The organism is Methanothermobacter sp. KEPCO 2 (genome assembly GCF_041228365.1).
Taxonomy (GTDB): domain Archaea; phylum Methanobacteriota; class Methanobacteria; order Methanobacteriales; family Methanothermobacteraceae; genus Methanothermobacter; species Methanothermobacter marburgensis.
In genome coordinates this window covers 765924-995719 of record NZ_CP166185.1, presented here as the reverse complement: position 1 = coordinate 995719, position 229796 = coordinate 765924, and the positions used below count along the sequence as shown (strand labels likewise).

Sequence of the window (229796 nt, the reverse complement as noted above, 5' to 3'; positions counted from 1 at the left end):
CCGTATAGTTGGCAAGGAGGGGTCAATCACCCAGATGCCAATACTTGTGATGCCACAGGACGACATAACCCACCCGATACCTGACCTCACAGGTTACATCACAGAGGGCCAGATAGTGCTTAGCCGTGACCTCCACCGTAAGGGTATATACCCACCGGTGGATGTGCTGCCATCACTTTCAAGGCTCATGAGTGGCGGTATCGGCGAGGGAAGGACACGTGAGGACCACAGTGGTGTCTCTGATCAGCTCTACAGTGCCTACGCCGAGGGTCGTGATTTAAGGGACCTCATGGCTGTTGTGGGTGAGGAGGCCCTCACAGAGAGGGACAGGAAGTTCCTCAAATTCGCCGATGAATTTGAGAAACGCTTCATCACCCAGGCACGTGATGAGGACCGCTCCATAGAGGAGACCCTCAACCTTGGCTGGGAGCTCCTGTCACTCCTGCCAAGATCCGAACTCAAGAGGGTCCGCGAGGAGCACATACCCAAGTACCTCCCGGGTGCAGAATAAACACCCAACATATTTTTTCAGGAGAGGTAGCAGATGGCACAGGAAATGATTGAGGGGATCAACCCAACGAGGATGGAGCTCCTGAAACTCAAGCAGCGGGAGAAACTCGCTGTTAAGGGTTACAGTCTCCTCAAGGAGAAGAGGAACGCCCTTATAATGGAGTTCTTCAACATCCTTGAGAGGGTTAAGGGTTCCCGTGAAAAGGTGGAGGAGCACCTCAGGGAGGCCTTCATGGACCTCACAGAGGCCCAGGTACTCATGGGCGATGCCGCAGTTGAGAGGGCCGCAATGTCAGTGAGGGAGTCAGTGGAGGTTGACATAGACTCAAGGAGCATAATGGGTGTCGTGGTCCCTGTTGTGGATGCCCGTGCAACCAGGAGGACGGTGGTTGAGCGTGGCTATGGCTTTGTGGACACATCAGTTAAACTTGACGAGGCAGCCAGGAAATTTGAGGAGTCCCTGGCACTCATAATAGAACTCGGTGAGATCGAGAAGACCATAAGGCTCCTTGCCGGTGAGATAGAATCAACCAAGCGAAGGGTCAACGCCCTTGAGCACATCATAATCCCGAGACTCAAGAACACAGTCAAGTACATTGAGATGAGGCTCGAGGAGATGGAGAGGGAGAACTTCGTCAGGTTGAAGATGATCAAAAAATCCATGGAGATGGAGTGATGGTTAGGATACTTACAAGGCTCGGCCAGGTCCGTGAGGCCGAGGAGAGGTATAAGAGGGAGCTTGTTGACTTCAGGATGGGTGAGGTCTACGGCAACCTCAGAGCCATCATTGCAGACGAGGATGTTGAGGTGAGGGCCGGCGAGGCAAAGCCCGTGAAGATAAAGGAGATCAGCATACCTGCAAACCACATAGTCTTCATGTGTGCCTACGCCACGAACCCCCTGGGTCATCCAATAGCGGCCGGGGAGGAGACACCCCTGCCAATAAGCATGGACCGTAAGGCTGACCATGCTACCTTTGTGGCTGCAGTGGATGGTAAAATAAGCAGGAACGACCTCCTGGGAGTCCTCATAATCCTCCCTGTTGAGCTAACCCACTAATCTTTTTTTAATTTAAAAGAGTCTATGGTTTTAGTTCATAGAGTAAAAAAAGGATCTTTTATCCAAGAAATGACTTCATTGACTCATAGAGTTCAATCATCATGTCCTCGGTGTATTCCAGGAGTTCCCCGGTGTATTCCAGGAGTTCCCTGTAGTTTTCAATAAGGGCATCACGGTTTCTATGGAGCTGTCTCATGGCCTTTGCCTGGGCAGCCGCGGGGTTACCTGTTATTATTCTTTTAAGTGCGGATGAGTTCTCCTTGAGGCACTCAACCTCACTTCTTATCTCTGCCATCCGATCCAGGTAGTAGATTTGAGCCCCCCGGATATCCCTCTTTATTCGCTTCCGGATCTCAAGCAGCTGTTCTCTCCTCTCAGTGAGTTCCATGAGGGACTTCCTGGTTGATGCTATGGTTGATGTGTCGATTTCACTGAAGTCTGCAAGTTCCATCAGGATGCTCTGGTACTCTTCTGGATCCATCACCAACCACCTGTCAGCCAAACTGGATCTTTACCTCTATCAGGCCGTTACTGACACGGGTCTCGGTTTCAATCTCCTCGTTCTCCTTTTCCATTTCACGTATACGGTAGAATATGTTGGTGAGGGCGCCTGTCCTGAATACGCCTGTCCTGTTATCTGGCTTGGAGGATATGAGGAGGATTGAAACACCATCATCTGTTATCTTAACGTTGTAGTTAACCCCATTTATGTATATGCCGTCGGAGAGCCTCAGAAGAAGTTTTATGTACTTTATGGGGAGTCCGCTGCTGCTTATTATCTCCTTTATCTTATCATTTTCCCTGCACTGCTCTATATCAATATCCAAGGTTCACCCTCCATTCAGTTAAGATATTAATCTTTTATAGAATATAAAACATAGCCTATACGATGAGAGGTGACAGGTCAGACAGGCTCATAAAGAAGGAGATCTTCAACCTCAACAGGCACCTTCCATCCAGGAGAAAGACCCTGGAGGAGCTCCTGGGGGAGGATAAACCCCACGTCATTGGTTCTGATGGCACGAGGCACAGGTTCAAGTGGGCTGAACTCGAGGAGCTCAGGGACATGCTGACCCCCCAGGAGGCACGCCGTTTGAGGTTACCCATCTACATTGAGATAGAATCGGATACATCCGGTGCAAGGATAGCGGGTGAGGTTGAGGTTAAGGTGGTGGGTGAGGTTCTTGGCAGGGATGATGATGGGGATGAGATCTACATCTACAGGCCAGAGATCAGGGTGCTGAGGGCGAGGTTTCCAACGGCAACACAGTACATATTCCTTGTGAGGGAACTTTAATGGAGGTTGATGATATGAGTAAGGATCCGCTTAAGGAGTACCTTAAGGACCCGGATAGAAGGGCGAAACTCTTCCTTTTAATGACAGGTGGCATGATTCTGAGCACAGTGCTCATCACCATAGGCACCATAATACTGATACTCCTGCTTCTTGGCATAATATAACATAGTTTTCAATCTTCTGATCATTGAGCACTTCAGGGTGTCACTATTTTTTCTGATTTTGTGGCTAGAGGGGGTTCAATCTTTTCCTGATCATTGAGCACTTCATGGATGCAGCTGAAAGCGCCCTTTCAGGTGTTTCATGTGCAGCCAGCACGGTTACGAGGGGCTCACCCTCCTCAATTATTGCACCGGGGAATGGGAGGTCATGGACCCCAGGGATTTTTATCTCACCCACCATGCACCTTGAGGGGGCGTAGATTATCCTCTTAACAGCATACCTGAGAGGTTCCGGCTTTTCAATGAGCTCACCCAGGCAGGCCATCACATGGGCCTCGGTCATGTTTATACCCAGAGATGCCTCGGCACACTCAAAGGTCCCCTGGATGCGGGGGTTCACCTCCACCACATAAAGCTCAGAGCCCTGCATGATGAAGTCGACACCATTGGAGCCCCTGAGCGAGAGGTCAAGTATGAGGTCCTCCGCCATCTCCTCCATCACACCACGGGGTCCAGGTGTTATGTTACCGGCGTAGATGAACTGGCCCTCAAATCCAGGGATGTTTCTTTTGATGATCTGCCTGCTTGTAAGGACTGTCATTGCCTCAGAACCCGTTGATAGCACCGAGGCACTCACAGGCACGCCCTCAATGTACTCCTGCAGCAGGAACTCGCCGCTGGCATCCTGGAAATCCATCACACCAAAGCCCCCGGCACCACTCACAGGCTTTATGAGGTACCTCTTCTCCCCACCGGCTACAATTTCCAGGGCCTCCTGGGGGTCAGTGATGAGGTGGGTCTCTGGAGTGGGGTATGAGTTCTTTATCCTCCGGTAGAGGCGGTACTTGTCTTCCACGTGTTCTGCATGTTGGTTACCCAGCACCTTATCCTCTGGAAGTCCAGGGGCCCCTGTGAGTGGTATTATGCCATCAGCCATTCCTATAAAATCAGATGCTGCTTCAAGGAGTTTCTCTGTACTGAAGTTCTCCTGGAACCTCCCGCAGCTTTCACCCCTTCGCTCCTGGAGGATGCACCTCCTCTCTGTGTATCCACGAAAGTCCAGGGTGCAGTAGTAGGATGCAGAGTATACACTGTAACCTGCCCTGAAGGCTGATTCAGCAACGGGTCTTGTGTTGACGCCTATTATGAGGAGTTTTTCCATTCTAGACACAGAATAAGTTGATTTGATAGTCCCGAGCGGAGTCGAACCGCTGTCGCCGGGTCCAAAGCCCAGCAGGATTACCACTACCCCACGGGACTATGACAGTTAATAGGTGGTGAGGTTCATAATAAATAGGTTTCGATAAAGGGGGGTTTTGGGGGATAGTCCCGAGCGGAGTCGAACCGCTATCGATGGATCCAGAGTCCATCAGGATTGCCATTACCCCACGGGACTGTATCTGAAAAACAGTTCATATCGGCAAAATAAGTGTTAAGTGGAAGCCATATAAATAGTTTGCGGTTCGATTATTAAGTTGATATTGGGTAATCATCATCGTAATAATGGTGGTACCTCTTATCATGTTAATGAAATTCATTAAAATTTAAACCGAAAAACTTTAAGATGATGCTTGATAAACCAGACTATTGATGAAGTACAGTGCAGGTATTGTTTCAAAATCATTCTGGTTTTTAGAATCACGCAAAACCGCCAGATACATACTTGAAGGTTTAAAAAGACAGGATATAATTGAATTAGCCGTTAAAGAAAACATATATCAGGTAGAATCAGAATACAGGGCCAGAAGAATGGCTAGTTCGATATACCAACGGTTGAAAAGTCTGCCTGAGGATGTCCTAAAATTACTTGTGGAGGCGGATTCTGAGACTTCAAGAATAATCGTTTTAATTTCGATTATGAAGACGGACCGTCTCTTCTTTGAATTCATGCATGAGGTATTCAGAACCAAGATAATAATGGGTGATCACATTCTCGAGGATAGGGACCTCAATATTTTCTTTGAGGAGAAGAGAATGCAGAGCGCAACAGTTGATAAATGGGTTGATTCAACCATCAAAAGATTGAAATCCGAGTATATAAGAATGTTAAGGGAAGCAGGGCTCCTTAGAGATAAAGGGGATAGAAGAGAAATATTGAAGCCGTTCATAGATCTTGCTGCCGAAAAAAGACTTATGAAGGAGGATATGGCTCCATATTTCAGTACTTTAACAGGAAGATTGTAGGGTGACCAGATGTCAGAAATCCACGAAAGACTTGATATGATCGAACTGAAGATAAAGGATCCGGCATTTCGTGAAAACAGGGGCCTTGGTAATGAGGTTGGCTACTACATATTTGATTATGATCCTCGGTATGAACTCGAGGTCCGCAGTTACATTTCATATCTTCGGAAAAAAATCAATGAAAACCCAAACCACCCATTCAAAATCGCTGAATTTGACCTCTATGAAATCATAATCAGCATACTTAAGGAAAAGGGGTACCTATCTAAGACATTTGAGTTTGAGGAGAAGAAGGGAAGTGAATATGCAAAAAAAGCCGTAAACAAATTACTAAAACTTGGAACAACCTCAAACCTGATTGTCTCCTACATTAAAGAGAACACTGAAGAAAACTCCGTTGTCTTTCTTACTGGAGTCGGGAAGGCCTATCCCATACTCAGGTCCCATAACGTCCTCAACAATCTCTATGAGGTTATGGATAATGTGCCGGTCATTCTATTCTTCCCGGGGAGGTACTCCGGGTCTGAACTTATACTCTTTGGAACAATCCATGACAACAATTACTACAGAGCCTTTCCTCTAGTTGAATAATCGGATTTGGTAGGGTGAATCAAATGAAAATTGGAGAAATGTTTGAAAAACCCATTGATAGGGATATCAAGGGTGTTATAAAGGTGGGGCAGGATGATGAAGAGAGCATCTACCAGGAACTCAATGAATATGTTGTGACAGCTGAATTATCAAAACATTTCCGTGAATTTTTTGAGAACTATAAAAAGGGGATAGATGGTCAAACCGATGAAATGGGGGTATGGATCTCGGGCTTCTTTGGAAGCGGTAAATCACACTTCCTCAAGATACTCTCATACATCCTTGACAACAGGGAGGTCAGGGGAAGGAGGGCCATTGACTTCTTCCTTGAGGACGGAAAAATAGTCGACTCTACCGTAATTGCTGACATGGATCTTGCAACCTCAGTCCCCACTGATGTCATACTATTCAACATAGCATCCAAGAGTTCAGGGACTGATAGCAGCAGGGACCCGATACTTGACGTTTTTGTGAAGGTATTCAATGAAATGAGGGGATTCTGTGGTGAAATTCCATTCCTTGCTGAAATGGAGAGTAAACTGGATTCTGAGGGGTTATTTGATGATTTCAAGGCAAAGTTCCTTGAGATAAATGGAAATGATTGGCTCAGTGAACGTGAGGATTTCTACTTCATCCAGGACGATGTAGTTGAAGCACTCTCAAGTATAGGCTATATGAGCCGGGAGGCAGCAAGGAACTGGGTCGAGAAGGCTGAAGACAACTACTCAATCTCCATAGAGAAATTCGCAAAGATGGTTAAGGAATACTGTGACAGCAGGTCTCCAAAACATCATGTGGTCTTCCTTGTTGATGAAATAGGACAGTACATAGGTGATGATTCAGGGCTCATGCTCAACCTCCAGACCCTCGTAGAGGAGCTTGGCATACATGGTAATGGAAGGATATGGGTTGTGGTCACCAGCCAGGAGGACATAGATTCAATCATAGACGTTAGAAAAAACGACTTTTCAAAGATCCAGGGGCGTTTCAAAACCCGTTTATCACTGACATCAGTCAACGTGGATGAGGTCATCCGAAGGAGAATCCTGAAGAAAAATGAGTCAGGAAGCCAGACCCTGGAGGCCCTTTACGATAACAAGAACGCCATACTGAAGAATCTTATAAGTTTTTCCTCTGATACCTCAGAGAAGAAGATGTACGTTAATGGTCAGGACTTTGCAGAGGTTTACCCATTCATACCCTACCAGTTCAATCTTCTTGGAGATGTGCTGACCTCCATAAGAATACATGGAGCATCAGGGAAGCACCTTGCAGAGGGGGAAAGATCAATGCTTGCACTCTTCCAGGAGGCTGCAATTTCCATCATGGAGGAGGAAGCAGGTGCTCTGGTGCCATTTAACAGGTTCTATGACTCACTGGACAGATTCGTTGATCACACCCACAGCTCAGTCATCAAGAGGGCAGCCAACAACGATAAACTTGATGAATTTGACGTTGAAGTCCTGAAGGTTCTGTTCCTGATAAAGTACGTTAAGGGAATAAAGGGTACTCCCGAGAATCTCACCACCCTCATGATTGGGAACATTGATGATGACCGTGTCGAGCTCAGGGAAAAGGTTGAGAAATCACTGGGAAGATTACTTAGGGAGACACTGATACAGAAAAATGGCGATGTATACTCATTTTTAACCGACGATGAGCAGGCGGTCTGGAGGGCCATCAAACAGGAGAATGTGGAAATAGGGGAGATTCTGAATGAAACAGCCAGGATAATCTTTGAGGATATCTACGAAGATAAAAAATACCGTTACAATAAGCGATATAACTTCCCATTCAACAGGGCAGTCGACGACATCTACCATGGGAAACAGCATGCAGAGATGGGGGTTAGAATCATAACACCCTACCATGACATTGGGTACCCTGAGGACAGTGGACAGACAACCCTATCCCCCCAATCAGATAGACAGAGACTCACCATGGCCCTCAGGGCGATGTCTGAGGAGAAAAATGAGGCCATATTCTACCTGGATAATGCACCGTTCCTGGCTGAAATCGAGGAGTTACTCAAAATCAAGAAATACCTTACCAGGGAGATGGCGTTTGATGATAAATCAAAGGCGACCATCATCAACACCATAAACGAGGAGAGGGACGAAAAGAATCAGCGAATCAGGATCTCAATAGAGAATGCACTCAAGGAGTCAGAGGTGTATGTTAAGGGTGAAAGGGTGGATATAAATGACAGAAACCCTTCTGAAAGGATAAACAGCGCCCTTGAGAAACTTGTAAACAAGATATACTCAAAACTTCCTTACATGGAGTTTTCCCCGGTGGACTCTGATATACTTGAAATCCTGAGGGGGGCCAAAAATGAGACACTCACAGAAAAGCCGGAAACCAGGAACCAGAATGCAATTGATGAAATAATGGATTACATTGAAAGACAGACGAGAATACACGCCAAACCATCACTCAAAACAGTCTTTGACCGATTCAGAAGACAACCATACGGTTACATTGACGAGGATATAGCATGGCTCATATCAGTTATCTTCTCCCAGAGGAAGATATCCCTTGAGAGGAAAGGTCAGAACCTATCCTTAAGGGACTACAGTCCAAATGACTTCCTGAGGTTCTTAAAGGAAAGGCGTTTCCATGAGGAGATACTGATTGATAAAAGGGAAAGCATCCCGGAATTCAAAATTAAATCAGTGAGGGAGGTATTCAGGGATCTCTTCAGTGAAACCCTATCCTCTGATGATGAGGAGGTCATTATGGGGGACTTCCAGAGGAGGACAGCGGATAAACTGAAGGAGCTCGGCGAGATATTCCGGGAATATCAGAATGAAAAAAGGCTTCCCGGAAAAAACATAATAGATGAGGCAGCGGAAATGCTCAGGGAAGTCTCAGATTTAAGTTCAACCAGGGAATTCTTTGATTTCATCCACAGTAATAGGGAGGAATTACAGGACTTATCTGAGGAACTGGAACCTGTAATTAAATTCTTTGAAGGAAAACAGAAAGAGATATTCGAGAGGGCCTGTGAGGATATTGATCTCTACGAGAAAAACAGGAACCTCCTTGAAAGCCATGAACTCAGAAACATTGCAGATAGAATCAGGGAAATAATCGAAATGGAAACCCCCTACTCAAAGATACCTGAACTCCCAGATTTATCCACTAAATTTGAGGATATCCACAACAGAGTTCTGGAGGAAAAAAGGGCTCCGGTAAGGGGGTACCTGAAAAATAATCTCAAAGAACTACTTGAACAACTTGAGTCCATGGGAATTGATGGGGGACTCGAATCAGATATCCAGAGGAGCTTCCAGGATCTGTGTGATAAACTGGAACGTTCAGAGTTCATACATGAAATAAACGGGATAAAGGACGAATCCGACAGCATTACAGAATCACTCCTCAATAGAATAAAACCCGATAAGGGAGATGAAACCCCTGAGGAGAAAAGGGTGAACATAAGGGACATCATAAACAGCGGATTCATAACCATAAGGAAAAAAGAGGATATAGATGAACTCGTCACCAAAATCAGGATGCGCTTAGAGGATGAACTTGACAGTGGAACTGTTATAACTCTTAAAATTTAATTGGGGGAATTTCAATAAATAAGAAGGCAATAAAGACATTTGCTGTCGAGGCAAGAAAGAAACTGATCGATGAGATAAAATACAGGGCAAGCCTCCTGGGAATAACAGAAGAGGGAATATCCGATCCAGTGGAAAAAATTGATGGGATGGAGGTCTATGATGTTGGGGGGACGCCATACAAAATATACGACGAGGCCATAGAACAGAGGAAAAGCCTTGTTAAGAGGATAAATGAGAAGGGATTTGATAATGTCATAGAGGAGGTGGCATACACCTGGTTCAACAGGATAATAGCCATAAGGTTCATGGAGGTCAATGATTACTTACCGGGGCATGTAAGGGTACTTTCAAGTGAAAAGGAGGGTAAGATAGAACCTGATATCGTAACCATGGCCCCCGACGTTGACCTTGATTTCAGTGATGAAGAGATAGAAACCGTTTACCGGTTGAAGGATGAGAACAGGCTTGATGAACTCTTCAGGATGCTTTTCATAAAGCAGTGCAATAAGCTGAATGAAATACTGCCTGAACTCTTTGAGGAGACAGCGGATTACACTGAGATACTCCTTTCAATATCCTACACAAGTGAGGATGGTGTTGTAAGGCGCCTTGTGGACCTCATCCCTGAGGATGACTTCAGGGACCAGGTTGAGATCATCGGCTGGATGTACCAGTATTACATCTCTGAGGTTAAGGATCAGGTAATTAATATATACAAAGGCACTGTAAAGAAGGACGATATTCCAGCCGCCACACAGCTTTTTACTCCCGAATGGATTGTTAAATACATGGTTGACAATTCTCTGGGAAGGTACTGGATGGAGAGAAATCCTAACAGTAAGCTTAAAGAAAAACTTGAATATTATTTAGATTATGGGCAGGAAAAGGAAATTATTAATGCCCTTGGAGATGAGATAGGTTCTATCAGCCCTGAAGAAATAAAGTTTCTTGACCCATGCATGGGTAGCGGCCATATACTTGTTTATGCCTTTGATGTTTTTGTAGAGATCTACAGAGAGAGAGGGTACCCTGAAAGGGAAATACCCAAGTTTATACTCAAAAATAACTTATTTGGAATGGATATTGATGATCGCGCTTACCAATTAGCTTATTTTGCCCTAATGATGAAGGCAAGGTCGTACAGCCGCACAATATTTAAAAAAAATATTAAACCGAATATTTGCGCTTTTAGGGAAAGCCAAGATTTGAGAGATGAATTAATAGATTTTATTGGATCTGGAGATTCAGAGATCATTAAAGAATTAAAAAGACTAAGATCAGTTTTTTTGAACGCAAAAGAACTAGGATCTCTTATTAAAATGCCCGACATGGATTATATTAATCTGGAATTAAAAGTTAAGAATTCTTTAAAAAATCCAAAGAATAGCTTAAAGAGCGTTATATTTAATAATGAGGCAATGGAAAAGTTGATCCCTTTATTAGAACAAGCTAAATTACTGTCTGGTAAATATGATGTCGTTGTTACAAACCCGCCTTACCTGAATAAAATGGATAGGAGTCTAAGAAACTATGCCCGGAGCAATTATGAAGAATATTCAAAGGATTTATTTTCCATGTTCATTTACAGGAACACTCAATTCTGCAAGAAGCATGGCTACTGTGCATTAATGACACCATTTGTATGGATGTTTATAAAGGCATATCAGAAACTCAGAAAATTCATTGTAAGTGAAAAATCTATATCCTCCCTTATTCAATTAGAATACTCAGCTTTCAGTGAAGCTACAGTCCCTATTTGCACTTTTGTTTTGTTTAATTCTGACACGGATTATAATGGCATTTATATAAAATTGTCAGAGTTTACTGGAGGAATGGAAGTACAAAGAAAAAAGGTTCTGGAAGCTATAAAAAATCCTGAAGTTGAGTACTTATATCTAAGCAAAAAGAATAAATTTTTAAGAATCCCTGGAAATCCAATAGCCTATTGGGTCAGTGAAAATGTTATAAACACCTTTTCACATGGTAAAGAATTATCATCATTCGCTGAGGTTAAGCAAGGATTGGCAACAGCAGATAATAAAAGATTCCTAAGATTATGGCATGAAGTTGATTTTAACAGATGCGGATTTGGCTTTGAGGACAGTGAGGATGCTAAAAAAAGCGGTAAAAAATGGTTTCCATATAATAAAGGAGGCAATTTCAGGAAATGGTATGGAAACCATGAATATTTAATTAATTGGGAAAATGATGGTGATGAACTAAGAAACTTCAAAAAATCCGTTTTAAGAAATCAACAATATTACTTTAAAAAATCTTTGAGCTGGTCTAAAATCTCAAGTGGAAAGATCGCATTCAGATTTTTTCCTCGCGGCTTTATATTTGATGTAGCTGGCTGTTCCATATTTACAGAGGAAGATAACTGTTACTTACTTGGGTTATTGAATTCAAAGGTATGTGAATATATACTTAGTTTTATATCACCGACACTGAATTATGAGGTGGGGCATATAGCTTCTATACCTGTTATATTCTCTGGGGACTATTCTGAAGAAATAAAAAGATTAGTTGAAGAGAATATAAAACTCAGTAAACTAGATTGGGATGTTTCAGATACCAGCTGGAATTTTACGGTGCACCCACTTTTAACGTTTAAAGAATCCAGTATAGAGAAATCTTTCAAGAAATGGGATGAATTAACTCAGAAAAGATTTTCAAAACTTAAATCAAATGAAGAAAAACTTAACGAAATTTTTATCAAAATATATGGTTTAGAAGACGAATTAACCCCCGAGGCCCCTGATTCTGAGGTGACCATACGAAAAGCAGACCTTTCACGAGATATTAGAAGTTTCATCTCCTATGCAGTGGGGTGCATATTCGGCCGCTACAGCCTCGATGAGGAGGGCCTCGTCTTTGCGGGCGGTGAATGGGACCCCTCAAGGTACTCAAAATTCATTCCAGACGAGGACAACATAATACCCATCCTTGATACAGAGTACTTTGAGGACGATATAGTCGGCAGGTTCATTGAATTTGTCAGGGTAACCTTTGGGGAAGAAAAACTGGAGGAAAACCTGGACTTCATTGCAAAGGCCCTTGGAAAGAGGGGTAAAACCAGCCGTGAAATTATAAGGAACTATTTCATGTCTGACTTCTACAAGGACCATGTTAAAACCTATAAAAAACGCCCAATCTACTGGCAGTTCGACAGCGGAAAAAAGAATGCCTTCAAGGCACTCATATACATGCACAGATACGAACCAGACCTCGTGGCAAGGGTGAGAACAGAATACCTCCATAGAACACAGAAAGCAATTGAAAACAGGATAAAACAGAATGAAAGGATTATAGAAAACTCAAAGACCAAATCAGAGATTTCAAGATTAACAAAGGAGAATAAAAAACTTATAGAACAGCTTGAAGAGATAAAGGTCTATGATGAGGCACTCGCACATATCGCCAACAGGAAAATAGAGATAGACCTTGACGATGGTGTGCAGGTGAACTATGCGAAATTCCAGGGCGTGGAAATAAAGAGAAATGGAAAAACCGTCAAGGTAGACCTCCTCAAAAAGCTTTAAGGATAATTAAAGGGCGCGGGTATTACAATGAACCTGAAATACATCCAGAAAAAGCTTAACCAGATCTTCAAGGGTGATGAAAGGCGTATAGTGGTATGGTATGATGATGACGCTGAGTTCAGGGACATCGTCAATGAACTGGAACTTGAAAACGCCAGGATCCACCACCTCAGGGACAATAACCAGTTATACACCAAGTACCTCCTCGAGGTTGAGGACACAGTAAACAGTTACCTTATATATGCACCGTTCCCAAGGCCTTCTGATGAGGAAAACTATCTGGCAGATATCGTCTACTACTCCACACCATTTGCAGCAGACAGAATATCCCTTATAATACAGGAACTTAAAATCCCTGAGCATTTCAGGCCAGTGCTGGAGAAGTACAGAAAGTTCTGGAATGCAGATAGCCGCATCGGAAAATTTGAGAAGCTAAATATAGATGATTATTCTGATGAAAACATAAAAATAGGTATTCTATGCGTCCTTGCGGGTGTAAAGGTTCCTAACTTCGATGAACTCCTGAAGAAGGTCCTGATTGAGGACTTCCATGAAAACAGGTATCTTTCTGAATTTGAGAAAATGGGGATCCTTGAGGATTTCTGGGAACTCTGCAGGAAGCGGTATGGTTACAGTGCTGAGAGACCAACCATTAAGAACTTCCTGATAACCCTTCTGATAACATATACAGCAACAAGATTCAGGGGAACCATCCCTGGGGCATGGGAGAAACTCATATCAGAAAGGGAAAATAATGTGACGGTCTTTATAAGCAACCTACTGAACAACACCCACTACAGGGATAAATATGATGAGGTGGCCTCCTACATCGCAGAGTCAATAAGAATTGAAGAACACATCAAAAAGATTCCCCCTGAATGCTACCTTGAATGCGGCACCTTTGAAGTTTTTGACAGGAAAATAATAGAACATAACATTGACCTCCTTCTGAGGACAGGTTCCGAGATCAGGGGACTCGACGATGTCTTAACTGAAAGGAAAAGGACCCACTTTTATGGTAAATACAGGAACCACTATGAGGTTCTAAAATGGGCCAACAGCCTCATAGGAATGATAAATATCTTCAGCGAGGAATCATCCTCAGGTATCGATGACTTTGTTGAAAAGTACTGCAGTAAATGGTACATGATAGATCTGGCCTATAGGAAGTTTTATTACGCCTACGACAGACTACCAGCAACAGATAAACCCCATGACCTGGCCCAGCTCATTGAGAACATGTACATAAACACCTACCTATCAAAACTAAACCGCTTATGGTCGATGAAACTTAAGAAAATAAGTATTGAGGACCTTAAATATGATAAGCAACATCAATTCTACAGGAAACACGTCGCACCATCCATAAATAAACACAGAACCGCAGTTATAATTTCAGATGCGCTGAGATATGAATGCGGTTTTGAACTATGCAAAAAACTCAACCAGAATCCCATGAACTCGGCTGAAATTCAGCCGATTATCTCATCAATACCATCATACACCGCCCTTGGAATGGCGGCACTTTTACCCCATGATAGCATAACCTTCACCGATGACTGCAAGGTCCTTGTGGATGGTAGAGCAGCATCCAGTGTCTCGGAGAGGGGAAGGATACTTGAGGAAAACAATGAAAATTCACTCACATGGACCCACAGTGAGGTTATGTCACTCAGGATGGAGGATCTACGTGAAAAAATTAAAAACAGGGATCTGATTTATATCTACCACAACCAGATAGATGCACGGGGGGACAAACAGGCAACAGAGAGCGAGGTTTTCAACGCGGCCAGTGAAGCAATTGAAGAGCTACTTGAACTTATAAAGAAGCTGACAAACCAGGCGGGCATCTCCAATTACATCATAACAGCCGACCATGGATTTATCTACAGAAGAGGAGATGTTCCTGAGAGTGACAGGATTGAAATACCATACGGGGAATTCAAACTTAAAAATAAGAGGTTTATAATCTCGGAGGAAGATCCTCAGATAGAGGGGACCCTTACATTTTCCCTTGATTACTTGGGAATGGACCACATCATGGTCACGGTTCCAGAGTCACTTGAAGTATTTAAAATCAGCGGTGGAGGACATAACTTTGTCCATGGGGGCACATCAATACAGGAAGTCATCATACCCCTCATAAAGCTCAAATCCAGGACTGGAAAGACTGAGCAGAGGGTAGTGGATCTTAAACTGGTTTCAATAGATCGCAGATTAACCAACCTCAACAGTTACCTCACATTCGTTCAGACTGAAAGCGTCTCAGAAACCGTTCTACCACTTGAAGCTAAGATTTACTTTGAGGATGAAAATGGTGAAAGGATATCCAATGAGGTCATAATTCACGCTTCAAGCAGGGCAAGTTCACCAAGGGAAAGGGAATTTCGGGAGAAGTTCACACTCCGACACAGGGAATATTCAAATAGGAAAAAATATTACCTTGTTATTAAAAACATGGAGAATGATGTTGAATTAGAACGATGTGAATTTACCATAGACATACCATTCAGTGATGATTTTGTATTCTGATAGGGAGGGGACCTGATTGGGAGATTATAATGACATTAACGGCGATGACCTCAACACAAAACTCAACAGGTACTTTGCAGGAAGAATAGTGAGAAAGGATCTAACCAAGAAAATAAAGGAGGGTGCCAACGTCCCTGTCTATGTACTTGAATACCTCCTTGGTAAATACTGCGCCACAACCGAGGAGTCACTTATACAGCAGGGTGTCAGGAACGTTAAAAGGATCCTCTCAGAGAACTATGTACGTCCGGATGAGGCCCAGCGAATCCTCTCAAAACTGAGGGAATCCGGAAGCTACACCGTCATTGACATGGTAACTGTGAGACTGAACTATAGGGCGGACCGATATGAGGCAGAATTCTCAAATCTTGGCCTTTCAAATGTGCCGATCTCCAAGGAATACCCCTCAAAATATGAAAGGCTCCTTGGAGGCAAAATATGGTGCATGGTTACTTTTGAATACTTCTATGACGAGGCTGACCCATCAAGGAATCCGTTCATCATAAGGAAACTCGCACCGATACAGATGCCCAACCTGGACCTTGATGAGATACTGAGTGTAAGAAGGCACTTCACAAAGGATGAGTGGATAGATTTAATCCTTAGGTCATGTGGACTGGAGCCCACCCAGTTTGATGACAGGGTTAAATGGCTGCTCCTCACCAGACTGGTGCCCCTAGTTGAAAACAACTTTAACCTCTGTGAACTGGGTCCCAGGGGAACAGGGAAGTCCCATGTTTACAGGGAGATATCCCCTAACAGCATACTTGTTTCCGGTGGACAGACCACAGTGGCCAACCTCTTCTACAACATGTCCACGAGAATGGTAGGACTTGTGGGTATGTGGGACTGTGTGGCATTCGATGAGGTTGCCGGCATAAGATTCAAGGACAAGGACGGTATCCCCATAATGAAGGACTATATGGCTTCAGGTTCCTTTTCAAGGGGAAAGGAGGAAAAAAATGCCACAGCATCCATGGTATTCGTGGGTAACATCAACCAGAGTGTCGATGTCCTTCTTAGAACATCAAGCCTCTTTGATCCGTTTCCTGAGGATATAAGAAATGATACGGCCTTCTTTGACAGGATGCACTGCTACCTTCCAGGATGGGAGATACCAAAGTATCGTCCGGAATTCTTCACAGATCAGTACGGCCTGATCACGGATTATCTGGCAGAATTCCTCAGGGAGATGAGGAAGATATCATATGCCGATGCATTCGATGAATACTTTGTACTTGGCAATAATCTGAACCAGAGGGACGTAACTGCCGTCAGGAAGATGGTATCAGGTCTCATCAAACTCATATACCCTGATGGCGAGTTTGATAAGGAGGATGTGAGGGAGATCCTCATATTCGCCCTTGAATGTCGCAGAAGGGTTAAGGAGCAGCTTAAAAAGATCGGCGGAATGGAATTTTACGATGTTAACTTCTCTTACATTGACAGGGAAACACTGGTTGAGGAATTCGTCTCTGTACCCGAACAGAGCGGCGGAAAATTAATCCCTGAAGGGATACTAAAACCGGGCCACCTTTTCACTGTAGCACCCGCCGATAACGGCATGATAGGTGTATTCAAAATAGAGACTGAAATGATTAATGGGACCGGTAAATTCACCTGTACTGGTATAGGCTCAAAAAAGGAGGTTAGAGAGGCCATAAACACAGCATTCAGTTTCCTCAAGTCCAACAGCCCAAATATAAGCAGGACCATCAGCACAAAGAATAAGGATTACCTTATGCAGGTACATGACCTGAATGGTGTTGGAATGACCAGATACCTCGCACTACCCGCCTTCGTGGCTCTCTGCTCAGCAGCCCTCAACAAACCTGTACTTCCCTCAACAGCTGTACTTGGAAGTTTGAGTATAGGGGGCACAATAATGAAGGTTGAGGAACTTGCCAACACCCTGCAGGTATGCCTGGACAGCGGGGCCAGGAAGGTCCTCATACCAATAAGTTCAAGCCAGGACCTCACAACAGTTCCGCCAGAACTTATAGGAAACTTCAGTTTAATATTCTATCAGTCTGCAGAGGACGCTGTTTTCAAGGCACTTGGAGTGGAGTGAATAAAAAAATAAAATTAGAATGGTTGGAAGACCTGGAGTGGCTGGTCTAATATTTAGAATGGTGAGAAAACCCCTATGAATACCAGCCAGGCCAGTATGGTCTTGGCAACGAGGCTCAGTATGATGTAAACCCGCTCACCGTAGAGGTAGTCCCTCCACTTACCAACACCCTTATACTGGAGCAGCATGTTGATGGAGAACGTGTTGAACATCACAAAGTAGAGGAGGAGTGCGAGGTACACGAAGTCAGGTGGCTGGGTCTCTGATGAACCAAGGGCTGCCACAAAGTATGCCGCAATGACGATCCACGGCGTGAAACCAGCAATACAGCCAAGCAGGTATGGTGACCAGTCGATCTTCTCGGTGTACTGGTTGATCTTCTCCATGAGGTAACCGAACATTATCATTGAGGCGTTCAGCACAAAGATCATCACAAGTGACCAGAGGTCCCACACACCCACAAAGGTGGCCAGTATGACGATCATTATTGAACTGGAGAACGCATACTCGTACCAGCGGTAGGGGTTCATCCCCCTCCTGAGGTTCTCAACGTAACTCTCATTCCTCAGGAAGGCAATGGTGAAGTGTGCCACCGCAGAGATCAGCAGGAAGGATGCAAGTATCACTCCAAGATAGCTAACCGTGAACGCCACCTCCGGGTTCGGAAGCACCTGGAAGGACGGTGGGTTCAGGGATATCACCTTGAACTTCAGGTAGAACGTGTATATGTCCCTGTCCCAGGTCAAAAGGTATCCCAGTGCAACCATCAGGAGACCCTGCAGGAGGTGCAGTGTCCCGGCCGCAATGTTCAGTTTACGGAGTCCCTCAAAGGTTATAGGGGACTTCTCAATCATTTTAAGTCTTTCAACATTATCCATAAAACAACCCCCAGATTTATTATGTTTCTTAAATTATTTTAATATTTTGTAATCTGGGGGTTGAAAAAAAGGGAAGTTACTCCAGAACCTTTTTTAGTATCTTGTAATGGGGGAGTTACCCCAGGAACCTCCTCTGGCTTGCAGCCTCAAGTATGAGTTCCTGGAGGTTGGCGGTTCTGTTAACCCGGAGGGCCCTTATGATTTCATCAGTGACCCTGCGGTGGTCCTCATCATACTCTGGTTCAATGTACTCCTCAACCGCGGATTTAACCTCAGGGCTGAGGAATGGCGAGTCAGGGTTGGCGTACCTCAGAGCATCTCCAAGGTCGCGCCTGAGACCAGGGTAGACATCCTCTATGAATTCAAGGTCCTCAGAGGACAGTGCATTGAACCCCAGAACCTCAGGGGGAACCCCCAGAGAGTAGAGGGCTGCGGTGAATGTTATTGCCCTTGGAAGTGAAACGTTACCCATACTCCTGGCATATCCAAAGAGTCCGATGTGGAGCTTCCTCTTCCTTCTGCCCGGGACGTACCTTGCAACCCTGTTTATGATATCCACGAGGTCCATGACCTGCCTCCGGTACTCCCGACAGTAGGCTGAGATTACTTCAAGGGCACGGTCGGTATCAATCTCAGATGCCCTGCCAGGTTTTGCAGACCTCAGCTCCCTTATCCCCCCTATAACCTCTGAGGGTTCATGGTCGTACTTGAAGGAGGACTGGACAGTGAATGTGTATGCCCCTCTGTATTCCCCTGTAACCTCCCTCACATTATCTGGCCTGAGGTTACCCCTGAATGGGGCTGAGCCCATACCGATGATAGGGTAGAGTTTAACCCCGGTCTCCTCCTCAAGGTCCCTGAAGTCTCTGAGGGCTATCCTGTTGAGTATGGTGGCTGAGACCATACCATAGTTCATTGCCGGGTCTGATCTTGCAAGGAAGACCCTCTGCCCTGTGAGGTCCTTACCATCGAGGTACTCCCCTGTTATACGGGCTGCGTTGAGCATCCCATCATAGTCCTCAAAGAGGGGTATAACATTGATTTCATCGGGTCTGAACTCCCCGATCCACTCCTTGACGGTTACACCATCTGCAAGCTGCAGCTTCTCCTTTCCCTTCACAAAGTCCCGGTAGTAGCTGTGGATCCTGTTGAGGCAGCTGCTGGAGGAGGTCATGGGTAGTATGACCTCGAATACAGGGGCTACGTCCATTCCATAGAAGAGGCCTGCGGTGTCATAGGATCTTGGTATGCTCTCAAGGGTCTCCAGGAGTATCTTGGCCTCGGCCCTCTCCACGGTGGGGTTGGGAACCCTGAGGGTTAACCTGAGGTCCTCCCCCAGCACATGATCCTGGAAGAAGGCCTGGTACTTTGTTAGGAGCTTCTTAACGACGTAGTTGTCAACTTCCTTGCCCTCACAGTCCCACATCTGTTCATCACAGCCGAGGTGTGAGAAGACATAGTAGGCTTCCCTGATTTCATCTTCACCACCTAGTTCAGGTTCTGCTGCAAAGAACGGCGGGTTCACATTGTCTGGATGCTGTGTACTCATGCATCTTGGAACCTTCATGTTTAACACTCCAGAAGTGATATTGTTGGTGGGAATATAATAATATTCTGTCTCAATTACATGAAGCTGGAACTCTTTTTATCTCAAGAAAAGGGACTTGCCGTTCTTTTAAATGAAGGAGAGATAAAATGGAGATGTTCAAAGATGGTAGCAGGATTAAGTATGAAGTTATATACAGGAGTGTTAAGAACCCGAGAATAGAACTCAGATTCGACAGCATCCGACTCATACTCCCCAGGGATTTCAGGGGAAAGCCAGAGGATCTCCTAATATCCAAAAGGGACTGGATCGAGAGAAAACTACATGAGCATGAGGAGATGCTGAGGATTGCATCCGATTTTGAACTTCATGGGAGGGGTGAGGATGAGTTCAGGTCCCTCGTCATGGGATTCCTTGGCCATTATTCAGGGGAGCTTGGAGTGACGTATGGGAGGGTCAGGTTCAGGAGGATGAGGTCAAGGTGGGGTAGCTGCAGCTCCCGCGGTAACCTGAGCTTCAACACACTCATCTCATACCTCCCTGATGAACTCGTGGAGTACGTGGTCCTCCATGAACTGGCGCATATGCTGGAGATGAACCACAGCAGGAGGTTCTGGGGGATCCTTGAATATCACATTCCTGACTGGAGGGATCGAAGGAATATCCTGCGGTATTACTGGGTGCGGCTGCACCTTGAGGGGCTCACCGACTAGCAGGTCACGTGGATTATGGCTGCAACCCTTCTGCCCCTTCTCTTCTCTTCATTGTATCTTTCTATGGCCTCACATGTTGGAAGCACCACAGCGGATTTGAATTCGGTTTCAAGGGCACCGTAAACACCTGAACCGATGATTATACAGTCGGGATTTTCAGTTTTAAGTTCTTCGAGTTCCTCCTCTGCCATGAGGTGTGAGGTCCCGTGCTTCCTTCTTGATATCTCCTTCTTCCTTGGGGTTACGGTTCCATCGACATGGACCACAATGTCTGATGTGTATTCACGCCCCCTGTACTTCACAAGTCCGAAGCGGCAGTCTGAGAACATACCGGACACATCATTCAATCCTTTGCACCCTGAATATGACGGTGCCCCCATCTGTATAGGGTTCACCCGGGTCAACGCACTGCATGTAGGCGTGCTCCTCGTCACCCTCCACTGTGAGTCCCAGCTCCACGGGACACCATTTTCTCTCCAGGATGGTTGTGTAGTGCAGTATAGTTGATAGAGCATGTGTGCACAGCGCATCTGTCTTTTCGAGGTCTATTTCAGGGTCATTTATCATGATACGGTCACCCTCCCTGTATACCGGACAGTTCCCCCTTATCTCATGTACGAGTATCTCAAGCATCTGACCACCTGTGATGGATTATGGATGGTAAAACTTAAATAGGTTTTGAATATATATTCAATTGGTGTCTCTTATGGAACTTACAAGAAGCATGGAAAATTACCTTGAAACAATATACAGGATACGGAAAAGGGGTACGGTGAGAACATCGGATCTATCATTGCGCCTCAACGTTAAACCGGCCAGTGTAACCCAGATGCTCAGGAAACTCCATGAAATGGGGCTCGTGCTCTACCATCCATACCTTGGGGCTGAACTCACAGATACTGGCAGGGAACTTGCAGAGGAGGTCCTCAGAAAACATATGCTCCTGGAGTGCTTCTTCCATGAGGTCCTGGGGATGGACATAGACTCCTCATATGAGGAGGCCTCCCGGATGAAGCATGAACTCTTTACAGAGACCGAGGATGCACTCAGGAGGCACCTCAGGAACCCCTCAAGGTGCCCCCACGGGATACCCATACCCTGAAAATATTTAAGTTAAGATACCAAGTTAAGGACCATGAGGTCAGGAGCAGATAAATTCCTTGGAGAATTACCGGAGATAGCCGAAAAATTCATGAAATTCAGAAACGCCGTAATGTCTGAGGGTAAACTCACAGAGCGTGAAAAGATGCTGATAGCGGTCGCATGTGCCGTTGCAGTAAGGTGTGACGCCTGCACAGAGAAACACGCTGCAGAGGCCCTGAAAATGGGGATAGGGAAGGATGAACTCAAAGAGGCAGCTGCGGTGGCAGCCCTGATCAGGGCGGGCTCTGCAATGAACACGGCCTCAAGGATATTCCTGGACTGAATCCCTGCTAAGGATTCATGGCTAGATCTTCAGGATGAATTTCAGCACGAACTTCAGCAGTTTCAGCCAGCTGGAGGTTGGCGGTGACCCGCTGTCTTAAGGATGAATTTCAGCACGAACTTTAGCCCATGCAGAAACACTGCAACAGCCATAACGACCATGGCAACAAGGAGTCCAAATTTAACAGAGTAGAACACATAGATGTTCCTGAAGGTGAATGGGAAGACACTGTAAAGTGATGAGACCAGGAGGTAGCCAAGGGCACTCAGAACGATCTGGGTGAAGGTCCAGAGCCACTGTTCCGTGTATATTATAAGCGCGGCATTTGCAATGAGATTGGCGGCGATCACAACATTGAAGAGGGGTATCAGCCCCCTGAAGGACTCCGCTACAAATGAGAGGTTCCAGGTCATGACACTGTTCACAATATAGAGGAGTATGATGTTTACCATGATGCCAGCTATAAAGTCCTGATTTTTTAGTTCCTTATCCCTGAGGAACTCCTTCAGAATTTTGTTATCCACTTTTTAGTCCCCATAGATGTATGTTCCCGTGTAGGTGTAATTTTTAATTTCAGGCGCTTTAAGGATTCTGAATTCAGTCCTGTAGCCGTGGTGCTCAAGTGAAATCTTGAGGTGGGCGAGTGCTATTCCCATATCGATGGGGTTCCACCTCCCAAGAATGCGCCTTTTAACAGGGTTCTGGACCCGGCAGTATGCATGGATCATCCCATCACCGCCCCTCAGGTACCAGGGCTGGTTGTTAACTGCGGATGGTGCAAGGCGCACAGCCTCAAGCACATCATCCATCCCCACAATATCTGTTATCTCAGTGAGTGGTTTCCTCCTGAACTCTGATGGCTCCCTGTGCACCGGTTCCGCTACAACCCCAAAGGCAAGGAGGATGATGAATTCAAGGTCAGATTTCACATGTCCCTTAACCCTGGGGATCCCCTGCCAGCAGCTTCCAATCCCCATGGAGGAGAGCTTCAGATCCATCTGCTGCAACATGAAGCCAACGTTGAGCCGTCCCCTCTGTCCCTCTGAGAAGGCCGCGATGTAGTGGGGGGCAGGTTTCTGCATGCGGGTACTGACATCATTCTCCCCTATTATCCTGAATTCAACCGGAGTAGAGGGAAAGAGTGGTTCCAGTCCACCAAGGTAATCCCTGATCTCCTTGAGTTGCTCATCTGATACCTGTGACGAATACTTTCTCGTGGATTTTCTCCTGAAAATGAAAGGGTAGAGTTCCTTCATTATTATTTACTCCAGTTTCATTTCTAAATTTCATCAATAAATATGTCAATCATCTAAAAGGTCTTTTCACAATTTTTTAGGTTGAAGTTTACCTCATCAATGGTTCCCTGGAAGTACCTGCGGTCACCATCAGGGAGGTGCCATGTTGCAGTGCACTCATGGGGGTAGATAAACCCATCGTGTTCCCTATAGGAGAGAACATCAACACTCCAGGGGTGCGCCTCCATGTTGAACTCTGCACAGTGCCTGTCCTCTGTGCGGAACCTCACAAACCTTCCATGGTCATCGAAGCTGAAGATTCCACTGGCCTCAACTCCATGATCACCTATGGTGGCCTCAACTGTGGTATCATCCAGGGCGTACCATTCAATGCACTCCGAGAGGGTGAGGGATGGCAGAAAGAGGGCCTCTGAGAGCACGGTTACAAGGGCTGAACGGTCCATTTCAGGCCCGTGCTCATCTGCAACCCTCAGGAATTTAAGGGCCCTGATGATCATCCTCCCCTGACCCTCTGAGTAGAGGTCAAGGCCCTCCACTGGGATTCCAAAAAAACGGCCGCCCAGGTACACGCACCTGAAGGGTGTGGGGGTGTTGAACTGGAGCATATCTATGTTCATCCACCTCTCACCCCTCCTTATCCTTGAGTCCCCCCACCTGATCAGGAGGTTTTCTGCGGCTTCAGGGAGGCTGCAGAGGTCAAGGTGTCTTCTGATCTGGTCAGGCAGCTCCCTCTCATTCAGGGAGGCATTATTTTTGAGTTCTTCTTCAACTTCCATTTCAAACATTTTTTTAAGCATTGTATCATCTTCTTTTGCGGTATTCCATGTACCTTCGCTTTGAGGCCTCTTCAAGCTTTGAGAATATCCTGAAGAGATCCTCCACCTCATCATCATCCAGTGATTCAAAGAGAGACCCCACAGCCGCCCTATCCCTTTCATCCCTTCCACTCCAGAATTCATGGAATCGGGGGGTTGTCTCAAGGCGCAGTATTCTCCTGTCCCTGTCCGGCTTTATCCTTATGAGACCCTTCTCCTCAAGGCGCACCGCGATTTGCTTGACGTTCTGGTGTGTTGTGCTCATGGCCTTGGCCATCTCATGCATTGAGGGGGGCCTTTCAAAGACATTTCCGAGGATCACAAGAAAAAGCCACTGTTTGGGTGTTATGTTCTCGGGGAGAAATTCACGACCCACTATGTAGTTCCAGCGCTGCTCAATGAGAAAGAGGGCCACCAGTATGTACCTCTCCATGGCATCCCGGGAACCGGCGTGTTCATTCACAATTTCTGCTGAATCCTTCATCAAGGAACCTCACTCTTTTAATACCACAGGTTTCAGTGGTGTTTCCTCTGACTTCATATGGTAATATATTACATATTAAGGTAATATATTACATAATTCTTTTTGCAGCATATAAAGTTTTGCAGAGGAGAAGATGAGGTAATCCTTGAGAATCAGATGATAATCATGTCGGTGATTGGTCATGAAGATTAAGGTTGTTACATGGAATATAAACAGGGCTGCCTATACTAGGAGGAACCTCTGGAATTATATGGGGACTATGGACTTCGATGTGGGCTTCTTTCAGGAGGTCTACATGATTCCCGCTGACATAAGGAGAATGTATCATACCATAAGAGGTGAAATGAATGCAGTACTCCTCAGTAGGAAAACATTTGATGGGGCTATAAGAAACTATATCACCACGGATTCTGGAAATGAATATGTGGATGATTTTTATGTTTCATGCACCACAGAAATTTCTGGGATGGAGCTAAAACTTTTCAGTATCTACAACTATGTTGGACCTGCTGTTGCGGATTTTGCTAAGTTTCTTGATTACCTCTACAAGTATATTGAGGGATGTCATGGCCCTTTAATCATTGGTGGTGACTTTAACATGAGCGAAACCTTCACGAATCTCACGAACTGGGGTATTCTGGCGGCTGACATGATTGAGAGGTTAGCTGGGCTTGGGTTCAGAGATCATCTTCTCGAGAGAAGTGATTCGCTCACCTTCATAACGCCTGATAGAAAACGGAGATACAAGATAGACTATCTTTTTATTCCAGAGGAATTTAATGTGTTGGGGGTGGGATCTCCAGATGAGGATGAAATTTTCGGAGCAAAGCCGCGTTTATCTGACCACCTACCTATTGAGGCAATAGTGGAGATTTAGAGTACTGAAGTTATCATGATTAATTTCTGTGTTAATACACAACAATCGGAATGCATTCTGGGTTGTGGTTTAGAGGACAGTCCCCACTTAACCAATTATACTCAAAAAGTGTACTTTTTTACACTTGAAGTGTACGTCTAAGTGTGTGGTTAAGTAATAATCACGGCTCAGCACTGTTTCCAGCTATCTTCATGTTTACTTTGGTTGAGCAATTTCAACCCCTGAGTTCCTCAAGGATTGAACTGAACTCATCATCACCGATAACAGGTTCAGCCCCGGATATATCAACGGGTTTCAGGGTATTGGCATAGACCATACCCCTCGTCCTCGCTGTGAAGACAGGCTCCCTCAGCCTGAAGACCCTGAGAATCCAAACATACCCCCTTGGGCCCAGGTAGGACCGGACGTGCTCAGGGCTCCAGATATGATAATCACTGAACCTTCCGAGGCGATTTGAGGGCCTTTCCATAACATCGACAACCTCTGCAAGGTACCTGACAGCCGCCATATCACCCCGCATCTCAGGAAGCTTCCTTTCACTTACAAAATCCTGGTACTCAGCCTTGAAGGCCCCCAGAAAATCATCCTTCAGGGCATAACTTTTTGTGGGGTAGAGGAGGAACCTCCCGGCCGATGTCCTGTACTTCCTGATAAGTATGGTCTGAATACCCTCACCCAGGGCCTCCACCACAGCATTCCACTCATTGAGACACTTTGTCATCTCCATAATTTCACCTGAATAGATATTATCATGTGGAATTATAAATACCATTCATCATTTCCTGACAATTCAGCACCCATGCCTGCAAATTCCTGAATAAATTTAAGGTTCCAGGGGAACATAGAAACATTGATGAAAAGGGAAATAGTCTCACTTCTTGTACTCCTCCTTGTCCTCTACCAGCTGAATGCTGCAGAAGCAGTTAATCTCACAGGCCACGTTAGGTACCTGAGCAAGGACATAGGGCCGCGTCCAGCAGGCTCCCCTGCAGAGGCAGAGGCGGCAGATTACCTTGCAGCACAGTTCAGGAAATACGGACTTAAAACAGAGGTCCAGGAATTCAAATATTACTCACTGAGGTCAGGGGATGTTAAAACATCCAGGAACGTGATTGGAACCATTGAGGGCCTCTCAGAGAGGGAGGTGGTGATATGCGCAGACCTCGACACCCCACGTGATACATTAACATCAACCCATGTTGAGGGTGCCAACGATGATGCAACAGGCCTTGCAGTACTCATAGGTCTTGCAGAGAGGTACAGTAAAAGGAAGCCCCTCTACACGGTTAGGCTTATAGCCTTCGGGGCCGGTGAGGACCCATTCACATTCCCCCTTTTCACACCAGATAGAACATCACTTGAACCCGACAGCTACCACCAGATAGTATACATCCCGTACCTTGTGGGTAGCCGCTACCATGTCCTATCCCATCAGGATACCCTTAAAAGTACCGCCGCGGTTATCAGTGTGGAGGCTGCAGGTCTGGGGACGCCGTGTGTGGTTTCATGGGACTACTACCGGGAAAACAGCAGGGTTTTCACGGATTTCATCCTGCTCAGTGCAATGATTGATGGGATAAACGCCAGGAAGATTGAATTCATGGCCATGAACATGACAGTGGCAGGGGAGGTGCCCATCAGCCATGTCCACCTGCCATTCTCCATTGCAGGGGTCCCATCCACATTCATAACGTGCATGATGGACCCCACAGACTCCCCGGTACACACCGAGAGGGAGATTCCAGGGTATCTATCGGTGGATGACACCTATGAGAACCTTCTGAAGTTCAGCGGTGGGGAGGAAAAACTCAACACCCATCTTAACATGATGGTTAACCTCACAGGTGGAGTCATAGACAGATTACCACCACTGGATTTCATGATCCGCATGACGGGGCAATGATTAAATTATGCTAACCACATAAATAAAACACAGTGGGGGGTTAGACATGCGGAATCTACTTGCTCTGGTTTTTATTATTGTGATGGTTGTGGCATGCAGTGGCTGCAGCCAGGATGGTGGAGACGGTAATGGTGGGGAAGTTACAACCCAGCTTAACCGTTCAACTGATTCAGGCGGCTCAGATTCCAGTTCTCAAAAATCCGAATCTGAAGGGGAGACACTTTTTGATTCTGGCAGCGTAACACTTGATAACGGGGAAACCTATGAGTGGAAATCCTACAGGGTCAGTGAGGATAAGATAGTGATCCACAGTATCTACACCATGAGCAACGGAACAAAACTGAAACAGACAAACACACTGGAAAAGTATCCCCAGTCACCGGATACACTCAACATGGTAACCGTGGTTCCAAAGATGAGCGGAAGATCAAGCTGGCAGCATGTAACATCCAACCAGGGGTACACCGACCTCACCGAGTACTACTGGAAGTACTTCAGGGACACCTTCCTCATGGATGGCCCCATACACTAGGGGTGGTTGATTTGAAAGAACTGGGAGCAGTTATAATTTTAACCCTCATCCTTGCAGGGTACGCATGGGCAGATTCAGGTCCACTTATCAGGGAGGACGCGGCAAGGGCCATCGCACAGGACTACCTTAACCAGAACGGCTATGATTCATACAGGGCCGTTGCAACAGGAGAACTACTCTCAAAGGTTAAGTACAGGGATACCGGGGATATAATGTGGATAGATGCAGGTAAGGCAAAGAGGGAGTCTATGGAGGGAAACCCACCATATGACATCATTATCTTCATGGCCCATGTTATAAATGTGGCTGATGAAAATGGAAGGGTTGCAGGTAAGATCTATGTAAACGGAGACGACGGAAAGATAGTTTATAAGGACCTCCCTGAAAAGGGTAAGGCGGATGAGGGTCAGGTCAGCAGCGACTCAGGTAGTTCAGAGCTCACCTATGAGGGCAACGGGACCCAGCAGGGACAGGGTGGTATACTGGATAGTTTAAACGCCTTCATTGAGAGTATACTGAAATTCTTCCAGAGTATCCTGAATTCATTAACAGGTGGGGGTTAAAACCCCCTCTGCTTTTCAAGGGATGTTCACGCTTTCAGGAAGCCTATTATTCTTTTTATACTCTGTGAGGACCTTAACGTATAGCCGCAGCATCATATCAGGGGAGAGGTCATCAGCCCCACCCTCGAAGACACCCACATGGTTGGGGACCCTGCCGTTCTCATCCATCCACCTGTAGGTGCGCTCGGCCATGTCCACGTACTCCTTTCTGGCTATCCTTGCAGATGTGACCGTTCCTGACGGATTGGTTGCATCGGAGAATTTCTTCACAGGGATGCTGCCACTTTCGCCACGGTTTATCATTGCAATCCCCCTTGCAAGGATGTAGAGGCACTGGTTCATGTCTAGTGTCATGCCACGAAACTCCACAGAGGATACCTGGCCCTGAGACTGGGATATCGTGGCTGCAAGGTCAGGGACCTCTGATACGGGTATCCCTTTTTCTTCTGATAGTTTTCCATTATCACTGCACCCTGAAAAAGCAAGGACAGAAATACATATAATTAAAATGATAAGTATCCTTTCCAATTCAACCCCCCATTTTTATTTTTCTTTTACCATATTTTTAATTTTTTAATTGAAATACATTTCCATCTGGAATTTGTCCAGCAAGGTAATGAAAAAGGTTAATATCTCTATAGGCTGGATGGAAAAGGAAATTAGGCGTTTCCCGACTTAAAAATCATCTGGAGAAATTTAAATAATACTTTGGATAAATTAAACAAAAAAGATTCAATGGGTGTAAAACTTGAAAGAGAGGATACCCCTCATAGTTATCTTGATAGCACTCAGACGGGAACATTCTATCAGCCCCGAGGTTCAGTCTTGACGGTGGCGGTTCTATTGATGCTGACTCTGATCTTATCCCTGATTCTAATACTTGTGGGAGGCACTTCTCATGATTAAAGGGTCCTATGAACCTTTATTCTATGTTTTGAAGCATCTGGCATCTGAGGGAGGAAAAATGTATGGTGACACTCTACAATCCAGAGGACATGAAGTTTAAGGAGTTGAGGGTCCATTATCCATTACTTTATGGCTTCATAAATGTTCAGCCATTTGTGCCATTTGAAATTAACAAAGATGAGATTAAAATAAAATTAACAGATAATAAACTGTTTTTCACAGTTTTAGATGGTTTCAATGTTTCAATTGAGTCCAATACAAGACGAAAAATAGATATGATCAAACGCATGTTTAAATTAAAAAGTAAATTTTTTGTATGTATATCCCCACATTCAGGAAATCCTGTAGATTATAAGGTTTATAAAAACTTTTTAATTAAATTTGAGAATATTATGTCATTCATAACCGAAAAACCATTTTATGCTTCATATATTCAAGGAAAAGATAGTGATGGAGAATGGAATAACATAGGAACTCCTGTGATCGCGGGTAAAGTTATGTCAAGTGGACCTGAAAGTTTTAGAATTAAATTTTCTGATATAATAAGTGAGTTTCATGATATACTTTTAAATGCCATTGATTCGTCATTTCAGCATGTTTTGGGATTCTACGTGGATCACCTTTATAATACACATAAGTCATTTGAGGAAGAATTTTTGAGCTATGTTAATGGACTGGAGGCTTATCATAAGATCTATTTTAATGGCGAAGTTAGTCTGAAGACCCGGTTAAAGGAATTAAAGGATTATAGCGACATGAACGTCACACCAAGGGAACTGGACAGAATTGTTAAGATTAGGAACTATCTTTCTCATGGTAAGATAGAACAAGATCATACTAATGAATTAAATTATCTACAAATTGATTTTGAACTCCTTTATAAAAGCAGAAACTTTCTTAAACGATGTCTCCTGAAAAAATTGGATTTCAGGAACGATGAAATAGAGGCCTTATGGAGTATATGATAAAATGTAGACATTATGGTCTCTAGATTAATTACAAAATGTGGGCCCACTTCCTGTTCTTCGTAATATGGAAATATAACGCAATAATCCATCCGCGCTGCACCCATAGTTTCAACCTTTAAACTGTTCTATCAAACTTTAAATCACAAAAAATTGGAAATTTTTAAATGTATAAACAAATTATATTTAATATGCAGGGCCAGTTGATTCATGGTTGTTTCAGCGTGATGGGGGGATCACAGCCATTGAATATTCTGGATCACAAAAAAGGGTGATTGTATGGATGATGACTGCTGCAGGGGAGTTCTGGGGTGTGTGTTTGGCTTACTTCTGCTTTACTTCATACTCAACATACTTGCATAAGTAACCCTATGATAACTCTGGAGGCGTATCATGGTGGATTTCAGATTTTATGGTGGAGTTGATGAGATCGGTGGTAACAGGATAGAGGTATCCTGCAATGGTGATGGGATATTCCTGGACTTTGGGATGAGGTTCAACATTGAGAAACTCTACTTTGATGAGTTCCTGCAGCCAAGGAGCTTCAACGGTATCGGTGACCTTATGGAGCTTGGTGCCCTCCCAAGGATAAGGGGGGTTTACCGTGAGGACCAGATGAGGTACCTTGGAATGAAATTTGAGGAGGAGCCAGCGGTATCAGGGGTGCTTCTGAGCCACCCCCACCTTGACCATGCAGGATGCCTCAAGTACATACGCCACGATATACCCTTCTATATGACAGAGGAGAGCTTTCTTATACTGAAGGCCCTTGATGAAACATCCCAGGGTGGTGGCGAATTTCTTCACTACAAACCCAAATTTCATTTTTCTGAAAAAAAGACCCGGAGTGGCGATACAACACATAAGAGGGATAAAATTAAGATAGAAAGGCCAGTGAGGATTCTAAAGCCTTACAGGAGGTCAGAGGCTGGTGAGTTCAGCATCACACCAGCACCAGTTGACCATTCGGTTCCAGGATCCTGCGCATACCTGATAGAATCAGAGGAGGCAATAGTATACACTGGAGACATCAGATTTAAGGGTCGAAGGGATCATGAATCCAGAAAATTCGTTAAAAAGGCCAGGAAGTTTTCCCCAAACATCCTCATAACAGAGGGGACAAGGATAGATCAGGATAATAGCACCTTCGAGGAGGATATTGAGAGGAGAACAGCTGATATAGCCGCACATCACAGGGGACTTGTAATTGTCAATTACCCCATAAGAGACCTTGACAGGTTCCTGACATTTTATCTGGCCGCCAGAAACTCAGATAGGACACTTGCAGTGAGCCTCAAACAGGCATACATAATTAGACTTTTTGAGGATCTTGGTTACCCACCTCTGAGTGACCTTGCAGTCTATATGCCCCGTAAAACATGGGGACTCATCGGTGAGGATGCATCTGTCTGCTTTGATGGTGAATGGATACCTGCAGATGACCTTCCTGAGGAATACATTGTTCAGGATTACAGGGGATGGGAAAGGCAATTCCTTGAACTGGACAACGTCATAACCTACAGGGACCTCCAGGAGGAACCAGGGGAGTACCTCTTCCAGTGCGACTACTTTGACTTCAAGGAGTTCATAGACATCAAACCTGAGGGGGCGGCCTACATCAAGTCCAAGACTGAACCCTTCAATGAGGAGATGGAGATCGATGCAGAGAGGGAGAGCAACTGGCTCAGGCACTTCGGCATAGCACAGTACAGGAGGTTCCACTCCTCAGGGCATGCAGGAAGATCTGACCTTGTGGAGATGATACTTGACGTGGAACCGGAGGCCATATACCCCATTCACACAAGGAACAGGGAGGAATTCATGATGTTTAAGGAGGAGGGTATTAGGGTTCTTGATCCAGTGATGGAAAAATAGTGGATGATTTTCATGCGAGGTTAGAGTCTCTGAAAAAGGAGGGGGAAAGGTTCATCCTAAAAAAGTCAATTTTAAAGTCTCCTTATATTCCCCTTTTTATTTCCTGATGCTGTGTTCTTTGCAAGGGTTGAACGCTTGCCTGAGGAGTATATGCCGTAGTAACTGTTGTATGAAGCCCTGTTGTATGCTATAACTGCCCTGTATGAGGCCGAGTTTATACCTGAACCCTTATTTCTGTTTGCAGTGTTGTAGTAGATCTTTGCATACCCTCCCCTTGCAGTTATGCCGTCGCCACCGTTGTACTGAAGGGTGTTGCGGTAGATGGTTACAGATGAGCCCCCGACGTATATGCCGTAGCCCCTGTTGTTGCTTATGGTTGATGAGTAGACAACTGAACCGGCACCGGCGACATAAACACCGTACCTGTTACCTGTTACCGTGCTTTCCTCCACACCTGTGGTTCCTCTGGCGTTTACACCGCAGTTTCTGTTTCCAGAGACCCTGGTCAGGATTATCCTGGAATTTGTTGCAGTGTATATCCCATCGGTGTTTCTGAGGGATGTGCAGTTGTATACGATTGAGTTCTTACCATAGACAGCTATTCCTGCGGCAGCATTGTCTGTTGCATTCACAGATCTCACGATTGTATCGGCACCGTTAACCTGAACTCCGTTCTGATGGTTTGAGCTGGCGTTCCCTGATACGATGTAGCTGCGGGCCCCTGTAAGGTATACGCCGTTTTTGAGGTTTTCCAGTGCTTCGAAGTATGCCACCGTGGCGTTGTATCCTGAAGCATAGAGCCCATGCAGCCTGTTGAGTTTCACGGTGACGTCAATTATCCTGGCATTGATCCCCGTTGAGTTGATACCGCTGAGGGTGTTGTTGGTGGCGTTCCTCACATATGAAAGGTAAAGGTCCTTACCCGCCGAGTAAATACCGTTGAGACCATTATTTTTAACCTCAACGAACCATATGTATGCGTTGTCCCCGAGGCTTGAGATCCCGTTATGGGAATTTGAAGAGACATCCAGTATTATCTGCATGCTTGCATTCTGTCCAGCTGAGAGTATACCGTTTTCGCCATTGTAGGATGCGCTGGTTATATAGAAGAAGCTGGCATTGCCCCCTCTGGAATATATGCCGTTTTTTCTGTTGAAACTTGCATCCACATACCTGAATGAGGCATTTGAACCTGTGGAGTAAACCCCATTTTCACCGTTGTAATATGAGTATGAGCTGATAACAGAGCAACCCGGACCAGCCACATGTATGCCGTTGCGGGTGTTGTTCTGTGCATAGGATCCCTGCACAGTGGATCCGTTTCCTGAAACATAGATGCCGTCGGCACCTGAGTACTTGACGGTATTCTGGGTTATATTTGCCCATCCGCCTGTTGAATGGATTCCTGTGAGGTTGTTACGGAGCACCGTGTTGTTGGTGATTCTTGTACCATTACCTGAGGAATTTATACCGTGCCCTGAGTTGAAGGATATGCTGTTACCTGCTATTGAAACACCTGATGCATTTGAACTTATTCCATCCCCCTTTGAGAGGTAGATGGTGTTACCGCTGGCCACACAGCCATTCCCCCTTATTAAAATTCCGCTTCCGTTGCTGTTTGTTATGGTGTTACCTGTGATTGTTGCGTTTTTCCCGGTCACAAGGATCCCATGGGACGCTGAAGCGTTTATTAGACTGTTGCTTATGGTTACATTATCACCCCTCACGGTAAGTGATGAGGGAGAGCTGAATATCCCTGAGCCATTGACTGCACACGAGTTACCGTTTACAACCAGTGTGCCTGTGATGTTTGTCCTGTTAAGGAAGCTTTTGTTACCGTTTAACTCAACGGATCCATTGACACTGAAACCGGTTATGTTTGCTGCGGAACTCACGTCAATGAACCCGTTGAGCTGCACAATGCCCGATGCAACCAGGTTAATGGCCCTGTTAATGAAGATGTTAACGTTTTCATATATTCCCTCAAGAAATGTGATGGTATCCCCATCCTGGAGGGTGTAATCCGTACCGTTGAGGGTGAAGTTCTCTGAGACGCCGGTTGGTGTGAATATCTGCATGTAGGTTGTGTTGTCCACGGTGTAATCTGCACCGCAGCTGCAGCCTGCCATCATGAAGGATATGAGGAGAATAAGGGGCAGTGTTCTGAGTTTTTTAATAATTAAACCTCCTTTATTACCTGTGAATGTACATTATCTTGGATCATGAATATAAATTTTCAGAATCCAGTATTAACAAAAAAAGAGATTTGTGTGGAACTCAGGCCGTGGCCTGAAGTTCCTGGTAGGTCTGTTTCACCTGCTTGTAGGTCCATTTGTACTTCCACTTGTATCTCCACTTACCGCCTCTCTTGTACCATTTTTTGTACCATTTCTTGACCTTAACATTTGATATCTTGACCTTGTTGACCAGTTTTGCAGGTGTGTTTTTGATTATGCCCATTATTGTTGTGTTGGTGCTGTTTTTGAAGTATTTCAGGATTGTGTTTCCTGTCAGGGCGATTGTCCCGTTGTAGAGTGTCATGTTGCCGTTGCCTATCTGATAGTATGTGCCGTTTTCAAGTTCTATGATTGGTGTCTGGTTGAATATCAGTTTGGGGTATGTTCTGTTGGTGATGTTTCCTGTTAGTGCGTGGTTTATTATGCCGTATTTCACTGTGCCGTTTTTGATTATCATGTACTTTATGTTGAGTGTCCTGTTGAGGACAATTGGGGCTGTGTACCTTGTACTATTGACTGTCGGGATGGAACCATCAATGGTGTAGTAGACGCCATCTGCGGGTGCCGAGGTCACGACAAAGTCACCTGAACCCCCTCTTGGCAGTTCTCCAACACTTATATCATCGGTTGCAGCTGACTGTCCCATTCCAGCAATAACCAGTGCGACAAAGACAGCCATAATTAAACAAGCTGTTCTTTTCATACCAAACCTCCCTTTTTTAGTATGTAGTACATTCAGATACATTAATCATAAATTATATATAAAATTTTTTGTTTAATCATAATTAGCAACTATTAAATACTAAAATAAAATCAACTTTACATATTATAAAATTAATTTGAATTAATCTCTATTTAAATTTAACACATTCCACCAGTAAGCCATGCCTCCGCAAACCTCTATGACCTGTGATACAGAAGATCTCATCTTAAGCATTCAGGAAAAATGGAACTCATAAAATCATTCAGTTAGGACAGTTAAAAAGCTAAAAATCGACTTTATTTCGTTTACAGCCAAAGAGGGAATCAGATAAATCTTCATTTGAATGAATAATTCAGTTTAAGATTTTAAAATCATATAAAAAAGAATAGGTGGGTAAAGGTTGGGAAGCTAGAGTGGCTGGAGTTCGTGGTAGATCCTCTTTACCCATCTGTAGGTCCAGTAGTATCTCCACTTACCGCCCCTTCTGTACCATCTCTTAACCTTGACCTTCATCCATTTGGTCTTTTTAACAGCTCTTGCAGGTGTGTTTTTGATTATGCCCATCATTGTTGTGTTTGTGCTGTTTTTGAAGTATTTCAGGATTGTGTTTCCTGTCAGGGCGATTGGTCCGCTGTAGAGTGTCATGTTGCCGTTTTTGATCTTGTAGTATGTGTCGTTTTCAAGTTCTATGATTGGTGTCTGGTTGAATATCAGTTTGGGGTATGTTCTGTTGGTGATGTTTCCTGTTGGGGCGTGGTTTATTATGCCGTATTTCACTGTGCCGTTTTTGATTATCATGTACTTTATGTTGAGTGTCCTGTTGAGGACAATCGGAGATGTGTACTTGGTACTTTTTACAGTGGGCATGGCACCGTTGATGGTGTAGTAAACACCATCTTCTATAGTTGTATTTCCAGCCACAGCAACCTTTAAGGGTGCATTAGCGGCCGTAGCGCAACCCGTTCCAGCCAGTACCGCCATGGCAAAAAGAACCATGACGACACCCGCATTCATTTTCATGAAAAAACCTCCTTTCTAATTTTTAATATCAAAATGTGAATTTCACCCCTTCTTCAGAACATCGTGGGGCTTGAGTACGCTCACACCTGTTGCCTCACCGACAACCTCTATCTGTATAATCCAGTCAGGATCCTCAGACTCCTTAACTGGAAACCTCTCCATTAAAAACTCTGAAACTGCTTCAACGACCTCCTCTGGAGACTTTATGTACCTGCGCCCCCGGAGGTCACAGATTACCCTGAAACTCTCTCCTGCATTAACCTTCTCAGATACCAGGCTCGCAACCCTTTCGATTATACTGTCCAGCCTTGTTCTCACAACAGCCTCAACAGGGACGACCTTGGATATTACAGTTGTTGGAGAATTCCTGATTATATTAACAGCCTCAAATGGGTCCATATCAAGATCAAATTTCAGGACATTTGGAAAATCAGAATCCCTGACCCTGAGTTCGCCTTCGTACCTTGAAAGCGCCATATCGATCTCTTCAATGCCAACTATCTCCTCACCTGCAGGGCCACCCTTCTGACCGCTTAGGGTCACGATGAGGTTGAAATTTTCAGGAACCTTCAAAGAAATCACACCCCCTATCAATACTATGTTGGGGGATATATAAGTCATTATCCATGTAGCTATGATTCAAGGTCACATATCAGAGATTTTAGGTCCATTTTGCCCTTCTGTAACTCCATTTAAATTTAGGGTTCAAGGTCATATATCAGAAATCCCAGTATGAATCCGAATATTCCAAATGCAACAAAACCTTCAATGGCTGATCTCAGAACGTTCCAGTCCACAGCCATTCTCCCAATCATCCCCCATATAAAGAGGACGGCTGAGCCAAGCACAGCGAGTATCACCGCAATCTTGATTGAGTACTTGATCCTTTCAATCAAGGGGTTCACCTATCCAAGTTTTTCATGGACTCTCCTGAGTTCAGAGGGTATATCGATCATCTGGGGGCAGGGCATGCATGAGCCGCAGCCGGAACAGTTTGATGCACGTTCCCTGGCATCCATGATCTTCCTGTACTCAGTTTCCACGCCCCCGGTGCTCATGAACCTGTATACATCATTCAGAAGCCTGAAGTTGCGGGGTATGTCAACGCCCTCAGGGCAGGGCATGCAGTATCCGCATTCTGAACAGGGGATACTCTTCCTCATGCGGTAGGCCCTTTTAACTTCCCTCAAAATTTCGTGGTCATCTTCCGTGAGCTTTTGGGAGTTCAATGCAATTTCAACATTCTCCCTGATCTCTGATACACTTCCCATACCGCTTAAAACCACGTCAACATCATCCATATCCCATAGATACCTCAGACACCACTCCACAGGCTTTCGGGGGTCCTGGCCATTTCATATATTTCCCTGACCTCCTGTGGGATGTTACGTACAAGTGAGCCTCCCCTCAATGGCTCCATTATCACAGTACCGGCACCAAGTCCGCGGGCATATGCAAGGGTAGCGGGGTTTGCCTGGTGGTCATCCACTATATTGTGCTGGACCTGGATGACATCCCATCTGTATGAGTCGGCTATCTCAAAGAATACGTCAGCTGTATCATGGAATGAGAATCCAACATAGATTCCATCATCCCTGAGCGAGTCAAGAAAATCAAGGACCCCCATATCCTTGAGGGTCAGCCAGGAATCCTTTTTGAGGTTGTGAAGGAGGTATATATCAATTTTGCCTCTAAGGCGATTCATCTGCTCCTCAAAATACATATCCATGTCCTTTCTTCTGTTAACGAGCCAGGTGGGAAGCTTGGTTGCCACCACCGCATCGTCCATGTAGTCACCCTTTTCTGAGAGAAATTCACCAACGAAGACCTCGCTTTCACCGCCATGATAGGTGTAACCGGTGTCAATGTAGTTTATGCCGTTCTTAAGGGCAAAGTCCATAATTTTCGCTGCAGACCCTCTTTCAAGTCTTCCATTCACCTCAGGAAACCTCATGACACCTATCCCCAGTATCGAAGTAGATATGTCAGTTGAACCGAGTTTTCGCCGGATCATCATTTTCACCTTGGGTTTCTGTGTACCAGGCAGACGTCAATCCAGGAACATTCACCACATATATCAGTTAATTCATGGGAATCTAGGAGCGGTGAGATGAGGTCATCGATTTCTGTGGATGTCAGTTCATCCCCGCTCTTTATACCCAGTAAATCCATGAGCATCCGATCCATGAGCCTCACGGTGTCTTTGGCCCTCAGGCAGGTGGATCCATCAAGGAATGGACACGCGGCACAGATATCATCTGGAAAATCAACAATCATTATTGGCTTCTTGGGATTATCATGGATCCACTTGAGGATCCTCTCCATATTATCAACAAATTCCCTGCTGTAGCCGTATCCCTGAAACCCCTGCATACAGAGGAGGTGATGTGCCCTGATTATCAGTTCAGGGCAGCCTCCATTCAGGGAATTTATGGACGTCAACCTCTTCACCATAGGGCTCCTTTGGTGTTATGGCCCTTGTAAGTGCCGCAGCCCCTGTTATCTTAAGCAGATCGCCGGGTATGAACGGTAAAAGCCCCATGACAAGAAGTTCCCATGCTGATGGCATGTGTCCTGTTGTCTGCAGGGTCCAGAGGCCCAGAACAAGAAGTCCTGGGATGTAGATAAGGCCAAAGTTTGCAACAAGCATCAGTGCCATCATCGGCGTGAATTTCCTTGATCTTATGTGTCTGTCAACGAAGTGGCCCAGCAGCAGCGCTGCAAGAACGAATCCAATGAGATATCCCCCTGTTGCACCCATCAGTACAGCGGCTCCACCTGTCATACCGGCAAACCAGGGCACTCCAGCGGCACCAATAAGGACGTATATGACCTGGCTCAGCCCACCCCAGTACCTTCCAAGGACAACACCGGACATGAGGACTGCCAGTGTCTGGGCTGTGATGGGTACCGGGGTCCAGGGTAGTGGAATCACAACCTGGGCCATTATCCCTGTTACACAGGCCATGAAAAATGCCATGACTGTCTTGCTGATCCATGTCTGATTGTGTCTCCATCTGAACAGACTGTAACGTATCCTGTAGTATCCTTCAAGGTCAATGTTCATATCATAACCTCCATGGAGTGAGAATAATTGGAATCCCTTAGATAATTGGGTGTAGGATGATAAAAAAGTTTTGCTGGGTGAGGGTTTTTCATTAGGTGTTTGTTCTGTGGAATGTTCTCTGTGATAAAATAATGTCTGGCATCATTTACTCTTCCAGCTCCTGAACTCTCCTCACATATTCACCTATCTGAAATTTCCGTTCAAGTCCACGGTCATTCATGTACCTGACCTTTCCGAATATCTCCCTTTCGGCCCAGGCCCGGTCATGTTTACCGAAACACCAGGCAACCCCTGTGAAGCCATTGGGGTCCCTTCCATCTATCTCATACTTATCATTGAGGCAAAGTGCTATGTCATAGGCCCTTTCAGGGTGATCTGTCCACTCAAGAATCTTTTTACCCCAGTACATCCTCATGTAACCGTGCATCTTCCCGGTGATAGCCATCTCCTTCTGGGCTGCGTTCCAGTAGGGGTCATGGGTTCTGGCCTCCTCAAATTCCCTGAGGGTGTACTCGTATTCCCTGGGGTCCCTTGCGTGCTCCATGAGGGTGTTCTGGGCCCAGTCAGGAAGGCAGCTTATGCTGCTGTAATTCTCACTGTAGTGCACAAAGTTCATGCTGAGTTCCCTTCTCACAATGAGTTCCTCAAGGAATTCAGGGCATTCACCCGTCTTTGATGCTTTCATGGCAAGGTAAAGCGGTGATATATGTCCGAAATGAAGGTACGGGCTCATATTTGATAGGCAGTTCTTCACAGGGTCATTCCTGTACTTCTCAAAGCATGAAAGTTTCTCTGAAAGAAACTCATCAAATAGCCTTATTGCCTCAGAGGTCCCACCCCTGAATCTGGAGGGCTCCAGTTCCTCAGGGGCCCTGAATTTTCCGGTGACATCATCAAGTTCAGGGCCCGGGTCAAGGTCAAGGGAATCCACAGCCAGCCTTCGCTCCTGGAGGGGGACCATGAATCTTTCAAGCTCCCTTGTTATCTTTGGCCTGAAGGTCCCTGCAGAGTATTCCTCCTTGGGGGAGGCTGTTTCAACGGGTACTATAACGTTGCTTTCAACCTGCATCAATGGGATGTGGAGTGATTCAGCGAGTTCATCCACCCATTCCCTCTGAATGTCAAGGTATCCCCTGTCCACCACCACTGCAGAGGCCTCATCCGCGTATTTAATAACAGCTGAGGGGGGCCTTTCACCTTCAACCACGAGCCTCACACCCCTCTTCATGAGGGCATCCTCCACGTCCCTCAGGCCCTCTATGAGGAACCTGTAGTGGCGGGAGTTGGCATTGGGGAATTCATCTGTGAGTCCAAATATGACAATCAGCGGTTTATGGAGGCTGTTGGCAGTTTCAATTGCATACTCAAGGGCATGATTCCAGTGTGCCCTCACCGAGGCCTGCATCCAGTAGATGACATACTTACCATCCCTGGCTGGTTTTTCAGTGTTGAGGCTCCTTATCCTCTCATCATGTATCATCACCGCCACCTCAAACGATGAGGGTTACAGGAACAAGTTCACGGGGGTATGGTTCAAAGAGGGTCTGGCCCTTAAGGTAGTCATCCCCGAATCTCACGACCCATGACCTCAGTATGCTGAGGGGCACAAGAAGTGGCATGATCCCCTTACGGTACCCCTCAACTGATTCAAGGAAATAACTCTTCTCCCTTCCATTTAGTTCTGATGAGAAGTGGCCAAAGGCATGCAGGAGGCTGTTTATGATTCTTTCAGGTTTCAGAGGGTCTTTTATAACGCTGCAGAGGGTTTCGGAGTATCTCCTGAGGGTGTCATCATGGTTCTTCTGATCTGCTATTATCCTCCCGAGTGTTCTCTGCCCCTCTGGACTGTAGGACATGAGGAGCAGCTTGTTTGACGTGTGGAACTCTATGAGGTCAGCCAGGTCTCTCACCGCACGGAAGTCCCTCACCAGGTAGAGCTTTATGAGGAAATCCTCCCTTATCTGAAGGTTCCTGAGGCGCCCCTCATCCTCAAGGGGGAGGTGGGGGAACCTTTCCATCACAGCCCTTCCAAAGAACCCCACCCCATGGCTGCCAGGTCTTTTACCGGCGCCCATGTAGACCTTAACGTTCCTTATACCACATGATGGAGACTTGTTCTTTAATATGAATCCATCGACTTTATCCAGGGAATCCAGGAAGGAGCTTATGAATGAATTCATCTCCTCTGTCAGATCCCTGCCGGTTTCGGGTTGAAAAAGTCTGAATTCCCCGTTTTTCATGATTATATGTATGGGTGGTCTTGGAACACCCAGACCCATCTCAACCTCGGGGCACACTGTGATGAAATCCGCGTAATCAGAGAACTGCCTCACAAAGGGGCTGGATATCATTGAGCCGTCATAGCGACAGTGATCATGTTCGATGCAGCGGCTGAGTACAACGAGGGGTCTTCTGAATTTTCTCATAAGTATATTATAGGGAGACAGATAAATAAGACTTGCCCAGCAGATTTAGGTGTTATAGATCATGACTGCGGCGCATAAATATGACCTTTTCGACACATTCATTTAGGAATCATAGCTAAAAGAGGATAGGATGACATGCAGGATTCTCATACTTGAGGATGTCCCCCTTGACGTTGAACTTATGGAGAGGGAGATAAGTCGCTCAGGAATTGATTTCATCTCAGAAACTGTTGAAAGTGAGGAGGACTTTGTAAGGGCACTTCATGAATTCAGGCCGGATGTTATACTGGCTGACCATTCACTACCATCCTTTGATGGCCTCTCTGCCCTGGCAATAGCACGCAAGCTGTGTCCAGATGTGCCTTTCATATTCGTGAGTGGAAAGATAGGTGAGGAATTCGCTGTGAAGGCACTTAAGAGTGGGGCCACTGATTATGTTCTTAAGAGCAACTTCTCAAAGGTTCCCGTTGCAATAAGAAGAGCCCTAAGGGAGGTTGAAAAGGAGAGGGAACTTGAGAGGACAAGAAGGTCCCTCGCAGAAAGTCACTGGCAGCTGAAGGAGGCTCAGAGGATAGGTAAGATCGGAAGCTGGCAGTGGAATTTTGAGTCAGAAACACTTTCATGTTCCGATGAGGCCCTGAGGATACTTGGAATCAGAAAGGATGATTTTGGGGGCACCCTTGATGAGATGGTATCAAGGATCCACCCTGAAGACAGGGAGTCATTCATTGATTCAATCACAAAAAAGGAGCCCTTTGAGGCGGAGTACAGGGTGGTGCGGGATGATTCAGTGGCATATGTACTTTTCAGGGCAAAGGTACTCTCTGACTCCCGCGGGAACCCCATATCCATGATAGGAATAAAGCAGGATATAACAGAGGACAAAAACATCAGAGAATCCCTGGAGGCCTCTCTTAGGGAGAAGGAATTCTTGATGTCTGAGATACACCACAGGGTCAAGAATAACCTTCAGCTTATCATAAGCCTCCTGAGGCTTCAGTCCAGGTACATAGATGATGAGGAATCCCTTGAGATATTCACCGAGTGCCAGAACAGGGTGCGGTCGATATCCCTCGTACATGAGAGGCTCTATGGCTCCAGAAACGGGATGGCCGTGAACCTATCTGACTACATTGAGGAACTCATTGGTGAACTTAAGGGCATGTGCCGCGGCAGGGATGTGGTGTTCAGGGTGAACCTGGCTGAAATTGAGGCAGGGATCAACACCGCGGTTTCCATAGGTCTGATAGTCAACGAACTTGTAACAAATGCCATAAAGCACGGTACCGGAGATTCAGGGGAGATAAAAGTTGAACTTGAATCATTCAAAGGTTCAGGGGTCCTGATGGTTGCCGATGATGGTTCTGGCTTACCCGAGGACCTTGATCTTTCAGATCCTCCAGGTTTCGGTCTAAGGCTGGTTAATTTCATGTTAAGCAGAATTAAGGGCTCAATTTCGGCAGAAAATCAGAATGGCGCGGTATTCAGGATCACATTCGATCTTGGTGGTTGATGATGAGGAGAAGGGTTGTCATTGTGGAGGACGAGGAGCTGGTGGCCCAGGATATCAGGGTTATACTTGAAGGTGAGGGCTATGAGGTTCCTGCGATATTTCATTCGGCTGAGGATCTCCTTGAGGGAATTGAGGACCTCCAGCCAGACTCCATAATAATGGACATCATGCTTGCAGGTGAAATGGATGGGATAGAGGCTGCGAGGATCATAACAGAGAAGATGGACGTACCCATCATATACCTCACAGCCTACAGCAGCAACGATATCCTCAAGAGGGCCGGTGAAACAGAGCCCTATGCATACCTGCTGAAGCCATTCCATGAGAGGGACCTCAAGGTCAACCTTGAGATGGCAATCCACAAGCATGAGGCAAAGAGGAACAGACTTAAACTCATCCGTGAAAGAACCCTGAATGAATACCTTAAAAGGTCAATAGCTGAGAAGGAAGCTCTTCTCAGAGAACTTCACCACAGGGTCAAGAATAACCTTCAGCTTATCATAAGCCTTCTTTCACTTCAGATAAGGTATGCTGAGGATCCCGCCATGGAGCACTTCTTCAGGGACTACGTTAACCAGCTGAGGTCAATCGCGGTTATACATGAGAGGGCGTACCCATCAGGTGGCAGCTACATTATTGATTTTGGTGATTACCTCAGAAGCATCTCCTCCCAGCTTCTAGAATCATATGGTGCATCATCATCTGTCCGTCTGGATATAATGGCAGATGATGTGTGCCTGAATATGGACACTGGGGTCCCACTGGCACTCATAATATCGGAACTGATATCAAATTCACTGAAACATGCATTTGAGGGTGAGGGGAGGATAACGATTTCCATTGAAAAAATGAATGGCTCCTACCTGCTGGTATACACTGATAATGGAAGGGGACTTCCAGAGGGAGTAAGATTCCCGGATGGGGGATCCTTTGGGTTCAGGATGATTGAAAACCTTTCCATGCAGCTTGGGGGGAATATAAGGGTGGAAAAACCTGAAAGGGGAGTTAAATTTACATTTGAATTCACTGAACAGGTCTACAGTGACAGAATGTCATGATAAAAGAAATCTTTGGATGCCCAGAACCATTTCAGTATTCCAGGTCATTCAGGAGGTATTCGACCTTTGAGGGGAGGCTGTCATCTGATAGCATGTAGTGGACCCACACCCCTATCTTCTCTGATTTAAGGAAACCTGCCCTTTTGAGTATGTTGAGGTGATGTGAGACCGTTGGCTGGGGCTTTTCGAGTGCTGCCATGATTTCACAGACACACAGCTCCCCTTCAGATAGGAGATGGATTATCTTGAGCCTCGTCGGGTCGGCGAGGGCCTTAAGGGCATTTGCATCCCTTTCTATTTTATCATCATCAGGTAGCCTTTCAAGTCTTTCCTTAAGTCTCTCAAGCTGTTCAGGGCTTGGTTTATCTGCTGAACATGTCCTCATAACAATTACCTAGCATTTCTGTTTTTTGCTGTGGACCACCAGTACAGGGACGGTTGAGTGCCTTACAACCTTCTCTGAGACACTCCCCAGAATGAACCTTTCAAGGGCGTGCTTTCCTGAAGCACCAACGACTATGAGATCAGCACCTTCCTCATCAGCGACCCTGAGGATGGTATCTGCCGCCTGACCCTCAAGCACCATCTTCCGAACCTTAGCAGGACCCTCCATGGAGCCTGCGAGTTCCTCGACCCTCTCCAGAGCTTCCTCGGATTCCCTTCTGAAGAGTTCTGTAACCTTCTTTGTTAGTTCCTCAACCGGGAGATTCTGGAGTGCCTTTGTTTCGGTGACTGAGAGTGCTATGAGTTCTGCCTGGTTCTGCCTGGCGGTTTCAATGGCGTATTCCGCGGCCTGATTTGAGCATTCGGATCCATCTGTTGCAAGCAGTATCCGTTTATACATCTTTTACCTCCAGATAATTCATCCATAAATACTTTAAAGTTTCTCCTTAAGGTTCCGGTAGAGTGCCGTGAGTTTATCCCTGTAAATGGATCTTATATGGTCTTCTTCAGTGGTGATGGGTTTTATGGGAATCAGGTCCATGAGCACATCTCTTTGAGGGTAGCTGTAGAATGCTTCAACCGCACCAAGGGTCATTGATGAGACTGCCGTCCTGACCTCTTCGGTGTCCATCCCGAAGTCCACGGCCAGCCTTTCAAGTTCATCCAGCTGGAACCATAGATAGGTGGGGCCCATTGCAGTTATAATTGCGTATGCCTCAAGTTTTTCCTCATCAACCTCTGGAAAGTCTCCTAAAGCGTCAAAAATTGATTTCAGATTTTCTTTATCTGATTGGGATGCTTCAGTGGCTATGCAGAATGGGTTGTATCCCCTGTTGATGATTGATGGGGCATTGGATATAACCCTCGCAACCTTTGGGTGGTTCATGGCATTCTGCATGTAACCCATGCTTATTCTTGGTGCAAGGGATACCACCAGGGAATCCCTGGGCGGCTTTATATTGGCGAGGACATCCTTCAGGACAGGTGGGTGGAGCGCCAGGAAGATCAGGTCCCCCTCAGCGTTTCTGCAGTCGGTTGATGTATTAACACTGAACTCTTCCTCCAGACTCTTCAGTGTTCCCCCATCGGTGTCACAGACCATAACGTCCTCTGGAGTCCTCCCGACCCTCTGAAGGCCTCCAAGGATTATTCTTACTACCCGCCCCCCACCTATGAATGATATTTCCATTTAGATCATCATTTCATTTTTCTTTCACAGTCCATACAGTAATCTGTGTCCCTGTCGGTTTTGAATAGTTTGCCGCATCCCTTACAGTTAACATATCTGAGTCCTGATTTTTTCTTTTCAAGGATACCTGTCTGGCATGCGCAGGCCCTTGAGGAGATCATGGCCTTTATTTTACCCTCAAAACCCTTTTCTTCCTTGACCATTGAATTCACCATAAAAAGTGGATCAGGAGAGGATCTTCATTATCTCCTCCTTTGAGGCGACCCTTCCCATGATTTTGAGTTCACCGTCAACTGCAAGTCCCGGGAGAGCTGTGAGTCCCGCTTCAAGTATCTCGTCCATGTCCTTCACCTTCTCGAACTCTGCATCTATTCCCAGTTCCTTAACGGCTTCCCTTGCATTTTTCTCAAGCATCTGGCAGTTTGCACATCCTGTACCGTATATCTGTATCTTCATCTTATCACCTCAATCATATTATCAGGTTGAATAGGTAACCTGTAAGTGTTATGGAGACTGCGAGTATTGCTATGAATGTTCCAAGGAGCCTGGACTTCATAACCTTCCTGAGGATTATCATTTCTGGAAGGGATAGGGCTGTTATTGACATCATAAGTGCCAGGGCGGTTCCGGCAGCCATTCCCTTCTCTATGAGTGCTGATATGAGGGGTATGGTCCCTGCTGCATTTGAATAGAGGGGGACACCTATGAGTACAGCCAGGGGGACTGCGAGGATGTTGTCTGAACCGGCATATTGCAGCAGGAAATCGGATGGTAGATAGCCGTGTATCCATCCGCCTATGGCTATCGCGACTATTATGTAGGGCGAGACCCTGCGGAGTATATCCTTCATTTCGTTTTTTGCTATGATGTACCTTTCCCTGAGGGTTGGTTTAGGGAGCTCAACATCTGCTGTGCCCAGCGCCTTCATCTTCTCAAGTGTCTCATAGACGTAGTCTTCAAGCTGGCTTTCCATTTTGAGTTTTCCTATGAGCACACCGCCAATTACCGCTATTATGTACCCTGATATGATGTAGAATGCGGTTATCTGCCACCCGAAGAGTCCCAGGAGGAGCACTATTGCTATTTCGTTTATCATAGGGGAGGATATGAGGAATGAGAATGTGGCTCCCAGAGGCACGCCAGCCTCAACGAACCCTATGAATAGCGGGACCGCAGAACATGAACAGAATGGTGTTATTATACCTACAAGGGCTGCAATGAAGTTTCCTGTATACTTGTGCCTTTTTTCAAGGATCTCTCTGACCCTGTTGGGGGGTATGTATGTCCTTATGAATGATATGACGAATATGAGTGTTGCAAGGAGGATGAATATCTTTATGGTGTCGTATATGAAGAAGTTAACAGCGCTTCCCAGGTGTGATGCGGGTTCAAGCCCAATAAGATTGTAGGTCACATAATCGGCAAATTCCTGTAACAACCTTTAACCTCCAGATCAATATATTCAAATCTATGGATATATTGCTGTTGTAGTTTATATAATTTTTGGTATCAGACACCACTCACTGAGGATAACCCACTGGAAAAATAAGATTGAAGCTAGAGGAGCTTTGCACGGTCATAAACATTTTTAAGGGTCTGCATATCCACACTGGTGTATATCTGGGTTGTTGAAAGGTTTGAATGCCCCAGAAGCTGCTGTATGGCCCTTATGTCCACACCATTCTTTAGGAGATGGGTTGCAAAGGAATGCCTGAGGATATGTGGGGTCACCTTCTTGTTTATACCTGCCTTCCGGGCGTAGTTCTTTATCATCATCTGGACGTACCTTGGTGTGAGGGGGTCCCCGAAGCGGTTTAGGAAGAGGTACTCACTCTCATGGATCCTCCCCCTGAGGTACTCCACAAGGAGGTCCCTTGTGCTCTCATCAAAGAGGACTATACGATCCTTATCACCCTTACCCCTTATCCTAATTGTCCGCTCACCGGTGTCAATATCATTGACCTTGAGTGAAACAAGCTCAGAGACCCTGAGACCCGAAGAATAAAGGAGCGAGAGTATCAGTCTGTCCCTGGTCTTTATGAACCTCTTAATGGCCGAACCATCATCTGAGAGTTCAACGGCATTTATGAGCCTCATAACCTCATCCTCATTGAGGGACTTGGGGAGGGACTTCGTCCTCTTGGGAGCCTTGACCTCCTGCAGGCAGTCTATTTCACTGAACTCAAAGAACTTCTTGATAACAACGGTAACAAGATAAATGTAGTTCTGGGTGACGTTCTTATCCCTCTTAAGGTACTGTATGTACCTCTTGAAGGACCTCAGAACCCTTCTATCATCGTAGAGGTCATCCTCCTCCATCAGAAATTCGTAGAAATTTTTAACAATTGACCTGTAGGTTTTGATGGTGTTGGGGGAGTAGTTCCTGATTTCAAGTTCCACAAGGTAGTCCTCAATGAGTTCCGGGAAATTGTAGCGTTCAAGAAGACCCTGTTTTTCCTCTGACTCTCTCTTCATGTTCATGGTATCTACCATAAATGCCCACTTAAATCTTGCGGATCAGGTATCACATGTAGCTTCGGTCTATGTTCTCACTGTTATAACTTTGATGTGACATCCTCTGTGAACTTGAGAGGTCCTTCTCAAGGGCCTTCTCATAACTCTTGTACCTCCTGAGGATCTGGTCCTCAATGGAAACAGCCTTCCTTATTGCAACCTCCATGTGCTTGGTCTCGATGTATTCGCTGCCATCCATCACAGCAAGGTCCCCGGCCATCCTCACAACACCACCGAGGTCCCTGAGGCGGAGTGTAAGGGCATCATCCATGTCATCAACGGCCCTGGCCCTTCTCCTCGCCTCCTCAATAAGGAGTTCAACAGCGGCAGCCCGGGCATGGGGTATCTTTCCATCGAGTTCTATCTCCTGTGCAACAAACTGCGCGATTTTTGCCCTGTTCTCATCGGTATCAGGCATGGTGGTATTCAGGAGAAGCTCATAGCCCTCCCCCTGAACCCTTGAGCGGAGGGGGGGAAGTATGTACTGGAGATCAGCGATGTTACAGGCACCCACGAATATGAAGTCACAGGGGACCTCATCAACCTTAACGGAACTCCCGGCGCTCTGGGGGTTCCTTCCAACTATGGGGAATGTCTTATCCTGCATGGCAGTGAATATGAACCTCTGAAGGCCTGCTATGTGGACTATCTCGTCTATGAAGAGCACGCCCTCATGGGCCTCGTGGATTGCCCCGGGGACCACACGTTCATAGGGCTGGGAACCCAGGTCAGGATGTCCCCCGTAGGGATCGTGGCGTACATCACCCAGAAGTTCGGTTTCACTTGCCCCTGTGGCCTGAATGAAGGTTTTCCTCTCAAGGGGGACTATGACGTTCCTGGGTTTCTCTTCAACCATCTGCCTCCTCTTTTCAAGGGCCCTCTGATCAAGGACCTTGATGCTGTCTCCACCAACCCTCTCGTAGATCACAACCTCCTCAACACCATCCATTATCCTGGTGGTTGTGACCCTCTTCTGGGGCACGCTGAGGCTCCCTGAACTCATCTCGAACATCCCGAGGAGGTCCCCGATGTGCTTTCTCCTTGCTTTAATGTGGGAGAACTTATCACCCCCACATTTTGGGCAGATGCTGTTGTAGGCGCTGCTGTACTCGCCGCAGTGTATGCACTTGAATCCCAGGCGTTCTGCAACAGCCTCGGGGACACTATGGGGATCTATGAGTTCACCCTCAGCCCTTTCAATCTCAAGGATTTCATCCTCTATTTCCTTACGGCTTTTAACCTCAACGAATGGCCTTTCAGGCCTTTCAGGGTTGTGAACTACTGTTATCTCCTCTGATGGTTCAGGGAGGTGAAATGATATTGCCTGTGCAAGCAGGGACTTTCCTATACCTGGCGGTCCCACGAGAAGCAGGTGCCGCCTCTGCTTTGCAGCTATCTTTATCATGGGCATGACGTCCTCATGCCCTATGACCCTCTCAAGGGGGTCTTCAGGTATCTTAACGTCTTCTGTTGTGTTTATATCCTTCAGGTACTCACGGTTCATGTCGACATACATTTTGATGCCTTCTATGGGTTCAGGTGTGGCCTGTTATGAGTTTGAGGTTGTGGGGTTTCTTGACAATGTCCCCGCTCCTCACAGCCACAAGGTATCTGAGTCCCTTCTCAAATGAGAGGTCAACAAGGCGCTGTGTTATCACGCCATCAAAGACCACCGCGTAGGGGTGGTTGTTGACGCGGCTGAGTTCATCGTAGAGGTTCTCCACCTTGACCTCCTTCAGTATGTTGAGGGCGTCATCCAGTATCTCAGCATTTCCTGTCCCCTCAAGTTCCTTCAGGATGTTCCGGAGGAGCACCATCTTGTCCTCTGATTTCTTCTTTTCCTTCTGCATCCCCAGGTCATGGTAGAACTGCTCAACAGGCACCTTGTTTCGGAGGGCCATCATGATCTCATCCTTCTCAAGGTCCTCCACCTCCTTGCCCTTGGGTGCCCTTGTGACGTAGTCTATGTCCCCCACCTGGAGGAGCTCCTTGAGGATGAGTTCACCGCCCCGGTCACCATCGACAAAGGCCGTCACAGTTTTCTTCTTTGTGAGCTCGGCAACGGTTCGGGGTACACTGACCCCCTCAACTGCAATGGCGTTCTTTATACCGTATTTAAGGAGGTTGAGGACGTCGGATCTTCCCTCCACCACAAGTATGGCGTCTGAGGTCTCAACGTTGGGCCCTGCTGGAAGCTTTTCCTCGCCGTACTCTGTGATTTCATGGACCCTCATGGCCTCCTTGACCTCTTCGATCATTCTGAGGCTTTCAGGGGTAACCTCCTCCATCATACTGGCGTATATCTCCTTGGCCCTCTCAACCACCCTTTTACGTTTAACCGCACGGACATCCTCAACCTTTGTGACCTGAATGTAGGCTTCACATGGCCCGACACGGTTTATTGTTTCAAGGGAAGCTGCAAGGATGGCGGTTTCAACGCGGTCAAGGCTTGACGGGATGATTATCTCCCCCTTTGATTTACCACCCCTGGATGTGATGTTGACCTTGATCCTCCCGATTCTACCTGTTTTCTGGAGTTCCCTGAGATCCAGGTCATTGCTGAGAAGACCTTCAGTCTGTCCAAATATTGCCCCAACAACATCAGGTTTCTCAACGATTCCGTTAGCATTAATTTGAGCGTGAATGAGGTATTTGGTTGTACTTATTTCTTCTTTTCCCATGTAAACCCTCCTTTGAGGAATGAACTGGTTATCAAATTGAAAAATATGATGATAACAGTTTCAGATATTATCAAGGGGGTACGGGCATACCTCCAGCTTCAGCCTTTCGATGTATGATGGAAGGCTCTGTATGTCCTTGATGTATTTTCTGGTCATTCCCATGAGTCTTCGCCGTATTCTGAGGTCTGGATTCGCTCCAAGGCTCTGTATATCAGTGTACAATCTTTTTGCAAGTTCACTGCCCTTCCTGTCAAAATCTGTAAGTATGATAACCCTCGAGGCACTTGCTGCCCGGAGGGCGATTTCAGAAAGTCCCATCATGGAACCTGAAACCTTTATGAAGGGTCCCTCGACACCCAGTTCCCGCAGGGCCTCCTCGTCCTTCCGGCCCTCGATGAGAATGGGTACTCCAAGTTCTCCCTGGTATTTAAGTTCATTTATTTCATGGGTTATCTGCTGAAGCTTTATAAGAGACATATTAAGCCCTTTCAGTAGCTTGATAATATCTATATTTTATATGGAGATACTGATATATAAAATAATCACAGACGTCCCGCCGTGGAATGGGACTATATTTAAATATCCTTTCTATCATAATACCCATATCATTTTAAAGAATCATGGAGGAAAGATGGTGGCTAAGGGCCTTATAAGAATTGTTCTGGATATACTAAAACCACACGAACCCATAATACCTGAATATGCCAAGTACCTGAGTGAACTCAGGGGCGTTGAGGGTGTTAACATAACCCTCATGGAGATCGATAAGGAGACAGAGAACATCAAGGTCACGATTCAGGGAAACGACCTGGATTTTGATGAGATAACAAGGGCCATTGAGAGTTATGGGGGATCTATTCACAGTGTTGACGAAGTTGTAGCTGGAAAAACCATGGTAGAAGAGGTTACAACTCCCCAGGATTGATTATATGGCCATAAAGGGCATAAAACCCATTGAACGCCTGAGAAGTTTCCGCAGCCCAGGGGATCCCCTGAGGCTTCTTTCTAACATATCGGCCCCCCAGGTTTCAGATGCACTCAAGGCGGTGGCCGGTATAAATGGGGTTATACCCTCCATAAAGCCCGTTAACAACCTCAGGCTCTGCGGATGGGCTGTTACCGCAAGCACACCAAGCAGTGACTGGGGGACCTCGGTAATGGCAATAGACGCTGCAGGTAAAGGTGATGTTGTTTTCATAGGGACTGATGGCGATGATATGGCTGTCTGGGGGGAGCTCACATCAAAAACAGCCATGGCCAAGGGTATAGCAGGTGCTGTGATCTATGGATCCTGCAGGGATAGGGATGCACTTCTTGAAATTGACTTTCCGGTATTCTCCAGGGATTATGTCCCATGCGCCGGAGAACCCCTCGCAGAGGGGGGGCTCAACGTGACCCTTGAGTGCGACGGTGTCAGAGTTGAGAGTGGAGACCTCATATTTGGAGATGAATCTGGAGTGGTTGTGGTTCCCGCTGAAATTGTACCTGACGTTGTTCGTGCAGCAACGGAAATCAAAAAGAAGGAATCATCCATCAAGGAGAAACTTGCCGAGGGCTTCACCCTTTCTGAGATTCTTGGATTGAAGTAGTGGGTTTCCATGGGAGAGAGGGACGTTTTTGCTTACATTGGGGAGAATAAGCGTACCATAATTCTCTCCTTCATTGCTGTTGCTGTCTTGATATTCATTATAGGATTATTTGCAGGCTTTGGGGATATTCTGAGGGCCCTTGAGAGGACCAGCCCCTATTTTCTTGCACTGAACTTTCTGCTGGAGGCACTTATACTTGTGCTGTGGACGGTGAGATGGAGGCTTATACTGAACCTGGTTGATGATGCCCCATCGTTTCCCAGGCTCATGATGCTTCTTTTTGCAAGCATCTTCGGTAACAACATAACCCCGGGGGCCGCAGGTGGCGAGCCACTGAGGGCATACCTCCTGCGGGAGGTTGAGGGGACCCCATTTGAGATAGGCTTCGCGTCTTCAACGGCAGACAGGGTCTTTGAGTTCATACCCTTTGCGGTTATATCAATTCTCTCAGCGGTCCTCATCATGACCTGGAGCATATCCATCTGGACGAGGGTTATTGTGAGTATTCTCATCTTTTTCACAATCGCATTTTTCTCAGCTGCAATCTATGCAGGAATGAACCGTGATATTGCCCAGAGGCTTGCGCTTTCTGTTGTGAGAAGAGCTGTGGAGTGGGTTTCAAGGTTCAGGAAGGGTGATATCAGTTTCTCTAGAATACATGAGAGGGTCATATTCTATATAAACAGGTTCAGTGAGGGCTTTTCAACAGCGATAACTGATAAGAGGGTCTTTATAGCCGGTTTTTTTGTTTCGCTTGGAATGTGGGCCCTTGACGTTTGCCGACTCTATGTTTGCTTCCTGGCGGTTGGGGTTTCACCACCTGCAGTGCCCCTTATAATAATTTACACAGTTGGGATTCTGATATCACTTTTGCCGCTTCTACCGGGATCCCTTGGGTTAAGGGAGGGTATACTTGTGGGTCTATTTGCTGTTGCAGGGATAGGGGCTGATTATGTCATGGCTGCCAGTGTGGTTGATAGAATCGCAAGTTACTTTGCACCCACCATTATAGGTTTTCTCGCGGCGCTGTATTACGGGAGATACATAATGGCCCCTGGGGATTGACTCCAAACCATGCGCATCCCTGTACATCAAACACTATTTTAATATAAAATTATCGAAACATTTATATAGTAGTAGGTAAAGAGTACACTATATAAAATTTTCGGTGAATTATGAAGAGTTTAGGGAATATTTCACATGTCTCCAGCAAGGGAAGAATCGTAGTACGTTCCACCAGAACACCGCAGCTTGGAGCACCCGTTTTTACTTCTGAAGGGAGAATGATAGGGAAAGTGCACGACATCTTCGGTCCAACACGAAATCCATACATATCAGTAAAACCAGTTCGTGCAATAAAATCTGAAAAGTTTGAGAACCGAGCTGGAGAGACTTTATACGTGGGTATAAAGAATGTGAAAAAATGGGGGCGAAGGAAACGAAGGAGAAAATGAGGTCTGATGTTTCTGAAATAGAGAAGGAAACAAAATGCCCTGAGTGCGGCTCCGAGGATCTCAGGGGCGACTACGAAAGGGCTGAAATAGTATGTGGAAAGTGCGGTCTTGTCATAGACGATAACCTGGTTGACATGGGTCCAGAATGGAGGGCCTTTGACCATGAACAGCGTGACAAGAGGACAAGGGTGGGGGCACCCATAACTTACACCATACACGACAAGGGTCTATCAACCATGATAGACTGGAGAAACAAGGACATATACGGAAGGGACATCCCCGCAAGGAACAGGGCCCAGTGGTACCGCCTCAGGAAATGGCAGAGGAAGATAAGGATCTCAGGGGCCACAGAGAGAAACCTCGCATTTGCCCTAAGCGAACTCGACCGCGACTCCTCAAGGCTGGGGTTACCGAGAAGCGTCAGGGAAGCCGCATCAATGGTCTACAGGAGAGCCGTTGAGAACAAACTCATCAGGGGAAGAAGCATTGAGGGAGTCGTTGCAGCGTCACTATACGCGGCATGCAGAAGCTGCAATGTACCCAGGACACTCGATGAGATCGCGGAGGTCTCAAGGGTCAGCAAGAAGGAGGTTGGAAGGACCTACAGGTTCTTAACAAGGGAACTCAACATAAAGCTGCCGCCAACATCCCCTGTTGACTACGTGCCAAGGTTCGCAAGTGAACTGGGGCTCTCAGGGGAGGTCCAGTCCAAGGCCATTGAGATCATAGAGATGGCAATGGAGAACGGTCTCACATCAGGCAGGGGCCCCACCGGTGTTGCAGCAGCAGCCCTATACATCGCATCGGTCCTCCTCGGGGAGCGCAAGACCCAGAGGGACGTTGCAGAGGTTGCAGGTGTAACCGAGGTGACAATAAGGAACAGGTACAAGGAGCTCACAGAGCAGCTTGATCTTGGTGTGACACTCTAGTTACACCAGGAACAATTTTTAATGAGTTTTTATCAGGATCTTTCTTTGCACTGTTTTTGGGAAATTCAGAATAAATTTTTTCTTTATATTCTGTATACTTGTTCTGAAATCATGGATTTTCAGATAGACACTATAATCTTCTATTTTTTTCAATTTATAGTCCTTCAGAACTTAAAAATAAGAAAAACAGCTAAAGAACCTTCAGGAACGGTTCTGCGGTTTAACATCCCCTTGAACATTCATCTATTGCCCTCCTAAGGGCATCTATTATCTCGTTGTTACCCCCATCATAGTCCTCAAGGTTCCGTCTGTAGATGTCAAGTCGCCCAAGGAACCCCTCAAGAGTCTCCCTTTCTGTCTCCTCATGGAATTCGCCGTAGCCCAGCTTCTCAAGGTACACCGCATTGAGTATCTGCTCGAACTGTCCCTTAACAGGAACACTGTAGACTGGCTTTCGCAGGTAGAGGGCCTCACTTATCAGTGTGAAGCCGCCGTTTGTTATAACAGCAGCCGCAGACTCAAAGTCCCTGAAGAACTGGTCCTCATTGAATCTCCTGAAGGTGAGGTTCCCATCCACTTCATCCCTGTCAAAGCCGTATACGATGAATTCCCTGTCCAGGTTCTTCAGGATCTCAATGAGCCTCCTGTTTGACCTGCTGGTCTGGTAGACCAGCACATGGTCCCCATAGTAAGGATCAAGATTCATTATCTCCTCCCTCAGGACAGGGGGATACATGGATACCTTCTCGGGGTTTTTGACCTCAGGGAAGAAATAACTGGTTATTAGATATCGCCTGGGCCTCACAATGAATGACCTCACAACAGCCGCGGCCTTGATCTTGTCCCGCCTGAATTTCTCAGGGTACTCTATCCTGCACTGGGTTATGACGTGCATGTTGTCTATGCTTATCAGGGGTATCCTGAGCATGTTGCTTATGACACTGGCATAGAACTCAAAGTCAGACACCACAACATCCGGCCTGAAATCTTTCGCTATCCTGTAGAGGAGTTTGAGGTTCTCCTTGAGGTCCCTGGGGAATGTTTTCATGGCCTTTACGAATGTTTTGATGTCATTTACACTGTTATCCTCATAGACCGTGTTGAAGCCGTATATCTCATGGACATTATCAAATTTGCTGCTCAGGTACCTGTAGGCGCGGTCACTTGCAAATATGAGGACATCATGATCTTCCGTTAGCTTGTCCAGGATCACACCACTCCTTATGGCGTGTCCCATCCCCTCACCGCAGACAGAGTAGAGAACCCTCTTCTTCTTGGAGTGCCCGAATTCGTATTTGAGGTCACCTGCACTCACCTTCTTTCCCATGAAGTCATATATCGTGCTCTTTGTGTACTTGAATGCCAGGTTCCTGAGGCCCTCCTTTTCAAGCCTTCTTATGGATACCAGAACCCTCGGCTTCCTCAGAACCCTGAACCTGCTTATCTTACCTATGCGCTCAATGTAGTCGGTATCCTCTCCAAAGTCAAGGGATTCATCGAAACCACCAACCCTTTCATGAAGTTCCTTACGGGTGAGTATTCCATAGCAGCCTGCCCCGTGGGGTTTAATGGATTCAACGAGTATCATGAATCTGTTTGCGAATTCGTGGAGTATCTTGTCACGCCTTCTTGTTGAGAGGGGTATCATCTGGGTTATGGCGATTCCCAGCTCCTCTGATTCGAATTCCTCTACAGCATCCCTGAGGTACCCGTCGGTGAGGACAAGGTCGGCGTCCAGAAAGAGGAGGAGTTCTCCCCTGGCGACCTCAGCCCCCCGGTTTCTACCGGCTGCGGGCATGCCACCCTCAACCACCCTGCAGCCGTACTCCTCTGCGATTTTCCTGGTATTATCCTCAGAGTCTGCATCTGCCACTATAACCTCGTAGTCTGTAAAGTCCTGTTTCCTTATGCTCTCAAGCAGCGCCGGTAGATATTCCTCCTCATTGTATGTGGGTATGATTATGCTGAGTTTCATCCATTATCCTCCTTCAGAAGAATGAAAAGAAGTTCCATGTCATGAAGAACCCGCTGCATCTACCATCAAGGCGGCGGGTTAACCTATCAAGGAGCACCATCTCGTTCTGATCCGGTGAAAGTTTCAGTACCAGCGTATCACCCTTTCTCTCCTCTGAGAGAACAGGGAGCCCCTCAAGGTTGGGGTTGCCGGATGGCTCAATGATGGTGACCTCATAGTACCCGGGCACTGACCCCAGGATTCCAAGGAGCACCCTCAGAACCACCAGTGAGGCTATTATGAGTGCCGGTATTTTAAGGTTCCCTGGGCTGAAGGGGACCCTGAGGGCGCTCATACCTATAATCCCGGATAGCCCGACAAGTGCGGGGGTTGAGAAGAGTCCCCCGTCTATTATACCTATTATTGTGGATGCTGTGGCGAATATGACTATCGCCACATGGAAATCCCTCCTGTCACCTGTTGATAGAAGCCCAAAGATGTATATCATTGTGATTGAGATGATTGTAACCGGGAGAAGGAATGGGATGTGACCTGCCAGTGATGAACCTGTATGGATGTCTGATGAGGCAGGCACTACAAGGCCGGTGAGGGGGCTGAGGCTTGCCTTGAATACATGGGAGTGTGTCAGGCTTGTTGAGGCAGCTGGATTCATTGATATGAAGGTCGTGAATGGTGATACGCCCATTTGAAGGCGGAGTGCCAACTCAACTGCAAGGCCGGTGAGGTATGTTACAAATGCTACAATCGCCGAGATGTAGAGGTAGGTGTTCTTATCGAGGCCTTCAGGGCCAAAAATTCCACCCTCCCTGAAGAGGGGTGCAAGGAGGAACATGGTCCCCATTATGGTGAAGAATATCACATCCTTGCCCTCTGAGGAGCCCATGAGGAATACATGTGTGAATGGTGTTATTATGGGGTCGAGGATGTCTGTGGTGAAGAGTGTGATTGCCAGTGCAATGAAGATTATGCCGGCTGCCATGAATCTGTCTGATCTCAAAGTTACTCACCAGAAGAAATTAATTTAATTAGCAGGGAGAGATATGGATCTTGTCACTTATAAATTAATCGTGGTAATGATTGATGACTGAACACCTCAGGTTATAAGATGGATCCGGTATTCTATATTGCGGCACTTCTTCTCACAGGCATAGTGGCTGGACTTGCAACAGGCCTCCTGGGTGTCGGGGGAGGCTTCATAATAGCGCCGGTGCTCTTCTTTTTAATGGAGTCCTCAGGCACACCAGAGGATATTGCAATAAGGACAGCCTTTGCAACCAGCCTTGCAGTTATTCTCCCAGCTGCCCTCACAGGGGCTTACTCACATTACCGGAGGGGCTGTGTTGATGCAGGCAGGGCCATACCCATGGGGGCTCTCGGTGTATGCGGAAGCATCCTGGGGGTTCTGACTGCCACATCATCACCCGCAGGGGTCCTAAAGGCGGTATTTGGGTTGCTCCTGATCCTTGTTTCACTGCAGCTCCTCCTGTCGTCCAGGGTTTCACCATCCCATGGGAAAAGGAATGCCGCCATTTCACTGGGCTTCATCGCAGGTTTCCTCTCAGGTCTCCTTGGCATCGGTGGTGGAGTGGTCCTCGTACCACTCCTGGTGCTGGTTGGAGGTTTCGATGTCCTTGAGGCTGTTGGGACATCCTCGGTTGTGATTGCGATGACCGCAGCATCGGGTACAGTCTCCTATCTCCTGAGCGGACCTGGGGGCCAGTTTTCTGTGGGATATGTTAACCTGGTCCAGTTCACGGCCATTGCATTCATGAGTGTCCCGGCCTCACGTCTTGGTGTTATGGTAGCCCACAGGATTGACGTGAGGTACATAAGGTACCTTTTCATAGCCCTGCTCCTTGTCACGGGTTTCAGGATGATCATTTAGGTTTGAGTAGTCCTGCTTCTTGTCAGGGGCTTCGTGGTGATCCTCAGGTTTATGTAAAAATCAGATGAAATTTCATAAAATATATAAAATCAGATGAACATAATAACAGACCGGTGAGATGATGCTGAAAAAATGGATGGGTCTCCTCTCGGTTATTCTCGGTATTGTATTTCTTGTATCTCCGATCTCAGGTGTAACAGCCATAAGCATACTCACGGGTCTTGTGCTCTCGGGCCTTGGTTTGTGGATGCTTGCAAATGCCATCATGGCCAGGAGGTACATGGAGGTGGGGATACTCTGGATGATATTTGCAGTTATAACCCTTGCAGTTGGCCTCATGCTTGTCTTCAGGGTCTTCCTCATAAATCAACTTGCCGGGGTCTGGCTTTACGTTACTGGCATCCTCCTGCTTGTTGCGGCGATACTGATACTTGCAGCAGGTTCCCAGAGTTACCTGAAAAGAAATGCTGGTATAATCAGCGCCATCCTGGGGGTCATATACATCCTTATGGGGGCGCTCTCGTTCAACCCTGCCTTCGTGGGTGTCGCAGTTGGTCTTATACTTGTTGTGTATGGGGTGGCGGTGCTGAGGTCACCGTGAGCCACCCGAATAAAATCAGCTACCTTTTTATTGAGAGCACAACCCACACCACAATGAAAAGCGCGAATACAAGGTAGAAGATTGTCCTTGTTCTCCTCACCCTCTGCTGATTCTTTGATAGGATCTCCTGGCACCTCTCTGAACAGGTCACCTCATCCATGGGTATGGGGGTGCTGCATACAGGACAGTGCTTGTGCGGTTCAACCATTCTCTTTACCTCCATTTTTTGATGAATTTAAGTTTCCACATTTATTCAGGGATAACAGTGGTTCCTATCCCACCATCGATTGCCCTCAGAAGGTTCTCAGGGTCACTGCCATTGGCTATGATGGTCTTTATCCCTGACCTCTTTATCATCTTCAGGGCTGTATGGTCAAAGAACTCGTAGGTACCGGCCTTCACATCGGATTCGCTGAGGTGCTCCAGCATATCACTGGCGCTGATCTCAGGGTAGAACCTTGCGTCCGGGTACTTCTGGGGGTCCCTGTCATAGAAACCATCAACCGACGTGAGGTTTATCATGAGGTCGGCCCCAACTGTTTCGGCCAGTATCGCCCCAACTGCGTCGGTGCTGTGGGCAGGCTCGGTACCACCCATCACAACTATTCTGCCCGACGCTGCAAACCTGACGGCCTCCCTGAAGTTTTCAGGTACAGATGGGTACGCACTTTCACCGAGGGCTGTTATCAGGATCCTTGCATTCAACCTTGTGACATCGATTCCTATATCATCGCACTGGGCCTCCCCTGCCCCCAGTTTTCGTGCAAGCCCTATGTAATCACGGGCTGGTCTGCCCCCACCCACAACCACAAACAGTTCATGTTCATTCCTCAGTGAATTCAGAATATCGGCGTATGCCCTGAACATTTCATGTGTGAATTCACTTATCAGGATTGATCCTCCAATGGTAATAACAATTCTCATAACGATCCACCGTGAAAATTAGTTGACTCTTCCTTTCCAGTTATGGCTGAATCCACTTATATCTTTTCTCCCGACATCCAGTAAACTTTATAATTACCCCGCCCCATATACAGTTACAGTTTATTTTATCATTTTCATGAGGAGTGATTCATAGTGAGTGAACCATCATCAAAGGAGCTTTTCGAATTCAAGAGAACCCTCCAGGAACTCTCAGATAAGAGGGGAAGGGGGACAGAGCTTGTATCGGTATACATACCCCCCGACAGGCAGATCAGTGACGTTGCAAAGCATATGAGGGAGGAGCTGAGCCAGAGCGCCAACATCAAGAGCAAGCAGACCAAGAAGAATGTGCAGTCAGCAATTGAGGTTATAATGCAGAGGCTGAAGCTTTTCCCGAGACCACCCGAGAAGGGCCTTGTGATGTTCGTGGGGATGGTTCCCAGGGGAGGCCCCGGCACAGAGAAGATGGAAACCTACGTCTTCGAGCCACCTGAACCCATAAAGACCTACATATACCACTGTAACTCGGAGTTCTACCTTGAACCCCTCAGGGAGATGCTTGAGGAGAAGGAGACCTACGGCCTGGCTGTCCTTGATAGAAAGGAGGCGACCATCGCAACCCTCAGGGGTAAGAGGATAGACATCCTAAAGACCCTCACAAGTGGTGTTCCAGGTAAGCACAAGGCGGGTGGTCAGTCCCAGAGGAGGTTCGACCGCCTCATAGACCTGGCAGCCCACGAGTTCCTCAAGAGGATAGGGGAGCACATGAACGAGGCCTTCCTCCAGATAGAGGACCTCAAGGGCATCATCCTCGGGGGCCCTGGCCACACCAAGGAGGAGTTCCTCAATGGGGACTACCTTCACCATGAACTCAAGAAGAAGGTCATAACCACGGTGGACACATCATACACAGGGGAATTCGGTATCAGGGAGGTCATCGACAAGTCAATGGACGTCCTGAGTGAAATTGATGTGATGAGGGAGAAGAAACTGGTCCAGCGCTTCCTGAGGGAACTCATAAATGAGGATGGACTTGCATCCTATGGTGAGAGGGAGGTCCGACAGCACCTCCAGATGGGCGCAGTTGAGGTTTTACTGCTCTCAGAGGACCTCAAATACCAGAGGGGAACCTACGAGTGCGCCTCATGTGGTCACAGTATGGAGAAGACAGGTAAGGATCTACCGGACACCGAAACCTGTCCAGAATGTAACGATCAGATGAGGCTCTCAGACAGGAGGGATATGATCGATGACCTGGTTGAGATGGCCGAGGAGGTTGGAACCGAGGTTGAGATCATATCAACAGAGACAGAGGAGGGTATGCAGCTCCTGAGGGCCTTTGGGGGTATAGGGGCGATACTGAGGTACCGCCCCTGATCCTTAGGGGGTTTAATTGAAACGGCACCTTAGGATCCCAGAATAAGTATCAAGTGAAGGGGACCCTCAAGGTCCGCAATGAGTGTGGCTCTTTTTATATCCATCTCCCCCTTCAGATGTAGGTAAATTCCGGTGTAGATGGTAAGGATCACCGCAGCAACACCTGTACCAGGTACAAGTCCAAGGATTATAGCAGCAGACAGAAAAACCGCGCCAGAGGCGTTTATAAATTGCAGGATAACTGAACTCCCATCTGCACCGTAAACTGCAGGAAGTGTTTTGAGTCCCTTCAGCCTGTCTGATTCAACATCCTTATAGTCACTGAAGGCGGTGTTCACGTATACCTTCAGAAAAATGAATGTGAACACCACGAGGTGCGATGCTGTGAGGGTACAGGGATCTACCGGTAGAACGGTCCATGAACTCCATATGATGGCCAAGTAGATGTTTTTAAAGCCAGTAATTCTTCTTGTGAGGTTCTTGAAGAATCCTGTGTAGAGGATCCCTGCTGTCAGAAGAACCACGGTAAGAGCTGTTATGAAGGGGTCCCTGCATATGCCAAGCAGCACGATAATTGTGACTGCACATGATGCAATAATCGATTTACCCCACCGTTCGCTGAAAAGGGACCTCCGGGGGTCTGTGAGGGAATCCACTCTGGAGTCTGCAAGGTAGTCGTAGGCGTACACAGTTAGGGGGAGTATGAAGGATATCGCTGCGTTTATGGGGCTGCACTGTTTTTCAAGAAGTGCGGACGATGCCAGAAGGAGTGATGGCCCCCAGAGCCCGGGGAGAATTCCACCATAAATGAACAGGTCTTTCAGGGCTGAAAAAAATTCCCTTAAAATTTTGACGTTTTTCAGAAAACCGATTTCATATACATGACCTGACATAGTATTAACTATGTTTAAATGAAATCTTATCGATATCTGACGATTTTATCTGAAAAAATAATTCAAAATTAGATGGGATTGTGGTAATCTTTTAATCAATCATCTGATCTGCAGCCCAGTATTAGGCAGAACACTGAATGCATTTAAAAAATGGAGTTCAGTATACAGGTGCTGGAGAGCACATTTAATTGAATGGGATGATATTAAGGTTTAAAACCATTTAAAAGGTTAAATAGGGTATAAAAACCATAAAAGGATTTAGAGTGAAATTTCAGGTTTTTAGAGAATGAAAAAAGTCTTTAGGGATGTGCTCATGGGTAAGGTGGGGATAATGAATTGGGATGGTTATCATCCAAGTCTGCTGACCCTTATGAGTGACTCGACCGGTACACCATCAACCTCAGAGATCCCCTTCTTATCTATGAGGACGGTGACCGCCAGGGGTTTGGCTCCATGCTCCCTGAGGACCCTTACAACCTCACCTATGGTCCTCCCGCTGGTTATCACATCATCAACAACCACAACCCTCTTGCCCTTCACCTTTGCAAAGTTGCTGCTTATGGCACCCTCTGCCCCCTCATCCTTCCTGTGTTTCACGGGGTGGAAGACGGCAAGGGATGTTTCAAGACCTGTCTCAGCTCCCATAACATCGGCCATGAGGGTGGCGAATGGTATGCCGCTTATGGCTATACCGAGCACAACATCTGCAACACCGTACTTGAGTGCCATGTCTGCCATTGCAGCCGAAACATACCTCATACGGGATGAACTGCCGCCGAGGCTTTCCCAGTTGATGGCAAAATCCACAGGGACTTCCTTTGGGGAAACTGAACTGGCGGTCTGAAGCGTCAGCCACCTGGCAGTATCCTTTGATACGTTCAGTTCATCTGCAATTTCCCCTGTTGTAAAACCCCTTTTCCTCAGTTCCCTAGCCTTCTTTATAAGCTCATTTTCCATTACAAGCACCTCAAATATCACCGTTAAGTTTCACGGGCCTGTGTTCCCTCGCAGATTTCATGGCTGCAAGTACAGTTCTAAGGGCGTATATGCCATCCTCACCGGTTATCTCAGGCTCCTCATCGTTGATAACCGATGAGAGGAATGATTTGATTTCATTCCTGAGGGGTTCCTCATGTTTGATCTGGATGTCCTGGGCGAACTTTCCGTACACATCCAGCTTCTGATCGATATAGTCAACGTTTATTATACCATCTGTTCCTGTGATGGCGAGCTTCCTCCTCTTGTAGGGGGTGAGCCAGTTAACCTCAAGCATCCCTGTGATTCCGCTTCTGAACTTTGTCATTATCTCTGCATGGTCCTCATATTCACACTTCTCTAGTATGCTCCCCATGACCGCGTACACCTCTGCCACGGGTTCACTGAAGAGGTAGTGCATGACATCAAGGTCATGTATCGCAAGGTCAATTGTAACACCAACGTCCTTTATCCTTGGAGGGAATGGGCCTACCCTCTTTGCAGATGCGGAAACCACGTCCCCTATCACATCATTTTCAATTAACTCCTTCGCCTTCTGAACAGCAGGGTTGAACCTTTCAACATGTCCTGTCCCCAGCTTCAGACCCTTCCTGCGGGCTGTTTTCACCATCTCCTTGGCCTCTTCAAGTGTGAATGCAATGGGTTTTTCCACAAGAACGTTTTTATCGTGTTCAAGGGCATCCATGACCACACGGTAATGGTGGGTGGTTGGCACGCAGACACTGACTACCTCTATCTCTGGTATCTCAAGGAGGTTCTCGTAGTCCACATACCCTACAGCATCGTACTTGTTGGCAACCTTCTGGAGTGTTCCCTTCATTATGTCGGATACGGCCATAAGATTCGCATTTTTAAGTCTGTAGTAAACCCTGGCATGGTTGTAACCCATGGCTCCAACGCCGATTACACCCACATTTATCTTTCTCAAATATAATCCTCCATTTCTTTGGCAGCTTTTTTACCGATTTCCTCTGCTTTATCAACAGATCCTTTAACATTAACTCTTTTGAGTATCTCACCATCTCTTGTTAGAAGAACAGCATAGAGATTGATCTCTCCATCAGAGGCCCTTGCTATAACGCCAAGTGGGCACTGGCACCCAGCACCCAGTTCCCGGAGGAGAGCCTTCTCGGCTGCGACCTCCTGCTGGGAGGGGTAGTGGGTTATCCTCTCAATTGATTCCCTCAGTTCACTGTCTCTTCTTGTTATAACAGCCAGGGCCCCCTGCCCAGCGGCGGGCGTGAAGTATTCCAGAGTGAATCTTTTTTTAATGCAATTTTCGAGTCCTAGACGCTTTAAACCCGCCTCGGCCATTATGGTTGCATGGACTTCCCCTTCCATCACCTTTCTTATCCTAGTATCTATATTTCCTCTTAGGGGCTCCATCTTAAAATTTTTTTGGTGATGATTGCAGAATGCCTCCCTCCGGAGACTGCTTGTTCCAAGTTTAGCACCGGGGGGAAGTTCATCCCAGTCAAAACGGGATACAAGGACCTCATTGGGGGATTCCCGTGGGGGTACCGCTGCAATCACAAGTTCAGGATCAAGGTCACTGGGGACGTCCTTGAGGCTATGGACAGCAAAGTCAACCTCCTCCTCAAGGACTGCTATGTCAAGTTCCCTTGTGAAGAGACCCCTTGAGTCCATACTGTAAAGCTGGGAATCCTTTATCCTGTCACCCTTTGTCTTTATGATTCTCCTTTCGATCCTCTCACCGCAGATTTTGCTGAGCATATCAATGACGTGGTCTGTCTGTACCAGTGCCAGGCGACTCCCCCTTGTTCCAGCTATCAATGAATCATCTCCAGTAAACGTTAATCACTTGAAAAATTTATGGCATCCTATTTATAAGTTTTTAAAAAGTCACGATTATTAAAAAAACCCAATTTCTGATTACATACACTGCGTTACTCATCATCTTCTTGAGAGGTCACGGTACTCTGACCTGTAAATCAGGATCACGGTTTCATGTTCAAGGGCAGCCTTCAGTGCATCATCAGGGGACTTAAAGTAGGGGCTGTTTTTATGGGTTTTTCTCATTATACTGTACCCCAGTTCATCGGTGAACATGATGTTGAGGTCACTGAATTCTCTAAGAATTTCAGAGAGTCTGTCCTCATCTATATCCTCACAGGTAACACCGTATCTTCCACCTATGATTACTGCAGGATCAGGGAGGTCCTCGGCCATTTTCAGTGTGTACTCGACGGCCTTCACATTCAGACCAGGGTTCACCTCCTCTATTATGCAGGCACCATCCACTTTTCTGATTGATGTGCGGCCAGGTATTCCCTGGAAGCCCTTAACCCCCTGCTGGATGTCACTCACATCAAGGTTAAGTGTGAGAGCGGCGCTGACTGCGGCAAGGACGTTTGATAGATGGTGCCCTGCAGGTGCAAATGTTTCAATTCCAAACTCTGTATTGATCCGGTCACCATCAATGGTTTTAAGGTCCTCCACGATGACACTGGCCACCGTGGAATCAAGGCCGTACCTGATATCGGTGGCATGGACACTGGCACCGGTGTCAACCGAGAATGTGTTTGTTTTATCCTCAAAATTCCGGTAGTACTTGTTGAATGCCTGAAGGTCGCAGCAGACCATTCTGCTTTTGAATATCTGCCTCTTGGCGGAACTGGCCCTTGATGTGCCCCTTCTTATGGTGTAGTCCTCGGCTATATTTGTCAGCACACCCACATCTGCAAGCCCCGTGCCACCAAGGGAGACCTCAAAGATGGCTGAACCATAATCACGGGGACCAGCGAGTTTCACGGTCTCAATCATACTGGCAGGGGTTATACTTATATCCCTCCTCAGGAGTTCAGAACCCGCATAGGACCCCAGGCTGCTCAGGATGAGAGGATTCAGGTTCTCCATGATCTTTCTGAGTATCCATACCGTGCTGGTCTTACCCTTTACGCCTGTAACCTCAACCACAGGTATCCCACGTGCTTCTTTCCAGGGGCCCAGCAGAAGACCTGTTATCTCATGATGGGTTATATCTGCTTTAACCGGGCAGTGGACCGGTGCTATTATGGTTGAATCGGCTATGGGACCATCGACCTCATCGATGCCCATTTCAAGGAGCATTTCATGGTCAGAGCCCTTCAGTGTCCCGTATATGTCCCATGCAAGGACATGGTCCGATATTTTTTTCAGTTCACGGGCAATGGTAACTCCACCATGTGTGAGGTCAACAACAAGTGGTTTTGAGATGGTTTTGAGGTCTTTGGTCATCCGTATAACCTTTTTTAACCTTTTTTAACCTTTTTTGGGTTTTGAGATGGTTTTGAGGTCTTTGGTCATCTGTATAACATTAGTCCAGTTAAATGGCTTTGGTTAACCATTGCGACTACAAGAGCTTAAAATCAGCTTTAACTCTTTATTGAGTCTATACCCCCCTCTATGAGCTTCTCACGCACCTTCCTGTAGAAGTCCTTACTGAGCCTTACAAAGTGGGCGCAGTGATCCGATTTTTTAAATACAACCTCCTCCATGTGGTTGATCTCCTCCTCATACTGCCCATCAATCACTGCGATGGCCTTTTTGCCCTTCCTCAAGAGCTTGACCCTGATGACACTTTTATTGGAGACAACCAGTGGTCTGGCGCTAAGCTTGAAGGGGCAGATGGGGACTATAAGGAAGGCCTCCACACGGGGATCCACTATCGGACCCCCAGCGGACATGGAATAGGCTGTTGAACCGCTGGGTGTTGCTATGATTATACCGTCCGCCCTGAGCTCCTCAACCACCTCGTCGTCAACAGATATCTCTATGTGGAGCATCTTGGCGGGCTTCCTTGTCATCATAACAACCTCATTGAGGGCTGATGGAAGTTCACCGTTATGGTATACGCTGAGGAGGGTTCTCCTCTCAACGGCATAGTTGCCAATAAGAACATCCTCCAGGGCCGAGAAGACATTTTCAGGGTCAACCTCCGTGAGGAAACCGACCGTGCCCATGTTTATTCCAAGGATCGGTATCTCCTTACCCTCTATGAGACTCTGGGTGCGGAGTATTGTCCCGTCCCCCCCAATGGTCAGTATCATGTCGACATCCATGTCCCTGATGTCCTTTCCGTATTCACGGAGTTCAGGTAGCTCCTCTGTGATCTTGAGGTCAACGCTCAGCTCAACACCCCTGTTCAGAAGGAATGAGGCCACCTTACCTGCAAGTTCAACGGCTTCAGGCACATCAAAGCGGGCTATTATACCTATATGCATCAGATGACCTCCAGGGTCTGCATTATCTTTTTGTGGAGTTCCATGTTCCCTGCAGCGATAAGTGAGGTCCTTGCCTTGACGTTTAGCAGACCGTCTATTGATTCGCCCCTCTCATTTGTCACCACACCACCGGCCTCCTCCACGATGAGCTTGGATGCGGCTATGTCGACTATTCGCAGATTCTCCCGCAGGTCCATGAAGGCGTCATATGATCCGCTTGCAACGTATGCGAGTTCAAGGGCCACTGAGCCCAGAATGCGCATCCGGCGGATCACCCTGCAGATGCTATCAACCCTCCGGAATCTCGTACCGTAGATGAATGCACCGAGGGATGTCCTATCCAGGGAGTTCTGGCTTGATGCGCAGATTTTTTTATCATTCAGGAAGGCGCCCTGACCCCTTATTGCCCAGTAAAGGTCTCCAGTTGCAAAGTTCTTCACGAAACCCATGACGACATTGTTGAGGGAGGGGAGGTCGCCTCCAGGGATATATTCTGCAACAGCCACAGAGATCCCGTAGAAGGGTATGTTCCTTATTGCATTGCTTGTACCATCGAGGGGGTCCACAACGAAGATTATTCTGGGTTCATCCGGGGGTTCCTGGTTTATGTGGAGAATACCGATCTCCTCACTTATTATGGTGACTGGTCGATCGGTGTTCTCAAGCACACCTATGGCCTCATCCTCCGCCACGAGGTCTATGAGTTTTGTGGGTGTTCCATCAGCCCCCATTTTGATTATCTCCCCGGCATCTGGAGTTCCTACAAGGGGAGCAACAGCCTTTTCAACCTGCTCGGCCATTTTAACTGCGATGCTCTTCCAGTAGTAGATGTCTGATTCTTCCATTCAACCCCCTTCTTGAGTTCAATCAAGGTAGATGAGCGCTGATACAGCAGCCCCGCACTCTTCAACAACATGGTTTGTTTCTTCTACTATTAATTCATTTATTTCAAGTCCCCTCACAGACATCATGTATCTGACCATTGAGATGGCCTCTTCCCTCACATCCTCAGGGTTTCTGTTAACCGCAGAGTTCTCAACGACACATCCGAACTCATCTGAAGTTGCAGCTGCTATGGCGGCGGATATGAGGTCACCGGGGGTATCTGATATTTTGTATGAGAGCACACAGTTCACCATGGACCCGGGTTCAAGGGGTGGAAGTTCAACTATTTTCGTGCCATGGGGGAGTATGCTTGAAACCTTTATGAGGTTCACGTCACCTATTCCAGCTTCAAGGAGTGCGTTGTCAAAGGCATTGAGCCTGGTGGGCCCTTCAGAGCTACCTGATGTTATAGCAACCTTCATCTCAATCACTTCTTATCAGATTCAATTTAATCACAAGGGGTACTGTTTCTATAAAGCTTTTATATATGTGCACCAGATTAATAGATATACATCTGTCTCATATCACTCATTCTAACAGGAGGTAAAATTAATGTCAAAGAAAGTGGTTGAAGTTAAGACACTTAAGGTTGGAAAGTACGTGATCATTGATGGTGAGGCATCAAAGATTACAAACATCTCAACATCATCTCCGGGCAAGCATGGATCAGCAAAGGCCCGTGTTGAGGCTGTTGGGATCTTTGACAACCAGAAGAGGAGCTTTGTTAAACCTGTTGACTCAAAGGTTGACATACCCATAATCGACAAGAGGACAGCCCAGGTTCTTGCAATAATGGGCGGAGACGTCCAGCTGATGGACCTTGAAACCTATGAAACCTTTGAAACACCCATACCTGATGAACTGAGCGACCAGCTGGTTGAGGGTGTTGAGGTGGAATACATAGAGGCCCTCGGTCAGAGGAAACTCATGAGGACCAAGGGATAATCCCACAAACTCCTTTTTTACAATCTGATAAAATCAGGTTTTTGATCTGAATGCTTTTACATACAGAAGACCCTCTGAAATTTGCTTTTTCAACAACGGACCCTGAGAGGATACCGGAACTTTCATTTGGAATACTGGGGGTCCCCTTTGATTCCACAACCACCTATGTTCCAGGGACACGCTTCGGCCCCCTGGCAGTTAGGGAGGCATCCTACAGCTTTGAATCATATAACCTCAGGTTTTCAGGAGAGCCGGGCGTTAAATGCTTCGACTTCGGTGACGTGGATGTGGTGCCGGGTAATTTCCAGAGAACCGCAGAGTTCATAGGTGACTCCATAGGTGGGGTGCTGGATCTGGGCCTCAAACCCATCACCCTGGGCGGTGAGCACACGGTGACACTCCCTGTGGTTGAGGAACTCATATCCCGGGATGGTGCCCCAGTGGTTATCCACCTCGATGCACATATGGATATGGCGGATCGCTATGCAGGCGAGAGGTACTCCCATGCAACCGTCATGAGGCGCGTTCATGAAATCGGGGCGGAGGTAATACAGATTGGTGTTCGCTCGGCATCAGCCGATGAGGCTGCATTTGTAAGGGAGAACGGTATAAGATGCATAATGGCCCATGAGGTAATGCGAAACCCTGAGGAGACGCTTGATGCCCTCAAGGGTATCAGGGACCCTGTATATATCTCAGTCGACATGGATGTACTTGACCCGGCATATGCACCATCCGTTGGTAACCCCACACCCTGCGGTCTCACGCCATGGGTTCTCGAGGATATCGCTGAGGTTCTCTCCAGGAAGGATGTGGTTGGTTTTGATGTGGTGGAAGTTGCATCCACCGGCTTTGGGGATCAGACATCTGTGAATGCGGCCAAGATAATCTATGACCTTCTGACACTTTTATAATTCTTTAAAGCATCTAAAAGCCCGGATTCCCTTCCTGATCCCAGCAGATTTTATATACTTTGTTGGCCAACCATTTAATTATCAATCCCGGTGGTGTAAATCATGAATACTCGAGAGGTGGAACTCAGGGGTCACATAATTGACAGTCTCATACTCCCCAGGGCCCTTGATATAATAATGGATATGGGCGGGGATTTCCAGATACTTGAAATCGAAATAGGAAAGAGAAAATCTGATCCAAGCCATGCAAGGATACTTGTGGAGGCGGAGACACCATCACTCCTCAACCAAATCCTGGATGAACTCAGTGAGATAGGGGCGTCCATAGCAGAGATAAGGGAGGTTGAGCTGAAAAGAGCCCCGATGGACAGGGTTCTCCCTGATGACTTCTACTCCACAACCAACCATCAGACCTTCATTTACCACGGAGGCGAATGGCTGGAGGTTGAGGGGATAGAGATGGACTGCATGATAGTCGTTGACCCTGAGGCAAAAACTGCCCGGTGCAAACCCATCAGGGACATAAGGGAGGGGGACCTGGTTGTTGTTGGAAGGGAAGGAATAAAGGTGGTACCACCCGAGAGGCCCAGGGGTAAGCAGGGGGTATTTGAATTCATGGGCAGTGATGTTTCAAGTGAGAAACCCCTTGTGACCACCATAAAGAAGATAGCCTCTGAGATAACCGATATTAAAAGGAGGGGGGGTAAGATAGGCCTTGTCGGTGGCCCGGCAATTGTGCACACAGGTTCTGCACCTGTGATTGCAGAGATGATACGGCGTGGTTTTATAGATGTGCTCTTTGCAGGTAACGCCCTTGCTACACATGATATAGAGTCAGCCCTGTACGGCACTTCACTCGGGGTTAACCTTGAGAGGGGTGAGGCCGTAAGCAGGGGTCACAGACACCATATCAATGCAATAAACGAGATAAACCGCGCCGGTTCAATAAGGGATGCAGTGGAGAAGGGGGTCCTCAGGTCAGGGATAATGTATGAGTGCATAAAGAATGACGTGCCATTTGTCCTTGCAGGTTCAATAAGGGATGATGGGCCGCTTCCTGACGTCATAACCGATGTCATGGAGGCCCAGAATGAGATGAGGAAGTACGTTCAGGACCTCGACATGGTCATAATGATAGCCACCATGCTCCACTCAATAGCCACTGGAAATATACTCCCATCACGTGTAAAGACAATATGCGTTGATATAAACCCGGCAACCGTAACGAAGCTCTCTGACAGGGGCAGTTCACAGGCTGTGAGCGTGGTTACAGATGTGGGTGCGTTCATCCCCATACTCCTCCATGAACTCAAAAAGATGAACAACCTGGGGGATTAGATGATAAGGGGTAACATCCTCAACGTCTTCACAGGGGATATATACCCTGCAGAGGTTGAATTTTCAGGTGGCATGATAACATGTGTCCGGAGGGTGGAGGGGAACTTCACCGATATAATCCTCCCGGGATTTGTGGATGCCCATGTCCACATCGAAAGCTCAATGCTCACCCCATCATCCTTTGCAGCCGCTGCAATCCCCCATGGCACCACCGCTGTTGTTTCTGATCCACACGAGATAGCCAATGTTATGGGTGTTGAGGGTGTTGAGTTCATGCTGGAGGATGCTTCGCACACACCCCTGAAATTTTACTTCACGGCACCATCCTGCGTACCTGCAACACCCTTTGAGACATCAGGTGCAGAGCTCTCAGCCAGGGAGATAGAGGACCTCCTTTCAAGGGACTCTGTGGTGGCACTGGGCGAAATGATGAACTTCCCCGGTGTGATATCAGCGGATGAGAAAGTAATGGAGAAGATAGATGCTGCAGGGAAACACAATAAGCCGGTGGACGGCCACGCCCCCCTACTATCAGGTAATGAACTGTGTGCATACATAGGGGCCGGTATATCCACAGAACATGAATGTGTGAGTCCCGAAGAGGCCCTTGAGAAAAGGGAACTTGGAATGAAGATAATGGCGCGGGAGGGCTCCAGCGCAAGGAACCTCAGGGACCTTGTAGCCGTCGACTGTGACTTCCTGGTATCAGATGATATCCACCCAGCAGACCTCCTGGGGGGTCACATGGACAGGATACTCCGAAGGGCTGTTGAATACGGTGTTGACCCTGTTAAAGCTGTGCAGATGGCTACCGTGAACCCTGCAGATCACTACAACCTCAATACAGGGGCCATAGCACCTGGAAGGGCAGCCGACATGGTGGTTGTTGATAACCTAAGGGACTTCAATGTTAAGAGGGTCTACATTGATGGAAGGGTCGTTGCAGAGAATGGAAGATACCTGGAAGCCCCTAAAACCAGTCACAGGAAGATGAACCGCCTTGAAATCGTTGATTTCACTGCAGAGGATCTTGAGGTGAAATCAGATGATGAGGTCACTGTCAGGGTAATTGATGTATTCGATGGCCAGATAGTGACAGGGGAGTTGCAGAAGAGACTTGGGGTAAATGATGGTTTCGTAGCCCCGGACCCATCCCTGGACGTACTTAAGGTATCGGTTATAGATCGTTATGGTAAGGGGAACATCTCCAATGGATTCGTTCATGGCTTCGGACTTAAGGAAGGGGCCATTGCCTCAACTGTGGCCCATGACTCACACAACGTCATAACAGTGGGCACAGATTCAGAACTCATGAAGAGGGCGGTCGATATCCTCAAAAAAACAGGTGGGGGGCTTGTGGCTGTTTCAGATGATGACCAAAGGACCCTTGAACTCCCGGTTGCAGGTTTAATGTCAGATGGAAATGCAGAGGAGGTCGCATCCAGGATGGAGGACCTCAACGATTTTGTTCATGAACTTGGCTGCACCCTGAGTGCCCCATTCATGACGATGTCGTTCCTATCACTTCTTGTTATCCCTGAACTGAAAATAGGTGATAGGGGACTTTTCAGTGTGGATGAATTCCGGTTCGTAGACGTTATTGTTGGGTGATGATTGGGGGCCGCGGTTCTGTTCTGAAGCTATCAGAGGTCGATCACTTAAAATCCTTCGATTCAAGGGCCCTTATTATCCTTTTCATGGCTTCCCGTTCACGGGGTCCCCCAACCTTCCTTGCAACCCTGTTCATTTCACGAATTCGGCCCATCAACTCGTGGGGGTCCATGAAGCCGGCCCGGGTGTAATTTATTAGTGACTCTATAACAGCGTATATTCCCCTGTTGAGGACGATCCTGAAATCTTCACCCCTGAAAATCTCAGGGGTCCTTGCATTTACGATGTGGATCTCTGTTTCACCGTAACGGTCGGTCCTCACCACCTTCTTAACAGAATCAACCTCTGCGGTGAAGAATGCATCGGCGCCCTGGAGGTGAAGGTATCCCCTGTGGGATGAGAACATCTCGTCCCCGAGTTCACCAAGGGTGGCCTCGGTGAAGATGAGGGGATCCAGGGTCACGTTCACCGTGAATTTTCTATTTCTGAGTATATTCTCAAGTGTGTGGGTCCCAGGATACAGGTAGAGGGTCACACTCCGCTCACCGGTACAGAGAACTCCGATGGGGGCGGCATTCCCCCTCATTGATTCATCCCATGTTACAACTATGGTCTCATATAGCTGCCCGGGGATCATATCTAAAGCCGTCAGAGTGGATTCCTGTGTGTACCCTTTGCCCTCGGATGCACCATTATCTTCATTTTTTCTATTTAAATCGATAAATATCACCTTCTGAGGACGAAACCCTCTATATCTGCGTTTATGACACAGTCAAAGTCAAGGAGGTCGTACCATCCGGCCCTTGCAAACATGTCCATGTAGCATATTCCCATGAGCATCCCGCCCTCAACAAGGGCCTCATCGGCGAGCCTTTTAACGTCCTCAATATCTGACCCTATACCTGGCATTGAGAGTCCCCCCAGCAGCACGAGGACATCGACCTTTTCTGATTTCATTTCACCAAGCTCAACGCCGTACTCTGTTAATTCCAGTGTTCTTGCCCTTTCAAAGTCCGTGTTGGGTATAAATATGTTATCCTTGTCCCTTGAGGCGTATGCAAATAGCTGGGCAAAGGGTGTGCAGACCCCGGGTACACCTGCAAAGCCTATACTATCAGCATCCTTAACAGCCTCCCGGAATACACCGAGATGTTCCTTTATACCCCTGAATTCCTTCACCTTCTCCATACTGACACCTCAAAACTTATAGTTATAAATTAATGGTCTCCATATAACTATTTTACTGGAATATTCTCTTTGAGTGATATCATGGAAATAGAGAACGTTAAGATGGCCCTTGATATGCTATCATCATCTGAATGCTTCGGGATTCTCATACCTGAGGTGAGGTCCAACCTTGTAATGGCACGGGAAAACCCCCGCGATATCGAAGATGTTGTGGCGGTACCTGGCAGAATCACAGAGTTCCGTGGGAGGGCCTTCGCATGCAGGGAACCTGAATTCGGGGCATCATCCCACATGGCCCGTTTCATAATAGCCCTCAACAGGCACTTTCCCTGGAAGAGAAGCGCACTTAATATTAAATTTGATGAAAGTATAATTGATATCTGTGGGGACCATGGAATGGTGGTCTCATCATATGACCGTAGCCGGGAACCCCCAGAGATGCGGGAGGTTGAGGGCGGCACCATACCCTGGGGTGTTGAGGAGGCCATAAGAAATTCAGAATCACCCCCTGATGTCATATACCACAGGGGTGCATGGGGTAAGGAGCCAATGATCGTACTCACTGGAGGAGATGCCGTTGAAGTTGCAGAGGCGGCCCTTAGAATAGCTGAGGATTATGAAAAACTTTTGGGGAGATGAAATGAAGTACCGGATGTACAAAGAACTAATGGAACAGCCAGAATCACTTAAAAGGACCCTTAAAGCTGAAGGGGACAGAATGTCCCGGATATCAAATGATATTGCTGACTGCAGACGCATATACCTTGTTGGTTGTGGAAGTTCACTATCCACATGCTACAGTGCAAGGGATGCAGTTGCAATGAACTATGAGCTTAACATTGATGTCATGACAGGCTATGAATTCTACTACCACAGAAAGATTGAGGAAAGGGACTCTGTGGTTATATTCACGTCCCAGTCCGGGGAGACAGCAGATACCCTCGCGGCACTTAGAAGGGCCAATGAACTTGGACTTAAAACGGTGACCATCACAAATGAACCTGAAAGCACCATGGCCTCTGAGTCCCAGAGCACCATAATAACCCGCTGCGGCAGAGAGGAGGCCATACTTGGCACCAAGACCTACATGACACAGCTCCTGACCCTCTACAGGATATTATTTGACATGCGCACCGATGAGTTATCTGAGGGGATACTCTCAGAACTGGACGAGCTACCTGATGAGATCGGGAGGCTCCTTAGGGACACCGAGGATGACTGCAGGGGTCTTGCAGAGGAGCATGCAGGGGAGGATATATTCTACTGTATGGGGAGCGGCCCAAACTATGGACTGGCATACAAGCTTGCCATGACCATGCTCATGGAGGGCGCCCTGAAACATGCCTGCCCACTATATTCAGGTGAATTCAGGCATGGGCTCATTGAGAGGGTGGAGAAGGGGGTGCCGGTGATATTCCTTGATTCAGGCTTCCCGGGTGATGAGCTTACAGAGCGGGCTTTGAGGTTCTGTGAGAGTCTTGGAGCTCTGAATATAGTATTCAGGATGTCTGATTACTCTGACCTCAGTCCACTGCTCTCACCATTTGTGCTTGCAGTTCCCCTTGAGTGGTTCGTATACTACCTTGCCCACTTCAATGGTGAGGATCCTGGAAGCACGAGGCATATCGGCAAGGTCAGATACTAATGAATTATTACTTTCTTTAAAGTAATCCGTGAACCGATTTTTTCTTTAGTTAGCCAGCAAAAATCAGCCTAAAGTTCCAGTGGCAACAAAAAATAGTAGGTGGTTCATTCCACCTTGAGGACCTGTTTCTTTTTGACCTCCACCTTTGGGAGCTCAACTGTAAGGACACCATTTTCAAATTTGGCCTTGGCCTCTTCGACCTTTATCTTTTCAGGGAGCCTCATCTCCCTTCTTGCCTCACCGTATTTCCTTTCCTTTTTGACGAAATTGGCCTCCTTGACCTCAATTTCCTCTTCAAAGACTGCAGATATGGATATGGTATTTTCTGTGAGTTCTATGTTTATATCTTCCTTCTTAACACCGGGAAGGTCCGTCTTTATAATTATCTGATCATCTGTTTCTATGACGTCCATGTTCAGCTTTTCAGGTATGTTCTCGGTGTACTCTGATATCTTCTTCTCGAACTCCTTCTGCATCTCTTTCATGTTCTTTATCATATCCTCCATCATCTTCTCAGCCATCAGCCTTCTCTTCTCAAACATTGTCATGGGTTTTTCCAGTTTCTTTTTCATATAAACCCTCCAGTTTTTTTACTATCTCGGAGACCCCTCTGCCCTGGAATGCAGACACCATCAGTGGTTCCTCAACCATATTAATATATTCTTCCAGATACTTAACATTTTCTGCAAGGTCCATCTTGTTGAAAACCGTGATTATTGGGGTGTCAAAGACGCCCTTTATGCCAAGGTAGAGGCTGTACTGGCTTTCGAGCGTGTACCCGCAGGTTTCTGAGGCGTCAAATATGAAGAGTATGACATCTGCTATGTTCTCAAGGGCAACCATGGCCTGGAGTTCAATATTGTTCATATCCTCAACCGGCCGGTCAAGGAGACCTGGAGTATCTATTACCTGGATTTTCCGCCATTTACGTTCAAGGTGGCCTATCTGTATACCCTTGGTGGTGAAGGGGTAATCAGCAACCTCTGGTTCTGCACCAGTCAGTGTCCTGAGGAGCGTGGATTTCCCCACATTTGGGAAGCCCGCTATAACAACCGTGAATGCATCGAAGTCCACGGTTGGCATGTTCCTGAGTTTGTTCTTTGCAAAGTCAAGGAAGTCAAGGTCCCCTTCAATTCTTCTCACAACTGATGATATCCTCCCGAAGGCCTCTCTTCTTAGGTTGGATGCATCTGATGGCTTTGAACGTTTGATTTTTTTCATGTAATCGGATTCAAGCTGATTTAGTATTCCGACAGCCCAGTTAAGCGCGCCGAGGGACTTTTTGAGGTCATCCACACCCACTGTTACATCGATGTAGTCCTGATAGAACTCTGGCAGTGACTCTATATCGGGTATGCGCTGGATGATCATCTTCAGACGGTCCCTTATAACCTGGCATGCTGTCTGGATGCGTGTGGATTCAATTATCTTGGCCTTCTTCTGTCCAGGGATCTTTGAACTCCTCTTGAGGGATGCGGCCTTTCTGGCCCTCCTGAATCCCTTATCAAGGAGTTCATCTGCTGTTGGAACTGTTGGTATTATCATGAAAATCACTCTTCTCTATTGATAACTTTGGATATGTATTTATGCGTGGTGAAGCTCAGGGGTATGATTTGGGGTTTTTATTCATAATCCCTTTCACTGAATATCTGGGCCTGAAACCTGTAAACCCTTGTCTGGGGGTCATAGAAGCAGTCAGGTGGGAGTCCAGCCTTCATACATGTGTTGCAGAGGAACTCCTCAGCATCCCATCCCCACTCTGTTGCAACCTGTGGCAGGAGAAGGCCCCTGGCCCATCCCCTCTCAACGATGAGGCCATCAACACCAACCCTTATTCTCTGGGGATAATCAGAAGGATTCTCAACCCTGATGGGGCTGGGTGGTGTGAGTACGCTGACCTCAACCTCTATCTCATCAAGTTCCTCGGGTTCAACAGGAGGGAACCGGGGGTCACGTGTGGCCGCGGAGATGGCGGCGTCGATGAGGGCATCTATGAGGGGCCTTACCGGTTCAGGGTAACCTATGCATCCCCTGAGCTCACCATTCTTCTCCAGTGTAACGAATACTCCCCTCTTCTCTCTGAATTTGTCAGGAAGATCCGATGGTAATCTGAAGGTTTCGGAGCCGTGCAGGTGCTCCTCAATAACACTCCTTGCAATTTCAACAAGCAGTTTTCCCTCCTCTCTTGATATGGATTTCATGTTCCACCAACCATTGCATTCAGTATCCTCACATGGGGCCCCCCATCACCCACAGGGACGCTCTGTCCTGATTTACCGCAGAAGCCAATACCAAGTTTGAAGTCTGACCCAACACCATCAACGTTCATGAGGGTCTCAAGAACGTTTCCTGAAAGTGAAACATCCCTGAGGGGCTCACATATCTCACCATTCCTTATCCTGAATGATTCAGCCGCATTGAACTGGAATATCCCCTTACCTGTATCAACCTGACCTCCCCTTGAACCCCGAAGGTAGATGCCGTCACGTATATCCTCAACGAGTTCATCAAATGATAGGTCTCCTGGTTCAAGGAATGTGTTGCTCATCCTGACAATGGGCTGGTCCCCTATGGCTGAACGTGCATTTCCTGATGGTTCAAGACCAAGCTTGAAGGCCGTTTCCCTGGAATTCAGGAGTGATCTGAGAGCTCCATTCTCGACAAGAACAGTCCTTGATGCCTCCACACCCTCTGCATCGTAGCTGTAACTACCAAAACCCTCTACGGTTGGATCGTCAACTATGGTCACAGACTCTGAGGCGATCCTCTCACCGAGCTTTCCCTCAAGGATTGAGTCACCCTGAAGTATGAGGTCAGCCTCTGCGGCATGCCCCAGGGCCTCATGTATGAAGACACCTGTAAGTTCAGGGTCTGTTATTACCTGGAAGCGTCCTGATGGGGGAGAATCTGCTGATAGGAGTCTCACCGCCTTCTCACCTGTTCTGCGCCCGAATTCTTCGATGTCCTCCCTTTCAAGTATCTCAAATCCTCCTGTACCGCCGCAGCTACCATGCCCAAACTGGATGCCGGTACCGTCGGATGCAACGGCATTGAGGAACAGGGCAACCTTTGAATCGTTCATCTCTATGCAGGATCCCTCAGAGTTGAGGAAAACGGTTGAACTCTCCATATCAACGTAGCTCACGGTGGTGCTCACAACCCCATCAACCGATGCCGCATGGTGGGCATCAAATACAAGCTCCCGTTTCTCATCTGCTGGAACATCTGAGGGGGCCCTTGATGATTTAACGGTTGTCTTATCGTTTTGGGGCTGCAGTGAACCAACCTCAACATCGCCCCTCAGTGATTCTGCCATCTTTAAAGCATGGAGTGCCATTCCCTCCAGTTCTTCTGGTTCATCGGTGAAGGCGAATCCCCATGAACCATTTTTGAGCACCCTTATTCTGAACCCTGCAGCCTCTCCTGACTTGACCTCCTGTACGTTGCCGTCCTTGAGTATAATTGAACCTGAAGATGAGGTCCCTGCCCTTAAATCTGCGTATTCTACCTTTTCAGCTATACCGCTGATTACCCTCTCCAGATGATCCATATCGATATCCATTTCCCATCAGCCTTCAAGAAGTTTCTCTAGGTTTATCTGTAAGTGGAGCCTTATGATTCTTTTGCCTGTTTAGTTGAATGGTATCCATTAAGGTTTAGAATGCCATTGCAAGTAGGCAGATCTTGATTGGGAGATTCAGTGGATTAGATAAATTATTTAAATGAACACCCATATACCAACTAATCAGTTTATTTTACAGATAGCACCGGATGTGGTATATTGAAAACAATTGAGGAAATAAACCAGAAGATCAGGGATGGGGATGCTGTCGTCGTAACTGCAGCTGAGATGACGGCAATTGTGGCTGAAACCGGACCAGAAGATGCTGCAAGGGAAGTTGATGTTGTTACAACCGGTACATTTGGTGCTATGTGTTCATCAGGCGCTTTCCTCAACTTCGGTCACTCTGATCCACCAATAAAGATGTCGAAAACGTACCTGAATGGTGTGGAGGCATATTCCGGACTTGCAGCTGTGGACGCCTATATAGGGGCAACACAGCCAAACAGGGACCCTGAGATAGGCCTCAGCTATGGGGGTTCACATGTCATAGAGGACCTCATAAGGGGAAAGGAGATAGAACTGGTTGCAGAGGCCTATGGTACCGACTGCTACCCATTAAAGAGCGTGGAGACCCTCATAAGTCTCGATACAATAAACCAGGCGGTAATGGTGAACCCCAGAAACTGCTACCAGAACTATGCGGTTGCCGTCAATTCAACCCAGGAGACCCTCTACACCTACATGGGAACACTCCTTCCAAATTACGGTAATGTGACATATTCAAGTGCAGGGGAACTGAGCCCCCTCCTCAATGACCCATACTTCCAGACGATCGGTTTGGGCACAAAGATATTCCTCTGCGGTGCAGAGGGCTATATAATCGGGGAGGGCACACAGCACTCAACAGATGTGGATAGAAAGAATGGTGTTCCTATTTCAGCCGCAGGGACCCTCATGGTCAGGGGTGATATGAAGGAGATGGACCCTGAATACGTGAGGGGGGCGACCATGCCAAGGTACGGCCCCACACTCTATGTTGGGGCGGGGATACCCATACCGGTACTCAATGAGGATATAGCAGCTGCAACAGGAATATCAGATGAGGAAATAGTCTGCAGGGTGATAGACTACGGTGTTCCAAGAAGATCAAGACCAGTTATCATGGAAACAAACTATAAGGAGCTCAAATCAGGTAAAATTGAAATAAATGGTGTTGAGGTCCCAACATCTCCACTTTCATCACTTAAAAAGGCGAGGGAGATTGCAGAGGAACTGAAATCATGGATTGAAAGGGGAGATTTCCTCCTCACAGAACCCATAAAACCCCTACCATCGAGGGGCCATTCCACAAAGCCACTGGAAATAAGGAGGCCCTCCATCATGGTGAGGGAACTTGAGAGCAAACCTGTGATAATGACCCATGAGGATGACGACCTCAGGGAGGTGGCGAGGAAGATGGTTGACAACAACATAAACCATATACCTGTTGTTGACAGCCAGGGCATCCTCAGGGGTATTGTGACATCATGGGACATCGCAGATGCAGTTGCAAGGGGTAAGAGAAGCCTTAAGGATGTAATGACCCGTAGAGTAATCGTAGCACGGGAAAATGAACCCGTGGACGTTGTTGCAAGACGTATAGATAAATATAACATATCAGGTTTACCGATAGTGGATGAGGAAAACCGGGTGAAGGGTATAATCACAGCAGAGGATATTTCAAGGCTGATAGGAAAACTGGAGAATAGGGGAGAGTCAATATGAAGGCCTGGCTTAAATTCTCACCTAATATCGTTAACAAATCCATAATATCAGAGGCAATAAAGAGGTACGACATTGACTTCAACATACTCCGTGCCAACATCACACCCCGCGGGGGTAAGATGCTCGTTGAGATAAGCGGTCCGGAGGAGAAGGAGGGAATAGACTTCATCGAGGACGCTGGAATTGAGGTTCACCCTGCAATGAGGGTGGTGAAGAAGGACAGGGAGAAGTGCGTTGACTGTGGGGCCTGCGTCTCACTCTGTCCTGTGAGCGCAATATGCATCGAGGATGACTGGGAGATAAGAATTGACGACCAGAAGTGCATAGGATGCAGCTTCTGTGTGAACTCATGCCCTACAAGGGCCATAATGCTATTTGAATGAAACAAGGATCCGGTTTTCAGATCCTGAAGAAAAGGTGAATTATGGTTCTCATAGTCGGTTCAGGGGCCTCAGGGGCAACCCTTGCAAGGGAACTTGCAGTGGGGGGATTTGATGTTACCGTAATAGAAAGGGGCCCCTACGTTCAGGACAGGGACGCATTTCTGTGCTACGATGAGAGTTCAGATGACCCTGACATCCTTAAAACAAGCTGTGTGGGTGGATCGACACTCGTGGCAGCAGGTAACGCCGTAAGAGTCCTTGAGGACACGCTGAAGGATTATGGTGTTGATATAACAGATGATCTCGATGCCATTGAAAGGGAACTTAATGTGCGGGAACTCCCTGATACACACATCGGGAGGGGGACTGCACTCATCATGGATGCGGCAGAGTCCCTTGGACTTAAAATCAGGAGGATGCCAAAGTTCATAAGACCCGAAAAATGCAGACCATGCGGTAAATGCTCCTTTGGCTGCCCCAGGAGTGCCAAATGGTCTGCCAGGGAATTCATGGATGAGGCCATTGAACACGGCGCGGTGCTGGTTAAGGAGACAGAGGCAAGGGACCTGATCCTGGAGGGGGGGAAGGTCAGGGGTCTTGAAACATCAGCAGGCAGTTTCCATGATGAAACCGTTGTCCTGGCAGCAGGGGCAGTTGAAACCCCAAGAATCCTAATGAGGGCAGGTATTGATGCAGGGAGAAAGTTCTTCATGGACACCTTCGTTACGGTGGGGGGCATACTTGATGGGATCGGGTTCTGTGATGAGGTCCAGATGAATGCACTCATTGAAATGGACGGCTTCATACTTTCACCCCACTTCTCAACCCTTCTCTTCCCTGAAAGGGATAGGGGTGACGTTCTGGGGCTCATGGTCAAGATAAGGGATGAGGCCTGCGGTCGTGTGGAGACGGGTAGGGTTGTGAAGCATCATACCCAGAGGGATGTTAGGTATCTCGCTGAGGGCGCCGCCCTTGCAGGGGCGATTTTATCTGAGGCAGGGGTAAGGGCGGATACCCTACGATCCACACGCCCCCGTGGAGCCCACCCTGGGGGTACAGCGGCCATAGGGGATGTTGTGGACGCAAACCTTCAAACATCCATTCAGGGCCTCTTCGTGGCCGATGCCAGTGTTCTGCCTGAGGCACCAGGGGCCCCACCAATCCTCACCCTCATGGCACTTGCAAGGCGCCTTGCAAGGCACCTGACATCTGATATATAACATTTTATCTTTTTAAACGACCCTCTTTTTCTCTGCTCTATGGATCTACTGGAGACACAATTTTTTTTAAAGGTCTTTTTCTGGAACCAAAAATCAATATAGGATGCTGAATATAATGTAGGGCAGGTGAAGATTATGAGGAAAGTACCGTTGAAATTTCTAACGATTCTTATTACACTTGCACTTTTCCTTTCATCTGTGCCCGTGGCTTCGGCACTCAAAACTGAGATCATCTATACTGGTACCGGTGGGGATGTATCAAAGAACTATTACATCAGGCACTACTCCCCTCACACATCGGTAACATCAGAGGTTTTTCAGGCCGCAAAAAAGGGCACGCCAATGTTCACATTTGGAAATGGTAGCAGGAAAGTTATAGTAGTTGCAGGGGTCCATGGAAATGAACTTCCAGCTTCAATTGCCGCTGTTAAACTCATAAATTATCTTTCAGGTAAAAGGATAAACGGAACGGTCTACGTTGTACCCTTCCTCATACCCTCATCCACTGCCAGAAGTTCCAGGTACTGGAATGGTAAGAACCCCAACAGCATTGCAAATGTGAGGGGCACACCATCCAACAGGATAGTTCAGGTCGCTGCTTCAAGGGGTGTGTGTGCCGTGGGGGACTTCCACTCAACAAGGCCCGGTGGAGTGCCGGGGAAAACATCGATTCTCTGCACAAGGATACCCACCTATGAGAGCTACAGGATGGCATCCTATATGAGCCGCTACAGCGGCTCAGCCCTCATACCATCACAGGTGGCAGGTAAGGATTATCCTGGGGCCCTTGAGGATGTCTGCAACCTTGCAGGTATCCCCGCAGTTACAGCTGAGGTCAGATCCCCCCATGGTTCGGTTGCATCGGGGAGTGTTACAAAATCCTACACCCAGATGATAGCCTTCCTGAAGTACAACGGCATCATCTGATGAGGTCACAATATTTAGGGAAAATATCGGTGTTCAAGGGCTTCTGAAAGAGGTAATTATCGGGAACTTCCAGAGCCGAAGTCTTAGACAAAGGCATCTAGGAATAACCTATTCCTTCCTTTTTAATGGAACATTATCTGCATTCGTTTTTTGCAGAAAAAACATATCAATTAAAGAGATGAAGAGGTTAAATTAAAAAAGAGATTTTTGACACATCTATGTTATGAGGTCCTTTATGAACTGGACCACAGTGTCAATGAGACTCTCACCCACCTTAACAGATGATGGGAACACCATCTTGCTCTTATCTGTGTGGTTCTGAATTATCTGTGCAAACATCAGTGTGTACTCGTCCCTCCCAAGCTTCTTATCACCCACTGAGACATAGGCTGGAAGCCTCCTGTTGATCTTTGCGAATTCATAGACCCTCCTTGCGGCGTCACGGTACTCGGCCCTTGTGAGTGTCCCTGTGTAGGTGTTGCTTGATGAACTTGCGTCGGATATTGCAGTTGTGTTCTTTCTGATGGGAAGCCCTGCTATGTACTGGGATGCAAGGTAGACCCACTCCTCCCGGGCCATTTCGGTTGTATTACCACTGACTATGCGGCGGGCATCTGCTGAGAGTGTGGTTGGATCGATCTCATGCCTTGCGATGTACACTGATGAATTCACTGTCCTCAGGTGCTCGCCATCTGCAGAGTAGGCGTAGTCGATGAGATTCATTGCTGTGAAGTGGACCTGCTGGCTCTGGGGTAAAACCTTTGGTTCCAGGAGGAGAATACCTGCACTCCTGAGGTACTCTGAGGGTTTACTGATCCCTGCAAAGTAGACGTTTGAGAAGTTATCATCCCAAGCCCTTGATAGGTAGCTGGTCTTCTCAAGGTTGAGGCTACCGTAATTCACATAGGCCACCCCGTCGAGCCTGGAGGCGTATGATCTGAGGTAACCTGATTTTATCCCTGAGATGGTGTTGTACATCGTCCCGGGACATGCGGCTGCTATGTAAACGGCAAGGGAGCCTGGGGGGGCATTCTTAATGGCACGGTCGGCTTCCCCGGGGGCCGGTGACCTCTCATCTAGTATAACCCTGGCTGACCCTGCTATCTCTGCCTTTATGGATTCCATGAGTGTTCTTCCATTAACACCATTCAACCTGTCTGAGCTTATATATATGGTCTCTGGCGCACCTGAAGCGTAGCGGTTCATTATAACAGATGTGGTTGGATAGCATGATGACCAGAGAACCGTTCCATTGACTCTAACTGATGTGGATGTGGAGAACACGCCTGATTTCCAGAGTGTCATTGCCACGGGTAGAAGCGACCTGGGTGCCATGACCCTTGGTCCTGATTTTGGCTGAAGGGCGCTCAGTGTGGCTGAATCACTGCCATACCACACCCTCTGGTAGGGTATGCCAAGACCCTTCAGTGATGATGAGGGTATGGCTGATGCTGGGGCGCATATGATTATCTTCTTGGGCTTCAAACGTTTTATTTCGGTTCTGGTGGCTGATGGCAGCGTTTTTCCACTTATAAGGAGGGGTGCATCATTTTTTATTGCAGCATAGGCTGCTGAGATGTCTGACCCGGTTCCAAGGACAACCACGTTGCTCCTGCTCCAGTAACGTGCAAGGGAGGATGTCCTTGCAGGGATACGGGTTCCATTAACCTTAACGTCACCAACAACAACCGTGTCCATCCCCTTAACATACTTGAGGACGGACTTCTCTGGAGTGTAACTGCTCACCACAAGTCCGCTTTTTGTATGGGCTGCCGCAGGTGCCGTTATAATGGCATGGGATGAATCGGTTACAAAAACAGCACCGGCTGCAGGTGATACAAGAAACAGGAAGATGATGACCAGTGCAGATACCTTAATCTCTCTCATGGAATCACCTAAAACTGGGATTCTATCTCCTCGGTCTCGATGAGGCGCTCACAGTAATAGCATCGCAGCATCACAGGTTCCTTTGATATGACATAGAACCGGTTCTCAACGCCCTCATCGCTGTTTGTGATACAGTTGGGGTTGGGACACCTCAGGATGCCCCTAACCTCATCCAGAAGCCTCACCTTGGCCTTTTCAACAATCTTGTAATCCCTTATGATGTTTATGGTAGCTCGCGGGGCTATCAGGGCTATCTGATCCACCTCGGATGACTCAAGTTCCCTGTTCTCTATCTTAACAATATCCTTGGAGCCAAGCTGGGATGAATCCATGTTCATGGCAACCGTCACCTTGCTCCTCCCATCAGGTAATCCAAGGATGTTGAGTACATTGAGGGCCCTGTTGGCGGTTATATGGTCTATAACCGTCCCGTTCTTTATCGGCTTGACCCGCAGTTCAAAGGGTTTCTTCATTTCATACCCACCTTCAGATCACCTTCTACCCAGATTGAAGGTTTCAATGAACTTTGCATACACAGGTCTTGTTATGAACACACCTATAAGCACCCCAAGGACGGTGGTGAATGCGAAACCTGAAAGGAGACCTATACCGGTGGCACCCCTTGAAAAGCCCACGTAGGCCAGTGGAAGCATTGCGGCTATCAGGGTACCTGCAGATGCGAATATTATGAAGAAGGCATCCTTTATCCTGAACTTACGTCTGGTTCTCCTGCCCTCACCTGCCAGTACCTCGTCTGTTATGATGATCTGGTCATCAACGCCGGTACCTATGGCTGCCAGTATACCTGCTATTGCCGCAAGGTCAATGTTCCACCTTATAACAGCAGCCGCGCCCAGTATGATTATGAGTTCCGCAAGGGTCGTCATGAAGATGGGCACAACCAGGAGGGGTGTCCTGTAGCGTATTATGAGTATGACGGCAATTGCAAGGACAGCAAGAAGCCCTGCGATGAGTGCACCCTCTGCAAACTGTTTTCCAAGTTCTGCAGATACACTACTCACACCAACAATTTTAACCTTCACAGGAAGAGACCCTGATTTCAGGAGTGTCTCTATCTCCTTTGCCTGAGCCTCAGCCTCTTCCTTGCTGTTCTCGGCCCCTGTTATCCGGACATCTGTGGTCGGTTTTCCTGTTGCAACCTCCGGTGAAATCTCAGGGGATGTGATCAGACGGTCATCCAGGTACATGTTGACTGGCTGCCCTGCTTTGCCCCTGGCAGCCTCAGCGAACCTCTGAGCCCCTGCAGTTGAAAGCTTGAAGGGCACCTCCCATTCATTGGCTGTGATTATGGGTGCCTGGACACTCACAATGTCCGCCCCTGTAAGGACGGTCTCGTTTCCTATGCGGGCCTCAAATTTACCGGGTTTCCCAACTATGTCTGCAACCTGATCAGGCTGGACCCCTGCAATTTCAACTATAACGTTCTGATCGCCACTGGCACGCACCTTCACGTCCTTGACACCGAATATGTTGAGCCTCTTGTCCAGCACGCTTGTCACTGTATTCATTGTGGCAGCATCCACCGGCTTTTCAAGCTGTATCTGTATGAGCGAACCCCCCTTGAGGTCAAGACCCTGCTGGATCCCCAGGGTTGACACCGCAGCTATACTGCCTGCAACAAGGACAAGGAGAAGTATAACCCTGTAATCTTTGAGGAATTTTGAAACCTTCCTGTTCATGCTTTAACCTCCAGGTACCACCTCAGAATTCCAAGGTTCATGAGCCAGGTGGTTATGATGTCTGCAAGGAGCCCTATTATGAGCACAGCGGCTATGTTACTCAGGACCTGTGCCTCTGGCATAAGGAAGACAGTGACCAGGTACAGGGCTGTCATTGAGGCTATGGCTGATATGGACATGGTGAGCCCTGTCTTCAGGGCCCCGAGAGCCCTCTGGTTGATGTCCCCCTTTTTCTGCTTCAGGACCCTTGTTGTGAGGAGAATATCCGTGTCCACACTGTAACCTATGAGCATGAGTATGGCCCCCACTGAGGCGAGGGAGAGGGGTATGCCGAAGAGTGACATCCCACCAACCGCTATTATTATGTCGGAAGCTGCTGCAAGGATAACAGCGATGGAGGGTATCGGGTCCCGGAATACTATGAAGACGGTGATCGACATGAAGAGGAATGCAAATCCAACGGCCCAGTATATCTGATTCAGTGCCTGCTTGCTCAGGACAGGGCCTACTGACTTGTAACTGTTTATGGTTGCGGTTCCCTTAAGGGCATCACTCACCCTGACAACATCCACATCGGTACCGAACTGTACCGTCGCCCTTTTACCTGTCACAGAGAGCACCTTCACATCATCCAGGCCCAGTTCACCCTTGAGGAGTGATTCCAGTTCCGGACCACTGATGCTCTTCTCAAGGGTGAGGTCTGCGAGCGCCCCGCCCCTGAGGTCCACGCTTTCATTGAGACCATGGAAAACCACAAGGAGAAGGGCCAGCAGTGTTATTGCTGCAGGTATTGCTATGAGCGGCTTGTATGATCTGAATATCCTATCAAACAATGTTATCACCTGATCTCTCTGGCAGTTCATCACCTGGAGCTGTATATCTTCAGGTCCTTTTCTGCCATAATCTTGAGTGTATCCTCCCTTACCTGGATAAGTTCCTTTCCGCCGGTTTTCTGCATGAAGAAGTTCACTATACGGCCTCCACGGGCCCTTATCTTTTCAGACATGCGTTCGATTACCCCCTCACCACCCTGTCTGCTCATGGTTGTAAAGGGTATCACGTCCTTTCCCATGAAATCTGCCCTGTCAATGAATGTTATCACTGCAGGTGAGGGCTTTCCGGCCCAGGTTGGGGTGCCAATGTATATGAGGTCATATTCTGAGAGTTCAACCCTTTCTGGACTGATCGGGGTTTTTGATTCCCTAAGCGCATCTATTGAGGACTTAAAACTACTTAAAAATCCTTTTCTATCCTTAAGATCCTTGATTTCAATTAGATCAGCATTCAATTCCTCTGCAAGTGTCTTTGCCACCATTGCAGTGTTTCCTGTGCGTGAATAGTAGATCACACATGTCTTCATCGTATCACTCAGCTTCATCACCTAACAGATAATCTGATCCATTTATTTATAATATAATTTTCTGTTCACTTAATATTTCCCTTGAATCCAGAATCTCATGGATGCATTCCAGGGAAGTCAAGGCCCTCCACCTCACTGAATCCACACATTATGTTCATGTTCTGTATGGCCTGACCTGAGGCACCCTTCACAAGGTTGTCTATGGCAGAGACTATAACGGCCCTCTGGTTATCATCCACCTCAAAGCATCCTATGTGGCAGAAGTTTGAACCCCTCACGGCACTGAGCACAGGCATCCCATCGACAACCCTGACAAAGGGTTCTCCATCGTAGAAGCCCTGGAATATCTCCCTGAGTTCATCCTGACTGAGGTCCTCACTGAGGAAGGCGTGTGCGGTTGTGAGGATGCCCCTGGTTACCGGGACAAGGTGTGGGGTGAAGCTGAGCCTCACAGGGTTGAACCTTGAAAGTTCCTGCCTTATTTCAGGTGTGTGCCTGTGTCTTGTCACGTTGTAGGCGGTAACATTGTCACTGCATTCAGGGTAGTGAGTGAGGGGGGTTGGCTTCACACCGGCACCACTCACACCTGTCTTTGAATCAATTATGAATGTGTCAGCAAGCTTCTCATAAACCAGGGGGAGACATGCAAGTATTGCACCTGTGGGAAAACATCCGGGATTCGCCACAAGATCTGCAGATTCTATCTCCTCCCGGTGAATCTCGGGAAGACCATAGACAGCTTCAAGGGGTTTTTCATGTTTGATCCCATACCACTCCTCATAGGTACTTGTGTCCTGGAACCTGTAGTCCCCGCTGAGATCCACAACCCGCATACCCCTCTCTAGCAGATCAGGAACGATCTTCATGGAGGCTCCATGTGGGGTGGCCGTGAAAACGATATCCGCGTCCATTTTTTCCATGGACTCCTCGAATTTCAGGTCAGTGTCCTGGAGGTGGGGATGTACCCGCGATACAGGAAGACCCCTGTACTGCCTTGAGGTTGCAGCCACCACCTCCACCTTACTGTGGTTATAAAGTAATCTGAGGAGTTCACCACCTGTATATCCGCTGGCTCCAATAATACCCGCACTGATCACGTCAATCACCTTTGCTAATTTATTAGTAATTTGGTGGAATGCATTTAAATAAGGTTGTATTCTGCTTAAATGGACCAAAAACTTATAAATGGAGTGGCATAGAATTCTTGAATGTCCACGGGGGAGAGTTACCCCCACAATGGAGGCGGTAAAATTAAGCGTCACTCGATATTTGCAGTGCTGCTACTTCTTGGAGTGGCAGTGTTGCCTGCAGGGTATGTGAGTGCAGCTGATTCAAATGTAACATCCAATGCAACGGTTAACAGCACAGCAGCCAGCACATCTGCGTACACAAAGGTATCTCCATCAACAACAGTGAGCTACACCTACCACGACTATGTCCCGTATACTGTGAGGGTGAAGGTTTCCTACATGAAACCCTACACAGTGAAGGTTAAGACACCCATAAAGAGGTACTACTACAGGAAGGGAAAGTACAGGGTGAGGTACGTCTACAGCTACACCTATGTGACCAAGTACCGTAAAACCTACAGATGGGTTACAGAGACACGCTACAGAAAGGTTACTCGGATCGGGTATGCTGAGATGGGTGATTACCTCAGGGAAACAGAAAACTGCCAGGTTTCGGATCCTGAAATTTCTTCTCTAAGTTCTAACCTGACTTCAGGATGCACTTCAACCTATGAGAAAGCTGTCCGCATATTCAACTGGGTCAGGGATAATATAGACTACAGCTTCTACTACAACACAAAAAACGGTGCGGTTGAGACACTCCACAAGGGGTCAGCCAACTGCTGTGACCACACACATCTTCTGGTTGCTCTTGCAAGGTCTGCAAACATACCCGCAAGGTACATGCATGGTAAATGCGTATTTAGAAGCGGAAACACCTATGGACATGTCTGGGGACAGTTGTATATCAACGGAAAATGGTATGACGCAGACGCAACAAGCTTCTCAAACACTCTCGGCACGATAAAAAACTGGGACACCTCCAGCGCATTCATAAAAGGTGTTTACGCCGAATTACCATTCTAGAATCTCAAATATCCAATTTTTTATTTTTTAGCAGTTTTTCAGGGCGTCCTCATCAAATTCCATCTTCCGTATCTTTTTTATTATCTTACAGGTACTGTCAAGTTCGGATCTTCTGTATTTGCCCACCCTTTTAACCTCACACTCAAGGCCCCTTCTTCTGAGTTCATCCCTCAGTTCATCGATATCGAACTTCTGATCTGGGCCTATGGCGATTATATCAGGCTTCAACCTGTGAACTATCTCAAACATATCGGTTTCGCTTCCAAGGTAGGCATCATCAACGGGTTTGAGCATCCTTACAACTTCAAGTCTCTGCCTTTCACCTATGATGGGCGTCCTCTTACGCGCCCTTACCGTGGAGTCCCTTGCAAGTACAACCACCAGTCTGGCGTTTTCTCCCCCAAGTTTCTTTGCCTCCTCAAGGAAAAATCCGTGGCCAGGGTGGATTATGTCAAATGTGCCTGTTGCCATGACGGTTTTAATTTCAGTTCGCTCATCAACGGATCCGTTCATTTCAGTTCCTGATATTTTAAGGCCTCCCTGAAGTCTATCTTGCCCCTGTAAATGGCTGAACCAATAACAACACCTGCGGCACCTGTTTTCTGGAGCTCCTCAATGTCCTGAATGCTGCTGATACCCCCCGAGTAAACAACGGGTACATCAACGGCATTCACAAGTTCAATCACTGGGGCTGGATCAAATCCAGAGAGAAGACCCTCAAAGTCCACATTTGTAAAGAGTATGCTTCCGGCACCTTCATCCTGGAGTTTTCTACCCAGCTCCACCGCTGTATGTTCTATATTCTCTGTCCATCCCCTTATAACAACCTTTGAGTCCCTGCTATCGAGTGAGACCATTATACGGTCCGAGCCATATTCCCCTGAGAGATCCCCTATGACCTCAGGGTTTTCGATGGCCATGGTGCCGAGTATTATCCTCTCAAAGCCCATCTCCAGGAGTTCAGAGGCATATCCCTTACTTCTTATTCCCCCACCTATCTGGAGTGGCACAGAGACACTTTCTGTGATTTCTTTAAGGATATCGGTATTCCTCTCTGAACCCAGGGCACCGTCAAGGTCAACAACATGGATGGTCTCAGCCCCCAGGGATTCCCACCTCTCCGCCACACCGGCAGGGTCATCAATCACAACCTGCTCGGTGCCAGGTTTTCCCTGCACAAGCTGGACGCATTTACCGTTTCTTATATCAACAGCTGGAATTATGAGCATCCTATCCTTCCTGAAGGTCATATTATCACTTTAAAGTTAATCGATGTTTAAAAGGGCCTCTAATAAAACCCCTTGCAATAATTATCTTCTCCATATGATACCCACTTTTCACTGAAAATATTTAAGAATTTCACCCACATATATTAAGACGTAGATAGGTGTTTGCAATGAGCGGTTTAAGGGCCCTCATCAGGGAATACAGAAGGATCACAGACAATGAAATCAAATCTGAAACAGGAAATGAAACTCTTATGGGTCCAAGGGGTCCCCTCAAGGAAAAGATAGAGTTCAGAGACCTTCTGAATCCAGGTAGAAGGTATTTTTCAGCTTTCAAAGAGGACGACAAGTATGTATCCAGCTTCCGGCTTGGCCACTTCAATATCCCTGATATAATCGCCGGGTCAGCTGCAGGTGTCTCATACATTGGGGGCATGAACCTTGGAAGGGCGCTTATAAAGGAGGGCCTTGCAGATGATACCCGATCACTGGGGGAGTTAATGCTGGAGCATAAACTCGGGATACTTGACGTGATATCTGAAGAGGGGGACGGAAGGCACCTCACGATGGACATAAGGGTCTATGAGTGTATCGAGTGCTCGGGCCTTCCAAATATTGGACGCCCCATCTGCTTCTTTGAGGCAGGCATAATAGCAGGGGCCCTCTCTGAGATACTTGGGGGAAGGGTTGATGCATATGAGAGGCGCTGCTGGACCAATGGCTACTCCTTCTGCCAGTTTGATGTGAGGGCCAGAATCTGATCAACTGTTTCAGTGGAGATTGAGCTCCAAGCTTGAACTATTTTTTCATGCCGTTCCAGTAGAGAATTATAACCCCGGTGAGCATCACAATTCCAGAAACCACCTGCATGGCTGAAAAGGGTTCATTCAGGATTAAAAACGCAAATATGGCTCCAAAGAGTGACGATAGAGGGAACAGGGACCCCACCATCGCCGCGCCTATCTCCCTTACTGCAATGTAGATGAGGATGAAGGAGCAGCCTATACTGAAAATCGAAACCATGAGTGCATAGGGGAGCATTTCAGGCGGGAGAACTGTGCCCAAACCGAGAATCAGCATGATAATCAGGAGCAGAAAGCCCCCCACAGAACTTTTGATACCTGAAAGAAGGATGAGGTCCCTTTTTTTGCTTAAAAATTTACTTAGAACTGTGTCAAGGCTCCAGAAGAAGGCCGCTGAGATAACAAGGAGGTTACCGCTCACCGCCACATTGTTGAAGAGACTCTGAAACTCACCATCACTGACGAGGTAGGCGGCTCCAACTACGAGAAGCATTATTCCAAGGAAGTCCTTAAATTTGAGTGTCTCCCTGAAAATCAGGTAGCCGAGGATTATGATGAAGAGAACCTCAATGTTTAAAAGGAGGGATGCGTTAACTGCTGTTGTCTCACCAAGACCAGTAAGGAAAAGTACAGGTGCAATAACCGTGCTGAGAAGTGCTGTGAGGAGGAGTAAAAGGTAATCCCTTCCGGTTATTCTGCTCTCTATCTCATCTGTTCTGTTGATCATGTCAAGTATGTTCTCCTTGAGGGGTGACTGCCTCACCATGAAAAGAAAAATGCCTGCAATTAGGTATGTGTAGGCCCCGATGGTTATGGGGTGCATCTCAGATAACATTATCTTGTCAAGGGTTGCTGACATACCAAAGAAAACCGTTGCAGTTATGATACTTAGATAACCCCAGACCTTTCGCATACCTGCACCCCAGAGTGAGTGAATCATCAAAATATAACTTGCAGATCACATATAAAACATGGCATGATGTCGGTTCAGATATCGCTGACGCAGATTATAAAAGTAGCGTATGGTTATTTCCGGAGTTATGCTTAGTAGTCAGATGTTCATCAATAACGAATTAAAGCATCCATTGCTCTGTAACATTGTTCAGGGGGATCTAATATGAAGAAGATAGCACTTAAGGTTGCATATATCGGTACCAACTATCACGGGTTTCAGAGACAGCCTGATGTCCCCACTGTGGAGGGAAAACTCCTTGATGCTCTGAAGGAGGCTGGCGTAATCAGGAGTCCTGGAGAGTCCCGCTTCCAGATAGCGGGCAGGACTGACAGGGGTGTCCATGCACTGGGGAATTTTGTGAGCTTCTTCACAGAAGAGGAGATCCATGTGAACCAGATAAACGACCTCCTCCCCCCTGACATAAAGGTCCTTGCCTGGGCATCTGTAATGTACCCATTCAAGGTGCGCTACCCCCTTGAGAGACACTACCGCTACATTCTACACAGGGGGGAGTCCATGGACACTGATGCAATGGCCGAGGCAGCTGAACACTTCAGAGGCACCCACGACTTCAGCAACTTCTCGAGGAGGAGGGACAGGAATCCCATAAGAAAAATAAATGATGTCAGGGTATCAGAAGATGAGAACTCCATCCTGGTGGACGTCTACGGTGAAAGCTTCCTCTGGCAGATGGTACGCAAAATGGTGAGAGTCCTCCTACTGGTTTCAGAGGGGGAACTATCTCCAGAGGATGTTGCAAAACTTCTGGATACAGACGAAAGGGTTTTCATAGACCCGGCGCCCCCTGAGAACCTCATCCTCATGGACCTCAAATATGGGGTTAAGATAAAACTCAGGCATGATGAATATGCCATTGAACGTTTCAGATCCCTTCTTGAAGAGGAATTCCGGAGGTACCGTGACATGTCAATGGTCAGGAGAGTCATGGGAGATTCCCTGAAACATATACGCGACTCTGACTGAGTTCCCCTCTGGTTTATCCAAAACTCTAAATAATTTATTATAAATATAGTAACCAGGGAAGCGATAATTCTGGAGGATCATAATCTGCAGCAGAATAGAAATCCTGATAGGGGTGCTGCGAAACCCCTAACGATAGTTGGTGTTGATCCTGGCCTCACGGTTGGCCTGGCAGTCCTAGACCTGGAGGGGAGACTTCTCTACCTTGGAAGCATGAAGGAGGCCTCAAGGTCCAGCATAATAGAGGAGATAATAGAATATGGAAAACCCGTAGTTGTCGCATCGGACGTATACCCCCCTCCCGGAGCGGTTAAAAGGATCGCTTCAATGCTCAACGCTAAATTATATACTCCGGAGAAGGTTTTAACGGTATCATTCAAGAATGAACTGGTATCAGAATTTCTAAGGGAATCTGAGAATGCACCGGAAAACTCCCATGAAAGGGACGCCCTTGCAGCGGCTTTGAGGGCCTACAGGCATTATGAAAAGAAACTGAGACAGATCGATAGGAAGGTCGAGGGGGCTGGCCTCACAGCAGGGGAAACCCTTGAGGTCAAGGGCCTGGTTATAATGGGAAAACCAGTTGCAGAAGCAATAAGATCACTTAAAGAAATTGGAGAGCCAAATAAAATCTCTTCTGGGGTTATGGGTGAGTTTTCTGAGACAGAAACCTCCGAATTTTCAGCTGAGGATGAAAAATCCCACGGAGACGTTGAAAAACTCAGGAGGACCATAAGGACTCAGCGTTCAACTATAAGGCACCAGAGGCTGACAATTGAAAAACTCAAAAGGGAGGGGAGGTCCCTTAAGGAAAGGATAAGCAAACTCGAGAAGGAGAAGTCAAAGCTGAAGTCAAAGCTTGAAAGGTTACAGTATGAATATTCAAGGGACCTTCTACTTAACCGGGAGTTATCACATAAACTCAAGGTCATTGAAAAGCTTCAGAGGAAATACACGAGGGAGCGGGAACGCAGGGAAGCCCTTGAGAGGGACCTTGACGCACTGCTTCAGATAAAGGACATGGAGTCATCGGAAAACACATCACCTGTGAAGATAATTGATAGCTTCACAAGGGAGGGTATAAGGAGCGCATGTTCCCGGTGGAAGATAAAGAGGGGTGACGTGCTTCTACTCAGAAGTTCCGAGGGCGGGGGCTCACAGACTGCAAGGATATTAAGGGACCTGAAACCCTGTGCCATTATAACAGAGGACAGAATGTCCCACCAGGCCCTTGAGGTTTTCGAGGAGGCCGAAGTGCCCGTCATATCCAGGGAATCCCTTGATATTCAGATACATGATGATTTCGGCTCAGTTAAAACTCAAGATTTAAATAGAGAAATTAAAAAATGGAAACACAGATTAAATGAAAAGAGAAAGAAAAGAGAAGAAGAGGAGCTTCTGAGGGTAATAACTGAATACAGGGCTCAGAGAAGAAGAAATCATTAATGAGACTTTTCAAGTGGTTAAAATGAAGATTGCAGTTGTTTTGGGAACGCGGCCAGAGATAATAAAGATGGCCCCTGTCATAGATGAGATAGAAAGGCGCAACCTTGACTTCACACTCATACACACAGGTCAGCACTATGACCATGAAATGTCAGACCAGTTCTTCATTGACCTGGAACTCCCATCACCGGACTACAATATAGGTGCAGGTTCAGGGAGCCATGGGGCCATGACTGCAGAGATGCTAAGGGGTATAGAGGATGTCCTCATGAGGGAGGAACCCAATATCGTGATGGTACAGGGGGACACAAACGCTGTCCTTGCAGGGGCCCTTGCGGCAGTGAAGCTCCACATACCCGTTGGACACGTGGAGGCGGGCCTCCGATCATTTGACAGGACCATGCCCGAGGAAATAAACCGGATGGTGGCAGATGTCTGCTCAAAACTCTACTATGTACCCACCGAGGAATCTGCCATTAACCTCCTCATGGAGGGTGCCGATCCAGAGACAGTATTTGTAACCGGAAACACGGTTGTTGACGCCTGCCTCAGGAATATTGAGATAGCATCAAAGAAATCAGATATCCTCTCAGAGTTTCAGGGGGATGAAAAACTTGTTGCGCTGACCCTTCACCGCGCAGAAAATGTGGATAACCCTGAAAGGCTCAGATCAATAGTGGAGGCCATACTTGAGCTTGATGAATTCAGGATAGTCTTCCCGGTTCATCCAAGGACGAGGAAGAACCTGGAAAAATCTGGCCTCTACACCAGACTGCTCGAGGCGGAGCACGTCACATTAAAAAAGCCAATGGGTTATCTTGATTTCCTTCTTCTCCTTTCAAACTCGTTCATGGTACTCACGGACTCCGGCGGACTCCAGGAGGAGGCCATAACATTCAATGTGCCCTGTTTGACCCTGCGATACAATACTGAACGCCCTGAAACTGTTGAGGCGGGGGGTAACATACTTGTAGGGGCTGATAAGAACAGGATAACCGCAACAGCCAGGAGGCTCCTTGAGGACCCTGATTTCAGAGAGGGGATGATGAGGGCAGATAATCCCTACGGTGACGGCCATGCCTCAGAGAGGATACTGGATGAGACCCTTCGGCTACACATGGAGGGCAGGCTCACAATGAAACCACCCGCTGAGGTCATGGAAGCACCATCAAGAAGGCTTATACATGTGGATGAAAATATCACGGTGGCTGAATTCGCTGAAAGGAATGATGCAGTTATAAGGATGGTTTATGCTGGAGGAGAACCGGTTTTTCCATCCCATACACTTAACCTGAAGGATAAGGATGTTTTGATTGAGTACAGGTGATGGAGGAATTGACATGGACGATTACAGGATAGCAGTATTTGGCCTTGGACACATAGGTCTTCCAACAGCAGCACTTTTTGCCAGGGCAGGATTTGATGTTACAGGGGTTGACATAAGCACAGAAACGGTGGAAAAGGTCAACATAGGAAAATCACCTGTCCCTGAACCGGGTCTTGACGAACTCGTTGCTGAGGTTGTTGGGAAAGGTAAACTGAGGGCAACAGTCGATGGTGTTAGCGCTGCAGAGGAATCAAACGTGATGGTTGTGGTGGTACCGACACCTGTTAACAGCGACAACACGTCTGACCTTTCTGCTGTGATATCCGCGACAGAGACCATCTCAGAGGGTCTTAAGAAGGGCGACCTTGTGATTATAGAGAGCACCGTACCTCCAGGGGCCTGCGAGAACGTGGTGCTTCCAATACTTGAAAAAACAGGTTTACGCGCGTCAGGGGACTTTGGGCTTGCATACACACCTGAAAGGGCCCTTCCAAACAACACACTCCATGAGATGCAGAACAATGCAAGGGTCATAGGGGGCATAGATGGGAAAAGTGCAGAGATGGCAGCTCAACTTTACGGTAAGGTCACAAGGGGCGAGGTAATAGTTGTGGATGACATCATAACAGCAGAAATGGTTAAGCTCATGGAGAACACCTACAGGGATACCAACATAGCCCTCGCCAATGAACTTGCAGTTATATGCGAGTCACTTGGCATAGACGCCATAAAGGCCATAGAGGCAGCAAACCACCACCCCAGGGTGAACCTCCACACACCAGGACCCGGTGTTGGGGGCCACTGCCTGTCGATAGACCCCTACTTCATAGTTGAGATGGCAGAGAAACATGGTGTACCAGCAAGACTCATAAGGACGGCCAGGGAGGTCAATGAATCAATGCCCTTCCATGTCCTTAACATCATAAGGGATGCACTTGAATCAGCTGGCCGGGACCTTGCAGGGTCACGGGTGGGTGTTCTTGGAGTGGCCTATAAGGGTGATGTTGCAGATGCAAGGGAGACACCAACAAGGCCCCTTGTGGCAGCACTCATATCAGAGGGGGCTGAGGTCGTTGTCAACGACCCCCATGTTGACCCTGTGCTGATAAAGAAAATGGGTGTTGAACCTGTCTCACTTGAAGAGGCACTTGAATCTGACTGTGTGGTTCTCATGACGGATCATTCTGAATATCTTGAAATAACCCCTGAGATGATAGTTGGTGGGATATTCATCTGCACCAGACCTGTTCTGGATCCTGAAGAATTCAGAGAACATGGCATAGTATTCCGGGGTGTGGGGCGCCCTTGAAACTTCTAATATTTGAATATGCAACTGCCTCAGGGATTGAAGATCCCGAGATATTCCTTGAGGGCCGTTCAATGCTTGAGGCTCTTCTTGCTGACTTCAGTAACCTTGAAATTGACTTTCTTCTCTCTGAGAAGTTCGCTGATATTGAAATCCAGTCCAACTGCAGGCCAACAATCATCACAGGTTCCCTCAGGAAATGGCTCAGAGCAAACCTCCATAGATTTGACGCCTGCATATTCATCGCAGCAGAGGAGGATATGGAACTCTATAAACTCACAGAACTGGTTGAGGACTCAGGAGTACTTCTTATCGGCTCAGGCAGTGAGGCGGTCCGCATATGCTCAGATAAGAGGATGACCTACAGGGCCCTCAGGGGCGTGGTTCCCCTCATAAGGACCTATGAACGTGATGATCTTGAAGAACTACCATCAAGGGTTCTCATAAAACCCGCAGACGGTGTTGCCTGCCAGGGTATAAGGATACTTGAGCCGGAGAACCTCCATGAAATCCCTGAGAATATGATAATACAGGAATTTGTTGAGGGTGAGAGCGTCAGCGTGAGCCTGCTCTCTGATGGAAAAAGAGCACTTCCACTGAGCCTCAACAGGCAGAATATCCTCATAAGGGGGGATTCACTGGAGTATAATGGGGGCGTCACCCCTGTGAATCACAGGATGAGGGATGAGGCCTTCAGGGTTGCCAGAAGGGCTGTGGAATCCATTGAGGGTTTGAGGGGCTATGTTGGTGTGGACATGATACTTGCAGATAAACCCTATGTTGTTGAAATAAACTCCAGGATCACGACACCCTACATAGGACTCAGAAGGATTTCAGAGGGAAACCTGGGCCATATGGTCCTTCAATCTGTTATGGGTGAACTTCCAGAGCGTATTAAATTTAATGGGACAGCATACTTCAGAAAAGGTTCCAGCGGCATGGTTGTGGATATCCGCAGGGGAGCTGAAGCCGGGAATTAAGAGTATGGAGTTGACCTTGATGAAGATCGCAGGATTTGATATTGGAGGAGCAAACACTGACATGGCATTAATAGAGTTTGGAGCCGATGGTGAAATGAAGAAAGTCCGTGTGGACTTCAGGTACCTCCCCATGTGGCTTAAACGTGATGAACTTTCAGAGACCCTGATTGAGCTTGCAGGGGATGATCTTGATGATCTTGATGGCGTTGGCGTGTGCATGACAGCGGAACTGGTGGACGCCTACCCAAGCAAGGCAGAGGGAGTTATTGACATAGTTGAAAGTGTCCAGAGCGCATTTGATATTCCAGTGGCATACGTGAGCCTCTCTGGTATGGTGGATGCCTCCGAGGCGGTCAGGGACCCCATGGATGTGGCTGCAGCCAACTGGGTTGCCACCTCACAGATAGCCTCTGCAATGAGCAGCGACTGCATAATGGTGGACGTGGGAAGCACAACAACGGACATAATACCTGTGAAGGACGGATTCGAGGCTGCAAGGGGAAGGAATGACCTTGAAAGACTGTCAACTGGTGAACTTGTCTACACGGGTACACTGAGAACCAATGTGGCAACGATAGTCGACAGGGTTCCCCTGCATGATAAATGGTTCAGGGTTTCATCTGAACTTTTTGCAATAACGGCCGATGTTCACAGGGTACTCGGCAATATCAGGGAATCCGACTACACCTGCAGCACACCTGATGGTTCGGGGAGATCCATTGAAGATTGCATGCTCAGGATAGCCCGCGTCCTATGCGCAGATCTGGAACTCCTTGAACCAGAGGATATACTTGAGGTGTCAGAGTACATCTACCACCAGCAGATACTCAAGATAGCAGAGGGAATCGCAGAGGTTTCAGAGCGCGAGAACCTTGATGAGGTGATCGCCACTGGCCTTGGAATGAATGTTCTTGCAAAAAGGGCCGCGGAGATTCTTGACCTCAAATGCAGAACCATGGACGAATTCCTGACAGAGGAGGAGTGTGTAGTGGCCCCTGCAGTCGGCACAGCACTCCTGATGGAAGATTACCTCCAGAACATATAGACGGATGGTTGAATTGAAATCAAGGATTTTAATTGCCGGGATTCTCCTCCTCATTGTAACCCCCCTTGTAATCATGAACCTATCTGACCATTCAACCATCGGCTCGGATTCCAGGGGATATGTTACAAAGGATGTCTATGCACATTACGGGGAGCGGAACATAAAGGTGGCCGTTGTAACAGGGATACATCCGCGGGAGGAGGTTTCAGTTGCGCCAGTCCAGTGGGCCAGCAGGGCATTCGCACTTCTCCCTGTGGAGGTTGCACTTTACAGTATAAATGTTGAGGACAGTCCAATGGATTACAGCAGGGGCAGGGCCAGTGGTGAGGGCCTTGCAGCCACCTACATCCTCTCTGATGTAATGAAATCTGATTATGACCTTGTGATAATCGCCCATGCCCATGCACCGGGCTATGGGGAAGGATTCTATGTTGCAACACCACAGATGGATGAACCCTCAGTGAGGATCGCTGAAAGCCTAAGGAAGGAAGGCTTCAATTACTACCCGGTCTCAGGAAAAGCAAGGTACAGGAGTTCATCTGCAAGACTCTTCTCAAGACCACTTGCTGCCGCAGGTTACCCCACACTTGTCTATGAGGTCCCTGAGTGGTCATCAGCATATGAAGTATTTTTCATGACCCTTAAACTTTTGAGGGCAAGCAGTTCTGTTCTATCTTAATTAAATGGTGGGGGTCATTTTTCATGACCCTTAAACTTTTTTGGGGGCAGTTGTTCCAATTATCAGTACCAGACATCCTTCATACCGATGAGGTATGCTATGATGTTTGCTGAAAGATGAAGGACCAGTGTGATGAGCATTATAAGGATGATGTAATCAACTGGCAGTACCCTCAGGGGAGATACCAGTATCAGGGCCCCGACAACGAAGTCAAGCTGATCAAGGATGGGCGCAGGCCTACCCCTATCTATTTTGAGCCTTCTTTTTATGAAACTACCCGCAGCATCTCCCATAAGGGCTCCGAATCCAAGTAAAATACCTGTTATTGCTCCAATTATAACTGAACCTGAAAGAAGACCCTGAATTAATCCCACAAGCAGTCCAATAAGGGTACCAGCCGCGGTGCCACGCCAGGTTACCCCGTCCCCTATGAGGCGCCTGCCATCACGGAGGGTGATACCCATGTCAAGGGGTCTGCCCCCACCAAATACGAGACCACTTATATTTGCCATGTAGGCAGGTAACATAAAGTATATTACATAGAGAACATCTATAATATTGATAATATCGGTATTCACGTGTACACCTCGCAAAATTATTTAATTTGAGATACCGTAAGAACCTGTCAGTTCAGGCTCCAAGAAGAGGATGCATGGGTTTGTAATTTCATACATCAAGTATATAACATTTGCCAGTGAACTGATTCAATGATTTTAATATTCAAATTAAACAGGTGACTGTTGTGGTAATAAAGAGAACAAGGAGTCTCTGCCCTGAGTGCCTCAGACCCGTCGATGCAGAGGTCTTTGAGGACGAGGGCAGGGTTCTAATAAGGAAGGAATGCCCGGAGCACGGAAACTTTGAGGGTGTTTACTGGAGCAATTCCGAGGTCTACCATAAGGCAGAAGATTATGATGAGGAAGGTGAGGGGCTACTGAACCCGCAGACGGATCCCCTGAAGGGATGCCCACTTGACTGTGGTCTCTGCCCCGAACATGAGAGCCACACTGTTCTTGGTCTTATTGATGTTACTAATCGATGCAATCTTAAATGTCCCATCTGTTTTGCCAATGCTGCCGTTTCAAAGTACCTTTATGAGCCGACCTATGAAGAGATAAGGGAGATGCTAAGAAATCTCCGCAGAAACAGACCCGTACCCACCCCAGCCATTCAGTACGCGGGTGGTGAGCCCACTGTGAGGAAGGATATAGTGGAGCTCGTTAAACTCGCAAGGGAGGAGGGCTTCACCCATGTTCAGATAGCCACAAATGGAGTGAGACTTGCGCGGAAACCTGAACTCGCAGCGGAACTCAGGGAAGCAGGGCTCAACACGGTTTACCTCCAGTTCGATGGGGTCACAGAGGAACCCTACCTTGTATCCAGGGGTAAAAATCTGCTGCCACTGAAATTACAGGCAATAGAAAACTGCAGAAAGGCAGGTCTTGGAATAGTACTGGTCCCCACACTCGTCAGGGGCCTCAACGACAGCCAGGTGGGGGACATAATAAGGTTTGCCATTGAAAACATTGATATAATAAGGGGCGTTAACTTCCAGCCGGTGTCCTTTGCAGGAAGAACCCCGGCCGACAGGGTTGAGGAGCAGCGCATAACAATACCCGACTTCCAGAAACTCGTGGAGGAACAGACAGGTTCAGAGATAGCGGTGGACGACTTCTACCCGGCATCATCTGTCCGCCCAATATCCGACTTCGTTGCGGCCATTGAGGGCGAACCCCAGGTTACATTCACATGCCACCAGCACTGCGGTACAGCCACATACATATTCATAGAGGACGGAAAAATAATCCCAATAACAAGGTTCATCGATGTTGACAGGTTCTTTGAGATACTCGATAAGGGCCGGGAGGAACTTGAGAAGGGTGGAATAGCAGCAAAGGCCAAATTGATCGCAAAATCAACAATAGAACTTCCAAAAACCCTTGACAAATCAAAGGCGCCGGAGTCTGTTGATATAAAGAGCATACTCACATCAGTATTCAGGGAGAGATCATACAGTGCCCTGGGAGAGTTCCACTACAACACGCTCTTGGTATCATGTATGCACTTCATGGACCCATGGAACTTTGATATTGAGAGGGTTAGAAGGTGCGTCATACACTACGCCCTGCCTGATGGGCGCATAGTCCCATTCTGTACCATGAACTCAATACACAGGGCAGAGGTTGAAAAACAGTTCTCAAAACCTCTAAAAGGATAATCGAAGGAGTGGTAATTGAATTGATCATCAACACACCGTCCCGGTTACACCTCACCCTCATAGACCTCAATGGGAGGAGGGGCCGCCTCGATGGAGGGGTGGGAATCACCCTCAGGGAGCCTGAACTCATCATGGGCCTCAAGGCCTCAGATGAAATCACTGTGGAGTTCACTGGTGAAGTGGAGAGCTCACTCAGGGAGGAATATGTTTCAAAGATAACAGCGGCTGCAGAGAGAACCCTCAGTTACATTGGCAGTGATGAAAAATTTGCCTTCAAGGTTGAAAGCATGTTCCCGGCCCACTCGGGTCTGGGATCGGGAACCCAGATATCCCTTGCAGCCGCAAAGCTCATCGCAGAGTACCACGGCGTCAGTATAAGGGCAAGGGAACTGGCAGCGATTGTTGGTAGGGGTGGAACATCAGGTATAGGTGTCGCCTCCTTTGAAAAGGGAGGATTCATAGTGGATGCAGGACACAGCACCCGTGAAAAGTCTGACTTCCTGCCGTCATCTGCCTCACATGCCTCTCCACCACCGGTTATTGCAAGATATGATTTTCCTGAGGGCTGGAATATCGTGGTTGCCATACCCCACATTGAGAGATCCGTTTCAGGGAAAAAGGAGGTTAACATATTCCAGGAATACTGCCCCATCCCCCTCAGGGAGGTTGAAAGGCTATCACACATAATTCTCATGAAGATGATGCCCTCAGTCATTGAAGGGGACATTGAGGCCTTTGGGGAATCTGTTAATGAAATACAGAAGATAGGATTCAAGAAGGTTGAAAGGGATCTTCAGGACCCACTGATTGACAGATTAATAGATGCTATGTTGTCTGCAGGGGCCGCGGGGGCGGGCATGAGTTCATTTGGTCCCGCAGTATACGCAGTCACAGATGGGAAAGCTAATGATATGGTGGATGCGGTTCTGGAGATAATGGATTCAGGTCAGGCCTTTGCAACAGGCGGCCGTAACAGGGGGGCCTCTGTGATCAGATACTGAGTGCAGGAGGGAATATGGATGGAAGAAGTTATAAGGGGAAGAGTATGGAGATTCGGTGATAACATAGATACTGACATGATCATACCAGGTCGTTACCTGCGGACCTTCAGCCTTGATGAACTCGCATCCCATGTAATGGAGGGTGCAAGGTCAGAGTTTGCCTCTGAGGTTAAGAGGGGCGACATAATAGTGGCCGGGCGCAACTTCGGATGCGGATCATCGAGGGAACAGGCCCCGCTGGCCCTTAAACATGCAGGTGTCGCCGCGATCATTGCAGAATCCTTTGCCAGGATATTCTACAGGAACGCCATAAACATTGGGTTTCCCGTTATAATGGCTCGTGTGGATGCGGCGGACGGGGATGAAATCTCTGTTGATCTCAAGGGTGGTTTCATTGAGAACCTCACCTCTGGAAAGAGGTATGAGATGAAGCCCTTCAACGACTACATGCTATCGATACTCCAGGACGGCGGCCTTGTAAACCACTACATCAGGACGCTGAAGGAAGGTTCAGGATAGGAGAAACATTTAAATTCACAGGAAAGTGTATGAGGGGTAATAGATGCAGTGTCCGATTTGCGGGTCAAAGGCATTCAGGGTTTTAAAGAGCAGAACAGATGAGTCCAGATCAAGGAAGGTCAAGCACCTTGTACTTGAATGTGAGGAATGCGGGACGGTCTTCAGGGATAGCCTTGTGATTGAAAAGCCCGAAAGCCACAGGATAATAATAAGTGAGCATGGAAGCTCCTACAGGGATGAGGTGGATCTATACCCCCATGAGGAGGTATCAACAGGCGATGCAATCACCGTATCAGGAAAACTCGTTGAAATAACATCACTGGAACTTAAGAGTGGCAAGAGGGTTGATAAAGCCACTGCCGCCGATGTTAAGACTCTCTGGGCTGTTTCACTCGAGGCTCCCGCCCGTGTTGGTATATCCGTGGACCTCCATGGTGAGGTCTACTCAAGAAAGGTTGAGGTGGACAGGGACTTTGAATTCAGGGTGGGAGATGTCATGAAGATAGATGAACACGTCTTCAAGATCAGGAGCATAAAGACAGAGGATAGCATGATAAGGAGGGGCTCCGTACCGGCCCGGAGGATTAAGAGGGTGTATGGTTATCCTGTAAACCTCAGGTTCAGACATGACCTCACAGACATGATTGTGTGATATCTGGCCGAACATAACCGTTTTTAGTGGTCCAATGATGAATGAAAGACTTAGAATGGTCCAGGACCTCATAGATAAGGGCTACATAAAATCTGAGTCCGTAAGAAGGGCTATGGAGAGGGTTCCAAGGGATGAGTTCATCCCCGAAGATGAAAGGCACAGGGCCTACCTTGACATGCCCCTTCCGATAGGTGAGGGACAGACCATATCCGCACCCCACATGGTCGCCATGATAGCCGAGCTACTGGACCTTGAGAGGGGAATGAAGGTCCTTGAGGTTGGCACCGGCTGCGGTTACAATGCGGCGGTCATAGCAGAGATAATAGGGAGGGAGGGCCACCTCTACACGATTGAAAGGATACGTTCACTGTATGAGAGGGCGAGGCGAAAACTTGAGGCCCTGGGATACGATAACATCACTGTCATACATGGGGACGGAAGCAGGGGATACCCTCCTGAGGCCCCCTACAGCAGGATCTATGTGACCGCGGCAGCACCCTACATACCAGACCCCCTCAGGGAGCAACTGGAGGTTGGGGGAAAACTTTTAATACCTGTTGGTTCTGATAAATTCTACCAGGAACTTGTTCTTGTTGAGAGGCTCTCCTCTGGGGATTACAGGTCCAGGAACCTGGGGGGAGTTGCATTTGTTCCATTGATAGGTAAACATGGCTGGAAATTCCACTGAACCCGTATTTAGGCGGGAATTTTACAGATGACTTTTAAAGGGGATTCCTAATGGACAATATCAGGGTTTACATAGAGACGTTTGGATGCACATTCAACCAGGCAGACTCAGAGATCATGGCGGGCGTCCTGAGTGAGGCAGGGGCTCTCCTTACAGGGATTGATGAGGCGGATGTGATAATTCTTAACACATGCTATGTTAAGCATCCCACTGAGCACAAGGTTATAAACAGGATAAAGAGGATCAGGGAGATGTACCCTGATAAGGGCCTCATCGTTGCCGGGTGCATGGTTGAAATAGACCCACAGAAACTTGAATCCATATCAGGTGATGCCTCATGGCTTGGACCCCACCAGCTCATGAGAACGGCGGAGGTTGTGCGTGCCACCTACCAGGGTCATGTTAAACGGATAACCGGTTTCACATCTGATTTGAAGGTGGGGGTCCCCAGGGTGAGGTCGAACCCCCTGATACACATCATACAGATATGTGAGGGATGCAGTGGAAGCTGCAGCTACTGCTGCACACGCTTTGCAAGGGGGAGTATACAGAGTTACCCATCAGATATCATCGTCCAGGAGGCCAGGGAGGCCATTGAGGCTGGGTGCAGGGAGATCCAGCTTACGGCACAGGATACTGCAGCATACGGTTCTGATACAGGTGAGAGACTTTCTGACCTCATAATGGAAATAACTGAAATACCCGGTGATTTCAGGGTGCGTGTTGGCATGATGCACCCTGCGAGTGTCCTCAGGGACCTTGATGGTCTTGTTGAGGCATTCAGATCAGAGAAGGTGTACAGTTTCCTCCACCTCCCTGTTCAGAGTGGAAGTGACCGTGTACTCAGGGATATGGGGAGGGGGCACACTGTGGATGATTTCAGGATGATAGTTGACAGGTTCAGGTCAAGGATTCCTGAAATCTCCATTGCAACCGATATAATCGTTGGCTACCCCACTGAGGGCGAGGATGACTTCCTTGACACCTGCAGGCTCCTTGAGGAGGTGAGACCCGGCTTCATACACCTCTCAAAGTACAGACACAGGCCACGCGCCCTCTCATCCTCCCTTGATGAGATAGACTTCAGGGAACTGCGGAGGCGATCAAAGGCCGTTGAGGAACTCAAGGGGAGGATCACAGAGGAGGAAAATAAGAGGCTTGTTGGAACCACCCAGAACATCCTCATAGTTGAGAGGGGAAGGAAGGGCGGCTTCATAGGCAGAACAGACTCATACATACCTGTTGTCACACATGATGGCGAGGTGGGATCCTTCAGGAGTGTGAGGATCAAGAGGGCCACAGGAACATACCTTATAGCAGAATCAGAAGAGTAATAGCCTCCAGTAAGGTTTTATTTTATTTCTTAACTGACTTGAGTGTTTGCAGGTCTTTAAAACCAAGTAAATAGGTTAAGACTTGTCTCATGTTTTAATGTCCTTAAAAATAACTATATAATTAGTTTCTGGATAAAGAGGTGGTTATAAGTGCCGTGGGCCGGACTTGAACCAGCGACATCCAGATCTTCAGTCTGGCGTTCTCCCAACTGAACTACCACGGCATAGTGGGCCGGACGAGATTCGAACTCGTGATCACCTCCGTGTCAGGGAGGTATCATACCCCTAGACCACCGGCCCATGTTCCTTCTAAAGTATGGAAGTAGTCATATATAACCTTTTCCATTCTGGGTTGGGGATTCTGGAATAAAAGCCTCCTTACAGGCATGGGGTGGCACCATGAACCTGAAACGCCCAATGAAACCCCATCGGCATGATAATGGTTAAAAATCAGGGGTTTCAGGAGTTCCAGCACAAAGTTTTCAATTATTATATACCATAAATGTATTTCTAATACTTCATACATACTATTCATGGAAAACTTTTTAGTGAATCTGATAACTTAAATAATAACTGAATGTGAAACCATCATGGGATTGATGGTTTTACATAGATACACAAGGTTTATTGATAGGGTGGGGGCATTGGTTAATAGGACTCTTACTGCTACTGAGAAGATACAGTACTACCGGGATAGAAGAACCCGGCTGGCTATTGTAGCATCACTCACAGCTCTCTGTGTTGCTGCAACGGTCTATTTCCACATCTTTCTCAGGGTTGAGGTTGTATTCGCACATATCTTTTACATACCAATAGTCCTTGCAGCCCTCTGGTTTAAGAGAAAGTCATTTCTTGTAACGGCATTACTTGGCACGGTGCTTATTGTAACAAACATCATGGCATCTCTTTCAGGTTTCTATGAGGACCTTCTGAGGGTTTCAGTGATGCTCTTTGTTAACCTCATGACAGTACTCCTGGCAGAGTCCATCGAAGAATCAGAGGAGGTTGTCCGTGAGACCGAGGAGAAATACAGGACAATAGTGGAGACAGCAAGGGATGCAATTATAACCGCTGATGAGCGGGGAAGGGTGGTTTCATGGAACCACGGGGCTGAGAAGATCTTTGGGTACACTGCAGATGAGATGAAGGGAAAACAAATCAATAAAATAATCTCAGAGCAAAACCGGGACATGCACAACTTTCAGGATATAAATAGTGACATTTCTCTGATGATCACAGATGTAGAGGCACTCAGAAAGGATGGAAAAAGGGTTCCTGTGGATATATCCATTACAGGATGGCATTACCTGGGGGAAAACTTTGTAACAGCGGTTATAAGGGACATTTCAGAGAGAAAAAAGGCTGAAGAGGCATTGAAGGAAAGTGAAAAGAAATTCAGGGCGGTTTTCAATGGGGTTGATGATATAATAACCATCGTTGAGTTAAGGGATAATGGTCTGCCAGGTAACTACATTGAGGTGAACAGGACCGCTGTGGAGAAACTGGGCTACTCAAGGGATGAACTCCTCAACATGACCCCCATGGACCTTGGACCCACAGAGGAGGAGATCTCAGATAATATGAGGACACTCCTTGAAAGTAGGGCCGCAAGGTTTGAGAGAACCTACATATCAAAGGACGGCCGCCGGATCCCGGTTGAGGTGAACTCCCGCCTTATTGAAATTGGCGGTAGAAATGTGGTTGTATCGGTTTCAAGGGACATAACCCATAGAATAGAGAACGAAAGGAAACTGAGGGAGAGTGAGGAAAAATACAGGTCACTATTTGATCTTTCACCAGACTACATAATCCTCCTTGATCTGGAGGGTGGTGTAATACTGGATATTAATTCAACCCTCTCAGAGAGACTGGGAATGGCACCTGAGGAACTTCGAGGAACGTCCATCTATGACGTTGAATTCATCGCTGCTGATGTGAAGGATAAATTCAGATCAAAGCTTGAAATAATCAAAGATGAGGGGAATATTGAACCCTATGAGGTTGTCCTTAATGACCCTCTTGGGAGGAAGTACACCGTAAGGATATACAATAAGCTTGTACATGCGGAGGGGAGGGACTGTGCCCTGGTGGTCCTCCATGACATCTCAGACCTCAAGAGGACACAGAGGATGCTTGAAAAGTCCCTCGAGGAGAAGGAACTCCTCCTCAAGGAGATACACCACCGGGTCAAGAACAACATGATGATAATCTCAAGCCTCCTCAGCCTCCAGTCAAGGAAGGCCAAGGATGAAGAGACCCTGGACCTCTTCAGGGAGAGTGAAAACAGGGCAAGGTCCATGGCCCTGATCCATGAAAGGCTTTACCGTTCAGAGGATCTCAAGAACATTGATATGGGTGAATACGTAAGGACACTCGCATCTGAGGTGTTCAGAAGTTACTCTGCAGATTCCAGGATAAGGCTGAATATGGATGTGGATGAACTGAAAGTTGACGTGGAGACCGCCATACCCGTTGGCCTCATCGTCAATGAACTTTTAACAAATGCTGTGAAGCATGCCTTCCCTGATGGTGAAGGTACTGTGTCTGTTTCGGTTAAAAGAAGCAATAAACACGTTCTGATTGAGGTTAGTGATGATGGGGTCGGATTTCCACCGGATCTTGACTGGGAGAGCAGTCCATCCCTTGGCCTCCAGCTTGTAAGGAACCTCACCGACCAGATTGACGGGACTGCAGAGATGATTTCAGATGGGGGTACAACATTCAGGATAACCTTCACAGAGAAGGGCGTTATTGATGAAAAATAGAAGTAAGGTGATAGAAAATTATTCTATCTTTCTGAACTCCTTCTTGGGGGCCCCGCAGATGGCGCACCTTTCGGGTGCCTCACCCTCAACGGTGTTACCGCACCAGTTGCAGACGTAGTAGTCCACCTCAACGTTCCTTCCAAGGTTATCGAGGGCATTCTGGTAGAGTTCAGCGTGGATCTTCTCAACCTTATTTGCAACGTCAAAGCTCCAGCGCGCCTGTTCTTCACCCTCTGCTTCTGCTTCCTCTATGAATCCAGGGTACATCTCCTTGAATTCCGCGGTTTCTCCGGCTATTGCCTCCCTTAGGTTCTCCTCTGTGCTGTTGATGGCCTCCATGGCCTCAAGGTGGTTCATTGCGTGGACTGTCTCTGCCGCTGCTGCGGCACGGAAGAGCTTTGCAACCTGGTGGTAACCCTCCTCATCAGCCTTCCTTGCGAATGCAAGGTACTTTCTGTTTGCCTGTGACTCCCCGGCAAATGCTTCCTTCAGGTTATCCATTGTTGACATCAAAAATCACCTCATCTTATTATTATGTTAGTCTGAGCTTATAAAGAAAAAACATGAACCAGTACAGAATCATAACAGCTTAAATCTGGTAGGGGGCACCTGGTCCCTGAAAAAATAAATAGGTAGAATTATCGGGTCTACCTATAACTGTTTAGCGGCCATTTCAATGTCTGTGGCTTTAACAGTTTTTCTGCCGGCGTGTTTTGCAAGTTCAACGGCTTTGCGTGAGATTTCCTCACCCATGTCTTCGAGGGCCTTTGCTAAAGCCTCTTTTGCATCATCACTTATTCTCTGGGCACCGGCATTTTTTATTATTCTACCTACTGGTGCGATTGGTAATTCAGCCATAATTTCACCTCCAAATTAAGCTGGTAATCTCTAATATTTAAATTTATTGGTTCTGCCGGGTTAATGGACCACATAGGGCCCATGGGGGTAAATGGATATGGATTTCACCAAAACCAAAAATTTTAAACTTGGAGAACCAGATACTAAATCGCATGTTTGGCACCATGGACATCAAAACCCGCACAGAAAAAATACTTGAAAAGGCAATGGACGAGCCAATCAACAATGAGGAGGCCCTCTACTTAATGAATGTGAAGGGAAGGGACCTCCAGGCCCTTTTAATAGCCGCGGACACTGTCAGGGAGTCCGAGGCGGGTGACAGGGTAACCTACATTGAGAACTGGAACATCAACTTCACCAATATATGCTCGGGACAGTGCGGGTTCTGTGCCTTTAAGAGGGATGATCTGGATGGGGACGCATATTATCTTGAAACTGAAAGGATCCTTGAAATTGCCCGCAAGGCCGTGGAAAACGGTGCCCGTGAACTCTGCATACAGGGAGGCCTCTACCCGGGCCTTGACACCTACTTCTATGAGGATCTTGTGAGGACCATAAAATCAGAGCTACCCCATGTGCACCTCCACTCATTCTCCCCAATGGAGGTTTACTATGGTGCTCGTAATGCGGAGCTATCCATTGAGGAGGCCCTCAAGATACTTAAAAGGGCTGGTCTTGGTTCAATGCCCGGTACGGCGGCAGAGATACTCAATGATGATATAAGGGCCGTTATATGCCCTACAAAGCTGAGTACCGGGGAGTGGGTTGAGGTTATAGAGACAGCACACAGGGTTGGGATACCAACAACCTGCACCATGATGTACGGTCACATCGATGGACCCGAGCACAGGGTTGAACACATGGACATACTGCGGCAGATTCAGGAGAGAACAGGGGGATTCACAGAGTTTGTCCCATTACCATTCATGCATCCAAGGGCCCCCATATACCGTGAGGGAAAGGCGGCTGCAGGCGCAACCGGTGCAGATGACCTCAAGGTCTACGCGGTTTCAAGGCTGATGTTCAGGGGCCTTATCAGGAACATACAGGCCTCATGGGTTAAACTGGGCTTTAAGTTTGCACAGGTTGCCCTCATGTCAGGGGCCAACGACCTTGGGGGTACACTGGGTGAGGAGAACATATCAAGGTCCGCGGGCGCCTCACATGGTGTTAGAACGGAACCCGAAGAAATAATAAGGGTTGTGAGGGACCTGGGAAGGATTCCAGCAAGCAGGGATACGCTTTACAGGGAAATAGAGGACGTTTAGCGTTTCCGGCCGCTGATTTTTTGTTAGTCCATTCTTTCTATTATTATCCTGTCGCCCTCATCAACACTGAAGAAAAGGTCAAGGTTTCTGGTCACCCTCCCTATATGATTCACCGGGGAGTAGGGCTGTGTTGACCCGAAGAATATGCAGAGGGCGTACCCCGGCGGCCAGTAGGATATGTCCCCCGGACCGGCGGTATCAGAGGGGTTCTCATAGTCAAGGGTGACTGGTATGTCAAAGTAGACCTCCTCCATCCACAGGAGAGCCCGGCCCTCAAGCGGAAGGCTCTCATAGATCCTCTCTGCAGATTCAGGGTTTCTCTCATCAAATTCGGCCTCAGCGTAACCCTTCCCCTCTACGGTTATCCTTATCCTCATGTCAGATCACCTTCTGAGAATGTTTTCGGGATCGAAAAACGATCTTTTTCTCCTACTTCCACCCCTCCATGATCTGGACCCCGGTTGATGTTCCAATCCTGTCTGCACCGGCCTCTATCATTGCAAGGGCTGTTTCAGCATCCCTTATACCGCCGGCTGCCTTAACACCCATCTCATCACCCACAGTCTCACGCATGAGTTTCACGTCCTCCACTGTGGCACCTGAAAGCCCACCATAGGCTGTAGATGTTTTAACAAATGCGGCACCAGCATCCTTACTTATGAGGCATGCCTCCACCTTCTCCTCGTCTGTGAGGTAGGCTGTCTCCAGTATAACCTTGACAGGGACGCCTGCGGCATCAACGACTCCACTTATATCCTCATAGACAAGTTCCCTCAGCCCTGACTTCAGTGCCCCTATGTTCATTACCATGTCAACCTCCTCTGCACCGTTATCCACGGCCTCTGATGCCTCGAAGGCCTTAACCGCCGGCGTGTTAACACCTGCCGGAAATCCTATAACAGAGCAGACCATGACATCACTGTCCCTCAGGAGTTCAGATGCCAGCCTGACATTGGTTGGGGTGACAACCGCGCACCTGAACCCATACTCAATGGCCTCCCTGCAAAGTTTCTCGATATCAGCAACCGTTGCATCTGCCCTTACGTTTGTATGGTCTATGAGTGATGCAAGTTCCTCTGCTGTTTCAACCTTCATTTTAACCCTCCTGGAGTTCTTTTGACATGTAGGGGCCCTCCCTTCTGTAGCCAAATTTGCTGTAGTATTCACGGGCCCCTATCCCGCTTGTGACCATAATTTTCTCCATCCCCCCATCGTATGCTATTGCCTCTGCACGGCTTAGTAGCTCCTCACCGTAGCCCCTGTGCTGTCCAACGGTATCGCGACGCTCACCTATGGGTATCATTGAACCGTAGACATGGAGTTCCCTCACAAGGGCGGTCTTATCATCTATTTCAGGGCGGTGGGCATTTTCTGATGGGAACCTTAGCCTCAGGAATCCGATGAGGACATCATTTTCAGGGTCCTCGGCTGAGATGAAGAACTCCCTGCCGCCTGTGGCATCGTACTCCTCAACCATCACTGTAACTGCATCCTCATTGACACTCACACCCCTGCGGCTCATATGGCCAACCTCACGGCACCTTATGCACCTGCATCGGACACCCTCCTCCTCAAGGCGCCTGTAGACCAGTTCACCCAGGTTGGACTTTCTGACACCATCAACTATAAGCTGGGAGGGTATATCCCTCTGTATCCTCATGGTCCTCACCCAGGGGGGCATCATCTTCTTTATCTCGACGATTAGATCAACGGCCTCCTCTGTGGAGTATGGTTTATAGAGGCCCCTCTCCCAGAGGCTGTAGAGTTCGCTGCCCCTGGTAACAAGGCAGGGGTATATCTTCAGCATGTCAGGTCTGAAGGATGGGTCCTGGAATATCCTCCTGAATATCCGGAGGTCCCGGTCAAAGTCTGAGAAGAGGCCGGGCATGAGGTGCATCGCAACCTTTATCCCCGAGTCCCGAAGTATCCTGTTGGACTCTATAACGTCCCCTATGCTGTGGCCCCTCCTGATGCGCTGGTAGATGTAGTTGTAGATGGTCTGTACACCAAGCTCAACCCTTGTAACCCCAAGGTTGAGCATTCTGTCAACGTCCTCCTCCCGGCAGTAGTCTGGCCTTGTCTCAAATGTCATCCCAACGCAACGAACCGGCGATGTCTCGTTGAACCGCTGGGCGTCATCCACCTTCACATAACCGTGGTGATTGGGCATATCCACCTTGACACCACTCAGTCTAGCTCCAAAGTCCACCATGGCCTCAAGGCAACTGGATATGAACCATTCCTGGTAGCAGAGGCTGTGGGACGGGAAGGTGCCCCCCATGACTATGAGTTCCACCTTGTCAACAGGGTGGCCTATGCTGTGGAGCTGCTCAAGGCGATTGTAGACCTGCCTGTAGGGGTGGAAATCGTACATTCTGGCCCTCAGGGCGGCTGGTTCCTCTCCTGTGTAGCTGGGGGGTGCCTTTTCACTTTCAGGGCAGTACAGGCACCTTCCGTGGGGGCATTCATGTGGGTGACACATGACTGCCACAACGGCAACACCTGATATTGTCCTGGTGGGTTTTTTCCTCAGGAGATTTTCGATCAATTTCTTTTCTTCTGGAGTAGCATGTTCAAGGATTTCTGAGTTACTCATGAATTTTTCAAGTCCAAAGTCACGGCAAACCCTGTGTTTAGCCCTTTCAAGGTCCTTCCTTGTTTTTATTTCACCTGATATTATATCATCGATTATCCGGCGACAAGCTTCCCTCATTATCTTCACCGTAAAGGTTCACTGTAGATATGTTTTCATTCGATTCAGCGTCCTTAATATGCATTTTTCATTCAATTCCCTTTCTCATAAGATTCAGCGTCCTTATTATATCTGTCCTTGAAATTATACCCTTCAGTTTACCGTCACCCATCACAGGGAGCCTTCCAAGCTGGTGGCGGTTCATTTTTTCAAGGACGGAGGTGAGTTCCTCGTCCTCTGTGGCAGTCACAACCTCCGTGGTCATCACATCTCCCACCATCACATCTCTGGCAGCCTCTGATATGTCATGGAATGTCACTATTCCTGCAAGTTCATTCCCGGTGGTTACAGGGTAACCCATGTGCTTCTTTCTGAACATGACATCAAGGGCCTCCCCCACCGTCATATCGGGTCTGAGTGTTACAGGATCCGGGGTCATCACGTCCCCCACCGTCACGCCCTCAAGAAGCGAGGATATTAGGGTTGACTGGTACTCCTGCTCCGCACCTATGTAGATAAAGAGTCCTATCAGTATCAGGAAGAGGTTATAGAAGAGGCCGGTGACAGCCATCATTGCGGCGATGGTCTTACCAAGGTTCGCCGCTATTCTGGTTGCCCTCAGGTAACTCACACGTTCAGCGAGTATGGCCCTCAGTATCCTCCCACCATCCATTGGAAAGGCGGGTATAAGATTGAAGAGTGCCAGGACCAGATTCACGACCAGAAAATCTCCAAGGAATGGCCTGATGGGTCCAGTGAGGTTCAGGAGGAGGGGTACCGCTGTTAACATGGCCATTATGATGTTGGTGAGGGGCCCGGCGATGGATATGAGGAACTCCTGCCTTGGCACCTTTGGTATCTCCTCCATCCTTGAAACCCCACCTATGGGAAGGAGAAGTATGCTCCTTATCTTCACACCGAACCTGAGGGCGACATAGGAGTGGGCCAGTTCATGTATCACCACCACCACGAAGACGAGGGTTATGAGCACAGCAAGGTTGAGTGATAGGAAACCCAGGTAGGTGAGGAGGTATATGAATACCATCAGAATGAGGAATGAGATGTCGAGTTCAACGGGTATTCCAAGAACCCGGAATATCTTCACGGCAGCCATGCTATTATATTGGAGTGCTATGAATAAATCATTTTTTATACCATGAGGTACATAGATTTTAGTGGTGTTAAAATGAAGGTAACGGAGTTCCTGGGTCGTAAGGTGCTGGATAAGAATGCGATGGAGATAGGGAAGGTCTCTGACCTTGAACTGGACCCTGAAAAGGGTGTTGTGAATTCCATTACAATATCCAAGGGGGAGCTGTCCCTTAAACAGAGGACATTCATTGTTGGCATGGACAACGTGAGCAGGGTTGGAGACTATGTGGTACTTAAAATAGCCGCTGATGAGGCGGAAGAGGCTCCTGAAGATGAGTCAAATGAAGTTTCCCCTGAATGATGGTGGATACAATGGAGGTTAAGGACTTAAACGGGAATGTACTGACGGTTGGTATGGCTGTCCGTTACACAGGTACCGGAACGACGGGTGAGATCTCAGCCATCAAGGTTGAAGATGGTGATGGTTGGGTCCGCCTTGAAGATTCTGATTTATGGTACAACGCGAATTACCTGGAGTTAATCGACAGATCCCAGCTTAAGAGGGGATCTGGAAAAGGAAGAAAAACTGATACCGTTGAAAAGCTTAAGAGGATGAAAGAGGACTTTGAAGACATTGATATGGGTTCAGAGGTCTGTGATGGAGGGGGATGAACCTCCACCAAATCCTTTTTTGGCGAATTTATATTGAAATTTATATCTGAATACAAACAGGTATATTAAATTCATATATGTTTAGAATAAAAAAATTTAAAGGGGGTGAAATTGTGGCTGAGACAAAACTTCCAGGTCTTTTAACACTGATTCTGGGTATTCTTGTGATAATCTTTCCGGTGTTTTCAATATTCACACTGAGTGTCCTCACAGGTGTTGCGGTTCTCTTTCTGGCGCTCTGGCTGTTCCTTCTTGGCGTGAACGCATGGAAGGTTAGCAAGGGGGCAGGTGTGCTTTATGTTGTGCTGGGAATACTTGGTGTGATACTTGCAGCTGCCCTTGCAGGTAACGTGACACTATTCAGTTTCCTTGCGGCATTCTGGATATACCTCACAGGTATAATCCTCATAATCGCAGGTGTTGCAAGTTTATTCTCCAGGGAACACAGAGCAGGAATGGTTGCAGGTCTATCAGTGGTGGTTCTGGGAGTCCTTTACATCATTCTGGGAGTATTCGTAAGAAACCCTGTTTTCCTTGCCTGGCTGATTGGTCTTTCACTGGTCATTGATGGCATCGGTCTTCTTCTCTATGAATGACCGCCTGGAACATCAGGGTCCTGCCTGCTCACACAGAAACGGCAGAGGGCGGTGGGGGTGCTGATCTGCCTGTCCTTCACAGGGCAGTAGAAGACATCACCCACCCTTCTAACCCTCAAGCCTCCGGGGAAGCGGGTTCCAACGGGGTGGACTGGCTCCTCCCTCACAAAGGTTACGTAGATGGTTATTATACGGGCGATCCTCTGGAAACACCTTTCAGGCCGTGACCTGGCACGCCTTAACTGTTCATCAAGGAACCCTATGAATTCAGCCAGTTTTTCAGTGTCAACCTCTCCAGGGTAGATGTTTTTATCATTCTTTATATCCCTTATCCTGTTGAAGAAGGCCCTGGTGAACCTTTCAATGAACTCCTTCTGCTCCCTTGGTGGCATGTATTTGGCATCCTCCCTCAGGTAAACCGATGCGTCCATCACATCCTTTATATGTACCGAAGAGGCCTCCTTTTTAACCATCTCAAGGAGCTCCATTTTTGTCAGTTTCTCTGGAATCTCATCCGCCTGGATCATTGGGGCCCTCCTTTAGGGTTTCACAGCTTCTCACCATCAGAAGTCATCTCCTGAGTCATGGGGTCTGCTCTGCAATGCAGATATCACACAGCGCTGATGGATTATCCTTCTGCTTATCCTTCACAGGGCAGTAGTATGTCCCATGTTCCTCTGTAACTGAGTAACCACCGGGAAAAGGAGTCCCCACAGGGTGGAGGGGTTCTGAAAGGATAAAATTCCTGTAAATAACGGTTAAAACCACAATAAGGGGGCTGGAGGTATCATATAGTCTTTTCAGTGTCCTCAGAAGGCTTTTTCTATCTGCAGTGATATCCCCCACACCACCCTTAAGAGCAAGAACAGCTTCAACAGCAATTCCAGTATAGGTTTTTATATAGGCCTCCCTGTACCCTCTGGGAACGTGGGCACATTCCCTCTCAATGAATTCACGGATCCTCATGATGTCAAATATGCTGATGGACGCTGCACACTCCCTTAAAATGGTTTTAAGACTGGCAGGATCTCTCAGCATATCCTCTAATGGCATCGGCGAGTTTTTCCCCGATACCATCGATACGTTTGAGTTCATCCTTCCGCACATGTCTGAGGTCCTCCCCAAAGGTTTCAACAATCTTACGGGCCCTGACACGTCCAAGGCCCCTTACACCAACCACCAGTGGAATGATGTCATCCCTGACTCCATAGTAGAGTCTTGCAGCCAGAACATCAAGTTTCCCTGCGTAACCATACACACCCTGGATTTCACAGATCCTCTTGAAGAACTTAACGAGCCTTGATGCCTCGTATGCGGTCCTTCTTGTTGATGCAGCATAGACATTGAAGGCGTTCTCAATCTCATACTCCGTCCTCTCATTTATCCACTCAATGAGGGCTGCTGCTGTTGCCTCGCTGTTACCTGCATCCATGACAAATATTCCATGTTCCATGAGCCTCTCACGTACCGGGTCACGGCTCTTCCGCCCCTTGAACGGTATGAGTGGAATGTCGGGGGTCCCTGCCAGCTCGTAGATGAGGCGGTAGATGTCGAGTTCATCCATCTCAGATGCGAACTGGTGGAGTTTTATGGCTGTTTCAACAGAGTAACTGGATTTTGCAATCAAAAGCCCGAATTCTGTCGCTGATAAGCCACTGGGACCAGGATATATGATCCTGTTCTTCATTAAAAACTCTGTGGCGGTTTCTATTTCATACTGAATACTGTCCAGGCCGAATGCATTGCTGAATGGACCCTCACTCATCTGATAGCCGTAGAAGCTTTCCCTGAAGAATTCAAGAAGATCTTCAGTTGTGGATGCAAGTCCTGAGGCGACCTGTGCGATTATCTGCCTGTAGAGGGCATCCCGGTTCTCCATGAGCCTCGAGTTGGTCCTCTCCACCTCACCATTCACATAGTACTCCTCGAGTTCCATGGCCTCGTCATGGCTCTTTGCTATGAGGTAGGAGTAGCCGATATCATCATAGAGTGGTCTCCCGGCCCTCCCTGACATCTGCTCATAATCAAATACAGGGATCCTCTGGGGGCCCTGCCCTGTCCACCTAGTGTAGTCCCTTATCACAACGGTCCTTGAGGGGAGGTTCACCCCGTACATGAGGCTGGGGGTTGCTGTGATCATGAGGATGTTTCCCCTCCTGAATTCGTCCTCTATTATTTCTCTCTGCCTGTTGAAGAGGCCCGCATGGTGGAATGCAACACCAGCCCTGATGCAGTCTGCAAGTTTCAGGCAGGTGGATGTTGGGGGTGAGCCGCTGGACCTCGGCACATCAAGTATCCTCTCTGCCACCTCATCGAATCTCTCCAGCAGGTCCCCCGGGATCTTCTTTTTGATCCTATCTGCAAGGTAGGATGCAAGGGATTCTGTGAACCTCCTTGTGGATACGAATGCCAGGGTCTGGCTGTCCTCACTGATGGACCTTTCAAGGATCTTCAGGACAACCTGATTCTTGTCCCGGGCCCCGAACATCTCGGTGTCAAGCACCTCCCGGTGGAGGGGTACCGGCCTGTAGTCGTGTTCAACGATTCTGGCACCTAGCCACTCCCCTATTTCATCCATATTTGAGAGGGTTGCTGAGAGGGCCACAATGCGCATCGTTGGATTCAGTTTTCTGGCCCTTGTGATGGCGGATTCTATTACAGGGCCCCTGCTGTACTCCCCGATCATATGGAACTCGTCCACTATGAGAAGGTCAATCTCCCTCAGGGTGTTCCATGAGAATCGGGTGAGGCTATCAAAGGATTCGAAGACCATCACCGCCAGGTCAGAGGTTCGGGGATCCTTACCCACACTTATACCGTGCTTTTCAAGCTCCCTGAACTCCTTTACCTTTTCGTTCTGTATTGATATGAGTGGTACGGTGTAGATAACCCGCCCACCGTCCATTATGGCTTGAATGGCAGCCAGAACTCCCAGGAGGGTCTTTCCACTGGCCGTTGGTATGGCTATGATGAAATTTTCATCTGATTCCAGGTAACCGGCCTCAACAGCACTCATCTGGGCTGGGTTCAGGGATTTTATATATGGGTAGCAGTCGGTGATGATCTTTCTTATTTCGGGCATCAGAAATTTCATTCAACCACTTCTTCCAGTTCTACCTTCTCCTCAGGGTTCAGAAATTTCATTCAACCACTTCTTCCAGTTCTACCTTCTCCTTTTTAAGGACCCTGATATTACTGATTTTGGTTTCAGGGTACTGGCCATGCTCGTCCTTCTCTACACTTTTGACCATGTCCCAGATTGTAAGGAGGGCCACAGAAACCCCTGTGAGGGCCTCCATTTCAACACCTGTTTTTCCATCGCACCTTACAGTTACCCTGGCGGTGATCCCGTCAGCCGTAACATCGAATTCAACGTCAACCCCTGTTACAGGGAGCTGGTGACAGAGGGGTATGAGGTCCCAGGTCCGTTTAACCGCAGCTATGGCTGCTATCTGGGCCGTTGCAAGAACGTTCCCCTTCTCAATCCTTTTTTCATTGATCAATTTCAGGGTATCCTCAGTGAGGGATATGTGACCTTCAGCGGTCGCCGTCCTTCTGACAACCGCCTTCGAGCCCACATCAACCATACGTACAGATTTTCCATCTGTGTGGGTAAATCCTTTCATGCGAACCACTACCATCAGTTGATAAAAGTCTACATCTAATCACTATTATTGAAGGTATCTAACGATTATGATCGCCGTCCCTGAATCTGTGGGCAGGTGTGGTTTTAAAGCTGGAGTTGAGTATTCTACCATCCAGGCTGAAGATCAAAACGTCGGTTTCAAATGGGAACCTTTCAGAACACCTCTCCCTTATTGATTTGCTGATGCTGTTGAATACATCCTCCCTCAATCCCACCCTTTCGAGTTCACCGATCATCTCCTCAACGGTTGCAAGGTTGAAGATCCTTTCTGTAACCTCTGGCGCTGCACCGCTGAGGGCGGCATGTGCTGTCATTATCTCACGACGGGCATCTGCAATGGAGTTCTTTGTCTGGAATATCCCTGCAGAGAGCTTTATGAGTTTACCTGCATGGCCCATCAGTATGATCCTTTTCACACCCTTTTTGGCAGCCTCCCCCAGCATGTAACCCGGGAAGTTGGCCATCTGTATTATCCGCTCCTCCTCAATCCGGTTGAAGTACTCCCTAGCAAACCTTTCCCCTATGTTACCTGGGACGAATACGAGTTCCCTGAACCCACGGGCGACTGCAATGTCAATCTGACATGCAAGGGATCTCCTGTAGGCTGAGGAGGACATGGGTCTTGCAATGCCACTTGTCCCCAGGATGGAGATACCCCCCTCAATCCCGAGGCGGGGGTTCATGGTTTTTGATGCGATTTTCTCCCCCTCGGGAACCGAAACCGTGACAACCGCACCCTCCCCCTCTTTCAGGTATTTCTGGAGATTATCCTCTATCATCCTCCTGGGGACGGGGTTTATTGCAGCCTCACCAGGGGGGACCTGGAGACCCGGTTTTGTCACGGTACCGACACCCTCACCTCCCCTGATCACGACTCCAGATGTTCCTGTGATCTGAACCTCTGCCATGATGCTGAGGTTCACTGTGACATCAGGGTCTCCGTAGGGCCTCTTTATTACACTGGCCCTTGCCGTGTCCTGGGAGATCCTTTCAACAGAATCAACGTCCACATCGATTTTTCCTGAGGGGGTTTCAACATTTACTCTTTTAACCACACGACCCCTTAAACATAGAAGTGATGCGAGGGCCGCTGCAGTGGCAGCTGTCCCCGTGGTGATCCCGAATACCCTCTCATCCTTCATCAGAAAAATCCTTTAAAATTTAATGAAGAAAAATTAATCTATTCTATTTCGTCGCTTATGGCTTCGAAGAGTTCCTCCCTGCCAGGGGCCCCAACAAACCTCACAACGCCGTTTATCGCTATTGCAGGGACTGCCATGAGACCATAGTCGATTGCCTTCTCCCGGTCAACCATTATGTCAATTTTTTCAACATCTATTTTGTCCCCGAATTCCTTCTTGGCCTCATCAACAACCTCAATCGCCATTGGACAGTAGGGACAGGTTGGGGATGTGAAAACCTCTATCTTAACAACCATTTCCTAACCTCCGTGAGAATGATATATAATTCTTCAATCCTTTTAGGATAAATACTTATCCTTTTATTCTTTTCTTAGATCTTTTGCTGTTTTGTTGTATTGCTGAACTTAAGGTTCCATGGATACTGTCCTTTTATTTTTTAGATCTTGAGGTGTTCTGTTGTATTTCCTGAACCTGCAGATCCAAGCTTTGAGAACATGCTTGAGAGGATCTTCACGAATCCACCTGGCGGCTCAAGGGTTACGGTGTCATAGTTCTTTAAACCTGCAAGTTTAGCCGCCACATCAACAGCATAGTCCCTTCCACCGGTATAATCCACAAGCCGGTTCTTCAGGGCCTGTCTTCCGGTGAATATCCTTCCCTCTGCAAGGCCACGTACATATGATACGCTGAGGTTTCTGTTGGCAGCAACGGTCCTTATGAAGTAGTCATACTCCTCATTCACCATTGACTGGAGCATCTGCCTCTCCTCATCGGTTATCATACGGTAATCCGCACCCATATCCTTGTACTCCCCGGCCTTTATTGCATACTTGTTTATACCCATCTGTCTGTACATCTCAGAGAGATCTGTGAGGTCAAGTATGACACCTATGCTCCCGACCCATGCAGATGGACTTGCAACTATCCTGTCAGATGCCGAGGCTGCAAGGTATGCCCCTGAGGTTCCGGAATCGCTTATCCAGCTTACAACAGGTTTTTCAGATTTTTTTATGGCTTCCATCAGTTCCTCACTCGCAACTGGAGTCCCTCCTGGACTGTTTATATCCAGGACTATGGCCTTAACTGACGGATCACTATTGGCCTCCTCGATAAGATTCTTTATGTCATCAGGGCTTACAGCATCAGAAAACCCCGCTGAATCATAGGCTATGGCCCCGTGAACCGGTATGATTGCCACAGTACCCTCAGGTCCTCCAATGAGCCCTGAAATTGACATGACCAGCCCTGCAATTGATAGAACCACAATTAAACCAGCAACTATCTTACCGTTTCTGTCCATGATATCAGACCTTCAGAGTTACCTCCCATCCTAAACTTTCCTGTTTTTGTATTAATTAGACTGCAACCCCTTATATAAATAGTTTTATATAATCTAGGTATATGAACTGTTTGGAGTGATAGGTTGAGAAAAGCAGTAAGAGCACCTGGATCAGCCACGGTTATAAATGCCATTGCAACAGGGAGGGGCTCGGCATTCGGGATAGGCCTCAGTGTCAGGGCAGAGGCAGAACTCATAGATTCCGGTATAGAGTGCATCTCCCTTGAGGGTGCGGACACAGCACTCATAGAGCTATGCACAGAGATGGTCCTCGAGCATTACGGCGCCGATACTGGCGTGAGGGTGGTCACAGCCTCTGATTTACCCGTTGCGAGCGGTCTTTCAAGCAGCAGCGCGGCATCCAATGCCACCGTGATGGCGGTTTCTGAACTCATATCAGAGGAATTTCAGCTGGAACCCATGGATGGACGTGAGATGCTTAACATGGCAGTGGACGCATCACTCAGGGCAGGGGTGACGGTTACGGGGGCCTATGATGATGCAAGCGCATCATTCTATGGGGGCCTCACCGTGACAGATAACATGGCAAGGCGTATAATCTGCAGGAGGGAAATGGAAAATCAAAAGGTATTAATATACATGCCGGACAGAAAATCACTGACTGCACAATCAGATGTCCCGAGGATGAAACTGCTGGCCCCCTGGGTTGACATGGCCTTCAGGGAGGTCCTTGAGGGCAGGGTGCACAGTGCACTGACACTCAACGGGATACTCTATTGTGCATCCCTGGGATTCGATCCGGGAATAGCCCTCGATGCCCTTGAGGCAGGTGCCCTCTCAGCGGGTCTTTCAGGCACAGGACCAGCATTTGTGGCGCTGGCTGATGAGGATTCTGCAGGGAAGGTCATTGATTCATGGGAGAACCTTGAGGGCAATGTTACTGTAACATCAGTGGATAACCAGGGTACACATGTGCTTGACTGATCCCGGTGACCCTTAAAGCTTTGAAGCTCGGGGAATGTTTTATGGACGAATCCAAAGCACTGGAAACCCTTAAAAGGTCCAGAAGGGAAATAGATAGAATAGACAGGGAGATCCTTGACCTCATATCCTCACGGACATCCCTTGCACGTGAGATAGCTGAGGCCAAAGTTGCCCTGGGAATGGAAATATTCGACCCTGAGAGGGAGCTTGAGATCATAGAGAGGACCCGGAGAATCGCCAGGGCCTATGGTATCAATGAGGATAAGCTCATACAGCTGATGAAGATTCTGATGGATCTAAGCAAAACTGAACAGAAAGAACTGTTAAGGAGGCAATGAAATGGGAAACATAAGAACTTCCTTTGTAAAAAGAATCGCGAAAGAACTGATAGAAACTCACCCAGGTAAATTCACATCTGATTTTGATAAAAACAAGAAACTTGTGGAGGAGTTCTCAACAGTCAGCACAAAACACCTCAGGAACAAGATAGCAGGTTACATCACAAGGATAATCAGCCAGCAGAAATAATTTTGATTTTTTTCCATTTTCAACATTTAAAAGGTTGTGAAGGTTAATGGAGTTAATAGTTGCTAAATTTGGCGGTACATCTATAGGAAATGGTAGACGAATTAAAAAAGCGGCCCGTTCTGTCGTGAAGGAGTACATGAAGGGCAAGAAGGTCGTTGTTGTTGTATCTGCCATCAATAAGACAACCGATGAACTCCTTCAGATAGTTGATGAGGCAATGGAAGATGCTGTTACAGAAAAGCAGCTGGCTGAAATAGTATCCATGGGTGAAATGACCAGTGTAAGGATATTCTCCTCTGCAATAGAGGCACTTGGAGTTAAATCTGAATACATAGACCCATTCATGGATGAATGGCCAATAATAACCGACAGCAACCTTTTAAATGCTAAGGTGGACTTTGAGGCAACCGAGAAGAAGTCAAAGGAACTCCTCAAACTCCTCGACCAGGGAATAATACCGGTGGTGTGCGGGTTCCTTGGGAGGGACCCCAATGGTTACATAACAACCCTGGGAAGGGGTGGAAGTGACATCACAGCCTTCCTCCTGGGACACTGCCTGAAGGCGGATGAGGTTATAATCGTAACCGATGTTGGGGGCGTAATGTCAACGGATCCAAATAAACTGCAGGGCGCAAAGAAGCTTGATAAGATCTCTGTTGAGGAGATGAGGGATCTTGCAACCCATGGGGCGCAGGTACTACATCCACATGCCCTGAAATACAAGGACCCGGATATCAATGCAAAGATCATAGGTTTTGAGCACGGGGATCTCTCAGCCCCGGGCACTGAAATCATAGGCCCGTCAAAGAATAAGATGGTCAAGACAACAACCCTCAACCCTGAACCAATATCTGTGGTTGCGGTTGTGGGGGAGAAGATACTCAACAAGCCCGGTATACTGGCAAAGTTAACCTCAAAGCTTGCAGAGAACTCCATCAACATCATAGGAATTTCAACAGGCCAGAACTCCGTTACAATATTCGTTGATAAGAAGGACGCCGATGAGGCGCACAGGCTCCTCCATGATGTGGTCATTGCAGATGATAACCTCAGTTCACTCTCCCTGGGAAGGGATATTGCCATGATAACCATATCCAGCCCTGACTTCATAGACACTCCGGGCATAATATCCGAGATCACCAAGCCCCTCAGGGATAATGACCTTAACATAGTTGAAATTTCATCCTCACAGACATCTGTGGTTATATTTGTTGACTGGAATGATGGTAAAAAGGCGTATGAACTTGTAAGGGGTGTTCTTGAATGAAGATTGAAGGCACAGTAGTGGCCATGGTGACTCCATTCACAGATGATGACCGGGTGGATGAGGCCGGGCTGCGGGAAAACATAAACTACCTGATTGAGAATGGGGTTGATGGTTTGCTGGTTGCTGGCACAACAGGTGAATCAGCAACCATAACCCATGAGGAACAGAGGAGAATGATTGACATACTTGTGGATGAGGTTAACGGGCGTGTTAAGACCATTGCTGGGGCAGGGAGCAACTCCTCAAGGGAGGCCCTTGGCCTTGTAAGGTATGCAGGGGACGCAGGTGCAGACGCGGCCCTTGTAATAACACCCTACTACAACAAGCCCCAGCCCCATGGGCTCATTGAACACTACCGGATGCTGGAGCAGGCATCGGAAATACCCCTTATAATCTACAATGTGCCCTCAAGGACCGGTACGGATATCGACGTTGACACGGTATCTGAACTTGCAGGGCTCGACGGTATAATCGGTATAAAGGAGGCGAGCCCCGACCTGGATAAGATCTCCATGCTGAAATCACGGCTGATGGACCAGGGCACCGATGATTTTATCATACTCTCAGGTAACGATAACCTCACACTCCCAATGATCTCAATGGGTGCAGAGGGTGTCATATCTGTTGTGGCGAACGTCGATCCAGCCCGTATGAGCCGACTCGTCAACGAGGCCCTCTCAGGGGACTTTGAGTCTGCAATGAAAACCCACTATGAACTTTACAGCCTCATGAAGGTCCTTTTCATCGAGAGCAACCCTGTACCTGTCAAGGAGGCCCTCAACATGATGGGAAGGCCCGCAGGTCATGTCAGGATGCCGCTAGCACCCCTAAAGGACAGCAGCCGTGAGAAACTGAGGCTGGTACTTGAGGAACTGGCACTCATCTGAACCCCTGAGGTGTTATGATGATCAAAGTTGCGGTTACCGGCGCCTGCGGGCGCATGGGGTCTGGAATAATAAGGAGGGTGCTTGAAGAGGATGACATGCAGCTTGTGGCTGCCATAGAGGCCCCGGGAACACCCCTTAAGGGAAGGGATATAGGTGAATTCACAGCCACAGGCGAAGTGGGTGTTAAGGTAAGCGACGCATCTGACCTTGCCGAAACACTAAGAAAGACAGAACCCGACGTTCTCGTTGACTTCACAGTGGCGCCGGCAGCTGTTGAAACCATAAAGACAGCGACCGAAGCAGGGGTTAACCTTGTGGTTGGAACAACAGGATTTTCAGATGAACAGATGCAGACCATCAGGGAATCCATTGAGAGGACAGGTTTGAGGGCTGTTATCTCACCAAACATGGCAGTGGGTGTCAACGTCTTCTTCAAGGTACTCTCTGATCTGGCACCGATACTCTCTGATTATGACGTTGAGATCATAGAGGCCCACCACAGACACAAGAAGGACGCCCCTTCAGGTACCGCGGTGCGTGCACTTGAGGTTATCGCAGAGGCCACCTCCCGGAAACCCGATGAGGTAGCGGTTCACGGGAGGTCCGGCCTTACAGGTGAGAGGACCCGTGATGAGATAGGTGTCCATGCTGTGAGGGGCGGTGACATAGTGGGGGACCACATAGTCCTCTTTGCAGGTGATGGTGAACGCCTTGAAATAGTCCACCGGGCCCACAGCAGGGACGCATTTATAGGTGGAGTTATAAGGGCAGTGAGGTTCATTGAACACGCAGAACCCGGAAAGATAATGGATATGGGGGACGTGCTTGGAATAAAATGATAAGGTGGTATTATGGTTAAGGTTGGTGTTCTTGGAGCAACAGGGATGGTTGGGCAGCGGTTTATTGAGATGCTTGAGAATCATCCTGAATTTGAACTTACAACCCTCGCGGCATCTTCAAGGTCCGCGGGGAAACCCTACGGGGAGGTTGCAAACTGGTACCTTGACAGTGAGATGCCTGAGTCTGTAAGGGATATAGAGGTTGTTGAAACGGACCCTGCAAGTGTGGGGGACGTGGACATACTATTCTCTGCACTTCCCGCAGATGTGGCCCGGAAGGTTGAGCCAAAATTTGCTGAGAAGTACATCGTGGCTTCAAATGCCAGTGCAATGCGAATGGAACCCGATGTTCCCCTTGTGATCCCTGAGGTTAACCCGGAGTTCCTGGACCTCATAGAGGTTCAGCAGAGGAGGAGGGGATGGGATGGGTTCATCATAACCAACCCCAACTGCTCCACCATAGCACTTACCCTTACACTGAAGCCCATCTATGACAGCTACACCATAAAGAGGGTCTATGTCTCCACCATGCAGGCGGTTTCAGGTGCAGGGTACAGTGGGGTGCCATCCATGGCTATACTTGACAACATCATCCCGTATATCGGAGGCGAGGAGGAGAAGATTGAAACCGAGACCCTCCACCTCCTCGGTGAACTTGATGATGGTGTGGTTAAACCTGCAAGTTTCGGTGTGAGCGCATCATGCCACCGTGTACCTGTTGTTGATGGCCACACAGAAGCTGTCTTCGTGGAACTGGATGATGAATTTGTAATTGAGGACATAAAGGAGGCCATGGACGGATTCCAGGGGCTCCCACAGAAACTGGGGCTCTACTCAGCACCTGAAAAACCTGTTATGGTCCTGGATGAGGAGAACAGGCCTCAGCCAAGGATGGACAGGGACAGGGATGGTGGAATGTCTGTAACTGTTGGAAGGCTCAGGAAGGATGCGGCATTCAGTAACAGTCTTAGATATGTCCTTGTTGGCCACAACACTGTGAGAGGGGCCGCGGGGGCATCGATCCTGAATGCAGAACTTATAAATGAGATACTGTAAATGATGCATCCATTTTTTTTATTTCCTGGTGTCGATGCATCCATTCTCTATTTTGTGATGCATCCTTTTCTTTCATTTACGGGTATTGATACCTCCATTCTCTATTTTTTTAATTCAGCAATCAGTTCACCAATTATTGATTCATTGATGCAGATCATAACCCTTGGAGGAACCCAGATCTTCTGGGTGCTGCTGTGCCTCACACTCTACATTTTTGGGGGTGAGAATGAGAAGGAGGCCGCGTTCATTGCACTCACAGCCCTTTTAATGGGCTTCTTTCTCAGTGAATTCCTGAAGGCTGTTATTGCAAGGCCAAGGCCCTATGAGGTTCTCAGCTGGGTGAAGCACACCACAACAGTTGGCGGCTACTCCATGCCATCAGGGCACACAGTGGCAGCATTCAGCGGGTTCCTGGCACTCTACTTTAAATTTGGGAGACTATGGCTTTTCATGCTGCTTGCCTCCCTTGTTGGTGTTTCAAGGGTGTGCCTTGGTCTGCATTACCCCAGTGATGTCATTGCAGGGGCACTCCTTGGAGTTCTATGTGCCCTTGCGGCTTTGAAGGTGGAGGAGAGGGTTAAGTGTTTTGGCCTCTGCAATTTTGAAAGGCTTGAATGATGCTTATGGGGGACTTATTGTTTTGTTTTCGTTCCCATTTTAGGGAATATGTGGAGATTCTTTCGCTATATAACTCTATCTGGTATCCCGGGATGAATTCAGGAAGGTTTTTAAGGTTCCATGTGATATTTAATTAAGGGGAAAGGGGTACCATGAAGTTCATGAGGGATTCGGAAAAGGAACAGCTCAAGCTTCTTGTCAAGGCATGCATGCTTGAGATAAGCAAGCTCAAGATGGATCTCAGGAAGTGCAGGGAGAATTCAGAGAACTCAGGGAAGGTGAGGAAACTTGAGGAGACCCTCAAACTCAGGGAACAGAAGATAGCTGAACTTGAGGGTCTCATGGCTGAGAAGGATAAAATAATACAGGACCTCAATGCAATCATAGCCGAGAAGGAATCCCGCATATCTGACCTTAAAAGGTACAGGGAGTACTTCCATGCGCTTACCCAGAAACCTGAAAGGGATCTGACCTCCTTCCAGTCACAGATCTACCGTCTGCTACCTGATGAAAGATCCACAGCAGAGGAACTGCTCAGTTTTTTAAATGAAATAGGGTTCAGGGACATGAAACTTGAGAACATGGTTCAGATACTGAGGAACCTTGAAAGGAAGGGTTACTTCAGGTCAGTGAGAGATGATGGAAGGGTGCTCTGGGAGAAAATAGAAAGATGATGGATCTTTAACGGCAAATAGTATCATATTCAATGATGGTCAGTCTGTAACGGCAAATACCCTTACGGGCGAGGCCTCTGCCCTCACGTTCAGGGGAACAACGAATATTCTGAATCTTTCTGGAACCAGACCCGTGTTTTTCATGTTTTCAACTATCCAGATCCCGTTTTCAAGGAGAAGTCTGTGTACAGCTGTTTCTCCAGGCATGTCAACGCTTGGCCCGTCTGTGCACACCCCCTTCACTCCATGGTCAACCAGTTTCTCTGCAAGACCCATGGGAATGCCTCTGTAGTCTCTGAAGTATTCATCCAGACCCCACTTTGAGTCCCACCCGGTTCTCAGAATCGCAATGTCTCCATCAGGAATTTTAACTGTTTTGGGTGATATAAGGAAGCCCTGCCCTGTCAGTCTTTCAAGGCCTATCCTATCAACGGTCTCATCACCACAATGTACGTGTGCCGGTGCATCTATGTGGGTTCCAGCGTGCAATCCTGTCTCTATCTCTGAGTTAATGTAATCTCCATCTTCAACTGTCCTTATTCTGACAGAGGGATCACCTGGAAAGACTGGCATGGAATCCTCAATTCTGTGGCTCAGGTCAATGATTTTCATGGATCATGATATCTCATGGGGGGATATAAGGTTTCAGTGCAGGTCATATTCCAGAAGCACTTCCCTGACCTCTGACACACTGGTGTTCCAGTTATAAACGTGTCCGAGGTTGTTCATGGTGTGGGTGGTGTCTGCTGTCACCCAGCCACGACCCCTTATCCATACCTGGGCCCAAACATGGGAATACCAGTTTCCGCTTATGAACCTGCAGTATCCACGGACATAACGGGCCGGTATACCGCTGGTCCTTGCAAGGGCAACCATGAGGTGTGCCTGGTCCACACAGTTTCCTGTCCTGTACCTGAGTGTGCCTGAGGCACCGTAACGGGTCCTGTAATAGAATGAGTAGTCAATATTGTCCCTGACCCAGCTAAAGAGATTCAGTGCAGTGGAGTGGGTGGTGTTTCCTGAGAGTTCCCTGGCAAGGTAAACTATATTGGGATCATTTATGGTGCAGTGGGCTGTGGACCTGATGTAACGTCGGAGGGATGCTGGGACGTACCAGGGGCTGCTCCTGAGGTCCTCATAGTATCTGAGCTGACCATTCAGATAACTGTATTTTTTTTCAAGGGACCTCAGTTTACCCTGAAGCCTCATGATGGTTTTTTTGTTTCCAGAATATCTGATTCTCTTATTAATAAGGTTCATGAGGTTAATTGTTTTTCTGATCTGGGATTTCAGGTTCTTTATCCTTGTGTCAATGGCTTTGGAATTGATGCGGTATGCATTTAAAGGCAGTGGGGTGCTTATTTGCACGTACGCTGGGAGTTTACCATGGAGTTGTCTGCAGCGCCCGATCTTTGATAGGAGATAGACTGCATTGTAGAAGTCGATCCTACCCCCACTGAAGGAGATGGTTGCTGGACAGCATTGTGTCCTGGATGTGAAGTTACGGAATTTTGATGCTATCTCCAGGTACTGATTTTTTGTTAGTTTCACTGATATGCGCCTTATATCCAGTTGGGGCCCATTAATGGTCTGGTTTTCCACCACCTTTGAACCTGTAAGTACCTTGCTGAGGGCGTAGGCATAGGAGGGGGTGTCAAGTGTCCTGTTACCCACACTGACGTTTTCAGGGAGCCTCTTATTTTTTTCCATAAAACTGGAAACTCTGGCACTTGCCGCGAGAACATCAGAGCTATTCAGGGGATCCTCAACTTCTTCAATGGCATAAGAGCCTTCAGTTAATAAAATTAAAATCATGAATGCCAAAAGGCAGACAGGGACTACTGATTTAAACATTGTCCTACCCATATTTAAATAGGGTCACCATTGAATAAATACATTGACCGCAAAATATTTATAGAACCTCTAACCCATTGATAAATGCACTAATGATAATAAAAATTGAGGTGATTAAATGGCACAGGGACAGCAGCCAATTCTTGTACTGCCTGAAGGTACAAGCAGGTACCTTGGAAGGGACGCACAGAGAATGAACATCCTTGCAGGTAAAATACTGGCAGAAACCGTCAGGACAACCCTTGGACCAAAGGGAATGGACAAAATGCTGGTTGACTCCCTTGGGGACATCGTGGTGACAAACGACGGTGTCACAATACTCAAGGAAATGGACATAGAGCACCCCGCAGCAAAGATGCTTGTTGAGGTGGCAAAGACCCAGGAAGACGAGGTCGGTGACGGTACAACAACAGCCGTCATAATAGCAGGTGAACTGCTCAAAAAAGCTGAAACACTCCTTGAAATGGAGATTCACCCAACAATAATCGCAATGGGTTACAGACAGGCCGCTGAAAAGGCCCAGGAAATACTCAACGACATTGCAATTGACGCAAGCGACAGAGACACACTCATAAAGGTCGCAATGACTGCAATGACCGGTAAGGGAACAGAAAAGGCAAGGGAACCACTGGCTGAACTCATAGTTGACGCTGTCCAGCAGGTTGAGGAAGACGGCGAAGTCGAGAAGGACCACATAAAGATAGAGAAGAAGGAAGGCGCAGCCGTGGACGACTCAACACTCGTCCAGGGTGTCATCATCGACAAGGAAAGGGTTCACCCAGGAATGCCAAAGAAAGTTGAAAACGCCAAAATAGCACTCCTGAACTGCCCAATAGAAGTCAAAGAGACAGAAGTCGACGCAGAAATCAGGATAACAGACCCATCACAGATGCAGGCCTTCATTGAACAGGAAGAGCAGATGATTCGCGACATGGTCAACTCCATAGTGGAGACAGGCGCAAATGTGCTCTTCTGTCAGAAGGGTATCGATGACCTTGCACAGCACTACCTGGCCAAGGCAGGCGTCCTTGCAGTAAGGAGGGTTAAAAAATCAGACATGGAGAAACTCTCCAAGGCAACCGGTGCAAGCATAGTCACAAACATTGAGGACCTCAGTGAGGACGACCTAGGCGAAGCAGGCATTGTCTCAGAGAAGAAGATCTCAGGCGAAGAGATGATCTTCGTTGAGGAATGCAAGGAGCCAAAGGCAGTCACAATACTCGTGAGGGGTTCAACAGAACACGTTGTAAGCGAAGTTGAAAGGGCAATCGAAGACGCAATAGGAGTCGTTGCAGCAACAGTCGAGGACGGAAAGGTCGTTGCAGGTGGAGGAGCACCTGAAATAGAGGTCGCAAAGAGGCTCAAGGACTACGCTGATTCAATAAGCGGAAGGGAGCAGCTTGCGGTCTCAGCATTCGCAGAGGCCCTTGAGATCGTTCCAAAGACCCTTGCAGAGAACGCTGGACTTGACAGCATCGACGTCCTGGTGGACCTCAGGGCTGCCCACGAAGAGTCACCATACATGGGACTTGACGTCTTCGATGGCGAAATCGTTGACATGAAAGAGGCCGGTGTAATAGAGCCCCACAGGGTCAAGAAACAGGCCATCCAGTCCGCTGCAGAGGCAGCTGAGATGATCCTCCGCATAGACGACGTCATAGCCGCATCATCCTCCGGATCCGATGAGGACATGGATATGGGCGACATGGGCGGAATGCCTCCAATGTAGGCACCCCCACAATCCCTTCTTTTTTTACAAAGCTTTTTCATGTGCTTGTGAATTCAGAATAGAGGTACTTTCAGGTTTTTGAACCTCGAGTATTTTTAAGTTTTCTAAATACAAACCTGCGCTGGAACTCTGCTGACTCCATCGGTTTTTTCAGATAATATCAAAAAATGGAATGTGATTTTCACGGCTCATTTTCTCTACGCAGCCTTTTGGTTTTTCCTGGTTCTCTGGCATCAATGAATCTGGCAGAGAGGGCATTGCAGAATCATGTGATTGTTTTATGAACTATGATCAAAGAGTTGCAGAATTGAAGAACCTAGTTAGCCCAGCTCAGTTTCTTTACTTCTATATGGGCACTGCATTTCTATCCACTACAGGAAAAATGAAATGGATTGGTGGCTACCTTGAGAATATGTGCACAGCCGCTGTACCACCGGTTCCACCAATGTTGTGGGTCATACCTATCTCAGCACCCTCAACCTGCCTTTTGCCGGCTTCACCACGTAGCTGCCAGACCACCTCAGCCGCCTGGGCGATACCTGTGGCCCCTAGTGGATGACCACGTGCCTTGAGACCCCCTGAGGGGTTTACGGGTATGTCACCATCGATTCGGGTCATGCCCTCCTCAAAGGCCCTTCCACCTTCACCCTTCTCGACGAATCCAAGGTCCTCAACAGCCAGTATACCATTTATGCTGAAGCAGTCATGGACCTCAACAAGGTCTATGTCCCCCGGTGTAAGATCTGCCATCTTGAATGCGGATCTTGCAGCATTCACGGTGGCGTCAATCCGGGTTATATCCCTTCTATCGTGCAGTGCAATGGTACCTGATGCCTGTGCAGATGCCTTCACATAGACGGGGGTATCGGTGTATTCCCTGGCCATCTCGGCGGGGCAGAGTATGACTGCTGCTGCACCATCAGAGATGGGTGAACAGTCAAGGAGTCTGAGTGGATCTGCAACCATGGTTGAGTTGATGACCTGCTCAACCGTGACCTTCATGGGGAACTGGGCCCTTGGGTTGTTTGAGGCATTTTCATGGTTTATCACGGAGACCATGGCGAGCTGCTCCCTTGTTGTACCGTACTCGTACATGTGCCTCCTCGCCATCATGGCGTAGAGTGATGGGAAGGTTACACCCTGCTGGGCCTCCCACTCCTGGTCAGAGGCCGTTGCAATTGCAGGTGTGGGGTCAACAACGTCGGTCATCTTCTCAACACCTGCTGCTATCACAATATCATGGTATCCTGATGCCACGGCCATTATACCGCTCCTCAGGGCGAGTCCACCTGATGCACAGGCGGCCTCCACCCTTGTTGAGGGTATTGGTGTTAGACCGGCATGATCTGCGATGAGTGAAGAAATGTGCTCCTGTTTTATGAAGAGGCCCGCTGACATGTTACCAACGTACATCGCCTCGAGGTCTGCACCTTCAACTCCAGCATCCTCTATGGCACCGAGGCCGGCCTCGGTTATCATGTCCCTGAATGAGACGTCCCAGAGTTCTCCGAATTTTGTCTGTGAGACTCCAATAATTGCTACATCCCTCATGTTATCACCATCTTAAGCCATCCTGAGTTTGCCCTTGAACTTGGCATAGAGTGCATAGTCAACGTATTTTTTCTTGCTGATGATGTCAGAAACAGCTGGGGCGAGATCTCTCTTTTTCTCTATCTCGTCTGTGACCTCTATTATGAATGCGTCACTCCCGGCCCCTGAACCATAGGAGACTGCAAGTATCCTTGCTCCGGGTTCTGCAACGTCAAGTGTCGCTGCAAGGCCTATTGGTGTTGCACCGGAGTATGTGTTACCTATGACCGGTGTTAAAAGCCCAGGTTTCACCTGCTCGCTTTCAAATCCAAGTTTTTTCGCTGCCTTCAAGTAGAACTTTCCGTTTGGCTGGTGGAAAACCGCATAGTCAAAGTCACCTGCGGAGAGGCCCGTCTTTTCCATCATACCCCTTGCAGCTCCAAGAACGTGTTTGAAGTAGGCTGGTTCACCTGTGAACCTTCCACCGTGTCTGGGGTAGGGCATTCCTTCCCTCCTGTAGAAGTCGGGGGTGTCGGTGGTGAAACTGTAGGTTTCTTTTATCTCTGCAAGACAGTTCTCATTTCCTATGACGTAGGCCGCTCCACCTGCTGATGCTGTGTATTCAAGGGCGTCCCCTGGCGCTCCCTGTGCTGTATCTGCGCCAACAGCAAGGCCGTATTCAATGATTCCTGAGTCAACAAGTCCCATACATGCCTGTATACCTGCGGTTCCTGCTTTACATGCGAATTCAAGGTCGGCAGCTGTCATTTCAGGGGTTGCCTCCACGGCCTCTGCGACGATTGTTGCTGTTGGTTTGACTGCATAGGGGTGGGATTCTGAACCAACATAGACAGCCCCTATCCTTGAGGGGTCTATCTGGCTTCTTTTGAGGGCGTTTCGGGCAGCCTCCACTGAGATTGTTGCGGTGTCCTCATCTGGACCTGGAACTGATTTCTCTTCAACCACCAGTCCCCTTGATATGGCCTGGGGGTCGTCTCCCCAGACCCTCGCTATTTCTTCAACCTTTATTCTGTATGATGGAATGTAAACTCCATATCCAACGATTCCAGCCATGAGTATCACACCATTAATATTAGTCTGGATCCTGTTATTATCTAGAATTAAAGTACTTATCCTTTGCTCTACTATCGGGGTTTCTAATATATATAGCTGATATATGGATGGCCACTTCCCCTGGGAGGGAGGTGCAGATTACATCTAATGGAGTTTCAATCTGAATAAACAGTTAAAATCAGCCAGAAACAGGTTTATGGTGAATTAATGGGTCACTGTAAAGGAACAGTTTATCATATACACTAGAATTAACAGGTTACTGGCATCAGAAACAGTTTTTATGCGGTTGCCGGGATTTGAACCCGGGTCGCGGGCTTGGAAGGCCCGAGTCCTAACCAGACTAGACTACAACCGCTATGCGGCGTCCGGGATTTGAACCCGGGTCGCTGGCGTGGCAGGCCAGTGTCTTAACCAGGCTGGACTAACGCCGCAATTCGTAGGCATAGAAAAGGTTTGAAATCATCATATATAAAATTTTCTATTTTTATCTTGAGCACTGCCTCTGGAGGTCCTCCCTGCAGTGGGAACTGCTTTTATCGGACTCCACACAATTTATAAATGGAGGTTATTCATGGGGGTAGCATCGTCCAGCGAGAGGTTCCATGAGGTGGATGCCATAAGGGGCATCGCTGTTGTGATGATGATCATATACCACGTGATCTTTGACCTCAACTTCCTTGGAGCCGTGAAACTGGATATGAACTCCCCGCTGATCTGGATAACCGGAAGGCTGGCCGCATTTCTCTTCATATTCCTTGTGGGTGTATCACTCAGCCTCAGCCACTCCAGAAGGGGTTCTGGGTGCCCTGGACATTACATTAGGAGGGGTATCAGGATATTCACCTACGGCTTCCTGATAACTGCTGCCACCTGGATATACCCCCATAAGGGATTCATAGTGTTCGGGGTGCTGCATTTCATAGGCGCTGCTGTTATCATCACATACCCATTTGCAGGAAGAAGGGTACCCTCGGTTATCGCAGCCCTACTGGCACTGGCGGCAGGGATCTGGGTTTCAACGTTGAGGGTGGACACCTTATTTTTTGTCTGGCTTGGACTGAAGCCCCCTGGATTTTACACACTCGACTACTTTCCCTTGCTTCCATGGATCGGTGTTGTCCTTCTCGGTATCTTCACAGGGGATACCATCTATCCAGGATACAGGAGGAGATGGAAGGGAAAGTTCCTAGGAAGAAACCATGCGCTTGAATTTCTGGGAGAAAACTCACTGGCAATTTACTTTGTTCACCAGCCTGTAATACTGGCTTTCATATGGTTTTTGATGAATATTTAAATGTTAAAGCATCATCTGTTTCTGATGTAAGTTTTTGCCGGCCATCATTATGGATTGATTGCAAGCAGAAACCTGCAACCATCGGGTCGATGTCTGTGCATACCTCCCTATGGACTTGTAGTCAGCAAAATGAGGGGCTTAGTATTACAGGCAATCTATTTATATATGGTAAAAATTATAAGCTACTGGAAACTTACAGTTACCAACAAGAGGAGGTAATATTACGGATGCAAAGAAAGGATTTATTCTGAGTTTTCTTCTTGCACTTGCAGTGTACCTGATACCATTACCCGGCCTTAAGGCCTCAGGACACGCAGCAATATCCTTACTTGTTTTCGCGGTTTCAATGTGGGCAACCGAGGCAGTTCCACTTGCGGTAACATCCCTTATAATACTCTTTGCACAGCCACTTATCGGCGTTGAGAGCTTTGAAAATGCTGTTATAGGATTCGCAAACCCCATACTCTTCCTTATGATAGGTGGTTTCATAATGGCTGAGGCCATAAGGAAGAGTGGCCTTGCACAGAGATTCACCTACTACCTTTTGAGGAGGCTTGGAACATCACCCGAGAGGGGCCTCTTTGTGAGCATATTCTCCACGGGCCTCCTCTCAGCGTGGATAGAGAACGTGGTGGCATTTGCAATGCTCCTTCCAATCATAAAGGAGATAGTTGATATAATGGGATGTTCTGAGCCTGAGAGGGGTAGGAGTAACTATGCAAAGGCAATGATACTGGGGGCATCATTCGGGTCCCTTGCAGGTGGCTTCGGGACGGAGATAGGGACAGCCCCCAACCTTATGGCGGCTGCCTACACCCAGATACCCTTCCTCAACTGGATGATCTTCGGGTTCCCCCTTGCAGTTGCAATGCTCTTTGTAATATGGTTTGTCCTCATGAGGATATTCCCCAGTGAGGTCACAGCCCTATGTGACGGTGACGCAGTTATAGGGAAGAAACTCATGGAACTTGGCGAGGTTAAAAGGGAGGAGAAGGTCAGCGCCGGAATACTCCTATTTGCAATTCTGCTCTGGGTGACAGCTGGATGGACAGGCATCAACAGCTACTCGGTTTCACTGATAGCCGCGGTGATGTTCATCTTCGCCGGTGTTATAACCTGGAAGGACGCCCAGAAGAATATTGACTGGGGCCTCATTGTGTTCTTTGGGGGTGCACTCTCCCTTGGAAGCGCCCTCCTCAAGACTGGTGCCGCCGCATGGCTGATAAATGACCTTGTCAGGATGCTGGGATCTGATCCATCAACGATTCTTGTCATGCTGGTCCTCATGGTCCTTGCAGTGCTTATAACTCAGGTGATGTCAAATATAGCACTTGCAGCGATCCTGGTTCCGCTTTCAGTGACCCTTGCAGGTGCACAGCATCAGCCGGTGGGTATATATGCGGTTCCGGTTGCCATAGCATGTTCGCTGTCCTTCATGCTACCAATGGCTGATCCAACCGTTGCCATGGCCTATGGTTCTGGCTACGTTAAGCTCCGCGACATACCCAGGGCAGGGATTCCGGTGATAGTGGTGGGTATCATCCTGACGGTCCTTGTGATTACAACACTCGCGGTGCCGTTCATAGCATAGAATCAACGATTTGGACTCTGTCCAATAAAAAAAGCTTTTTTTAATTTTTTTAAGAATATTCCTTAATTTTTGGATAGGTTTTAAGAAAAAGGGATTTGTGGAGGATATGCATTAGGGCCCTTTTTCTTCTAATCCCCTTCTATGATGTCCTCAATGATGGATAGGTCCATGTTCTCCTCGACTATCTCAGCCAGGCGGTCAATTGAGAACCTCCTTGAGGCATCGAAGTGGTCGTCAACATAGTCAAGCTTTTCAAGGCCCTTCCTCTCCCTCAGAATGTTGGTGAAGTACCTCCTGAATCGGAAGTTGTGGAATATGCCGTGGAAGTAGGTACCAGCAACGTTCCCATCAGCGGCCCCATCGAATCCCATGGTGTATGTGTTACCAAAGCCCCTCTTCACCTTCAGGAAGGGTTTAACATCACCCAGGACTGTGGTTCCCTCATGAAGCTCATAGCCCTCAACGGTTTCCCCTGCAAGGCCTGAGAAAAGGCCGGCACCGGTTATCTCCCCGGCGCTCTGGGATATTATTTTACCATCACCTGTGAATGTGGTTTTGCAGTCAAGGAGGTTGAGGCCATCCACGCTTCCCAGTTTTGACTCCTGAAGCCCCTCATCAATGATCCTCCTTCCAAGCATCTGAAAACCACCGCATATACCGAATACTGGTATCTCACGGCTCAGATCCCTGATCTCATCGGCGAAGCCATTCTCCCTCAGATACATGAGGTCACTTATGGTATTCCTGGTGCCGGGGATTATGATGGCGTCAAGGCCATCAAGGCTGTCACCGGCCTCTATGAGCCTCACAGCAACGTCCTCCTCGTACTCAAGGGGGTCTATGTCTGTGAAGTTGGATATTCGGGGAAGCCTCATGACACCGATCTTCACATCCCCCCTTCCACGGTACTTCCGCTCTGCGAGCGAGGCTGAATCCTCCTCAGGAAGCTTCAGGCTCTCATCGTAGGGGAGCACGCCAAGAACAGGCACACCGGTGATCTCCTCAATCCTTTCTATACCGGGCATTAGGATGTCAAGGTTTCCCCGGAACTTGTTTATGACAACACCCTTTATCCGGGACCTGTCACGTTCATCGAGAAGCATCAGGGTGCCTGCAATTGAGGCAAAAACACCTCCACGGTCTATATCAGCAACAAGTATAACATCGGCGTCTGCAAGGTGGGCTATCTCCATATTGGCAAGGTCCCGGCCCCTCATGTTTATCTCGGCAGGGGATCCGGCCCCTTCAATCACGATGATATCATATCGCTCCTTAAGGTAATCGAGGGACTCCTTTATGGCCTTTAGGGCGGTTTCCCGGAACCCTGTCTGGTACTCCTGGAAGTTCATGTTCCCTGCGGGTCTACCGTGGACTATGACCTGGGATGTGAAGTCCTCCTTGGGTTTGAGGAGTATGGGGTTCATATGGTATGATGGCCTGATACCTGCAGCCTCTGCCTGGAGGACCTGGGCCACCGCTATCTCTCTGTTCTCATGGGTTGTGAAGGAATTCAGTGACATGTTCTGGGATTTGAAGGGGGCAACCTGGTAGCCCCTCTTTGAGAATATGCGGCAGAGTGCAGCCACAAGGACACTCTTACCGGCACTTGATGATGTCCCCTGCACCATTATACATTTTGAACTCATTTCTTCACCACTTCTGGGCTGCTGTGATCCTAAGATCTATTGATCACTAAAATCTTAAATACCTTGCCTGCATAAATATTATTTGAGTCTATTTGATTTATTATGTGGAGATGGTTGGATGTCCGGTGTTTCTCCTGAAAGCCCTTTACTGTCTGATGAGGACCTTAAATCAGTATTTGAGACAGTTATACATAACAGCCCCGATGGGGTGATCACAGTTGACTCTGAGGGCATTATCGTATTCTCAAACCCTGCTGCAGATAGGATGTTTGGATACACATCCCTTGAGGGTAAAAGGGTTGATTTACTTGTTCCGGAATCCCTCAGGGATGATCTCCAGGCCAAGATGAGGGAATACCGGATGGAGGGGGAGCACGAACTCGCAGGGAGGGTTTTTGAAACCACATCCCTCCGATCAGATGGGACCGAGTTTCCTGTTGAAATGAGCCTGAACCCTGCACGGACATCAGGGGATCTTTTCCTGACCTCAATAATCAGGGATATCTCAGAGAGGCGGAGAATGGAGGATGAGGTTCACAGAAGGGAGGAGCAGTTCAGGGACCTCTTTGAGAACGCCAATGACATGATACAGGCGGTTGACACTGAGGGCAGATTCGTATATGTGAACAGGGCATGGATGGAGACCCTGGGTTACACTGAGGACGACATTGAGAATCTCACAATATTTGATGTGATACACCCCGACAAGCTGGATGAGTGCCGTGAGATCTTCAGCCGTGTAATGAGCGGGGAGAGTATTCCCCTGGTTGAAACCGCATTCATAACAAAGGATGGTGAGAAGATCTTTGTGGAGGGAAACGTCAACGTCCGCATGAGGGATGGTGAGGTTGAATACAGCCGGGCAATCTTCAGGGATGTGACAGAGAGGTTGAAGTTTCAGCGTGAACTCGAAAGACTGGCTTCCATCGTGGAGTCCTCGGGGGATGCCATCGTAAGCTATGACCTTGATGGGAACATAATTGACTGGAACAGGGGTGCTGAGAGGATATACGGTTACAGCGCAGATGAGATCAGGGGACAGAACGTCTCGATCCTCATGGATGAGGAGGAATTTGAAAGGCTCAGGGGCATCATATCTGAGGTGAGATCCGGTAAACTTGTTTCAAACTTTGAGGCCAGAAGGTTCAGGAAGGATGGGGAGGAGATATGGCTTTCCATTTCACTCTCACCACTCAAGGACGTTAATGGTGAGATTATAGGGGTATCCACCATTGCAAGGGATATAACTGAGATGAAGAGGACACAGGAGGCCCTCAGGGCGAGTGAGGAGAAATACCGTAAAATCGTTGAGAAATTTATCCAGAATGCCCTTGCCCTCATATCCGAGATAAACCGCTGACCCCTAGAGATACCTTTATAAGTGACATCACCATATATTAAAATAAAAATTTGTAAGTAAAATATTTTAGGCAGAAGGGATAACCATAAACTGTGATTTTAATTTTAACCACTTCACTTAATGGAGGCATTTGAATAGAAATGAAAACCACCATTAAAAACTTCAGAACTGAAGAATCTGTTTCATATGAAGGTACTGACGATAAGAAGGAATCAGGGAGGAGCCTTTCATATGAAACCTCAAAGGACATAGATGTCCCTGAAAGACTCATAGATCAGATCATAGGTCAGGAAGAGGCAGTTGAGACCATAAAAAAGGCTGCAGAACAGAGACGTAACGTATTATTGATAGGTGAACCAGGTGTCGGCAAATCAATGCTGGCAAAGGCAATGGCGGAACTCCTGCCCCGGGAGAAACTCCAGGATATACTGGTTTACCCCAACATAGATGACCCAAACAACCCCCTCATAGGTACCGTACCGGCAGGTGAGGGTAGAAAAATAGTCATGAACCACAAGAACAGGGCGAGGGCACAGGATGAGAAGAAGAACCTCTTTATGATGCTCATAATATCATTCATCCTTGTCCTCGGCTTCATGGTTAACCAGTTCCTTGCAGCCATAATAGCGGCGGGTATAGTCTTCCTGGCCCTCCAGCAGTTCAGGCCAAGGACCACCGTCATGGTGCCCAAGCTCCTGGTCAACAACGAGGGAAGGCAGGTTGCCCCATTCGTGGATGCAACCGGTGCCCATGCAGGTGCGCTCCTGGGGGATGTGAGGCACGACCCCTACCAGTCAGGAGGCCTTGGCACACCGGCACATGAAAGGGTCGAGGCCGGAATGATACACAGGGCCAACAAGGGGGTCCTCTACATAGACGAGATAGGGACAATGAAGATGAAGACCCAGCAGGAACTCCTCACAGCCATGCAGGAGAAGAAGTACTCCATTACGGGTCAGAGCGAGACAAGCAGTGGTGCAATGGTGCGCTCACAGGCCGTCCCCTGTGACTTTGTTCTCGTGGCGTCAGGTAACCTTCAGGTGCTTGAGGGCATGCACCCGGCCCTCCGTTCAAGGATTAGGGGATACGGTTACGAGGTTTTCATGAAGGACACAATGCCCGATACACCTGAAAACAGGGACAAACTTGTCCAGTTCGTTGCACAGGAAGTTGAAAAGGATGGAAGGATCCCCCACTTCAGCAAGGAGGCCATAGAGGAGATAATAAGGGAGGCCCAGAGGAGGGCAGGTAAGAAGGATTCACTCACACTCAAACTCCGTGAACTCGGGGGTCTTGTGAGGGCTGCAGGCGACATTGCCAAGAGCCGTGGCGCGGAACTGGTTGAGACCAGGGATGTAATGGAGGCAAAGAAACTTTCAAGGACCCTCGAACAGCAGATCGCGGACCGATACATTGTACAGAAGAAGAAGTACAGTGTCTTCAAATCAGAGGGTGGCGAGGTTGGACGCGTCAATGGACTTGCAATAATCGGTGATAGAAGCGGTATAATCCTCCCGATAGCTGCAGAGGCAGCCCCCGCCCAGAGCAAGGAGGAGGGCAGAATAATCGCGACAGGTAAACTTGGTGAGATTGCCCGTGAAGCGGTCCAGAACGTAAGCGCCCTCATCAAGAAATACACAGGTACAGACATATCAAACTACGATATACACATCCAGTTCCTCCAGGCATACGATGGTGTGGAGGGTGACAGTGCAAGCGTCTCAGTGGCAACAGCCGTCATATCGGCCCTTGAGGAGATACCCGTGGACCAGTCAGTCGCCCTAACAGGCTCACTGAGCATACGTGGAGATGTGCTACCGGTAGGTGGGGTTACAGGGAAAATAGAGGCGGCTGCAGAGGCAGGGATAAAAAAGGTACTCATACCAGCCTCCAACATGGGAGACGTCATGATTGAGAAGAGGTATGAGGATAAGGTTGAGATAATACCCGTTGAGACCCTCGGTGACGTCCTGGAACACGCCCTAATTGGTAAGGGCAAGGAGAGCCTCCTTGAGAGGATGCAGAAAATAAGTGATATAGTCCCCTCAATCATGAAGAAGCCAGCCATGCACTGATTTTTCAGGGCTGGGCTTATTTTCCATTTTTTGAATTTTGAAGGGCCTTCGAAGTAGCTGATTGTTTTTTACTCTTATAGAGGGTCCACGTTAATGTCAAAAATGAAAAAAATTATTTTATTGCCTCCGCAATCAGGGGGGCAACCGAAATCTCACTCACCTCGGATTTCAGGGTGTCCGTTGCAATCACCCGCTCAACACCTGCAGAGAATATCTTGAGCAGGGCGTCCTCCACAAGGACAGGGTGGACACAGCAGACGGTTATGCTTGAGGCCCCGCAGTTTCTTAAAATTCCCGCAGCGTTTACAATAGTACCGCCGGTACTTATGATGTCATCCACCACAACGGCGTCCATCCCCTCAACATCCAGGTCCCGTACCCTGGTCTCAACGGTTTCAGGGGAAAGCCTCACCTTCTCCATGTAATCGCATTCACATCCAAGTATGCTGCTGACCTCCCTGGCATGGCCCATGGCACCCTTATCGGGTGCGATGATCACAGGGTCATCCAGGAATGAGATGTGACTGGCTATGAGGGGCATGGCAGAGAGTTCAGTTACAGGCACGGTGAAGAATTCGCTGAGGCAGTTCTCATGGAGGTTCACGGTTATGATCTCATCTGCACCAGCGGCCTCAAGGAGGCGGGCAACTATTCTGGCTGACACAGCCTCTCCACTCTTAAAGCGCCGCTCTTGCCTCCCGTAACCGAAGTAGGGTATCACAGCCCGTATATAATCCGCCCCAAGATCCTTGAGGTTCTCCATCATGAAGAGGAGTTCCATGAGGTTCTCATCCTGGGGGTAACCTGTTGACTGGACAACGGTGACCTCACCATCAACCTCGCCCTTAACACGAATGTAACGCTCCCCATCAGGGAATTTACGGGTTTCAACTGGGCACAGTCTATCATCAAGCAAATCTGCAACGCTTGCAGCCAGTTTCTGTGATGCTGAACAACCTATTATCATGAAAAATCACCATGCATGATTAACAATTTTTATATAGATAACTCTATTAATTCTAATTATAAAATTTTGTCAGACCAGAGAGGTGAAATGGTTGCATGAACTATCCATGGCCGATGCAATTGTAAGGACAGTCATCGATGCTGCAGAGAAGAACGATGCAGTGGAGGTCCTGGAGGTCACAATTGAGATCGGCCAGCTCACTCTACTTAACCCTGAACAGATCAGATTCATGCTGGAGGTCCTCAGCGAGGGCACAATACTTGAAGGGGCAGATTTTAACCTTGAGGTTGTCCCGGTTGAAATAGAATGCAAATGTGGGTATGAGGGCGTGGTTGAGGCCGATGAACTTGACCACTTCGCCCCAGTCATAAGCTGCCCTGAATGCGGGGGACATGAGTTCCAGGTGATGGCTGGCAGGGAATGCAACGTCAGGAACATAAAAATTGAGAAGAGGGAATAGAGGAGGAATTCCATGCATAAGATAGCAGAGGTTGAAATTCAGAATGATATTCTCCTTGCAAACAGAAAACTTGCCAAGAAAAACCAGAGGCGCCTTGACAGGTCCAACGTCTTTGCAGTTGACTTTTTAGGTGCAATAGGATCAGGAAAGACAACACTCATAGAGAGGCTCATTGAGAACATGGACAGAAAGGTTGCGGTCATTGCAGGGGATGTTATAAGTAAATTTGACGCCGGGAGGTTCGAAAGGTACGGCGTGCCGGTTGTCGGGCTGAACACAGGTAAGGAATGCCACCTTGACGCTCATCTAGTTGAACACGCACTTGAGGATCTTCCACTTGAGGAGGTGGACATCCTTTTCATTGAAAACGTTGGTAACCTCATATGTCCAGTGGACTTTGACCTTGGATCACATATGAGGGTCGTTGTTGTGAGCTCCACAGAGGGCGATGATACGGTGGAGAAGCACCCCCTCATATTCAGGGAGGCCGACCTTGTGGTTATCAACAAGGCCGACCTTGCAGATGCCGTTGGTGCAGATCTCGATAAGATGGTTGAGGATGTTAAACATATCAATCCCGATGTAAGGGTACTTAAAACCAGTTTAAAAACCGGTGAAGGTGTTCAGGAGATAATTGATGCCATTGAGGATGCCATGGCCGATTAAAATTTTATGGTGGTCCCCTTGAAGGTATGGATTGACATTACAAACGCCCCACACGTGAGGTTTTTCAGGGACATCATCACCCACCTCCAGGACGAGGGGGAGGATGTGATCATAACCGCAAGGAAGTTCGGGGATATACACAGACTCATGAACCTCTTTGGCTTTGAATTCACCTCGATAGGTAAACACGGTGTGACACTCGCTGAAAAGCTCCTTGAGAGTACCAAGAGGGCCTACAAGCTCTCAAAATTTATAGCCGAAGAGAAACCTGATGTTGGTCTTTCAAAACATTCAATAGAGCTTCCGAGGGTCACATTTGGTCTCGGAATTCCCAGTGTCTATGTACTGGACAATGAACATGCCATTGCAGCCAACAAGCTGACACTCCCACTCTGTGATCATATAATCATGCCTGAGGTCATTGACCTCTGGGATATAATGAAGACCGGGGCTGACCCCAACAGGATAACAAGGTACAGGGGGACATCTGAGATAATCCACTTCCAGAACTTTGAGTACAATGAGAACATCTTCGAGGACCTGAACCTGAAACTTGAAAGGGAGAAGACAATACTCATGAGGCCAGAACCATCGCTGGCCTCCTACCTGGATGCCGACTGCCATGAATCTGTGCTCACACCAATAGTGGAGGTTCTAAAAGATTACGCCAACATCCTCATCATCCCACGGTTCAGGGAACAGGAAGAGATCTTCAGGGGATACGACAATGTCACCATAATCAAGCCGCCGGTTGACACATTCAGCCTCATGAAGAGGTGCGACCTTGTAATCGGTGCAGGGGGGACCATGAACAGGGAGGCCGCCCTACTGGGCACACCCGTCATATCATGTTACCCTGGAAAGCCGCTTTCGGTTGACAGGTTCTACATTGAGAACGGGCTGATGTACAGGTCAACGGATGTTGACGAGATAGTCAACATGGCACTGAGGCTTCTTGTTTCACGAAAGGGTATGAAGGAAATCAAAACAGACGACCTTTTCAGAATAATAATTGACAGTGTCTATGAGGCCGCTGATTCAGGACCTAAAAAGTAGAATTGATGGACTGGCCGGGATTTGAACCCGGGGCCTCCGCCATGCCAAGGCGACGCTCTACCAACCTGAGCTACCAGCCCTAACACAGTATACATTAAGTCTTTTCATATTTAAACTTAACCCCTTAAAAGTTCTCCAGTTCATTAATATCTCCGGTGGTTTGCTTGATCTTAAGGAATGTGAGGGAGGAGGATTTCACTGCTATAGCGGAACTGGCATTCAGATGTCCCCCCATGGTTACAGAGAGGAACTCAATCTACCATATATTCACAAGGTTCTTCAGCAGCACTTCCTTTGTTGCAGAGGAGGATGGAAGGATCACTGGCTTTCTCCTGGGATTCATATCCCAGGACGACCCTCATGAGGCATACATTCATCTTCTCTGTGTCTCACCACACCTCAGGGGAAGGGGCGTGGCATCCCGGCTTCTTGAGGTCTTCACAGAAACTGTGAGGCAGAAGGGGGTTAATGTGATATACCTTATAACAAAACCAGTGAACCAGAGGGCGATAAGATTTTACCTTAAAAATGGGTTCAGGGCGGTGGAGGAGGGTGAAACAGTCGATGCTGGTCCTGTGAAGGCGGTGGCAGATTACAATGGCCCCGGTGAGGACATGGTGGTATTCAGAAGACTCATCTGATGCTAAAAGACCCATGGGAATGCATCCCTGCTATCCCCAACGGGTGCTCTGGCTCCGGAAAAACTTTTTAAGATGACCCCCAATATAAGGATGTATCTGATAATCTGATAAATTTCTGGAGGATTAAATTGGCCCTCATAGCACAGAATCACCTTCAGTTCATAGTAGAGGTCGGCATCCTCATGTATGCGGCCATGATATTCCTGCTGAACCTGGCACCCCTTTCCCTCAGCATGATACTGTTCCTCTGCCTGGTGCTGGGGATAGGATTCAATATAATATTTGGCCTTGATGTTGTGGCACTCTTCATGTCCTTCGGGCAGAGTGAATTCACGCACCCATTTGGCCCAATAGCACTTCTTGTTACCATATCATCCCTTGCAGCCCTTGCAATCATGGAGGACTCAGGGGTTGAGGTGGGTGGACTCAGAGGATTTGTTTATATTCTCATGGCAGGGATAACGGTTTTCGGGGGTCTCATGCACAGGTCATTCCTTCTCCTGTGGCTCCTGGGGTTGCTGATAGGTTTCTTCCTGATCTCTAAGTCAATGAGGCAGAAATCCATCATAACAGTTAAGAGGGTTCTTGGCTTCGCTTTCATCGCGGTCGCAGGATTTGGGGGTCTGGAGTTACTCTCAAGAATACTCCAGATGCCTGTTTTAAGCCCCCTCCTCCGTATAGAGAGGCTTGAAACCTTTTCACTGCCAAGCCTCAAACTTGTACTCAAGAACACAACCCTCCTTGGACATAACCCCATGTCATCCTACTGGGGTGAACTCTCAAGAGGATTTGCAGACGGCTACATTTCACTGCCACTCCAGCTGATACTCTTCTTTGGCCTCCCATTCCCGGTCTTCTACGGCATACTGGTCAACAAGAAGGATGTAATAGATTACATGGTGCCTGGAATATTTGGATGGGCATACGACTTTGGTTACATTACAATGTTGTTCCTTTTAATCTGGTGTGTGGGCATCATTATCATGGGTCTTCGGATGCTCTACATGTACCGGGATATGAGAGAAAATGGCTCAAAAACGTACCTTGGAAGGGAGGTCCTCCTCACAGGCGCACTTGCAGCCTTCATGTCCCAGGCCCTCATAGGACTCTTCATAATAAACAGGACAATAAACGGAACAGCGCTCCTGACATTCATATTTCTCAGCTCACTCATATTCGCCACTTCATTCGGGGTGAAGGAATAATTCAGTATTCAGGGAGTGTATATATGAAAGCTTTGATGATACTCGGTTGCCCGGAGTCACCGGTTCAGGTTCCCCTGGCAATCTACACCTCACATAAACTCAGGAAGAAGGGGTTCAGTGTTACCATAACAGCAAATCCCGCCGCGATAAGGCTTATCCAGGTTGCAGACCCAGAGGGTGTATACACGGGTGAACTCACCGACCTCGACTCCTGCCTCAATGAGCTCTCTGAGGGGGACTATGAATTCCTTGTGGGTTTTGTACCCAATGATGCCGCCGCCGCGTACCTTGCAACCTTTGCAGGAATACTTAATACAGAAACACTGGCGGTTGTATTTGAAAGGGATGCGGAAACCCTTGAGAAACTGGTTGATGCTGTGATGGAAGGTACAGAAGCCGAGGTAATAGCTGCGAGGGCACACCACAACCCGGCCCCACTGAGGGTCAGGATAGACAGATTCCTGGAGGAGCTATGATGTCATTCTGCATAGAGACCTACCTGCAGCAGTCCGACGACTATGAGATCCACATGACCCGTTCAGGGTTCAGGGAATGTGCGGCATTCATTGAGAAAAAGGCAAAGAGGGTCGTCCACATAAGGCCCGGCGAGAAGATACTGGGTGCAAGGATAATAGGCATACCCCCGGTACCTGTTGGCATAGATAAGGAACGCTCAACCGTGATGATACCCTACACAAAGCCCTGTTATGGGACAGCGGTCATAGAGATACCCGTGGATGAGGATGAAATAGATAGAATAATTGAAGTTGCAGAGCACTGACGGTGATAGAGTGATCACAACGGTGGTTGGAAGCTACCCCGCAACCCCACGGGGACCTGAAACATTAAGGGATCGAATTTCAAGTTTCATCGGCGCCTACGATGCCTGCAGACCCGCCATAGAGACTGCCGTGAGGGACCAGGTAAGGGCGGGCGTTGACATCATCTCAGATGGACAGGTGAGGGGGGACATGGTGGGCCACTTTGCAGAGGCAATGGGTGGCATGATGGTAAAGGATGGAGTATCAATCATATTTTCAAGGATAACACCCTCTGCAGGCTCCATAGGATCAGATGATCTCAGATATGCAATGAGCATACTCAGGAAACTTACAGATGACGAATCAAAGGGTGTTAAGGGGATAATCACAGGACCATCCACCATGGTGCACGCATCAAGGATAGAGGGATTCTACAGCCCCCAGAATAGGGAGAGGGCAATTATGGATATGGCAGAGGCCCTTAGGGTTGAGGCCGAACACCTCCAGGATGCAGGGGCGGTCATGATACAGATAGATGAACCATTCCTCTCAACGGGTATGGTGGATATGGGGACAGCAAGAAGGGCTGTTAAACGCATTTCAGGGGCCCTCGATGTGGATGTCTCCCTCCATGTATGCGGTGACATCAGCGGGGTTATTGGGGAACTCCTCACATTCCCAGTTGATATGCTGGACCTTGAGTTTGCAGGAAGACCATCAAACCTTGAAGTGCTGGCAGAGAAATGGAGGGGCGATAAAAAACTGGGATTCGGCTGCGTTGACACATCAACTGAGGCTGTTGAGTCCACTGATACCATAAAAAACCTTATTGAAGGGGGTGCTGATATAGTCGGGGAGGATAACCTCTACATAGACCCTGACTGTGGGATGAGGAAACTTCCAAGGGAGGCGGCATTCGCCAAACTCAGAAACATGGTGAAGGCCGCATCAGAGTTTTAGGGGGTTCAAAGATGGCCTATGAGATAAGCGTCGATGAAATTGCAGAGGGCTGGGTTAAACTGGTTAGGAAGATAATGAGTGATGGGAGAGAGATAAGGGATGAAAGGGGGTCCCTCACAAGGGAGGTCATGAATACGGTTGTGACAATAAAAAACCCCCTAGGCAGGTCAGGAGACTTCTACCACCTCCCGGCCAGATCACTCATCAATATAAGGGTCCCTGAGGGGTACTTCTGGAGTGGGGAGAAACTGGAAAAGTACTCAGAACAGTTCCTCTCAGATGACAGGAAGGGATTCGTATACACCTATGGTAACCGTCTAAGGGCACACTTCGGTGTGGACCAGGTGGATAGGGCGATAGAGAGACTGAAAAACTGTAAAGAGTCCAGGAGGGCCACCATGGTCACATGGGACCCCAAAATAGATACTGAAAGTGATGAGGTCCCGTGCATGATCCTTGTGGACTTCAAGGTGAGAGAGGGGAGGCTCTTCACCGCGGCACTCTGGCGCAGCCACGACATCTACGGGGCATGGTTCCCCAACGCCGTTGGCCTCGCCTACCTTGCAGATCACGTTGCATCAGAGGTGGGGGTTGAGGTGGGGCATATAACCATCCACTCCATTAGCGCTCATATATATGAGGTTAACTTCAAAGAAGCAAAAGAGGTGATTGAAAATGGTTAGTGTGAACATTGAGGCAAAAAAGATAGTTGACCGGATGATCGAAGGTGCAGATGACCTTAAAATAAGCGTTGATAAACTTGAAAATGGCTCAACAGTCATAGACTGCGGTGTTAACGTTGATGGTAGCATAAAGGCCGGTGAACTCTACACCGCGGTGTGCCTTGGAGGCCTTGCAGATGTGGGCATATCAATACCCGGTGACCTGTCAGAGAGGTTCGCCCTGCCCTCAGTCAAGATAAAGACAGACTTCCCGGCCATCTCAACACTGGGTGCCCAGAAGGCAGGCTGGTCAGTCAGTGTTGGTGACTTCTTTGCCCTTGGGTCAGGACCTGCAAGGGCACTTGCACTTAAGCCGGCAGAGACCTATGAGGAAATAGGCTACCAGGATGAGGCTGACATCGCAGTTCTCACCCTTGAAGCAGATAAACTTCCAGGGGAGGACGTCACAGACAAGATTGCAGAGGAATGTGATGTTTCACCGGAGAATGTTTACGTACTCGTGGCCCCAACATCATCCCTTGTGGGTTCAATACAGATCTCAGGTCGTGTGGTGGAGAACGGTACCTACAAGATGCTTGAGGCACTCCACTTTGATGTTAACAAGGTCAAATACGCCGCAGGTATCGCCCCAATAGCCCCCGTTGACCCTGACAGCCTGAAGGCAATGGGTAAAACCAATGACGCCGTCCTCTTTGGAGGCAGGACCTACTACTACATAAAATCAGAGGAGGGCGACGACATAAAATCCCTTGCAGAGAACCTGCCATCATCAGCCTCTGAGGGCTACGGTAAACCATTCTACGACGTATTCAAGGAAGCGGACTACGACTTCTACAAGATAGACAAGGGCATGTTCGCACCAGCAGAGGTCGTCATAAATGACCTCAGAACCGGCGAGGTCTTCAGGGCAGGTTTCGTCAATGAAGAACTCCTGATGAAGTCCTTTGGACTTTAATTTCTTTCTTAACTTTTTTTCTGGAGCAGCAGTTCATGCCATCAGTATCAGTAACTCACTGCCAGTCCTATGACCCTGAGGAGGTCAGGGATGGTGTTAGGGAGTGCCTGGATCACCTTGGGGGTGTTAAAAAATTCGCATCACCCGGTGACAGGGTCCTTCTGAAACCCAACATGCTCATGGCGGCCCCTCCTGAAAGACACGTCACAACACATCCAGCGGTTATCGAGGCGGTTGCAGAGCTCTTCATAGACACCGGGGCGGAGGTCAGAGTTGGGGACAGTCCAGGAGGATCCTTCAGGAATATAGAGAAGTTCTGGAGGGCCACAGGGATACTTGACGTGGCAGAGAGGCTTGATATTGAACTCATAAACTTTGAGGCATCTGGGTCATACATAATGGGAGGGGAGGGCTACCCCATCTCAAGGCCGGTTGTAGACAGCGACATCGTTGTCAACCTCCCCAAGCTCAAGACCCACTCCATGACCATCTTCACCTGTGCTGTAAAGAACATGTACGGTGCTGTACCCGGCTTCAGGAAGGCGGATTATCACAGGGAACACCCGGGGCCATCTGACTTTGCTGAGAAGCTCCTTGAGATCTACCTGATTACTAATCCTGCACTCACCCTGGTGGATGGGGTGGTGGGGATGGAGGGCAATGGTCCCTCAGGAGGTGACCCAAGACACCTAGGCCTTCTTCTGGCATCCGAGGATGCACTGGCACTTGACACTTACATACCCCTGCTCCTTGGGATGGATCCGTTCAGGGTACCTGTGAATGAGGCTGCACGGAGAAGGAACCTTGCTCCTGACCCTTCAGATATAGAGATTCTGGGATTTGAGGCTGAAGTGGTGGATGACTTCAAGTGGCCCTCCAACATATACTACACCCTTGACCTGCTCCCATCGGGCCTTGCACGTGCGCTCATGAAGCTCTGGTGGTCAAGGCCCGCCATAGACCCTGAAAGGTGCAGGAACTGTAATGTATGTGTTGAGAGCTGCCCTGCCGACGCCCTGAAGTCCGGGGCGCTGGTACCGGAGTTCGACTACTCCAGCTGCATAAACTGCCTCTGTTGCATGGAGGTATGCCCACACAGGGCTTTCTACCAGGATAAAAGCCTCCTCTACAGGCTTACCAGTCTGTTCTCAGGTGTACTCAAATAGCTTTTTCTGAATTTTGACTGTGAGGCGCACACCAAAACTTTTATTGATATCTGGTTCTGGGGGAACCCCCACAAACCCTGGTCTGTGAGGTGCACACCAAAACTTTTATTGATATAGGGCCATAACTAAAACCGGTGTTTCCATGGAATTCTATACAGAGGAGATTCCACTGCGAACCTCCATGCGGGTTGAACTCATTGATATAACCTCCATGGTTTCAGGGGTCCTCGCGTCATCCGGAATAAAGGAGGGAATACTGAACGTATTCTCAAGGCATTCCACATCAGCGATATTCATAAATGAAAATGAGACGAGGCTTCTGGGGGACATAGAGTCAATGCTCACAGGTATGGTGCCTTCAGGCGGTTCATATGGCCATAATGTAATAGATAACAATGCTGATTCCCACCTGAGGGCCGTGCTTCTTGGCGGGAGCCAGACGATTCCAGTGGTAAATGGGAAGATGGACCTGGGTACATGGCAGAGCATATTCTTTGCTGAACTTGACGGACCAAGAAACAGGAGGATCAGGGTTTCGGTTGCTGGTAGGCCCTGAAGGTTAGTTATTGGGGGGTTTCTATCTAAACCCTAACCCGGTTATTTATTTTTCATACTGGAGGATCACAACACCCAACGATCTGGGATTCATCTTGTTGATAGTCACTTCTCATCAAATTCAATTTCAAGGGCAATGACAGGGTACTCGAGGTTGAAGTTTGTCACAACCTCGGGGTGAACCTCACCGAAGAACCCTCTTATTTTTGATGATTCACCCTCAGATTCAATGGCAGCACACCTTCCCCTTATGAATGATGGGTGGTCGAGGGGTTCCACTCTGAACTCATATCCAAGGTTCTCAACCACTGCAGCTGCAATTGACTTGATCTCGGTGAAACCCGCGCTTGAGTGGGTGACTGCACATGCCAGTTTCTTCACGGTACGTGTACGGGTCTCGGCTTCAGCGTCAATGTATACCACATCCCCAACCTCGAATATTCTCTGGGGTAGGTCCTCATGCCTGTTATCCTCAAGGAATTCCAGGAGACCATTCAGGAGGCTCTTGCGGATCATGGTCCGATCCTGTGAAATCGGCTGGGCAACCTGCACCCTTTCATCCTCCTCGAGCCTCATCTTCTGGTAGTGGCTCTCCTCACTCGTCAGCATGAGGCTCATCACCTCCTGGAAGCCCAGACCAACCATAACCTCCCTTATGAATTTATCGGCCCTGTTCCAGTTATCCTCCTCTGCAATGGTTGCAACTTCAGGGATAAGGGGTTCGATCCTCCCTATGCAGTACTGGGTTGCTATGTTCTCCACAAGGTCAACCTCGTGGAGGATGTCCACCCTGTAGGCCGGGATAACCGCAAGGACCTCGTCAGGGGAGACGATGGATGCATCCATACGGGCCTTCATGAGGAGCCCTTTAATCTCAGCAGCGTCAAATTCAAGGCCTGTTATGCGTGAAGCTGTTGATACAGAGACACTCATCTCCTTTGGTGTGAGGTCAGGGAGCCTTAACTCAGAATCAGGACGCCTCACCGTTACTGACCTTATGACACCACCAGACTCTGCAAATGATGTGCATATGATGTTCAGGGCCTGGTTAACTGACCTCTCATCGGTGCCTGTAACATCAACGAGTATCCTCTCTGTCTCTGTGGTTAACTTGGTGAGTTCCCCGTTTATTATGGGGGGAAGGGAGAGTACATCTCCATTCTTATCGGTTATGAGGGGATACCTTTCATGGTCCCTCAGGAGATGTGCATAGGCCACACCCTTGGGGTGCTCCTCCAGTATCTCCAGGGGTGTCATTTCACATACACTCTCAAGGGGGGTGAAGGTGACACCCTCAGGTTCAACTCCACTGTAGACGAAGGGGGGCTCAACACGGTCAAGGTCATGTATACCAATGGCCACCTTCTTCCGGTCACGTCCAATAACCCAGTGGAGGTCCTCCTGAAACTCCATGACCTGTTTGAGCTTCTTATCTGTGAATCTCACATTTTCAATGACAGCCATTCCAAGGTGGGGCCTCACATTGAGGACAGACTCATCAACGGTCACCTCAATGTCTGATTCAAGAACATCATAACGGGGCATGCCTGTTTCAATCCCCAGAAATCCCCTGAGACTCCTTGCAACACCCTCAACCGAGAGGAGGTCAGGGCGGTTGGGGAAGAATTCAACCTTAATACCCTCATCGTCAAAGTCCTCAATGTCACTCCCCATCATCGGCAGAACTTCAATGAGCCTTTCTCTATCAATGTCAATGCCCAGTTCCTTCAGGTCATCGTAATCCAACGTTATAACAGGCATGGTGATCTCTCCGGTAAATATGATGGTTCAAATTATCATGGGTATCCAATAAATAATTAACCCGCCCCTATCTCAAAATTCATATAGTCCAGGAAACAGAATACATAGAAAGGGGGTGTGAAGTTGAAGCACATTTTTTTGCTATATTTTTTGTAATCGCGATTCTCATGGGTGCAGCATCAGCAGCCGCTGTAAATCAGACATCTCAAAATAACAGCTGGAGTAACTGGGGGTCGTCAGGGACCCATCACCATGAGGTGGACTCTGACTGCTGCTCGGTGGTGGTTAACGTTAATGAGAGTGACGCTGTCTTTGCCTACAGGAGGGATTCCACCTATGCCGCCACCCTCAAGATTCAGAAGACGGTCTGGAATGGCAGGGAAACCCTGAAGGAATACAAGACCGTCAACGGATACTTCTTCCACACCATAATCTCAGAGGGCGGCTGGATGATGGGGGCCGGCGGACCCGATATAGTCTGGATAAACCGGGCCCTTGAGTCAATAGGCGGAGACATCATCCGGCGCGGCAACGTGACATCCTATGATATGAAGAGGGTCCACAGCCTCGTGAGAAAACTCGGCCTCGGACACTTTGTTATAAGGGGCCCGGGTGGTCAGGCAGGGGTTTCAATTTACAGGAGGGGCTACTCAAGGCTCTCGGTATTCAGGCTGAGGAATGGGGAGTACATAAGTGTGCCCAACAGCCCCTCGTATTACCGAAGAGGCTACTATTCACGCTGGAGTCAAAATCCCCTTAAGGCAGCGGTTTATGCTGCAGGGACAGACCGCTGGGGATACAACAGGCGAAACATACTTCTCTACGAGACCCTGAGCAGGGAGAACTCCACACTTCTGAGGGTGCACGCAACATTTGATGGGGGCAGGCTCCTTGGAAGAAACCGTGGAAGGCCCGATAACATAATATTCCTTGGGAAATATGTGGCGGCATCATCACTCCCACGGATACCCACCACAAAATTCATAGGCTCTGTGACTCTGAAGAGAAACTTATAAATACAGATCAATTGCTTTAAAAGGAAAATGGCCTTTCTAGAGGGCAGAGAAGATCATTATGAAGAAAACCGATTCCACGGTGAAGTGTAGGGCCCTGTGATACAGCCAACCATGGTCCACCCCGCTCAGCTGATGGTAGAGATCCACAACAAGATGTATGAGGGCTGCAAGGAACCCTATCTCAAATGAGAGAAACACAAGGGACAGCACTATGAAGTGGAAGAGGGCCTCCAGACCCTCATGGACAAGCCACAGCTGTATATTGGATGAGACGGTCTCCTTTATTATCCCGGCAAGAAGTATGTAGAAGTCAAAGAAGACATTCCAGAGAATCCTCGTGTGTATCTCATCACTTATTGCAAGGAAGAGTGCTATGTAGAACCAGATCAACTCCATTGGCATTCACCATATGAGAACTTGCTCTCCTTTTATTTCTCCACAAAGTTAGAGTATTCAAACATCTTTATAAAGATTGGGTAGTGAATATTATCATATAACTTTTCCAGCACTTCACAGCTTCTATCAGGGAGAGAATAAGATGACCGATAACCAGATCCCAAAGGATTACAACCATAAAAACGAGGTTAAATGGCAGAAAAAATGGCAGGAAGATGACATATACCGCTTCATAGGGTCAGGGACAAAGCCCAGGTACATCATAGACACGCCACCACCATACCCAACAGGATCCATACACATGGGCCACGTACTCAACTGGGTCTACATGGACATAATAGCAAGGTTCAGGAGAATGAGGGGATTCGATGTCCTCTTCCCCCAGGGCTGGGACTGTCATGGTCTCCCAACGGAGGTCAAGGTTGAGGAGACCCACAACATAAAGAAGAGTGACGTGTCACGTGAAGAATTCAGGCGCCTCTGTGTGGAACTCACACAGGAAAACATCAAGATGATGAAGGAACAGATGCAGCGCCTTGGCTTCAGCCAGGACTGGAGCCACGAATTCGTGACCATGACCCCTGAGTACATGAGGAGAACCCAGCTCTCATTCCTCCGCATGTACGATGACGGCCTCATATACCAGGGTGTGCATCCGGTCAACTGGTGCCCAAGGTGTGAGACTGCGATAGCCTTTGCAGAGGTCGAATACGTTGAGAACGAGACAAACCTCAACTATGTGAGGTTCCCTGTCGATGGTGGTGAAGATATAGAGATAGCCACAACAAGGCCGGAGCTCATGGCAGCCTGCGTGGCTGTGGCTGTGCACCCTGATGATGATAGATTCAGTGAATTTGAGGGTAAGGAGATAGAGGTACCCCTCTTCGGCCAGAAGGTTAAACTGATAAAGGACCCTGATGTTGACCCTGAATTCGGTACCGGTGCTGTTATGATATGTACCTTCGGGGACAAGACGGACGTTACCTGGGTCAACCGCCATAACCTTGACATTATAGAGGCGATAGATGAAAGGGGATATATGACAGAGGCCGCAGGCAAATATAAGGGTCTTACCATAAGGGAGTGCAAGGAACAGATAGTTGAGGACCTTGAAAGGGAGGGCTTCCTCCTGAGAAAGGAGCCTGTCAAGCAGAACGTGGGCACCTGCTGGAGGTGCAAGACACCGATAGAGATCCTGGTCAAGAAGCAGTGGTTTGTGGCGGTAAAGAAACTCATACCCGATGTTAGAAGGGCTGCTGAGGAAATGGAATGGGTGCCCGAACACATGAAGACGAGGCTCCTCAACTGGACAGGGTCCATGGACTGGGACTGGTGCATATCAAGGCAGAGGATATTCGCAACACCCATACCCGTGTGGTACTGTAAGGAATGCGGAAGGGTCCACGTTGCAGATGAGGATATGCTGCCAGTTGACCCAGCAAGGGACGATCCAGGGATAAAATGTGAATGCGGAAGCACAGAATTCATTGGCGAGGAGGACGTCCTTGACACCTGGATGGACAGTTCAATATCCCCTCTCTCGGTTGCAGGATGGCCAGATGAATCCTACAGGGACCTCTTCCCAGCAAATCTTAGGCCACAGGGACACGACATAATCCGTACCTGGGCATTCTACACCATACTGAGATGCATGGCACTCACCGGTGAGAAACCCTTCAGTGAGATAGTGATAAACGGGATGGTCTTCGGGGAGGACGGACACAAGATGAGCAAGTCCCGGGGAAATGTTATAGCACCTGAGGAGGTCCTTGAGGACTACGGCGCCGATGCACTGAGGCTCTGGGCCGCAGGGAGTGTGCCAGGGTCAGACGTTCCATTTGCCTGGAAGGACGTGAAGTACGGCTACAAGTTCCTCAGGAAATTCTGGAATGCATTCAGGTTCATAAGCATCCACCTGGGAGATGACAGGGAGGCGGAATTCAGACCCCTTGACCGCTGGATACTCTCCAGGCTCATGAACCTGGTGAGGGACGTTACAGAGAGTCTGGAGGAGTACAACTTCGCCGCAGCGGTGGGGAGGATCCAGAAATTCGTCTGGCATGACTTCTGTGACGAGTACATAGAGGCTGTCAAGTACCGCCTGTACTCAGAGGGGGATGAGGCCTCAAGGGTGGCAGCCCAGACCACCCTCAGGATGGTCCTCGAGACATGCCTCAGGCTCCTTGCCCCGGTGACACCCCACTTCACAGAGGAGGTTCACCAGCACATCGGTGAGGGATCAATACATGTGAAAGCCTGGCCAGAGTACCGACCTGAGCTGGTTGACCCTGAGATGGAGAGGATGGGTGACCTTGCAGTTGCGGTTATAGGTGAAATCAGGAGGTTCAAGTCATCATCAAAGATGCCCCTTAACGCACCCCTCCGATCAGCCACCATATACACGGATGAGGATTCAGCGGCAATGCTGGAACCATTCCTCCAGGACATAGCCGGGACAATGAATATATCTGAGGTGGGCCTTGAGACGGGCGAACCTGAAATAACAGAGAGGGTCGTGGAACTTGAACCGAGAATGGACAGGATAGGGCCCGAGTTCAGGGGAGACGCCCCCACCATAATCTCCCATCTCCAGGGATCTGACCCCCAGGATGTCTACGATGAACTCCAGGAGAATGGGGAAATAGAGGTTGCTGGAAGAAGACTCACAGCCGAATACATAAGCTTCAGAAAGGAGGTTGTGGGAACAGCCGGCGAAAGGGTCGACGTGCTCAACATGGATGAACCTGAGATCATAATAGAAATCGTGCGATGATCCCCTCGAGGTGTTTCAATGGAACTTAAAGTTGATGTGTCATCTGAACTTTCAGGAACGGTCAAGGCCCCGCCATCCAAGAGTTACACACACAGGGCAGTTATAGTGGCGGCTCTTGCAGATGGCATATCAGAGATCAGGGACCCCCTTGTGGCGGAGGACACCCTCTCCTCAGTGGAGGCCTGCCGGGCATTCGGGGTTGACATAGAGGGCAGTGAGAAATGGTCTGTCACCGGAAGCGGGGGCGAACTTGAAACACCCGACGATGTTGTATACCTTGGAAATTCAGGGACGACCCTGCGCATCATGACCTCGGTGGCTGGCCTTGCAGAGAACTACACTGTACTCACCGGTGATGAGTCCCTCAGGACAAGACCCATGCAGCCCCTCCTGGACGCCCTCAAACCACTGGGTGTTGAGGCAGTATCCTCAAGGATGAACGGCCTCCCACCTGTTATTATAAGGGGAGGGTTCAGGGGCGGCGAGACATCAATAGATGGTAGTCTGAGTTCACAGTTCATATCGTCGATCCTCATAGCAGCACCCCTCTCAGAGGGTGTTGACCTGAAGGTTGAGGGGGAGTTCATATCAAGGCCCTACGTTGACATGACCCTTGATGTGATGGAGAAATTCTCTGTCCCGGTTGAATACTCTGATGGGGTATTCTCTGTTGAACCATCCAGGTACAGGGGAAGGAAGTACACGGTTGAGGGGGACTACTCCTCTGCATCCTACCTTGCAGGGGCAGTTGCAGTTGCAGGCGGAGAGGTCAGAATTGAGAACCTCTTCAGGGATTCCAGGCAGGGGGACCGTATCATACTTGACATAATCAGGGAGATGGGGGCCGATGTTGTGGTGAGAGATGACCACGTGGTTGTATCATCCACCGGGAAACTTTCAGGTGTCCAGGTGGACCTCCATGACGCCCCGGACCTCCTCCCAACTGTAGCGGTCCTCGGGGCCCTTGCAGATGGACGAACCGAGATAAGGGGAGTTGAACATGCAAGGTACAAGGAAACAGACAGGATAAGGACATGCGCCACTGAACTTGGAAAACTGGGAGTGGAGGTTAAGGAGCTGAGGGACGGCATGGTCATTGAAGGTGGTGTGAGGGGTGGGGTGGTCTCATCCCACGGCGACCACAGACTTGCAATGGCATTCACCCTCATAGGCCTCAGGGAGGGTATAACAGTAATGGATGGTGAGGTCTTCAGTGTTTCGTTTCCTGATTTTCCAGAGAGGATGAGGTCAATTGGGTGTCGGATAAACCTCCCACAGCATTAAATATATAAAATATGGTACATAAAATAGGGACACAGCATTCAGACATTATACTTAACTATAAATTGAGTGTGAGTTGATTATAATGAAAAATAAGGAGACAAAGGTTGTAATCTTCGGGGATTATGATACCGGTAAAACAACCACCCTTGAGCAGCTCTGTGATAAGATAACAAAGGTTGAGTACAAGGGCACAACACTGGCACTGGATTATGGTAACTGCATCGTTAACGGTGAGAAGATACACCTCTTTGCAACACCTGGCCACGAGAGGTTCAAGTTCATGCTTGAGATCATCTCCAATGGCCTTGATGCCGCCATAATAGTGGTGGATAACTCAAGGGGGGTAACCCTGGCTGAGAAGGAGATAATGGCAGAACTTGAGGAGAAAAACATCCCATACGTTGTGTTCTCAAATAAACAGGACCTTGATGATTCTGAACTTGAGATTGACAGGGATGTGGATGTTCTGCCCACCATTGCAACCGAGGGTGAGGGGCTGATGGACGGTCTTCAGCTTCTGCTCCAGAAACTTAACTGATTCTTTTTTCCGGTGGTATCCATCAGGGATATTGACAGGATAATGGAGGGTCTTAGGAGCCTCTACTCCCTCAGGGTCTTTGAGGACAGGGACCCCTACCGTGTCCTCATAAGGACAATACTCTCCCAGAGGACCCGGGACGAGAACACCGATGAGGCAACCGCCAGGCTGTTCTCTGAGTACCCCACCATGGAGGACGTTGCATATGCACCGGTTGAGAAACTGGAGCAGCTTGTAAGGAAGGCTGGATTCTATCACGTCAAGGCACGGAGGATCAGGGAGGTTTCGCGGATTCTCCTTGAGGAATACGGGGGGAGGGTCCCTGATGACATTGCTGAACTCCTTAAACTTCCAGGTGTTGGGAGGAAAACAGCAAACTGTGTGCTTGTATATGCATTCAATAAGCCAGCGGTCCCTGTTGATACACATGTCCACAGGATATCAAACAGAATAGGCCTTGTGAACACCAGGACACCTGAGGAGACCGAGAGGGCCCTCATGGAGGTCATACCCAGGAAATACTGGATAGAACTCAATGACCTCATGGTCCAGTTCGGACAGGACATCTGCAGGCCAGTGGGTCCAAGGCATGAGGAATGTCCCATTGCAGATGAATGCGACTACTATAAGAGCCTGATGGACGAAAGGGAAAAACCTGATGTTTAGGAGTAATTACTTTTTTCAGGCATTCATGAGAAATCCCTGATTAATTAAAATAAGCTTTAGAATCAATCTAATTTTTTACTTTTTCAGCATATGAAGGATATCTGATCAATTAAAATAAGATTTAGAATCAATCTACTTTCAAAATTAAAATCTAGAGATCTAGTTTCCCAGAGCGTTACAGGGAAAAAATATCAAATTTTAATTGATTTTTTATTCCCTGAGGGACGCCACCTTCTCTGCAAAGGCCGATAAAACCTTCTTTGAGAGGCCCTCAATGTACTTGAGTGACCCTGCGCATTCATGTCCACCCCCATCGATCACCGCCTCAGGAATCTCCTCTGCCAGTTCCCAGACTATCTCGTTGAGGTTGAACCCGAATTTCTCATTCACAGCGTCAGTTGCCCTTATAACCCCGAAATCCGGTCCATAGGCAAGGGTGATTATTGGTGTCTCCTCGCCGTGCTTCTGGACCATGTAGTCATGGACGAAGCCGCAGGTCTTGCCGGGGGCAGGGAAGGTGAAGCGGTGTGAGTACTTCTCAACGTCAAGGACATTGAAGAGTATACCATTGGGGAGCCTCGTGGATTTGAGGTTGGGTATCGCGGCCCGGAGCTGGGTATCAACCTTTCTCTCGTATTCCCTGTAGAGGGCGTCCACCAGTTTTTTGTGCTTATCAAGATTTCCAAGGCCGAGGATGGTGTCTATTATGCCCCTTCCATTCATGAATCGGAGGTAAAAAGCCTCAAAGTCAACACAGGCTGCTATTTTTTCAAGCTCATCCCGTTCATAGCCCCGCTCACCTGCGAGTTCAATGTAACCTTCGGCTTCAGGGGAGTTTGCATGGTCCCCCACAGCAGCAATGCCAGGGAGGTGCAGGATCCTCTCGGTGATCTCAGGGTTTATCATCTTGGCTATCTCCACTGAAAGGGCACCAGCCGTTATCTGGGAGTCCCCACCCACCAGGTATGGGTTCACGTGCACGTCAACGTATTCATCAACCTCCACCCTTCCATCGGTGACCTCACCTGGGTAGTGGTGGTCCACGACCACTATTTCGATGTCATATATCTTTGCCTTCATGAGGGCGAGTATGTCCTCCTCTGTCGACCCGTTGTCAAGGAGCACAAGGAGGGGGAGTTTCTGCCCGTGCCTTTCCAGGTCCTCAAGTGCATAGGAGAGGTCCTTCACCACGTCCTCCAGTTCATAGAACGGGGCCTTACTTGGGGCCCTCTTGAAGTAGTGCCACTCTGCATCTGTGCTGGGGTTCAGTTCCCTCAGCAGGGGCACAACTGCCTTTTCTATGGCCACACCAGCACATATACCATCGGCGTCTGCATGGTGCCTTACCAGTATGGATCTTCCATCGTATATTGCCCTTCTTATGGCCTTGGCTGCTTCAATGAGTTTCGGCCTCAGTTTTTCAAGGGTTTCGCTTTCTATGAGCAGGTCCTTCCTCTCAGGTTCTGCCCTCCTGTCAATTGCCTCATCGATGAGCCTCCTTGCCTCAGCGGCATCCTTTCCTATGAGGCGTTCAACGGACTCTGATTCTATCTGGATCTTGCCGGTGTGCTGGTTAACCTCACCTATAACCTCAACTATGTGTCCTATCTGGATGTGGGGGTAGACCCTTATGCCCGGCTCATCAAAGGCCGCTGCCCAGGTTGTCCCTGTCTCATCTGAGATTGTGAATATTGTTGGTCCCGAGGTCTGCTGTATCTGTATGACCTCACCCACTATTCTCACTGTTTTACCAAGACTCTTGGTGTCTATATCAGCTATTCTTGTCCTTGGGAGGTCCTTTTTTAATTTAACGATCTCATATGGTCCCTTTATACTGGCAGGTATCATGTCAACCTCGCCCTTATAGGGCTTCACATGGGATACCCTGACGAATATTTCGTCACCGATCCTGTGGTCAGGGAACAGGCCCCTCATGAGCCCCCAGACATGGCTGTTGAGGCTCACGAATACGCCATATTTTTCTATCCTCGTTATCTTTCCCCTGTATACGCTCCCGACCTCAAGGTCGTCGATGGTGCACGCAGGGTGGAGGACGTAGACGTGTTCCTTCTTCTGGCAGTCAGGGCAGTACTCGTCCCTGCCACTTATCCTCTTTCCACATGAGGGGCATATGTTAACCTCACCCTTACCCCCACAGGCGGGGCAGGGTTCCCTCACCTCGACCTCACCCTTTCCCCTGCATACCTCGCAGGGCACGTCATGGGCCTCCTCAAGGTCGAATCTCTGCCTTGCAGTGTTTGACACACCCTTGAAGTGGTCCTTAATATCCTCTGTTGATTGGTAGCCTGTCCCATGGCATGCGCTGCATATTTTGTAACTTTTAACACGGTAACCCTTACCCTTACATTCACTACATGACTGGATCATGGTATTCCTCATAGAAACGATTTATTTAATGATAAATAACAGGAACTTATTATATAATGGCGGTGTTCATTATTTATATTTGATTGTTGTGGAGCTGGAGGAATAACATGCCAGGGACATCACCCATAGCTGAGGGGATAATTAACTTTTTTGACAGGAGGAGACACCCATCAGGGGGTTACACACTTTATGAGGGGCTTCCTGACTCTAAAAACACGTATTACGCCATAAAGTCCCTTGAGGTGATTGATTCTCTCCCTGTTGACATTGGGAGAACCCTTGACTGGCTTGAGGAGCTGCACTCAAGGGGTAGCTTTGCTGCACAGGGACTTTTCTACAGGTGCAGTTTGCTGGCTGATTATGGCAGGGAATTCAGGGTAAAGCAGAGGTTTCTAGATCTTCTCAGAAGGTCCTACAGGAAATCAAAGCTTGAAATAACGTATTACATGGATTCGGTCCTCAGACTCCATGGCGAATACCTTGAGGGGGTCCCCGAATGGGTTCTTTCGCTTCAGAACGATGACGGCGGCTTTGGAAGGTACGGCTCAGACATCATAAACACCCACTTCGCAGTTGAGATACTGGAGGCCCATGGTGTGAGTTTCAGCAGGAAGGATGTGCTTGAATTTACTGATTCCTGCTGGGGTGATGGTGGGTGGAACTTCACACCCCTATCCTATCCACCCTACCTTGAGACGGTTTACGCAGGCTTCAGGCTCAATGAGATCCTCAGGGGAAGGAAATATGACGTGGAGGACTTCATATTGAAACTGAGAAACCCTGATGGAGGGTTCAGGAGGTCACTTTATATGGGTATATCTGAACCTGAGTACACCTACAGGGCGGTTTACATGCTTTTCACTGGGCGTTGAGTGGTGATTATCATTTTCTGTTACAGGATTTACAAGCAGTTAAATTTGGAAGAGGAGGGAAATTCATTTTTCTGATGGGGCTTTATCATGAATAGGGCAACTAAATTCATAATTATACTTGGAATTGTGAGTCTCCTTGCTGACATGACCTATGAGGGTGCCAGGGGAATAACAGGGCCATTCATGGCCTTCCTCGGCGCCAGCGCATTCATGGTTGGATTTGCGGCAGGGTTCGGTGAACTCTCCGGGTACCTCATAAGGTTCCTTTCAGGGTATGTCTCAGATAGAACAGGGAGGTACTGGTTCATAACATTTGCAGGCTACATTATCAACCTGATCGCCGTGCCTCTACTTGCATTTGCAGGTAACTGGCAGGTGGCGGTTCTCCTGATAATAATTGAGAGGATGGGTAAGGGCCTCAGGACACCACCCAGGGATGCTATTTTATCATATGCCTCCTCCACTATGGGTCATGGAACTGGATTTGGGATACATGAGGCACTTGACCAGATCGGGGCTGTTGCAGGACCTTTCATAGTTTTCATGGTTCTGGCACTTGGCGGAGGCTTCAGGGAGGGGTTCCTGGTCCTTGCAGTTCCAGCGGTCATGGCGCTCTCAGTTCTAACTGCAGGTTACCTCCTCTTCCCGCGTCCAGGTGAACTTGAAACCTCAACCAGGATTGATTACACATCATTCAGGGGCTCCTACTGGATTTATATGCTCGCTGTATGTTTCATAGCCCTCGGTTACGCTGATTTTCCCCTTGTGGGTTACCACCTTGGAGTGAGCGGGGTTCTGGAACCCTCAATGATTCCTGTCCTCTATTCCCTTGCCATGCTTACAGATGCCGTATCAGCGCTCATCTTTGGAAGGTACTTTGACAGGTATGGTTTCAGGGTCATGGCCCTTGCAGTATTCATATCCATGCTCTATGCCCCCCTAGCCTTCCTTGGCGGCTCACTGGCAGCGGTTACTGGCGCGGCACTCTGGGGTGTGGGTATGGGTGCCCAGGAGTCTGTTATGAGGGCCGCAGTCTCAAGGTTTTCCCCACCGGAGAGGAGGGGCTCAGCCTACGGGACTTTCAACATGGTGTTCGGGATTGCCTGGTTCTCTGGAAGCCTCCTTATGGGTTACCTCTATGGTGTATGGATACCAGCGGTTGTCCTGTTTTCAGTTATAACCCAGTCAGCTGCCATAGCTGTAATTGCTGGTATTGAAAGGATGGAGGGGGAAGATGCTATATAAAAGCAGGTGGTATTGAAAAGATGGGGGGAAGGTTCATTAGATGAAAAGCAACCGCAAAACTTATATAAAATCAGTCTGAAAGTTCAGTGTATAGGTGATGGAGTCCACCTTTAAACGCTTTTTCTGGCTGATGACTCCTGCAGAAAAAATGTAGGAGGAGCTATCCTCCAGATGGAGGTATCAATTTGGAGTATGTTGCATTCAGCGTAGCTGTTATTATCTTACTTGGCCTTCTGTTCAGCAGGGCATTCAACCGTATCGGAATACCTGGAATCCTGGGGATGCTTGTACTTGGTATGCTGATAGGCCCCCATGGACTGAACCTGATATCAAAGAGTATAATGGACGTTTCACCGGACCTCAGGGTCATAGCACTCATAATAATCCTCCTGAGGGCTGGTTTCGGTATAAACCTCGAAAGCCTCAGAAAGGTGGGTATGACGGCAGTTAAGATGAGTTTCATACCCGACGTGGTTGAGGGGTTCGCTGTGATGTTCGCGGCCCACTACATACTGGGGCTTCCACTCATAGAGGCGGGTATCCTTGGTTTTGTTATAGCAGCGGTTTCACCTGCGGTTATAGTCCCACAGATGCTCTCCTTCATTGAGAGGAGGATGGGGACAGCCAAGGGTATACCCACCATTATACTCACAGGTGCATCTGTGGATGACGTTGTTTCAATAACCCTCTTCTCGGTGTTCCTGGGCATGTATCAGGGACAGCAGGTTAACTTCCTTGTCGAGGCCCTGGGGGTCCCGATGTCCATTCTGACAGGTATAGTTGCAGGTCTTGCCCTGGGCCTTGCCCTGGTGTATCTCTTCAGGAAATTTGAGATAAGAAACACTGAGAAGACGCTTATCATCCTGGGCGCTGCAATACTTCTTAAAAATGCAGGGGATATACTCAGTGCCCATGTCCCGATAGCCGCACTCGTTGGCGTGATGGTAACAGGGCTTGTTATACTTGAGAGGATGCCCGAGACAGGACTCAAGCTCTCTGAGAAATTCAACAAGGTGTGGATATTTGCAGAGATACTGCTCTTCGTGCTTGTGGGGGCAGCGGTTGACGTTAAACTCATATTCCAGGTGGGGCTCCTGGGACTTGCGGTGATAGTCCTGGGACTTGCAGCAAGGAGTATGGGTGTGCTACTGGCACTCAGGGGCTCCAACCTTAATTTGAGGGAAAAGGTATTCTGTATAGCAGCTTACATACCAAAAGCTACTGTGCAGGCAGCTGTGGGTGCCATACCCCTTGCTGCGGGGGTTGCAGCGGGTCAGACAATACTCGCAATGGCGGTGCTTGCCATACTCTTCACAGCACCCGTGGGATCGCTGGCTGTTAGGATCACAGGGGAAAGGTTCCTGGAGGTTGAAGGGGCCCCATAAGGGGACCTGAACCTTTCAGGTTTATAAAAAGTGTGTACTGTGGGTTAACTGAACCTCTCAGGATTTTTATTTACAATTTCCTGTCTTTTTCTTTCAAATTCCTTTGCACTCAGCATGTAACCATTTGCAAGTTCTATATTGGAGTTCCCGCTCTCGGTATCGTTCAGTGTGAACATCTGTATGGCATTCTTAAGCTGGGAGGTGGCGTTGAGTTTTGCCTCAAGCTCAGAGACCAGGAGTTCGATGTAGTTGACCACTATGGGGTCACCTGCGTCCTTCGCATGACCCAGGGCCTCGGATGCAAGGCTCCTTGCGGAACTGTACTCACTCTCTGCAAGTTCACACTTTGAAAGCGCCTCGTCCAGTTTGAAGCTGTTTGCTGCAAGTGCTGATTCATTGAAATAAGCGTCACCCTTCTTTATATGGTCATTTATCTGGGGGGTGAGCTGGTTGATGCTGCTGTTTCCTGAAGTTATGCATCCACTCACACTCACGGTAAGAAGAAGGAGTGCCATAAGATAGATCCGCTTCATGGAGAGGATTTTATAATTTGAAAAATAAAAGTTTTGGGTTTAGGGGTCAGTTTTTCTGGTGGTTATGGAGCCAGATGGTCTGTAACTATGGGTTTATGGTGTCAGGATTCTTCACTGGTATGGAGTCAGATAGTCTGTAAATTAATCTTCACTCACTGTCCATGTGCTGAATCAGGGCTATCCTCACCCCATTGGGGTCCTCTATGAATGCAAGTTTTCCCACCGTTATGGGTGTTGGTTCCATTACAACCTTTGCCCCACGGGATCTCAGCTCCCTTAGTGTGACTTCAAGGTCATCAACGTCCATTCCCACTGAGAATAGTCCGTGTTTATTGATGGGATTCCTTATGAGCTCCACCATGGTTTCTCCATCACCCCTGAGGAGGGTTATCTCGCCATGATCTCCGAGGTCATAGTGGCTATCCACCTCAAAACCCATTACATCCCTGTAAAATTGGACGGATTCATCCATATCTTCAACTATCATTGTTACATACTTAATTTTCATAAAATAAAGCCTCCTTCCATAAAAACTCTCCAGAGGATCCCGTAGATACTAATACATGCCCAGATACTTCCTATTTAAATTTAGAGCAGCAAAATTCATTCTATGGATTAAAAAAATTAAGGGTTGATTGGACCATCTCAGTACCAGAGTCCATGTATATTGCAGTAGGCCCTCACCATGAACTCTGAGTCAGGGTCAACAGGGAATTCAGCCTCTGGGCTGTCACCTGGACTGAGATCCCTCCTGTGGACCTCTTCCCCTGCTATGACCTCCACCCACTGTATGTGATGGTTCTCCTCCATTGGGTGGGGTACCTCGCCAATTTTAACCCTGATTCCATCGCCGCTCCTCTCAACAACGGGCACGTGCTTTTCAGGCCCAACATCTGTCCTTCTTGCAACGAGGAGCTCCATTGGCTGGTTGCAGCATACGAGCTGACCCGCACCGGGGTTGAGCACCTCAACGATGTTCCCGCAGACGTTGCACCGGAATATCTGGTTCCTTTCTGTCATGTGGCTTCCCTTCTAGTACTCCTCACATTTCACCTGGAAGTACCTGGCGGGGTGGTCACATGATGGACACTTCTCTGGGGGCTCTGTACCCTCATGGACGTAGCCACACTTCCTGCAGACCCAGACCACAGGTTCATCCTTGCTGTAAACCTTGCCTGTTTCAACAAGTTTAAGGAGCTTCCTGTAGCGTTCCTCGTGGTGCTTCTCTGCCTCTCCTATTGCCCTGAGCCTCTTGGCAATCTCAGGGTACCCCTCCTCCTCTGCAACATCGGCAAATTCAGGGTACATTTCGCTGTTCTCGTAGTGCTCACCTGCAATGGCAGCTATCAGGTTCTCATCGGTACTTCCAAGTATGAGGGGGGCCTCGGCATCCACAACAATGGACTCGGGCTCATCCCCTGCTTCCTCTCTGAGTTGATTTATGAGGCGGAAGAGCCACTTGGCGTGTTCCCTCTCATTGTCCGCGGTGGTCAGGAATATCTCGGATATCTGCTCGAATCCCTCCTTCTTTGCAATTTTCGCATAGAAGGTGTACCTGTTTCTAGCCTGGCTTTCACCAATGAAGGCCTTTGTAAGGTTCTCCAGGGTCCTTTTCATTTTTTTCACCCACCTAATATATGCCACCAACTCATATTAAATCCTTTCATTTTATGTTCCTGGCTGTGAACCTAACCGCTCTGACCCCTGAAGCTGAATGTCTTGGCATTGAGGGCCACTATGACGGTACTTACAGACATGAGAATGGCCCCCATGGCCGGAGTCAGGATAAGGCCCTGACCATACAGCACCCCGGCAGCAAGGGGGAGGGCTATGACGTTGTAACCTGTGGCCCAGATCAGGTTCTCCTTCATCTTGCTGTAGGTGGCCGATGCAAGGTCCATGAGGTCAACAACATCCAGGGGGTTGCTCCTCACAAGCACCACATCGGCACTCTCAATAGCCACGTCGGTCCCGGCACCTATGGCTATTCCTATATCTGCCTGTGCAAGGGCAGGGGCGTCGTTGACACCATCACCCACCACGGCAACCCTCAGCCCATCACCCTGCAGATCACTGATAACCTCATATTTCTCCTTGGGGATGAGTTCGGCCTGGTATTCTTCAATGCCAAGTTCAGAGGCAACCCACTCGGCGACCCTCTGGCTGTCACCGGTTAACATCATACACCTTATACCCCTTGATTTGAGAATCCTGATGGCCTCCCTTGCCTCTGGGCGTATGACGTCTGCAAGGGCAATGCAGCCCTTGAGTTCATCATTCACGGTTACAAAGACCGTGGTTTTTGGCTGCTCCATGAGTTCATCAACCCGGGGGTCCTTGACCATGAGTCCGAGTTCCTCTGTGTAACTGTGGCTGAGTACCTTCACCCTTGAGCCGTTCACATGCCCCATGACGCCCCTTCCACCTATCGCCGCAAAGTTCTCCACAGGGAGCACCTCATCCACGGCCTCAACTATACCCCTGGCTATGGGGTGACTGGAGGCTGACTCAACGGCTGCAGCATAGGATAGTATCTCCCCCTCATCCATTTCAGGGTCAAAGGATATGACATCGGTTATTCCGAGTTCACCCACAGTCAGTGTTCCTGTCTTGTCAAAGACAACAACATCAGGGTTCATGGCGTTCTCGAAGGCTTCCCTGTTCCTTATGAGTATCCCCCTTCCTGCTGAGATTGCGGTGGATACCGCTATCACAAGGGGTATTGCAAGTCCCAGGGCATGGGGGCAGGCGGTGACCATGACCGTCACTGACCTTTCAAGTGAGAAGAAGGCTCCCATACCAAGTGCGTACCACGCTGTGAATGTGAGGGCCCCCCCTGTAAGGGCAACAAGTGTTAACCAGAATGCCGCCCTGTCTGCCAGCACCTGCGTTCTTGTCCTTCCCTCCTGGGCCGTTCCCACAAGCTGGATTATCTGGGAGATGAATGATTCCTCACCAACACGCTCCACCTCCACGGTCAGGGAGCCTCCGGTATTGATGGAACCCCCAATAACCCGGTCACCGGGGGACTTTCTGACGGGAACTGATTCCCCTGTGAGCAGCGCCTCATTTACATGGGACTCCCCCTTTATCACGGTTCCATCCGTGGGTATCTTCTCCGCTGACCTCACAAGCACAATGTCACCTGGTTTGAGGTCGGCCACATCCACATCCTCAACCTTCCCGTCGACCAGGAGGTGGGCCTTCTTGGGGATAAGCCTTGCAAGCCTCTCAATGGCCCCTGAGGCGCTTCGGACGGATCTCATCTCGATCCAGTGCCCCAGTAGCATGACGTCAATGAGGGTTACAAGTTCAACGAAGAATGTCATACCATCAAGGCCCGCCAGTACCCCCAGGCTGTAGATGTACGCCACGGTTATGGCCACTGCGATGAGGGTCATCATACCGGGTGTTCTGGATGAGATCTCCCTCAGGGATCCCCTCAGGAAGGGGTAGCCCCCATAGAAGAATATGATGGATGATATGATGAGAACAGCCAGTTCACTACCCTCAAAGCTTACCAGAACGGTCCCTGTGGGAAGTTCACCAAGCAGGATAACAGGGATGGTGAGGATGAGGCATATAATGAACCGCCTCCTGTATTCCATTTCATGGTGTCTGTGCATTTCCATTTAGATCACCCCCAGTTGTTTCAGGACGTCTCTGGGGTCATTCAGCGGGGGATAGCATCTGCTGCCATCACAGAGGTAGTAGGCGCAGCCCTCAGACGGAGCCCCCTTATCCCTGAGGTGCGGAGGTGCAATGGGCCAGTCATGGGGCATAACGGTAATGGTGAAGTCGGGTATCAGTTTCTTCCTGAGCTCCAGGGGTATAATGGGGTTTCCGCTGCAGACGACGGTGAGTGACCTCCCGCCACTGGTGGCCCACTCTAAATTGGAGAGAAGGAATGTGTGGGCTGCCGGCGCAGATTCAACATCACCGGCAAAGGCCCTCATTACGTCCCTGGCAGATTCTGTTAGATCATCATCCTCGAGGATGCCCCCCAGCCTCAGGAGGTTAAGCATCTGCACAGAGTTTCCTGAGGGTATAGCACCATCAGTCGCATCCATGGGTTTTACTATTAGCTTGGGGTCATCGGTTGAATAGAATCCACCATCAGGGGCACCGAATCTATTCTCAAGGGATTCTGATAGTTCAAGGGCCATCTCAACGTAACCCTCCCTGAAGGTGGCATCATACATCTCAAGGAGTCCCCAGATGAGGAATGCGTAATCATCGAGCTTCCCGTCTATTCCAGCGTCCCCGTCACGGTAGCGGTGAAGAAGCTCACCATCCACGTGCAGGTTGTCCATGATGAATTTGAGGCACCTCTCTGCGGCGGCCAGGGCCTCTTCGCTGTCGAGGATCCTCCCACACGCTGCAAGGGCCCCAAGCATAAGGCCGTTCCAGTCCGTTAATATCTTATCGTCCAGTGCGGGGGCCGGTCGCTCCATCCTCCTCTCAAGGAGGTGCCTTCTTGCAGTCTCTATGATCTCATTGAGCTCACCAGGCGTGAGGTTGAACTCATCTGCAACCCTCTCTGGGGAGCCGATGTGGAGTATGTTCTCCCCCCTCACATCACCTGCAAAGTTTCCATCCTCAAGGACGTTGAAGTAGCGCATTACAACGTCTGCGTCATCCCCCAGGACCTCGCGTATCTCAGAGGCCCTCCAGAGGTAGTACTTACCCTCAACTCCCTCACTCTCGGCATCCTCAGCTGAATAGAAAGCCCCCTCAGGGGACTGGAGGTTTCCAAGAACGTATTCAACAATCTCAAGGGCGGTTTTTTTGTAGAGATCATCACCGGTAACCTGGAAGGCCTCCAGGTAGGCTTTCAGTATCAGTGCCTGATCATAGAGCATCTTCTCAAAGTGTGGCACAGTCCAGGTGGGCTCAACCGCGTATCTGTGGAATCCGTAGCCCAGCTGGTCATATATGCCCCCGTACCTCATCCTCCTTAGGGTAAGGTTAACCATCCTCAGGGCCTCATCATCCCCTCGCCTAAGGTGATACCTCAGGAGGAAGTAGATGTTGTGGGGTGTCGGGAACTTCTGGTAGGACCCGAAGCCGCCGTTCCGGGTATCGAAGTTCCTCCTTAGATACTCATATGCTGCATCCACGGTTTCAGGTTTGAGTTCGGATGATTCTTTTATGGATTTCTTAAGGACACTGACAACCTCCCTGGCAGTTTTTACTATTCCCTCAGGATCGTTTTTCCAGAGCAGAACCACCCTTTCGAGGATTGTCCTGAGGCCGGGTACACCGCCACGGTCGTCGGGTGGGAAGTAGGTTCCTGCAAAGAATGGTTCCCCCTCAGGGGTCATGATGATTGTGAGGGGCCAGCCACCTGTTCCGGTCATCATCTGGCAGACCTTCATGTATATGGCGTCGATGTCAGGGCGCTCCTCCCTGTCCACCTTCACGGCAACAAAGTTTTCATTGAGTATGTCTGCGATTGCAGGGTCCTCAAAGGATTCCCGTGCCATCACATGGCACCAGTGACATGTTGAGTAGCCTATGGATAGAAATATGGGTTTTTCTTCCTCCCTTGCCCGCTGAAATGCCTCATCCCCCCAAGGATACCAGTTAACAGGGTTGTGGGCATGCTGAAGCAGGTAGGGACTCTTTTCATTTATCAGAGAATTAGTGAATTCTTTACCTTTCATTTCCTCCCCTCAACATCAATTATGTTGATCCGGCTTTATTAATATTAAGAGGGGTGCCTGGGTGGAGGATTCGAATCATTTATTATTTCCCCAATCAAATATGGTACCTGTTGGGTGATCCACAATGAGTCTCATCATAACATACATAAGTACCAGGGGATGCGTGATAGCAGGAGACAAACGCAGAATAGCCTACTTTGGGGATAAATCAAAGAGGGAAAAGCTTGAAGAGGAACTATACAGTGGGAAGATAAAGAGTGACGATGAACTCCACAGGAGGGCGTCGGAGCTTGGTGTCAGTATAAAGGTCACAGATGACACAGCCAAGGTGAGAAGCCTGGGGGATGTGGTTGTTGGTGAGATAAGCCAGAAAACCCCATTCGAGACAAAGAGGAGAAGGATATACGCAACAACAGGCGCCTATCAGATAATAGATCTCACAGGCTCAAGGATAACCAGCATGGAGAAGGGTGAAACTGCGATAATCGTCTTTGGAAATAAGGTGGCCAAGGAACTGACAAACAGGTTCCTTAAGAAGAGGTGGAAGACAAAGACGACCCTCAAGGAGGTTGAAAATCTTTTCAGGGAACTCATGGATTACGTTTCATCCAGAACCCCCTCAGTTGGCAGTAAATATGATATATTCATGAAGAGCCCCTCACTGGATAAGAGGAGCGCACATAAGCTTCTCAGCGATACAATCGTTAGGGACGTCCGGCTCCTCCAGAAGTGGAGGGCTAAACTTAAACAGGAGATGCTTGATCGCAGAGAGGAGATGAAACTGGCATCCAGAATACTCACTGAGGGGGAGGTTGGCCGTGTAATCAGTCAGGACGGCAACCATGTTGAGGTAAAACTTTCAGATGGTGTCGAGGCCTACGACACCAGATGGAAACGTGTTGCAGGCCCCGGTGAGAATGTTCTCATGAGGCTCTCAGACGATGTTGCGGTGGCTGCAGGTGAGAGGGTCGCTGTGAGGAACGAGAACCTCTGCGTGGACGGAAGGGACATAAAACTTGAGTGCGACGTCATAATCTGCCGCACTGAGGAATAGGGTTTTAGGAAATGCGTCAGGGGAATAGATTTTTATAATCTCCCCCCATTACATAGATAGGTGATATAAAATGAGGCTAACATTTCTGGGGAGTGGTGGCGGACGATTTCGCCACCATAACACAGAAGAGGATGACCGGCGGACTTAGAATTGATGGAATCGGTGGAATGAACATCCATGTGGATCCCGGCCCGGGTGCCCTTGTGAGGTCCTACCAGTTCGATGCTGACCCCAGAAAACTGGATGCAGTCATGGTCTCACATTCACATACTGACCATTACACCGACGCCGAGGTACTCATAGAGGCGATGACAAGGGGGATGACCCGCCAGAACGGGACTGTTGTGGGTAGTGTGAGTGTCATAGATGGCTACAGGGACTGGGGTCCCTGCATATCAGATTATCACAAGAGAAAATCTCGCTGCCTGACACTATCCCCCGGCGAGACCGTGGAGATAGGGGAGATTGAGGTGATGGGTACAGGGACCGTGCATGGAGACCCCACAGGGGTGGGATTCAAACTGAGGGCTGGTGATCTTACAGTATCCTACACATCGGATACAGAATACTTTGATGGGCTCTCAGAATACCACAGGGACGCGGATGTTCTCATAGCAAGCGTCATAAGGCCCGGGAATGACCATATAAGGGGTCACATGTGCACCGATGACTTCATAAAACTCGTTGAGGAGGTTGAACCGGGACTTGCGGTGATGAGCCACCTTGGAATGAAGATGATACTCAATGACCCTGAAATGGAGGCATTCAGGGTTCAGGAGGTCACAGGGATCCGTACACTGGCAGCGAGGGATGGGATGAAAATTGAACTGGATGAGAGCGGCATTTTTAACATGATCCGCTGATTTTGCCTGAGATGGTGCTGAAAGGTGAGAACCTGGAGCACCAAAATTTTATATAATAAAAATGCATTAATTCTTGACATGCCCCGGTAGCTTAGGTGGGAGAGCGCGGGATTCGTAATCCCGAGGTCGCGGGTTCAATCCCCGCTCGGGGCTCTTATTTTTTCATGGAATGGTTCGGTCAGAAGGGCTCCAACCAGGAGTCCGAGGGCTATTGCAATCACCGTCATTGAAAAGAGTGTTATCTCAGCAATGGAGGTCAGGTAGTTCTTCCCGAGGAGATTGGCAAGTCCTATGAACCCTATGGACCCCGGTGCAAGGAACCAGAAGGCGGGGTAGAGCGTGACAAAGTGTGGGGTTTTACCGGCCATCTCAATGGCCCTCGCCACCAGGGTCATGGAGAGGGCACCCAGAAAGGCCCCAAGAAGCCCACCCCCCATGGTGTTTCCAAGCTGCTGACCAACAAGTGCCGTGTAGAGCACAAGGAGTATCCAGGGAAAATCGCTTCTGTAAACCGATAGGAAGAGGTATATTCCAGCCGCAAAGAGCACAGCGCCAATGTAGGGACTGTAACTAAGTGTTGAAATTTTGATTGCCGCGAATTCTTCCTGGGGAAATCCATTGATCTGCATACCCATCAGAACACCGAATACCAGGAGCAGAAGGAGCATGCAGCCGTATATCACCCTGCTGGATCCTGATACCAGTTCACCGCTTGCAAGTTCATATATGCCCGTTGTGAGGGTGACCCCCGGGATGAAGTATATGAGTGGGGGTACAATGAGGGTGAGGTTACCTGTGACGGCCCCTGCCCTTATCAGAAAGAATGCAACACCTGAAACCGTGAAGGAGGCAAGTACAGGCATGATTAGGGAGAGCCTCCTGTTACCGTAACCCAGCACTATCAGCGCGCCTGATATCACGCTTAGAAGGGAGGAGTAGACCACAAGGTTCAGATCAGGCTGTATTAGGAAGGCTATCCCCACCGAGAGAAGCAGGTACCCCAGGAACATCCCGTAGCGCCCGAACCTGTGGGGTCCACCCACTATTTCCCTGAGTTCATCAATTGCGTCGCTGATTTCAGTCCCGCCTGACCTGACATCGTCAATGAGCCTGTAAATCTTTGTAACCTGGTGGAGAGGCATCACACCGGGTGACTGGGCTGCAAGGCTCATCCGTGATGTCTCCCCGCCAGCCTTGATTATCAGCATGGTTGGGAGGACCGAAACCTCAACCTCCACATTCTGTGACTCTGCAACGCCCCTTAAAATTCTTTCAGTTTCGGAAACAGAGTTTCCTGAGGCTATAAGCGCCCTGCTGAGCTCCTCAAGGAATTCCACCAGTTTATCCGTCATTTTTCTGCTTGCTTATATCTGTGGGGTGGATGAAACCTGCCCTTATCATGTGGTCTGCAAGGACCATCGCAACTGCGGCCTCGGCAACCGGCACAACCCTCGGGCATATGCAGGGGTCGTGCCTTCCATGGATCTCAATCCCGGTCTCCTCCATCCTCTCAAGGTCGACGCTTCTCTGGGGCAGCGATATTGATGGTGTGGGCTTCACAGCTATCCTTGCAGTTATGGGCATGCCGCTGGATATACCCCCGAGTATACCCCCTGAGGTGTTGGTGGTTGTCCTTATTTCACCGCCAGCGATGTAGAACTCGTCGTTTATTTCACTGGCATGGTGTTCTGCAACCTCAAATCCCATTCCTATCTCCACACCCTTCACAGCCCCGATACCCATGAGTGCGGCTGCAAGGTCAGCGTCAAGTTTACTGAAGACAGGGTCTCCAAGCCCGGCCGGCACCCCCAGCGCCACAACCTCAACGACTCCACCAACAGAGTCACCCATTTCCTTAGCATCAAGGATGGCTTTCTCCATCAACCTGGCCGCAGCGGGATCAGCACATCTAACGGGGTTTCTCTCTGCGTACTCCCCTATCAGTTTCAGGTTTACCCGGTCTGCCCTGATGTCACCCACCTGTACCACGTGTGCGTTCACCTGGATACCATGGGTTCCGATGAGTTTCTTTGCAACCGCCCCGCCAATCACGTGTCCAATGGTTACCCTTCCACTTCCACGGCCACCTCCACGGTGGTCATAGTGGCCGAACCTGGCCCTCCAGGTGTAGTCGCCGTGGCCGGGTCTTGGCACCGACTTGAGGTTACTGTAACTTGCAGAGTCAACGTCACGGTTCCTGACAATTCCGGCTATGGGGGTCCCGTCTGTTTTACCCTTGAATATCCCTGAAAGTATCTCAACCCTGTCCATTTCACCCCTGGGGGTGGTTAAACTGCTCGTACCGGGTCTTCTCCTGTCTAGTTCCCTCTGGATGTCCTCTTCACTCAGTTCAAGGCCTGCGGGGCAGCCATCGATAACCGCCCCAAGTGCAGGTCCATGGCTGGACCCGAAGGTTGTAACCCTGAATACTTTGCCGGTACTGTTCCCAGCCACCGAATCACCACCATGGAGTTATGAATTCATCGATTTAATCCCTTGAGGGGAGCATGGGTATTAACCATCCAACGAAGCTATCAACACTTCTTGTCTGCATGTAAACGGTTCCTGTACCTTCAAATTCGGCTACAAGTCCCTCTCCACTGAGAAATGTGCTTTTAAGTCCTCCGATCTTTCGCACATGGAAGTCAAGGCCCTCTGTGAAGGCTACGATGTGGCCTGTGTCCACCACGAACCTCTCATTCACAAGTTCCCTGTGGTATATTGCCCCGAAACTTGAGAGGAATATGGGTCCAGAGGCCCTCAGTTTAAGCAGGAAGAGGCCCTCACTTCCGAAGAATGTTTTGAAACCCCCAAATTTTGTATCTATCTCCACATCCTCTGAAGCCGCCATGAATGAGCCGCTCTGAGCATAGACTGTTTCATGGGTTTCAATGACCTCAACATCCCCTGGGTATGATGGTGCAAGCTGTATCTCACCCCTCCCCTGGGAACGGAAGGTGTTGAGGAAGACGCTTTCCCCCCCAAGCATGGATCTCTTAACAGCCCCCAGAAGACCCCCTGTTTCGGTCTGGATCTCTATGTTGGAGCTCATACTCACCATTGCACCGGCCTCTGCCTTTATGGCTTCACCGCTTTCAAGCTGGATATTGGCCATGCTGTAACTTGGTCTGTGTATAATTTCATATTTCATGCAGTTATCTGTGTAGTTTTTAATTAATAAACTGATCAGCTGAAGCAGATGTGTGCAGATTTTTCAGAGCATTGTTGAACTTATTTCCCTAAGCCCATGTGTTTGTGGATCTAAAGAACTGAAGAGCATTCATGGGTGTTATAGCGCGGCATTTTATTCAGGTATCCTGAGTAGGCTGCGACACATCCACATGCTATCAGTGCATGTAACCTAAACCTTTAACTGTGGTCTTCATACTTATCCCTATACATGAAGGTGCTCAGGGATATCTACAGTGTGCTCATGGAACTCTATGGCCCCCAGGGGTGGTGGCCACTCCTTGATAGGGATACCCTCAAACTCAGGTACCACCCTGGCGACTACAACCTACCCTCATCTGAGAGGGAGATCTTTGAGGTGATGGCAGGGGCAATACTCACCCAGAACACGTCATGGGACTCTGCCGCAGCTGCACTCCGCAACCTTGCATCAATGAATGTCCTTGAACCTGAGGGTATACTTGCAGCTGAGGACGATGAACTTGAGGGCGCCCTCAGATGTGCCGGCTTCTACAGGCAGAAGGCATCATACCTGAGAGAGATTTCAGAGTTCTTCATATCCCTTGAGGGCGCCACACCATCCAGGAAGGAGCTCCTGGGGGTAAGGGGTGTTGGATATGAGACCGCAGACTCCATCCTCCTCTATGGATACAGAAAACCTGAATTCGTGGTTGATGCATACACAAGGAGGATATTATCCCATACTGGCATTATAGGGGGAGATGAGGGCTATTCGGTGATAAAGGGGATCTTTGAAGAAGGCCTTGAACCTGATTTCAGGGTCTTCCAGGAGTACCATGCCCTCATTGTAAGGCACGGAAAACTGTATTACCGGGGGCGGGTTCATGGTGAGGGGGATCCCCTCCCACAGAGACTCTATGGTGATTCAGGTGATTGATTTCACTGATCTGAGCATTGCAATAATAAAAAGAACCTTCCAGAGGAGATTCGAACTTGCCAGGATCACTGAAAGGTCAGATACCTTCAGGAAAATTGTTAAGAGATTGTTTTTTGAGGGGGACGATATACAGGTCATACCCAGGGACGTGTCGGTTGAGGTAAACAGGAGTTTCCAGCCACCAGAGAACACTGCACTGCCCTCAGATGTTCTAAGGAGGATGATACTTCGCTCAAAGCACATATTCAGGATGGACTTCTGCATATGCAGGGTTTCCTCGGGATGCAGTGACTACCCCCACGATCTTGGCTGCCTCTTCCTGGGCCCAGGGGCACTCAGGATATCAGATAAGGTAGGGAGCCTCATATCAAAGGAGAAGGCCCTTGAACACATTGAAAGGTGCAGGGAGGCGGGCCTGGTCCATATAATAGGTAGAAACAGGATAGACTCTGTCTGGCTCAATTCAGGCCCACACGATGAATTACTTTCTGTCTGCAACTGCTGTGAATGCTGCTGTCTCTGGAGGATGACTCCCCTCCTCTCTGAGGACATAGCGTCGTCCATAACACCAATGGAGGGGGTCAGTATCGTAAGGGACGCTGAAAGCTGTGTTCTCTGCGGGCGCTGTGAGGAGGCATGTTTTACAGGTGCCATCAGTGAAGGGGGAGCACACCATGATACCGGGAGGTGCCTCATATGCGGAAGATGCGCTGAGAGGTGCCCCCAAGATGCCCTGAAAGTAGTTATGGATCCTGATGCTGTTGATGAGGCTGTAAGGAGGGTTGAGGTCCTTGTGGACGTTGAATCGTGATGTCAGTGAAACGTCCTTCAGGTCAGTACAGCGTCCGGGCGTTATGTTTTTTAGCGGTGAAAATGTAATATTTATTCTGTTCAATCTTTTAAGAGTTACCTGTGAGTGATATTATGGAGTTTCCCACAAAAAGGATGCGAAGATTGCGGAAGAGTCCACAGATACGTGACATTCTCCGAGAAACACGGCTGCACTCATCAGACCTCATCTACCCCATTTTTGTGAGTGAAAAACTTGAAGGGGGTGAACGTGAGGCCATAGACACAATGCCTGGACAGTACAGGTACTCTGTGGATGATGCGGTCTCTGAGGCATCCAGACTTGAGGATGAGGGGCTTTCAGCTGTCCTTTTATTTGGCATGCCATCCACCAAGGATGAGCTTGCCTCATCAGCATATGACCCTGATGGCGCTGTGCAGAGGACCGTTAGGAGGTTGAAGGAGGAGACAGAACTCGTTGTTATGACAGATGTCTGCCTCTGCCAGTACACAACCCATGGCCACTGCGGTATCGTCGTTGATGGGGAGGTTGTCAATGATGAAACCCTTGATGTCCTTGCAAGGATAGCCCTCTCCCATGCAGAGGCCGGTGCAGATGTGGTTGCCCCCTCAGATATGATGGATGGGCGTGTTGCAGCTATACGGCGGGCCCTGGATGATGCAGGTTTCAGTGACACGCTGATAATGTCCTATGCCGTCAAGTATGCATCCGCATTCTACGCACCATTCCGTGAAGCGGTCTTCTCAGCCCCAGCATTCGGTGACCGCAGGTCATATCAGATGGACCCTGCAAATGTCAGCGAGGCCCTCATGGAGGCGCAACTTGACCTTGAGGAGGGCGCCGATATACTGATGGTGAAGCCCGCCCTGGCATACCTGGATGTGATAGGGGCTGTGAAGGACAGATTCAGGGTCCCCCTTGCAGCCTACAATGTGAGCGGAGAGTATTCAATGCTGAGGGCGGCCATAGATAACGGATACCTTACTGAAGAGGCGATATATGAGTCTATCCTGTCAATAAAACGTGCAGGCGCTGACCTTATAATCTCACACTTCGCACCGGAACTTCTGGGGGTGATCTAGTGGACCCCCTCTATGTTTCAAGGATAGCCCAGATAGCATCTGTACTGGAGGTCAGCGGCTATCCGAAACCAGGGAACGTCCACAGAACCCGCGACTTTGATGACATGGTCTATGAGGACTTCCTGGTGAGCGGGATAGTCATCGGGGATACCATGCGCCTTGCAGCTAGAAGGGGTGTCGATCTGAGGGATAGTTTGGATCTCTCAGCCATTGGACTGGGGGAACTCATACTGAGGGCTGTGGAGGATACCGGGAAATGGGTTTCCACCAACACAAACCTGGGTATAGTCATGCTCCTTACACCACTCTCAGCAGCCGCAGGAATGGTTGATGAAGGGGATCTGCAGGGGTTAAGGGAACAGGTGAACAGGTTAATACTTCAGACAACACCTGAAGATGCTGTTAATCTCTACAGAGCCATTTCTGCTGCGAATCCAGGGGGTATGGGTGAACATGAAGGCCTCGATGTTAATGACCCTGCATCACAGCAGAGGATACTCGATGAGAAAATCACACTCTTCGATACACTGAAGATGTCCTCTGACTGGGACCTCATTGCAAGGGAACTCACGTCGGGGATGCCAGTCACATTCAATGTCGGGTTCCCGGTGTTCAAGGCGACCGTCAGGGAACATGGGATGAACCGGGCAGTTGTCCAGACATTCCTCACAATACTTGCAAGGTTCCCGGACACCCTCATAGCAAGGAAGTATGATGAAAAAATAGCAGAGGAGGTTTCAGAGGAGGCCGCCGAGATTGTTGACAGGGGCGGTGTGCTCACAGAGGCGGGGCTTAAACGTGTTGAAAGGTTTGACAGGAAACTCCACAGCAGCGGTTTAAACCCGGGCACAACAGCGGATCTTACAGCGTCATCCATAATGGTGGGTCTTCTTGATTATTTTATTCAGAACACAGATTAAAAACTGGATTGAGCAGTTTACGGAGGAATCGATATGGATCCTGATAGGGTAATCGATCAGCTTCACATTTACGAAAAAAAGGTCCTGAAGGCATTTGAAGATTCAGATAAACCCCTTAAACCAGAGGAGATAGCAGAGTCACAGAATATGGATATCAAATCCGTGATGAGTGCAGCGGGCGCACTTGAATCAAGGGGATTTGTGAGGGTCATCAAGGAGGTAGATGAAGCAATATCACTCACAGATGACGGGAAGGTGTATGCAACTGAAGGCCTTCCAGAGAGGAGGGTCATCGATATCATCTCCGGGGAGGGGGAACTTGAGATGTCCGAACTCTCCAGAAGGGCAGGCCTTGATAAGGCTGAATCAGGGATCGCCATAGGCTGGCTTGTGAGAAAGGGATGGGCAAGGATAGCCGATGGGAAGGTTTCACCCACCCAGGAGAAACCCCCTGAGAGTGGAGATGACGAGAAACTCCTTAAAATGCTCCTTGATAAAGGGCCTATAAGGGGCGCGGAACTTCCTGAACACTTAAAGGGTGCCCTTAAGGACCTTGCAGGGAGAAAGGGCATAGTTGATATTAAAAAGGTCAGGAAACACAGGATTGAACTCACACCTGAGGGCCGGAAACTCCTTGAGAGGGGTGTGGAGATTGCTGAGGAGGCCACCCAGGTCACCCACGAGCACCTGAAGACAGGCTCCTGGAGGAAGCTTCACTACAGGGGTTACAATATTGATGCAGAGTACCCTGTGGTTTATCCCGGTAAGATGCACCCACTGAGGCGCATAATTGATGAGATAAGGCTCATATTCCTTAAACTGGGGTTTACAGAGTCAAGGGGTCCACTTCTTGAATCAGCCTTCTGGAACTTTGACTGCCTCTTCCAGCCCCAGGACCACGCTGCAAGGGAGATGCAGGACACATTCTACGTTAAAAATCCCCCAGTAACCGAACTCCCGGATGAGGATCTTGTGAGGGCGGTGCAGAGTGCCCATGAAACAGGGGGCTCCACCGGATCAGAGGGCTGGCAGTATGAATGGGACAGGGACGTTGCAATGCAGAGCGTTCTCAGGACCCACACAACCTGTGTATCTGCCAGGTTCCTGAGGGAGAATGAACCACCCCTCAAGATGTTCTCTGTTGGCAGGGTTTTCAGGAGGGAGACCATAACCTACAAGCATCTGCCTGAGTTCCACCAGGTTGAGGGTATCGTCGCAGGTGAGGATGTTAACTTCAGAAACCTTCTGGGCATACTAAGGGAGTTTTACAGGAAACTGGGATTTGAGGTGAGGTTCAGGCCGGCCTACTTCCCCTACACCTACCTCTCAACAGAATGTGAAATATACCTCCCTGAGAAGAAGAGCTGGATAGAACTTGGAGGGGCGGGTATGTTCAGGCCAGAGGTCCTCGAACCGCTGGGTGTTGAGACCCCTGTGGCTGCATTTGGCCTGGGTATCGAGAGGCTTGCAATGATACGATTTGATATAAGGGATATAAGGATGCTATACCAGAGCGACCTTGGCTGGCTCAGGGGCCTCCCTGTGACGGATGATCTGAAACTCTAGACCTGCAGGGGATTAAATGATGGTTCAGCTGCTGGTCATATCATGGGGGGCTGAGGGGCGGTAATATTCCCCGTCATCCAGCACCACCATCTCTATGAGTTTTTTATTTTCAAGTGAAAGGAGTACGTTGTACATGCGCCTTGTGCTGAGCCCCAGGGGACCATAGAGGAGGTGGCCCTCAAGGAGGTAACGGGGAACAGGTCCTCCACCTCCAAGTTCCTTAATGGTCTTCAGGGTTTTCTCCTCTATCTGGTTCAGCTCGGCTTCCCGGACTTCCTCCTGACTTTCCATTACCTGCACATCTTCATCAGGGTTCTCAGCAGCTATCCTCCCGTTTTCTCTTGATATAAGCCCTTTTTTCTCAAGGCTCGCTGCTATGTCATGGTATTCGTGTTCAGGGAGGTCAAGGTTCCTCTTAAGCATCTCCTCGGATACAGGGGCGTTGAGATCAAGCTGCATGTACCGTATTTCCCTGTAGACCATGTTCTCCTTTCTTGTTATAATCTTCAAGGGTTACCTCCTCTGTAAGAATGATCAGAAAACACTTCTGCTGCAACTCTGAATCAGGAGGGTACCAGTATTTCTGCTGCAACCAGCCGGCAGATATCTGTTTTTGTTATTACCCCGACAGGTTTATCGTCCTCCAGCACAAGGAGACCTGAAATATCGGCCCTCAGCATGAGGTTGGCGGCGTCCTCTATGTTGTCGTCGGCTGAGATGGTTATCACCTCATCCACCATGATGTCCCTCACCTTGAGGTCCCTTTCAGGGTGGTCGCTGTCGGGTTTTATTGAACCGAGGACCCCTATGAGGTCTGTGTAGGATACAACGCCAACGGGTTTATCTTCCTCATCAAGCACGAAGAGTCTTCTCACACCGTGTTTGTACATCTTTTCAAAGGCTTCAAGGGGCCTTGTCTCGGGGCTCACCGTTATTATCTCGGGGTTCATTGCTTCTTTAACTTTCATTGATAATCCCTCAAAAAACTCCACTGATAATATTATGATGGGGCATCTTTTTATGTTTTGTTGTTCCATCTGCACCTTCAGGCGCGGGATACCATGCATGTCCAATGGAGTTGGAGCTGGGCTTCATTCCGATGCCTTTAAATATTCAGGTTAATTATTCATGTAATAACTGATTGTTTCATACAGACAATACTGCATGCCAAACAAAGTTTAAATATGACTTTAGATTAATACTATCATAAATTCATATAAAATTACTTGTGGGGTAATAGCCATGATGCGAATAAGCATGTCTCTACCAAAAAAGCTGCTGAATGAGTTTGATGAAGTTTTAAGGGACCGTGGTTACCAGTCAAGGTCCAAGGGTATAAGGGATGCCCTCAAGGACTACATTGTCAGGTACCAGTGGATGAATGAAATGGAAGGAGAGCGAATCGGTATAATTGCAGTTATCTATGACCACCACTACACCGGTGTCATGGAGGACCTTGCGGATATTCAGCACGACTACCGTGAATACATCAATGCGGTTATGCATGTGCACATGACAGAGAAGCACTGCCTTGAGGTGATCGTTGTCAAGGGTGACGTCTCAAAGATCCGTGAGCTCACAGAGAAGATGATGAGGCTCAAGGGTGTTGAACACGTAAGGCTCACAAGCACATCAACAGAACAGAAAGTGGAGCATGAGCACTAGGCAAGGATCAGATGAAATTCAGGGTCACAGCGTATCACCAGCACCTCCTGCGGGACCATGAACGCCTTTCAGCATTCCATGAGGCAATAGCCTCCACTGCCCGGGGGCTCACCTATGATCTTGGAGCTGGAAGCGGCATCCTCTCATTCTTTGCATCAGAATACGCAGATCATGTCATTGCAATTGAAAGGGACCCCAGAATAGCGGCATGTGCAAGGGAAAATCTCTCTGATCTTGAGAATGTTACGGTTGTAAATGAGGAGGCCCTAGAATATGAGTTCGGTGAGAAGGCAGATACAATCATCTGTGAAATGCTTGACACTGCACTAATAGATGAGGAGCAGGTCCCTGTTTTAAAGAGGGCCCTCAGATTTCTTAAGGATGGAGGGAGCGTCATACCCGCCTCGGTTATAAATGCGGTGGAGCCTGTTTTAATGAAAGGCGGAAGCATATCCTATGATGAAAACATCACAGCCCCCTCATCGGGTCCTCTATATGTCTATGATAGGATTGATTTCAGGGGGAGGATACCTGAAAAGTTCAGAGGAATCCTGAAACTTGTGGCATCGGGCTCCTTCAACGCCATAAGAATAACCTCCTTCACAGTCCCTGCAGAGAATATAATCTGTGGCCCAACACCCATGATGAACCCCCCGCTCCTCATACCGTTGGGTGATACCCTTGAGGAGGATGATTTCAGGGTGAAGCTCTCATACACGATGGGCGGTGGTCTTGATTCAGTTAAGGCAGAACTTAAGTGAATTTCTGAAAGGCTGCAGAAGGCTCCTTGTACTTACAGTTGGAAATGAACTGAGGTCCGACGATGGATTCGGACCATACCTCGCATCAATCATATCCGGGGATGTGAGTGAAAGGGGCCATCTGATCATAAATGCAGGTACAGTCCCTGAAAACTTCACAGGGATGATAAGGTCAGAGAGGCCCAGCCACATCATCATAGTGGACGCGGTGGAGATGGGTGAAGAGCCAGGGACCATCATGCTGATTGATAGGGAGAGGATAGCAGAGTACAGCATCTCCACCCACGCCATGCCCCTTTCATTCCTGCTGAGGTACCTTGAGGAGCATGGTAACTGCAGGATAACCCTGATAGGGGTTCAGCCAGAAAACCTTGAATTTGGAATGGAACTATCTGAAAGGGTCAGGGGGGCTGCATATGAACTCAGGGATTTACTCCTCTCGGCAATCGATGAGGCATCCTGTGAGAAGAGCCCCTCTAATTTAAACCAGATCTAGATCATAGCCTCCCAACTTAAAGGGTATTAAATTATTTATAATAGCTTCCCAAACAGTAAATCAGTTCTTGATTTTTAAGTGATAACATGAGGATCCTATTCATTGGCTCAAGGCTATTCAATGACGTTGCAGACTACGCCTCATCAAGGGGAGTTACCACAATACTCTCAGAGTCAAATCCAGAGGCACCCAACCTTGAACTCGCAGACTCCTGCTTCATAGTGCCCCGTGGTATGGAGGCACCCCTGGAAATTGCACTGAGGGAGGATGTTGACGCAGTTGTACCCCTCATCGGTGTCGACGGTCCCCTGAGGGACGTCGCCAGGCTTAAGACGGAACTTGAGGAGAGTTACGGGATTCCAGTGGTTGCCTCTGGCGAAGGGGCGGCGGAAATCTCCACAGATAAACTCAAAACCAAGGAGTTCTTCACTGAAAATGGTATAAACACACCGGGCTATGCTCTGATAGGGAGTGCAGATGAGGTAAAGGGGTTCCCCACAGTCCTTAAACAGAGGGAGGGGCAGGGGGGATCAAACATAAAGGTTGCATCTTCATATACTGATGTGGATGAATACCTCAGCTCCCATGACTCTGCAATCATGGAGGAATACATACAGGGAGTTGAGATCTCAGTGGAGGTCCTCCGCTGGGATGGGCAAACATTCCCCCTTGTGGCTGTGGACAAGGGCCCCACAAGTACAGAGGGAATCCACCCACTGGGGAAGGTTAAGAGGGCCCCCTCAGTCATTGAGGGTTTCAGTGGAGATGAGGCCCTTAGAATGGCCTCCAGGATAACTGAACTCCTTGGAGCCGAGGGGAACACGGACGTTGACATGATACTCTCCAAGGAGGGCATCCTCTATGCTATAGAGGTCAACACAAGGCCCAGCGGTACAAGGTACATCTCCGAGGCCGCCACAGGAATAAATCCAATGCACAGCCTTGTGGACATGGCAATTGGGGACTGGAACCCCAATAAACTTAAAAGAGAGAATTACCATGCGGTGGAGATACCACTGGGCAATCCAGGGAATATTGAATCATTAATGCCTGAGGGGGTAAAGTGGTTGCTGCACGGGCCTCAGAATCATATGAGACTCACAGCAAGGGCTGATAATATGGAGAAGCTTGATCTGATCATGAAGAGAATCAGGGTGATATGATGGAGATTGGATTAACAGCATTCATTATAAGTGCCGCCGCGTCAGCGGCCTTCACACTCTTTATAAGGAACGTTCTGAGAAGTGCGGGTATCGGGGACAGGCCAATAGTTACAGAGCACAGCCACAAGGCAGGGACACCCACAATGGGGGGCCTTGGCATGCTTCTTGCAGTGCTTCTTGTAACCATCATCTACCGCAACAACCCATACCTTGTCCTTACAGCCCTCATAATCCTCACATCTGCCATTGTGGGACTCCTCGACGACCTCATTGGACTTAAGGTTAAGGAGGTCCAGAAGATAATCAGGAACGTATCTGAAGGTCCCCTTGAGGTTGGTCAGCTGGTGCTGAAGCCAGGGGAGGAGGCAAGGGCGGCCACAGATAAGGCAAAAAGGGATGTGGAGGAGCTCCTGGAGAGGGGGCTTGTTGAGGTGGTGGGTGAGGCACCCATAAAGAGCGAGGTGAGTGAGGGTGAGAAGATACTCGCCCAGCTCATGATAGGGGTATTCCTTGTTATTGGTGGCGCTGTCACCAAACTTGGAGGATTCAATCTGGGTCTTGCAGCGGCACCCATTGTTATCGGGGGGATGGTGGGTGCCATCAACGCGGTCAACCTTATCGATGGTATGGATGGTATGGCCTCAGGGATAATGCTCATAGCCTCCCTATCATGTGCACTGCTCCTGGGATTATCTGCAGCCGCGCTTCCATTCGTGGTTCTTGCAGGGATCTCTGCAGGGTTTCTTGTCTTCAACAGGCACCCTGCCAGCATATTCATGGGGGACACAGGTTCATTTGCCCTTGGGGCTGGCTATGCAACGGCGGTGATGCTCACAGATACGGTGTACTTCGGTGTTCTCGCCATAGCTGTCCCTGTGGTCTCAGTTATAATCAGCCTCCTTCACCGTGCAGGAGTCATCAGGCTACCTGTGGAGCCACTGCACCACACACTCCACTACCGTGGAATGTCCGAGAGGAGGATAGTACTACTCTACTGGCTGATAACCGCGGCTGTCTGTGGTCTCGGACTCTACCTAAGCGGGTTCACATTCTGATGGTGGATGGTATGGATATTGTGGAGCTCTCAACATCACCGTCCCTGTCATCAGAAACTTCAGAGGATGGTGGATAAGATGGACATCGAGGAAATCGCAGAGAGGGTTTCAGGAAAACTCCTGGGAAGTGGAGGGGAGTTCAGGGGTAAATTCACAACCCTGGGGGCTGCAGAGGAAGGTGACATTGTTATAAGGCACTGGATCGACGATAGGGGTATTCAGATTGCCTCCGAAAGGGGCGTGGCAGCCATAATAACCCAGGATTTGAGGTCCGATGCCCCGGTCATGGATGTACCCATCATCCTTGTTGATAGGATTGAAATCGCAAATGCCCTTGCGCTATCATGGACGATAAACAGGTTTGCATCCTCCTCCCGGAGGATAGCTGTAACCGGGACCAACGGGAAATCAACCACCACCCACATGATCAACCACATCATAACCACAGCCGGCAGGTCATCCTACACAAATACAGATTCAAGGTCAGAGTTCAACACACTCATTGACCCCGTTGTTGCACAGCAGATAGCAGAGGCTGCCAGCATGGAGCAGCTGGAATTCATGGTCATTGAGGTTTCAGAGGTTCAGGGCTGGCTTGGAAGGGTTATGAGAGACCACGCCCACCTCATGACCTCAGCTATCCAGCCAGAGATGGTTGTCATAACCAACGTTGCAATGGACCACATAGGACTCGTTGAATCGGTGGATGACGTCTTCAGGGAGGTTTCAGGAGCCCTAAGGGCAGTTAATTCAGGGGTTGCTGTACTGAACTCTGATGATGAGAGGGTCAGGGCAATGGCAGATGTTAACCCCCTCCTGAGGACGGTCTTCTACGGATCCCATGGAACTGTAAGGTACACTGGGGATGGCATCTACTGTGGAGACGATCTTGTAATTCAGACAGATGAACTCCCATTCACCGGTGAACACTTCATACAGAACACCCTTGCAGCGGTCACAGCAGCACTGGAACTGGGATTCTCATATGAGGATGTGAGGATGGGTGTTAAAACTTACAGGCCACTTAAGAGGAGATTCACTCTTCTCATGGATAATCCCAGGGTCATTGACGATTTCGCCCACAACCCGGATGGCATAAGGGCAACGGTTAAAAGCGCGGCCTCTGACCTCAATGGAAGGCTTTGGGTTGTGAATGCCATAAGGGGATCCAGGGGAGAGGACATCAACATCATGAATGCAGAGGCCCTGGCAGACTCAGTGAAGGACCTTGATGTTGAACTCGTGATAACATCAAGCAGCGACCTTGTTGATGAGCAGAACAGGGTCCTTGAAAACGAGAGGAGAGTCTTCCTCGGTGTTCTGGACGAGAATGGGATAAGGTATACCCATATCGAAAATCTGAGGGACGCACTCAGAAGAGTCCTGGAAAATGCAAAGCCCAGTGATACGGTTCTCCTCCTTGGGGCCCAGGGAATGGACCCTGCAACGGAGGTTATAGCAGATTTAACCGGTAAAAACTCCTGAACCAACCTTTTAGGGGTGCCGGATATCTTATCAGCATACCAATCCAGCACCATCTCATGCTGCTCAATCTTTATAAACCTTGAGCCAAGAATTAATATTCAGTAACTGTAAGAAAGTGCAGTTTAAAGGTGAAGTGTAATGCTCATAAAGATCAGAAGGGACACGCTTGTGATACTCCTCCTTGCCTTCATACTCATCCTATCGGGGCGCGTTATGACATACCTTGCCTATGCCTCCTCAATGGAGGATACAGGGGGGGTTCCAATAGCGGGTGTCATAGTGAAGGGTAACGATATAGTCCCACTCTCATCCATAAAGACAAACGTTTATGCTGCCGGATTCAGACCAGGGAGCTACATAAAGGGGGATATACTTGTAACATCCAAGAGGAAGGTTCCGCTGAGCGAGGCAATAGAAAACGCGGAGAAATTTGTTAAAAGAACAACAATTCCAGGTACACGTGTCACGCCAATAGCGGCTGCAGATGTGAAGGTGGACACCAGAACGGGTATAGTGACGGTTAATGTCATCGAGGACTTTTCAACAGTTAAAATCACTAACAGAACAGGAGGGTAACTGGTGCATAAAATCTCAAAGTTAATCGCCCTGATATTCATATTCAACCTTCTCATAGGTCCGGTATCCGCCACGATGAACGTCATCGTAATCACGGACCCAACAGGTGTGGACCCCAACGGCGCAGCAGCAGGGAGTATGTCCTTTGCACAGAACATGTTCCAGTCCACGTTTCTCATGTCCAAGGAGAAACGATTCGCTGTCCTCTCTGGGGGTGAAGGTGAGTCCATACCGAGGCTGATGGCGATAATGGATGTTATAAACCGCCTTGAGAATGGGGCCACAGCTGCGGAGGCTGCATCAGCAGCAAACAGTTACCCGGGGATCAGGGTCATGTGCGGAGGCCCGGGTATGGGTGCGGCTGTTGGCGGATCCTTCGATGCCTATGTGGTTATCGTGGAGAATGATGGTACAATAACGGTGACACCATACTCAGGAGGCCTTGCTGTCCTCCCACCAGGGAAGAAGGGTGCAATAATACACCTCAGGAACACACATGGTAACCCCAAGTATGGTACCGCAACGAGGGTGCGCCAGGAGACAGCGGTGAACATAGGTAAGATGATAAGGGATGGTTATTCAGCCACCTACATAGTTGGGAAGGTCTTTGAGGAGGTTTCAAAGGACGCAGGTGAAAAATACGGTGGTGGTGCAGTGAACCTCGTTTCAGGGGTATCCACAGGGGACATGTTCACCCCTGAGAACCTCAATGAGACGGGTTATCCAATGGATGAGCCCTACGTCAAGGTATGCGATGAGTGCGGATGGAGCATAGGTTACCCTGCAGCCGAAAGCTATCAGGTCTGCCCGATTGATGGAAGTAAACTCAGGGTGATCTATGCATACGAAGCCCTTAAGGACGCCATTACAGTGACCAACGGCTCTGTTTCAGTTTCGGTTTACGGAACAGAGGAGGCAGGTGTTGTGCAGACCACCCAGGAGATTGTGAGGGCATCGGTCAGAAAGAATGGTTACAGTGCAGAGGCCATAGCAAGATCCATAAACAGGGCAATAAAGAACGGCTTCCTTGTGGGGGTGAACTACGTTGAACCCAAGGACATAAACGTCAAACCAAGTTCAAGGGCGGTTGGTGTCTACTACACACCACTACCAGACGATCGGACAGCACCACCAATGGAGCTGCCTGTAAGTTCAAATCTTCTGGATCTCCTGGGCAACATACAGACCGCCCTGGGCTTTGTGATGGTACTCCTGGTACTCTTCAGGAGCAGCCTGATAAGTTCATTCAGAAGGGTTTAAATCCATTAAAAAGTGGTTAATGTGTCTCTAATAATATTAAGGGCTGATAGCAGAGATAAGATCCTGAATGCCCTTGCGGATCTTGAAAGACATGCTGGCCTGAGGGTAAGGGGCAGGCCCCGAATAATGAAACATGAAATCGCAGATAAAATGGCAGCATCCATACTTGGAGGTAACCTCAGGACCAGATCCAGGGTTGCAGCTGCAGTTGAGGTTGAGGAGGGTGATACAGAGACCATAATGGCTGTGAGGAGGATACATCCACCGGCCCACATAATTGTTGTGAGCAGCGAATATGATGAATATGAGGACCTCAGGGAAATGTTCGGCACTCTGAAGGTCCTCAAGGGTTATTATTCATATAAAAAGAGGTGAGTGTCCACAGGGGGAATCATTCAACCCCTTTTTATTCTTGCTATATCACCTATGGTTGCTCCGCGGAACCCTCCAACCTCAATCCTTTCCTCTTCACCGGCCTCGAATTTCTCCAGGATCTTTATTTTAAGGAGCTTCTCGAGTTTCCTTGCAAGTTTGATGTCGGGTTCCATTCTCTCAGATTCAATCCTGTTTATGACTGAGACCTTCTCATTGATTCTCTCTGCGAGATCCTCCCTTGACCATCCCCGGGACTCTCTCTCAGCCCTTATGATCTCACCGTAACCCTCAACAACCTCATATAGGGTTTCCATTGGCCTCCTTGACCTCTTAGGGGCTCTCCTAACACCCGCCTTGGTGGGTCTTGGTCTGGAAGGTTCCCTGATGATTTTACCGAACTTAGAGCATTCTCTGCATACATCCATCACTGAACTGTCGATTTTGGTCTTCACAGGTTTTCCAACAATCTTTTTGCCGCAAATCTCGCATCTCATGAAGATCCCTTTTTATTTTATACTAGTTTTATCTCACCCCAATATTTAAATATTACTAGAAACAAGATAGTATACAACAAAATTTAAATAGGAGTGTTCTAAAATCATGGAAAATAACTCCCAGAATGTATTAAAAAAGATTGAGGACCTCAAAAAAGAAATTAGAATGCTTAAAGAGGAGAATTCCAAGACAAAAAGGAATCTGATGTGGAAGATCAGAAAACTTGAGAAGGATAAACTTTTAATTGAAAATGAAAAGACAAGGCTTGACAGGGAGGTTAAATCTCTCCGTGGTGAGATTGAAAGATTCAGAACCCCGCCACTGGTCATAGCCACCATCACAGAGGTTCTTGATGATCACAGGGTCGCAGTTAAGAGCAGCACAGGCCCTCACTTCGTAATAAACTATTCAAGATTCATTGATAAGAAGCAGCTGGAGCCAGGTGCCAGGGTTGCACTCAACCAGCAGACATTCAGCATAGTCGACGTGCTTCCATCAGAGAAGGATCCCGTGGTAACGGGTATGGAAGTTGAAGAAAAACCTGACGTCTCCTACGAGCAGATAGGCGGCCTCGAGGAACAGGTACGTGAGGTCAAGGAGACAGTGGAATTACCACTTAAAAAACCTGAACTATTTGAAAAGATAGGTATAGAACCACCAAAGGGTGTACTGCTCTATGGACCCCCGGGTACAGGTAAAACACTCCTTGCAAAGGCAGTTGCACATGAAACCAACGCAACCTTCATAAAGATAGTTGCATCAGAGTTCGTCAGAAAGTACATAGGTGAGGGTGCAAGGCTGGTGAGGGGAGTCTTTGAACTGGCCAAGGAGAAGGCCCCCAGCATAATATTCATAGATGAAATTGACGCTGTGGCAGCCAAGAGACTCAAGAGTTCAACAAGCGGTGACAGGGAAGTTCAGAGGACACTAATGCAGCTCCTTGCAGAGCTTGATGGTTTTGAATCCAGGGGTAACGTTGGTATAGTCGCTGCAACCAACAGGCCAGACATCCTGGATCCTGCACTCCTCAGGCCTGGAAGATTTGACAGGTTCATTGAGGTTCCACTGCCAAATGAGGACGGCAGGAGGGAGATACTCAAGATACACACATCTGGAATGGCCCTTGCAGAGGAGGTTGACATTGAACTCCTTGCAAGGATCACAGACGGCGCATCCGGCGCGGACCTCAAGGCGATATGTACAGAGGCAGGTATGTTCGCCATAAGGGAGGAACGTGATGAGGTCACGATGAATGACTTCATGGACGCCGTTGATAAGATAATGGGTGTCGAGAAGGAAGAGGAATACAAGCAGGAAACCGGCGTAATGTTCGGTTAAATGCACTGCAGCCTGTGATGAACCCTATGAGCTCTGAATAGGTGATGAATGATGGGCGATCTGAGGCTGTAACCTTTATCTTTTTCTATCAATTAGCTGATTATCAGTTAGATTTATTTCTGGGGTCAGAAAGTACTTTTTTTAGTTTTTAGGATAGATTGGACTTCATTGGTTTATTTATAGGGTCTAAAAGTACGTTTTTTAGTTTTAGGATGCTAAGTTAGACTTCTTCCCAGAGGTCTGAGAGCACGGCTTTTCTATCAGTCATTACGAGTTTTGGTATCTTTCCCACCGTGCCCGCATGCTCACCCACAACAACCATGACCCCCCTGAAGTGCTCACGAAAGTCATCAGCCCTCTCAAGCGCGCTCTCAACAGAGGATCTATCATCGGGGCCATCCGCACTGTTGGCTATTGATGTTGCAAGTGCATCTGCGGTACTGGCCTCAGATGCGAATACGGTCACGGAGTCGGCCCTCCCAAAGCTTATGGAGTGACCCACTGTACCCGAGGACGTGCATATACCCCTGGGGGCACCCGGCTTCAGGAGAAAACCCACTCTCCCTGAAAGTGGTGATGAACCTGCATAAAGCCCCACGGTAACCTTACGGTTGTTCACGAGGGCAATGTCCCCACCATTGTCCACTATACTGCACCTTGAGCCGAAGCCCATGAGGTGCATGAGGGAGAGCTGGGCTATTGTTCCTGCCACAGCCGCCATGGGTCCCACCTCTGCCTTCCTTGAGGCACGGGACATCATCCTCACTATCAGGGGCCCCTCCTTCACATGGATGGGTTCAAGGGATGTTAAAAACTCATGATTTCTTCGAATGTGATCTATGAGTTTCATTCTCTCCCCCAAAATAAAACCAGCAAGTCCATGATCCCTGATGTCAGTTCTGAGTTTTATATGGGTTTCCCCGATGTTTATATTCTCTGCTGTCATCTAATCAGCGCCCCTGATGCATGATTAATCCTTGAAGTTCTGTTCTGAATCAACCATTAGATATAAAAACACATGCAAACAATTAATGTACATTGAAGTTAACTCCTTTTAATCACTATGTAAGTTCACTGTGATAACATGTTTGGCAGGGAGAGATTATATCCGGGTGAAAGGGTTCTATATGAGACGGGGCCACGGTTCATCCTCAACTCGAAGTCATCCATCATAAAAATCCTGTTCCTTGCACTCATCATATACATCTTTCCAGCAGCGGTTAAATTTGCAGGGGACCTTGATAATGTCCTCATAGTGAGGTACGGTTTCACGGTTGCAGAAAAGGTAGTCTGGATTTTAACTGCGGTTTTTATCCTACTGGTGCTCAGTGTGCTCTGGGATGTGATCTCCTGGAGGAGCAGGCGCTACATAATCACCGACCACAGGGTTATAGTTGAGAGTGGAGTTTTAAGGAAGAGGAGGTTCTACATAAACCACAGCAAGATAGTGGACGTATCCTTCTCACAGGGGCTCATGGAGAGGCTCCTGGACTCTGCGGATATAAAGATTCATGGCGGCCACGAGGATACCCACATAATCCTTGAGGATGCCCCATCCCCGGCCAGGATCGAGTACCACATTAACAGGTTCACCGGGGAAAGGGCAGTGGATGAGGCAGAGGAGATACTAAGGGAACTCTCATTAGAAAGACGTGAAGGACGGGGATTTGCAGACCCACAATTCTGGGAGGATACAGGCGAAAATGATGAAAACACTCTTAAAGAATCCTACAGTGAAGAGGAAGGTGGTGAAGAGTCCATAATGGAGAGACATTCACGGAAATTTAAGAGGTTCAGAGAGGAGGGCAGGGATGACTGACTACGATGTAATCATTATGGGCGCCGGTCCCGCAGGTTCAACACTCGCAAGGCTCACTGCCAGGAGGGGATTCACTGTGGGGGTCCTTGACAGGAAAAAAATAATAGGGATTCCCCTACAGTGCGCAGGACTTATATCCCACAGAATAACTGAGGCAAATGTGCTCCCAGATGATTTTATACTGAACAGTGTAAGGGGTGCGGTGCTGCATTCACCATCAGGCATAAAACTCAGGGTTTCCAAGAAGAGGCCCGAGGCCCATGTGATTGACAGGACAGCCTATGACAGGTACCTCGCAGACCTTGCAGGCGAAGCAGGGGCTGAGATAAGAACAGGGACAGCCGTCAGGGACTTCAGTGAGGCCACCGGCGAGGTGGAGGTGAATGGAGGAACTCTTAAGGCCACTGTGCTGGTGGATGCAAGGGGGCAGGTCGCTGTCTGCAACAAGTACCCGGCAAGGCAGGTCCTGGTGAGGTTCAGGGACCAGGAAATGGACACAGACTTTGTTGACCTCAGGGTCGACTCACATCTATCACCTGGTTTCCTCTGGAGAATACCCCTTGATGAGAGAACAGCCCGTGTGGGTGCATTCGGACCCCAGAAAAATCTTAAGGACCTTATTAAGGGTTTCATTTCAGACCTCAGCACAGATTTCAGGATCATGGAGAGTTACCATGGATTCATCCCGCAACCCAACCCTGATGCGGAACTTGTAAGGGGAAGATGCATCAGGATAGGTGATGCCGCAGGACAGGTAAAACCCACAACAGGTGGAGGCATAGTTCTGGCGTCTAGGGCGGCCCACGTGGCAGCAGAGACCATACAGATGGCACTTGAGGAGGATATTGGGCTACTTGAGAACTACCAGGAAGCCTGCAGGAAGCTCTATATGGGTGAGATGAAGAACCAGATGAGGGTGCAGAGGACCTTCAGGATACTGTCTGATGAGGACCTCGACCATATCTTCCTCAAGATGAAGGAGTACGGTGCAGAGGAGATAATATCGAGGTACGGGGACATGGACATACAGACACCACTCATAAGGGAATTCCTTAAGAGGGGCCTGCTCTTCAGGATAATACCATCCATCCTCTCAAGGAAGGTGGGCAGAATATGGAAATAATGGTTATACTCTCACAGGAACACCCTGAACTCCCATCTGCTGAACTTAGATCTGTTCTGAGGTCAGAGGGTGTAGAATTCAGTTTAATTGAGGATGGAAGGGGATATGTGATTCTGGATGCTCCATCATTAACATGGAAAATCCTTAAGGGGAGGCTTGCATACGCCCATGAAATCTGCAGGGTCATCGGATACTCCACCACCGATGAGATTGAAGGGACAGCAGAGAAAATAGACTGGAAGAGTCATGTTAAGGGCAGTTTTGCGGTAAGGATAAAGAAGCTCAGGGGTGAGGTTGACGCCAGGGAACTTGAGAGAGGTCTCGGGGCCATCATAAAGGGTAAAACAGGTGCAGAGGTTGACCTTGGGAATCCCTGGACCCTTGTAAGGCCAGTCCTCATTGATGACAGGTTCATCCTCACACTGCGCCTTGCAGGGATAAGCAAGGATCACTTCAACGAGGCCAAACCCCACAGAAGACCCTTCTTCTATCCTGGCTCAATGAGCCCTAAACTTGCAAGATGCATGGTGAACCTTGCGGGTGTGAGGTCCGGCGACGGACTCCTCGACCCCTTCTGTGGTACAGGGGGTATACTCATAGAGGCCGGCCTCATGGGTGTGAGGGTGATCGGTGCCGATATAGACTGGAGGATGGTAGAGGGCACACGGAAAAACCTCCAGCACTATGGTATAACGGATTTTGAGGTTATAAGGTCAGATGCCAGGGATCTGAGGCTTGATGAAAGGGTGAATGCAATAGTTACAGATCCACCATACGGTATATCAGCATCAACTGCTGGCGAGAAGAGTGAAAAACTCTACAGGGAGTTTCTGGATTCAGCATACTCAAATCTTACAGAGGATGGGGTGATATGCATGGCAGCACCCCACTACCTTGACCTTGAGGGACTCATTGATGATAGGTTCAGAGTAAGAGAAAAATACTCCATGAGGATGCACAGGAGTCTCACAAGGGTTATAAGAGTGATTGAAACTGTGTAAAGATATTAATGGGGTCCCCATTCACCAGACAGTGATTGGATAACTTCGTTACACCGGTGCCCCTGTACATAACTGAACACTTAACCATATATAAGTGTCGGGACTAAAATCTAAATAACTATTTTCTGAACACCTGAAAGAGGGATTAATTTGCAGGTTAGAGTACTTGACACCACACTGAGGGATGGAGAACAGACACCAGGGGTTTCCCTTACCCCTGAGGAGAAACTCAGGATAGCACTCAAAATCGATGATCTGGGTGCTGACATCATCGAGGCTGGCTCAGCAATCACATCAGAGGGTGAAAGGGAAGGTATCAGAAAAATCACATCAGAGGGTCTGAATGCTGAGATCTGCAGCTTTGCAAGGGCTGTCAGGGATGACATAGATGCCGCACTCTCCTGCAACGTTGACAGCGTGCACCTTGTTGTACCCACCTCTGACCTGCACCTTGAACACAAGCTCAGAAAAACAAGGGAGGAGGTCCTTGAACAGGCGGTGGACTGCACAGAGTACGCAGTTGACCACGGGCTCCTGGTTGAACTCTCAGCAGAGGACTCAACACGCAGCGACATGGAATTCCTCAAAAGGGTATTCAGTGAGGGTATAGATGCAGGGGCAGAGAGGATATGCGCCTGTGACACGGTGGGAATGCTCACACCTGAACGCTCCTATGAATTCTACGGCGAACTCTCTGAACTCGGGGCTCCACTGAGCGTCCACTGCCACAACGACTTCGGACTGGCAGTTGCAAACTCCCTGGCCGGTTTAAGGGCAGGAGCATCTGAGGTCCACGCAACCATCAATGGCATAGGTGAACGTGCAGGTAACGCAGCCCTTGAGGAGGTGGTGGTTGCACTCAAATCCCTCTATAATGTTGATACAAACATCAACATCGAGATGCTCTATGAGACCTCCAGGATGGTTGCCAGGATGACCGGGGTATACCTGCAGCCAAACAAGGCAATAGTCGGTGAAAACGCCTTCGCCCATGAATCAGGAATACATGCAGATGGCGTCCTCAAGAAGGCGGAAACCTATGAACCCATAACACCCGAGATGGTTGGCCACAGGAGAAGGTTCGTCATGGGCAAACACATAGGAACCCATGCCCTCAGACAGAGACTTGATGAACTTGGAATGAAGGTTGATGAGGATAAACTGATGGAGATATTCAGGAGGGTCAAGTCACTGGGTGATATGGGTAAATGCGTCACCGACGTGGACCTCCAGGCCATAGCAGAGGACGTTCTGGGGGTCATGGAGGACAAGGTTGTTGACCTTGAGGAGGTCACCATAGTCTCAGGTAACAGGGTGACGCCCACAGCATCAGTCAAACTTAAGGTGGACGGTAATGAGGTCCTTGAGGCAGGTATAGGGGTTGGTCCAGTTGACGCTGCCATAGTTGCCATAAAGAAGAGCCTTGAGGACTTTGCAGACATCACCCTTGAGGAGTACCATGTGGACGCCATAACCGGGGGTACAGATGCCCTCATCGATGTTGTTATAAAACTGAGGCACGGTGACAGGATAATAAGCGCCAGGAGCACCCAGCCTGACATCATAATGGCCAGTGTGGAGGCCTTCCTAAGCGGTGTTAACAGGCTCCTTGCAAATGAGGCATCTGAGGATCAGAAGGGTGGTTAGGTGAATATAGATATTAGGGGATACCGTGGAACCGTCGAAGACCTGGATGAACTCCTGAATGAGATAAAGGGGTTTCCATGCACACTCCAGCTTATTGATGCCAGGGCCGTTGCAGGGAGTGACCATGCCCTCCATGGTGCACTCCACGCCCTCAGGGCCTTTGAGAGGGGTCAGAATATCTCCAGTGACCCTGGAATTGAGATATGCCTCCGTATTGCAGGTACCAGGCAGATAAGCAAGGCCCTTGAACTTTTAGGTCTCAGGGAGGGTGAAATGGAGATCTGCGCTATCCTTGTTGACTGTGGCACCGACGCCCGTGAATTCCTTGATTCCCGGTTCCAGAGGGATGATGGTGTCCTTGAACCTGATGAGGATTATCTCAGAAACCTCTATGACCTTGGAGAGGAAGTAAAAACGGTTGGAGTAGAGAACGCGCTTATGGAAAGGACTACGATGCTCCAGGTTTTATAGTGGTATGGGAGGATAATTCACATTATAACTGAGGAGATGATCTCCGCCATCATCTCAAGGTTCTCGTGGGTGAGGCATCCCACATCCAGGTTCTTAACCTCCACTGCAACCGCACTCTCAAGTGTCCTGTCGGGGGAGGGGCATGCTGTGAAGATGCTCCTACCATCTGCGGTTATAAGTTTCTTTAGAGTCTTGACATCCTCTCTGGGGGTACTTGAGGGGACTATAACATTTATACCTCTTTTTTCAGGGTGGAATGCCCCCTCAAGTTTTTCTTTGAGGTAACTGCATGCCCTGAGGGTCTCTGTGAGATTCCTCTTGGCGACATCAAGTTCGGCGGCAACAGCAGCCCTCACATATGGGTCCGCCTTGAGGGCAGACAGTAGCATGTCCTGCTGTGCAAACTCTGGAATGGAGGTTGAGATGAACCCGCCGCCACCCGCATTAACGGTTTTTGGGGAGCCAGTGGATGCGATTATAATGTGGCTGTATTTACCATTGCAGAGCCTTCCAAGGGGGTCGGAGACGCTTCCGGATGCGTCCTCAACCAAGATTGCATCGTGGGATCTGCAGATATCTGAGAGTTCAGCGATGGGCTGCTCAGCTGTATAACCAGCGAAGCTCGTGACAAAAAGTGCCCTGGCACCTGTATCTTCAAGGCGTGATTCCAGGACATCAGGGTCAATGAGCCCCCTTTCCGTCTTGACCGTGAAAACTTCCCTGCCAAGGATCTCAGGTATCCTCTTAAAGCCCCGCCATCCACCCTCGTCGGGTACGAGGATCGGGCCATCAAGGCGGGATACTGTGAGGAGGATCGTGGCATTTCCGCTGCTAAGGATCCTCACGTATCTGTGCCCTGTGATCTTTCGGATTTTCTTTTCAGGGTCCGGTATTTCCCCGTAAAGGGCGGCGTGGCAGACGGCTCTTTTTGTCTCGGGGGATGGTTCTCTGAATTTGAGTCTCAGGAGGGCACTATCCTCTCTCATCTCTGTCTTTTCTTCTGAATTCATGGTCTCACCTGAAGAATGAGTCCAGGGTTGTCTGCCTTGAAGAACTGATATCCCGCAGCAGGTTGCTCCTTCTTCTGAATGCATCAAGTCCAAGTTTCAGTTTGCTGTCCATGAATTCAAGGGCCTCTTTAAGGCTGTTGAACTCATGGGGCTTCACATTCATGGCGTTTTTAACGTTCTCCCTGACATTGAATACACCCAGGGGCACGTAACCCGGATAGGCCTCCCTGAGTATGATGGTCCCCGCCTGTTTCTCTTCCCTGTCCAAGGCCTCGAGGACAGCCATCCTGGCGCTGTAGTAGCAGCCACCAACCCTTGAGTACTCCCTCTTACCCTTCAGTGTTTCATGGTCTGAGAATATCATTGCACGGCCGTCACGCTTTATAAAGGCCTCCATCCATTCATACTGCCACTCCGAGGGCGTGAGGAGTATGAGGTATCTGTTTTTGAGACTTTCAAATTCATGGACCCTGTAGGTGTCCAGGATATCATATTCAAGGACCCTCCTGTGGAAGTGGTCCGCAAGGGTGCTGTCGCAGGCTGTTATTGACCACCTTGTGGGGACCAGCCTCCTTTTCCTGGCATCACCAAGCGCACCCACCGAGAGGGCCTTCTGGATGGCAGAGAATGGGGTTCCCTTCCGGTGGAGTTCTACTATCGCCTCACCTGCCTTGAGGTCCGTGTCGTAGTGGGCCCTTTCAAGTTCACGGTCCCATTTAACGTTCTCTATCTCGAAGTTTTCAAGGACTGCGCTGGGGCCGTGGGGTGTCTGTTCCTCACTGAAAAAGAGGCCCCTCGGTTTTTTTCTGAACTGGGCCTCGCTTTCAATGGCCCCTGATGAGAGTGATATTTCCTGAAGTTTCTCCACGAGCTGGTTATCAAGGTCCCTGACTCCCACAAGCTGCTTGCCCCTTATGAGGTTGAGGCGGTAGTCTATGATTTCCTCCTGTGTTTTACTCTCGGGTATCCATCTCTCAGGGGAGTCAAATATCTCGACCTCACCCTGCATGGGGGCTATCATGGGTCCGGCGTAGACCTTGGGGTAGTTCCAGCTCCCTATGAAAACCGATGGAGGTGTGGCCCCCTCAAGCTCCTCTCCCACCTCTATAGACCTCATTTTGAGGTCCCTGGTGAGCCTCTGGAGGAAGGCGTACTTTGACCTTATCATAAGTAATGTTCTGTTAAAGCATTATATATGTGAACTGTATCTGTTTTTTTGAATGAAATGATGTGACCATCTACACTGATCCGAAGAAAAGGCATGTTAAGTGGTTACTGCTAGTTGGAATGGCCCTGATTTTTGGAATTAGGTGTTTATAGCACCACATTAGTAATATTAATAATTTATATTTTATGATATAAAGTAATAACTCTGAATTTATATAATATTAAAATGAATTATATTATGAAAATTGATGGAGGTGAATTTATTGAAAAAATTTTTCTACCTGCTGCTTCTTGCCAGTATGATTGCAGTGTTTACAGGGACGTCCTTTGCCGATAACTATGTGGGTGGAAAACCTCTAGAGACAATTCAGAATGACACAGTCACAGGCGATCTTCTGGTGGATTCCTACTATGGTTTCAATGCAACCGATGAGAAGAATGTCACATACACATTCAACTACACGGTTCCCCAGCGGGCCAGCATCAAAAATGCAACACTGTATGTGCTTGTATATATGGGGAGCATGCAGGCAGCAAGGCAAACATACATCAATGTAACCTACAATGGACAGCTACTGGACAGCCAGTCACTTTATGACACATACAATTACACCATCAACGGCGGAAACAACAACACATGGCTTCTGGGTGAAGGACATGACAGCGACCCCTACCTCATGTTAAATGACCATACAATGCGTGTTACAAGCGATTACCTTCTCTGGTATGATGTAAAGTCACAAACTGGCACAACCAACTGGGCTAATGTATGCACCACTGGTTCCTTTGATGGTCGTATAAAGCTCATAACCCTCATTGTGGCCTATGACATGCCAGGGAGTTCAACATTAACGCGTTACTGGGTTAATGTGGGACACGACGTAAGCAGCTACAATGATGATTCCTATACTGGCGAAACCCAGTTCAATGGATCTTTTAACGGAAATGTTCAGAGCGCCACACTCATGGTGGTTCATGCGGCAAGTCAGGACGGTTTATACACGTACAACAACCAGAACCTTCAGAATGGTACATACGAGAGGAGAGGGTCTTACAGCGGATATGAATTATGGGATATAAAGGATCTTTACAGCAGGGTGGGATCAAACAGCTTCACATACCGCAGGTCAACAGGGAATTATTACAAGGTCATAATGGCAGTTCAGAAGGTGAAAACAGCACCCGATCTTAAGGTTACAGGTGTGAGTTATAACCCATCTAACGCAGCAGGGCACCAGGAACTCTTTGCCAATGAACCAAACACAATTCGGGTTACAGTACTCAATAATGGAACCGTTGCAGTGGGTCAGTTCAAGGTAAAATTGACCATAGGGGACTACACCCGCACAAAAACGGTGGAGGGTTTAAGTGCGGGTTCCAGTACAAATGTAACATTTGATGACTTCACACCACCAGTAGCAGGGGTTGTAACAGTTAACATCAATGTTGATTGTGACAGTGAGGTGGATGAGGTCAATGAAACCAACAACATTTATGAGGCAACAAGGACCGTCTACTACAACGGTTATAAGGGTAAGAGATACACTGGAGGAGATGATATAAATACATGCCTCATGGTTGACGGCAGATTGGGATTGATTTATTCAACAGGCAATTCAACATACCGTGGAAGCGGCTCAGGGGCATGGCAGAACCCATATATCGTTACATGGACTCCTGAAAACCTTGTAATACCAGTGGGGGCCACTGTCAAGGCGGCAATTTTATACCAGGCATACACATGGAATACAGTTGGGGGAGTACCTGATTTTACTGCAACATTCAATGGGGCAAACATAACTCCAGCGGCACATTACAATGACACCAAGGGCTATGGATCATATAACTATCCCAGTGGGCTGTTTGTATACAATGTAACAGATCATCTCAGGATAAATGAGAACAATACACTCGTACTTACAGGTGGAATCAGCACCACGACTGCTCTCTATGGCTCGTATCTCCTTGTAATTTATGAACATGCAACAGAAAACTTCAAGAGAATCTGGATAAATGACGGGACAGACCTGCTTTACAGTATGCCGACATATGGCGTGAATAACACCGAAGCAACAGCGTATGCAAACTTCAACAATATAAACAGCGGTGCAATGAAGAACGCCACAGCTATTATCCTAACCGCATCTGCAAACGAAGACAATAAGAGTAAGCTATACTTCAATAGCATGGAATACACTGGCTTCTGGGCAGATTATCTTGCGGGACCCCAGCTTGGATTCAGTGTATACAACGTCACCGGGGCGATTCAGGATGGTGCAAACACAGCAAGAATACAGAGCTACAACAATGGAAGTAATGGTGACAACCTCGTGGCAATTGGGGCAATCCTTGTTCTTGAATACCAGCCACCTGTAGCCAGTTTCACGGCCAACGCAACAGAGGGAGTAACTCCTATTCACGTTCAGTTCCAGGACACCTCAACATGGGCAACGGAATGGCTGTGGGACTTTGGTGATGGAACAAACAGTACAGAGCAGAACCCGCTTCACACATACACAGTCCCTGGAAAATACACGGTGAAACTCACAGTGAAAGGCCCAGGAGGGGAGGATACAACCACAAGACCTCAGTACATAACCGCACTCAGACCTGCTGATATCACCGCAACTAACCTTACTGTTACACCTGCAAGTGGTGTTTCGCCTCTGAATGTAACTGTGAGGGTTAATCTTACAAATAGTGGTGAGGTGGCCGGTAACTACACAGCTGAGCTTAAAGTGAATGGTGCAGTGGTTGATACTCAGGTGGTTACTGTCTCTGCTGGTTCAACGGTACCTGTGACCTTCAACAGGGTTTTACCAGCTGGAAACTACAATGTTACGGTGGGTAACCTTACGGCTCAGGCTGTGAGTGTCCTCAGACCTGCTAATGTGACAGTGGCTAACTTTACTGTTACACCTGCAAGTGGTGTTTCGCCTCTGAATGTAACTGTGAGGGTTAATCTTACAAATAGTGGTGATGTAGCTGGGAACTACACAGCTGTGCTCTACATCAATGGAATTCCCAGAACCAACCAGACAGTGACCGTTGCACCCGGCTCAACAGTAGCAGTGACATTCAGGGTTGCACTAACGGCTGGAACTCATACTTTGAGATTGGATAACCTCTCACAGGTAACTTTAAGGGCACTAACACCTCTCAGGGTTGTTTCAATTGATCCTAGAAACAATGCTGCGGGTGTTTCAAGAATAAAGGCCATAGTTATAAAATTCAACCAGAACATAGCGGCAGGAACAGCCTACAGGTCAATAACTGTCAGGACATCCAGCGGAAGGCTGAAATATATCAGAAAGAGAATCAGTGGTAACAGGCTCATTATAACCCCTGTTGGAAGCTGGAACAGACGCACGAGGTACATAATCACGGTTCCAGGAAACTCACTGAAAACAGGTACCGGTGTTGCACTTGCCTCACAATTCAGATCAAGTTTCAGGACGAGATGATGAGACCGTGACATAATAACCTTTTTTTATTTATTTTGATTCAGTTGCAATTCCTCTCTGAAGCATCCATTTTAACATTACCAAAATATGTATTACTAATTTTCAATCATAAAAATCTTTGGTATTAATTCTAAAAATATTTTTAAGTGATTAACTCCATAGGTTAAGTAACAGACAGTCGAGAATTAAGTGAAGGTGAATTCCCAATGGAGAAAAAAAGAGGGGTATTCTATTCGGTTTTTTTCTTCTTCGTTATTTCAATCATAATGTCCGGATTTTCATATGCGGATCCATACGTCGGTGGCATGCAGTTATCAACAACTCAGAATGGCACAGTTACCGGTGGTCTCTATGTGGATTCATACATTGGTACTAATGGCACTGCGAACGATAGCAGTCAGATGGCTGGACGGGCATATGTGGTCTATGATTTCAAATTACCTCAAAACGCCTCCGTGCGCAATGCAACCCTCTATGTTCTTGTATACTCTGGACACATGCAGGAGGCCAGAAATACAAGGGTCAATGTAACATACAATAACCGCAATTTGGATTATCAGGAACTTTACACCACATATACATACGCTGCAAATGGCGGAAACGATAATACGGCTATACTTGGGCCGGGTCATGAAAGGGATCCGTATCTCATGGTAAATGACCGTACAGTGAGAGTTACAAGTGATTATCTCATCTGGTATGATGTAACTGATATCACCGGATCCAGCAATAGGGTGCTGATTAACACCACGGGTTCCTATGATGGAAGGATAAAGTTGATAACCCTTGTGGCAGCCTATGATTTACCTGGAAGCACGGGATATGTTAGCTACTGGGTTAATGTGGGTCATGACGTGGATTCTTATTACAGTGAGGAGTACACAGGTTCAGCCACATTTAAATCAGCGATTACAGACCCAGATTATGCTGAGCTGGTGGTTGTGCATGCATCAAGCACGGACGGATCCTATAGATTCAATAACAGAAGACTCAGCGGGGGTCAGATTCAGGGAGACTACAGCGGGCTTAATCGCTGGAATGTGACAGACCTTGTAACACCTGGAAACAATGTTTTAATTTATGATAGGGCCGCTTCATTTTATAAGATTGTTATAGCCACCCTCGCTGTGAGGTACACCCCACAGGTGGACAACAGACCGGACCTCTGGATAAGGGGGAATATCGATGGGCCCATCTATTCAGGAATCCCGGTTACCCTTAAAATGACAGTCGGTAACAGCGGCGGATCATCAGCTGGGACTTTTCGTGTTCTTCTTGTGGATAATGGGGTTCCTGTGTCTTCTGTGGTTGTTTCGTCTCTTGGTGCTGGTTGTGTGGGTGATGTGGTGTTTAACTGGACTCCTGTGGGTGTGGGTGTTCACAGGCTTCAGGTGGTTGTTGATCCTGATAACAGTGTTGAAGAATTGAACGAAACAGACAACATGATCAACATTACCATCACTTCTGGAAGCCCACTTCCCAATCTCATTCCTCACTTAATGAAAGCATCAGTCACATCATTTGAGGTAAACAGGACCTATTCCCTTCTTTTAACCCTAAAAAATAATGGGGTACTTGTTTCGGGGACTTTTCGTGTTCTTCTTGTGGATAATGGGGTTCCTGTGTCTTCTGTGGTTGTTTCGTCTCTTGGTGCTGGTTGTGTGGGTGATGTGGTGTTTAACTGGACTCCTGTGGGTGTGGGTGTTCACAGGCTTCAGGTGGTTGTTGATCCTGATAACAGTGTTGAAGAATTGAACGAAACAGACAACACCTATGAAACATCATTCATGGTTAAAAAACCCGGTAAAATTCTTGTTTTGATAGTAACCGACGAGTCACAGGCACTCATCATGAATCAGGCGGTGCATGGCAATAATATACTTGGCTATCAGCCCATCGCTGAAAATGTTGTCATTCAGATAAGAAGTAACAGCCAGATTACAGGTATGAGTGAAAATGAACTCCTGAACCTGCTGTCATCGTGTGACATATTCATAGGGGGGTGGCTGAGTGACTCTGTATCATCAGCACTGCAGAGTATAATCACTGCCCATCCAGATGTGACCGGTAAAGCTGGCGGAATGTTTCTTATTCTTGAACCGGCAGTGTCATCAAATCCTTCCAATGTTAACCTCATGAGGTACTCGAATGTCCTTGGCACGTATATACTGGGCACATTTCCAGCAGACACCCTAATGGACTATTATATGAATACAAAGAGAGGAACGACCTATGAATCAGTACTTAACTATACCTTGCATTCGGGTTTTCCAGACGACTATAACAGGGCGGTGCTCTACAAGGACATACTCAACAGGAAAGCAGCCGAAAACATGATTCTCTGGGCCCTTAACAGGGTTGGTGTTCCAGATACTGGCTTCTGGAAGGAGCCATCATGGTGTGCATCCGCTGAATATGAATACGGTATCTACAGGGATGGATGGTATGGGAACCTGACACAGTATATGAGGGATCACTGGAGGGCGGATGCAGCTGGATGTATTGGTATAATTGAAAGTACCCTCTATGTGGGTAATCAGATGCTCCAGCCATACTACGCACTCATAGATGCATTTGAAGCCCTGAACCTCAATGTCATACCTGTAGTGGCAGCGGGCGCAACCCCTTCGCAGCTTGATGTCATGGTGAAATCATTTACAGATGCACCGGATACTGCCAGTTTCCTTGCATCACCAGGGAATTACACAGTATACGTTGATGCTGTGGTAAACCTCCTCGCATATGGACTTGGGGGAGAAGAGTTCACAAATGTCACCAAATTCTTCGAAGCCCTCAATGTCCCGGTATTCAAGGCAGTTCATTCTGATTACCTTACCCTCAGTGACTGGGAGCTTGGCACACTCGGTCTTGGACAGATCACAGGTGACAGATGGTGGCACATTGCAGTTCCAGAGGCGCAGGGAAACATGGACCCAGCACTTGTTGCAACAAAATCAGAACCGGTCACAGATCCCATTACCGGTCTGAGGTACAGCCTATATCAGGTGATAAATGAGAACATAAGGGATGTTACACTCACCGTGAGAAACTGGGTGATGCTTGGCAAACTCCCGGATTCTGAAAAAAGAGTTGCACTTATCTACTATAACTATCCACCAGGCAAAAATAATGTGGGATCCAGTTACCTTGATGTTCCCACAAGCATTCTGAATATACTCAGAATCCTTAAGGAGAACGGTTATTCTGTTGAGAACATTCCCTCCGGCACAGCAGAACTCCTCAAACTTATACTTGAGAGGGGTATAAACGTCGCCTCCTGGGCACAAGGGGAGGTTGAGAGGCTTGCAAATACCCCTGGTGCTGTGCTCTACCCTGTAAGTGAATACATGGCATGGTTCTCATCACTGGATAACATGACAAGGGTCCAGGTTGTTGAGGGCCCTGTGGGTTACATAGGTGAACTATGCAGGAGGGCTGTTAATCTTGGATGCTATGATATGGACTCACGCATCGACTCATGGTACCAGAGTATGATGGCCCTTTTACCGGATAACCAGACTCTGAGGGCAGTCTCCCTCCTTGATAATATTGTGGCGGTTCTCAGAAATTACGTCAGAACAGGGAACATTTCATACTATAGTCAGTTCCTCTCACTTAAGAGGCAGTGGTTTGCACTGAACATCAGTGGCCTCTGTGGCTGGGGCGATGCCCCAGGAAATGTGATGACAGTAACAAGAAATGGCACAGAGTACTTTGTGATCCCTGGTATATGGTTCGGAAACATATTCATATGTCCTGAACCACAGAGGGGATGGGAGGGGGATATCTCCAAACTCTACCACAGCATGGTTGTCGCACCACCACACCAGTACCTTGCAGTTTACAGGTATATCCAGGAGAACGTCAATGCGATGGTACACATGGGGCGCCATGCAACCTACGAGTGGCTCCCTGGAAAGGAGGTCCTCCTTGCAACCTATGACTTCCCGGAGGTTGTTGAAGGCAACATACCCCAGATATATTATTACATTGTCGACGGACTTGCTGAGGGTATTCAGGCAAAAAGAAGGGGGTCAGCGGTTATAATAGACCACCTAACACCCCCAATGGTATTCACAGCTCTTTATGGGGGTTATGGGGCACTCGCAACCCTCATCCAGCAATATGATGGGGCAACGGAGGATCAGAGATCAGAGATCATCAACAGGATTCACGATATCATAAGGGAGAATAAGCTTCAGAACATCATTGAAACATACCTGGGGATCTCAATAGCAAATCTTAGAGATGAGGAGCTTGTATCCAGACTTGAAGCCTATCTTGAGGGTCTTCAGAGCACTCTCTACCCTCACGGTCTACATGCGATAGGGGAAAACTGGACCAGTGAGGAGGTGGCGATGCTTGTCACATCGATCCTGTCTGTACCATTCAGTGTATCACCAACCATCGAGACAAGTCTCCATGATGAGGTGGCACTTCTCCTCTATGGAAAACCCTACAGTAATCTCACAGCATCTCAGAGGAGCTCTGTTCAGGATAAATGCGTGTCCATAATCAGAGGTATTATAAATTCGGGCCTTAATGCGACCATTAGATCCATCACAGCAACGCCCAGTGACAGATTGGTCGCTGTACTTCAGAAGGCAGTTCATTACATTGACGCAATACATGAAAGCACTGAAAATGAGGTTAAGGCCCTTCTAGAGGCACTTGATGCTAGATTCATTGATCCGGGTCCCGGGGCTGATCCGGTGAGCAATCCGGATGTTCTGCCAACGGGCAGGAACTTCTTCCAGGATCAGGCAGCTGAGATCCCAACAGTGGCTGCATGGGAGTATGGTAAGACCCTTGCACTTCTCCTTCTTCAGAGCATAAACGATACAACCGAGAAGGTCGCTGTGGGTATATGGTGCGTTGAAACTGCACGTGACGATGGGGCCCTTATTTCAATGGTTCTCTACCTTCTGGGAATGGAGCCCCGGTGGTCAGACAGTCCCAGTGCCGGTGTTGGCGGCCAGAAACTAAAGGAGATGCCAGCGTACGTTGAGCTTAAGGACCTTGTGAGACCCGATGGATGGACTAAAAGGAGAATCGATGTGGTTATAGTAACAAGCGGACTTTTCCGTGACCTTTACAGCAGGCAGGCTGGACTCCTTGATAAGGCTTTCAGGACAGCCCTTGCAAGGTCCTACTACACAGTGCTGAGTAACCCCCTCCTTCAGAGGAAATATGGAAGTAGCCTCCAGGATGCACTTGATGCTGTGCTCCAGCCCATAGGGTTCTATGGACTTGGCAGTGAACCCCTTGATGAAAATTACGTGGCAAAGCACTGGGTTGAGGACTTTGAATACTACATTTCACTTAACTTCACCCCACGAGAGGCAGGGGAATGGGCAATATCAAGGATATTCGCTCCACCTGAGAATGACTATGGTGCAGGCATATCCAAATCAGCCGAGTTAAGCTGGACTTGGGAGAACAGAACTAAGCTCGCGGACTTTTACCTTAACCGTATGGGCAACATCTATTCTTCAACCAGGTGGGGAACATCAAACCCCGCAGTATTCAGAAGGGCGCTTCAGGGAATATCACAGGTATTCACAAGTAGAAACACGAATCTCTATGGTGTGCTGGATAATGATGACTTCTTTGATTACTGGGGAGGTCTCTCGATGGCCCTTGAGAGGGTAAATGGATATGCACCCTCAATGTATGTGCTCAACTATGCCACAAGATCAAATCCAGGGGTCCTATCACTTGAGAGCTACATGGCGAGGGAGATGGCTTCACGCTACTACAACCCTGAATGGATCAGGGGCATGATGAATGAGGGTTACAGCGGCGCCAGATACATGTCAAGAAAGTTCATAAGTAACCTCTGGGGATGGCAGGTGACAAGACCAGGCTCAGTTTCTGAGTGGATGTGGGAGACCGCATATGATGTTTACATCAGGGATAAGTATGGTGTTGGAGTTTCAAAGTGGCTTTCAACAGGCGATAGGGCCTATGCCATGATCAGCATAACAGGGACAATGCTGACGGCCATACACAGCGGCTACTGGCATGCAGATGAGAAGACGGTCAGGGACATTGCCACCAGATGGGCCTCTTCAATTGCAGAGTATGGTGTTGCCTGCTGTGATTGCAGCTGCGGTAACATCGCAATGATGGAGTGGGCCATGCAGTACCTCAACCCGGATCTACTTGCGAGGGTTAAATCAAGGTTATATGCCGCCACAATGAATGCAGCATTTGCACCAGCTGAAAACCCCTCAGGGGGTGATGAGCACGGTTCAACCCCTGGAAGTAACCCTCAGACTGACAACAGTGGCAGTAGCATCTCAGAGAACTCAGTAACTCAAGCTGAAGGTCCGGGGGCTCATGGAGGATCACAGGATGCTAGTTCAGGATCAGATGCATCCTCTCCAGGTTCAGAAGGCCCTGGAAAATCGTATGAAATCCATGAAAGGGGAAATCGGTCGTATCAGGCCACAGGACTTCCACTTTATGCTATTTTGGGTGTTCTGGTCCTCGTAGCCCTTGTCGGGGCGGGCTATTTCATGGGACTCAGAAGGAAACCCTACTGAAACCCGATTCATTTCTTGCTAACTTACAGTCGCATCTTCTTTATATCTTTCTATAGCGAAGTGATGTTGTGCAAATCTATTTTAGGGAAAGATCAGATTAAAATGGGGAGGTCCTATGTACACTAAGAGTATGGAAAGGTATGTCCAGAGGATAGGGTACAATGTGAACCGCTTCAGGGGTAACCTTCTCCTTCTGAAGGGCGGGAAGAATCCTGAGGAACTCAAAGACGAATTCATGGATATAGAGCGTTCCTTAAGTGAAATATTCGATGAGATAAGGTTCGAGGTTCCGGATGCAGGACTTGAGGGTGTGCACAGCAAGATCCTCAGGGCTGCGGGAATTTACCGGGATTCCCTGAGGGAGTTCCTGATGTTCTATGACGATGGTGACGATGACCATTTTGTCCATGCAGGTCTCATGATAAACGAGGCCAATGAGCTCCTCAATGAGGCAGCTTCAATGAGGGGTGTCTAGCCAACAGTTTTCTTTGGCTACTCTATCTTGTATTCGAGGCGGTACATGTACATCAGGTGTGTGGCCTGCAGTTTTCTCTAGCTTCTGGCTATGAACCTCATGTATATGAACTCCACGAGGTGCCCGTAGATCCAGGGTACCAGGATGAACATGATGACCCCGAGGGCAGCTGTGAGTATTCCCAGCAGCCACTCAGGGTATTGTTCCGGCCTCCAGGTTCCTATGATATAGGTGAGGGTGTTCAGCATACCACCGGCAACGGCCATTATGAGTCCGGCCACCCAGTACCTTCCGAAGTCCTCAGCCATTGAATTCCTCCAGAATTTAATTTAAACATCAGCGTATCTGGTTCCTTGGAATGAATTTAAGTGCCGCTGAGTTCATACAGTAACGCTTACCTGTTGGTTGGGGGCCGTCATCAAAGACGTGGCCAAGGTGGGCGCCGCACCTTGCGCAGAGGACCTCACAGCGCACCATTCCAAGGCTCCGGTCCTCCCTGAACTCCACATTGTACTCTGATATGGTGTCATAGAAGCTTGGCCATCCGGTGCCTGAATCAAATTTGGTTTCTGAGTCGAAAAGATCCGTACCGCAGCATACGCAGCGGTATATACCGTCACCATGGAACTCATGGTATTTACCTGTGAATGGGGGTTCTGTGCCTCCACACCGTGCAACACGGAAGGAATCGGGGTCGAGTATCTCCCGCCACTCCTCAACGGTTAACTGGATTTTTTCAACCATCTCAACCTTTCCACTTGCAGCGGAAAATATGGGGATTTTTTCACTCATGACTGGAAGTATGTTCTTAAATGTATATTAGATTATATGGGGATGGATATTTTTCACTCATAACTGGAATTATCCTCTGAACATTTTTTCTGATATTTCCCTGGATTCAGGTAATCTCAGTTTTCATAGCCCATGGTCCTTCCACTTTCATATTTAAAAATCATGGTAAAAAACCATTAAGATCATGATTAATTGGTAAAATACCAAAAAGCTTATAAATCATATAGTATAATTCCAAGTTAACATGGTTAAATGGAGGTGATAGCATGGATATGGATGATGATGGTTCGGGCGGTATTCACTCTCAGTGGGCCGGGTTCTGTATCATGCTATCATCAGCGAGGTAGTGATGCATAACCTCCTAGAGGATTCCATACCTGTTTCACGGTTTAAAGAATGAAGGCCCTCTGATTCTGAATACAAAGTCATAGAAGAGATTTTTCAACCCAGATATTTTTTAGATGACCTCTTATCCAGCGATAGCTATCTTCAAGGGGGCTGGATCATGATAAAAAGAAATGAAAGGATGGACTCAAAGAATTCAAGGTTACTTAAATACTCCTCAATGGATGTAAATGAACTCCTCAAATCATTAAAATCATCCCCCGAGGGAATAGAAGAGAATGAAGCCAGAAAAAGGCTTGAAAGATACGGTAGAAATGAGGTTTCACATGAAAAACCCCTAAAATGGTACTCACACCTTTTAAGATCCTTTATAAACCCATTTATAGGTATACTGGTTGCAATTGGCCTGATATCACTGGTAACTGATGTTATAATGGCTTCAGAACCCGACTTCAAGGTGGTGATAGTTGTAACCACAATGGTACTTATAAGCGGGATACTCAGGTTCTCCCAGGAGTACCGCTCCACACTGGAGGCGGAAAACCTGAAAAAAATGGTTAAAACCACTGCAACCGTCATCAGAAGGGACAGCGGAAGACGGGAGGTGGAGTTCTCAGAACTTGTACCCGGAGACCTCATACACCTCTCAGCAGGGGATATGGTCCCTGCTGATGTGCGGATAATATCAGCAAAGGACCTCTTTGTAAGCCAGTCAGTACTCACAGGTGAATCTGAGCCGGTGGAGAAGTTCCATGTAACCGCTGAAGCCACTGAGAACATATTTGAACTGGAAAACATCTGTTTCATGGGCACAAACGTTGTGAGTGGAAGTGCACTGGCAGTTGTAATCTTCATAGGTGACAGTACACAGTTTGGCACAATAGTGAAGGACATATCAGGGAGAAGACCGGTTACAAGTTTCGAGAAGGGGGTTAACAGTGTAAGCTGGCTCCTCATAAGATTCATGGTTTTCATGGTCCCGTTGGTTTTCCTCATAAATGGGATAACAAAGGGCGACTGGGTGGAGGCCCTTCTCTTTGCAGTCTCAATTGCGGTGGGACTGACACCTGAAATGCTCCCCATGATCGTTACCACGAACCTTGCAAGGGGGGCAATGGCCATGGCCCGCAAGAAAACCATCGTAAAGAGGATAGAGTCAATACAGAACTTTGGGGCAATGGATGTTCTCTGCACAGACAAAACAGGCACACTGACCCTTGACAGGGTTGTGCTTGAACTCCATCTGGACATCCATGGAAGGGAGGATGAGAGGGTACTCAGGTACGGCTACCTCAACAGCAGCTACCAGACAGGGCTGAAGAACCTCATGGATGAGGCAATAATAGAATTTGGGGATGAAAGGGGATTCAATGAAATCAGGAAGAATTTCACAAAGATCGATGAGATCCCCTTTGACTTCTCAAGGCGCAGGATGTCAGTTATACTGAGTGATGGCGATGATATCCTCATGGTGACAAAGGGCGCAGTTGAGGAAATGCTCGAGATATGCTCAGCTGCAAGGTACAATGGAGAAATCGTGGATCTAACCAGGGAGATAAAGGATGAGGTTCAGGAGAACGTCACAAAACTCAACATGGATGGATTCAGGGTCCTGGCAGTTGCAGAGAAGAGGGGGCTTCCACCAAAGGACAACTTCACCGTGGATGACGAGGAGGAAATGGTCCTGGTCGGATACCTGGCCTTCCTTGATCCACCCAAGGAGTCAGCCAGCAAGGCCATAGAGGCCCTGAGGAAACATGGAGTTGAGGTTAAGATAATAACAGGTGACAACGAACACGTCACAGGAAACATATGCAGGAGGGTTGGCATCGAATATGACAGGGTGCTGTTTGGCCATGAGATAGAGGATATGACCCTGGAAGAGATATCTGAGGCAGCAGAGGATACAGCAATATTTGCAAAGGTATCACCGCTTCAGAAGGCAAAGATAATAAGAGCCCTTAAGATGAAGCACACCGTGGGTTTCCTGGGTGACGGTATAAATGATTCACCGGCCCTGAGGGAGGCCGATGTGGGTATATCAGTTGACAGCGCAGTTGACGTTGCAAAGGAATCCGCTGACATCATCCTACTTGAGAAGAGCCTCATGGTACTTGAGAGGGGGGTCCTTGAGGGAAGGAGGACCTTCGGGAACATAATGAAGTACATAAAGATGACCGCAAGCTCAAACTTTGGAAACGTTTTCAGTGTACTTGTTGCCAGTGCCTTCCTCCCATTCCTCCCAATGATGCCGGTGATGCTCCTCCTACAGAATCTGCTCTATGACATCTCACAGATATCCATACCATGGGATGGAATGGACCCTGAGTTCCTTAAGGTTCCAAGGAAATGGGATGCCAGTGACCTTGGAAGATTCATGATTCTCATAGGCCCCATCAGCTCCATATTCGACATAGTGACATACCTTGTCATGTGGTTCGTGTTCTCAGCAAATACGGTGCCAGAGCAGGCACTGTTCCAGTCTGGCTGGTTCATTGAGGGCCTCCTCTCACAGACACTCATAGTTCACATGATAAGGACAGAGAAGATACCATTCATCCAGAGCAGGGCTGCAACTCCGGTGATGGTCTTAACGGCCCTCATAATGGTGACCGGGATAATTGTCCCATTCACGGTCATAGGCTCATCCATAGGTATGGTGCCCCTTCCAGGAGAATACTTCATGTGGCTTGTGCTTATACTCACCGGCTATGCGGTGCTCACCCAGGTCCTCAAGAGGGTCTACATAGGAAGGTATGGTAAATGGCTGTGATCATCACAGCCACCTTATTTTTTTCTAGGAGCATTTCTTTTTTTTAAAGCACACGGAGAAAGGAGAAGGTATATAAAACAGTAGGATGATAGTATGCACTGGATTATTTTATGGTAAAAGGAGAGTCTGGTTGGAAATGGATGACCTGGATTTTGCAATACTCCAATGCCTCATGAGGAATTCCCGGATAACGATATCAAGGATGTCTGAGGAGATAGGGGCCCCTGATGCCACGGTATCAAACAGATTGAAAAAACTGGAGGGGGAGGTTATAAAACGCTACACCATGATACCTGACTGGCAGAAGGTGGGCCTCGGTATAACGGCCATTATAATCATACAGACAGAGTCCGAGAAACACGAGGATGTTAAGATCAGTCTCTCAGAACTCGATGAGGTCTCAGAGGTTTACAGCGTATCAGGTGAATACGATCTCCTGATAAAGGTCTGGGGCTCAGATATAGGGGAGCTCAATGACATCATAAATGATAAGATAAGGCACATCGATGGCGTGGAGGACCTCACCGAGATGATAGTAATGGAAAGAATAAAAGAGGATGTCCCAAAAATTTCAAAAATCTAATTCAGGCAAATTCAATGGTACTTGGTGGCTTATCACTCACAGAAAGCGCCACATGTGTAACCTCAGGTATTTCGGAGGTTATACGCTTTGATATCCTCTTCACAAGGTCCCAGGGGAGTTCAGGGACACTGGCGGTCATTGCATCAAGGGATTCAACCATCCTTATGACCACGAGGTAGCCGAAGTCCCTCACATCACCCTTGACACCGGTCACCATGGTGTCTGTAAGCACAGCAAAGTACTGCCAGAGGCTCTCATGGAGTCCGCTTTCAAGGACCTCCTCCTCCACGATGGCGTTGGCCCTCCTGCATATCTCTATTTTCTCCCTGGTTATTTCACCCACGATCCTCACTGCAAGTCCAGGCCCAGGGAATGGCTGCCTCTGGATCATCTCACGGGGAAGGCCGAGTTCAAGGCCAATTTCCCGCACCTCATCCTTGTACAGTTCCCTTATGGGTTCCACTATCTCAAGTACCAGTCCATGGGGGAGTGCAACGTTGTGGTGGGATTTTATCTTACCCTCGCTCTCGATCCAGTCGGGGGCTATGGTACCCTGCACCAGGTACCTTGCACCTATCTCCTCTGCCACCCGTTCAAAGACCTCAATGAAGACCCTTCCGATTATCTTACGTTTCTCCTCAGGGTCTGTTACACCCTCAAGTTCCCCCAGGAACTCTTCTGATGCATCAATGTAGCGGAAGTTAAGCCTCTCACTGAAGGTCTTCTTCACGTATTCTGCCTCACCCTCCCTGAGGAGTCCATGGTCAACGAAGACCGCTGTCAGGTTATCACCTATGGCCTTACCTGCAAGTACAGAGGCCACGGAACTGTCAACTCCTCCTGAGAGTGCTATTATTGCCTTTTCATCACCCACGGTATTTCTTATCTCTTCAACAGCTTCCTCAATAAAATCAGATGGATTCAGCATTAATATCACCGGATAAAAATGATTGGTTAATTATTTGTGCGGCTCCTATTTAATGTTAAGGTCAGCCTTTCCATGAAACCTTACTCTTGGACTGACGTTGAGGTCTGCCATGAAATGAATTCTCTTAGAGGTTCTTACAGACCTCATGGAAGTTCTCAAAGACCCTGTGACCATCCTGTGTATGGTGGACCTCAGGGTGGAACTGTATACCGTATACTGGCCTCTCATGGTGTTTCATGGCCTCCACCTCACATATGCTTGAGGTTGCAAGCACATCGAAGTCCTCGGGGAGCCTCTTAACCTCATCCTTGTGGGAGGCCCATACGCTCATCCTGGGGCCCAGGCCCCTGAATATGTCGTCCTCGTCCAGTATCTCCAGTTCTATCTGGGCGTAGCTCTCTGCCTCGGCGGTTGCAACCTCTCCCCCATATGCAAGGGCTATGAGCTGGTGGCCCAGGCAGATACCCAGTATCGGGATATCGAGTTTCTGGATGTATTCAACACAGTTACCTGCCATCTCAAGTGATGGGCCGCCGCCGAGTATGAGGCCATCTGGTTCCATTGAGATTATCTCATCCAGTGGTGTTGTGTTGGGCACGAGACTGGATGGTATCTGGAGATACCGGAGTGTCCTGTGTATTCTGTGGTTGTACTGGCCGTGATTGTTGATGATGAGTATCATAAACATTCTCCCTGTCTGATTCTGAAAATCTATTTATATTTCATTGGATAATTAAATATTATGGAGGCCATGGATATAATTTACATTCTGGTTGCACTTGTACTTGCGGTTGTGGCATTCTATGTTCTTGTCTGGCTGCTGCCGGTTATAGTGGTTCTTATAATCGCCTATGTGATATATGTCTTCCTCAGAGAGGGAAGATGACACCGGAGGGGTGCATATAGCCGTCCCTGATTTTCAGGATATAATGTTACCCCTCCTGAGGCTGGCAGGTGAGGGAGAGCAGAGTTTAAATGGGGCAATGGAAAAACTTGCAGAGGAGTTCCAGTTATCCCCGGACGATTTAAACGAACTCATGCCAAGTGGCTCCCCAAAGTTCAGAAGCAGGGTTTCCTGGGCCAAGACATACCTCAAGAAGGCGGGTCTCCTTGAATCAAGGAAAAGGGGATTTTTTAATATCACAGAGCGTGGACTGGAGGTTCTCAAAGAGGATCCATCCGTCATTGACGTTGATTTTCTGATGCAGTTCCCTGAATTTGCAGAGTTTCGCGAAGGATCAGGGAAACCAAGAAAGACCCGTAAAAAGCGTCGAAAAAGAGCCGGTTCGAGGAGGGAGAGACTCACCCCCGAGGAGAGACTTGAAAGGGCCTATGATGAACTCAGGAAGGGTCTTGCAGCAGAAATCCTGGATATCGTCAGGAACAGTTCACCAGAATTCTTTGAACGACTTGTTGTGGATCTACTTGTGAGGATGGGGTACGGCGGCTCCAGGGAGGATGCAGGAAGTGCCATTGGCAGGCAGGGCGATGGTGGCGTCGATGGAATAATAAAGGAGGACAGGCTCGGCCTTGACGTTATCTACATACAGGCAAAGCGCTGGAACAGTTCAGTGTCCCGTCCCGAGATCCAGAAATTTGTGGGTGCACTGCAGGGTAAGAGGGCAGGAAAGGGTATATTCATAACTACATCGAATTTCACGGAAGGTGCAAGGGAATATGTCTCCAAAATTGACAGCAGGATAGTGCTAATTGATGGTATGCAGATGGCGAACTTCATGATTGAACATGGTGTGGGTGTAACCGAGGTGGCTTCCTATTCTGTTAAAAAGATTGATAATGATTATTTTTCTGAATGATATAGGTCCAAAAGGAATTTAATTCTTAGAGTCTCTGTATTTCACTGTAGGCGTAGGTTGCTGCAATCGCACCCTCTGCACATGCCGTTACCCACTGGTTCAGGCCCCCTGTGATATCCCCTGCAGCGTATACAAGGGGGATGTTTGTCCTCTGTCTTTTATCTGTTATGATGTAGCCACCATCATCCACCTCAACACCCAGTTCAACTGCTAGCTGATTGAGGGGCTCTTCACCTATCGATATGAATATCCCATCAACCTTCAGGGCCTCATCCTCGCCTGTTACACGGTTGTGTATTGTGACCTCCTCAACCCTCTCATCACCCCTTATCTCGGTTACAACAGAGTTCCATATCACAGGGATGCCCATTTCCTTCAGCTTGTCCTGGAGGTACCTGTCAGCCCTCAGCTCATCTCTCCTGTGGACTATGCTGACGTCACAGCCTATGTTTTTGAGGAACACTGCCTCCTGGGCTGCGCTGTTTCCTCCACCAACCATGAGGACCTTCCTTCCCTTGTAGAGTGGGCCGTCACAGGTTGCACAGTAACAAACACCCCTCCCAAGGAGGTCGTTCTCCCCTGGCACACCCAGCTGCCTGTGTTTGCTCCCTGTTGCAAAGATCAGTGCAGAGGCTGTGTAGGTGTCCCTTGAGGTTCGGACTGTGAATATGTCATCCTTTTCTATCTCCTTCACTTCCTCCATTTCCCTGAGTTCAGCAACCTTGGTTGCCTGTTTCTTCATTTTTGTGACGAGGCTCATCCCGGCTATCATCTCAAATCCAGGGTAATTCTCCATCATGGGGACCTCAAGGCCCAGTCCACCTGCAGGTCCCTTATCAAGCATTAGGACACGGCTTCCCTGCCTTCCACCGTAGATGCCTGCTGTTAGTCCTGCGGGGCCAGCCCCTATAACTATTATATCGTAATCAGTCATCATACCACCTTCACGGTTTATCTTGGTTTTTGGTTGAGATAAAGATTTCAGTAAAATGGTTCATGAATGCATCCATGAAGCCTGCACTAAACTCTACTCTAATAATTTTCAGTAAATGACTTATTGAGGCATCTCCGTGGGTTCCACAATAAATTTCAGCTCCCGGGTTTCAGTAATTACTTACCAGAAAGAGTATGCGGAGTTCACAGGACTAAGGCGTTTAAATTGCATTAAAAAGTAGGTGGGCCATGCTTTTTAGAAACTAAAAAAAATTTGAAAGTTGGGGTTTTTAGAGTCTTTCGCGGATTTTTGAGTTCAGTATCCTGTTTACAACCTTACCATCGGCTCTACCACGCAGCCTACCCATGGCCTGACCCATCAGGGGCCCCATTGCACCCATACCCCTCTCCTGGATCATTTCGTGGTTGAGTTCAATGATCTCATCTATCACAGCCTCAACCTCATCCTCTGTGAGGAGCAGGAGGTCCAGTTTCTCTGCAGCCTCCCCTGCTGTTAGACCATCATCGGCCATGCAGGCAACTATGTCCCTGAGGGCATCCTTTGACACCTTACCCTCCTCAAGGAGTCTGATGACGTCTCTGAGTTCCTCAATGCCAATACTGTCCATATCATGGCCCTCCCTTCCAAGTTCCCTGAGGGTGTAGGCGAGGAGTGATGCTATCACGGTCACATCAACCCTGAACTCTGCGAGGGCCTCGAATTCCTCAACAAGGTTCCTCTTAACGAGCTGGGATGCAAGGTCCTCACTGAGACCGTACTCTTCTATGAGCCTCTCCCTCTTCTCTGATGGAAGTTCAGGGAGGTTCTTTCGGATCTCTTCGATGAATTCCTCTTCTATGCTGAAGAGCGGTATGTCTGTTTCAAGGTACATCCTGCTTGAGGTTGGAAGTGGCCTGAGGTACTGGGTGTTTCCGTCGGGAAGGGCCTTCCTGGTCTCCTCTGGCACACCATCAATGGCCATCCAGGCACGTTTGATGACCTCCCTGAGGGCATTCTCTGCTGTATCCCTAGCATGGGCCACGATGACCACAGCATCATCCTCTGAAGCGTCAACAGCATCCCTGAGGGCTTCAACCTCCTCGGGGGTTATGCCGTAGGCTGGGAGTTCATCGGTGTGGAATATCCCCTTAACGCCCCTCTTCTTTGCATAATCAGCCATCTCTGTACCTAAACGTCTTCCTGGCTGTATTTCAGTTCCTATCAGTCCATGGAAGCCCCTTAGTTTAACAGCGAGCACTGACTCTGCCGAGGATATTATCTTTGACTCAGTATCCCCGAAGACCTCTGAGACATCAACCAGATCCTCCTCAACCGAGGCGCCCCTCTCCCTGAGGGTGTTTCTTATCTCAACAAGTTTCAGCTGCCTTCTGACCTCCCTCTCAACTATCTCGGGGATGAGGTCAAGGTCCTGGACACCCTTCACCTCGACCCTGGCCCCCTCACGTATGGATATGTTGAGGTCCTGCCTTATGGTCCCGAGGCCCCTCTTAACGCGGGTGCTCCTGAGCACCTGGCCTATCTGGTATGCGACGTCCCTGAGCTGCTGGGGGTCACTGATGGAGGGGTCTGTGGTTATCTCAACGAGGGGTATGCCCAGGCGGTCCAGTCGGAATACAACACCATCCTCTGTCTCCCTGATCCTCCTTGCTGCGTCCTCCTCAAGGCAGAGGTTCTCTATTTTAACAGTCCCCTGTGGTGTTTCAAGGTGACCGTCGGTTGCAACAAGGCCCGTCCTCTGGAAGCCCCCGGTGTTGCTGCCATCAATGACCTGCTTTCTCATGGTGTGGAATTCATCCACAACCCTCATGTTGAGGAGGAGTGCGATTGTAACTGCAAGTTCAAGGGCCTCCCTGTTGAGGGGGTGGGGTGGCTCCTCATCTGCCTCAACCAGGCATGTTTCATCATCGTAGTTCTCGTAGTGGAAGTGAAGTTTTCTCATGGCCTCCTCAAAGGCTGCCCTGTCAAATTTCCCGAGTTCGCTCTGGGTTGGCCTTAGGTTCCTAACTATGTCGTGGTCAGGTTCTGAGTCAATGAGTTCTGTTCTGCAGGGGCAGAAGAGTTTGCTCTCTGTATCAAGCTGCTGGTGTATCTCGAGGCCCATTTTAAGTCCTATCTCATCCCAGTTCATCTGATCAACCCCTGAAGTATGCTATTGATGTCCTATCCTTGATTTCTCCTGCAATGTTATCCATCATCATTTCACGCACCCCTCCTGGTTCAGATGTCTGTCCCAGGATCCAGCACATCTTGACGTAGGCGACCTCCGGGAGCATATCTGCGCAGGGTATGACACCCGCCTGGAGGAGCCTCCTTCCTGTGCTGTAGACGTTCATGTTGACCCTTCCGTTGAGGCACTGGGATGTCATGGCAACAGGGACCCCCATATCATGGGCCTCCCTGAGTACCGGTATCAGTGTGTCGGGGCAGTGCCCGAGGCCTGTACCCTCCATGACCAGTCCCCTGTAGCCCCTCTCTAGGTGCCATTCTATGATATCAGGGGACATACCAGGGTAGCTCTTTATGAGGGCAACCCTCTCCTCAACCCTGTCACGGAGTTCCAGTTCAGCTGAACCCCTCTTCCTGTAGTCAGCGTCAAGTATTTTGATGCTCCCTGGTGTTACCTCTGCGAGGGGGAGGGCATTTATGCTCCTGAAGGTGTCCCTCCTTGAGGTGTGCATCTTCCTCACCTTCACCCCCCTGTGGAGGTGGCAGGTGAGGTCATCCATGGTTGCATGCATGCAGACCGTGACCTCAGCTATATCAGAGGTGGCGGCCCTCACCGAGCACTGTATGTTGAGGCTTGCATCTGATGATGGCCTGTCTGAACTCCTCTGGGCTCCTGTAAGAACTATAGGGACTGGAGTTTTGAGCATGAAGCTGAGGGCGGCGGATGTGTAGTGCATGGTGTCGGTTCCATGTGCAACAACAACGCCATCTGCACCATCATCTATCTCCCGGTATACGGCCCTTGCGGTTTCAACCCAGTATTCGGGTTTCATGTTCTCACTGAGAATGTTGAGGACGGCCTTACCCCTTATGTTTGCCATGTCCAGGAGTTCGGGGTTTGCCCGGAGAAGGTCATCTGCGGTGAAGGCGGGGTGCACTGCCCCTGTACGGTAGTCTATTATTGACGCAACGGTGCCTCCCGTTGATATTATGGACACATCTGGCAGGTTGGGGTCCTCACTCACATCAACAGGGGGTAGCTCTATTTTTGGCTCTGAACCCCTCTTGATGAGCTCTATTTTCGCTTCACTTATTTCAACCCCAATGTTGTATCCGTTTTTGAGTTTCAGGACGATGTGCCTGTCGTCTGCATCATCTGCACGGTCCAGCACCATACCCTCATAGGTCACATCGGGTTTCTCCACCCTAACGGTGTCCCCCACATCTATGGAGGCTGATTCAAGGAATCTCCTGGCTGATCCACGGTATGACATTAAAATTCCCCCTCAAGGTTCTTTCTGGCCCACTCTGCCCCGGCCTCCAGTATTTTGAGGTTGATGTCTATGATCTTATCCTTACCAGAGAAGGTGAACCTTATGGCCTCCCTGAAGGATTCCTCATCGAGGCCTGTGATTCCAAGGGCCATCATAACACCCAGCATGGCGGTGTTGGCAGCTCTCCCTGTACCGTGTTCCTTTGCTATTTCAAGGGCAGGTACACCTATGGCCCTGACATTATCCTTTTTCCTGAAATCTGCGGTTGCAGTGTCGTAGAGGACAATACCACCCTCCCTGACATCACCTGCAAATTCATCTATGGATGGCTGGTTGAAGGCCACGAGGATATCTGGCGTGTCAACCGCCGGTGACCCCACCCTTTCACCGGATATAACCACTCCGCAGCTGGATGTACCACCCCTCTGTTCGGGTCCATAGGCAGGATACCATGATGTGTGTCTTCCCTCACTGCAGGCTGCCTGTGCCAGTGTCAGTCCCATACTGAGGACTCCCTGACCACCGAAACCCGCAATCTTAACCCTTACCTCCTTGAATTCCGGGTCATCCACAGGGTCTGGAACCGAGTCCTCCTTTATCTGGAATATGCGGTCCAGGCTCTCCCTTGAGAAGTCACTCTCTGACCTTATGAGGGGTTCTGTCTCGGATGAGCGGTCCCTGAAGTTCTTCACAGGGAATTCCCTTTCCATTTCCTCCTTCAGGAACCTTTCGGCACCCTCTGCGTCCTGTCTGAGGTTTGTGGGGCATGGGGATAGTACCTCAACGAATGCGTAGCCCTTCCCATCCCTCTGGATTTCAAGGGCTCTTTTAACAGCCCTTTTAGCCTTCCTTATGCTCTTTGGGTCTGCAAGGGAGACCCTCTCTATGAAAACCGGGGCCTGGAGGTTGTCGAGGAGTTCACACATATGTAGTGGGTAACCTGCATATTGGGGGTCCCTCCCACCGGGACATGTGACTGTCACTTCACCTATGAGGGTTGTTGGCGCCATCTGACCGCCTGTCATACCGTAGACGGTGTTGTTGACAAAGAAGACCGCCATTTTCTCACCACGGTTCGCGGCCTGTATCGTCTCATTGAGTCCAATGGATGCGAGGTCCCCGTCGCCCTGGTAGAGTATGACCACGGCATCGTCCTCTGCACGTGATATCCCTGTCCCCACTGCAGGGGCCCTTCCATGGGCCACCTGGACGTTTCCGCAGTCAAAGTAGTAGTAGGCGAACACCGCACAGCCAACCGGGCTTATCATTACTGAACGCTCCTGTATACCCAGTTCATCAATGGCCTCGCCTATGAGTTTGTGGAGTATTCCATGGCCGCAGCCTGCACAGTAGTGTGTGGCTGTGGGTGCACTTCCACCCTTCCTCTCGAACACATCGTGGAGTGAATCTGGTTTCCTGATCACCTTTTTAGTCATTGGATTCCCCCGCGGTTTCTCTGATTTTCCTGAGGATGTCCCTCAGTTCTATGAGGTTTCCACCCATTCTGTTTACTAGTTCAACATCCCTGCAGCCGGAGGCCATCCTTATATCCTCCTTCATCTGGCCGCTGCTCATCTCAACCGATATGAAGGTGCAGCCGCCCTCTGCAAGTTCCCTGATTCTTTCTGATGGGAATGGGAATAGCGTTATGGGCCTCAGAAGTCCCACATTTATGCCATCTGCCCTTGCTGTGTCAACCGCGCTCTTCGCAACCCTGCTGCTTATACCATACGCCACGAGTACAATGTCAGCATCCTCAACCATGTATTCCTCGTATCTCACCTCATTCTCCTCCACCGCCGCGTATTTCTCCTGGAGGTAGAAGTTGAACTCCTCGAGTTCATCGAAGTCAAGGAATATGGAGGTTACGAGGTTCTTCATGGTTTTCCTGTTGCCGCAGACGGCCCAGGATGTGTCCGGGCTGTGTTCCACGGCCCTTTCAGGGAAGCGGAGGGGTTCTGCCATCTGCCCCAGGACGGCATCTGCAAGTATTATAACTGGGTTCCTGTATTTGTCTGCCAGTTCAAAGGCCTCCATTGTGAGGTCGCACATCTCCTGTACACTGTTGGGTGCAAGGACGATGTTCCTGTAGTTTCCATGTCCACCACCCTTCACCAGCTGGTTGTAGTCTGCCTGCTCGGGCCCGATGTTCCCGAGTCCAGGACCGGCCCTCATGACATCCACGATGACCGCAGGAAGCTCAGCAC

231 protein-coding genes, 8 tRNA genes and 1 riboswitch (2 of these 240 cut by a window edge) are annotated in these 229796 nt (G+C 48.3%); of the genes, 124 read left to right on the top strand and 115 right to left on the bottom strand.

Annotated elements, in window-relative coordinates; all coding sequences use genetic code 11:
- The 3 genes in view from AB9H23_RS05270 to AB9H23_RS05260 are tightly spaced (at most 33 nt apart) and all read left to right on the top strand, a layout consistent with a single transcriptional unit that may run on beyond the window.
- Positions 1 to 511, top strand: partial view of an ATP synthase subunit B gene (locus tag AB9H23_RS05270; protein WP_147671650.1) — the final stretch only. 881 nt of this gene lie to the left of the window's left edge; the window shows 511 of its 1392 coding nt (coding positions 882–1392); its start codon lies off the left edge, out of view; the stop codon is at positions 509 to 511.
- 33 nt (positions 512 to 544) lie between these two features.
- On the top strand, positions 545 to 1186 hold the full coding sequence (locus AB9H23_RS05265) for a V-type ATP synthase subunit D (protein WP_321210957.1): 642 nt from the start codon (positions 545 to 547) through the stop codon (positions 1184 to 1186).
- Entirely contained in the window at positions 1186 to 1569 is a 384-nt protein-coding gene (locus AB9H23_RS05260; RefSeq protein ID WP_238337872.1) for a DUF22 domain-containing protein, read from the top strand. The genes AB9H23_RS05265 and AB9H23_RS05260 overlap by 1 nt, the downstream gene beginning before the upstream one ends.
- A 58-nt stretch (positions 1570 to 1627) precedes the next feature.
- Here AB9H23_RS05260 and AB9H23_RS05255 read toward each other — a convergent pair whose 3' ends face one another.
- Together AB9H23_RS05255 and AB9H23_RS05250 are read right to left on the bottom strand one after the other, a co-directional pair.
- Positions 1628 to 2050 (bottom strand): hypothetical protein, encoded by a 423-nt coding sequence (locus AB9H23_RS05255; RefSeq protein WP_370004413.1) that lies wholly within the window; start codon positions 2048 to 2050, stop codon positions 1628 to 1630.
- Positions 2051 to 2063: 13 nt separating this feature from the next.
- Entirely contained in the window at positions 2064 to 2396 is a 333-nt protein-coding gene (locus AB9H23_RS05250) for a hypothetical protein (RefSeq protein WP_370004412.1), read from the bottom strand.
- 62 nt (positions 2397 to 2458) lie between these two features.
- On the opposite strand from AB9H23_RS05250, the gene AB9H23_RS05245 reads away from it, so the two are divergent.
- On the top strand, positions 2459 to 2866 hold the full coding sequence (locus AB9H23_RS05245) for a DUF61 family protein (RefSeq protein ID WP_370004411.1): 408 nt from the start codon (positions 2459 to 2461) through the stop codon (positions 2864 to 2866).
- A complete protein-coding gene (locus AB9H23_RS05240; RefSeq protein ID WP_187239679.1) occupies positions 2866 to 3030 on the top strand; it encodes a hypothetical protein in 165 nt (54 codons plus the stop codon). Before AB9H23_RS05245 ends, AB9H23_RS05240 begins: the two co-directional genes overlap by 1 nt.
- Before the next feature lie 64 nt (positions 3031 to 3094).
- On the opposite strand, the gene AB9H23_RS05235 is transcribed toward AB9H23_RS05240, so the two are convergent.
- The 3 genes from AB9H23_RS05235 to AB9H23_RS05225 all read right to left on the bottom strand — a co-directional run bounded on the left by AB9H23_RS05235 (position 3095) and on the right by AB9H23_RS05225 (position 4423).
- Positions 3095 to 4189 (bottom strand): ATP-grasp domain-containing protein, encoded by a 1095-nt coding sequence (locus tag AB9H23_RS05235; RefSeq protein WP_370004410.1) that lies wholly within the window; start codon positions 4187 to 4189, stop codon positions 3095 to 3097.
- 26 nt (positions 4190 to 4215) lie between these two features.
- Positions 4216 to 4287, bottom strand: a tRNA-Gln gene (locus tag AB9H23_RS05230).
- A 64-nt stretch (positions 4288 to 4351) separates the two neighbouring features.
- A tRNA-Gln gene (locus AB9H23_RS05225) sits at positions 4352 to 4423 on the bottom strand.
- A gap of 194 nt (positions 4424 to 4617) precedes the next feature.
- Here AB9H23_RS05225 and AB9H23_RS05220 point away from each other — a divergent pair.
- From AB9H23_RS05220 to brxL, 6 genes are read left to right on the top strand one after another with little or no spacing between them, the layout of a single operon-like run.
- Entirely contained in the window at positions 4618 to 5211 is a 594-nt protein-coding gene (locus tag AB9H23_RS05220; protein WP_370004409.1) for a DUF1819 family protein, read from the top strand.
- A gap of 9 nt (positions 5212 to 5220) precedes the next feature.
- On the top strand, positions 5221 to 5802 hold the full coding sequence (locus AB9H23_RS05215; protein ID WP_370004408.1) for a DUF1788 domain-containing protein: 582 nt from the start codon (positions 5221 to 5223) through the stop codon (positions 5800 to 5802).
- A 23-nt stretch (positions 5803 to 5825) separates the two neighbouring features.
- Positions 5826 to 9374, top strand: a complete 3549-nt coding sequence (brxC, locus tag AB9H23_RS05210) for a BREX system P-loop protein BrxC (protein ID WP_370004407.1) — start codon at positions 5826 to 5828, stop codon at positions 9372 to 9374.
- Positions 9374 to 12916 (top strand): BREX-1 system adenine-specific DNA-methyltransferase PglX, encoded by a 3543-nt coding sequence (gene pglX / locus AB9H23_RS05205; RefSeq protein ID WP_370005952.1) that lies wholly within the window; start codon positions 9374 to 9376, stop codon positions 12914 to 12916. The genes brxC and pglX overlap by 1 nt, the downstream gene beginning before the upstream one ends.
- 27 nt (positions 12917 to 12943) lie before the next feature.
- Positions 12944 to 15448 carry a BREX-1 system phosphatase PglZ type A gene (gene pglZ, locus AB9H23_RS05200; RefSeq protein ID WP_370004406.1) on the top strand — a complete coding sequence of 835 codons (2505 nt, stop codon included), beginning with the start codon at positions 12944 to 12946 and terminating at the stop codon, positions 15446 to 15448.
- Between the two features lie 16 nt (positions 15449 to 15464).
- Entirely contained in the window at positions 15465 to 17519 is a 2055-nt protein-coding gene (brxL, locus tag AB9H23_RS05195) for a protease Lon-related BREX system protein BrxL (RefSeq protein WP_370004405.1), read from the top strand.
- A gap of 53 nt (positions 17520 to 17572) precedes the next feature.
- Here brxL and heR read toward each other — a convergent pair whose 3' ends face one another.
- Together heR and ppcA are read right to left on the bottom strand one after the other, a co-directional pair.
- Positions 17573 to 18397 (bottom strand): heliorhodopsin HeR, encoded by an 825-nt coding sequence (heR, locus tag AB9H23_RS05190; RefSeq protein ID WP_370004404.1) that lies wholly within the window; start codon positions 18395 to 18397, stop codon positions 17573 to 17575.
- Between the two features lie 115 nt (positions 18398 to 18512).
- Positions 18513 to 19964, bottom strand: coding sequence for a phosphoenolpyruvate carboxylase (gene ppcA, locus AB9H23_RS05185; RefSeq protein ID WP_370004403.1), 1452 nt, complete (start codon positions 19962 to 19964; stop codon positions 18513 to 18515).
- Between the two features lie 128 nt (positions 19965 to 20092).
- Here ppcA and AB9H23_RS05180 point away from each other — a divergent pair, with 128 nt between their 5' ends.
- A complete protein-coding gene (locus tag AB9H23_RS05180) occupies positions 20093 to 20656 on the top strand; it encodes a M48 family metallopeptidase (RefSeq protein ID WP_370004402.1) in 564 nt (187 codons plus the stop codon).
- Here AB9H23_RS05180 and AB9H23_RS05175 read toward each other — a convergent pair.
- Together AB9H23_RS05175 and AB9H23_RS05170 are read right to left on the bottom strand one after the other, a co-directional pair.
- Positions 20653 to 20994, bottom strand: coding sequence for an Mth938-like domain-containing protein (locus AB9H23_RS05175; RefSeq protein ID WP_370005950.1), 342 nt, complete (start codon positions 20992 to 20994; stop codon positions 20653 to 20655). The two genes, AB9H23_RS05180 and AB9H23_RS05175, sit on opposite strands and share 4 nt — an antisense overlap.
- A gap of 1 nt (position 20995) precedes the next feature.
- Positions 20996 to 21289, bottom strand: coding sequence for a TIGR04076 family protein (locus tag AB9H23_RS05170; protein ID WP_370004401.1), 294 nt, complete (start codon positions 21287 to 21289; stop codon positions 20996 to 20998).
- A gap of 73 nt (positions 21290 to 21362) precedes the next feature.
- Here AB9H23_RS05170 and AB9H23_RS05165 point away from each other — a divergent pair, with 73 nt between their 5' ends.
- Both AB9H23_RS05165 and AB9H23_RS05160 read left to right on the top strand, forming a co-directional pair.
- Positions 21363 to 21758 (top strand): metal-dependent transcriptional regulator, encoded by a 396-nt coding sequence (locus AB9H23_RS05165; protein WP_370004400.1) that lies wholly within the window; start codon positions 21363 to 21365, stop codon positions 21756 to 21758.
- 33 nt (positions 21759 to 21791) lie between these two features.
- On the top strand, positions 21792 to 22082 hold the full coding sequence (locus AB9H23_RS05160; protein ID WP_370004399.1) for a carboxymuconolactone decarboxylase family protein: 291 nt from the start codon (positions 21792 to 21794) through the stop codon (positions 22080 to 22082).
- Between the two features lie 62 nt (positions 22083 to 22144).
- On the opposite strand, the gene AB9H23_RS05155 is transcribed toward AB9H23_RS05160, so the two are convergent.
- Genes AB9H23_RS05155 through AB9H23_RS05140 form a run of 4 tightly spaced genes read right to left on the bottom strand, consistent with a single transcriptional unit; the run spans position 22145 to position 24637 of the window.
- Positions 22145 to 22606, bottom strand: a complete 462-nt coding sequence (locus AB9H23_RS05155) for a hypothetical protein (protein WP_370004398.1) — start codon at positions 22604 to 22606, stop codon at positions 22145 to 22147.
- A gap of 3 nt (positions 22607 to 22609) precedes the next feature.
- On the bottom strand, positions 22610 to 23338 hold the full coding sequence (locus tag AB9H23_RS05150) for a nitroreductase family protein (protein WP_370004397.1): 729 nt from the start codon (positions 23336 to 23338) through the stop codon (positions 22610 to 22612).
- A 53-nt stretch (positions 23339 to 23391) separates the two neighbouring features.
- Positions 23392 to 24135 carry a DUF6544 family protein gene (locus AB9H23_RS05145; RefSeq protein WP_370004396.1) on the bottom strand — a complete coding sequence of 248 codons (744 nt, stop codon included), beginning with the start codon at positions 24133 to 24135 and terminating at the stop codon, positions 23392 to 23394.
- 4 nt (positions 24136 to 24139) lie between these two features.
- Positions 24140 to 24637 carry a MarR family transcriptional regulator gene (locus AB9H23_RS05140; RefSeq protein WP_370004395.1) on the bottom strand — a complete coding sequence of 166 codons (498 nt, stop codon included), beginning with the start codon at positions 24635 to 24637 and terminating at the stop codon, positions 24140 to 24142.
- A gap of 181 nt (positions 24638 to 24818) precedes the next feature.
- On the opposite strand from AB9H23_RS05140, the gene AB9H23_RS05135 reads away from it, so the two are divergent.
- Entirely contained in the window at positions 24819 to 25514 is a 696-nt protein-coding gene (locus tag AB9H23_RS05135; protein ID WP_370004394.1) for an endonuclease/exonuclease/phosphatase family protein, read from the top strand.
- A 214-nt stretch (positions 25515 to 25728) separates the two neighbouring features.
- On the opposite strand, the gene AB9H23_RS05130 is transcribed toward AB9H23_RS05135, so the two are convergent.
- Positions 25729 to 26241 (bottom strand): DUF1802 family protein, encoded by a 513-nt coding sequence (locus tag AB9H23_RS05130; RefSeq protein ID WP_370004393.1) that lies wholly within the window; start codon positions 26239 to 26241, stop codon positions 25729 to 25731.
- Between the two features lie 126 nt (positions 26242 to 26367).
- Between AB9H23_RS05130 and AB9H23_RS05125 the strand changes: the two genes are divergently transcribed.
- The 3 genes from AB9H23_RS05125 to AB9H23_RS05115 are packed head-to-tail and all read left to right on the top strand — an operon-like array spanning position 26368 to position 28512.
- Positions 26368 to 27417: a M28 family metallopeptidase gene (locus tag AB9H23_RS05125; protein ID WP_370004392.1), complete on the top strand. Its 1050-nt coding sequence runs from the start codon at positions 26368 to 26370 to the stop codon at positions 27415 to 27417.
- 46 nt (positions 27418 to 27463) lie between these two features.
- Positions 27464 to 27949 (top strand): hypothetical protein, encoded by a 486-nt coding sequence (locus AB9H23_RS05120; RefSeq protein WP_370004391.1) that lies wholly within the window; start codon positions 27464 to 27466, stop codon positions 27947 to 27949.
- 11 nt (positions 27950 to 27960) lie between these two features.
- On the top strand, positions 27961 to 28512 hold the full coding sequence (locus tag AB9H23_RS05115; protein ID WP_370004390.1) for a hypothetical protein: 552 nt from the start codon (positions 27961 to 27963) through the stop codon (positions 28510 to 28512).
- Between the two features lie 15 nt (positions 28513 to 28527).
- Here the strand turns inward: AB9H23_RS05115 and AB9H23_RS05110 are convergent, their stop codons facing one another.
- Positions 28528 to 29040, bottom strand: coding sequence for a pseudomurein-binding repeat-containing protein (locus tag AB9H23_RS05110; RefSeq protein WP_370004389.1), 513 nt, complete (start codon positions 29038 to 29040; stop codon positions 28528 to 28530).
- 440 nt (positions 29041 to 29480) lie between these two features.
- Between AB9H23_RS05110 and AB9H23_RS05105 the strand changes: the two genes are divergently transcribed.
- The gene (locus tag AB9H23_RS05105; protein ID WP_370004388.1) at positions 29481 to 30383 is read left to right on the top strand and encodes a hypothetical protein; all 903 of its coding nucleotides are present in this window, start codon (positions 29481 to 29483) and stop codon (positions 30381 to 30383) included.
- A 393-nt stretch (positions 30384 to 30776) separates the two neighbouring features.
- On the top strand, positions 30777 to 32258 hold the full coding sequence (locus tag AB9H23_RS05100) for an MBL fold metallo-hydrolase (RefSeq protein WP_370004387.1): 1482 nt from the start codon (positions 30777 to 30779) through the stop codon (positions 32256 to 32258).
- Positions 32259 to 32329: 71 nt separating this feature from the next.
- On the opposite strand, the gene AB9H23_RS05095 is transcribed toward AB9H23_RS05100, so the two are convergent.
- The 11 genes from AB9H23_RS05095 to AB9H23_RS05045 all read right to left on the bottom strand — a co-directional run bounded on the left by AB9H23_RS05095 (position 32330) and on the right by AB9H23_RS05045 (position 41711).
- A complete protein-coding gene (locus AB9H23_RS05095; protein ID WP_370004386.1) occupies positions 32330 to 34390 on the bottom strand; it encodes a beta strand repeat-containing protein in 2061 nt (686 codons plus the stop codon).
- A gap of 145 nt (positions 34391 to 34535) precedes the next feature.
- Complete coding sequence (locus tag AB9H23_RS05090) at positions 34536 to 35198, bottom strand: chitobiase/beta-hexosaminidase C-terminal domain-containing protein (protein WP_370004385.1); 663 nt, start codon at positions 35196 to 35198, stop codon at positions 34536 to 34538.
- Positions 35199 to 35606: 408 nt separating this feature from the next.
- Positions 35607 to 36218, bottom strand: a complete 612-nt coding sequence (locus AB9H23_RS05085) for a chitobiase/beta-hexosaminidase C-terminal domain-containing protein (protein ID WP_370004384.1) — start codon at positions 36216 to 36218, stop codon at positions 35607 to 35609.
- 42 nt (positions 36219 to 36260) lie between these two features.
- Positions 36261 to 36791, bottom strand: a complete 531-nt coding sequence (locus tag AB9H23_RS05080) for a THUMP domain-containing protein (RefSeq protein WP_321210946.1) — start codon at positions 36789 to 36791, stop codon at positions 36261 to 36263.
- 125 nt (positions 36792 to 36916) lie between these two features.
- Positions 36917 to 37123, bottom strand: a complete 207-nt coding sequence (locus tag AB9H23_RS05075) for a hypothetical protein (protein ID WP_321210945.1) — start codon at positions 37121 to 37123, stop codon at positions 36917 to 36919.
- Complete coding sequence (locus AB9H23_RS05070; RefSeq protein ID WP_370004383.1) at positions 37124 to 37519, bottom strand: 4Fe-4S dicluster domain-containing protein; 396 nt, start codon at positions 37517 to 37519, stop codon at positions 37124 to 37126.
- Positions 37520 to 37533: 14 nt separating this feature from the next.
- Entirely contained in the window at positions 37534 to 38232 is a 699-nt protein-coding gene (locus AB9H23_RS05065; protein WP_370004382.1) for an aldo/keto reductase, read from the bottom strand.
- Between the two features lie 5 nt (positions 38233 to 38237).
- Positions 38238 to 38669: a DUF1284 domain-containing protein gene (locus AB9H23_RS05060; RefSeq protein ID WP_370004381.1), complete on the bottom strand. Its 432-nt coding sequence runs from the start codon at positions 38667 to 38669 to the stop codon at positions 38238 to 38240.
- A complete protein-coding gene (locus AB9H23_RS05055) occupies positions 38623 to 39285 on the bottom strand; it encodes a biotin transporter BioY (protein ID WP_370004380.1) in 663 nt (220 codons plus the stop codon). Before AB9H23_RS05055 ends, AB9H23_RS05060 begins: the two co-directional genes overlap by 47 nt.
- A 145-nt stretch (positions 39286 to 39430) precedes the next feature.
- Positions 39431 to 40765: a deoxyribodipyrimidine photo-lyase gene (gene phrB / locus AB9H23_RS05050; protein ID WP_321210941.1), complete on the bottom strand. Its 1335-nt coding sequence runs from the start codon at positions 40763 to 40765 to the stop codon at positions 39431 to 39433.
- 10 nt (positions 40766 to 40775) lie between these two features.
- On the bottom strand, positions 40776 to 41711 hold the full coding sequence (locus AB9H23_RS05045) for a YbgA family protein (RefSeq protein ID WP_370004379.1): 936 nt from the start codon (positions 41709 to 41711) through the stop codon (positions 40776 to 40778).
- 130 nt (positions 41712 to 41841) lie between these two features.
- Between AB9H23_RS05045 and AB9H23_RS05040 the strand changes: the two genes are divergently transcribed.
- Both AB9H23_RS05040 and AB9H23_RS05035 read left to right on the top strand, forming a co-directional pair.
- Complete coding sequence (locus AB9H23_RS05040) at positions 41842 to 43224, top strand: histidine kinase dimerization/phosphoacceptor domain -containing protein (RefSeq protein WP_321210939.1); 1383 nt, start codon at positions 41842 to 41844, stop codon at positions 43222 to 43224.
- Positions 43225 to 43226: 2 nt separating this feature from the next.
- The gene (locus AB9H23_RS05035) at positions 43227 to 44282 is read left to right on the top strand and encodes a histidine kinase dimerization/phosphoacceptor domain -containing protein (RefSeq protein WP_321210938.1); all 1056 of its coding nucleotides are present in this window, start codon (positions 43227 to 43229) and stop codon (positions 44280 to 44282) included.
- Between the two features lie 31 nt (positions 44283 to 44313).
- On the opposite strand, the gene AB9H23_RS05030 is transcribed toward AB9H23_RS05035, so the two are convergent.
- From AB9H23_RS05030 to AB9H23_RS04985, 10 genes are all read right to left on the bottom strand, one after another.
- On the bottom strand, positions 44314 to 44667 hold the full coding sequence (locus AB9H23_RS05030) for a helix-turn-helix transcriptional regulator (RefSeq protein ID WP_147671669.1): 354 nt from the start codon (positions 44665 to 44667) through the stop codon (positions 44314 to 44316).
- A gap of 9 nt (positions 44668 to 44676) precedes the next feature.
- Positions 44677 to 45126, bottom strand: coding sequence for a universal stress protein (locus AB9H23_RS05025; protein ID WP_321210937.1), 450 nt, complete (start codon positions 45124 to 45126; stop codon positions 44677 to 44679).
- 33 nt (positions 45127 to 45159) lie between these two features.
- Positions 45160 to 45915: a pyrroline-5-carboxylate reductase family protein gene (locus tag AB9H23_RS05020; protein WP_370004378.1), complete on the bottom strand. Its 756-nt coding sequence runs from the start codon at positions 45913 to 45915 to the stop codon at positions 45160 to 45162.
- A gap of 8 nt (positions 45916 to 45923) precedes the next feature.
- Complete coding sequence (locus AB9H23_RS05015; protein WP_147671672.1) at positions 45924 to 46118, bottom strand: hypothetical protein; 195 nt, start codon at positions 46116 to 46118, stop codon at positions 45924 to 45926.
- Between the two features lie 22 nt (positions 46119 to 46140).
- The gene (locus AB9H23_RS05010) at positions 46141 to 46371 is read right to left on the bottom strand and encodes an MTH895/ArsE family thioredoxin-like protein (RefSeq protein WP_013296100.1); all 231 of its coding nucleotides are present in this window, start codon (positions 46369 to 46371) and stop codon (positions 46141 to 46143) included.
- A gap of 13 nt (positions 46372 to 46384) precedes the next feature.
- Positions 46385 to 47353, bottom strand: a complete 969-nt coding sequence (locus AB9H23_RS05005; protein ID WP_321210935.1) for a permease — start codon at positions 47351 to 47353, stop codon at positions 46385 to 46387.
- A gap of 119 nt (positions 47354 to 47472) precedes the next feature.
- Positions 47473 to 48408: a site-specific tyrosine recombinase/integron integrase gene (xerA, locus tag AB9H23_RS05000; RefSeq protein WP_321210934.1), complete on the bottom strand. Its 936-nt coding sequence runs from the start codon at positions 48406 to 48408 to the stop codon at positions 47473 to 47475.
- Positions 48409 to 48439: 31 nt separating this feature from the next.
- On the bottom strand, positions 48440 to 49945 hold the full coding sequence (locus tag AB9H23_RS04995) for an ATP-binding protein (RefSeq protein ID WP_370004377.1): 1506 nt from the start codon (positions 49943 to 49945) through the stop codon (positions 48440 to 48442).
- Between the two features lie 19 nt (positions 49946 to 49964).
- Complete coding sequence (gene dnaG, locus AB9H23_RS04990; protein ID WP_147671676.1) at positions 49965 to 51110, bottom strand: DNA primase DnaG; 1146 nt, start codon at positions 51108 to 51110, stop codon at positions 49965 to 49967.
- 60 nt (positions 51111 to 51170) lie between these two features.
- Positions 51171 to 51587, bottom strand: coding sequence for a toprim domain-containing protein (locus tag AB9H23_RS04985; protein ID WP_013296095.1), 417 nt, complete (start codon positions 51585 to 51587; stop codon positions 51171 to 51173).
- Between the two features lie 154 nt (positions 51588 to 51741).
- Here AB9H23_RS04985 and AB9H23_RS04980 point away from each other — a divergent pair, with 154 nt between their 5' ends.
- The 5 genes from AB9H23_RS04980 (at position 51742) to AB9H23_RS04960 (ending at position 55082) form a co-directional block, all read left to right on the top strand.
- Positions 51742 to 52035, top strand: coding sequence for a DUF211 domain-containing protein (locus AB9H23_RS04980; RefSeq protein ID WP_013296094.1), 294 nt, complete (start codon positions 51742 to 51744; stop codon positions 52033 to 52035).
- Positions 52036 to 52039: 4 nt separating this feature from the next.
- The gene (locus AB9H23_RS04975) at positions 52040 to 52699 is read left to right on the top strand and encodes an RraA family protein (RefSeq protein WP_370004376.1); all 660 of its coding nucleotides are present in this window, start codon (positions 52040 to 52042) and stop codon (positions 52697 to 52699) included.
- 9 nt (positions 52700 to 52708) lie between these two features.
- Positions 52709 to 53764 (top strand): UPF0104 family protein, encoded by a 1056-nt coding sequence (locus AB9H23_RS04970; protein ID WP_013296092.1) that lies wholly within the window; start codon positions 52709 to 52711, stop codon positions 53762 to 53764.
- Between the two features lie 110 nt (positions 53765 to 53874).
- A complete protein-coding gene (locus AB9H23_RS04965; protein ID WP_370004375.1) occupies positions 53875 to 54153 on the top strand; it encodes a Gar1/Naf1 family protein in 279 nt (92 codons plus the stop codon).
- Positions 54150 to 55082 (top strand): transcription initiation factor IIB, encoded by a 933-nt coding sequence (locus AB9H23_RS04960; RefSeq protein ID WP_147672016.1) that lies wholly within the window; start codon positions 54150 to 54152, stop codon positions 55080 to 55082. The genes AB9H23_RS04965 and AB9H23_RS04960 overlap by 4 nt, the downstream gene beginning before the upstream one ends.
- Before the next feature lie 220 nt (positions 55083 to 55302).
- On the opposite strand, the gene AB9H23_RS04955 is transcribed toward AB9H23_RS04960, so the two are convergent.
- The gene (locus AB9H23_RS04955) at positions 55303 to 57057 is read right to left on the bottom strand and encodes an MJ1255/VC2487 family glycosyltransferase (protein WP_321210929.1); all 1755 of its coding nucleotides are present in this window, start codon (positions 57055 to 57057) and stop codon (positions 55303 to 55305) included.
- 13 nt (positions 57058 to 57070) lie between these two features.
- On the bottom strand, positions 57071 to 58054 hold the full coding sequence (locus AB9H23_RS04950; RefSeq protein ID WP_321210928.1) for a hypothetical protein: 984 nt from the start codon (positions 58052 to 58054) through the stop codon (positions 57071 to 57073).
- Between the two features lie 108 nt (positions 58055 to 58162).
- Here AB9H23_RS04950 and AB9H23_RS04945 point away from each other — a divergent pair, with 108 nt between their 5' ends.
- Together AB9H23_RS04945 and AB9H23_RS04940 are read left to right on the top strand one after the other, a co-directional pair.
- Positions 58163 to 58942, top strand: a complete 780-nt coding sequence (locus AB9H23_RS04945; protein ID WP_147671683.1) for a sulfite exporter TauE/SafE family protein — start codon at positions 58163 to 58165, stop codon at positions 58940 to 58942.
- Between the two features lie 121 nt (positions 58943 to 59063).
- A complete protein-coding gene (locus AB9H23_RS04940; RefSeq protein WP_370004374.1) occupies positions 59064 to 59543 on the top strand; it encodes a DUF308 domain-containing protein in 480 nt (159 codons plus the stop codon).
- Between the two features lie 19 nt (positions 59544 to 59562).
- Here AB9H23_RS04940 and AB9H23_RS04935 read toward each other — a convergent pair whose 3' ends face one another.
- Together AB9H23_RS04935 and pyrH are read right to left on the bottom strand one after the other, a co-directional pair.
- The gene (locus tag AB9H23_RS04935) at positions 59563 to 59751 is read right to left on the bottom strand and encodes a DUF2116 family Zn-ribbon domain-containing protein (RefSeq protein ID WP_013296085.1); all 189 of its coding nucleotides are present in this window, start codon (positions 59749 to 59751) and stop codon (positions 59563 to 59565) included.
- 41 nt (positions 59752 to 59792) lie between these two features.
- Positions 59793 to 60467, bottom strand: coding sequence for a UMP kinase (pyrH, locus tag AB9H23_RS04930; RefSeq protein WP_160322670.1), 675 nt, complete (start codon positions 60465 to 60467; stop codon positions 59793 to 59795).
- Between the two features lie 153 nt (positions 60468 to 60620).
- Here pyrH and prf1 point away from each other — a divergent pair, with 153 nt between their 5' ends.
- Positions 60621 to 61844, top strand: a complete 1224-nt coding sequence (gene prf1 / locus AB9H23_RS04925) for a peptide chain release factor aRF-1 (RefSeq protein WP_370004373.1) — start codon at positions 60621 to 60623, stop codon at positions 61842 to 61844.
- 29 nt (positions 61845 to 61873) lie between these two features.
- Here the strand turns inward: prf1 and AB9H23_RS04920 are convergent, their stop codons facing one another.
- From AB9H23_RS04920 to AB9H23_RS04885, 8 genes are all read right to left on the bottom strand, one after another.
- The gene (locus tag AB9H23_RS04920; protein ID WP_370004372.1) at positions 61874 to 62737 is read right to left on the bottom strand and encodes a UbiA family prenyltransferase; all 864 of its coding nucleotides are present in this window, start codon (positions 62735 to 62737) and stop codon (positions 61874 to 61876) included.
- Between the two features lie 348 nt (positions 62738 to 63085).
- Positions 63086 to 63694 (bottom strand): orotate phosphoribosyltransferase-like protein, encoded by a 609-nt coding sequence (locus AB9H23_RS04915; RefSeq protein WP_147671689.1) that lies wholly within the window; start codon positions 63692 to 63694, stop codon positions 63086 to 63088.
- A gap of 10 nt (positions 63695 to 63704) precedes the next feature.
- The gene (locus AB9H23_RS04910; RefSeq protein ID WP_370004371.1) at positions 63705 to 64661 is read right to left on the bottom strand and encodes a Gfo/Idh/MocA family oxidoreductase; all 957 of its coding nucleotides are present in this window, start codon (positions 64659 to 64661) and stop codon (positions 63705 to 63707) included.
- Positions 64658 to 65527 (bottom strand): hydroxymethylbilane synthase, encoded by an 870-nt coding sequence (hemC, locus tag AB9H23_RS04905; RefSeq protein WP_147671691.1) that lies wholly within the window; start codon positions 65525 to 65527, stop codon positions 64658 to 64660. The genes AB9H23_RS04910 and hemC overlap by 4 nt, the downstream gene beginning before the upstream one ends.
- A 120-nt stretch (positions 65528 to 65647) precedes the next feature.
- Entirely contained in the window at positions 65648 to 66970 is a 1323-nt protein-coding gene (gene cfbE, locus AB9H23_RS04900; protein WP_147671692.1) for a coenzyme F430 synthase, read from the bottom strand.
- A gap of 137 nt (positions 66971 to 67107) precedes the next feature.
- Positions 67108 to 67959, bottom strand: coding sequence for an NAD(+) kinase (locus AB9H23_RS04895; protein WP_370005948.1), 852 nt, complete (start codon positions 67957 to 67959; stop codon positions 67108 to 67110).
- Complete coding sequence (locus AB9H23_RS04890; RefSeq protein WP_147671694.1) at positions 67956 to 68801, bottom strand: bifunctional fructose-bisphosphatase/inositol-phosphate phosphatase; 846 nt, start codon at positions 68799 to 68801, stop codon at positions 67956 to 67958. The genes AB9H23_RS04895 and AB9H23_RS04890 overlap by 4 nt, the downstream gene beginning before the upstream one ends.
- An 18-nt stretch (positions 68802 to 68819) precedes the next feature.
- A complete protein-coding gene (locus tag AB9H23_RS04885) occupies positions 68820 to 69263 on the bottom strand; it encodes a pyruvoyl-dependent arginine decarboxylase (RefSeq protein ID WP_147671695.1) in 444 nt (147 codons plus the stop codon).
- Positions 69264 to 69393: 130 nt separating this feature from the next.
- On the opposite strand from AB9H23_RS04885, the gene eif5A reads away from it, so the two are divergent.
- From eif5A to ade, 4 genes are all read left to right on the top strand, one after another.
- Positions 69394 to 69786 (top strand): translation initiation factor IF-5A, encoded by a 393-nt coding sequence (eif5A, locus tag AB9H23_RS04880; protein WP_147671696.1) that lies wholly within the window; start codon positions 69394 to 69396, stop codon positions 69784 to 69786.
- Positions 69787 to 69836: 50 nt separating this feature from the next.
- Positions 69837 to 70700 (top strand): agmatinase, encoded by an 864-nt coding sequence (speB, locus tag AB9H23_RS04875; protein ID WP_147671697.1) that lies wholly within the window; start codon positions 69837 to 69839, stop codon positions 70698 to 70700.
- 102 nt (positions 70701 to 70802) lie between these two features.
- The gene (locus tag AB9H23_RS04870; RefSeq protein ID WP_147671698.1) at positions 70803 to 72038 is read left to right on the top strand and encodes a TIGR00300 family protein; all 1236 of its coding nucleotides are present in this window, start codon (positions 70803 to 70805) and stop codon (positions 72036 to 72038) included.
- The gene (gene ade / locus AB9H23_RS04865) at positions 72039 to 73649 is read left to right on the top strand and encodes an adenine deaminase (protein ID WP_370004370.1); all 1611 of its coding nucleotides are present in this window, start codon (positions 72039 to 72041) and stop codon (positions 73647 to 73649) included. It begins immediately after the preceding gene.
- 43 nt (positions 73650 to 73692) lie between these two features.
- On the opposite strand, the gene AB9H23_RS04860 is transcribed toward ade, so the two are convergent.
- Positions 73693 to 74235 (bottom strand): DUF447 domain-containing protein, encoded by a 543-nt coding sequence (locus tag AB9H23_RS04860; RefSeq protein WP_370004369.1) that lies wholly within the window; start codon positions 74233 to 74235, stop codon positions 73693 to 73695.
- Between the two features lie 140 nt (positions 74236 to 74375).
- Positions 74376 to 74837 carry a DUF2124 family protein gene (locus AB9H23_RS04855; protein ID WP_370004368.1) on the bottom strand — a complete coding sequence of 154 codons (462 nt, stop codon included), beginning with the start codon at positions 74835 to 74837 and terminating at the stop codon, positions 74376 to 74378.
- Positions 74838 to 74918: 81 nt separating this feature from the next.
- Here AB9H23_RS04855 and AB9H23_RS04850 point away from each other — a divergent pair, with 81 nt between their 5' ends.
- Positions 74919 to 75476 carry a thiamine-phosphate synthase family protein gene (locus tag AB9H23_RS04850; protein WP_370004367.1) on the top strand — a complete coding sequence of 186 codons (558 nt, stop codon included), beginning with the start codon at positions 74919 to 74921 and terminating at the stop codon, positions 75474 to 75476.
- A 1-nt stretch (position 75477) separates the two neighbouring features.
- Positions 75478 to 76482: an SIS domain-containing protein gene (locus AB9H23_RS04845; RefSeq protein WP_370004366.1), complete on the top strand. Its 1005-nt coding sequence runs from the start codon at positions 75478 to 75480 to the stop codon at positions 76480 to 76482.
- A gap of 104 nt (positions 76483 to 76586) precedes the next feature.
- Here AB9H23_RS04845 and AB9H23_RS04840 read toward each other — a convergent pair whose 3' ends face one another.
- From AB9H23_RS04840 to AB9H23_RS04825, 4 genes are all read right to left on the bottom strand, one after another.
- Entirely contained in the window at positions 76587 to 77054 is a 468-nt protein-coding gene (locus tag AB9H23_RS04840) for an Hsp20/alpha crystallin family protein (protein ID WP_370004365.1), read from the bottom strand.
- Positions 77017 to 78027, bottom strand: coding sequence for an NOG1 family protein (locus tag AB9H23_RS04835; RefSeq protein WP_370004364.1), 1011 nt, complete (start codon positions 78025 to 78027; stop codon positions 77017 to 77019). The genes AB9H23_RS04840 and AB9H23_RS04835 overlap by 38 nt, the downstream gene beginning before the upstream one ends.
- A gap of 77 nt (positions 78028 to 78104) precedes the next feature.
- Positions 78105 to 78683, bottom strand: coding sequence for a TIGR00296 family protein (locus AB9H23_RS04830; protein ID WP_370004363.1), 579 nt, complete (start codon positions 78681 to 78683; stop codon positions 78105 to 78107).
- Positions 78680 to 80044: a TldD/PmbA family protein gene (locus AB9H23_RS04825; RefSeq protein WP_370004362.1), complete on the bottom strand. Its 1365-nt coding sequence runs from the start codon at positions 80042 to 80044 to the stop codon at positions 78680 to 78682. The genes AB9H23_RS04830 and AB9H23_RS04825 overlap by 4 nt, the downstream gene beginning before the upstream one ends.
- A 219-nt stretch (positions 80045 to 80263) precedes the next feature.
- Here AB9H23_RS04825 and AB9H23_RS04820 point away from each other — a divergent pair, with 219 nt between their 5' ends.
- From AB9H23_RS04820 to AB9H23_RS04805, 4 genes are all read left to right on the top strand, one after another.
- Positions 80264 to 81811: a homocysteine biosynthesis protein gene (locus tag AB9H23_RS04820; protein WP_147671706.1), complete on the top strand. Its 1548-nt coding sequence runs from the start codon at positions 80264 to 80266 to the stop codon at positions 81809 to 81811.
- On the top strand, positions 81808 to 82194 hold the full coding sequence (locus AB9H23_RS04815) for a 4Fe-4S binding protein (protein ID WP_147671707.1): 387 nt from the start codon (positions 81808 to 81810) through the stop codon (positions 82192 to 82194). The genes AB9H23_RS04820 and AB9H23_RS04815 overlap by 4 nt, the downstream gene beginning before the upstream one ends.
- Before the next feature lie 41 nt (positions 82195 to 82235).
- Entirely contained in the window at positions 82236 to 83414 is a 1179-nt protein-coding gene (locus AB9H23_RS04810; RefSeq protein WP_370004361.1) for a GMC family oxidoreductase N-terminal domain-containing protein, read from the top strand.
- Between the two features lie 135 nt (positions 83415 to 83549).
- Entirely contained in the window at positions 83550 to 84341 is a 792-nt protein-coding gene (locus AB9H23_RS04805) for a succinylglutamate desuccinylase/aspartoacylase family protein (RefSeq protein WP_370004360.1), read from the top strand.
- Between the two features lie 216 nt (positions 84342 to 84557).
- Here the strand turns inward: AB9H23_RS04805 and AB9H23_RS04800 are convergent, their stop codons facing one another.
- The 6 genes from AB9H23_RS04800 to argC all read right to left on the bottom strand — a co-directional run bounded on the left by AB9H23_RS04800 (position 84558) and on the right by argC (position 90385).
- Positions 84558 to 86228 carry a pseudomurein-binding repeat-containing protein gene (locus AB9H23_RS04800; RefSeq protein ID WP_370004359.1) on the bottom strand — a complete coding sequence of 557 codons (1671 nt, stop codon included), beginning with the start codon at positions 86226 to 86228 and terminating at the stop codon, positions 84558 to 84560.
- Between the two features lie 8 nt (positions 86229 to 86236).
- Complete coding sequence (pyrI, locus tag AB9H23_RS04795; protein ID WP_013296057.1) at positions 86237 to 86701, bottom strand: aspartate carbamoyltransferase regulatory subunit; 465 nt, start codon at positions 86699 to 86701, stop codon at positions 86237 to 86239.
- An 18-nt stretch (positions 86702 to 86719) separates the two neighbouring features.
- Complete coding sequence (locus tag AB9H23_RS04790) at positions 86720 to 87928, bottom strand: preprotein translocase subunit SecD (RefSeq protein ID WP_321210901.1); 1209 nt, start codon at positions 87926 to 87928, stop codon at positions 86720 to 86722.
- On the bottom strand, positions 87925 to 88761 hold the full coding sequence (locus tag AB9H23_RS04785; RefSeq protein WP_370004357.1) for a protein translocase subunit SecF: 837 nt from the start codon (positions 88759 to 88761) through the stop codon (positions 87925 to 87927). Before AB9H23_RS04785 ends, AB9H23_RS04790 begins: the two co-directional genes overlap by 4 nt.
- A 29-nt stretch (positions 88762 to 88790) precedes the next feature.
- Positions 88791 to 89288, bottom strand: a complete 498-nt coding sequence (locus AB9H23_RS04780; RefSeq protein ID WP_321210900.1) for a flavodoxin — start codon at positions 89286 to 89288, stop codon at positions 88791 to 88793.
- Between the two features lie 95 nt (positions 89289 to 89383).
- Positions 89384 to 90385 (bottom strand): N-acetyl-gamma-glutamyl-phosphate reductase, encoded by a 1002-nt coding sequence (gene argC / locus AB9H23_RS04775; RefSeq protein WP_321210899.1) that lies wholly within the window; start codon positions 90383 to 90385, stop codon positions 89384 to 89386.
- 111 nt (positions 90386 to 90496) lie between these two features.
- Between argC and AB9H23_RS04770 the strand changes: the two genes are divergently transcribed.
- Entirely contained in the window at positions 90497 to 91384 is an 888-nt protein-coding gene (locus AB9H23_RS04770) for a transglutaminase family protein (RefSeq protein WP_370004355.1), read from the top strand.
- A gap of 27 nt (positions 91385 to 91411) precedes the next feature.
- On the opposite strand, the gene AB9H23_RS04765 is transcribed toward AB9H23_RS04770, so the two are convergent.
- Positions 91412 to 91867, bottom strand: coding sequence for an adenylyltransferase/cytidyltransferase family protein (locus AB9H23_RS04765; protein WP_201751524.1), 456 nt, complete (start codon positions 91865 to 91867; stop codon positions 91412 to 91414).
- Positions 91868 to 91893: 26 nt separating this feature from the next.
- Positions 91894 to 92634: a 1-(5-phosphoribosyl)-5-[(5-phosphoribosylamino)methylideneamino]imidazole-4-carboxamide isomerase gene (gene hisA / locus AB9H23_RS04760; RefSeq protein WP_370004354.1), complete on the bottom strand. Its 741-nt coding sequence runs from the start codon at positions 92632 to 92634 to the stop codon at positions 91894 to 91896.
- A gap of 146 nt (positions 92635 to 92780) precedes the next feature.
- On the opposite strand from hisA, the gene AB9H23_RS04755 reads away from it, so the two are divergent.
- A complete protein-coding gene (locus tag AB9H23_RS04755) occupies positions 92781 to 93371 on the top strand; it encodes a V4R domain-containing protein (protein ID WP_370004353.1) in 591 nt (196 codons plus the stop codon).
- Between the two features lie 37 nt (positions 93372 to 93408).
- On the opposite strand, the gene AB9H23_RS04750 is transcribed toward AB9H23_RS04755, so the two are convergent.
- Positions 93409 to 94326 (bottom strand): DMT family transporter, encoded by a 918-nt coding sequence (locus AB9H23_RS04750; protein WP_147671715.1) that lies wholly within the window; start codon positions 94324 to 94326, stop codon positions 93409 to 93411.
- Between the two features lie 204 nt (positions 94327 to 94530).
- Here AB9H23_RS04750 and truA point away from each other — a divergent pair, with 204 nt between their 5' ends.
- From truA to AB9H23_RS04715, 7 genes are read left to right on the top strand one after another with little or no spacing between them, the layout of a single operon-like run.
- Positions 94531 to 95352 carry a tRNA pseudouridine(38-40) synthase TruA gene (truA, locus tag AB9H23_RS04745; RefSeq protein ID WP_147671716.1) on the top strand — a complete coding sequence of 274 codons (822 nt, stop codon included), beginning with the start codon at positions 94531 to 94533 and terminating at the stop codon, positions 95350 to 95352.
- Between the two features lie 36 nt (positions 95353 to 95388).
- Positions 95389 to 96795: a DUF460 domain-containing protein gene (locus AB9H23_RS04740; protein ID WP_370005946.1), complete on the top strand. Its 1407-nt coding sequence runs from the start codon at positions 95389 to 95391 to the stop codon at positions 96793 to 96795.
- A 22-nt stretch (positions 96796 to 96817) separates the two neighbouring features.
- Positions 96818 to 98122, top strand: coding sequence for a non-hydrolyzing UDP-N-acetylglucosamine 2-epimerase (wecB, locus tag AB9H23_RS04735; RefSeq protein WP_321210893.1), 1305 nt, complete (start codon positions 96818 to 96820; stop codon positions 98120 to 98122).
- Between the two features lie 13 nt (positions 98123 to 98135).
- Positions 98136 to 99431: a nucleotide sugar dehydrogenase gene (locus tag AB9H23_RS04730; RefSeq protein ID WP_321212158.1), complete on the top strand. Its 1296-nt coding sequence runs from the start codon at positions 98136 to 98138 to the stop codon at positions 99429 to 99431.
- Positions 99428 to 100408: an ATP-grasp domain-containing protein gene (locus AB9H23_RS04725; protein WP_321210892.1), complete on the top strand. Its 981-nt coding sequence runs from the start codon at positions 99428 to 99430 to the stop codon at positions 100406 to 100408. Before AB9H23_RS04730 ends, AB9H23_RS04725 begins: the two co-directional genes overlap by 4 nt.
- A 19-nt stretch (positions 100409 to 100427) precedes the next feature.
- Positions 100428 to 101453: a hydantoinase/oxoprolinase family protein gene (locus AB9H23_RS04720; RefSeq protein ID WP_321212157.1), complete on the top strand. Its 1026-nt coding sequence runs from the start codon at positions 100428 to 100430 to the stop codon at positions 101451 to 101453.
- Positions 101454 to 101466: 13 nt separating this feature from the next.
- Positions 101467 to 102132 carry a hypothetical protein gene (locus AB9H23_RS04715; RefSeq protein WP_370004352.1) on the top strand — a complete coding sequence of 222 codons (666 nt, stop codon included), beginning with the start codon at positions 101467 to 101469 and terminating at the stop codon, positions 102130 to 102132.
- Between the two features lie 62 nt (positions 102133 to 102194).
- Here the strand turns inward: AB9H23_RS04715 and AB9H23_RS04710 are convergent, their stop codons facing one another.
- Complete coding sequence (locus tag AB9H23_RS04710) at positions 102195 to 102710, bottom strand: CDP-2,3-bis-(O-geranylgeranyl)-sn-glycerol synthase (RefSeq protein ID WP_321210890.1); 516 nt, start codon at positions 102708 to 102710, stop codon at positions 102195 to 102197.
- Positions 102711 to 102874: 164 nt separating this feature from the next.
- Between AB9H23_RS04710 and tes the strand changes: the two genes are divergently transcribed.
- From tes to AB9H23_RS04680, 6 genes are read left to right on the top strand one after another with little or no spacing between them, the layout of a single operon-like run.
- Positions 102875 to 104350: a tetraether lipid synthase Tes gene (gene tes, locus AB9H23_RS04705; RefSeq protein WP_321210889.1), complete on the top strand. Its 1476-nt coding sequence runs from the start codon at positions 102875 to 102877 to the stop codon at positions 104348 to 104350.
- Between the two features lie 20 nt (positions 104351 to 104370).
- Positions 104371 to 105351 carry a beta-ribofuranosylaminobenzene 5'-phosphate synthase gene (locus AB9H23_RS04700; protein WP_321210888.1) on the top strand — a complete coding sequence of 327 codons (981 nt, stop codon included), beginning with the start codon at positions 104371 to 104373 and terminating at the stop codon, positions 105349 to 105351.
- A gap of 18 nt (positions 105352 to 105369) precedes the next feature.
- Positions 105370 to 105870, top strand: a complete 501-nt coding sequence (hacB, locus tag AB9H23_RS04695; protein ID WP_321210887.1) for a homoaconitase small subunit — start codon at positions 105370 to 105372, stop codon at positions 105868 to 105870.
- A gap of 43 nt (positions 105871 to 105913) precedes the next feature.
- Positions 105914 to 106522 (top strand): HVO_0476 family zinc finger protein, encoded by a 609-nt coding sequence (locus tag AB9H23_RS04690; protein WP_147671725.1) that lies wholly within the window; start codon positions 105914 to 105916, stop codon positions 106520 to 106522.
- A 34-nt stretch (positions 106523 to 106556) separates the two neighbouring features.
- Positions 106557 to 107210 carry a protein-L-isoaspartate O-methyltransferase gene (locus AB9H23_RS04685; protein ID WP_370004351.1) on the top strand — a complete coding sequence of 218 codons (654 nt, stop codon included), beginning with the start codon at positions 106557 to 106559 and terminating at the stop codon, positions 107208 to 107210.
- Between the two features lie 50 nt (positions 107211 to 107260).
- A complete protein-coding gene (locus AB9H23_RS04680; RefSeq protein WP_321210884.1) occupies positions 107261 to 108544 on the top strand; it encodes a tRNA (N(6)-L-threonylcarbamoyladenosine(37)-C(2))-methylthiotransferase in 1284 nt (427 codons plus the stop codon).
- A 151-nt stretch (positions 108545 to 108695) separates the two neighbouring features.
- On the opposite strand, the gene AB9H23_RS04675 is transcribed toward AB9H23_RS04680, so the two are convergent.
- Positions 108696 to 108768 (bottom strand) — tRNA-Phe (locus AB9H23_RS04675).
- Positions 108769 to 108772: 4 nt separating this feature from the next.
- A tRNA-Val gene (locus AB9H23_RS04670) sits at positions 108773 to 108844 on the bottom strand.
- A 344-nt stretch (positions 108845 to 109188) separates the two neighbouring features.
- On the opposite strand from AB9H23_RS04670, the gene AB9H23_RS04665 reads away from it, so the two are divergent.
- Positions 109189 to 111309: a PAS domain S-box protein gene (locus tag AB9H23_RS04665; RefSeq protein WP_370004350.1), complete on the top strand. Its 2121-nt coding sequence runs from the start codon at positions 109189 to 109191 to the stop codon at positions 111307 to 111309.
- 18 nt (positions 111310 to 111327) lie between these two features.
- Here the strand turns inward: AB9H23_RS04665 and AB9H23_RS04660 are convergent, their stop codons facing one another.
- Together AB9H23_RS04660 and hmtA1 are read right to left on the bottom strand one after the other, a co-directional pair.
- Positions 111328 to 111819 (bottom strand): rubrerythrin family protein, encoded by a 492-nt coding sequence (locus AB9H23_RS04660; RefSeq protein ID WP_321210880.1) that lies wholly within the window; start codon positions 111817 to 111819, stop codon positions 111328 to 111330.
- A gap of 141 nt (positions 111820 to 111960) precedes the next feature.
- Positions 111961 to 112167 (bottom strand): histone HmtA1, encoded by a 207-nt coding sequence (gene hmtA1 / locus AB9H23_RS04655; RefSeq protein WP_013296030.1) that lies wholly within the window; start codon positions 112165 to 112167, stop codon positions 111961 to 111963.
- A 152-nt stretch (positions 112168 to 112319) separates the two neighbouring features.
- Here hmtA1 and cofH point away from each other — a divergent pair, with 152 nt between their 5' ends.
- Positions 112320 to 113435 carry a 5-amino-6-(D-ribitylamino)uracil--L-tyrosine 4-hydroxyphenyl transferase CofH gene (gene cofH / locus AB9H23_RS04650; protein WP_321210879.1) on the top strand — a complete coding sequence of 372 codons (1116 nt, stop codon included), beginning with the start codon at positions 112320 to 112322 and terminating at the stop codon, positions 113433 to 113435.
- 23 nt (positions 113436 to 113458) lie between these two features.
- Here cofH and AB9H23_RS04645 read toward each other — a convergent pair whose 3' ends face one another.
- The 4 genes from AB9H23_RS04645 to AB9H23_RS04630 all read right to left on the bottom strand — a co-directional run bounded on the left by AB9H23_RS04645 (position 113459) and on the right by AB9H23_RS04630 (position 117241).
- Positions 113459 to 113812 (bottom strand): cyclophilin-like fold protein, encoded by a 354-nt coding sequence (locus AB9H23_RS04645; RefSeq protein WP_321210878.1) that lies wholly within the window; start codon positions 113810 to 113812, stop codon positions 113459 to 113461.
- Positions 113813 to 113864: 52 nt separating this feature from the next.
- On the bottom strand, positions 113865 to 114530 hold the full coding sequence (gene deoC, locus AB9H23_RS04640) for a deoxyribose-phosphate aldolase (RefSeq protein WP_321210877.1): 666 nt from the start codon (positions 114528 to 114530) through the stop codon (positions 113865 to 113867).
- A gap of 1 nt (position 114531) precedes the next feature.
- Positions 114532 to 116148 (bottom strand): tRNA uridine(34) 5-carboxymethylaminomethyl modification radical SAM/GNAT enzyme Elp3, encoded by a 1617-nt coding sequence (locus AB9H23_RS04635; RefSeq protein WP_321212156.1) that lies wholly within the window; start codon positions 116146 to 116148, stop codon positions 114532 to 114534.
- Between the two features lie 67 nt (positions 116149 to 116215).
- Positions 116216 to 117241: a CBS domain-containing protein gene (locus AB9H23_RS04630; RefSeq protein ID WP_321210876.1), complete on the bottom strand. Its 1026-nt coding sequence runs from the start codon at positions 117239 to 117241 to the stop codon at positions 116216 to 116218.
- Between the two features lie 72 nt (positions 117242 to 117313).
- Between AB9H23_RS04630 and AB9H23_RS04625 the strand changes: the two genes are divergently transcribed.
- The 3 genes from AB9H23_RS04625 (at position 117314) to AB9H23_RS04615 (ending at position 118487) form a co-directional block, all read left to right on the top strand.
- Complete coding sequence (locus AB9H23_RS04625; protein WP_321210875.1) at positions 117314 to 117580, top strand: PRC-barrel domain-containing protein; 267 nt, start codon at positions 117314 to 117316, stop codon at positions 117578 to 117580.
- 11 nt (positions 117581 to 117591) lie between these two features.
- The gene (locus tag AB9H23_RS04620; protein ID WP_321210874.1) at positions 117592 to 117891 is read left to right on the top strand and encodes a DUF2098 domain-containing protein; all 300 of its coding nucleotides are present in this window, start codon (positions 117592 to 117594) and stop codon (positions 117889 to 117891) included.
- Positions 117892 to 118004: 113 nt separating this feature from the next.
- Positions 118005 to 118487, top strand: a complete 483-nt coding sequence (locus AB9H23_RS04615) for a DUF308 domain-containing protein (protein WP_321210873.1) — start codon at positions 118005 to 118007, stop codon at positions 118485 to 118487.
- Here the strand turns inward: AB9H23_RS04615 and AB9H23_RS04610 are convergent.
- From AB9H23_RS04610 to sppA, 7 genes are all read right to left on the bottom strand, one after another.
- Complete coding sequence (locus AB9H23_RS04610) at positions 118478 to 119014, bottom strand: DUF2115 domain-containing protein (protein WP_370004348.1); 537 nt, start codon at positions 119012 to 119014, stop codon at positions 118478 to 118480. The two genes, AB9H23_RS04615 and AB9H23_RS04610, sit on opposite strands and share 10 nt — an antisense overlap.
- 55 nt (positions 119015 to 119069) lie before the next feature.
- A complete protein-coding gene (locus AB9H23_RS04605; RefSeq protein WP_370004347.1) occupies positions 119070 to 119525 on the bottom strand; it encodes a DUF2115 domain-containing protein in 456 nt (151 codons plus the stop codon).
- Positions 119500 to 121581 (bottom strand): DEAD/DEAH box helicase, encoded by a 2082-nt coding sequence (locus tag AB9H23_RS04600; RefSeq protein WP_370004346.1) that lies wholly within the window; start codon positions 121579 to 121581, stop codon positions 119500 to 119502. The genes AB9H23_RS04605 and AB9H23_RS04600 overlap by 26 nt, the downstream gene beginning before the upstream one ends.
- A gap of 46 nt (positions 121582 to 121627) precedes the next feature.
- Positions 121628 to 122113: a cyclic pyranopterin monophosphate synthase MoaC gene (gene moaC, locus AB9H23_RS04595; protein WP_370004345.1), complete on the bottom strand. Its 486-nt coding sequence runs from the start codon at positions 122111 to 122113 to the stop codon at positions 121628 to 121630.
- A 58-nt stretch (positions 122114 to 122171) separates the two neighbouring features.
- Positions 122172 to 123275: a cobalt-precorrin-5B (C(1))-methyltransferase CbiD gene (cbiD, locus tag AB9H23_RS04590; protein WP_370004344.1), complete on the bottom strand. Its 1104-nt coding sequence runs from the start codon at positions 123273 to 123275 to the stop codon at positions 122172 to 122174.
- Positions 123276 to 123313: 38 nt separating this feature from the next.
- Positions 123314 to 123571, bottom strand: coding sequence for an MJ0307 family thioredoxin (locus tag AB9H23_RS04585; RefSeq protein ID WP_013296015.1), 258 nt, complete (start codon positions 123569 to 123571; stop codon positions 123314 to 123316).
- Between the two features lie 140 nt (positions 123572 to 123711).
- A complete protein-coding gene (gene sppA, locus AB9H23_RS04580; protein ID WP_370004343.1) occupies positions 123712 to 124575 on the bottom strand; it encodes a signal peptide peptidase SppA in 864 nt (287 codons plus the stop codon).
- Between the two features lie 123 nt (positions 124576 to 124698).
- Between sppA and AB9H23_RS04575 the strand changes: the two genes are divergently transcribed.
- The 9 genes from AB9H23_RS04575 to AB9H23_RS04535 all read left to right on the top strand — a co-directional run bounded on the left by AB9H23_RS04575 (position 124699) and on the right by AB9H23_RS04535 (position 131428).
- The gene (locus AB9H23_RS04575; protein WP_370004342.1) at positions 124699 to 125559 is read left to right on the top strand and encodes a shikimate kinase; all 861 of its coding nucleotides are present in this window, start codon (positions 124699 to 124701) and stop codon (positions 125557 to 125559) included.
- Positions 125560 to 125600: 41 nt separating this feature from the next.
- Positions 125601 to 125897, top strand: a complete 297-nt coding sequence (locus AB9H23_RS04570) for a chorismate mutase (protein WP_370004341.1) — start codon at positions 125601 to 125603, stop codon at positions 125895 to 125897.
- A 1-nt stretch (position 125898) separates the two neighbouring features.
- Complete coding sequence (locus AB9H23_RS04565) at positions 125899 to 126087, top strand: 30S ribosomal protein S17e (RefSeq protein ID WP_013296011.1); 189 nt, start codon at positions 125899 to 125901, stop codon at positions 126085 to 126087.
- A 46-nt stretch (positions 126088 to 126133) separates the two neighbouring features.
- On the top strand, positions 126134 to 127354 hold the full coding sequence (locus tag AB9H23_RS04560) for an aspartate kinase (RefSeq protein WP_013296010.1): 1221 nt from the start codon (positions 126134 to 126136) through the stop codon (positions 127352 to 127354).
- Positions 127351 to 128241 carry a 4-hydroxy-tetrahydrodipicolinate synthase gene (gene dapA / locus AB9H23_RS04555; protein ID WP_013296009.1) on the top strand — a complete coding sequence of 297 codons (891 nt, stop codon included), beginning with the start codon at positions 127351 to 127353 and terminating at the stop codon, positions 128239 to 128241. The genes AB9H23_RS04560 and dapA overlap by 4 nt, the downstream gene beginning before the upstream one ends.
- A 17-nt stretch (positions 128242 to 128258) precedes the next feature.
- Positions 128259 to 129080: a 4-hydroxy-tetrahydrodipicolinate reductase gene (gene dapB, locus AB9H23_RS04550; protein WP_321210866.1), complete on the top strand. Its 822-nt coding sequence runs from the start codon at positions 128259 to 128261 to the stop codon at positions 129078 to 129080.
- A 12-nt stretch (positions 129081 to 129092) separates the two neighbouring features.
- Positions 129093 to 130136 carry an aspartate-semialdehyde dehydrogenase gene (gene asd, locus AB9H23_RS04545; RefSeq protein ID WP_321210865.1) on the top strand — a complete coding sequence of 348 codons (1044 nt, stop codon included), beginning with the start codon at positions 129093 to 129095 and terminating at the stop codon, positions 130134 to 130136.
- Positions 130137 to 130283: 147 nt separating this feature from the next.
- Positions 130284 to 130754: a phosphatase PAP2 family protein gene (locus AB9H23_RS04540; RefSeq protein WP_321210864.1), complete on the top strand. Its 471-nt coding sequence runs from the start codon at positions 130284 to 130286 to the stop codon at positions 130752 to 130754.
- A gap of 152 nt (positions 130755 to 130906) precedes the next feature.
- Entirely contained in the window at positions 130907 to 131428 is a 522-nt protein-coding gene (locus AB9H23_RS04535; protein WP_321210863.1) for a hypothetical protein, read from the top strand.
- A gap of 39 nt (positions 131429 to 131467) precedes the next feature.
- On the opposite strand, the gene AB9H23_RS04530 is transcribed toward AB9H23_RS04535, so the two are convergent.
- A complete protein-coding gene (locus AB9H23_RS04530; RefSeq protein WP_370004340.1) occupies positions 131468 to 132040 on the bottom strand; it encodes a cyclase family protein in 573 nt (190 codons plus the stop codon).
- 33 nt (positions 132041 to 132073) lie between these two features.
- Complete coding sequence (locus tag AB9H23_RS04525; RefSeq protein ID WP_370005943.1) at positions 132074 to 133243, bottom strand: transglutaminase domain-containing protein; 1170 nt, start codon at positions 133241 to 133243, stop codon at positions 132074 to 132076.
- A 157-nt stretch (positions 133244 to 133400) separates the two neighbouring features.
- Here AB9H23_RS04525 and thsA point away from each other — a divergent pair, with 157 nt between their 5' ends.
- Positions 133401 to 135011: a thermosome subunit alpha gene (gene thsA / locus AB9H23_RS04520; RefSeq protein ID WP_370005868.1), complete on the top strand. Its 1611-nt coding sequence runs from the start codon at positions 133401 to 133403 to the stop codon at positions 135009 to 135011.
- A 399-nt stretch (positions 135012 to 135410) separates the two neighbouring features.
- Here thsA and AB9H23_RS04515 read toward each other — a convergent pair whose 3' ends face one another.
- The 4 genes from AB9H23_RS04515 to AB9H23_RS04500 form a co-directional block, all read right to left on the bottom strand.
- On the bottom strand, positions 135411 to 136562 hold the full coding sequence (locus AB9H23_RS04515; RefSeq protein WP_300476552.1) for a thiolase domain-containing protein: 1152 nt from the start codon (positions 136560 to 136562) through the stop codon (positions 135411 to 135413).
- Between the two features lie 12 nt (positions 136563 to 136574).
- Positions 136575 to 137615 carry a hydroxymethylglutaryl-CoA synthase gene (locus AB9H23_RS04510; protein ID WP_370005865.1) on the bottom strand — a complete coding sequence of 347 codons (1041 nt, stop codon included), beginning with the start codon at positions 137613 to 137615 and terminating at the stop codon, positions 136575 to 136577.
- A gap of 281 nt (positions 137616 to 137896) precedes the next feature.
- Positions 137897 to 137970 (bottom strand) — tRNA-Gly (locus AB9H23_RS04505).
- A 2-nt stretch (positions 137971 to 137972) separates the two neighbouring features.
- A tRNA-Gly gene (locus tag AB9H23_RS04500) sits at positions 137973 to 138046 on the bottom strand.
- A 140-nt stretch (positions 138047 to 138186) separates the two neighbouring features.
- Here AB9H23_RS04500 and AB9H23_RS04495 point away from each other — a divergent pair.
- Together AB9H23_RS04495 and AB9H23_RS04490 are read left to right on the top strand one after the other, a co-directional pair.
- A complete protein-coding gene (locus AB9H23_RS04495) occupies positions 138187 to 138909 on the top strand; it encodes a heparan-alpha-glucosaminide N-acetyltransferase (protein ID WP_370005862.1) in 723 nt (240 codons plus the stop codon).
- Between the two features lie 271 nt (positions 138910 to 139180).
- Positions 139181 to 140500 (top strand): DASS family sodium-coupled anion symporter, encoded by a 1320-nt coding sequence (locus AB9H23_RS04490; RefSeq protein WP_321210857.1) that lies wholly within the window; start codon positions 139181 to 139183, stop codon positions 140498 to 140500.
- 128 nt (positions 140501 to 140628) lie between these two features.
- Here the strand turns inward: AB9H23_RS04490 and cobQ are convergent, their stop codons facing one another.
- On the bottom strand, positions 140629 to 142146 hold the full coding sequence (cobQ, locus tag AB9H23_RS04485; protein WP_370005860.1) for a cobyric acid synthase CobQ: 1518 nt from the start codon (positions 142144 to 142146) through the stop codon (positions 140629 to 140631).
- A gap of 118 nt (positions 142147 to 142264) precedes the next feature.
- On the opposite strand from cobQ, the gene AB9H23_RS04480 reads away from it, so the two are divergent.
- Together AB9H23_RS04480 and lonB are read left to right on the top strand one after the other, a co-directional pair.
- Complete coding sequence (locus AB9H23_RS04480) at positions 142265 to 143506, top strand: PAS domain S-box protein (protein WP_370005857.1); 1242 nt, start codon at positions 142265 to 142267, stop codon at positions 143504 to 143506.
- A gap of 140 nt (positions 143507 to 143646) precedes the next feature.
- Positions 143647 to 145581 carry an ATP-dependent protease LonB gene (lonB, locus tag AB9H23_RS04475; RefSeq protein ID WP_370005854.1) on the top strand — a complete coding sequence of 645 codons (1935 nt, stop codon included), beginning with the start codon at positions 143647 to 143649 and terminating at the stop codon, positions 145579 to 145581.
- A gap of 112 nt (positions 145582 to 145693) precedes the next feature.
- Here lonB and AB9H23_RS04470 read toward each other — a convergent pair whose 3' ends face one another.
- Positions 145694 to 146548, bottom strand: coding sequence for a ribose-phosphate diphosphokinase (locus AB9H23_RS04470; RefSeq protein WP_370005851.1), 855 nt, complete (start codon positions 146546 to 146548; stop codon positions 145694 to 145696).
- Positions 146549 to 146639: 91 nt separating this feature from the next.
- On the opposite strand from AB9H23_RS04470, the gene hypA reads away from it, so the two are divergent.
- The 3 genes from hypA to AB9H23_RS04455 are packed head-to-tail and all read left to right on the top strand — an operon-like array spanning position 146640 to position 148730.
- Positions 146640 to 147008, top strand: coding sequence for a hydrogenase maturation nickel metallochaperone HypA (hypA, locus tag AB9H23_RS04465; protein WP_013295993.1), 369 nt, complete (start codon positions 146640 to 146642; stop codon positions 147006 to 147008).
- Between the two features lie 12 nt (positions 147009 to 147020).
- Positions 147021 to 147674, top strand: a complete 654-nt coding sequence (gene hypB, locus AB9H23_RS04460; RefSeq protein WP_013295992.1) for a hydrogenase nickel incorporation protein HypB — start codon at positions 147021 to 147023, stop codon at positions 147672 to 147674.
- A gap of 9 nt (positions 147675 to 147683) precedes the next feature.
- Positions 147684 to 148730, top strand: coding sequence for a DUF354 domain-containing protein (locus AB9H23_RS04455; protein WP_048901293.1), 1047 nt, complete (start codon positions 147684 to 147686; stop codon positions 148728 to 148730).
- Between the two features lie 6 nt (positions 148731 to 148736).
- Here AB9H23_RS04455 and AB9H23_RS04450 read toward each other — a convergent pair.
- Positions 148737 to 148810 (bottom strand) — tRNA-Ala (locus AB9H23_RS04450).
- A gap of 84 nt (positions 148811 to 148894) precedes the next feature.
- On the opposite strand from AB9H23_RS04450, the gene AB9H23_RS04445 reads away from it, so the two are divergent.
- The 9 genes from AB9H23_RS04445 (at position 148895) to AB9H23_RS04405 (ending at position 155657) form a co-directional block, all read left to right on the top strand.
- Positions 148895 to 149371 carry a GNAT family N-acetyltransferase gene (locus AB9H23_RS04445; protein ID WP_370005847.1) on the top strand — a complete coding sequence of 159 codons (477 nt, stop codon included), beginning with the start codon at positions 148895 to 148897 and terminating at the stop codon, positions 149369 to 149371.
- A 128-nt stretch (positions 149372 to 149499) separates the two neighbouring features.
- Positions 149500 to 150576 carry a hypothetical protein gene (locus AB9H23_RS04440; protein ID WP_370005845.1) on the top strand — a complete coding sequence of 359 codons (1077 nt, stop codon included), beginning with the start codon at positions 149500 to 149502 and terminating at the stop codon, positions 150574 to 150576.
- A gap of 23 nt (positions 150577 to 150599) precedes the next feature.
- Positions 150600 to 151052, top strand: a complete 453-nt coding sequence (locus AB9H23_RS04435; protein ID WP_370005843.1) for a DUF1890 family protein — start codon at positions 150600 to 150602, stop codon at positions 151050 to 151052.
- Entirely contained in the window at positions 151052 to 151357 is a 306-nt protein-coding gene (locus AB9H23_RS04430) for a DUF1894 domain-containing protein (RefSeq protein WP_321210849.1), read from the top strand. The genes AB9H23_RS04435 and AB9H23_RS04430 overlap by 1 nt, the downstream gene beginning before the upstream one ends.
- Positions 151358 to 151367: 10 nt before the next feature.
- Entirely contained in the window at positions 151368 to 152297 is a 930-nt protein-coding gene (locus AB9H23_RS04425; protein ID WP_370005840.1) for a methionine synthase, read from the top strand.
- A gap of 11 nt (positions 152298 to 152308) precedes the next feature.
- On the top strand, positions 152309 to 152980 hold the full coding sequence (locus AB9H23_RS04420) for a thymidylate synthase (protein ID WP_370005837.1): 672 nt from the start codon (positions 152309 to 152311) through the stop codon (positions 152978 to 152980).
- Complete coding sequence (gene mch / locus AB9H23_RS04415; RefSeq protein WP_321210846.1) at positions 152973 to 153935, top strand: methenyltetrahydromethanopterin cyclohydrolase; 963 nt, start codon at positions 152973 to 152975, stop codon at positions 153933 to 153935. Before AB9H23_RS04420 ends, mch begins: the two co-directional genes overlap by 8 nt.
- Before the next feature lie 35 nt (positions 153936 to 153970).
- On the top strand, positions 153971 to 155101 hold the full coding sequence (locus AB9H23_RS04410) for a DUF362 domain-containing protein (protein ID WP_321210845.1): 1131 nt from the start codon (positions 153971 to 153973) through the stop codon (positions 155099 to 155101).
- A gap of 142 nt (positions 155102 to 155243) precedes the next feature.
- On the top strand, positions 155244 to 155657 hold the full coding sequence (locus tag AB9H23_RS04405; RefSeq protein WP_370005833.1) for a secondary thiamine-phosphate synthase enzyme YjbQ: 414 nt from the start codon (positions 155244 to 155246) through the stop codon (positions 155655 to 155657).
- A gap of 104 nt (positions 155658 to 155761) precedes the next feature.
- Here the strand turns inward: AB9H23_RS04405 and pheT are convergent, their stop codons facing one another.
- Positions 155762 to 157417 (bottom strand): phenylalanine--tRNA ligase subunit beta, encoded by a 1656-nt coding sequence (gene pheT, locus AB9H23_RS04400; protein WP_370005830.1) that lies wholly within the window; start codon positions 157415 to 157417, stop codon positions 155762 to 155764.
- Positions 157418 to 157584: 167 nt separating this feature from the next.
- Here pheT and AB9H23_RS04395 point away from each other — a divergent pair, with 167 nt between their 5' ends.
- Entirely contained in the window at positions 157585 to 158433 is an 849-nt protein-coding gene (locus AB9H23_RS04395; RefSeq protein WP_370005827.1) for a hypothetical protein, read from the top strand.
- A 36-nt stretch (positions 158434 to 158469) separates the two neighbouring features.
- Here the strand turns inward: AB9H23_RS04395 and AB9H23_RS04390 are convergent, their stop codons facing one another.
- Positions 158470 to 158829, bottom strand: coding sequence for a hypothetical protein (locus AB9H23_RS04390; protein WP_370005824.1), 360 nt, complete (start codon positions 158827 to 158829; stop codon positions 158470 to 158472).
- A gap of 142 nt (positions 158830 to 158971) precedes the next feature.
- On the opposite strand from AB9H23_RS04390, the gene AB9H23_RS04385 reads away from it, so the two are divergent.
- The 4 genes from AB9H23_RS04385 (at position 158972) to nth (ending at position 164090) form a co-directional block, all read left to right on the top strand.
- Positions 158972 to 161602, top strand: a complete 2631-nt coding sequence (locus AB9H23_RS04385) for a valine--tRNA ligase (protein WP_370005821.1) — start codon at positions 158972 to 158974, stop codon at positions 161600 to 161602.
- Positions 161603 to 161620: 18 nt separating this feature from the next.
- Positions 161621 to 162886, top strand: a complete 1266-nt coding sequence (gene aroA, locus AB9H23_RS04380; RefSeq protein WP_321210840.1) for a 3-phosphoshikimate 1-carboxyvinyltransferase — start codon at positions 161621 to 161623, stop codon at positions 162884 to 162886.
- Positions 162887 to 162968: 82 nt separating this feature from the next.
- On the top strand, positions 162969 to 163424 hold the full coding sequence (locus AB9H23_RS04375) for an ATP/GTP-binding protein (RefSeq protein ID WP_013295975.1): 456 nt from the start codon (positions 162969 to 162971) through the stop codon (positions 163422 to 163424).
- Between the two features lie 42 nt (positions 163425 to 163466).
- Positions 163467 to 164090, top strand: coding sequence for an endonuclease III (nth, locus tag AB9H23_RS04370; protein WP_321212154.1), 624 nt, complete (start codon positions 163467 to 163469; stop codon positions 164088 to 164090).
- 210 nt (positions 164091 to 164300) lie between these two features.
- On the opposite strand, the gene AB9H23_RS04365 is transcribed toward nth, so the two are convergent.
- Complete coding sequence (locus AB9H23_RS04365; protein WP_321210839.1) at positions 164301 to 166478, bottom strand: DHH family phosphoesterase; 2178 nt, start codon at positions 166476 to 166478, stop codon at positions 164301 to 164303.
- Positions 166479 to 166585: 107 nt separating this feature from the next.
- Between AB9H23_RS04365 and AB9H23_RS04360 the strand changes: the two genes are divergently transcribed.
- The 3 genes from AB9H23_RS04360 (at position 166586) to AB9H23_RS04350 (ending at position 169980) form a co-directional block, all read left to right on the top strand.
- Positions 166586 to 167350 carry a prenyltransferase/squalene oxidase repeat-containing protein gene (locus AB9H23_RS04360; RefSeq protein WP_370005816.1) on the top strand — a complete coding sequence of 255 codons (765 nt, stop codon included), beginning with the start codon at positions 166586 to 166588 and terminating at the stop codon, positions 167348 to 167350.
- Positions 167351 to 167437: 87 nt separating this feature from the next.
- Positions 167438 to 168595, top strand: a complete 1158-nt coding sequence (locus AB9H23_RS04355; protein ID WP_370005813.1) for an MFS transporter — start codon at positions 167438 to 167440, stop codon at positions 168593 to 168595.
- Between the two features lie 84 nt (positions 168596 to 168679).
- A riboswitch (Fluoride riboswitch) is annotated at positions 168680 to 168742 on the top strand.
- A gap of 38 nt (positions 168743 to 168780) precedes the next feature.
- The gene (locus AB9H23_RS04350) at positions 168781 to 169980 is read left to right on the top strand and encodes a cation:proton antiporter (RefSeq protein ID WP_370005811.1); all 1200 of its coding nucleotides are present in this window, start codon (positions 168781 to 168783) and stop codon (positions 169978 to 169980) included.
- Positions 169981 to 170024: 44 nt separating this feature from the next.
- On the opposite strand, the gene AB9H23_RS04345 is transcribed toward AB9H23_RS04350, so the two are convergent.
- The 6 genes from AB9H23_RS04345 to AB9H23_RS04320 all read right to left on the bottom strand — a co-directional run bounded on the left by AB9H23_RS04345 (position 170025) and on the right by AB9H23_RS04320 (position 176179).
- Positions 170025 to 170495, bottom strand: coding sequence for a hypothetical protein (locus AB9H23_RS04345; protein ID WP_370005808.1), 471 nt, complete (start codon positions 170493 to 170495; stop codon positions 170025 to 170027).
- A gap of 166 nt (positions 170496 to 170661) precedes the next feature.
- A complete protein-coding gene (locus AB9H23_RS04340; RefSeq protein WP_321210834.1) occupies positions 170662 to 171021 on the bottom strand; it encodes a VOC family protein in 360 nt (119 codons plus the stop codon).
- Positions 171022 to 171158: 137 nt separating this feature from the next.
- Entirely contained in the window at positions 171159 to 171533 is a 375-nt protein-coding gene (locus AB9H23_RS04335; protein WP_370005804.1) for a desulfoferrodoxin, read from the bottom strand.
- Between the two features lie 12 nt (positions 171534 to 171545).
- Positions 171546 to 172130, bottom strand: coding sequence for a rubrerythrin (rbr, locus tag AB9H23_RS04330; RefSeq protein WP_370005801.1), 585 nt, complete (start codon positions 172128 to 172130; stop codon positions 171546 to 171548).
- A gap of 71 nt (positions 172131 to 172201) precedes the next feature.
- Positions 172202 to 174145, bottom strand: coding sequence for a copper-translocating P-type ATPase (locus AB9H23_RS04325; RefSeq protein ID WP_321210832.1), 1944 nt, complete (start codon positions 174143 to 174145; stop codon positions 172202 to 172204).
- Positions 174146 to 176179, bottom strand: a complete 2034-nt coding sequence (locus tag AB9H23_RS04320; RefSeq protein ID WP_370005798.1) for a thioredoxin domain-containing protein — start codon at positions 176177 to 176179, stop codon at positions 174146 to 174148. It abuts the gene before it with no gap.
- A gap of 124 nt (positions 176180 to 176303) precedes the next feature.
- On the opposite strand from AB9H23_RS04320, the gene AB9H23_RS04315 reads away from it, so the two are divergent.
- From AB9H23_RS04315 to AB9H23_RS04305, 3 genes are all read left to right on the top strand, one after another.
- Complete coding sequence (locus AB9H23_RS04315) at positions 176304 to 177233, top strand: DUF2121 family protein (protein WP_321210830.1); 930 nt, start codon at positions 176304 to 176306, stop codon at positions 177231 to 177233.
- 95 nt (positions 177234 to 177328) lie between these two features.
- Positions 177329 to 178096, top strand: coding sequence for an MBL fold metallo-hydrolase (locus AB9H23_RS04310; RefSeq protein ID WP_370005794.1), 768 nt, complete (start codon positions 177329 to 177331; stop codon positions 178094 to 178096).
- 80 nt (positions 178097 to 178176) lie between these two features.
- A tRNA-Thr gene (locus AB9H23_RS04305) sits at positions 178177 to 178249 on the top strand.
- Here AB9H23_RS04305 and AB9H23_RS04300 read toward each other — a convergent pair.
- The 3 genes from AB9H23_RS04300 to AB9H23_RS04290 are packed head-to-tail and all read right to left on the bottom strand — an operon-like array spanning position 178231 to position 181247.
- Positions 178231 to 179448, bottom strand: a complete 1218-nt coding sequence (locus AB9H23_RS04300) for a threonine/serine exporter ThrE family protein (RefSeq protein ID WP_370005791.1) — start codon at positions 179446 to 179448, stop codon at positions 178231 to 178233. The two genes, AB9H23_RS04305 and AB9H23_RS04300, sit on opposite strands and share 19 nt — an antisense overlap.
- Complete coding sequence (gene aroC / locus AB9H23_RS04295) at positions 179438 to 180550, bottom strand: chorismate synthase (protein ID WP_321210828.1); 1113 nt, start codon at positions 180548 to 180550, stop codon at positions 179438 to 179440. The genes AB9H23_RS04300 and aroC overlap by 11 nt, the downstream gene beginning before the upstream one ends.
- Positions 180551 to 180584: 34 nt before the next feature.
- Positions 180585 to 181247 carry a TIGR00266 family protein gene (locus tag AB9H23_RS04290; protein ID WP_370005787.1) on the bottom strand — a complete coding sequence of 221 codons (663 nt, stop codon included), beginning with the start codon at positions 181245 to 181247 and terminating at the stop codon, positions 180585 to 180587.
- A gap of 249 nt (positions 181248 to 181496) precedes the next feature.
- Here AB9H23_RS04290 and AB9H23_RS04285 point away from each other — a divergent pair, with 249 nt between their 5' ends.
- The 5 genes from AB9H23_RS04285 (at position 181497) to AB9H23_RS04265 (ending at position 186562) form a co-directional block, all read left to right on the top strand.
- Positions 181497 to 182183, top strand: a complete 687-nt coding sequence (locus tag AB9H23_RS04285) for an endonuclease III domain-containing protein (protein ID WP_370005784.1) — start codon at positions 181497 to 181499, stop codon at positions 182181 to 182183.
- The gene (locus AB9H23_RS04280) at positions 182176 to 182994 is read left to right on the top strand and encodes a 4Fe-4S binding protein (RefSeq protein WP_370005782.1); all 819 of its coding nucleotides are present in this window, start codon (positions 182176 to 182178) and stop codon (positions 182992 to 182994) included. Before AB9H23_RS04285 ends, AB9H23_RS04280 begins: the two co-directional genes overlap by 8 nt.
- 113 nt (positions 182995 to 183107) lie before the next feature.
- Positions 183108 to 184076 carry a porphobilinogen synthase gene (gene hemB, locus AB9H23_RS04275; protein WP_321210825.1) on the top strand — a complete coding sequence of 323 codons (969 nt, stop codon included), beginning with the start codon at positions 183108 to 183110 and terminating at the stop codon, positions 184074 to 184076.
- On the top strand, positions 184076 to 184996 hold the full coding sequence (locus tag AB9H23_RS04270; RefSeq protein ID WP_321210824.1) for a triphosphoribosyl-dephospho-CoA synthase: 921 nt from the start codon (positions 184076 to 184078) through the stop codon (positions 184994 to 184996). The genes hemB and AB9H23_RS04270 overlap by 1 nt, the downstream gene beginning before the upstream one ends.
- A 33-nt stretch (positions 184997 to 185029) precedes the next feature.
- On the top strand, positions 185030 to 186562 hold the full coding sequence (locus AB9H23_RS04265; RefSeq protein ID WP_321210823.1) for a phenylalanine--tRNA ligase subunit alpha: 1533 nt from the start codon (positions 185030 to 185032) through the stop codon (positions 186560 to 186562).
- 24 nt (positions 186563 to 186586) lie between these two features.
- Here the strand turns inward: AB9H23_RS04265 and AB9H23_RS04260 are convergent, their stop codons facing one another.
- Together AB9H23_RS04260 and AB9H23_RS04255 are read right to left on the bottom strand one after the other, a co-directional pair.
- Complete coding sequence (locus AB9H23_RS04260; protein ID WP_321210822.1) at positions 186587 to 187072, bottom strand: hypothetical protein; 486 nt, start codon at positions 187070 to 187072, stop codon at positions 186587 to 186589.
- Positions 187073 to 187125: 53 nt separating this feature from the next.
- Positions 187126 to 187530 (bottom strand): HPP family protein, encoded by a 405-nt coding sequence (locus tag AB9H23_RS04255; protein ID WP_160322753.1) that lies wholly within the window; start codon positions 187528 to 187530, stop codon positions 187126 to 187128.
- 274 nt (positions 187531 to 187804) lie between these two features.
- Here AB9H23_RS04255 and nikR point away from each other — a divergent pair, with 274 nt between their 5' ends.
- The 9 genes from nikR (at position 187805) to AB9H23_RS04210 (ending at position 195398) form a co-directional block, all read left to right on the top strand.
- On the top strand, positions 187805 to 188227 hold the full coding sequence (nikR, locus tag AB9H23_RS04250; protein ID WP_013295950.1) for a nickel-responsive transcriptional regulator NikR: 423 nt from the start codon (positions 187805 to 187807) through the stop codon (positions 188225 to 188227).
- An 11-nt stretch (positions 188228 to 188238) separates the two neighbouring features.
- Positions 188239 to 188988, top strand: coding sequence for a methyltransferase domain-containing protein (locus AB9H23_RS04245; RefSeq protein ID WP_370005777.1), 750 nt, complete (start codon positions 188239 to 188241; stop codon positions 188986 to 188988).
- Positions 188954 to 189484, top strand: a complete 531-nt coding sequence (gene hycI / locus AB9H23_RS04240; protein ID WP_370005774.1) for a hydrogenase maturation peptidase HycI — start codon at positions 188954 to 188956, stop codon at positions 189482 to 189484. The genes AB9H23_RS04245 and hycI overlap by 35 nt, the downstream gene beginning before the upstream one ends.
- Positions 189485 to 189570: 86 nt before the next feature.
- Positions 189571 to 190647: an ATP-grasp domain-containing protein gene (locus AB9H23_RS04235; protein ID WP_321210820.1), complete on the top strand. Its 1077-nt coding sequence runs from the start codon at positions 189571 to 189573 to the stop codon at positions 190645 to 190647.
- The gene (locus tag AB9H23_RS04230; protein ID WP_370005771.1) at positions 190644 to 191702 is read left to right on the top strand and encodes a glycosyltransferase family 4 protein; all 1059 of its coding nucleotides are present in this window, start codon (positions 190644 to 190646) and stop codon (positions 191700 to 191702) included. Before AB9H23_RS04235 ends, AB9H23_RS04230 begins: the two co-directional genes overlap by 4 nt.
- Positions 191703 to 191780: 78 nt before the next feature.
- Positions 191781 to 193187, top strand: coding sequence for a Mur ligase family protein (locus AB9H23_RS04225; RefSeq protein WP_370005768.1), 1407 nt, complete (start codon positions 191781 to 191783; stop codon positions 193185 to 193187).
- A 138-nt stretch (positions 193188 to 193325) separates the two neighbouring features.
- On the top strand, positions 193326 to 193763 hold the full coding sequence (locus AB9H23_RS04220) for a hypothetical protein (RefSeq protein ID WP_300476438.1): 438 nt from the start codon (positions 193326 to 193328) through the stop codon (positions 193761 to 193763).
- A 75-nt stretch (positions 193764 to 193838) separates the two neighbouring features.
- Complete coding sequence (locus AB9H23_RS04215) at positions 193839 to 195023, top strand: hypothetical protein (RefSeq protein WP_370005941.1); 1185 nt, start codon at positions 193839 to 193841, stop codon at positions 195021 to 195023.
- A 21-nt stretch (positions 195024 to 195044) separates the two neighbouring features.
- A complete protein-coding gene (locus tag AB9H23_RS04210) occupies positions 195045 to 195398 on the top strand; it encodes a DUF356 domain-containing protein (RefSeq protein ID WP_013295942.1) in 354 nt (117 codons plus the stop codon).
- Between the two features lie 20 nt (positions 195399 to 195418).
- On the opposite strand, the gene AB9H23_RS04205 is transcribed toward AB9H23_RS04210, so the two are convergent.
- Positions 195419 to 195892: a multiprotein bridging factor aMBF1 gene (locus AB9H23_RS04205; RefSeq protein WP_013295941.1), complete on the bottom strand. Its 474-nt coding sequence runs from the start codon at positions 195890 to 195892 to the stop codon at positions 195419 to 195421.
- Positions 195893 to 195998: 106 nt separating this feature from the next.
- On the opposite strand from AB9H23_RS04205, the gene AB9H23_RS04200 reads away from it, so the two are divergent.
- Complete coding sequence (locus AB9H23_RS04200; protein ID WP_013295940.1) at positions 195999 to 197231, top strand: proteasome-activating nucleotidase; 1233 nt, start codon at positions 195999 to 196001, stop codon at positions 197229 to 197231.
- 220 nt (positions 197232 to 197451) lie between these two features.
- Here the strand turns inward: AB9H23_RS04200 and AB9H23_RS04195 are convergent, their stop codons facing one another.
- On the bottom strand, positions 197452 to 198177 hold the full coding sequence (locus tag AB9H23_RS04195) for a UPF0280 family protein (protein WP_370005763.1): 726 nt from the start codon (positions 198175 to 198177) through the stop codon (positions 197452 to 197454).
- Positions 198178 to 198315: 138 nt separating this feature from the next.
- On the opposite strand from AB9H23_RS04195, the gene AB9H23_RS04190 reads away from it, so the two are divergent.
- From AB9H23_RS04190 to cgi121, 5 genes are all read left to right on the top strand, one after another.
- A complete protein-coding gene (locus tag AB9H23_RS04190; RefSeq protein ID WP_370005760.1) occupies positions 198316 to 199050 on the top strand; it encodes a PH domain-containing protein in 735 nt (244 codons plus the stop codon).
- Positions 199043 to 200173, top strand: coding sequence for a geranylgeranyl reductase family protein (locus AB9H23_RS04185; protein WP_370005758.1), 1131 nt, complete (start codon positions 199043 to 199045; stop codon positions 200171 to 200173). The genes AB9H23_RS04190 and AB9H23_RS04185 overlap by 8 nt, the downstream gene beginning before the upstream one ends.
- Positions 200164 to 201174, top strand: a complete 1011-nt coding sequence (locus AB9H23_RS04180; RefSeq protein WP_370005756.1) for a TIGR01177 family methyltransferase — start codon at positions 200164 to 200166, stop codon at positions 201172 to 201174. The genes AB9H23_RS04185 and AB9H23_RS04180 overlap by 10 nt, the downstream gene beginning before the upstream one ends.
- Positions 201175 to 201324: 150 nt before the next feature.
- Positions 201325 to 202821, top strand: coding sequence for a 2-isopropylmalate synthase (locus tag AB9H23_RS04175; protein WP_370005754.1), 1497 nt, complete (start codon positions 201325 to 201327; stop codon positions 202819 to 202821).
- Positions 202822 to 203292 (top strand): KEOPS complex subunit Cgi121, encoded by a 471-nt coding sequence (gene cgi121, locus AB9H23_RS04170; protein ID WP_370005751.1) that lies wholly within the window; start codon positions 202822 to 202824, stop codon positions 203290 to 203292.
- 17 nt (positions 203293 to 203309) lie between these two features.
- Here cgi121 and AB9H23_RS04165 read toward each other — a convergent pair whose 3' ends face one another.
- Together AB9H23_RS04165 and AB9H23_RS04160 are read right to left on the bottom strand one after the other, a co-directional pair.
- Positions 203310 to 204302 (bottom strand): DegT/DnrJ/EryC1/StrS family aminotransferase, encoded by a 993-nt coding sequence (locus AB9H23_RS04165; protein ID WP_370005748.1) that lies wholly within the window; start codon positions 204300 to 204302, stop codon positions 203310 to 203312.
- A gap of 4 nt (positions 204303 to 204306) precedes the next feature.
- Positions 204307 to 205470, bottom strand: a complete 1164-nt coding sequence (locus AB9H23_RS04160) for a hypothetical protein (protein WP_370005745.1) — start codon at positions 205468 to 205470, stop codon at positions 204307 to 204309.
- 262 nt (positions 205471 to 205732) lie between these two features.
- On the opposite strand from AB9H23_RS04160, the gene AB9H23_RS04155 reads away from it, so the two are divergent.
- The 3 genes from AB9H23_RS04155 to AB9H23_RS04145 all read left to right on the top strand — a co-directional run bounded on the left by AB9H23_RS04155 (position 205733) and on the right by AB9H23_RS04145 (position 215956).
- Positions 205733 to 208933 carry a DUF3344 domain-containing protein gene (locus tag AB9H23_RS04155; protein WP_370005742.1) on the top strand — a complete coding sequence of 1067 codons (3201 nt, stop codon included), beginning with the start codon at positions 205733 to 205735 and terminating at the stop codon, positions 208931 to 208933.
- 206 nt (positions 208934 to 209139) lie between these two features.
- On the top strand, positions 209140 to 215481 hold the full coding sequence (locus AB9H23_RS04150; RefSeq protein ID WP_370005739.1) for a cobaltochelatase subunit CobN: 6342 nt from the start codon (positions 209140 to 209142) through the stop codon (positions 215479 to 215481).
- A gap of 115 nt (positions 215482 to 215596) precedes the next feature.
- On the top strand, positions 215597 to 215956 hold the full coding sequence (locus AB9H23_RS04145) for a hypothetical protein (protein WP_370005736.1): 360 nt from the start codon (positions 215597 to 215599) through the stop codon (positions 215954 to 215956).
- A gap of 77 nt (positions 215957 to 216033) precedes the next feature.
- Here the strand turns inward: AB9H23_RS04145 and AB9H23_RS04140 are convergent, their stop codons facing one another.
- Complete coding sequence (locus AB9H23_RS04140; RefSeq protein ID WP_370005734.1) at positions 216034 to 216264, bottom strand: hypothetical protein; 231 nt, start codon at positions 216262 to 216264, stop codon at positions 216034 to 216036.
- A gap of 28 nt (positions 216265 to 216292) precedes the next feature.
- Positions 216293 to 216748 (bottom strand): peptide-methionine (R)-S-oxide reductase MsrB, encoded by a 456-nt coding sequence (gene msrB / locus AB9H23_RS04135; RefSeq protein ID WP_370005731.1) that lies wholly within the window; start codon positions 216746 to 216748, stop codon positions 216293 to 216295.
- 505 nt (positions 216749 to 217253) lie between these two features.
- Between msrB and mgtA the strand changes: the two genes are divergently transcribed.
- Both mgtA and AB9H23_RS04125 read left to right on the top strand, forming a co-directional pair.
- A complete protein-coding gene (mgtA, locus tag AB9H23_RS04130) occupies positions 217254 to 219866 on the top strand; it encodes a magnesium-translocating P-type ATPase (protein WP_370005728.1) in 2613 nt (870 codons plus the stop codon).
- Between the two features lie 136 nt (positions 219867 to 220002).
- Positions 220003 to 220449: an Lrp/AsnC family transcriptional regulator gene (locus tag AB9H23_RS04125; protein ID WP_370005939.1), complete on the top strand. Its 447-nt coding sequence runs from the start codon at positions 220003 to 220005 to the stop codon at positions 220447 to 220449.
- A 1-nt stretch (position 220450) separates the two neighbouring features.
- Here AB9H23_RS04125 and guaA read toward each other — a convergent pair whose 3' ends face one another.
- Positions 220451 to 221377, bottom strand: a complete 927-nt coding sequence (gene guaA, locus AB9H23_RS04120; RefSeq protein ID WP_321212101.1) for a glutamine-hydrolyzing GMP synthase — start codon at positions 221375 to 221377, stop codon at positions 220451 to 220453.
- A 124-nt stretch (positions 221378 to 221501) separates the two neighbouring features.
- The gene (locus AB9H23_RS04115) at positions 221502 to 222059 is read right to left on the bottom strand and encodes a GMP synthase subunit A (protein ID WP_321212100.1); all 558 of its coding nucleotides are present in this window, start codon (positions 222057 to 222059) and stop codon (positions 221502 to 221504) included.
- 69 nt (positions 222060 to 222128) lie between these two features.
- Here AB9H23_RS04115 and AB9H23_RS04110 point away from each other — a divergent pair, with 69 nt between their 5' ends.
- Complete coding sequence (locus tag AB9H23_RS04110) at positions 222129 to 222263, top strand: hypothetical protein (RefSeq protein WP_370005723.1); 135 nt, start codon at positions 222129 to 222131, stop codon at positions 222261 to 222263.
- A complete protein-coding gene (locus AB9H23_RS04105) occupies positions 222238 to 223194 on the top strand; it encodes a restriction endonuclease (protein ID WP_321212099.1) in 957 nt (318 codons plus the stop codon). The genes AB9H23_RS04110 and AB9H23_RS04105 overlap by 26 nt, the downstream gene beginning before the upstream one ends.
- Positions 223195 to 223219: 25 nt before the next feature.
- Here the strand turns inward: AB9H23_RS04105 and trxB are convergent, their stop codons facing one another.
- The 5 genes from trxB to vorB all read right to left on the bottom strand — a co-directional run.
- Positions 223220 to 224128 carry a thioredoxin-disulfide reductase gene (gene trxB / locus AB9H23_RS04100; RefSeq protein WP_370005720.1) on the bottom strand — a complete coding sequence of 303 codons (909 nt, stop codon included), beginning with the start codon at positions 224126 to 224128 and terminating at the stop codon, positions 223220 to 223222.
- Positions 224129 to 224417: 289 nt separating this feature from the next.
- Positions 224418 to 226277: a Glu-tRNA(Gln) amidotransferase subunit GatE gene (gene gatE / locus AB9H23_RS04095; RefSeq protein WP_370005717.1), complete on the bottom strand. Its 1860-nt coding sequence runs from the start codon at positions 226275 to 226277 to the stop codon at positions 224418 to 224420.
- 4 nt (positions 226278 to 226281) lie between these two features.
- Positions 226282 to 227589: a Glu-tRNA(Gln) amidotransferase subunit GatD gene (gene gatD, locus AB9H23_RS04090; RefSeq protein WP_370005715.1), complete on the bottom strand. Its 1308-nt coding sequence runs from the start codon at positions 227587 to 227589 to the stop codon at positions 226282 to 226284.
- Entirely contained in the window at positions 227589 to 229025 is a 1437-nt protein-coding gene (locus tag AB9H23_RS04085; RefSeq protein WP_370005713.1) for a 2-oxoacid:acceptor oxidoreductase family protein, read from the bottom strand. Before AB9H23_RS04085 ends, gatD begins: the two co-directional genes overlap by 1 nt.
- On the bottom strand, positions 229018 to 229796 hold the 3' portion of the coding sequence (gene vorB / locus AB9H23_RS04080) for a 3-methyl-2-oxobutanoate dehydrogenase subunit VorB (protein WP_370005711.1). Its footprint extends 280 nt past the window's final position; the window shows 779 of its 1059 coding nt (coding positions 281–1059); its start codon lies beyond the right edge, outside the window; its stop codon occupies positions 229018 to 229020. Before vorB ends, AB9H23_RS04085 begins: the two co-directional genes overlap by 8 nt.

Coding starts and splice junctions, on each gene's coding strand:
- AB9H23_RS04810 (WP_370004361.1), top strand. CDS start 82,236: ATGGTTCTCATAGTCGGTTCAGGGGCCTCAGGGGCAACCCTTGCAAGG.
- AB9H23_RS05015 (WP_147671672.1), bottom strand. CDS start 46,118: ATGGTCAAGGAAGAAAAGGGTTTTGAGGGTAAAATAAAGGCCATGATC.
- AB9H23_RS04830 (WP_370004363.1), bottom strand. CDS start 78,683: ATGAAATCCATATCAAGAGAGGAGGGAAAACTGCTTGTTGAAATTGCA.
- AB9H23_RS05260 (WP_238337872.1), top strand. CDS start 1,186: ATGGTTAGGATACTTACAAGGCTCGGCCAGGTCCGTGAGGCCGAGGAG.
- nikR (WP_013295950.1), top strand. CDS start 187,805: ATGATGCGAATAAGCATGTCTCTACCAAAAAAGCTGCTGAATGAGTTT.
- heR (WP_370004404.1), bottom strand. CDS start 18,397: ATGGATAATGTTGAAAGACTTAAAATGATTGAGAAGTCCCCTATAACC.
- AB9H23_RS04205 (WP_013295941.1), bottom strand. CDS start 195,892: ATGAGATGCGAGATTTGCGGCAAAAAGATTGTTGGAAAACCTGTGAAG.
- AB9H23_RS04965 (WP_370004375.1), top strand. CDS start 53,875: ATGAAGAGTTTAGGGAATATTTCACATGTCTCCAGCAAGGGAAGAATC.
- pheT (WP_370005830.1), bottom strand. CDS start 157,417: ATGCCTGTTATAACGTTGGATTACGATGACCTGAAGGAACTGGGCATT.
- AB9H23_RS04970 (WP_013296092.1), top strand. CDS start 52,709: ATGGGAGAGAGGGACGTTTTTGCTTACATTGGGGAGAATAAGCGTACC.
- AB9H23_RS04245 (WP_370005777.1), top strand. CDS start 188,239: ATGAAATTCAGGGTCACAGCGTATCACCAGCACCTCCTGCGGGACCAT.
- AB9H23_RS04375 (WP_013295975.1), top strand. CDS start 162,969: ATGAAAAATAAGGAGACAAAGGTTGTAATCTTCGGGGATTATGATACC.
- rbr (WP_370005801.1), bottom strand. CDS start 172,130: ATGAAAAGGACCCTGGAGAACCTTACAAAGGCCTTCATTGGTGAAAGC.
- AB9H23_RS04325 (WP_321210832.1), bottom strand. CDS start 174,145: ATGGAAATGCACAGACACCATGAAATGGAATACAGGAGGCGGTTCATT.
- AB9H23_RS05035 (WP_321210938.1), top strand. CDS start 43,227: ATGAGGAGAAGGGTTGTCATTGTGGAGGACGAGGAGCTGGTGGCCCAG.
- AB9H23_RS04300 (WP_370005791.1), bottom strand. CDS start 179,448: ATGACGGATAAACTGGTGGAATTCCTTGAGGAGCTCAGCAGGGCGCTT.
- AB9H23_RS04600 (WP_370004346.1), bottom strand. CDS start 121,581: ATGAAATTTCTGATGCCCGAAATAAGAAAGATCATCACCGACTGCTAC.
- AB9H23_RS05105 (WP_370004388.1), top strand. CDS start 29,481: ATGGTGACACTCTACAATCCAGAGGACATGAAGTTTAAGGAGTTGAGG.
- nth (WP_321212154.1), top strand. CDS start 163,467: ATGGAGGGTCTTAGGAGCCTCTACTCCCTCAGGGTCTTTGAGGACAGG.
- AB9H23_RS05215 (WP_370004408.1), top strand. CDS start 5,221: ATGTCAGAAATCCACGAAAGACTTGATATGATCGAACTGAAGATAAAG.
- mgtA (WP_370005728.1), top strand. CDS start 217,254: ATGATAAAAAGAAATGAAAGGATGGACTCAAAGAATTCAAGGTTACTT.
- guaA (WP_321212101.1), bottom strand. CDS start 221,377: ATGCTGAATCCATCTGATTTTATTGAGGAAGCTGTTGAAGAGATAAGA.
- AB9H23_RS05130 (WP_370004393.1), bottom strand. CDS start 26,241: ATGGAGATGACAAAGTGTCTCAATGAGTGGAATGCTGTGGTGGAGGCC.
- AB9H23_RS04525 (WP_370005943.1), bottom strand. CDS start 133,243: ATGATTTTAATTTTATTAACTGAAGGCTCTTATGCCATTGAAGAAGTT.
- cbiD (WP_370004344.1), bottom strand. CDS start 123,275: ATGAAGGATGAGAGGGTATTCGGGATCACCACGGGGACAGCTGCCACT.
- AB9H23_RS04480 (WP_370005857.1), top strand. CDS start 142,265: ATGTCCGGTGTTTCTCCTGAAAGCCCTTTACTGTCTGATGAGGACCTT.
- AB9H23_RS04435 (WP_370005843.1), top strand. CDS start 150,600: ATGAAAGCTTTGATGATACTCGGTTGCCCGGAGTCACCGGTTCAGGTT.
- AB9H23_RS04180 (WP_370005756.1), top strand. CDS start 200,164: ATGGAAATAATGGTTATACTCTCACAGGAACACCCTGAACTCCCATCT.
- gatD (WP_370005715.1), bottom strand. CDS start 227,589: ATGTCATACCGTGGATCAGCCAGGAGATTCCTTGAATCAGCCTCCATA.
- AB9H23_RS04570 (WP_370004341.1), top strand. CDS start 125,601: ATGGACGAATCCAAAGCACTGGAAACCCTTAAAAGGTCCAGAAGGGAA.
- moaC (WP_370004345.1), bottom strand. CDS start 122,113: ATGAAAGGATTTACCCACACAGATGGAAAATCTGTACGTATGGTTGAT.
- AB9H23_RS04395 (WP_370005827.1), top strand. CDS start 157,585: ATGGGTGCAGCATCAGCAGCCGCTGTAAATCAGACATCTCAAAATAAC.
- AB9H23_RS04790 (WP_321210901.1), bottom strand. CDS start 87,928: ATGAACAGGAAGGTTTCAAAATTCCTCAAAGATTACAGGGTTATACTT.
- dnaG (WP_147671676.1), bottom strand. CDS start 51,110: ATGGGAAAAGAAGAAATAAGTACAACCAAATACCTCATTCACGCTCAA.
- AB9H23_RS04770 (WP_370004355.1), top strand. CDS start 90,497: ATGTCCACGGGGGAGAGTTACCCCCACAATGGAGGCGGTAAAATTAAG.
- AB9H23_RS04860 (WP_370004369.1), bottom strand. CDS start 74,235: ATGAGGGGGAATGCCGCCCCCATCGGAGTTCTCTGTACCGGTGAGCGG.
- AB9H23_RS05030 (WP_147671669.1), bottom strand. CDS start 44,667: ATGAGGACATGTTCAGCAGATAAACCAAGCCCTGAACAGCTTGAGAGA.
- AB9H23_RS04920 (WP_370004372.1), bottom strand. CDS start 62,737: ATGTCAGGTCATGTATATGAAATCGGTTTTCTGAAAAACGTCAAAATT.
- AB9H23_RS04565 (WP_013296011.1), top strand. CDS start 125,899: ATGGGAAACATAAGAACTTCCTTTGTAAAAAGAATCGCGAAAGAACTG.
- AB9H23_RS04680 (WP_321210884.1), top strand. CDS start 107,261: ATGGACAATATCAGGGTTTACATAGAGACGTTTGGATGCACATTCAAC.
- AB9H23_RS05040 (WP_321210939.1), top strand. CDS start 41,842: ATGACATGCAGGATTCTCATACTTGAGGATGTCCCCCTTGACGTTGAA.
- lonB (WP_370005854.1), top strand. CDS start 143,647: ATGAAAACCACCATTAAAAACTTCAGAACTGAAGAATCTGTTTCATAT.
- AB9H23_RS04185 (WP_370005758.1), top strand. CDS start 199,043: ATGACTGACTACGATGTAATCATTATGGGCGCCGGTCCCGCAGGTTCA.
- AB9H23_RS05150 (WP_370004397.1), bottom strand. CDS start 23,338: ATGAAGGAACTCTACCCTTTCATTTTCAGGAGAAAATCCACGAGAAAG.
- AB9H23_RS04815 (WP_147671707.1), top strand. CDS start 81,808: ATGAAGGCCTGGCTTAAATTCTCACCTAATATCGTTAACAAATCCATA.
- AB9H23_RS04165 (WP_370005748.1), bottom strand. CDS start 204,302: ATGAATTCAGAAGAAAAGACAGAGATGAGAGAGGATAGTGCCCTCCTG.
- AB9H23_RS04780 (WP_321210900.1), bottom strand. CDS start 89,288: ATGAAGACATGTGTGATCTACTATTCACGCACAGGAAACACTGCAATG.
- AB9H23_RS05240 (WP_187239679.1), top strand. CDS start 2,866: ATGGAGGTTGATGATATGAGTAAGGATCCGCTTAAGGAGTACCTTAAG.
- msrB (WP_370005731.1), bottom strand. CDS start 216,748: ATGAGTGAAAAAATCCCCATATTTTCCGCTGCAAGTGGAAAGGTTGAG.
- AB9H23_RS05170 (WP_370004401.1), bottom strand. CDS start 21,289: ATGCTTGAGATACTCGTACATGAGATAAGGGGGAACTGTCCGGTATAC.
- AB9H23_RS04105 (WP_321212099.1), top strand. CDS start 222,238: ATGTCTTCCTCAGAGAGGGAAGATGACACCGGAGGGGTGCATATAGCC.
- AB9H23_RS04855 (WP_370004368.1), bottom strand. CDS start 74,837: ATGGAGAAGGTGAAGGAATTCAGGGGTATAAAGGAACATCTCGGTGTA.
- asd (WP_321210865.1), top strand. CDS start 129,093: ATGGTTAAGGTTGGTGTTCTTGGAGCAACAGGGATGGTTGGGCAGCGG.
- hemB (WP_321210825.1), top strand. CDS start 183,108: ATGGAGTTTCCCACAAAAAGGATGCGAAGATTGCGGAAGAGTCCACAG.
- AB9H23_RS04085 (WP_370005713.1), bottom strand. CDS start 229,025: ATGACTAAAAAGGTGATCAGGAAACCAGATTCACTCCACGATGTGTTC.
- AB9H23_RS04365 (WP_321210839.1), bottom strand. CDS start 166,478: ATGATCCAGTCATGTAGTGAATGTAAGGGTAAGGGTTACCGTGTTAAA.
- AB9H23_RS04230 (WP_370005771.1), top strand. CDS start 190,644: ATGATGGAGATTGGATTAACAGCATTCATTATAAGTGCCGCCGCGTCA.
- aroA (WP_321210840.1), top strand. CDS start 161,621: ATGGAACTTAAAGTTGATGTGTCATCTGAACTTTCAGGAACGGTCAAG.
- AB9H23_RS05255 (WP_370004413.1), bottom strand. CDS start 2,050: ATGGATCCAGAAGAGTACCAGAGCATCCTGATGGAACTTGCAGACTTC.
- AB9H23_RS04755 (WP_370004353.1), top strand. CDS start 92,781: ATGAGCGGTTTAAGGGCCCTCATCAGGGAATACAGAAGGATCACAGAC.
- AB9H23_RS04975 (WP_370004376.1), top strand. CDS start 52,040: ATGGCCATAAAGGGCATAAAACCCATTGAACGCCTGAGAAGTTTCCGC.
- AB9H23_RS05135 (WP_370004394.1), top strand. CDS start 24,819: ATGAAGATTAAGGTTGTTACATGGAATATAAACAGGGCTGCCTATACT.
- pglZ (WP_370004406.1), top strand. CDS start 12,944: ATGAACCTGAAATACATCCAGAAAAAGCTTAACCAGATCTTCAAGGGT.
- dapB (WP_321210866.1), top strand. CDS start 128,259: ATGATCAAAGTTGCGGTTACCGGCGCCTGCGGGCGCATGGGGTCTGGA.
- AB9H23_RS04225 (WP_370005768.1), top strand. CDS start 191,781: ATGGACATCGAGGAAATCGCAGAGAGGGTTTCAGGAAAACTCCTGGGA.
- AB9H23_RS04585 (WP_013296015.1), bottom strand. CDS start 123,571: ATGGTTGTTAAGATAGAGGTTTTCACATCCCCAACCTGTCCCTACTGT.
- AB9H23_RS04685 (WP_370004351.1), top strand. CDS start 106,557: ATGATGAATGAAAGACTTAGAATGGTCCAGGACCTCATAGATAAGGGC.
- ade (WP_370004370.1), top strand. CDS start 72,039: ATGATAAGGGGTAACATCCTCAACGTCTTCACAGGGGATATATACCCT.
- AB9H23_RS04885 (WP_147671695.1), bottom strand. CDS start 69,263: ATGAAGGTTGCTATAACATCAGGTAGCTCTGAAGGGCCCACCAGGCTC.
- AB9H23_RS04750 (WP_147671715.1), bottom strand. CDS start 94,326: ATGCGAAAGGTCTGGGGTTATCTAAGTATCATAACTGCAACGGTTTTC.
- AB9H23_RS04530 (WP_370004340.1), bottom strand. CDS start 132,040: ATGAAAATCATTGACCTGAGCCACAGAATTGAGGATTCCATGCCAGTC.
- AB9H23_RS04540 (WP_321210864.1), top strand. CDS start 130,284: ATGCAGATCATAACCCTTGGAGGAACCCAGATCTTCTGGGTGCTGCTG.
- AB9H23_RS04220 (WP_300476438.1), top strand. CDS start 193,326: ATGCTCATAAAGATCAGAAGGGACACGCTTGTGATACTCCTCCTTGCC.
- AB9H23_RS04265 (WP_321210823.1), top strand. CDS start 185,030: ATGGATCCTGATAGGGTAATCGATCAGCTTCACATTTACGAAAAAAAG.
- hmtA1 (WP_013296030.1), bottom strand. CDS start 112,167: ATGGCTGAATTACCAATCGCACCAGTAGGTAGAATAATAAAAAATGCC.
- AB9H23_RS04825 (WP_370004362.1), bottom strand. CDS start 80,044: ATGGATATCGATATGGATCATCTGGAGAGGGTAATCAGCGGTATAGCT.
- AB9H23_RS05090 (WP_370004385.1), bottom strand. CDS start 35,198: ATGAAAAGAACAGCTTGTTTAATTATGGCTGTCTTTGTCGCACTGGTT.
- AB9H23_RS05120 (WP_370004391.1), top strand. CDS start 27,464: ATGCGGAATCTACTTGCTCTGGTTTTTATTATTGTGATGGTTGTGGCA.
- AB9H23_RS04110 (WP_370005723.1), top strand. CDS start 222,129: ATGGATATAATTTACATTCTGGTTGCACTTGTACTTGCGGTTGTGGCA.
- hypB (WP_013295992.1), top strand. CDS start 147,021: ATGCATAAGATAGCAGAGGTTGAAATTCAGAATGATATTCTCCTTGCA.
- AB9H23_RS04625 (WP_321210875.1), top strand. CDS start 117,314: ATGAAGGTAACGGAGTTCCTGGGTCGTAAGGTGCTGGATAAGAATGCG.
- AB9H23_RS05100 (WP_370004387.1), top strand. CDS start 30,777: ATGGTGGATTTCAGATTTTATGGTGGAGTTGATGAGATCGGTGGTAAC.
- AB9H23_RS04360 (WP_370005816.1), top strand. CDS start 166,586: ATGCCAGGGACATCACCCATAGCTGAGGGGATAATTAACTTTTTTGAC.
- cfbE (WP_147671692.1), bottom strand. CDS start 66,970: ATGACCAAAGACCTCAAAACCATCTCAAAACCACTTGTTGTTGACCTC.
- AB9H23_RS04195 (WP_370005763.1), bottom strand. CDS start 198,177: ATGACAGCAGAGAATATAAACATCGGGGAAACCCATATAAAACTCAGA.
- cofH (WP_321210879.1), top strand. CDS start 112,320: ATGTTTGGCACCATGGACATCAAAACCCGCACAGAAAAAATACTTGAA.
- AB9H23_RS04840 (WP_370004365.1), bottom strand. CDS start 77,054: ATGAAAAAGAAACTGGAAAAACCCATGACAATGTTTGAGAAGAGAAGG.
- brxC (WP_370004407.1), top strand. CDS start 5,826: ATGAAAATTGGAGAAATGTTTGAAAAACCCATTGATAGGGATATCAAG.
- AB9H23_RS04955 (WP_321210929.1), bottom strand. CDS start 57,057: ATGAAACTCAGCATAATCATACCCACATACAATGAGGAGGAATATCTA.
- AB9H23_RS04660 (WP_321210880.1), bottom strand. CDS start 111,819: ATGTCAACAATGGATAACCTGAAGGAAGCATTTGCCGGGGAGTCACAG.
- cobQ (WP_370005860.1), bottom strand. CDS start 142,146: ATGAGTTCAAAATGTATAATGGTGCAGGGGACATCATCAAGTGCCGGT.
- AB9H23_RS04140 (WP_370005734.1), bottom strand. CDS start 216,264: ATGGCTGAGGACTTCGGAAGGTACTGGGTGGCCGGACTCATAATGGCC.
- AB9H23_RS05020 (WP_370004378.1), bottom strand. CDS start 45,915: ATGGAAATATCATTCATAGGTGGGGGGCGGGTAGTAAGAATAATCCTT.
- AB9H23_RS04355 (WP_370005813.1), top strand. CDS start 167,438: ATGAATAGGGCAACTAAATTCATAATTATACTTGGAATTGTGAGTCTC.
- AB9H23_RS04690 (WP_147671725.1), top strand. CDS start 105,914: ATGCAGTGTCCGATTTGCGGGTCAAAGGCATTCAGGGTTTTAAAGAGC.
- AB9H23_RS04335 (WP_370005804.1), bottom strand. CDS start 171,533: ATGACAGAAAGGAACCAGATATTCCGGTGCAACGTCTGCGGGAACATC.
- AB9H23_RS04200 (WP_013295940.1), top strand. CDS start 195,999: ATGGAAAATAACTCCCAGAATGTATTAAAAAAGATTGAGGACCTCAAA.
- AB9H23_RS04805 (WP_370004360.1), top strand. CDS start 83,550: ATGAGGAAAGTACCGTTGAAATTTCTAACGATTCTTATTACACTTGCA.
- AB9H23_RS05010 (WP_013296100.1), bottom strand. CDS start 46,371: ATGAAGATACAGATATACGGTACAGGATGTGCAAACTGCCAGATGCTT.
- AB9H23_RS04345 (WP_370005808.1), bottom strand. CDS start 170,495: ATGGCACTCCTTCTTCTTACCGTGAGTGTGAGTGGATGCATAACTTCA.
- AB9H23_RS04405 (WP_370005833.1), top strand. CDS start 155,244: ATGGAATTCTATACAGAGGAGATTCCACTGCGAACCTCCATGCGGGTT.
- AB9H23_RS05140 (WP_370004395.1), bottom strand. CDS start 24,637: ATGAAGGATTCAGCAGAAATTGTGAATGAACACGCCGGTTCCCGGGAT.
- truA (WP_147671716.1), top strand. CDS start 94,531: ATGAAGAAGATAGCACTTAAGGTTGCATATATCGGTACCAACTATCAC.
- AB9H23_RS05085 (WP_370004384.1), bottom strand. CDS start 36,218: ATGAAAATGAATGCGGGTGTCGTCATGGTTCTTTTTGCCATGGCGGTA.
- AB9H23_RS04145 (WP_370005736.1), top strand. CDS start 215,597: ATGTACACTAAGAGTATGGAAAGGTATGTCCAGAGGATAGGGTACAAT.
- AB9H23_RS04150 (WP_370005739.1), top strand. CDS start 209,140: ATGGAGAAAAAAAGAGGGGTATTCTATTCGGTTTTTTTCTTCTTCGTT.
- AB9H23_RS04320 (WP_370005798.1), bottom strand. CDS start 176,179: ATGAAAGGTAAAGAATTCACTAATTCTCTGATAAATGAAAAGAGTCCC.
- AB9H23_RS04940 (WP_370004374.1), top strand. CDS start 59,064: ATGCTGAAAAAATGGATGGGTCTCCTCTCGGTTATTCTCGGTATTGTA.
- gatE (WP_370005717.1), bottom strand. CDS start 226,277: ATGAACTGGGATGAGATAGGACTTAAAATGGGCCTCGAGATACACCAG.
- pyrI (WP_013296057.1), bottom strand. CDS start 86,701: ATGAAGAAACCCTTTGAACTGCGGGTCAAGCCGATAAAGAACGGGACG.
- ppcA (WP_370004403.1), bottom strand. CDS start 19,964: ATGAAGGTTCCAAGATGCATGAGTACACAGCATCCAGACAATGTGAAC.
- AB9H23_RS04985 (WP_013296095.1), bottom strand. CDS start 51,587: ATGTCTCTTATAAAGCTTCAGCAGATAACCCATGAAATAAATGAACTT.
- phrB (WP_321210941.1), bottom strand. CDS start 40,765: ATGATACATGATGAGAGGATAAGGAGCCTCAACACTGAAAAACCAGCC.
- AB9H23_RS05245 (WP_370004411.1), top strand. CDS start 2,459: ATGAGAGGTGACAGGTCAGACAGGCTCATAAAGAAGGAGATCTTCAAC.
- AB9H23_RS04535 (WP_321210863.1), top strand. CDS start 130,907: ATGAAGTTCATGAGGGATTCGGAAAAGGAACAGCTCAAGCTTCTTGTC.
- AB9H23_RS04980 (WP_013296094.1), top strand. CDS start 51,742: ATGGTGGCTAAGGGCCTTATAAGAATTGTTCTGGATATACTAAAACCA.
- AB9H23_RS05045 (WP_370004379.1), bottom strand. CDS start 41,711: ATGAGAAAATTCAGAAGACCCCTCGTTGTACTCAGCCGCTGCATCGAA.
- AB9H23_RS04605 (WP_370004347.1), bottom strand. CDS start 119,525: ATGCTGAGAGATCCTGCCAGTCTTAAAACCATTTTAAGGGAGTGTGCA.
- AB9H23_RS05025 (WP_321210937.1), bottom strand. CDS start 45,126: ATGTATAAACGGATACTGCTTGCAACAGATGGATCCGAATGCTCAAAT.
- AB9H23_RS04635 (WP_321212156.1), bottom strand. CDS start 116,148: ATGAGGGAAGCTTGTCGCCGGATAATCGATGATATAATATCAGGTGAA.
- AB9H23_RS05065 (WP_370004382.1), bottom strand. CDS start 38,232: ATGATCCGGCGAAAACTCGGTTCAACTGACATATCTACTTCGATACTG.
- AB9H23_RS04610 (WP_370004348.1), bottom strand. CDS start 119,014: ATGATCCAGGCGGATGAGATTCCAGAGAAACTGACAAAAATGGAGCTC.
- AB9H23_RS04845 (WP_370004366.1), top strand. CDS start 75,478: ATGAAGTACCGGATGTACAAAGAACTAATGGAACAGCCAGAATCACTT.
- AB9H23_RS05220 (WP_370004409.1), top strand. CDS start 4,618: ATGAAGTACAGTGCAGGTATTGTTTCAAAATCATTCTGGTTTTTAGAA.
- AB9H23_RS05145 (WP_370004396.1), bottom strand. CDS start 24,135: ATGCTTAAAAAAATGTTTGAAATGGAAGTTGAAGAAGAACTCAAAAAT.
- AB9H23_RS04235 (WP_321210820.1), top strand. CDS start 189,571: ATGAGGATCCTATTCATTGGCTCAAGGCTATTCAATGACGTTGCAGAC.
- speB (WP_147671697.1), top strand. CDS start 69,837: ATGCTTTTACATACAGAAGACCCTCTGAAATTTGCTTTTTCAACAACG.
- AB9H23_RS05235 (WP_370004410.1), bottom strand. CDS start 4,189: ATGGAAAAACTCCTCATAATAGGCGTCAACACAAGACCCGTTGCTGAA.
- AB9H23_RS04470 (WP_370005851.1), bottom strand. CDS start 146,548: ATGATAATAGGTTGTTCAGCATCACAGAAACTGGCTGCAAGCGTTGCA.
- AB9H23_RS05180 (WP_370004402.1), top strand. CDS start 20,093: ATGGAGATGTTCAAAGATGGTAGCAGGATTAAGTATGAAGTTATATAC.
- AB9H23_RS04620 (WP_321210874.1), top strand. CDS start 117,592: ATGGAGGTTAAGGACTTAAACGGGAATGTACTGACGGTTGGTATGGCT.
- AB9H23_RS04870 (WP_147671698.1), top strand. CDS start 70,803: ATGAATACTCGAGAGGTGGAACTCAGGGGTCACATAATTGACAGTCTC.
- AB9H23_RS04420 (WP_370005837.1), top strand. CDS start 152,309: ATGGCCTATGAGATAAGCGTCGATGAAATTGCAGAGGGCTGGGTTAAA.
- AB9H23_RS04255 (WP_160322753.1), bottom strand. CDS start 187,530: ATGAAAGTTAAAGAAGCAATGAACCCCGAGATAATAACGGTGAGCCCC.
- deoC (WP_321210877.1), bottom strand. CDS start 114,530: ATGAAGGTTGAAACAGCAGAGGAACTTGCATCACTCATAGACCATACA.
- AB9H23_RS04340 (WP_321210834.1), bottom strand. CDS start 171,021: ATGAAAATTAAGTATGTAACAATGATAGTTGAAGATATGGATGAATCC.
- AB9H23_RS04495 (WP_370005862.1), top strand. CDS start 138,187: ATGGGGGTAGCATCGTCCAGCGAGAGGTTCCATGAGGTGGATGCCATA.
- AB9H23_RS04730 (WP_321212158.1), top strand. CDS start 98,136: ATGGACGATTACAGGATAGCAGTATTTGGCCTTGGACACATAGGTCTT.
- AB9H23_RS04160 (WP_370005745.1), bottom strand. CDS start 205,470: ATGATAAGGTCAAAGTACGCCTTCCTCCAGAGGCTCACCAGGGACCTC.
- AB9H23_RS05095 (WP_370004386.1), bottom strand. CDS start 34,390: ATGATGGCAGGCTGCAGCTGCGGTGCAGATTACACCGTGGACAACACA.
- AB9H23_RS04285 (WP_370005784.1), top strand. CDS start 181,497: ATGAAGGTGCTCAGGGATATCTACAGTGTGCTCATGGAACTCTATGGC.
- AB9H23_RS04935 (WP_013296085.1), bottom strand. CDS start 59,751: ATGGTTGAACCGCACAAGCACTGTCCTGTATGCAGCACCCCCATACCC.
- dapA (WP_013296009.1), top strand. CDS start 127,351: ATGAAGATTGAAGGCACAGTAGTGGCCATGGTGACTCCATTCACAGAT.
- AB9H23_RS04560 (WP_013296010.1), top strand. CDS start 126,134: ATGGAGTTAATAGTTGCTAAATTTGGCGGTACATCTATAGGAAATGGT.
- AB9H23_RS04115 (WP_321212100.1), bottom strand. CDS start 222,059: ATGATACTCATCATCAACAATCACGGCCAGTACAACCACAGAATACAC.
- AB9H23_RS04850 (WP_370004367.1), top strand. CDS start 74,919: ATGGAAATAGAGAACGTTAAGATGGCCCTTGATATGCTATCATCATCT.
- AB9H23_RS04645 (WP_321210878.1), bottom strand. CDS start 113,812: ATGAGGATAAGGATAACCGTAGAGGGGAAGGGTTACGCTGAGGCCGAA.
- xerA (WP_321210934.1), bottom strand. CDS start 48,408: ATGGTAGATACCATGAACATGAAGAGAGAGTCAGAGGAAAAACAGGGT.
- AB9H23_RS04800 (WP_370004359.1), bottom strand. CDS start 86,228: ATGAGAGAGATTAAGGTATCTGCACTGGTCATCATCTTCCTGTTTCTT.
- AB9H23_RS05160 (WP_370004399.1), top strand. CDS start 21,792: ATGAGGTCAGGAGCAGATAAATTCCTTGGAGAATTACCGGAGATAGCC.
- AB9H23_RS04515 (WP_300476552.1), bottom strand. CDS start 136,562: ATGAGGGATGTAGCAATTATTGGAGTCTCACAGACAAAATTCGGAGAA.
- AB9H23_RS04430 (WP_321210849.1), top strand. CDS start 151,052: ATGTCATTCTGCATAGAGACCTACCTGCAGCAGTCCGACGACTATGAG.
- AB9H23_RS04215 (WP_370005941.1), top strand. CDS start 193,839: ATGAACGTCATCGTAATCACGGACCCAACAGGTGTGGACCCCAACGGC.
- wecB (WP_321210893.1), top strand. CDS start 96,818: ATGAAGATTGCAGTTGTTTTGGGAACGCGGCCAGAGATAATAAAGATG.
- AB9H23_RS04835 (WP_370004364.1), bottom strand. CDS start 78,027: ATGATAATACCAACAGTTCCAACAGCAGATGAACTCCTTGATAAGGGA.
- AB9H23_RS05070 (WP_370004383.1), bottom strand. CDS start 37,519: ATGGATGATGTTGACGTGGTTTTAAGCGGTATGGGAAGTGTATCAGAG.
- AB9H23_RS04995 (WP_370004377.1), bottom strand. CDS start 49,945: ATGTATGTCGACATGAACCGTGAGTACCTGAAGGATATAAACACAACA.
- AB9H23_RS04510 (WP_370005865.1), bottom strand. CDS start 137,615: ATGGCTGGAATCGTTGGATATGGAGTTTACATTCCATCATACAGAATA.
- AB9H23_RS04630 (WP_321210876.1), bottom strand. CDS start 117,241: ATGGCTGCCGTGAAGATATTCCGGGTTCTTGGAATACCCGTTGAACTC.
- trxB (WP_370005720.1), bottom strand. CDS start 224,128: ATGACTGATTACGATATAATAGTTATAGGGGCTGGCCCCGCAGGACTA.
- AB9H23_RS04190 (WP_370005760.1), top strand. CDS start 198,316: ATGTTTGGCAGGGAGAGATTATATCCGGGTGAAAGGGTTCTATATGAG.
- AB9H23_RS05055 (WP_370004380.1), bottom strand. CDS start 39,285: ATGAACATTGACCTTGAAGGATACTACAGGATACGTTACAGTCTGTTC.
- AB9H23_RS04720 (WP_321212157.1), top strand. CDS start 100,428: ATGAAGATCGCAGGATTTGATATTGGAGGAGCAAACACTGACATGGCA.
- thsA (WP_370005868.1), top strand. CDS start 133,401: ATGGCACAGGGACAGCAGCCAATTCTTGTACTGCCTGAAGGTACAAGC.
- sppA (WP_370004343.1), bottom strand. CDS start 124,575: ATGGACAGAAACGGTAAGATAGTTGCTGGTTTAATTGTGGTTCTATCA.
- AB9H23_RS05165 (WP_370004400.1), top strand. CDS start 21,363: ATGGAACTTACAAGAAGCATGGAAAATTACCTTGAAACAATATACAGG.
- AB9H23_RS04315 (WP_321210830.1), top strand. CDS start 176,304: ATGAGTCTCATCATAACATACATAAGTACCAGGGGATGCGTGATAGCA.
- AB9H23_RS04125 (WP_370005939.1), top strand. CDS start 220,003: ATGGATGACCTGGATTTTGCAATACTCCAATGCCTCATGAGGAATTCC.
- mch (WP_321210846.1), top strand. CDS start 152,973: ATGGTTAGTGTGAACATTGAGGCAAAAAAGATAGTTGACCGGATGATC.
- AB9H23_RS04385 (WP_370005821.1), top strand. CDS start 158,972: ATGACCGATAACCAGATCCCAAAGGATTACAACCATAAAAACGAGGTT.
- AB9H23_RS04390 (WP_370005824.1), bottom strand. CDS start 158,829: ATGGAGTTGATCTGGTTCTACATAGCACTCTTCCTTGCAATAAGTGAT.
- hacB (WP_321210887.1), top strand. CDS start 105,370: ATGGAAGAAGTTATAAGGGGAAGAGTATGGAGATTCGGTGATAACATA.
- eif5A (WP_147671696.1), top strand. CDS start 69,394: ATGTCAAAGAAAGTGGTTGAAGTTAAGACACTTAAGGTTGGAAAGTAC.
- pyrH (WP_160322670.1), bottom strand. CDS start 60,467: ATGAGAATTGTTATTACCATTGGAGGATCAATCCTGATAAGTGAATTC.
- AB9H23_RS05265 (WP_321210957.1), top strand. CDS start 545: ATGGCACAGGAAATGATTGAGGGGATCAACCCAACGAGGATGGAGCTC.
- AB9H23_RS05125 (WP_370004392.1), top strand. CDS start 26,368: ATGAAAAGGGAAATAGTCTCACTTCTTGTACTCCTCCTTGTCCTCTAC.
- AB9H23_RS04410 (WP_321210845.1), top strand. CDS start 153,971: ATGCCATCAGTATCAGTAACTCACTGCCAGTCCTATGACCCTGAGGAG.
- AB9H23_RS04960 (WP_147672016.1), top strand. CDS start 54,150: ATGAGGTCTGATGTTTCTGAAATAGAGAAGGAAACAAAATGCCCTGAG.
- AB9H23_RS04890 (WP_147671694.1), bottom strand. CDS start 68,801: ATGGAAGAATCAGACATCTACTACTGGAAGAGCATCGCAGTTAAAATG.
- AB9H23_RS04290 (WP_370005787.1), bottom strand. CDS start 181,247: ATGAAATATGAAATTATACACAGACCAAGTTACAGCATGGCCAATATC.
- AB9H23_RS04915 (WP_147671689.1), bottom strand. CDS start 63,694: ATGGAAAATGAGCTTATAAAGAAGGCTAGGGAACTGAGGAAAAGGGGT.
- AB9H23_RS04945 (WP_147671683.1), top strand. CDS start 58,163: ATGGATCCGGTATTCTATATTGCGGCACTTCTTCTCACAGGCATAGTG.
- hisA (WP_370004354.1), bottom strand. CDS start 92,634: ATGACCTTCAGGAAGGATAGGATGCTCATAATTCCAGCTGTTGATATA.